Here is a 184,274-nt window from a genome sequence, read left to right as displayed (position 1 = left end):
TTCCTCACAACTGAAAGTACTTTACAACCCGAAGGCCTTCTTCATACACGCGGCATGGCTGCATCAGGGTTTCCCCCATTGTGCAATATTCCCCACTGCTGCCTCCCGTAGGAGTCTGGACCGTGTCTCAGTTCCAGTGTGGCTGATCATCCTCTCAGACCAGCTAGAGATCGTTGCCTTGGTGAGCTCTTACCTCACCAACAAGCTAATCTCACCTGGGCTAATCCTGACGCGAGAGGCCCGAAGGTCCCCCTCTTTGCTCCGAAGAGATTATGCGGTATTAGCCATCGTTTCCAATGGTTATCCCCCACATCAGGGCATATTCCCAGGCATTACTCACCCGTCCGCCGCTCGCCGCCCAACAAATCACCCGAAGGGTCAATGTTGTCGCTGCCGCTCGACTTGCATGTGTTAGGCCTGCCGCCAGCGTTCAATCTGAGCCATGATCAAACTCTTCAATTAAAGTTTTGGCTCAATGAAATACTGTTAAACCATTACCGAAGTAATGATTGAATTGACTGTGCCAAATAATAAGTAAACTTACTATTTGTATTGGTCACTCAGTTTCATTGATAATTCTTTTGTTGACTATCATTTCACGAGTGCCCACACAGATTGCATGGTCAAATTGTTAAAGAGCAATATTTGCCACAACAGCTCTAATTCAGTGCTTCGTCGTGACAACGGAGGCAAATTATAGGGAAGATAAAATCCTTGGCAAGCCTTTTCAGTAAGTTTTTTCATTAAAAAGACCCACCCGGACAAAATATAGGCAACAAGAGCATTATAACACCCAATTAAGAGCCTTTATTCTAAATACTATCTTTGAATCCCCTACCCAAAGGCCAACATACTCCTAGCCAAATTCACTAAACCTAGAAACCATTGTCTTAAGTTCTATTGCATGAAGCGTACCCCAGCGATCTGTCCAGTCGATCGTCACCTCGATAGTCTTTGCCGCTGCAGATGTCGTTCCTGGTATTACCATCGAATCAGAGATCACAACTTGACGGTTAAAGTTGTAATCCGAGCCAGAAACAGACAAACCACTGTCTGAGTAAGTTCCCGCAGCCATGGAAGTGCCATCAAACAAAATTGTGCCAATTGCACTAATGCTTGTTGAACGAGTACGATACAGATCCAATTGTGATTCAGCCAGAGCTACAGCTTCAAGAGAGTTAAGTGCATAGTCTGTTTTTCGTTCCAGATAACTCTGCATTCGAATTAGCCCGAGCACCCCCACCGACAGTACGGTCAAAGAGATCACCGCCTCCAGCAAACTAAAACCTTTTTGTCTAGAAGTCATGCCAGGAACCCTCGATCCAAACTGGTGGCAATACAATGGTAACATCATCAATATTATTCTTATTAAAAGCAAAGTTAAGAGACTGATCAAAGTAGGCATCATAACTTTCAGTATCAAGTATCTGTCCACCTGAAAACGCAAAAGAACCCCGTTGAAAATAAACGGTGTTACCTTTTGTCAAAGTCGGGAAATGTAAATAATTACCAAAATAGCTGCTGGCTTCAAACTCATCCCAAAGCGCTTCGACTGGCGTAAAGCCTGTTGTCAAGTGATACAGCATCCCCGGAAAACTCAATGAACCCTGAACTGAGAAGATGCCATCGTGAATCATTAGAAATGTGGATGGATTATTCATACTAGTGAAAGCTTCAGACAATTTCTCAACTCCCCCACCTGCACCAGAAGTTAGCTCACACGAACCTTCTACCCAGATGTGGGACACTCCGACTTCAACTTTACTCGCAATTTTCTCTCCGCAATTTTCAACTATTCCGTAATCTACCCCCGAAATCGGAACCGTTTTTGAAGCGTGAATCGTTGAAAACCCCCACTCCGTGTCTATTCTCACAGCATTCCATTCAGACTTGTCCCGCTTAAACATGTCAAAAAACGGGTCAAGGCCTGTTGTTTGTACGAAGTCCGCACGATAGCCAGAATCACTGGATACATTTGTCATATGGGTTGAAGCACAATCGAAACCCTGAGAATCAAAGCCTTGATAAGGTGCAGCACCATGGAGTATCCCTTGATTAGTGGCACCAGCTAATGATGTTAAGTTGCGCTGATAATTTATCGCTACACACTGCCACCCTGAGGGCCCAAGCACTGTAGGATCCGGAGTTGAAAATACAGACGAACCATAAATGTAAAGATCAGCTGTTGACTTAAGTGCACCGGGAGCACTGGCATCAAATGCCATTCTCTTCGCTAATTGCTTCTTTATACCCTGCGTGCTGTATTCAGAAATAACATCGTAATTCATTCCACTTAATTGGAACTTTAATATTGAGAGTCCTAGTGGTGTCTTGCATTCTGATGCAAGGTAACCGGGGTAAGTACTGTCATCAAGCATAGCCGGGTCTAAATCAACGGAAGCCTTAGTAAAAGCACACTCGAGCCCACCTTCTGCAGCCCAATAGGCCTTTCGTTCCGCCAGTTCATTATCGGCCCGCTTTATCTGATAAAACACTGTTCTTGATGCTCCCAAAGTCATCATAAGCGCCGCTACCAGCATAATGGCTGTAATGAGTAGGCTCATCATTCCATGCTGTTTACGTATCATTGCCAGTTCCTTATCAAAAAACTTGTTTGCTTCTCGTAAGATTGAATGCCATTGGTTACATTGAGCGTCAGGGTTATTTTGTAACTAGTCGCCGTTGCTGTAGAAGCAATATTACGGACAACATTGAAGCTATTCACTTCGAGTTGTTTATAGGGAAGTATTGCGGCGACCTCCGCCGATGAACATAGTTCAGCATAAGAAAAAGAGGGCGTTGATAAGGTTTCACGTCGTTGGCACATTTGAACGGTTTCAGTACCAGCCGGTGAGATCGTTTTATGGAACTTAATGCCTCGCCACTCAGCATCTTCATCTAAATAGACAAAACCGATTTCATCAGCTCCCCCCTCGATCATGTTGGTCGATCCTGACAGCATCGCGACACTCCCGGTATCACCACTGTGACCAGCCCTTACCAGTTCTTCTTTCATCAGCCTCATTGCGTCGTTAACATCCTGATGAAGAGACAGGTTCTTTGCCCTTTCTGATATAGCCTTAAACCCGGAAAGATACACCGCCCCAACACTAGTGATAACAATCATGCTAACGGCAGCGGCAACGACAAATTCCACCAGCGAAGCACCGTATTGCTTATTAACATATGGCATAACCATAGGATCCCGAGTCAGAACAAATGTAAATACGCCCCGTCATCCGGTTCATTTTTGCCTCGATACTTTTAGCCGGATCCGACGCGTAGATCTGGTAAGTAATATGAATATTAGAAGTTCCCCTAACAGGACTGAAAGTAACAATGGCCGAGGCACTGGCCTTAAGATTAACTTGCTTAAATCCATCCCCTTGAATAACAGAATAAGCATTATCAATACTGTCTGTTATCGATGTGCCGGAAATAGCCGCCGGCAACAGCGCCAATACCCATTCACCATCAGAATGATAATTAGTGACATCATTCCCATCATCCCGTACCAGTTCTAGATTCAACTCCTCACTTCTCATCACCGCCTCTGCTTTTGCCTGTATTAATAGCCCCTGCAATTCTTCAGCCAGGCGCACTACACGATTGCGTTCCAGCAAAGTCTGGAAAGAAGGTGCCGCCGCCGCAGCTAAGATAGCGAGCACTGCTATCGAGATCACCAGCTCCATTAAGGTAAAGCCTACGACAAAGTAGGAGCTTTGATTTTTTCGTTGCTTAGCTTGCGATACATCAATGTGAGTCATTTCCAAAAAACCTAATAAGACAATAATACCCCAAAGATCTACAACACATAGAAGGATACCATTGCATCTCTAGCTGGTTATTTTAAATAAATAATCGTTCGAGGCATTTCGAATAACAAAGTAACGGGAGGAAAAATTGAAGCAACGAGGCGTGACTCTGATCGAACTAATGATAGCGGTAGTTATTATTGGCACTCTAGCCGCAATTGCCTACCCGGCTTACACACATCATTTAGTGGAAAGCCATCGTGCACAGGCAAAAACTAACCTAGTGATGATGCAACTATGGGCCGAAGATCAAATGAGGACAGGAACCCTAACAGGTGGAGCTATCTCGGCAAGTGAGTGTCCGACATGTAGTTTTGACGCAACACGCTATACCTATAGCATTACAACAACTGTATTGCCGCCACATACCGCCTACGAGATCTTCAGCAACGTAGTAAACGGAGGACCACAGGATGGTGACAGCTGCGGTACTCTGTCCATAAAAGGAAATGGCGCAACCACTCCTAGTGACTGCTGGTAAAAAAAAGCCAGCTTTCGCTGGCTTTTTTATCAAAGACGAAACTAGCCTTAACCGGTCAAGTCATCGAAGAACTTCTTCACACCATTAAAGAAGCCTTCAGATTTAGGCTTGTGCTTACTTGCACTTTTCCCACCTAGGCTCTCTTCAAGTTCTTGAAGCAACTCTTTCTGGCGAGCACTTAGACTCACTGGCGTTTCAACCACAAGTTTACAAATAAGGTCGCCCACTGCGCCACCGCGTACAGACTTCACGCCCTTACCGCGCATGCGGAACATACGGCCAGTCTGGGTTTCAGATGGTACTTTCAGGTTCACACGGCCATCAAGGGTCGGGACTTCTACCTCACCGCCAATAGCAGCCATGGTAAAGCTTACCGGTACTTCGCAGTATAGGTTGTTGCCATCACGCTCGAAGATATTGTGCTGAGCAACATGCACCTGTACATACAAATCGCCAGCTGGCGCACCGAATTCCCCAGCTTCACCTTCGCCCGATAGACGAATACGATCGCCAGTATCGACACCAGCTGGAATTTTAACAGACAGGGTCTTGGTTTCTTCTTTACGGCCCTGACCATGACAAGTGCCACATGGATCTTTGATGATCTTACCGCGACCGTGACAGTGTGGACAGGTTTGCTGAACCGCGAAGAAGCCTTGACGCATCTGTACTTGGCCTTGGCCATGACAGGTACCACAAGTGGTTGCAGATGTACCTTTCTTAGCACCAGAACCGTCACAGGTATCACAGTGAACCAAGGTAGGAACACGGATCTCTTTGCCGCAACCGCGAACCGCTTCTTCCAGTGTCAGCTCCATGTTGTAGCGCAAATCGGCACCACGCTGAGCGCGCTGCTGACCACCACCACGACGGCCACCGCCACCGAAGATATCGCCAAACACATCACCAAAAATATCACCGAAGTCAGCACCGCCGCCAAAGCCGCCGCCACCGCCCATACCACCTTGTTCGAAGGCTGCATGACCGTACTGGTCATAGGCTGCCTTCTTCTGAGGATCCGTTAGGATTTCGTATGCAGTCTTAACTTCTTTGAATTTCTCAGCCGCTTGATCGTCACCCTGATTACGGTCAGGGTGGAATTTCATCGCAAGGCGCTTGTAGGCCTTTTTGATATCACGCTCTGACGCATCACGACTTACGCCCAGAACTTCGTAAAAATCTCGTTTTGACATACTGATCTGTTACCTGCCTTAATACAGCTACGGGCGCAAGAGTAACCTCCAACGCCCGCGCTCAAATAAGATTATGAATTAACTATCTTATTTTTTGTCGTCTTTAACTTCTTCGAACTCAGCGTCAACAACGTTATCGTCTTGCTTCTCTTGCTGTGGCTGTTCAGCACCACCTTCTTGAGCTTGCTGCGCTTGAGCTTGCTGTTGAGCGATTTCCATCAGCTTCTGAGAAGCTGCGATAAGCGCCTGAACTTTAGCATCGATAGCTTCTTTATCTTCGCCTTTACGTGCTTCTTCAAGCTCGTTTACAGCTGCTTCGATAGTCGCTTTGTCTTCTGCTGGAAGTGCATCGCCCGCTTCTTCGATTTGCTTACGCGTACCGTGAACTAGCTGGTCAGCTTGGTTACGTGCAGTTACCAACTCTTCGAACTTCTTGTCCGCTTCTTTGTTAGCTTCTGCTTCTTGTACCATTTTCTCGATATCGTCGTCGCTCAGGCCGCTAGATGCTTGGATAGTGATCTTCTGCTCTTTACCTGTGCTCTTATCTTTCGCAGATACGTGCAGGATACCGTCGGCATCAAGGTCGAAAGTTACTTCGATTTGAGGCATACCGCGTGGAGCTGCGTTGATACCTTCAAGGTTGAACTGACCAAGAGACTTGTTGTAGCCCGCTTGCTTACGCTCACCCTGTAGAACATGGATAGTTACCGCGTTCTGGTTGTCTTCAGCTGTCGAGAACACCTGGTTCGCCTTAGTAGGGATAGTGGTGTTTTTCTCGATTAGCTTAGTCATTACACCGCCCATGGTTTCGATACCAAGAGACAATGGAGTAACGTCTAGTAGAAGTACGTCTTTAACGTCACCAGCAAGTACACCACCCTGAACAGCAGCGCCGACAGCAACAGCTTCGTCTGGGTTCACGTCTTTACGTGGCTCTTTGCCGAAGAACTCAGTTACTTTCGCCTGAACCATAGGCATACGCGTCTGACCACCAACAAGGATAACGTCAGTGATGTCGCCTACAGATAGGTCTGCATCAGCAAGAGCAACTTTTAGTGGCTCAAGAGAGCGCTGAACTAGGTCTTCAACTAGAGATTCTAGTTTCGCACGCGTCACTTTGATGTTCATGTGCTTAGGACCAGTCGCATCAGCAGTAACGTAAGGTAGGTTCACGTCAGTTTGCTGCGCAGAAGACAGTTCGATCTTCGCTTTTTCAGCCGCTTCTTTTACGCGCTGCATTGCTAGCGGATCGTTCTTAAGGTTGATACCTTGCTCTTTGTTGAACTCTTCTACTAAGTAGTTGATCATGCGGTTATCGAAGTCTTCACCACCTAGGTGCGTGTCACCGTTGGTTGCTAGAACTTCAAATGTTTTCTCGCCTTCAACTTCATCGATTTCGATGATAGAGATATCGAATGTACCACCACCAAGGTCGTAAACAGCGATAGTGCGGTCACCGCCTTGCTTGTCTAGGCCGTAAGCCAGAGCAGCAGCCGTTGGTTCGTTGATGATACGCTTAACTTCTAGACCTGCGATACGGCCAGCATCTTTCGTTGCTTGACGCTGAGCATCGTTAAAGTAAGCAGGAACAGTAACAACTGCACCAGTTACTTCTTCGCCAAGGAAGTCTTCAGCTGTTTTCTTCATCTTCTTAAGAACTTCAGCAGATACCTGAGGAGCAGCCATTTTCTGGCCTTTCGCTTCTACCCATGCATCACCGTTGTCTGCCTTAACAATTTTGAAAGGCATGATTTCGATGTCGCGCTGAACTTCTTCGTCTTCAAAACGACGACCAATAAGACGCTTGATTGCGAATAGCGTGTTTTCAGGGTTTGTCACCGCCTGACGCTTAGCTGGTTGACCAACTAGAGTTTCACCATCTTGAGTGTATGCGATAACAGATGCTGTTGTGCGCTCACCTTCAGCATTTTCAATTACACGTGGCTTGTCACCATCAAGTACTGCTACACAAGAGTTAGTTGTACCCAAGTCAATACCAATGATCTTACCCATCAGGCTTTCTCCGAAATTCGTTTAGCTTATTTGCCAGCCCGTTATCTAAACGCCACTGACAATGCGGTATCACCCGCAGAAAATGATTTACGATGTCGTATGACTACTAAATAGGGGCAGCCAAATTGTTTTCAAGGGCGACATCGAAAAAAAATCAAAAAAAATTAAAAAGCCCGCCTTAGAGCGGGCCAGTTTAATCCTAGTCCCGCTTACGCCTGGGTATCGATGTTGCCAGATGCCGCTTTTGACACCATGACCATCGCAGGGCGAATCACACGACCGTTCAGCTCGTAACCTTTCTGCATCACTAGCATCACGGTATTTGGCGCGTGCTCGGCACTTTCCTGGATAGACATTGCTTGGTGGAATTCAGGGTTGAAGGCCTCACCCATTGGGTTTAGCTGCTTCAGACCGAACTTCTCAACCGTACCCATCATGGTCTGAAGGGTTAAGTCTACACCTTCAACCATTGGCTTGATTGCCTCGTCGTTTTTGTCTGCCATCTCGATAGCACGTTCCATGTTATCGATAACTGGTAGCAGTTCTTCAGCAAACTTGTTCAGGGCAAACTTACGTGCCTTGTCGATTTCCTGCTCGCTGCGGCGACGCATGTTTTCAACATCGGCACGGGCACGCAATACGCTATCTTGCTGCTCACGTACTTTTGCATCACTGGTTAGCAATGCAGCTTCAAGCTCAGCTATGCGGGCTGCCTGCTGCTCTTCAAGGGTCATCTCAACCACTTGTTCCTCAGCAGATTCAGTTTCAACTGCTTCAACATCTTGCTGTAGCTGTTCGTCCTGTACTTTTTTCTCTTCGTTGCTCATGCTTTTGCTCTCCGCCAAGATCATGGTTTTCAATCGGGGGATAGATTAATCAGCTCTATCCAAAAAACTCGCTTATGCGCATATTATGGGGATGAAGTTCAATGATTCAAGCCGATATCGATCACAATGCGCGACAACTGTCCAATCCTGAGGCTATACTGGCCTTCTCTTTATTTGTCGGATCATGGACATGACACGCGTTTTCCAAACTATCGCGATAATTGGCAAACCCCGTAACCCCGAAGCCCTACAGACCCATATGAGCCTCTACAAGTGGCTTGTTGAAAAAGGCTATGACGTACTTGTTGACCACCGATTAGCCAACGATTTGTCACTGCCAAAAGCGGTATTTTGTGACTTGCTAACCATTGGCGACAAAGCCAACTTAGCCGTCGTAGTCGGTGGTGATGGCAATATGCTGGGCGCAGCGCGGGTATTGTCCCGTTTCGATATCGCAGTGATTGGTGTTAACCGTGGCAGCCTGGGCTTTTTGACCGATCTTGATCCCGACAACTTCGAAGACGAACTCGATCAAGTGCTCAATGGCGAATATGTGGTCGAAAAACGCTTTTTGCTAGAAGCGGAAGTCCACCGCCATGGCTTAATTAAAAGTCGTAATGCCGCCCTCAACGAAGCCGTTTTGCACCCAGACAAAATCGCCCACATGATTGAGTTCGAAGTCTACATTGATGATACCTTCGCCTTTTCACAGCGATCCGACGGACTGATCATTTCGACGCCAACGGGCTCAACCGCTTATTCCCTGTCCGGTGGCGGTCCAATCTTGTCCTCCGAACTCAATGCGATTTCACTGGTCCCCATGTTCCCGCATACCCTGTCGTGCCGCCCACTGGTCGTCGATGGCAATAGCCGGATCAAATTAATGGTTTCACCAACCAACGGTAGTACCCTGGAAGTGAGCTGCGATGGTCAGGTTTCATTGCCTGTCAGCCCTGGCGATGAAATTCATATTTACCAGAGCCCTGAGACCCTCAAGCTGATCCACCCGAAGAACTACAGCTATTACGAAGTCCTAAGAGGCAAGCTAGGCTGGTCGAGCCGATTATTCTAAGCTAGAACCAGCATCAATAACCGCTCCTGAAGCCAACCTCTCGGTTGGCTTTTTTGTTTCTAACTATCATAGCGTTAACTCAGATCAAACTTTCCCGGCAATTTTTTACCGACAGTACTTTACTGTATGTAGATACAGTATATACTGTTTAAAAAAACAGGTGTTGATTTAAACAGGTGAACACATGCTGGCTCATATGACGATCTCTAACTTTGCTATTGTCAAAAACCTTGAATTTGAACTTAAACCGGGAATGACCACCATTACCGGTGAAACGGGTGCAGGTAAATCCATTGCCATCGATGCACTTGGCTTGTGTTTGGGTGATCGCGCCGAAGCCTGCATGGTTCGCCCAAATGAAGACAAAGCAGAAATTTCTGCCGCCTTTTCACTGCTGAATAACCAAGCGGCCCGCCGCTGGCTGGAAGATAACGAACTGATTGATGGTGACGAGTGCATCTTACGCCGTGTCATTACCAAAGAAGGCCGCTCGCGTGGCTTCATCAACGGCAGTCCGGTACCCGCCTCGCAGCAAAAAGCCCTTGGCCAATTGTTGATCAATATTCATGGCCAGCATGCCCACCAACAGCTGATGCGCCCGGATTACCAACAACAAATGCTGGATCAGTATGCCGGCCACCATCATCTGATGGAAAAAACCCGCAACCACTACCAGCGCTGGCGTCAGGCCAACAACGAATACAAGCGCTTGGTCCAAAACCGAGAAGAGAACGAAGCACAGAAGCAGTTGATCCAATACCAAGTCAAAGAGCTCAACGAACTGGCTCTGACTGAAGAAGAATTTGCCGAGATTGAGGAAGAGCATAAGCGCTTGTCCAATAGCGGTGAACTGGCTGTTTCCAGCCAAAATGCACTGTCCATGCTGTATGACAACGAAGATTGCAACGCGCTGAACATGCTACAAACAGCCTGCCAGGAAGTCGCCGGCTTGGGAGATATCGACAGCAACCTAAGTGCTATCCCTCAGATGCTCGAAGATGCCATTATCCAAGTGCAAGAGGCCAGCCAAGAGCTACGCAGCTACCTCGACAACATGGATATGGATCCACAACGCCTGATGTACCTTGAAGAGCGCTTGGCCAAGATCATGTCACTGGCTCGCAAACACTACGTGATGCCGGATGAGCTGTACACCAAGCACCAAGAACTGCTCAAAGAACTAGAGCAGCTTGATTGCAGTGACGAACGCTTGGAAGAAATCGCCGAAAATGTCGAGAGCTTGCGCCAGAAATTCCTGGCCAGCGCCGAGAAACTCAGCAAAAGCCGCCAGCGCTACGCCAAGGAGCTCGACAAGAAGATCTCTGACAGCATGCACCAACTCAGCATGGAAAACGGCGTGTTCAAGATTGATGTCCAGAGCGATACTGAAGGTATGCTCAGCCCACTAGGCTTCGATACTATCACTTTCTTGGTGTCTACTAACCCGGGACAGCCTCTGCAGCCCCTTGGCAAAGTCGCATCCGGTGGTGAGCTATCGCGGATCTCCCTGGCTATTCAGGTGATCACCGCCCAGAAAGTCGAAACCCCAAGTCTGATTTTCGATGAAGTCGATGTGGGGATCAGTGGACCGACAGCCGCTATTGTCGGCAAGATGCTGCGTACCTTGGGTGGATCAACCCAGGTAATGTGTGTCACCCACTTGCCGCAGGTCGCCGGCTGTGGCCACCAGCAGATGTTCGTGGCGAAAAAATCCAGCAAGGGACAAACCGAAACCAACATGTACCCACTGACCCAGGACGCCCGTGTTAATGAATTGGCACGCCTGCTGGGCGGCAGTGAAATTACCGAACGCACACTGGCCAATGCGAAAGAGCTGCTGATTGCGGCATAAATAGAATAAACTTAACAGGCAGTGCAACTAATTGGTTGTACTACAGTCTCAATTACAGTTTTTTTCTTTACTGCTTTTTTACTTCTGCTCGGGGGTTGTTTATCATCGCTGCAGAATAAAGCGAACATGCCGGGATGCTATGAGTTGGAAAAACCTTGCTGCCGTAACTTTAGCGGTCAGTTTATTGGGTGGCTGTTCAGTCGTTGATCGACTGGTTTATCGAATTGATATTAATCAGGGTAACTACCTGGAACAGAAAGATATCGACACCCTTCGATATGGAATGAACAAAGAGCAGGTACAGTTCGTGCTTGGCTCACCGATGCTGGTTGAACCCGAGTATCCAGATACGTGGTATTACGTTTACTACCACAAGCCTGGTCACGGAGAGCCACAACAGAAAAACCTGATCCTGAAGTTCAGTGCCCAGAATCAGCTGACTAGCCTTGAAGGGGACTACGAAAAAAGCCCTCAGTTCATGGAGCAGTTCAACTAAGGTTGTTGCTTAACCAAAAATATCTGGTTGCTAGAAACAAAAAAGCTCGCCATTGGCGAGCTTTTTATTTGTGTCTTTTACATCAGGTGGCCTGAGGTTAGGCTTTCTCGCCCTTGGCTGCCAGCGCTTCTTGTTTGGCTTGCTCCGCACGCTTACGTCGGATCTCTTTCGGATCGGCCAGTAACGGGCGGTAAATCTCGATGCGATCGCCATCATGCACTGTCGCATCCAGCTTCACATTACGGCTATAAATGCCAACCTTGTTCTTTTTAAGATCAATCTCAGGATACAGTGCCAGTACACCGGACTGTTCGATGATTTGCTGCACCTGCATGTCCGGCGTTACCGTCACTCGGATCACCTTCTGCACATCAGGCAGTGCATACACCACTTCTACATGGATCAACTTATCTTCAGAAGTCATAAATCTCTCGTGCACGCTGGGTAAAAGCTGACACCATGTTATTGGTCAAATCACGGAATACCTTACCAAACGCCGCTTCCACTAAACCATTGGTAAATTCAAAATCCAGCTTAAGCTCAACCTTGCATGCCTCGGCATCGAGTTCGGTGAAGTGCCAACCACCTACCAAGCGGCTGAAGGGACCATCGACCAACTGCATTGCGATCAAACTACTGTCTGTCAGATCATTACGGGTCACAAATGTCTTCTTGATCCCAGCCTTGGACACATCAACAGCGGCCATCATATGCAGCTCAGAGCTTTCCAAGATTTTGCTCCCTGAGCAACCCGGCAGGAATGCAGGATAGGATTCAACATCATTAACAAGTTCAAACATTTGTTTTGCACTAAATGGTACTAATGCAGAACGACTGATCTGAGGCATAGCTTCTCCTTACGGTTAAAACGTGCCACCTGTCACGTGAAAACCTATGACAAGGACAAACCCAATGATACCATTACTGGGCTAACAGCCAAAATAAGCGTGTTTATTGTCATCATCTCATTGATTTATAAATAAACACTTTTCGACCAGCCATTGCATTCAAGGCTGGGACAGCAACATTCAAGAGTATTTATGGCCAAGAAAAAACCAAAGCAAAGTAGCAATACGATTGCCAAGAACAAAAGCGCCCGCTTCGAGTTCGCGATTAGCGACGAATACGAAGCCGGAATATCACTGCAGGGTTGGGAAGTAAAAGCCATCCGTGATGGCAAAGTGAACATGACTGAAAGTTATGTGTTCCTGCGTAACGGTGAAGCCTTCATTTCAGGCATGACCATCACCCCGCTGAACGCCGCTTCTACCCATGTGGTAGCCGACCCAACACGTACCCGTAAACTGCTATTGAACCGTCGTGAAATCGATAAGTTGTCAGGCGCAGTAAACCGTGACGGTGAAACAATTGTCGCCCTTTCCATGTATTGGAAGGCATCCTTTGTTAAACTAAAGATAGGTACCGCGCGCGGTAAAAAACTTCATGACAAACGTGCAGACACCAAAGCCCGCGATTGGCAGCGTGACAAGGCCCGTATCATGAAAAGCAGCAACCGCTAATACTCTTTTCCTGTCAGTATGTTGGTGGATTTTCATCCATAAAAATCAGTCTGACAGGGAATTGTATTGACGCTAGGTGAAATTCTGTTACCATCGTCTTAACACTCTGGGGCTGATTTAGGATTCGACAGGATCACGAAGGCTTGTGGAGCATGCCGAGGTGCGGTTGGCCTCGTAAAAAAGCCGCAAAAAATAGTCGCAAACGACGAAAACTTCGCACTAGCAGCTTAATACCCTGCTGAGAGCGCTCCTGCCCTAGCTTTCGCTTGTAAGACGGGGACTAACAGGGGTTCAAACCCAAACAAGATAGCGAGGGAATCTTTGACTAGAGAGATGAACCGCGAAATAGAATTCTGGTATGTATTTGCATAGCGTGTCAGTTCGCAGTGTAGGTACGAGAATAAAGACTGACTAAGCATGTAGCGCCATCTGTTAGACTGATTTTGGACGCGGGTTCAACTCCCGCCAGCTCCACCAAACGTTTGGAAAGGGCGGTAATCGAAAGATTACCGCCCTTTTTGTATTTAGCCATTCAGGACTGCGACTTACACATCAGTCGAGGCGAAAAGAAATTGGTCTATCGATCTATCTTTGGAGAGTAAAGTGAATAAGCGGTGATCTGCCCTGCCACAATTGCTGAAAACATGAAGATGGCAGACAAACCGATATTGGGAATCGGCAAGATGGATTGCTCGAATACTGATTGGCTCGCGCTGATCAAAACTCGGCTACCGGGAACCAGAATGATGATTCCCTGCACAATATAAATAGAGCCCGTTAGATTAAGCAGCTTAGCTATTTTAGTACCATACAAGGTGATCAACACGGTTGTGACCCAAGTACCCACCACCCAGTCGCCACCAAAGCCCAAGTACATCGGTCCCCACATCCCCAATACTGCAACCGGTAGCCCAAGCAAAATATCTCGTGGGCGGGCATTGAAGATCACTCCGATCGACGTTGAAATCAACATTAAGCCAAATACATGCAGCCGTAGGGGAATTTCATTGGTATACGGGAGAGTATCCACGGGCCCCCACCAAGCTTCGCCGATGCTCAAACCAATCATCACTCCGATAAACAGCTTGAGTAGGGTTAACATACTTTGCCCTAGCAAAGCGGTCCCAGAGACCAAATCATTGAATGCCAAGCACTCCAATGAGTTAGCAATCGATAATCCGGGTACAAACAAGACTATCGAAGCAATACACAGCGCCCAAACAGGCACATTAGTACCAAGGCTAACGATAAAGGCAACAAACAAACCGGTTAATAATGCCGCTATAAACTCAGCGGCAATGGCACGGCGGCCATGGCAAACCAACTGTACTAACCAAACCATCAATCCAAGCAAGGTGGCATACCCTACCGCTTCCAGTGTACTACCAACCAGCATTAGGTAGGCAGGGGGAATCCCCATATTGGCCAATGCCACACCCCATTTAGGATAGTGAAAGTCTTGCGCAGGCTTTTCTTTACGAGGTTGATTAATGCGATCAATGGTATTAGCCAGCAAGGCAAGATCAATAGAGGCGGGTTTATGACGCTTTAGAACGACGGTATCTCTCTTACCAAGAAACTGATAGTTAATCGAGGTTGGCATGGCCTGCACCATGACTTCCGCATCATATTTTTTAGCATAGTGCTGAGTATACTTTTCCACCTTATAGGGTGGGCATCCACAGCGATGCAGTGTATCCCCAATTTCTACAACTTTATTGATTATGTATTGTGAAGCCATAGTCAGATCAGTGTGAGTCAAAAACGCCCGTAAGGTAACAAATAAGTGCCATAGACACGAGGAGCGTAGTCTCAGAAATAGCATTATGTCTATGCTATTTCACCTGCAATATATTTTAGCAAATTAATGCAATTAAACTGTTGAAATTAATATGCTAATTGCTTCTCAAAAATATTATAAGCTCTTTCTTTTACTCTCAATAAACACCGTTTAATAATCAAAAACTTAACGTAAACATCAGTTACCAATAAAACATTGATGGATTACCATTTTTCTTATTTCCTCGCCTATCTCACTGCTTCCTACCGGCGCTAAATGTACGGGCTCCAAATTTGTAATCATTCATGTCCGACTTTAAATCATTGAGCAATATCATAGTTATCGTATAACCACTCCCATACGCTTTATCTCAAATATCAATAAAGCCAACGGAACCGGTCTATGAACCTCCCTACAACAACGATGAAACCATTACTTTTTGCCGCAATAGCGGTGTTATCTAGCTCATGCTATATCCCCCAGCTTCACGCGCAAGATTTCGATGAGATCTTAGAACAGCACAACGTGCACGTAATGAAAGAGGTAGAAATCATTCAAGCACAGATGGATCTCCTTTATGACAAAGATGAGCTCAGCGAAGAAGAAACTGAGAAGCTTTTCCAACTCGAAAACCTAATGGATGAATTTTACGAGACATTGATGTAGCACCGTGCCGCTGAATCAGGGCTTCATACTAGCACCAACTTGAAGCCTCCCTCTTAACGACTCCCCCACACCCCGCCAACCCCACCCGCACAATTCCCCAACATCCCAGAACAATCCCCCTAACAATTGAAGTTTTATAGTGATTACCCCCACGATATTGGTGAGCAGATCAAGGTTAGTTCAGCCAGTTCACGTAATATGGCATTCATAACGGAGGTGCTTTAAATGGCAAATATCAATCAGGACCGTCTGGTCCAACACTTTATTGAACTGGTTAAAATCGACAGTGAGTCGCGCAACGAGAAAGCGATTGCCGAGACACTGGCCGAGCAGCTAGGTGAAATGGGCTTTGACGTACAGAAGCTTCCTGTTCCTGCTGAGATCTCCAACGGCTTCAACATCTACGCCAAACTTGAAGGTAAGCTGGAAGGTACTATCCTACTTAGCTGCCACATGGATACGGTTACCCCTGGTAACAACATCGAGCCAATCATCGAAGATGGTATCATCCGCTCGAAAGGCGACACGATTCTAGGCGGCGATGACAAATCAGGTATCGCAGCCATTATGGAAGCGGTTCGCTCTATCAAGGCTGACGGCGCAGAGCATCAGACAATTGAACTGGCGTTCACTGTGTACGAAGAAGGCGGCCTGCACGGTTCGCAGAACTTTGACATGAGCAAGGTTGAGTCGCTAACGGGTATCGTATTTGACTCTGGCGGCCCTATCGGCACCATCATCACAACGGCACCGGGCCAGCAGAACCTGAAGGTGAACATCACCGGTAAACCAGCCCATGCAGGTCTTGCTCCGGAAGAAGGGATCAATGCCCTGACCGTTGCAGCTGATGCAATCACCAACATGAAGCTTTCTCGCATCGACGAAGAAACCACTGCAAACATTGGTGTAGTGAAAGGTGGCCAGGCGACGAACATCGTTATGCCTGAGCTGTTTATCGAAGCAGAAGCACGCTCACTGGATGACAGCAAGCTACAAGCTCAAGTCGACCACATGATCAGCACATTCGAAGCAGCAGCGAAAAAACACGGCGCAGAAATCAATATTGCATCCAAGCGTGCTTACAACGCTTACCGCATTGCCGGCAATGACCCGCACGTTGAGCAGATCAAAGCAGCATTCGAAGCCAATGGCATCGAGCCGATGACCAAACCAACAGGCGGCGGTAGCGACGCAAACATCTTCAACAGCAAAGGCCTGAAAACTGTAAACTTGTCGACGGGTATGGCGAAAGTACACACAACAGAAGAGTTCATCAAGATTGATGACATGGTAGAGATCACCAAGTTCTTGTACACCTACCTAACTCGCTAATCCCCTTGAAAGAGGAAGGTTCACCTTCCTCTTTATCCCCCAAAAGCATACCTGTTTGACTCATCCCTCCCAGATCATATCGGTAATTTTTTGCTATTTGTCATGAAATACCAACCAATGTGAAAAAAACTCATAACCAAAGCCCATACAATAAGCCCATTTCATTCAGCATTGCTATCCGGCTGGTAAAAAATACAACAAAAGAAAACTCACACATAAAAATCAACAACTTAAGACTAAAGCTTTAAAATCACAAGTACCTTTATCTATGTTCGTCACACAACCACAAAGGCTACAAAAAGTGATCTTAATCCAACAAAATTGACACTAGGATCTTATTTCAATTTACGAAAATTGTTCCATTTTTTGCCCATCTTGAAAAAAACTGATATGCCCATAACGAAACCAATCGCATTTTTTATACCTACCAGATCCCGAAACGATTGTTATCAGTACAATCAATATGACATTTAAGAATGCGCTTTTGCATCAGACAATTTTCAGCAGGAAGCTAGTGAGTATGGAATATTTAGAACGAATTAAGCGATTAGCTAAAATCCAAGGGATCAGCCAAAAACACCTGGGCGAAGCCCTTGATCTTCAGCAAGGTACAATGAGCCGTAAGCTATCTGGTAAGTACGGTATTGAAGTTCGCGAGTTGGAGAAAATTGCCGAGGCACTGAGCACGTCAATCAGTTATTTGTTGACCGGCCAGGTTGATACTGGCACTCAAGCCACGACGACTATCAACAACAGCGTTGACCAAGGCACTACCAGTACCTACATCCCAATCATCCACCGTAAGGACTTCATGCCCTTTCGCAGCGGCGCTTCGGTAGATGTGATCAGCAAGCGTGCTATCCCGCAGCACCTGCTACGTGAAGATTGTCTAGGCCTGTTGGTGGATAACGAAAACATTTCTCAGTGTGCTCCGGTGGGTAGCTATGCCCTTGCCACCAAAACCGCAACATACCAACCTAAGCAACCGGTATTTGCGTCTGTTCGTGGCAGCGAACCAGATTTCTATCACATGACACAGCTTGCCGATGGTGTCGTATTCTCAACATCTCAGCCTGATTTCCCTAACTTGTTCGTCAACAACGGCGAGTTCCAGATCCACGGTTACATCATCCAGTCAGACTGGGCCTACAACCGTTAATCACAGGTAGAATAAGCCCTGTTGATTATGCCAATTTGGTGGCGTGACAACACGTCGCCAAGTCAAATACCAAACCTCTCTGATATGAAGACTATTATTCAGTTTGGTATTAATATAGTAAGCACTCAGATAATGGATGTTTGCTATGCCTAAGATTATTGTCGCCTCAACCAATCCAGCCAAGATTTCAGCCGTTGAAGATGCCTTCAACCACACCTTTCCCGACCATCAGTTTACGATTGAGGGGATCAGCGTGGACAGCGGGGTCCGCGACCAGCCAATGTGTGCAGACGAAACCTTGCTGGGTGCAAGAAACCGCGTGAGTAACGCCCGAAAAGCAACTCCGGAGGCAGACTATTACGTTGGGCTCGAAGCCGGTATCGATGGGCCTTTTACCTTTGCTTGGATGGTGATTGAAAGCGGCGAAACCCGTGGTGAAGCCCGCTCGGCATCATTGCCGCTTCCACCGCTGGCGCTGGACAAACTTCACCAGGGTCAAGAGTTGGGGGATGTCATGGACGAAATGTTTAACCAAACCAATATCAAACAAAAAGGCGGCGCGATTGCGATGCTGACCAACCACCTACTCAGCCGTAGCTCGGTCTACCAACAGGCATTGATATTGGCTCTTATCCCGTTTATTCACCCGGCATTATTTTCAAAGTAAATTGAGCGCTATATCGGTCAGCTGCTGGGAAAAAAAGAGCCTCCTGAACTCGCGTTCAGGAGGCTCTTTTTCAATTGTATGCTGATGAGCGATATATCAGTTGCTAGGGCTCTGCTCTTTAAGCAAAGCGGATAACCACACCTTTATATCATCATCATGGTGCTTGAGCTCATTGGAGCCCCGGGTAATGGTTGCCACACCAACACCCAACAGTTCACTGATCTTACGTTGGCTACGCTCGCCATTGAGCAGTTCATGTAGAATATTGACCCGGGAAAGTAACACCGACCGCTCATCGGGCGTGAGCAACAGCCTCAACAAAGTATCGTCTTTCTGCTCTGTTGTTGCCTGACGCAAAATATCAACCACTTGTTGCCACTCGGTAAATTCCGGGGTTTCTTGGCTATTCGACATGTCATCCTCATTTGATGTACTCGTTCTCGAGTACTGATTCTATCCCTTTAACCACCGACAACCTAGCCCTTGTATCAAAAAAGCTAATACTTGGTGTTGATCTCATTATCTGTCAGTAATGGGACCGGGCTTTGGATCAGGTCGCCGTAATAGATTTCAAACATGAGTATATTCTGGACATAGCCCCGAGTTTCATTGAACGGAATAGCCTCGATAAACGCATAAACATCCAACCGGCCGTCCGTACCTTTGCGCCAGCGCGTCACACGGCTCGGCCCTGCATTATAGGCGGCAAAGGCGAAAATACGGTTGTTATCATATTGCTCGAGCATCATTTTCAAATAACCGCTGCCAAGGCGAATATTGACGCCGGGATCAAACAGGCTGCTTTTCCCCTCGTAGTTACGCCCCAGCTTCTTGGCCGTTTCTTTGGCTGTAGCCGGCATCAGCTGCATAAGCCCACGCGCACCGACAGGTGAAATGGCCTCGATGTTGAGTGCACTCTCCTGTCGGGCTAGTGCCATCATAGTGGTGACCGGTAATTCACGCTTCTTGCTAAAGAAATCAAACCACCATTTATGGGCAACCGGGAAGCGTAGTTCGATGTAATCCCATAGCTGGCCGGAGATTGTCGCCTGTACCGCAAGGTGGTGCCATTTATTGGTCGCCGCATAGGCAGCCAATGCCACGATCTGGTCGTTGTCCACCCCCCTTAATAAATAATGCCACTCACGGTTGGCCGCCAGCAATTTATCCACGGCGATAAGCTCTTTAACCCGCGCAAGGGTCTGCGCATATTCCTTAATCTCAGCCTGAACATCATCCGCTGTTTTTACCGGGTAAGTGATAGGCTTGCCCAGTACCGTCGCCGCAGCAGCACTGTAGAAATCACGCTGGCCCAAGATCTGGGTGTACTTTTCCGTCGCGAGTTCTTTGTTGCCGTCACGCTCTGCCAAACGCGCCTGCCAGAAAGTCCAGCGTGTGCTCTGCTTGGCCTTATCAGGCAAGCGGTTCACCCACAGCTCGACCTCATTCCATTTGTCTTCCCGCATAGCCTGACGAATACGGCGCTCAAGCAAACTGACATTGCTGGTTTTTGCCAATACTTTATCCCGCCACTTCTGCAGCGGTTCATCATCGGTTGCCATCAGTCGGCTGGCGGTATAATCAGCCAGTGACTGGCGCTTGGCTTCTTCTAAATGCTGGCCCTGCACCGTTTTGTCATACTGCTTCACCGCTTCCTTTGTATCGCTGCGCACCAACTTTTTGTAGGCCAACACGGTCAAGTTCTGATTTAGCGGCGTCACTTTGCTGCGTTTAGAAAATGCAGCGACGCCCTGCGGTTTGTCGTAGAGATCAACCACCGATTTACCGGATTGCTTACTCTTGGCGCCTAGCTGTTTATTGAGATAATTGAGTCGAGCACGATTACCTTCGGTGTATACCAGCAACATGCGATCAAGAATAAGCGCATCGGTCCTTTTCCCCGCCTTTTGCCAGATATTGAGTAGGGGATCGCACTCATCATGAGTCGACTTTCCGGTCAGCCATAGGGCCTTCGCCCCTTGCCAAGCGACATCTTTGTTGCCAAGTTTGCTCTGGGCGTAATAGTAATGGCAGCGCAGCACCTGACTGCGCGGAGGCAATGGCTGCACATCGACAAAGTCCTGCCAGCGTTCAGTGGTTGCAAGGTGGGTCAGGTAGCGATCCTTGACCGTGGTGCTGAATGGCAAGGCGGCATATTGCTCGATGAATGCCTCCACCTCAGTAGGCGATTTAGCATACAAGGTCTGAATAAATTCACGATAATCAAGATAGGGTGTCAGCGGGTAGTCATCCAATTTACCACGCAACGTCTCGTACGCGGCCTCATCCTTTTCCTCAAGGGAAACCTGGGCCTGCTCATACCATTCACGCTGCTGTTCCAGCGTCGACGCTCGCATTAAAGGCGACAGCAACAAACCAACAAACAACACGAGACCTGAAAATACTTTAACGTTTTTATTGCTAGACACAGCACCCTTCCATTCGTTGCCCATATTGATTCAGGTCAAAAAACCTGTGTGTTTTATTGCATATTAATTCCATCTCTACAAGCCTCCGCACCAGCAAAAGCATTGCCATGATCAAAAGGCTGTCCACTATTGAGCGTAATACCAATTTGCACATTTTAATAATTGCAATATCCGCTCTTATCATCGAGAAGCAAACACACCCCATGGAATACAACAAAAAGTTAACATAACGATGTTGCAAAGATATAACGTAAGAAAATGCAAGGACAACACAAAGATGTGTGCTGAGTGCTACCTTAACGTTCACTTGGGGCACTAATTATGAACATTGCTGTTAAACTTATGTCCAGAACAGGTAAAATACCCCCTTTCATTTAGTTTAGAGATCGCAAACGGATATGGCTGAATACGTCTATACCATGTCGCGCGTGGGTAAAATCGTCCCACCAAAGCGTCAAATCCTAAAAGATATTTCATTGAGCTTCTTCCCTGGTGCCAAAATTGGTGTGTTGGGCCTGAACGGTTCGGGTAAATCAACCCTACTGCGCATCATGGCGGGTATCGATACCGATATCGAAGGTGAAGCTCGTCCACAAACAGGCTTGAAGGTAGGCTACCTACCTCAGGAGCCGGTACTGGACGAAGAGAAAACCGTACGTGAAATCGTTGAAGAGTCTGTGGCTGATGTTAAACATGCCCTTACTCGCCTAGACGCTGTCTACGCTGCTTACGCAGAACCTGATGCGGACTTCGATGTGCTAGCCAAAGAGCAAGGCGAACTTGAAGCGCTGATCGAAACCAAAGATGGCCACAACCTAGACATGCAGCTTGAGCGTGCGGCTGATGCCCTGCGCCTGCCTGAGTGGGATGCGAAAATCCAGAACCTATCAGGTGGTGAGCGCCGCCGTGTCGCTATCTGCCGATTACTTCTAGACAAGCCAGACATGCTGCTGCTAGATGAACCGACTAACCACCTTGACGCAGAATCTGTGGCTTGGCTTGAGCACTTCCTGGTTGATTACAGCGGTACTGTTGTGGCGATTACCCACGACCGTTATTTCCTAGATAACGCTGCAGGCTGGATCCTGGAACTTGACCGTGGTGAAGGTATTCCATGGGAAGGTAACTACACCTCTTGGCTAGAGCAGAAAGATGCTCGTCTGAAGCAAGAATCATCCCAAGAGCAAGCACGCCAGAAAACCATCGCCAAAGAGCTAGAGTGGGTTCGTCAGAACCCGAAAGGCCGTCAGGCGAAATCAAAAGCACGTATGGCGCGCTTTGAAGAGCTGAACACCAGCGATCACCAAAAGCGTAATGAAACCAACGAACTGTTCATCCCACCAGGTGAGCGTTTGGGTGACAAAGTCATTGATGTAACGAACCTAACCAAATCATATGGTGATCGTGTTCTTATTGATGACCTGTCATTCAGCATGCCTAAGGGTGCGATTGTTGGCATCATCGGTGCGAATGGTGCAGGTAAATCAACCCTATTCAAGATGTTGAGCGGTGCTGAGCAACCTGACTCTGGCACCATTGATATGGGTACCACCGTAAGCCTAGCCTCTGTTGATCAGTTCCGTGACAGCATGAACGACAACAACACCGTGTATCAGGAGATTTCTGAAGGCTCGGAAATTATCCGTATCAACAACTACGAAGTCCCTGCTCGTGCATACGTATCGCGCTTCAACTTCCGTGGTAGTGATCAGCAAAAACGCATTGGTGATTTGTCGGGCGGTGAGCGTAACCGTGTTCACTTGGCGAAGCTTCTGAAAGCGGGCGGTAACGTACTGCTACTCGATGAGCCAACCAATGACCTTGACGTCGAGACGCTTCGCGCACTAGAAGAAGCACTGCTTGAGTTCCCAGGCTGTGCCATGGTGATCTCGCACGACCGTTGGTTCCTTGACCGTATCGCTACCCACATTCTTGACTACCGTGACGAAGGTCAGGTTAACTTCTTCGAAGGTAACTACACCGAATACACGGATTGGCTGAAGAAAACACTGGGCGCACAAGCGGCTGAGCCACACCGTATCAAGTACAAGCGTATTGCTAAGTAACTCACTTACCGTCCGCTAGATACAAAAAGGGCTGCATGATGCAGCCCTTTCTTTTACCTATCGTTTAGTACCCTATCATTTAAGACCAATCTACAGTGCTACCCGCTCAAACGCCGTGAGAGCTTCCTGCAGATCTTCCACCGCGATAATTTCAATCCCCGGGATCTGACGGCTGGCATTGGCCTTGGGCACGATAGCTCGAGTAAAGCCCTGCTTGACCGCTTCGCGGATCCGCTCCACCCCGTTCGCCGCCGGTCGGATATCGGCATTCAGGCCAATCTCTCCGAACACCAACACATCCTGCGGAATAGGGGCGTTTTTGAAGCTGGAGAATATAGACAATAACACCGCCAAATCCGCCGAGGTCTCTTCGATCTTGATCCCCCCAACACAGTTGACGAAGATATCCATGTCAGACAGCATGACCCCACCATGGCGGGCAAGTACCGCGATCGACATTGCCAGACGGTTATTGTCGTAACCCACCGTCAGGCGACGGGGATTCTCGGTCACCGAGTTGTTGCACAACGCCTGTATTTCCACCAGCAACGGACGAGTCCCCTCCCACAGCGTGGTACAGGCTGATCCCGCATGGTTCTTGTCCGATCGGCTAAGGAAAATCGCCGACGGGTTCTTCACCTGCTTCATCCCGGTTTCGGTCATGGCAAAGAAGCATGATTCGGAATCGGCACCGAAACGGTTTTTGGACGTACGTAGTACCCGGAACTTTTCATCCGCCGTCGACGACAGGGCAAACAGACCATCAACAATGTGGATCAGCTGCATCGGACCCGCCACATTGGAGTCTTTATTGATGTGGCCAACGATCATGAAGGTCACACCTTCGGTCTTGGCAAACCGGGTCAGAGCCGCCGCGGATTCCTTTACCTGACTCGGACTACCGGCAGCCGAATCATTGTGGGCAACCGTCATGGTCTGGATTGAGTCAATAATCACAAACTCAGTTTTCTGCGCCCGAATATGTTCGATAATCGCTTCCACCGAGGTTTCGGCCACCACGTTAATATTATCGAGGTTCTGGGTCCCCAATCGCTTGGCCCGCTGGGAGATCTGGTGAATCGATTCTTCACCCGACACATACAGCGACGATTTCGAGGCCGCTACCGAACCGATGCTCTGGAGCAGCAAGGTTGATTTACCCGCCCCCGGATCACCACACAGTAGCAATACGGAGCCCGGTACTATCCCACCGCCAAACACCCGATCCAGTTCAGAAATACCGGAACTGTAGCGAGGCAAATCTTTGGTTTCGACCTCAGAAAGTTTTTGTATCTTGGTCGCCGCACCTGCATAGCTGCTCGTACCAACTGCCGAAGCCCCGCCCAAGGCGGATCGTGTTTTGGGAACTGTGAACTCGGTGATCGTATTCCATGCCGCACACGCGCTACACTGGCCCTGCCAGCGGGGAAAGTCTGCGCCACAATCACTACATACATAAGCCCGCTTGGTTTTTGCCATGACTCACCTTGATATATTTGGTTAAACACATCCACAAAAGGGATGTAGAATAGAACTTGCCTGTAGGTTGAAGAAAAGCTCAACTCTTAGGGCAATATGCCGATAATAAACGAAGAATGAGATAATCAAAAATAACTATGGTGCTTGACGATTACAAAGGACTGATTGAAAGACTCATCCCTGTCTACGATAGCGAGGATTTTGACGACGTCTTCCAGATGATGACCGAAGGCGAAGACGGCCCAACCCGGCTGCAGTTGAAAATGGAATTGAACCGCATCATGTCACCTTGCATGAAAGCCGTTGACCTGCGCGGTCGCGTTCAGGGTGAATGCCGCCCCTACCAACTCAACGGTCGCCAGCATTGGCTCGATGATGTGGCAATCAATACTTACCACAAGCGGATCAAAATCTTTGGTAACCAGTTCAGGGTCGGCCTATACGAAGCGCTGATGAACACCCGCAACAACTTTCGGGTAATGCACCAGCAAGGAAAGCTGCAACCCAAACCGATCGCCCAAGCAACTTCGCAACCTGACAACCCGCTGATAGCACCGCTGCTTCGTTTTGGCCACTACCTGACCCGTGACGAAAACCGCTGGCAAATTGCCACCCAAGTCGTGCTGGAACTCCCTTTGAGCCAGACGATCAATGGGATCAGCGCAGATCTATCTTATTCCGGCGCCAAATTCAAAGTCCCTGCCGCGTTCAATTACAAGCTAGGTATGAACATTGTGGTACGCTTTCCGACTCTGGCCGATAAATTGAATGACCCCCGCTTGATTGAGGGGATGAGCTACCGGATCCTCGGTATTGACGAAAACCCGGATAACGACAGCTATAAGTGGCTACGTCTGAAGCTGCTGAGTGACAATACATTAATTAAATCGGTGATTGATCAGGGCCTGAACCAATCCCAAAACCGAACCCGGCACAACTACGATGACAAAGTCATCCAAATCCGGACTCGTGGCTATGAGCATTGTTTTCTCAAGCACAGTACCAGCCTGCCGGTATTTCTCTCCGATACCCAGCTGACCTACTGTCTGCTGACCCAATACAATCGCCATATCTGGACCCACTGGCACGATGAAAGGAACCAACCGGTCCTCAACCACCTAATTTCTCAAGATCGTTTAGCTAGCTTAGGGAAAGCTGGCCTGAAACAGTCCAGCACACTGCTGTACAGTTTCAGCCATGAACATGATGGTAAAACCTTCTTCTATTCAGCAGCCCTGCCGGAGATGAATACCGAGCAGCGTCGCTTATTCTGGCATGTAGGAGCACAGCGTGACACCTGGCGGGTAATGCGTCTGAGCTTGCAGCCTATCGACCAAGAAGACATCGATAGCCTCAAGCAAATTGCGCCTGATATGGTCGACCAGCTAGGCACCCTGACCCATGTCGGGGTGCTGCAAGATCTCACTAACCGCAATGCCCAACAAGATTACCGATTGAGCGTCAAACCGCAACTGCCTAGTAAGACCCTGCAGGCATTCCGCCATCCTCGCAACCCGGTTTCGGCAGCCAAAGCGGTGTATTTTGATCCACGGCCACAGCGTAGCGAAGACCGATATCTGTTCGATACGCCTATCGCCCTATCCACTGCGGATAGCCAGACGGTCACTGGGCAAAGTATCGACTTTTCTACCCGTGGCCTAAATATCAAACTAACCAGCCCGGTCGCCCTACGCCGCGACGAACAGGTAGAGGTCTCGTTTCCCGGCCTGCAAAAAAGCAATAAAAATAGCCCATTGAGCCACGTCCCCTACCGTGTCGTCAGGGTCAGCTCTGACTACTGCAATATCCAGCTGACGACAGGTGCAGGGCAACAAGCGGCGCGAAGCGAGCACTTCCTGCGCAAGCTAATACTGCACAATGAAAATAAACTGGTGATGACCGAGGAGAAATTACCGCAGGGAGAGTTGTTGCTGGCCATGCACCAAATGCTGCTGACCAAACTGAAGACGATTCCGTACTTTGCCGAAAAAGTTGACCACAAGATAAAATTGAAGGCGGTTGGCTGTAACTTCCCACCTCCGCCGCCGATCAAACTGTTCAACCAACTGGCCGACGGAAAAGGTTGCTCGCTGGAACCACTGTTCCGCAACCGGGTAAAACAACTGCTAGCCGAAACCATGCGCCCGGTTGAGATCAACCAGCCCTACATCCATGAGATCTATCTGGCGGTTGAACAGCAACCGGGACAGCCCCTACGGGTCGATGCCAAGCTACTTGATGAATTCCGCACTATCGAAGAGCGGATCAACTATATCAAACACGCAAAAACGGCCGGCAACTTTATGGCGCTCAGACTCACCGCCGCCCCGGTACTCAGCCCGATGACCGCTTTGATAGGCAAAGAGCTGGGCGAACTTGCCCGCCTGGTATTGCACCGGGCAAGGGCACTGGAGCAAGAGCTCAATTCGGTCATCGGTGGCGGCGAGATCCTCGACATCACCGATGAAGTGCTGATCAGGCTAGAAATTCGATAACCCGCCCACTTATCTTTGGTGCCTACCAGCCCAGCTGCTGCGGCACCAAAGAGACCGACAGCAAACAAATCAAGCCACCGAGATCGGCAAAGCGGATTGCTACCGGGGCCTCATCTTCGACTTTCGGTTTGGCATGGTAGGCCACACCAAGCCCTGCAGCATTGATCATTACCAAATCATTGGCCCCATCACCAATAGCCACGGTATTGTGCGGTGGAATGTCATATTGCTCGGCCAAGTTACGCAATATTGTCGCTTTGGCCTGTGCGTCCACAACATCTCCCAGTACCTTGCCCGTGAGTTTACCATCAACAATTTCCAGCGTATTCGACTGGGCATGAGCCAAATCCAGCTCTTGTTCGAGGTGATCGGAAAAGTAAGTGAAGCCGCCTGATGCAATCGCGGCCTTCCAACCATAATGGTGCAGGGTGGCCACCAGCTCACGCAGCTCAGGCATAAACGGCAGCTGGCTTTTGACTTGATCGAGAATGGCCGCATCACTGCCCGCCAGTGCCGCGACCCGCTGGCGCAGGCTTTGTTCAAAATCCAGTTCACCTTGCATCGCCCGCTCGGTCACTTCAGCCACCTGCTCACCGACACCTGCCAATATGGCGATCTCGTCAATACACTCGATTTCGATCGCCGTTGAATCCATATCCATCACCACCAAGCCGGGCTCGCGTAGATCTGGAAACTGAGTAAGATCGGCAATATCAAGCTGCGCACTGGTCACGCATTGTTCCAACTGCAATGAATACGGGGTCGCCAACAACAAACAGTCGTATTGCCCTACTTTCCAAGCAGCCGTCAGCACCAGCGGTGCACCATACGCGGCTTCTATCGCGTGAACCGTAACCGCATCTATAGAACGGCCAAAAATCAAGGCTGTCGAGCGCTGTCGGTCAAGATTGCTGGCCGACACCACTTGCGGAAATCGCTGTAGTAAAGAGGTGTGTTTCCTTATTTTGAGCACTTGCAAACCATCCATGTTAAAGTAATCGCCTAAATATCCAAGTGACCTCAAGATGCAGGATTCCACACTGAACCGAGCATTTTGAAGTCGCTTGGTTAAACAACTTACCCTATTGCAAATTACCAGGGCAAGCCCAAAAATGAGATTGGTCTTGAATACAGCGCTGATATGATGAAGAAAAAACATACCCAATTCCAAAAAGCCTGGCGGCTGTTCATCCTTTTTGGCTGCCTGGCGGCGCTAATCACCATGGTTGAATATGGCTCTAGCCTGGCTAAGCAAAACTACCGTACTCTGAGCGATCAAACCCAGCAGCTATCACGCTTGGTTGTCCGACAGGCCGCCGATACCGCATCGACGGACGTGATTGAAAAAAACCAAGACCGACTGCAACTGCTTGTCGAACAACTGGCCAAGGAGCCCTTGCTGCTCGATGCCAGCATTTATGATCTGGAAGGCATTACCCTGGCCAAAAGCCAAGATGCCTTGCCGCTGCCGCAAGTGACAGGACTTTCGACCCCACTGGCCGTTGCCAGCTATGGCCGCCAGCAACTGATTGAGCCAATCATGAGCCAGCACCAAGTCGTAGGGTTTGTCCGTATCACGCTAGAGCATGACAAGCTTATCGCCGAAACGATGGCCGATATTGATGCTATCACCAACATTATCCGGGCCTTGATCGCCAGTGCGATGGTCATCGGTTTCCTACTGGCTATTACCTTCGGTAACCGACAAGAGAACTGGCATTTTCCTATCCTGCTCAGCGACAGTAAAAACGACTAGACATCCCAACAAGACAAACAGACAGCGATAAAAAAAGGGCTTGCCAATGGCAAGCCCTTTTTGTTGTTCTCGTACTGTTGCTTGCGCTTATTCCGCGTCGCCCAGTAGAACTGATTCTAGTGCGATTTCCATCATGTCATTGAAGGTCAATTGACGTTCTTCAGACGTCGTCGCTTCGCCGCGCAGGATGTGGTCAGAGACGGTACAGATTGTCAGTGCTTTTGCACCGAACTCAGCTGCCAAGCCGTAGATACCTGCCGCTTCCATTTCTACACCCACGATGCCGTATTTCTTCATCGTTTGGAAGAAATCGAAATCAGGGTTATAGAAAAGATCTGCAGAGAAGATGTTACCCACCTTCACATCAACGCCTTTTGCTTTTGCCGCGTCAACCGCGTTCTGTACCATACCGAAGTCAGCCAATGCCGCGAAGTCGTGGTCACCAAAACGGATACGGTTAACTTTAGAGTCCGTTGACGCACCCATGCCGATCACAACATCACGCAGGTTGACGTCATCACGTACAGCACCACAGCTACCCACACGGATAATTTTCTTCACGCCGTAGTCTTTGATCAGCTCTGTCGCGTAGATAGAACATGACGGGATACCCATACCGTGACCCATTACAGAGATCTTACGGCCTTTGTAAGTACCGGTGTAACCGAACATGTTACGTACGTTACACACTTCTTTTGCATCGTCTAGGAACGTTTCTGCAATGTACTTGGCACGTAGCGGATCGCCCGGCATCAGTACTACGTCTGCAAAGTCACCCATTTCAGCATTAATGTGAGGAGTAGCCATCGTTATTTCCTTTCTGTCATCTGTTGGTTTTTTTGCATAACCAACTCAATGTAATCTTGTCTTGCAAACACTGTTTCGATCTAGGACAAATATAGACCGAAACAGTAAAAAGAATCGTATTTTTGGGTAGGCTTTACCAGCCCTAGCTTGTTACAGGAATGACTTACCGTATTCCATATCAGACGTACCGAAGTACTCCGCCAAGCTCTGGCCGATATCGGCAAATGTCTCGCGGCGACCCAGTGAACCTGCAGCGATTTTAGGACCAGAAACCAATACAGGGATATGCTCGCGAGTATGGTCGGTGCCAGGCCAAGTTGGATCACAACCGTGATCAGCCGTCAGGATCAAAACGTCGTCTTCCTGCAGCAGTTCAATAATCTCTGGCAAGCGTTTATCAAAGTACTCCAGTGCTGCGGCATAACCCGCAACATCACGGCGGTGGCCGTAAGCAGAATCAAAATCAACAAAGTTGGTGAATACGATGGTGTTGTCACCCGCTTGTTTGATTTGCTCAAGTGTTGCTTCGAACAGCGCAGGGATACCTGTTGCTTTCACTTTTTGGGTGATGCCACAGCCAGCGTAGATATCAGAGATCTTACCGATAGAGATCACTTCACCGTTTTTCTCATCAACTAGCTTTTGCAGCACAGTTGCTGCAGGCGGTTCAACCGACAGATCACGGCGGTTACCGGTACGCTCAAACTGACCTTTACCAGGACCAATGAACGGACGGGCAATCACTCGGCCAATGTTGTAGTCTGCCAACTCTTCACGCGCTATTTGGCAAAGTTCTAGCAAACGATCTAGACCGTAGGTTTCTTCATGACAAGCGATTTGGAATACCGAGTCCGCAGAGGTATAGAAAATCGGCATACCGGTTTTCATGTGCTCTTCACCCAAGTCATCCAGTACCTGAGTGCCTGATGCATGGCAGTTACCCAAGTAGCCAGACAGACCAGCACGAGCAAGGATGCGATCGGTCAGCTCTTTCGGGAAGCTGTTTTCTTTGTCGGTAAAGTAGCCCCAGTCAAACAGGACAGGAACACCGGCAATTTCCCAGTGACCAGATGGAGTATCTTTGCCTGAAGACAGCTCGGCAGCGTGGGCATATGCGCCGGTGATTTCAGCGCCAGCATCCAGACCTTCAGGGAAGTAACCCGAAGACTCTTCACATGCCTTACCCAGGCCTAGCTTGTTAAGGTTTGGCAGATGAAGCTTACCGCTGCGCTGGCCGTTATCCGCTTCGCCGCGGGCACAGGCTTTGGCAATATGGCCCATAGTATTGGCGCCTACATCACCAAACTCCACGGCATCTTCAGTAGCACCAATCCCAAATGAATCTAGAACAAGAATAATAGAACGTTTCATGATAACTCCATTAAACATCTTCAGGGCGAACACGACGGTAAACTTCTGGTGTCGGCTCAGGTTTCTGATCAGAAATAGTAATTGCGGCACGTACCGCTTTGGCGGCTTCTTCCCACTGCGCTTCGTTGCGAGCGTGGATCACAGCCAGCGGCTTATCGATATTGGCTTCATCACCCAAACGGATCATGTCACTCAGGCCCACTGCATAGTCGATAGTATCAGCAGCTACGCGACGACCACCGCCCATACCCACTACCGCCATACCCAGTGCTCGGGTATCCATCGCAAAGGCATAACCTGTGGTTTCTGCGTACACCGGCTTGGTCAACTCGGCTTTTTCCAAGTAGTTGTCGTAGTTGGTCATGAAATCTTCAGGACCACCAAGACCGGCAACCATCTTACCAAAGCACTCAGCCGCTTTACCATTATCCAGAGCCGCCTGAAGCTTCTCGCGTGCCTGCTCGATATCTGTTGCTAAACCACTGTTTACCAACATTTCTGCACACAATGCCATGGTGACTTCAAATAAGCGAGGGTTACGGTATTCACCGGTCAGGAATTGCACGGCTTCACGGACTTCGAGTGCATTACCAGCAGTCGACGCCAGTACCTGGTTCATGTCGGTCAGCAGCGCTGTAGTCTTAGTACCAGCACCATTGGCAACCGCCACAATAGATTTAGCCAGTTCTTCAGACGCCTCGTAAGTTGGCATGAATGCGCCAGAACCAACTTTCACGTCCATCACAAGAGAGCCAAGACCAGCAGCCAGTTTCTTCGACAGGATCGAAGCGGTGATCAAAGAGATATTGTCGACGGTCGCGGTTACATCACGGGTCGCATAAACACGCTTGTCAGCTGGCGCTAGATCGCCCGTCTGGCCGATAATTGCCACACCCGCGTCTTTGGTCACCTGACCGAAAACGTCGTTGCTTGGCGTAATGTTGTAGCCAGGAATAGATTCCAGCTTGTCCAGCGTACCACCGGTGTGGCCCAGGCCACGACCAGAAATCATCGGTACATAACCACCGCATGCTGCCACCATAGGGCCAAGCATCAATGAGGTCACATCACCGACACCACCTGTCGAGTGCTTGTCGACAATCGGGCCATCGAAGTTCATGTGGCTCCAATCGATAACCATACCCGAGTCACGCATCGCACAAGTCAGAGCCACACGCTCGTCCATGGTCATATCGTTGAAATAGATCGCCATCGCGAATGCTGCGATCTGGCCTTCTGATACAGTATCTTTGGCAATGCCCTGAATGAAGAAATTAATTTCGTCAGCAGTTAATTCAATGTTGTCACGTTTTTTTCGGATGATTTCTTGTGGTAAATACATGGTATTCCCCAGTAAATTCTAGTGTAGGGTCATGACTGTTTACTTAGTATTAACGCCATCACGACTCGCGATGAATTAACACAAGATCTGATTCTCGGGTGCGGGGCAACCGCCCGTCAGGCTGCGTAATGCAGTTAGGCAAGAACCAAACAGTAAAGAGTCACAGGTAATTAAAAAATAAGGTGGCCTCAAGGCCACCTTATTGGAAAGAATTAGTAGCCGCCTTCAGCTGCTTTTTCGCCTTCGCCAAGCGTGTTCAGAAGGTTAGCCAGTAAGCTTGAAGCACCAAAACGGTAGTGCATGTTGTCAGCCCACTCAGCACCTAGGATGCGGTCAGCCATGGCTAGGTATTGCTGTGCGTCTTCTGCAGTACGAACACCACCAGCAGGCTTGAAGCCAACAGTTTTCGCTACGCCCATATCTTTGATCACGTTAAGCATGATTTCAGCGTATTCAGGGGTTGCGTTCACTGGCACTTTACCGGTAGACGTCTTGATGAAGTCAGCACCTGCTTTGATTGAAAGTTCAGACGCTTTCTTGATTAGCTCTTCTGTTTTCAGCTCACCGGTTTCGATGATCACTTTCAGCATGATGTCGCCACACGCGGCTTTACACTGCTTAACCAGCTCAAAGCCAACTTCTTCGTTGCCAGCCATTAGCGCGCGGTATGGGAATACTACGTCTACTTCGTCAGCACCGTAAGCCACTGCCGCTTTGGTTTCTGCAACTGCGATATCGATATCGTCGTTACCGTGCGGGAAGTTAGTGACTGTTGCAATACGTACTTCAGGTGTACCCTGCTCACGAAGCTGCTTCTTAGCAACTGGGATAAAACGTGGGTAAATACATACGGCCGCTGTGTTACCTACCGGGCTCTTTGCGTTCTTACACAACTCGATCACTTTTGCATCCGTGTCGTCGTCGTTCAGAGTGGTAAGGTCCATTAGTTTAAGTGCACGTAGTGCAGCCGCTTTCAATTCGCTCATGACTATCTCCAGTCCAATTAATTTCTACCAAGCTATTCAGTTTCCCGACAACCAGCCATCAGTCGACGGGGTTACGGACTTGACTCCTTGAAGACTCAGGTAAACAATGCACTCGCATTTCCCTGATTGATATCCTTTTCACCGCGTGGGAAGTGACAATAAACACTTCCCAGCAAATGCGCTACCCTGGCCTTGCCTAGCGATAGGTAACACCATGAAGGTATTGACCAGAATAGCGAAAAACAATTTGTGATGGTGCTGCCCTATAATACCAAGCAGACCTTGTTGCCACCACGAAATATGCGTTTCCCAGCGTGGACAATGTGTTTACCCAACGAACAGATTTCGTCAGGAAAAGAATCGTTCGACTATCCACTGGTAGGCAATCCCGCCCCCATAGACACCCACAATTCCCATTACCCCCGAGAGCACCGGCGGAGCCGGTATCGGCAGTTTAATCGCAGAAAACAATACGCCGACAATAAACCCGGCGGCCAGCGCTAGCAGTACTTCACTCATAATCATTTCTCTGTCTGTTACAGCACAAAGGAAAGTGTAGTCTGCCCCGCAATGAAAGTAATGGTAGCAAAGAGGTTTACCAGAAACCGGAGCGCAATCGATTTTATGGCATCAGATAGAAACGATGGAGGGTATGTTTACCATATGTGTTGAAAGGCGATGGGCGAATCAGAATTTTGTGAAGGCTAAACCCTGTCAAGCTATTGCTTCAGCTCTTTGCTATGCCTCTAGCCTCTAGCCTCTAGCCTCTAGCCTCTAGCCTCTAGCCAGAAAAACAAAAACGCCGCGGAAGACCGCGGCGTTTTATCTGATTATCAGCTGTCTGAAATTAAGACAGGGTGATAAATAGACCTGCAATTGTTGCTGACATTAGGTTAGAAAGCGTACCTGCAGCTACAGCTTTCATACCGAAGCGTGCGATGTCATGGCGACGGCTTGGAGCCAGACCACCTAGACCACCCAGTAGGATAGCTACTGAAGACAGGTTAGCGAAACCACATAGTGCGAACGAGATGATAGCTTTCGTCTTGTCAGAAAGAACAACCTCAGCACCTTCCGCTAGGTATGGGGCAAAGTTCAGGTAAGCAACGAATTCGTTAACTACCAGCTTCTGACCGATGAATGAACCTGCGATTGTTGCTTCTTCCCACGGCACACCGATTAGGAATGCAAGAGGAGAGAAAACATAACCAAGGATAAGCTCAAGTGTCAGCTCAGGCATACCGAACCAACCACCGATGCCACCTAGCATACCGTTGATCAGTGCAATCAGACCGATGAACGCAAGAAGCATTGCACCAACGTTCAGAGCAAGCTGCATACCAGAAGAAGCACCCGCTGCTGCTGCGTCGATAACGTTAGCTGGCTTGTCGTCAGCGTTATTCGCATCGCTTGCTAGCTGCTCAACAGCTTCTTCAGTTTCAGGCTTGATGATCTTAGCAAATAGAAGACCACCCGGAGCTGCCATGAATGACGCAGCGATTAGGTACTCTAGAGGTACACCCATAGAGGCATAACCAGCAAGTACACCACCAGCTACAGACGCCAGACCACCACACATTACCGCGAACAGCTCAGACTGAGTCATTTTTGGTACGAACGGACGGATCACCAAAGGTGCTTCCGTTTGACCAACGAAGATGTTAGCTGTTGCAGACATGGATTCGGCGCGAGATGTACCCAGTGCTTTCTGTAGACCACCACCTAGGATGTTGATCACTACCTGCATGATGCCCAGGTAGTAAAGTACGCTGATCAGTGCAGAGAAGAAAACGATTACTGGTAGTACGCGCAGGGCAAACACGAAGCCGCCACCGCCGAACACTTCAAACATTTTGTCTGAAGTCAGGCCACCGAATAGGAAGTTGATACCGTCATTACCATAAGCGATAACGTTGGCAACGGCTGTAGACATACCATACAGTACGTCACGACCAACAGGTACATAAAGAACAAATGCACCTAAACAAAATTGAATGGCAAATGCGCCACCCACTGTACGTAGATTAATAGCTTTACGGTTATCAGATAGAAGTACTGCAAGACCTAGCAGTACTGCCATCCCAACCAGGCTCATAAACATGCTCATAGTTTATGGCTTCCCTTTAGTTAAGTTTGGCGTCTCGACAATTCGGCTCATTAAGAGTCCGGCGCATTATACTCATGCAGCGACGGATAAAATAACGCCGACATCACAGTTTGCAAGGAAAGGGAGTGAAAGTTCAATTCCAAATGTGAACCCCGTCACGCTTTAACGCAAACGATTTACGCAAACGTTTAATTTGTGACAACGCTTCACACTGGAATACGAAAAAGTTCAGCAGTGGTTAAGCTAGTTGCCTGCTTAATATCCTGTTCGCTTTCCGTTCGGATTGCTGCCAGTTCACCCAGCACATTCACCAACCGATCAGGCCTGTTTGGCTCCCCCTGAAACCCAGCTACTGGCATATCGGGCGCATCTGTTTCCAGCACCAATGCACCCAGTGGCAGTGCAGCTATTGTATTGCGAGTTTTGTTGGCACGGCGATATGTAATCGTTCCACCTACCCCAATTTTGATACCTAGATCAATAATCTGCATCGCTTGTTGATAGCTACCACTAAATCCATGATACACCCCACCAACAATCGGCGTATTTTGCCTCAAAACCCGAAGTAACTCGGGAAATGCCTTGCGGCAATGGAGTATCACTGGCAATTCAAAGCGATTCGCCAACTGTAACTGGGCTGCCAATAACGAAATCTGTTGATCCCGGTCGGCATTCACAATGGCAAAGTCTAGTCCACATTCCCCGACAGCAACGCAGCGTGATTGTTTTTTTTCTCGTTTTCGTGCCTCTGTTGCAAGCTCAGATTCAAGTTGGATCAAGGCATTGGCGTCATGTTCGGCACTAAAAAAAGGATGCAACCCCAAGCCAAAATAGAGTTGGGGAAAACGGGCTGACAAGTCACAAACCGTCTGCCAGTTTCGCTGGCCAACCGCCGGAATAACGATTTTCCCAATTCCGGCCTGATGTGATAATGCCAGGTAGTGCTCGGGATCATCACAAAAGGGCGCAAAATCGAAGTGGCAGTGGCTATCAATCAGCATCCGGTTTGACCTGTGCTGTACTGTTATCCTGTTTGCCTTTATTCGTTGGATTGCGAGGATCATCACTGTCATAACGGACCGGGGCGCAACAACGGCGATTCTCAGGGACTAGCCCCATTTTTTCACACCAGCGGTCATAGGTCGCTACCCCTCGCTTAATCAACGACATCATGGCTATCTATCCTGTAATCCTATTTACCCGGTTATGTGGCTTTGGTGGCCTTGGCTACCATGACGATCATACTACGCCCAGTTGCCAAAATGGTATTCCGGGTATAGAGCGGTGCCTCATCAATGGAATAAATATCATGAGGAGACGGCTTGGCGGTATTGATCACCAAATGCCAATCACTGCAGTGGCGATCCGGCAGGGTAAACTCGAGAGGATCCCAAAAGGCATTGCACACCACATACAGCTCATCCTGGGTGATGGGATGGTAAACCGTCAGCGCAATAGAATGAGAGTTTTCCGACCAGTCCGGCTGCTCGGGTTGGATCCCGTGCCAGCGGATCCCGACATCCTCCAGCACAGAATTGAGCGACATATGCATATTCCAGTCTATGGTTGGTTCGGCGGTACGCAGTTGGCTGAGGTGGGTGACAAAGCGCAGCAAGTCACTGTGGGTATCCACCAGACTCCAGTCGAACCAACTGAGTTCATTGTCCTGGCAGTAGGCGTTGTTGTTACCCTGTTGGGTCCGGCGGACTTCATCGCCCATATTAAGCATCGGTGTACCAAGCGCCAAAAACAATGTGGCTAACATGTTCTTGCACTGCCTATGGCGCAGCAACTCGATTTCAGTAATATCGCTTGGTCCTTCGACTCCATAGTTACTCGACACATTATGATTGTCACCATCGCGGTTGCCCTCTCCGTTGGCTTCATTGTGTTTCTCGCTGTAGCTCACCAGATCATTGAGGGTAAAGCCATCATGAGCACAGATAAAGTTGACCGAGCGGTGCGGTGAATGGTGCTGGCTACAGTACATATCCGGCGAGCCAAGGATCCTTGAGGCAAAGCGGCTGACATAACCAGCATCACCACGCCAGAAAGCCCTGACATCATCACGGAACTTGCCGTTCCACTCGTTCCAGCGATCGCCGATAAACGAGCCCACCTGGTACAGCCCAGCCGCATCCCAAGCTTCTGCGATGATCTTAGTACTACAGAGGATAGGATCGGAGTCTATCGACCACAGCAGCGGCGGCTCTTTCATTGGGTGACCCTGGCTGTCGCGGGCCAGTACCGAGGCCAAGTCAAAACGGAATCCGTCAACGTGCATCTCGGTCACCCAGTAATGCAGTGCATCGATGATCATCCGGCGCAGGACGCTATGGTTGGCATTGCAGGTATTGCCACAACCGCTGTAGTTACCATAGTGGCCGGTTTCCTTGTCCAGCAGGTAATAAGCGCCATTTTGCAGCCCTTTGAAGCAGAATGTCGGTCCGTGCTCATCCCCTTCCGAGGTATGGTTGAACACCACATCGAGGATCACTTCAATATCGGCTTTGTGTAACTCGCGGACCAAAGTTTTGAATTCATCGATAGCACTCAAGGGAGCCTTCTCAATGCTGTAGTCAGCATGGACAGCAAAGAAGTTTATCGGGCTATAGCCCCAGTAGTTATCACGCCCTTCCGGTGCATCATCAACATCAAACTGCTGAACCGGCATCAATTCAACTGCCGTCACCCCAAGTGATTTCAAATACGGAATTTTCTCGATGATCCCCGAAAATGTCCCCTGCTTGGCCTGCACCACTCCAGAAGAAGGATGGCGGGTAAACCCAGCGACATGCATTTCATAGATGATGGTATCGGTTAGTGAATGACGTGGTGCAACATCACCTTGCCAATCGAAGTCACTGTGATCGACCACAATACTCTTCATGCAGGCATCCATGTTATCACCCGGATCGATAGCTCGCTGGCGGCTGTAATTGCGGCCAAAGCCTACCGCATGACTATAGGGGTCAATCAACACTTTCTCGCAGTCGAAACGCAACCCACGCTCAGGTAACCATGGACCATCAACCTGAAAGCCATAATATTGCCCATGACCGATATTCCCCACAAAGATAAACCAGTAATGGCCACGCTTGTGCAACGCTGGGCTCAGTTCAAAGGAACGAAAAGGCCCCGTCGCATCGGCACTAGCAAACAGGTGCAAGGTCACCCGGGTGGCATCTTTGGAGTAGATGCTGAAATTCACCCCATCCTCACGCACCGATGATCCGAGCGGAAAAGCCTCGCCGGGTAAGGTATAAATTTGGTTATCTGCCGCCAACGCGGTACTGAGCGAGGTTCCGAGCTCATCGACACTGTTCATGCCATCATCCTTTTGGTTATTGTGCTCCTGCGTGCATAACCAGAATAATAGACCCAATATCGGTAGGGAGAGGTAAGCTTCACAAAAAGTACAAAAAAAGCCGTCACAATGTGACGGCTTCGATGTTGAACATGATATCAGTGGCTTGCGGGCAATTAGTGCTCGCGGGTCGCACGGAAATCAATATCAGGGAAACGCTCTTTAGCCAAGTTCAGGTTAACCATAGTCGGCGCGATGTAAGACAGGTTATCACCGCCATCCAACGCCAAGTTAGACTGACTCTTACGCTTGAACTCTTCCAGCTTCTTAACGTCACCACATTCAACCCAGCGGGCCGTTGCCACGTTAACGCCTTCATAGATAGCTTCAACGTTGTACTCGGCTTTCAGACGTGCAACCACCACGTCAAACTGAAGCACACCGACTGCACCAACGATCAAGTCGTTGTTCTGCAGTGGACGGAAAACCTGTACCGCCCCTTCTTCTGACAGCTGTACCAAACCTTTTAGCAACTGTTTCTGCTTAAGTGGATCTTTCAGGCGGATACGACGGAACAATTCAGGCGCAAAGTTAGGAATACCAGCAAACTTCAGATTTTCACCTTGGGTAAAGGTATCACCAATCTGGATAGTACCGTGGTTGTGCAAGCCAATAATGTCACCTGCATATGCTTTTTCAGCACGAGCACGATCACCCGCCATGAAGGTAACAGCATCAGAAATACTCACATTTTTACCCGTACGGACATGGTTCATTTTCATGCCCTGATTGTAAGTACCCGATACGATTCGCATAAACGCAATACGGTCACGGTGCTTAGGATCCATGTTTGCTTGGATCTTGAATACGAAGCCAGAGAATTTCTCTTCCTGCGCTTCAACGTCACGCTCGTTGGCCTTACGTGTTTGTGGCGCTGGCGCCCACTTCGTTAGGCCATCAAGCATGTGGTCGACACCAAAGTTACCCAGTGCAGTACCGAAATAAACAGGCGTTAGCTCACCAGCAAGGAAAAGCTCATGATCAAACTCTGGGCACGCGCCAATCACTAGCTCAAGTTCGTCACGGACGCTGGCAGCAAGATCCTCACCCACAGCGGCATCCAACTCTGGGTTATCAAGACCTTTGATGATACGTACTTCTTGAATCTCATGGCCATGACCAGATTCATACAGGATCGTTTCATCACGGTGGATGTGGTAAACACCCTTAAATTCTTTACCGCAACCAATCGGCCATGAGATAGGCGAACAAGCCATGCCAAGTTCGCTTTCAACTTCATCAAGCACTTCCATTGGGTCACGAACATCACGGTCCAATTTGTTCATGAAAGTAACGATTGGCGTATCACGCAGACGGGTAACTTCCATCAATTTACGAGTACGATCCTCGACACCTTTCGCGGCATCGATCACCATCAAGCATGAATCAACAGCAGTAAGTGTACGGTAGGTATCTTCCGAGAAGTCTTCGTGTCCTGGGGTATCCAGCAGGTTAACCAAACAGTCATTGTATGGGAACTGCATCACCGACGTGGTCACCGAGATACCACGTTCTTTTTCCATCTCCATCCAGTCAGACTTTGCGTGCTGGTTTGAGCCACGACCTTTAACCGTACCAGCTTTCTGGATAGCGTTTCCGAATAACAGAACTTTTTCTGTAATGGTTGTTTTACCCGCATCCGGGTGAGAAATGATGGCAAACGTACGACGTTTGTTCACTTCAGATAGAAAAGACATAACGTTGATAATCCTGTGAGAGATTTCTCTGATTGAACCCGCGACGACCGCATGTAACATGCAGCGGCAGGTTCCAATGTATTTTTTAGGGTGCTGAACCCAAAGATGGCGGAATTATACGCAAACTCCAGCCAAAGAGACAGCGCTAACACGGTTGGTGACCTTGCAAGCTACACTTCGCCGCCTGCTACATCATCATGTAAGTCATGATTAATGCGTCTTCGCGACCATCCGGTGCAGGGTAATAACCTTCCCGGCGGTTTATTTCATTGAAGCCCAAGGATTCATATAACTGATAAGCACGCTGGTTGCTTGCCCTGACTTCTAGCCATACATCTTGCGCATTCAACTGTTCAAGCTGTGACAGGAAGCCTTCCAGTAATAATTTGCCGTATCCCTTCCCCTGAAAAGCGGGGTCGATAGCGATATTGAGCAAGGTGGCTTCACCGGCTACCAGTTGACCAAAACAGTATCCCGCTAACTGACCATCGATCTCCAGCGCATAATTGGCTGCGATCTTATTTGGCGCTTTGCGGATCATCGATTCCGCCCATGGGTACATGTGAGCAGCCTGCTCGATACGCCAGACATCATCCAGATGATGTGGCTCTAGTAAAACTATATTATGCGTCATAAGAACAAATCTGTTGCCACAGCGCTTTTTTCGCGCCGGGATTGGTATGCATCGATTTCAGAGAGGATGACGTCAGTAGCTGACAACCCGCAGGGTGAGCCGCTTCGCAACCGGCCACCCAACACCATTTAAGGTGGTGTTCACGCACTTGTTCAACAGCCGCGGCAGGGATACAAAGCGCTTGCTCCGGTGCTAGCTTCATACTGCCGAGGATCCGACCAAACAGCCAGCGGTCGTGCTCATCAAGCTCTTCGTCACAGACAAACAGCAACTGGCAAGTTTCCGGCAGATCAATCATCGGCTGCTCCTGCTCGGGAAAAAAGCCCGGTTTACGGATCTGCCAATAGGTTAGTCCGATCGCCTTCATCAGCTGTAAATCACGCTGTTTCATCCACTCACCTTGATGATGTTCACTTTGGCCGAGAATACTATCAGAATTTATACCAAACTGAGTAATATTCTGGCCTATCCGCGAGAATGAAAAGGGACAGATACAAGGCGCTCATACCTGCTCCAAATTACGTTGATGTAGAGCGGCTAACTAGTATAAAAAAATACCACCTCGCGGTGGTATTTTTATGAAACCAAAGCTCAATGACCACTTACAGAGCGTTGAACTCTTCGCTGTAACTAATCATGCCTGCCTTACCCTCCATGGCACCGGGTACAACCTCCAATACCATGAATACCTCTTCTGGCACTGGCCAAGGGCATTGGATACCCTGGGGAGCCGCAGGGGCAAAGCCCGCTTTCGGGTAGTAATCACTGTGCCCCAGTACCACAATCACCGGGTAACCCAACTCCGCTAGTGTCTGCTTAGCTTCTTCGATCATCGCCAAGCCAATCCCCTGACGCTGGTATTCAGGCTTGATTGCCATCGGGGCCAAGCCCTGCCAGTTGTGATCTTCACCGTCGAGCATCACTGGGCTGAAACACATATAGCCGACGTGCTCACCGTCATCATTGCACGCCACCAGCGATAAGGTTCGCTTGCCGTTTTCACGCAACCGCATCACCAACTCCGCTTCAGCCTCGGTCTCAAATACAGACTTAAGCAGGGAATCGATCGGCAAAATATCGGCCGGAGCCTCAGATCTAATGAGCATTCATGACCTCTTCTTGCCCAGCCGCCGATTGCATACCTTTATGGATAAAGTCAGCCGACTGGTGCAGTACAAATTTAGCCGGTGCCGGTAGCGAATCCAGATCGATGCTATCCATCAGGTTCTTCACTTCCAACCCCAGTTCGGTATCCCCTTCGATACGAAGGCGACGCTGGAAGAACAGTGTATCAGGATCTTCCTTGCGAGCAGCAATTAATACCAGATCATTACATTCGCCGCTGAAACTGACATCTTCCTGCTCGACATGTTCAGCTACCACCAATTGCTCATTCTGGTAACTGATGTACCAGCGTAGATCCAAATCACGTACTTCCACTTTTAGCCAGCGATCTTCAAGAAACTCAAAATCACCATCTTCCAGTGCTTCCTTGAATACCATGGCCAAACCATCCAGCATCACTTTTTTCTGAAGCGGAAAGGGAGCCAATTTAGCAGGGACACGCAATAGCGCTGGGCCATTTTGAACCAGCTGTTTTCTAAGTTGAGCAATCACTGAATAATTTTTCCTGTAGTCGGTCGCATATATGTAGTGATTGTATGGCAATACATGGCAGTGTTTTTATGCCTTGAGTCAAAAAATACAGCTTTGAGTAGGTAAAACTTGGTATTGTGACAATGACCTAGATATAGTGGTTGCAAACCCACCTGCCACCTCGCGCCAGTTGGCAGAAACTACGGAAGAATGTCCCAAGATCATGCTGACAGAGCAACTGAACCATTGGTTTCCCCTTCTCACTGATCACAGTCCATTCCTGTTTGCAGTACTGGATCATCAGCATAAATATTTAATGGTAAACAACCGATACTGCGAGCTGAGCGGCCTTAGCCGCGACGATCTTATCGGTCTCAGCGATACCGACATACTTGGCAAGACATTCTACCACTCAATGCGCCCTTTTTATGATCGGGCACTAAATGGCGAAACACTGGAGAGTGAAGTCATCCTCGATGACAACCACCACGACACCAGTATGCACTTCAGCCTGACCCCGCTACGGAGCGATGATGGCAAAGTAAGCTATATTGTGCTGCATTGCGTCGACACTTCTGAACGCCAAATCCTGATCAATGCTATCCAAGAACATGAAAAGCACCTGCAGAGCCTCAACCAGCTAATGAATGACGGTAGCTGCATCGTTGAAGGCGACACGGTGCTCTCAGCCAATAACAAAGCGGCCGAGCTCTTTGGTTTCGAACACCCAAATGATCTCAAGGGAAAGACTTTCAGCAAACTGGTAGTGGATAATCAGCAGCAGCCAGTTACCCGCACGCAACTGGCTTCACTCCAGCACGGAGAGGCCTGGCTTTGCCAGACCAGCCGCCACTGTCCGCAGCAGCAGACACTGCAGCTTTCCACATCAACCGTCGAGGTGTTGGGAGCGTCAGCACAGCTGGTGCTCCTGCAACCCTACAGCCCTGTGGGCGCCAAACAAGACAAGAGCAACCCTTCTATCCACACTGACCCGCTGACCGGGCTACTGAACCGTCATGGGTTCAGCCGTCAGCTAGAACAATTGATCCACCAGAAGACCCCATTGGTGATGTTGTACCTCGACGTCGATAACTTTAAAAGTATTAATGACTCACTTGGACACCATATTGGTGATCAGGTGCTGCAGGCAATATCGCAGCGACTCAAGCGGCTATTACCCGACGATGCAATTATCGGCCATCTCAGCGGGGATGAATTCACCATCTTGCTGCCAAACCCTGAACATGATCAACAAGGTAGCCTGATTGCTGATCAGGTCATCGCCCTGATCAACCAACCTTTCGACCTGCACCATTTCAGCAAGCACTTAGCCTGCTCTCTTGGCATGGTGCAATACCCTGGTGACGGTAATGATGCCCGTATCCTGCTGCAAAATGCTGATACGGCCATGTACGAGGCCAAGAACCGCGGCCGCAACCGGGCTGTTAAGTTCAGCGAGGAGATGAACAAAGAAGCCAGGATGCAACTCTGGCTGGAAATCGAACTGCAGAAAGCCTTGCAAAATAATGGCCTAGAAGTGTGGTACCAACCGAAAGTACACGCCCGTGACTTCTCGATTAACGGTGCCGAGGCACTAGTGCGCTGGAAACACCCGGTTGAAGGCTATATTAGCCCAGCGCAGTTTATCCCCGTAGCCGAGCGTTCGGGGCTAATTGAGCAACTGGGCCAAGTGGTCATGCGCGAAGTCTTTACCACTGTCCGCTACTGGAAAACCCAAGGTCTGCTACCCGGCAAGGTCGCCATTAACCTGTCACCGCAGCAGTTTGGCAACCCCAACCTGATCCAGTTTGTCGATAAGCTGCGGAAGGCAACCGGAGTCAATCCCAACGACATTACATTCGAACTCACCGAGAGTGCAGTAATGAGCGATGGCGAACACACAATCCAAATGCTTAATGCGATCAAAAAGTTGGGGTTCTCGCTCTCTATCGATGATTTCGGCACCGGTTACTCATCACTGTCCTACCTCGCCCGTTTCCCATTGGACGAGCTAAAAATAGACCGCGCCTTTATCAAAGACATCGAAGATGTACCCAAACAGCTGACATTGATCGAAAACATCATCAACCTCGGAAAATCCCTCAACATGAGTGTGGTGGCCGAGGGCGTCGAAACTCGCCAGCAGGCGACCCTGTTGTCCAACCTCGACTGCAACGCGATCCAGGGATTCCACTTCTACAAACCACTGCCGAAGAACGAGCTGGAAGCGACACTGCACAAGCACAATCACCATTAGGCTACCGCTACCAATAATGGTTCTTGAGCTATACAAAAGTGGAAAATAAGTTGTCCTAAATCAACAAAACCTGCCTGACATCAAAACACGGTCGCAGCCTGCCCCCTACTATTTGCTCTTATGACTTTCTTTTCCACACTGGTAGATAAAAAATAATATGGAGCTTCTCTGCCCCGCCGGTAACTTACCGGCGCTGAAAACTGCCATTGATAACGGCGCAGATGCGGTTTATATCGGCTTCAAAGACGATACCAATGCGCGTCACTTTGCAGGTTTAAACTTTACAGGACGTAAACTCGAAAAAGCCGTGCAGTACGTGCGTGATCACGACCGTAAATTGCATGTCGCCCTCAATACTTTCGCACATCCAGATGGCTTTTATCGCTGGCGCACCGCTGTAGACAACGCTGCCGCCATGGGGGTCGATGCGCTGATTGTCGCGGACATCGCAGTATTGGAGTATGCCGCTACCAAGTACCCTGATCTCGAGCTGCACTTATCAGTGCAGGCATCGGCAACCAATACCGCAGCGATTGACTTCTACCAGCAGAACTTCAATGTTAAACGGGTTGTTTTGCCTCGCGTACTGTCAATCCACCAGGTCAAGCAGCTAGCACGTAATACCAATGTCGAGTTGGAAGTGTTCGCCTTTGGTAGCTTGTGCATCATGTCTGAAGGCCGCTGCTACCTGTCTTCCTATATGACGGGGGAATCACCGAATACCGTCGGTGCCTGTTCACCGGCAAAATTCGTTCGCTGGCAAGAAACCCCAACCGGTCTGGAAACTCGCCTCAATGAAGTGCTGATCGACCGCTATTCCCATGGTGAGAACGCCGGTTACCCAACCCTGTGCAAGGGCCGCTTCGACGTCAACCTTGATGGAGAAAACCGTCGCTACCATGCACTGGAAGAGCCGACCAGCCTCAATACCCTAGAAATTCTACCCGAGCTTTTCAAGGCCAATATTTCCTCGGTGAAAATCGAAGGCCGCCAACGCAGCCCCGCCTACGTTGAGCAGGTCACCCGAACGTGGCGTGCCGCGATTGACCGCTATCTGGCCTCACCAGAAAACTACAGTGTTGAGCCTGCTTGGAATGCCTGTCTCGGCAATGTCTCGGAAGGTAAGCAAACTACCCTCGGTGCCTACCACCGCAAATGGCAATAAGGAGCCAACAATGAAATATTCTCTTGGCCCCCTACTTTATTTCTGGCCAAAAATGGACGTCGAGGCGTTCTACCAGCAGGCCGTCGAGGCTAACACCGATATCATCTACCTCGGTGAAACCGTCTGCTCCAAACGACGCGAGATGAAGCCGGCGCACTGGTTCGATATAGCCAAAGAGCTTTCTGCCAGCGGAAAACAGGTAGTACTGTCTACCATGGCCCTGCTCGAAGCGCCAAGTGAGGTCAATGTAATGAAAAAATACATTGATAACGGCGACTTCGCGATCGAGGCCAACGATGTTTCGGCAATCCAACTGGCGCATGAAAGCAAGGTCCCCTTCGTGGTTGGCCCTGCGGTGAACTGTTATAACGCCCAGACCCTCAACCTGTTCTTGAAAAAAGGCATGATCCGCTGGTGTATGCCAGTTGAGCTATCACGCAGTTGGCTTCAGAACGTCGCTGGCGAATGTGAGCAATTGGGGATCCGAGACAAATTCGAAACCGAGGTGTTCAGCTACGGCTACCTGCCACTCGCCTACTCGGCCCGCTGTTTCACAGCCCGTGCTGAAGACAAAGCCAAAGACGACTGCGAAACCTGCTGTATCAAATACCCTACGGGGATCACGGTCAATAGTCAGGAAGAGCAAAAAGTCTTCACCCTCAATGGCATCCAGACCCAATCCGGTTATTGCTACAACCTCATTAACGATCAACCAGGCATGGCGGGCTTGGTGGACGTCGTACGCCTCAGCCCGATGGGCATCGATACCCTGTCGCTGGTCGATAGTTTCCGTGCCAACCAGCATGGTGAGCAGCAGCAACCACTGGAAGGTGGCCATCACTGCAACGGCTACTGGCATAGCCTCGCTGGCCTTAACATCGAGTAAACCTGAGAGCATTTAGCGTGTTCAACAAAAAAGCCGCGGCAATTGAATTGCCGCGGCTTTTGTATAAATATTGTCTCGTCCTGAAATGACTAAATCACACTTCCTCTTGCGCTGGAGGCGCTGGCGGCTCGACCGGTTGGCTAAGACTGACTTCTGTCATCAGGCGGTTTAGCTCAAGCAAGGCAAAGCGGTGCTCGACAAACTCGTAGACATTCCCCGACAGGGTCAACTTGTACAGCATCAATGCTGACGAGAAATCTTTGTTAAAGTGGTAGCGCTTACCCAGATAGAAATAGGCTTCCGTCAGGCGCTCGGCCAAAATATCGTTATCTTCACTTTCTGTAGCGATCTGGCGCAGGAATTCGGACTCACTGATATCTTCGAGGTAAAGGCGAACGATTTGCCAGCCCCAGTCCTGATGATCGATGGCAGCGTCATAGCGGTTACGCAATTTCTCTGTTGCGGTTTCAGAGTCTTGTTCCAACTCAACGATATAGAGCCAAATCACCCGGTAAGGATCATTAATGTTGTGCTGGTAATGAGCATTGAGGTCGTCAAATGCCAATTCGTAGCGGCCACCATAGTACAAAGCAATACCACGGTTACGCTGGGCAAAAGGATGGCGGACATTGAGCTCTAAGGTTGAGTCAAAGGCTTCATATGCAGCATCGAAATGGGCACCTTGAGTAAAGTACACACCCAGGATATTGAAGACATCCGGCTGATCCGGTTTCAGGGAAAGCGACTGGTTAAAGTCCAGTCTTGCTAAATCACGCAACCCCAAGCTGTCGTGTAACAAGCCACGCTCATAATAGACCTGAGCCAAGGTTTGGTTATCCAAATCATCACGCTTTAACAGCTGGTCAATCCGGGCCAACTGAATCTGTTGTTGGATAGTCGGCTGGAACGGAACCGCCATCGGTGGCTGGGTCCATTGCGACTGGGATGATGAGCAGCCAGACAATATCAAGACCAGCGCAAGGCACGCGAGTTTTATCCTATTTACAGTCAATGCAGTTCTCCCTGAGTGAGACACGTCTATCTCTAGCATATACCATCGTAGCCCATAAGAGACGCAACCGCGTTCTCCTGACCGATTATTGCAAGGGATTTTCCGGTGAGGTCTCAATAAAATAAAAAAAGGGGCTGAATAGCCCCTTTATATCATGATTTTAGCAAAAAGCCTTATGCTTCTGGCTTCTCTTCACCTGCTGGTGCTGGGTTAAGATCAGCTTGTGCTTCTTTCATGCTTAGGCGGATACGGCCCTGGCGGTCGATTTCCAGTACCTTAACCTTAACTTCCTGACCCATCTCAAGATGATCAGCCACTTTCTCGATACGCTCTTGAGAGATTTGAGAAATGTGAACAAGACCTTCTTTAGCACCGATAACAGAAACGAACGCACCGAAGTCAACGATACGCATTACTTTACCTGTGTAGATACGGCCTACTTCAACGTCTGCAGTGATCTCTTCGATACGGCGAATTGCTTCTTTCGCAGCTGTACCTTCAGTCGCTGCGATTTTCACTGTACCGTCGTCTTCGATTTCAATCGTTGTGCCCGTCTCTTCAGTTAGAGCGCGGATAACTGCACCGCCCTTACCGATCACGTCTTTGATCTTCTCAGGGTTGATCTTCAACGTGTGGATACGCGGAGCGAACTCAGAGATATCTTCGCGAGGTGCGTTGATTGCCTGATCCATAACGTCAAGGATATGCGTACGCGCACCTTTTGCTTGGTTCAAAGCAATCTGCATGATTTCTTTGGTGATACCTTCGATTTTGATATCCATCTGCAGTGCAGTGATACCGTCTTCAGTACCCGCAACTTTGAAGTCCATGTCACCAAGGTGGTCTTCGTCACCCAGGATGTCAGAAAGAACAACAAAGTCATCGCCTTCTTTAACAAGACCCATTGCGATACCCGCAACAGATGCCTTGATTGGCACACCTGCGTCCATAAGCGCAAGAGATGTACCACATACAGAAGCCATTGACGATGAACCGTTAGATTCAGTGATTTCCGATACAACACGCACGGTGTATGGGAATTCGTCAACAGATGGCATTACAGCAGCAATACCACGCTTAGCCAGTTTACCGTGACCAATTTCACGACGCTTAGGCGAACCAACGAAACCTGTTTCACCTACACAGTATGGAGGGAAGTTGTAGTGTAGAAGGAAGTGATCTTTCTTCTCACCCATTAGGCTATCGATGATTTGAGCATCACGTTGGGTACCAAGCGTTGCAGTTACAAGCGCCTGAGTTTCACCACGTGTGAATAGTGAAGAACCGTGAGTACGTGGAAGTACACCAGTACGTACGTCTAGCGCACGAACCATGTCTTTTTCACGACCATCGATACGTGGGTTGCCCGCGATGATGCGGCTACGTACAACGTTCTTCTCTAGAGAACCAAGCATGTCGCGAATTTCGCGCTCATCTAGAGCTTCGTTTTCTGCAAGTAGTGACTCAACTACGTCAGACTTGATTGCGCCAACTTGTTCGTAACGCGCCATCTTTTCTGTGATTTGGTAAGCCGTCGATAGACGCTCTTCTGCTTTTTCAGCAACAAGCGCTTTAAGCTCAGTGTTTACAGCCGGTGCAGTCCAATCCCATGCAGGAGTCGCTACTTCAGCCGCGAAATCTTTGATCGCGTTGATAACAACTTGCTGCTGATCGTGACCGTAAACAACTGCTTGTAGCATTTGCTCTTCAGATAGACGGTCAGCTTCTGACTCAACCATCAATACTGCGCCTTCAGTACCCGCGACAACAAGGTCTAGCTTGCTCTCTTCAAGTTCAGTGTTGCTTGGGTTCAATACCAACTGATCGTTGATGAAACCAACACGTGCAGCACCGATAGGGCCGTTGAAAGGAATACCAGAGATCGCTAGTGCCGCAGAAGTACCGATCATTGTCACGATATCTGGGTTAACGTCTGGGTTGATAGAAACAACAGTAGCAATTACTTGTACTTCGTTTTTGAAATCATCTGGGAATAGCGGACGAATTGGACGGTCAATCAGGCGAGCAGTTAGCGTTTCGCCTTCTGATGGACGGCCTTCACGCTTGAAGAAACCACCAGGAATTTTACCTGCAGCGTAAGTACGCTCTTGGTAGTTAACAGTTAGAGGGAAGAAGTCTTGACCTTCAACCGCTGTTTTCTTACCAACAACAGAGACGAATACAGACGTATCATCCATGCTTACCATTACAGCAGCAGTAGCTTGACGTGCCATTACACCAGTTTCGATAGTAACCGTGTGGTTACCGTACTGGAAAGTCTTTACGATAGGATTCACGTGAATTTCCTTAATTTATTCCGCTTTCTATTTGCGCCGTTAAGTATATCTGACACAAGGAAAAGCGTCATGTGATGAAAAGCACTTTACGGTAATTTCACGTATCGCGACTAATGAAAATTCCCTCTCGGGAGGAAAACTGTCATTAGTCGCGACCTGAAGGTCGACGAAAACGACTCGTGTTATTACAGATGGAAGTGCATAGATAAAAAGAAAGGAGCCATTCGGCTCCTTTCAGAAAGCAATCTTAGCGACGTAGGCCTAGACGCTTGATTAGGTCTTGGTAACGATCTAGGTTCTTACCTTTAAGGTAGTCTAGAAGCTTACGACGACGAGAAACCATGCGAAGTAGACCGCGACGGCTGTGGTGGTCGTGCTTGTGGTTAGCAAAGTGACCTTGAAGGTGGTTGATCTGTGCTGTTAGCAAAGCAACCTGAACTTCAGGAGAACCAGTGTCGTTTTCGCACTGCGCGTAATCAGCAACGATTGCTGCTTTAGTTTCTGCATTCAGAGACATAACTCATTCCTAATACAAAGATGTTTCTAATTTGCGCCAGCCAATCTCTGATTCAGCCGACACCCGAGCCGCGGATTATACGTGGAGCGCAAAATAACTACAAGATAATTTATTGCTGTTTCGCTATGCCTGCGGGTTCGCCATAACACGCTTAGGTGCCAACTGCCCCTCAGGGTCAACCACGCCAATGCCGATGAACTCTTTCTGCTCGGCAACGGTGATACGCACTAGCGTCCCTTCTGCCGGCAAACGGCCCGCGCGAACCGGATTACCATTAAGGATATATACCGCCGATGCTGGAGGGATATTCACTTCAGGTAGATCTTGCACCGCAGTATCAGTAGGTAGCAACAGTGGATCCAGCAGCTCTGAAGGGGCAATATCTTGCTCCTTGGCCTGCTCAAGCAGGGCTTCAAGCTGCTCGATGGTCATCATCCGCTCCATTGGGTAGTTGGATACTCCCGTCCGGCGCAGGAAGGTGACGTGTGCACCACAACCAAGCATCTCACCAAGATCATCAACGATAGTACGGATGTAAGTGCCTTTCGACACATGCAGTTCCATTTCCACTTCGTTGTCGCTAAAGCGCAGAAGCTCCACCGAATAAACAGTAATTTTGCGAGATTCGCGTGGTACTTCAATTCCCTCGCGGGCATATTCGTAAAGCTTACGGCCTTGGTATTTCAATGCCGAGTACATCGACGGGATTTGATCGGTTGTACCACGGAACTTGGCAATGCAGCGTTCAAGTTGGCCACGGTCGACTTTCACTTCCCGGGTCTGCACCACTTCACCATCAGAGTCAGAGGTATCAGTGCGCTCACCCAGTTTGGCAATCACCCGGTAGCGTTTATCCGAGTCCAACAGGAACTGGGAAAACTTTGTCGCTTCACCGAAACAAATCGGCAGCATGCCCGTCGCTAAAGGATCTAACGCTCCTGTATGGCCAGCTTTTTGAGCAAAAAAGATACGCTTCACTTTCTGAAGTGTATCATTTGAACTAATGCCCGTTGGCTTATCCACCAGAATTACACCGTCTATCGGACGGCCCTTACGACGACGTGCCATGCTTTACTCCTCGCCTTCAGCTTCTGGTTCGTCACCGCGGCGATCTTCGTCATCACGCACAGCTTTTGAAACCAGGTTAGAAATACGCATACCTTCAGTCAAAGATTGATCAAAGATGAAGTTTAGCTCAGGCGTCACACGTAGACGGATTTCCTTACCTAGCAATGAACGGATGTATGGTGCAATTTCACGGAGTGCTTCTAAGCTACCTTCCGGTGTTTGCTCACCAATTGTAAGGAAAGTTACATACACTTTCGCGTAGTTCATATCACGTGATACATCAACACTTGAAATAGTTGTCATACCAATGCGTGGATCTTTCAACTCGCGTTGTAGGATCACTGCCAACTCTTTTTGCAGTTGCTGAGCAACACGCTGAGTACGGCTAAATTCTTTAGACATTCAATCCTCTCTTAGAGAAAACTCTCTTGAAAGAATGGGGAGCCGAAGCTCCCCATAAAATTATTTGTTATAAAACAGCTTTTTGGCTCTTGTTATTAGTCAAGAGTACGCTGAATTTCAACAATTTCGTAAACTTCGATCTGGTCGCCAACACGAACGTCGTTGTAGTTCTTAACGCCGATACCACACTCGTAGCCGTTCTTAACTTCCTGAACGTCGTCTTTGAAGCGACGTAGTGACTCAAGCTCACCTTCGTAGATAACAATGTTATCACGCAGTACGCGGATTGGGTTGTTACGCTTGATGGTACCTTCAGTAACCATACAACCGGCGATAGCACCAATCTTAGGCGACTTGAACACATCACGCACTTCAGCAAGACCGATGATTTCTTGTCTGAACTCAGGAGCAAGCATGCCACCCATTGCCGCTTTCACTTCGTCAATCAATTGGTAAATGATTGAGTAGTAACGCAGGTCTAGGTTCTCAGTTTCAATTGTACGACGCGCAGATGCATCAGCACGAACGTTGAAGCCAAGAAGAATAGCGTTAGATGCTGCAGCAAGCACGGCATCAGTCTCTGTCAGACCACCAACACCAGAACCAACAATGTTAACCTTAACTTCGTCAGTCGATAGCTTACGTAGTGAGTCAGCAATCGCTTCCACAGAACCCTGTACGTCAGCTTTCAGTACAACGTTAAGTTCTGCAACTTCACCTGCAGTCATGTTAGAGAACATGTTCTCAAGCTTAGCTTTCTGCTGGCGAGCCAGTTTAACATCACGGAATTTGCCCTGACGGTAAAGTGCAACTTCACGAGCTTTACGTTCATCACGTACAACAGTTGCTTCATCACCTGAAGAAGGCACACCAGAAAGACCTAGGATCTCAACTGGGATAGAAGGACCTGCAGACTCGATCTCTTGACCCAGTTCATCGCGCATTGCACGAACACGGCCGTGCTCAAGACCACAAAGAACGATGTCACCTTTACGCAGTGTACCAGCTTGTACAAGTACAGTTGCAACTGGACCGCGACCTTTATCTAGGCGTGATTCAACAACAACACCGCTCGCCATACCTTCTTCAACTGCAGTCAGTTCAAGAATTTCAGACTGAAGCAAGATAGCTTCTAGCAGGCCGTCAATGTTAGTACCTTGTTTCGCAGAGATGTGAACAAACATGTTCTCACCGCCCCACTCTTCAGGGATAACATCGTACTGAGCTAGCTCATTCTTAACATTGTCTGGGTTTGCGTCTTCTTTATCGATCTTGTTCACAGCAACAATCAGAGGAACACCTGCCGCTTTCGCGTGCTGGATTGCCTCAACAGTCTGTGGCATTACGCCATCATCTGCTGCAACAACAAGAACAACGATATCTGTCGCTTGAGCACCACGAGCACGCATTGCGGTAAACGCGGCGTGTCCAGGAGTATCAAGGAAAGTGATCATACCGTTGTCAGTTTCAACGTGGTATGCACCGATGTGCTGCGTAATACCGCCCGCTTCGCCAGAAGCAACGTGCGCTTTACGGATGTAATCCAGTGTTGATGTTTTACCGTGGTCAACGTGACCCATGATAGTAACAACAGGAGCACGAGGAACAACAGTTAGGTTTTCGTCACGGTCAGACAGTACCGCTTCTTCAAGTTCGTTCTCTTTACGTAGAACAACTTTGTGACCCATTTCTTCTGCAACTAGTGCTGCAGTTTCTTGGTCGATAACCTGGTTGATGGTTGCCATCGCACCCATCTTCATCATCACCTTGATAACTTCAACGCCCTTCACAGACATCTTGTTAGCAAGCTCAGAGACAACGATAGTCTCGCCGATAACGACATCTTGCTTAGCAACAGTCGCTGTCTTGTCAAAGCCATGCTGCATTGACGTCGGCTTGTTCATCTGAGGTTTACCACGGCCACGCTGGTTGCGGCCACCGCGGTTGTCTTGTTTAGGACCCGCTTTTTTCTTCTTGCGGCGACGGGTAGTACCACCACCCTCTTCCTTACGATCTTGCTCGTCTTCAGCTGCGCGTGCGTAGCTAGACGTTGTAGTATGGTAGTCTGCTTTATCCATATTACCTTTTTCCTGGTCAGGTTTTGACCAGTTCTTTTCATTAATTTCTGCCATTTTGCGTGCCTCTTCTAGCTGACGCTGACTGTCTTCTTCGGCTTTACGCTTGGCTTCCTCTTCCCGGCGACGTTGTAGCGACTCAGCTTCTTTTTTAGCCTGTTCATCAGCGGCGGCGCGTTTAGCTTTTTCTTCGGCCAAACGCTTATCTTCTGCGTCACGCTTCTGCTTGTCCTCAGCATTACGATCCGCATTCTGTTCTGCATTTTGTTTAGCTTTTTCTTCGGCTAAACGCGTTTCTTCAGCAGCACGCTTAGCAGCTTCTTCAGCTTCGCGTTTTGCCTGCTCTTCTGCTTCACGCTTGGCAGCTTCTTTGGCTGCTAGCTGAGCGGCTTCTTCCGCTTCGCGCTGGGCTGAGTCTTCAGCCTGGCGTGTTGCTTCTTCCGCGGCACGCTGTTCTTCTTCAAGCGCAGAACGCTTTACGTAGGTGCGCTTTTTGCGCACTTCTACCTGAACACTTTTATTTTTGCCACCTGAGCCCGAAACACTCAATGTGCTTCGGGTCTTACGTTGCAAAGTAAGGCGTGTAGGAGCCTCGCCAGCACTGCTATCGCCACCATGTTCTTTCTTCAGGTGGGCTAACAGCGTCTGTTTTTCCTGTTGGCTTACGCTTTCTTCAGCTTTCTTGCTGATACCAGCATCGGCAAACTGTTGAAGCACACGGTCAATCGGCGTACCAATTTCCTCGGCTAATGCTTTAACTGTAACCTCTGACATGCTGCTTCTCCCTTGCGTATGAAATTTTTATGCTTCGTCACTGAACCAGCAAATATTACGAGCAGCCATAATCAGCTCGCCCGCTCTTGCTTCATCGACACCTTCGATATCAGTAAGATCGTCAGTACCCTGATCAGCAAGATCTTCTAGCGTTGCAACGCCTTTCGCGGCCAGCTTAAACGCAAGCTCACGCTCCAAGCCTTCCAGACCCAGTAGATCTTCAGCAGGCTCAATACCTTCAAAAGTCTCTTCCTGAGCAAGGGCAAGCGTGGTTAGCGCTTCTTTCGCGCGGTTACGCAGTTCTTCAACTGTGTCTTCATCCAGGCCATCTACACCCATCAACTCGGCTACTGGTACATAGGCGATTTCTTCAAGCGTAGTGAAACCTTCTTCAACCAATACAGTGGCGAAGTCTGCGTCAATTTCAAGGTGCTTAGTGAACACTTCGATAGACTCTTGGGCTTCTTCTTGGTGTTTCTTCTGAAGATCTTCAACTGTCATTACATTGAGTTCCCAGCCAGTTAGCTGAGATGCCAAGCGAACGTTCTGACCACTACGACCGATTGCCTGAGCAAGGTTATCCTTCTCAACAGCAATATCCATAGTATGGTTGTCTTCATCAACGATGATAGAGCTTACTTCTGCTGGAGCCATCGCATTGATCACATACTGAGCGGCATTTTCATCCCACAGTACGATATCGATACGCTCGCCACCTAGCTCACCAGAGACAGCCTGTACACGTGCACCACGCATACCCACACATGCACCCACAGGGTCAATGCGCTTGTCGTTAGTCTTCACAGCGATCTTGGCACGAGAACCTGGATCACGAGCCGCACCCATCAGTTCAATCATCTCTTCACCGATTTCCGGCACTTCGATGCGGAATAGCTCTGATAGCATCTCAGGCTTAGAGCGAGTCATGAACAATTGGAAACCGCGTGCTTCAGGTCGTACTGCGTACAGAAGACCACGAACACGGTCACCTGGGCGGAAGTTTTCACGTGGCAACTGGTCGTCGCGCTGGATAACAGCTTCTGCATTATTACCAAGGTCAATGATAACAGCATCGCGGTTAACTTTCTTTACTACACCGGTGATTAGCTCACCTTCGTTGTCAATAAACTGTTCAACGATTTGTGCACGCTCAGCTTCACGTACCTTCTGTACGATAACCTGCTTCGCAGTCTGTGTGGTGATTCGGTCGAAAGTCACCGATTCGATTTCATCTTCAACGAAGCCGTCAAGCTCGATGGTTTCATCATCAAACTGGGCTGCTTCCAAAGTGATTTCCAGCGTAGGCTGAGTCACTTCTTCAACCGCTTTCCAGCGACGGAAGGTTTCGAATTCACCAGTCTTACGGTCGATAGCTACGCGAACATCGATTTCCGCTTCGTGTTTTTTCTTCGTTGCTGTTGCCAGTGCGATCTCTAGTGCTTCAAAGATACGCTCACGAGGTACAGCTTTTTCGTTGGATACCGCTTCAACGACAGCCAAGATTTCTTTGTTCATTTCTAATGCCCCAATTTAGCGGTTAGAATTTTGGAACCAGGTTGGCCTTGGAAATATTGCTCAGTGCAAATGTTTCTTCATTGCCATCAACATTTAATGTGACAAGCTCACCTTCAACGGCAACGATATCACCTTTCCACTTACGACGGTTGCCCATCGCCATTTTCAACACCAGGTTGACCTCGTGGCCAATAAACTGTTGGTAATGTGCGGCTTTAAAAAGCGGCCTTTCTAGACCAGGGGAAGAGACCTCCAGGTGATAGGCTACAGTGATTGGATCTTCAACATCCATCACCGCGCTTACCTGGCGGCTTACTTCGGCACAATCATCAACGTTAATACCGTTTTCATGATCGATGAATACTCGCAGTGTTGAGTGTTCACCTGCTCGGATAAATTCCAGACCGACAAGTTCATAGCCTGTCGCCGTTACCGGCGCATCAAGCAGTTCGGTCAATTGCATCTCTAAAGCTGTCAAGACAACCCCCCGGAAACAAAAAAAGGGCTATAAAGCCCAGTAGATACCTGAATGGTCATGTTTCAGATAATAAAAAACCCCGAATTACGGGGTTTTTTATCACTGGACCCTGATTACCACAGCGGGTCGCTGTGATAGAAAAAACAACCTTACTAATAATAGCTGTTTTTTCGGAAAGTGGTTGCGGGGGCCGGATTTGAACCGACGACCTTCGGGTTATGAGCCCGACGAGCTACCAAGCTGCTCCACCCCGCGTCCGTAATCTGATAGCGATTATATCGCTCAGACATCACTCTTTCAAGTGACTAATAATGGTGCCGAGAAGGGGACTTGAACCCCTACACCTTGCGGCACTAGCACCTCATGCTAGCGTGTCTACCAATTTCACCATCTCGGCTAAATTCTTTATTTACTCAGGAATGTCACTGTTAACGGGTGCATTCTGAGTTGGCTCAACAACTTGTTCAGTCGCCGGAGCGCTTAGGTCTTCCCAACCACTTGTTTCGTGTGCCTTTTTGGCGCTCATGTTACCAAGCACTAGGCTAATGACGAAAAAGATAGTCGCAAAAACAGCGGTCATTCGGGTCAAGAAATTTCCAGAGCCGCTCGCGCCAAACAGGGTTCCTGATGCGCCAGCCCCAAATGAAGCTCCCATATCTGCGCCTTTACCTTGCTGAACCAAAACTAGGCCAATAACACCAAGCGCAGCCAACAGATAAATCACAAGTAGAATTTCGTACATGGGTTCCACCTATGGTTAAATTGTTGTGCCGGCTTTGCTTCAGCAGTGCCAGCGCACCCCTTCCATTAGGAGCGGAATGAATACTAGCGAAAGCGCTCTTCACTGACAAGTAAAATCTCTACGAAAACTTAGTTTCTTGAATTACTTGTCGAAGATTTAGACAAAACCGACATCGATTAGTTGAATTTAGGGCTATATCAGCAGTTTTCCTTTACTGCGTCAGCGATCAGCAAGGCTGACTCTTTGACCAGCGCTGCGTCTTCCCCTTCCACCATTACGCGGATCAAAGGTTCGGTGCCTGATTTGCGTAACAATACGCGCCCCTTATCACCGAGTTTAGCTTCAACAGCTGCGGTTGCAGCAACAACTGCATCAGATTCCAACGGATTAGACTCTCCTTCAAAACGGACGTTCTCCAGTACCTGAGGGTACATGGTCATGCCATCCGCCAACTCTTTCAGAGTCATCTTGCTGCCGACAATCGACGCCATCACCTGCAGGCCAGCAACAATACCGTCTCCCGTTGTCACCTTATCCAATAGGATAACGTGACCTGAGTTTTCGGCACCGATCAACCAACCGTGGCTCTTCAGCTCTTCCATCACGTAGCGGTCACCCACCTTGGCACGGACAAACGGGATCCCCAGGTTCTTCAGGGCATTTTCCATACCAAGATTCGTCATCAGCGTACCGACCACACCGCCTTTGAGCTCGCCGCGGCGCAGAGCATCACGGGCAATGATGTAGGCGATCTGATCACCATCAATTTTGTTGCCTTCTTCATCGACCATGATCACACGATCGCCATCACCGTCCAAGGCAATACCAAAGTTTGCTTTCTCTTCCAACACTTTAGCCTGCAAGGCTGCAACGTCGGTGGCGCCAACTTTGTCATTGATATTGGTACCGTTCGGCTCGCAGCCAATGGTGATCACTTCAGCACCCAGCTCTTTGAATACACTCGGGGCAATATGATATGTCGCACCATGGGCGCAATCGACTACGATTTTATAGTTGGACAGATCGTACTTACTAGGGAAAGTACCTTTACAGAACTCGATATAACGGCCAGCAGCGTCGTTGATTCGGTATGCCTTACCCAGCATGGCAGACTCTACGCAAGTCAGGGGCTTATCCATTTCGGCTTCAATCGCCAATTCAACGTCGTCCGGTAGTTTTGTTCCTTCTGATGAGAAGAACTTAATGCCGTTGTCGTAATAAGGGTTGTGCGACGCCGAGATCACAATACCCGCTTCTGCACGAAACGTTCGCGTGAGGTAAGCAACAGCCGGGGTTGGCATTGGACCAGTGAAGGCTGCCTGCAAACCTGCAGCTGCCAAACCGGCTTCCAGTGCGGATTCCAGCATGTAGCCAGAGATACGGGTATCTTTACCGATAATAACTTTCTTGGTGCCCTGCTGGGATAACACACGCCCAGCCGCCCAACCTAGTTTCAATACAAAGTCCGGAGTAATCGGGGCCTTGCCCACCAAACCACGAATCCCGTCGGTACCAAAGTACTTACGCTCAGCCATTATCTGCTCCTAGCAATTAATCTATTTTTTTCCTGCAGCAGGCATTTACTCGCCCCGCAACTGGGACAGTGTCATCTCGCACACTTTGAGGACATCAACGGTCTCTTTCGCATCGTGAACTCTGATGATCTGTGCCCCTTTCATTGCGGCGATAGCAGCGCAGGCAAGGCTACCGGCCAAACAATCGGCCGGTTGTTTATTTAATAATTTGAACACCATCGATTTTCTCGACATCCCAACCAACAGCGGGAGGCCGAAGCGATGGAACTCATCAAGGTGAGCAAGTAACTGGTAATTATGCTCAAGGGTTTTGCCAAACCCATACCCGGGATCCAACAGCAATTGCTCGCGGGGGATCCCAACCAGCTCACAGGCATGAATACGTTCAGCCAAAAAATCACCGACATCGGCAATAACATCTTGGTATGTCGGCTGATGCTGCATTGTACGCGGTTGCCCCTGCATATGCATTACACAAATAGGTACACCGGCTTTAGCGGCAGCCTCAAGCGCATCAGGCTCTTGCAGGGCACGGACATCATTGATCAAATCAGCTCCTGCTGTTACCGCCTCGCTCATCACCTGCGCTTTGCTGGTATCAATCGAAATCCAGCAATCAAAGCGCTGGTGCAGGGCCTCAATCACTGGCACTACCCGCTCAAGCTCCTGATCTGTCCCAACGGCATTGGCCCCTGGCCGCGTTGACTCACCGCCGATATCCAGAATCGACGTCCCCGCCGCCAGCATCTCCTCGGCATGGCGCAAGGCCGCATCCATACGGTTAAAGCGTCCGCCATCTGAAAAAGAATCAGGGGTGACGTTCAAAATCCCCATGGTATGGGGACGGGAAAGATCTAACGTTTTGGTTTTGCTCTTGAGGATCACGTTTACCGCTCCTGGATATTCGGTGTTCTATATGCAAAAAACCCCGAACTAAGTCGGGGTTTTTGATTAGCTAGCAACGATTAGGCTTGTGGCTTGTCGTCTTCTTTGTTCTGTACTGATTGAGTATCAGGTGCTTGCTCAGGTTGCGTTTCGGCTTTTGGCTCAGCCGCCGCTTCCTCTTGCTCAGCAGGCTGCTCATCAGTAACAGCGTCAGCTTTCATGGTGTCGTCTTCGTTACCCCAGCCTTTTGGTGCTCGAATAACTGACTTACGCTCCATCAGGTCATCAATTTGACCAGCATCGATTGTTTCGTACTTCATTAACGCATCTTTCATTGCGTGCATGATATCCATGTTTTGCTCTAGGATTTCACGCGCTCGCTCGTAGTTGCGGTCAATAAGTGTACGAACTTCATTATCGATTAGCTTCGCCGTATCGTCTGACATGTGCTTGCTCTGCGTCACTGAACGGCCAAGGAAAACCTCACCTTCATCTTCAGCATAAAGCAATGGACCAAGCTTTTCAGAGAAGCCCCACTGCGTCACCATCTTACGGGCGATATCAGTCGCGCGCTCGATATCATTCGAGGCACCGGTAGATACTTTTTCAACACCGTAAATCAGTTCTTCAGCGAGTCGGCCACCGTAAAGGCTTGAAATCATTGATTCCAAAAACTCACGGGAGTGACTGACACGATCCTGCTCAGGCAGGTACATGGTTACACCCAGTGCGCGGCCACGAGGAATGATAGAGACCTTATAAACCGGATCGTGATCCGGTACCAAGCGACCGATAATTGCGTGGCCAGCCTCGTGATATGCAGTGGATTCTTTCTGATCGTCCGTCATTACCATAGACTTGCGCTCTGCGCCCATCATGATTTTGTCTTTCGCCAGTTCGAATTCCACCATTGATACAACACGCTTGTTACCACGGGCTGCAAACAATGCTGCTTCATTGACCAAGTTCGCCAAGTCAGCACCCGAGAAACCCGGTGTACCACGAGCGATAAGCTCAGGCTTCACATCACCGTCTAGCGGTACTTTGCGCATGTGAACTTTCAGGATTTGCTCTCGGCCACGTACATCTGGCAGGCCAACCACAACCTGGCGGTCGAAACGACCAGGACGCAATAGTGCAGGGTCCAGTACGTCAGGACGGTTAGTTGCGGCGATAACGATAATACCTTCGTTACCTTCGAAACCATCCATTTCAACCAGCATCTGGTTCAAGGTTTGCTCACGCTCATCGTGACCACCACCAACACCAGCGCCACGCTGACGGCCTACCGCATCAATTTCATCGATAAAGATGATACAAGGTGCAGCTTTTTTCGCTTGCTCGAACATATCGCGGACACGGGATGCACCCACACCAACAAACATTTCAACGAAGTCAGAACCTGAAATAGTAAAGAATGGAACTTTCGCTTCTCCGGCAATGGCTTTCGCCAACAGGGTTTTACCTGTACCAGGAGGACCGACCATCAGGACACCCGTTGGGATCTTACCGCCCAGCTTCTGGAAGCGGCTTGGATCGCGCAGGTAATCCACCAACTCTTTCACGTCTTCTTTGGCTTCATCACAACCCGCTACGTCAGCGAAGGTTGTTTTGATCTGGTCTTCACTCATCATGCGAGCCTTAGACTTACCGAACGACATGGCTCCTTTACCACCGCCGCCCTGCATTTGGCGCATGAAGAAGATCCAGACACCGATGAGCAAGAGCATCGGGAACCAGGATATAAAGATTGAGGCCAGTAGGCTTGGCTCCTCAGGCGGAGTACCCATGACCTTTACGTTAGCGTTAATAAGATCGTCTAACAGCTTTTGGTCGTTAACGACAGGTAGATAAGTGACGTATCGCGTGTTATCACGTTTGAATACGGTAATTTCACGATCATTGAATCGCACTTCCCTTATCTGATCCTGACCGATTTCACGGACAAAGGTTGTATAGTCGACTTGACGGCCAGCACTATCACCGGGACCGAAACTCTGAAAAACAGACATCAGAACCACAGCGATGACCAACCACAAAATCAAGTTTTTTGCCATGTCACTCAAGGTGTTAACCTCGCGATAACTAATAGATGAATTTAGGGTACTACAGTTTGTAACCTGTAGCTACAATATATACCTCACGAGAGCGATCTCGTGAAGAATCTGGCTTACGAATTTTGACTGCCTTGAACATACTACGCACTTCTGCCAGATATTGGTCAAAGCCTTCACCTTGGAAAACCTTCACCGCAAAACTGCCATCAGGCGCAAGTACTTGTCTACACATATCTAATGCTAGTTCAACAAGATACATAGCTCTAGGCTGATCTGAAGCCAAGTTGCCACTCATGTTCGGTGCCATGTCAGATAACACAACATCAACCATGTCCGGCTTGATACGCTCAAGCAGCGCATCCAAGACTGCCTCCTCTCGAAAATCCCCTTGCAGAAAACTCACACCAGGTAGCGAGTCCATTGACAAGATGTCACAGGCAATCACCTGTCCCTCATCACCAACAACCTCTGCTGCATACTGTGACCACCCACCAGGAGCCGCTCCCAAATCGACCACGGTCATGCCGGGCTTCAGTAGCTTATCTTTGTTTTGAATTTCTTCGATTTTAAAAATCGCGCGAGAGCGGTAGCCCTTTTTTTGAGCTTCTAGAACATATTTGTCATCAAAATGTTCCTTCAGCCATCGGCCAGAACTGCCCGAATGTTTTTTCTTACTCATGATTTACCTAATGAGTTTGGGTACTTATCAAGTATACTCAGCAACACCACAAATGGCGTATACTAAACAAATTAGTCATCTAGACTATATGGCGTTAGAATACGCGGTTTTCAACCCTAATTTAATAATAGAGCCGACATGAATCTAAGCACCAAGCAGAAGCAATACCTAAAAGGTCTTGCCCACAACCTAAAGCCTGTTGTCCTAATGGGCGCAAATGGCCTGACTGAAGCCGTGATTGCCGAGATTGAACTGGCACTTAACCACCACGAGCTTATCAAGGTTAAAGTGGCTGCTGAAGAGCGCGAGACCAAGGTTTTGATCGTTGACGCAATTGTTCGCGAAACCAAGGCAGAGAAAGTCCAAGTGATCGGTAAGACACTGGTACTTTACCGCCAGAGCGAAGAACGTAAGATCGAGCTTCCGCGCAAATAAAAAAGGCCGCCGCTGCGGCCTTTTTTATGCCTGTATCATGGCACGGAATGCCATGATCCATTCTTTACTGATACATTTAATAACACTTTAGTAATATTAAATGTAAGCAACTTCCGAAATTTCAAACTCACGCGCACCGCCCGGTGTAGTGATCGTCACTTCATCATCTTGCATTTTACCAATAAGACCTCGGGCAATCGGTGAGTTCACCGAAATACGACCGGCTTTGATATCCGCCTCATCATCACCCACAATCTGGTAAGTCACTTCTTCCTCAGTATCCACATCGATTAGGCTGACTGTCGTACCGAAGATCACTTTACCGGTGTTCTGTATCTTGGTGACATCAATCACCTGCGATACAGACAGCTTGTACTCGATATCACGGATCTGTGCTTCACAGATACCCTGCTCCTCGCGGGCAGCGTGGTATTCGGCATTCTCTTTCAGGTCACCCAACTCACGTGCTTCACCAATGGCCTGTGAAATGATCGGGCGACGCTTCATTAGTACTTCCAGCTCTTCGCGTAGCAGCTTCTCGCCGCGTACCGTCATTGGAATCTTATCCATAACTCTTATTACCTCAACGCCCGTATAGCCACTGCTATTAGGCAAAACAAAGCCAGTTCGACAGGTTAGTCGAACTAGGCGATTACTAATGGGAACACTTCATTCTAAACAAAGATGCCAAAGAGATCATCCTGTTCATTGCGCGGCATAGTTACATTACAGCCGTTACCCCACCTGCGGTAAATCATAAAAATTTCACAATTTATACGCCTAACGCATGCTGTTCAAAATTTATGCGCTGGAGATCACAAAAACACGCATTAAAACAATTCTTTCCAGCTAAAAACACAAGTAATAAAGCCTAAAAATAGCTAAAAACCGCCATTAACACCGAACTTTTTCAACCACAACTAACCACCTGATATAAATACAGTTACCGCACATCAAAGTCATTAAGACCATTAAAATAAAGTATTTTTCAGTTTTTTTTACTAACAGATCGGGCCAGAGACCAGTAAAAAGAACAGCATGCATTTAGCATTGATATGCATACAACAAAATAATTCCAAAAGGATTCGACAATGAACAAGAAACTGATTGCTCTAGCAGTAGCAGCAGCATCAATCTCTTCTGTAGCAACAGCTGCTGAAGTTTACTCTGACGAAACTTCAAGCCTAGCAGTAGGTGGTCGTCTTGAAGCACGTGCTCTTATGTCTGAAGACGCAGCTGGTGATAACCAGGTTTCAGACAAATCACGTGTTCGTATGAACATCGCTGGTAAAACTGACATCACTGATACTGTATACGGTATCGGTTTCTACGAAGGCGAATACACAAGCTCTGGCACTTCTTCAGACAGCGGCAACGTAAACAACCGTCACATCAACGCTGGTATCGGTGGTGATTTCGGTAAAGTTGTTTACGGTAAGACTGACGGCTCTCTAGGCATGATCACTGACTTCACTGATATCATGTCTTACCACGGTAACGAAGCTGGTGGCAAAATTGCTGCTGCTGACCGTACGTCTAACAACCTTGCATACGTTGGTTCTTTTGACATCATGGGTGACAACCTAACTGTTAAAGCTAACTACGCATTCGAAGGCGCTAAAGACACAAACTCTAACGACATTACTACTGCATACGGCGACGGTTACTCTGTTGGTGCAATGTACGTTATGGACATGGGTCTAGGTTTCGGTGCGGGTTACGGTGAGCAAGACGTAAACACAATCGGTGGCCAAAACATCGATGAAACTCAAAAGAACGCATTCGGTGCTATCTCGTACACGTACGGTGACTTCTACGTTTCAGGTCTATACCAAGACTCTCGTAAAACTGAAAACACTGATAAAGTACGCGGTTACGAATTCGCTGCAGCTTATACATACGGCAAAACTGTATTCGTAGCGACTTACAACTACCTTGAAGACAAGACTGACAGCGAAGACATCGCTGATTCATTCGCAGTTGACGCGACTCACTACTTCAACAAGAACTTCCGCACTTACGCATCTTACAAGTTCAACATGCTTGACTCTAAAGATGTTGGTAAAGCAGATGCATCTGACGAGTTCGTTCTAGGTGCACGTTACGACTTCTAATCCAATTTGGATATAGAGCGTTAACACAGCCTTTTCTAAGCACCGGCCTTCTGGCCGGTGTTTTTTTATCTCAAGTCCAGAAAATAAAACCTTTGCTCCCCCCCGCCCAAAACAAGCTTTCCTATCTCTGACTTTTTATCTGCCCCATATTGTTTATCATGGTCACTCTGATATTCAAACGTTCATATTCAAAATCTAATGTTCAATAACTTATTGTTCCAATACTAGGGCCGCACATGCATCTGCCATTTCGTCTTTTGCTTATTACCGTAAGCCTATCGCTGCTTCCTCACATCGCTGTTGCCAGTACAAACAATGCCGTGCCACCACCAACGGCACCTAAATCTTATCATCCAGATTTTCGCTCGCTGCCCAGCGGCCACGATACCTCCCTTTTAGTCGCGGATGCCAAAACAGGTAAGGTGCTCTACTCACAGCGGGAAAACCAATTCCAGCCACCGGCCAGTACCCAAAAAATGGTGACAGCACTGGCTGCCCAGCTATACCTCGGTAAAGATTTCCGCTTTACCACCCAGCTAGAGCGGCAAGGGGATGATATCGTCCTACGCTTCAGTGGTGATCCCTCTTTTTCACGAAAGCAGCTCACAGGGCTACTGGGTAAGCTCAAGGCACATTCCGGTAGCATCATTAAAGGGGATCTACTACTTAACGGCAGTCAGTTCAGTGGCTATGAGCAGGCACCCGGCTGGCCGTGGGATATTCTGGGGGTATGTTATAGCGCGCCGTCAAGCAGCCTGAGCCTTGAGCACAACTGCGTACAAGGAGCGTTATACAGCAATCGCCAAGTCGGTGAGAAGACTAGAGTTAATATTCCCAGCCACCAACCACTGACGGTCACCACCGATGCGCTGGTGACAACTAAAGATAGGCAGAAAGCCAGCCACTGTGATCTAGAGCTGATAGATAAAGGAAGTAACCACTATCACTTGAGCGGCTGCCTGGTTAAGCGCGACAAACCGCTACCGCTCAATTTTGCCGTACAAGACACCGAGGCCTATATCAGCCAAGTGATCACGGCTGAATTTAAACGCCTCGGTATAAAACTAGAAGGCCAAGTAAAGCGTGATGACAAGGCGACCGTCACAAAGGGCAAGGTCATTGCGACCCACCGGTCAGCACCGCTGAACGAATTGCTCGACCACATGGTCAAAAAATCCGATAACTTGTATGCCGACAATATCGCCAAGACATTAGGCGCTGAGTATTTCAACCAGCCGGGCAGTTTTTCAAATGGCAGCAAGGCTATAAAAGCGGTCCTCAAGCAGGAAGCCAATATCGATCTAGAGCGTACAGTGATGGTCGATGGTTCAGGCCTGTCGCGCAACAACCGAATGACAACAAGCCAAATGATGGAAGTGATCACTTACATTTACCAGCATAACGATGAGTTAGATCTACTGGCGACCATGCCCGTTAGTGGTCAGAGCGGTACCCTGCGCTACCGCCAGAGTCTTCGCCAACAACCACTGAAGGGAAAGATCCGCGCCAAGAGCGGCTCACTATACGGCACCTATAACCTTGCCGGAATGCTGACAACCCAATCAGGTAATACCCTGCTTTTTGTCCAGATGGTGAGTAACTACTTTCCGCCAGAGCGCGATGAAAGCCTACCGGCTATTGCGCCGCCGATCGAAACGTTCGAGCGTACGCTATACCAAAGCCTATACAAGCAGTATTGATGCTGACAGATGTTAACGACGAAATAACCTGAATAAAAAAGCGAGTGACTCATCGTCACTCGCTTTTTATGGTCTAAATATTGAGGCAGTTTGAACTAGGCCAGCGCTAGGAATGCATTGACCGTCTTGAAGTAGATGATCATACCGGTAATATCGACTACCGATGCCAATACCGGGCTCACCAGTACCGCAGGGTCAAGCTTGGCTGCACGGGCAATCATCGGCAGTACACCGCCTACCGTTGTCGACAGCACAACTTGCAAGGAAATTGCTACCCCGATGGCCATCGAGATATCCATCAGCTCCATACCGATAGGTAACGAAGAGCCATCGCTGAACATCATCACGCGCCCCATGATAACAGCCGCCAAGACGCCAGCGATCACCAACGCGACTCGGAATTCCTTCCACATGACCTTCACCCAATCCCGGCACCGTATCTCTTCCATTGCCAGAGCCCTCACAACCAGGGTCGCAGCCTGAGAGCCGGTGTTACCACCAGCTGCCGCAATCACTGGCATGTACACAGCCAATAACACCAGTTGGCTCAGGGTATCTTCGTAGTGAGAGATGATAAGGCCCGATACAATACCCAACAACGCCAGGCCAACTATCCAGCCAATACGCTCACGAACATGGCTGAATACACTGTTTTGCAGGTAGTGGCCCGCAGGCTCAGCTTCCGAGCAAATCAAGCCAAGGCCGTTAGCCAGGTGACGCATGCAGACTTCTTCATCCATATCATCAAGCAGATCCAACAAGATCTGTACATGGCGAAGAGGGATTTCATGCAAAATTGCAATCGCTTCTGAAATAGGCATCTTAACCAGCAATTTGGCCTGCTCTTCGATGTCATATTTCAAAAACGCGTTGCGTACGGCCAGAACATCGTTCTGAGCCAAGTTTTCATTTAACAGTGCAGCATCAGCTGCATAGTTCATTACCGCCATGGCGAATCTCCCGATTAGCTAACAGTAACGACCACCAGAACCCGCTATAACACGATGGGAATGTGCTAGTCCCTATCTGCAAAAGGCAATATCAAAGCCGATTTGAAGACAGCAAAAAGCCTGTCATTCACCACACATTGGCGAGATTCTATATTGAGTTAATGGCTGGGAAAACCGAGGAAAAGTTTGTTTGAAAAGGGTCATCAAAAGATGAGAAAGAACAGACTATTCCGAACCTGAGGGCAGTTCGGAATCATAGGAGACCGACACCGTTAACAGGTTTGATTTTCCACCTTCATACTCGGGGGATGGTCGGTATCGTTCATCTAAGTCTCCAAAAAATAAGTATCGCTTATGCGACGCGGCTAATTGTACGCGCTTCAGTTGAGTGTTGCAAAAGGATTTTCAATCACAAATGACACAAAGTATTAATGACATCACAGTTATACAACACCATGACAGTTAGGTGAATTCTGCTTCCTGATAGATAACAAAACGGCCTGCATTAGCAGGCCGTTTTGGCACTATTTCGCGCTAGCTAAAACAGTGATTACGCGTTTTTGATACGAGCATGTAGCTCTTGTACTGAGGTTACCTTATTACGGTCATCAGCACTCCAAGCCATACACGTTGCAAAGGCAGCGTTCAGTGTCGTGGTGTAGTTCACCTTCTCAGCCAAGGCACCGCGACGTAGGACTTTCGAGTCTTCAATCGCCTGACGGCCTTCCGCCGTGTTCACAATGTACGAGTACTCGTTGTTCTTGATACGGTCAAGAATATGAGGACGGCCTTCGTGTACTTTGTTCACCAAGCGAGGGTTGATACCGGCCTCACCAAGCACGACGGCAGTACCGTGCGTTGCGTCAAGCTCGTAGCCTTGCTTAACCAGCTTTGACGCTAGGTCAACCACACGTTGCTTGTCATTACCGCGAACAGACAATAGAGCACGTCCCTTCGCTTGTTTCTCTTTACCACAGCCAAGTTCAGCTTTGGCAAACGCTTCTGCAAACGTATCGCCAACACCCATAACCTCACCGGTAGAGCGCATTTCAGGGCCAAGCAGTGGGTCAACACCCGGGAACTTGTTGAACGGCAGTACCACTTCTTTTACAGAGTAGTATGGCGGGATGATCTCTTTGGTAAAGCCCTGCGACTCTAGAGACTGACCAGCCATTACACGTGCAGCGATTTTCGCCAGCGGTGCGCCAGTTGCCTTCGATACGAATGGTACCGTACGAGCAGCACGCGGGTTAACTTCAATCAGGTAGACTTCATTGTCTTTAACCGCGAACTGGGTGTTCATCAGACCACGTACGCCCAATTCGAACGCTAGCTTTTCAACTTGCTGGCGCATCACATCTTGGATTTCTTGGCTTAGCGTATACGCTGGTAGCGAACATGCTGAGTCACCTGAGTGAACACCTGCCTGCTCGATGTGCTCCATGATACCACCGATAACCACACGCTCACCGTCGCAGATAGCATCAACGTCAACTTCGATTGCATCATCAAGGAAACGGTCTAGTAGTACCGGTGATTCATTCGATACGCTGACCGCTTCGTTGAAGTAACGACGTAGGTCTTGCTCATCGTATACGATTTCCATCGCACGGCCACCTAGGACGTATGATGGGCGAACAACCAGAGGGAAACCAATTTCTTTTGATTTCTCAACAGCCTGCTCCATTGTCGTTACGGTCGCATTTTCTGGCTGTAGCAGGCCAAGGCGCTCAACAGCAGCCTGGAAACGCTCACGGTCTTCTGCACGGTCAATTGCATCAGGGCTGGTACCGATAATCGGTACACCTGCCGCTTCCAGTGCACGTGCCAGTTTCAGTGGTGTTTGACCACCGTATTGAACGATAACGCCTTTTGGCTTCTCGACACGTACGATAGCAAGTACATCTTCCAGTGTTACCGGTTCGAAGTACAGACGGTCAGATGTGTCATAGTCAGTCGAAACTGTCTCTGGGTTACAGTTAACCATGATGGTTTCATAACCGTCTTCACGCAGTGCTAGTGAAGCGTGAACACAGCAGTAATCGAACTCGATACCCTGACCGATACGGTTTGGACCACCGCCCAATACCATGATTTTGTCTTTGTCTGTCGGCTGTGATTCACACTCTTCATCGTAAGATGAGTACATGTACGCCGTGTCCGAAGAGAATTCAGCGGCACAGGTATCTACACGCTTGTAGACTGGGTGGATGTCAAACTGGTCACGCAGTTTGCGGATTTCAGATTCAGCAACGCCTAGCAATGCTGCAAGACGAGCATCAGCAAAGCCTTTACGCTTCAGCTTACGAAGTACGTCTGCATTCAAGCCAGCGAAACCACCGTCCTTAATTGCTTGTTCTTCTTTTACAATATCTTCGATTTGTACCAGGAACCAACGGTCAACATTGGTCAGGTTGAATACGCCATCCACTGACATACCAGCACGGAAAGCATCGGCGATGTACCAAATACGCTCACAACCTGCATCTTTTAGTTCATGACGAATGGTTGTTAGTGCATCTGGTGCGTCTAAATCAACCATTTCATCAAAGCCGTTTGCACCGACTTCTAGGCCGCGTAGGGCTTTTTGCATTGATTCTTGCTGGTTACGGCCAATCGCCATCACTTCACCAACTGACTTCATCTGCGTGGTCAGACGGTCGTTAGCACCGGCAAATTTCTCGAAGTTGAAACGAGGGATCTTAGTCACAACGTAGTCAATGGTTGGCTCGAACGAAGCGGGTGTTGCGCCACCAGTGATATCGTTCATCAGCTCGTCTAGAGTAAAGCCGATAGCCAGTTTCGCTGCCACTTTGGCAATCGGGAAACCTGTCGCCTTCGATGCCAGTGCAGAAGAGCGAGATACACGCGGGTTCATCTCGATGATAACCATACGGCCATCTTTCGGGTTGATACCAAACTGTACGTTCGAACCACCGGTCTCAACACCAATTTCGCGCAATACCGCTAGCGATGCATTACGCATCAGCTGATATTCTTTGTCTGTCAGTGTTTGTGCCGGAGCTACGGTGATGGAGTCACCAGTATGAATACCCATGGCATCGAAGTTTTCAATCGTACAAACAATGATACAGTTATCATTCTTGTCACGAACCACTTCTGTTTCGTACTCTTTCCAGCCGATCAATGATTCATCGATAAGCAGTTCGTTTGTCGGTGACAAATCCAAGCCACGGCGACAAATTTCTTCGAACTCTTCTTTGTTATAGGCGATACCACCACCGGTACCACCCATGGTGAACGATGGACGGATGATACAAGGGAAGCCAACCATATCGAGAACTTTGTAAGCTTCTTCCATCGTTTTCGCGGTATCAGCACGCGGACACTCAAGGCCAATAGACTTCATCGCTTTATCGAAGCGAGAACGGTCTTCGGCTTTATCAATCGCGTCAGCCGTGGCACCAATCATTTCCACGCCGAACTCTTCCAGTACGCCGTGCTTCTCAAGATCAAGCGCACAGTTCAGTGCAGTCTGGCCACCCATAGTAGGAAGGACGGCATCCGGACGCTCTTTTTCGATGATCTTGCGTACCACTTCCCAGTGGATTGGCTCGATGTAAGTAGCATCGGCCATTTCTGGATCAGTCATGATGGTTGCTGGGTTCGAGTTAACCAGGATAACTCGGTAGCCTTCTTCACGCAGGGCTTTACAAGCCTGAGCGCCTGAGTAGTCGAACTCACACGCCTGGCCGATAACGATCGGGCCAGCACCTAGGATTAGAACACTTTGAATATCTGTACGTTTTGGCATTGCTTACTACTCCGGCTTAGGCGCTGTGCTGCTTAATTAGGTCAATGAAGTGATCAAATAATGGCGCTGCATCGTGCGGGCCAGGGCTTGCTTCAGGGTGACCCTGGAAGCTAAATGCTGGTTTGTCAGTACGATGGATACCCTGTAGCGAGCCGTCGAACAGTGACTTGTGGGTCGCGCGCAGGTTTTCAGGCAGCGTTGCTTCATCAGCGGCAAAGCCGTGGTTCTGAGAGGTGATCATGACAACGTCGCGGTCAAGATCTTTAACCGGGTGGTTGGCACCGTGGTGACCAAATTTCATTTTCACCGTTTGAGCACCAGAAGCCAGAGCGAGGATCTGGTGGCCTAGACAGATACCGAAAACCGGTAGACCTTTTTCTAGGAACACTTTGGTAGCTTCAATCGCATAGGTACATGGTTCTGGGTCACCAGGGCCGTTTGATAGGAATACACCATCTGGGTTCAGGGCCAATACTTCTTCTGCAGAAGTTTGTGCAGGAACCACTGTCAAACGACAACCACGGTCAACCAGCATACGTAGGATATTACGCTTGGCACCGAAGTCATACGCCACAACGTGGTATGGCAGTTCGCTGTCATCTTTTGCTTCAGGCAGACCGCCTTCCAACGTCCAAGATCCCTGCTTCCACTGATATGCTTCAGAGGTTGTTACCTCTTTAGCCAAGTCCATGCCTTTCAGGCCAGGGAACTCTTTAGCTTTGGCCAATGCCAGCGCTTCGTCCAGGTTGTTACCCGCAACGATACAGCCGTTTTGTGCGCCTTTCTCGCGAAGTAGTCGAGTTAGCTTACGGGTATCGATATCGGCAATGCCAACAATATTCTGAGATTTCAGGTAATCAGAAAGGGACTGTTGATTACGGAAATTTGAAGCGATAAGAGGGAGGTCACGAATTACCAGGCCTTGGGCGTGGATTGAAGAGGATTCTTCATCTTCGGAATTGGTTCCGGTATTACCAATATGGGGATAAGTAAGAGTAACAATCTGCTGAGAATAAGAAGGGTCGGTGAGAATTTCCTGATACCCCGTCATCGAGGTGTTAAAAACAACTTCACCAACGGCGGAACCATCTGCCCCAATGGACACGCCGCGGAACACTGTCCCATCTTCTAGGACTAACAGCGCTGATTTGCTCAAGACAACCTCCAAAAATATAAAAATGCAGTTAAAACAGATAAAGTTGCAATTACCCATTCCATACAAAGTCAAAACTCGAGTCAAGCCGAATTTTGACAAATTGCGCGCATTCTAGTTACAGCAGGGAAATCTGTCAACAGATCACGAAAAATAAAATTATTTTTCAGCCCCCTCACCCTAAAAATGAACAAAGACGGGCAAAACAACAAGAAAACCCCGGCATTAATCAGTCTTTATTTCATCACCGATCCGGTTTATCGTTTGCCTAGATCGCACGAAAAACAAAAACAAAAAAGCAGCATCAAATCGCCACCAAAGCCACACTTTACAGTTGCTTTTAGACTCAACACCCACAAAACACAACAAACAGGCCAAAACACCAACCAAACCCCATGAAATATCGTCTATCTTCCAAACCCCATCTAAAACGGTAAACGAACGAAAAGAAAGTGGCTGAATATGCACTCACCAAGCATAACGGTGGTACCTAACAGCGGATTAATATCCCCCTAAGGAATGGTTGGCATCATCCATTTCCTTCCACTTTATCTTCAATTGACCATGCTATTGGATAAAAAAAACCGGCCAATGGCCGGTCTATTCAAGATTATTTACAGCTCATCGAGCCCTAGAACGTCATGCATGGTATAGAAACCTGGCGGTTTACTGTGGAGCCAGGCTGCAGCCCGGACGGCACCATTGGCAAATGTCATCCGATCGGTCGCCTTGTGGGTTATTTCAACCCGCTCACCAATATCAGCAAACATTGCAGTATGCTCGCCGACAATATCGCCGGCACGGATGGTGGCAAAGCCAATTTCATTACGGCTACGCTCACCGGTGATCCCCTCTCGGGCGTAGACCGCTACATCACTCAGCTTATTGCCCATGGCACCGGCGATCGCCTCGCCCATGCCGATTGCGGTTCCAGACGGTGCATCGACTTTGTGACGGTGGTGAGCTTCAATGACTTCGATATCGCAGTAATCTCCCATCACCTTGGCCGCTTTTTCCAACAGCTTAAACACCAGGTTGACACCAACACTGTAGTTTGGCGCCATCACCACCGGCACTGACTGGGCAACGAGATCAACCTGGGCACGCTCCTCATCACTGAAACCCGTGGTACCAATCACGATTTTCTTGCCGTGCTGCTGACAAAAAGCCAGGTTCGCCAATGTCGCGACAGGTGCGGTAAAGTCGATAAGTACATCAAAGTCGTCTGTGGCCTTCACCAGATCCTCGACGATAATAACCGACACCGCACCGATACCAGCCAATTCACCGGCATCGGCACCAATCAATGTTGACTCAGGCCGCTCGGTCGCTGCGCCCAATACCGCCTGCTCGGACATATGTGTCGCTTTCAGTAACTGACGGCCCATTCGTCCTGCCGCGCCAGCAATCGCAATTCTCACCATTGCGTTTCATCTCCCTGGTTCTGTTTGGTATAACTCTATGGTTCCCAATGTAGCCTGTTGAGAACGATAAAAAAAGCCCCAGCAATGGCTGGGGCTGATAAATCAAAAAAGCAAACCTTCGGCGGCTTGTGCTTAGACGTTCTTAACCTGCAATTCGCGCGGCACTTCGAAGAACATGTTTTCTTCGCGGCCAGACAATTCGTCTACGCTTGCATCTGTCAGTGACTGGATCCGGGCGATGATCTGGTTAACCAGTTCTTCCGGCGCCGATGCCCCGGCGGTAACCCCAATTTTCGCTTTTCCATCAAACCAAGCCTGATCGATATCTTCCGGACTGTCAGTCAGGAAGCCCGGTGTACCGAGTTTTTCGGCGAGCTCACGCAGGCGATTGGAGTTCGATGAGTTCTTCGAACCAACCACAATCATCACGTCGACATCAGTCGCCATTTCTCGTACCGCATCTTGTCGGTTTTGGGTCGCGTAACAGATATCATCTTTACGCGGCCCCTGGATCTCAGGAAACACTTCACGCAACTTGGTGATCACATCAGCCGTCTCATCCACCGACAAGGTCGTCTGGCTTACATAGTGCAGGTTGCTTGGATCTCTCACGCTCAGCGCTTCGACATCTTCCGGCTTCTCGACCAGATACATGCCACCAGTCTTACTGGCATACTGCCCCATCGTGCCTTCCACTTCTGGGTGGCCGGCATGGCCAATCAGTACCACTTCCATACTGCGACGGCTGGCTCTGGCGACTTCCATATGGACTTTGGTCACCAGTGGACAGGTTGCATCGAACACGGTCAACTGACGCGCTTTCGCTTCGTTACGCACAGCCTGCGATACGCCGTGGGCAGAGAAAATCACAATATTGTCGTCCGGTACTTCATGCAGCTCTTCGACAAAAATGGCACCGCGCTGCTTGAGTCCTTCAACCACAAAGCGGTTATGGACGACTTCATGGCGGACATAAATTGGCGGCTGGTACATATCCAGCGCACGCTCAACAATACTGATGGCTCGGTCAACACCGGCACAAAAACCCCGAGGGTTCGCGAGTAAGATTTTCATTGCTAACGACTCTTAGTTTTCAATGGCAACAACTTCCACTTCGAAAGTCACACGCTGCCCTGCTAGCGGGTGGTTGAAATCAACGGTCACAGAGTCACCGAGAACTTCCGTAATAATGCCCGGGATATCGCTACCGTCAGGTCCGGCAAAGGCGATAATGTTGCCGACTTCGGCTGGGGCATCAGTACCAAACTTGGTACGGTCAACATGGTGGATATTATCAGGATTGGGCAAGCCGAACGCATCTTCAGGCTCAAGAGCGAAACTGCTTTTCTGCCCGTTAGCCAATCCCAGCAGGCACTTCTCGAAATTATCGGTCAGGCTGCCATCCCCCATGGTGAATTTTGCCGGTTTGCCCATTGACTGGGTTGAGTCTGCCACTGAGCCATCTTCTAGCTTGATGGCAAAATGCATGAGAACTGCACTGCTTTCCGTAATAACCGACATGTAGGATCCCTTCTTGAATATTTTATCCGCCCATTTAACAACAAAGCGCCGCACGTATCAACGGGCGGCGCTTAGGGTTATAAGCTCAGGCAAGGTTAGTGCTTAACGGCTTGCTTCTTTTTGTCTTTGTCAGACAGAAAACCTTCGAGGATGATCAATCCAGCGCCAATACATATCCCCATATCGGCAATATTAAAGGCTGGCCAGTGGTAGGTACCCACATAGAAATCCAAAAAGTCGACCACAAAGCCATGGTACAGGCGATCAAACAGGTTACCCAACGCGCCGCCAATAATCAGGGCGTAGGACACATTCGCTAGTTTTTGGCTTGCCGGAAGCTTGCGCATCCAGAACACCAACATTGCACAGACCCCAAGGGCTATCGCCGCGAACAACCAACGCTGCCAACCACCAGCATCACTCAAAAAGCTAAATGCTGCACCTGTATTATGGACATACAGCAAGTTAAAGAATGGCAGCAGTTCAATACGGTTTGGCCAACCGTATTCCATTGTATTCATCACCAACAGTTTGCTGGCGATATCAATAACAAAGACCAGAGTCGCTAGCCATAGCCAACGAACCCCAGATTGTTTCAGCGATAGTCTGTTCTCAGACGATAACTTACTCATTAGGCAAACTTACGCTCTTCACCTTCACCTTCGACATTGCTGACACAACGACCACACACTTCTTCGTGGCCTTCGATAGTGCCAACATCGGCAACGTGGTGCCAACAACGGTCACACTTCGCCGCTTCAGATGCTGCAACAGTCACAAACAGACCTTCCACATCAGTTTCCTGGGCGCCTTCTGGCTTACTGTCAGCAACAACGACTTCTGCTTTTGATGTTAGCAGAACAAAACGCAGTTCATCTTCCAGCTTGTTCAGCTTGGCAGCCAATGCTTCCGACGCGTGCAGCGTGATTTCAGCCTGCAGTGCACCACCGATCACTTTGTCTTTACGTGCACCTTCAAGCAGCTTATTCACCGCACCACGAACGGTCTGGATTTCAGCCCAGAACTCATTGCTCAGCGCTTCACCTTCCGCTAGGCCGAATAAACCTTCGAACCACTCACCGGTAAACACGAACTTGTCGCGCTGGCCAGGCATCTCGTTCCAGATCTCATCAGCAGTGAACGACATGATAGGTGCCATCCAACGAACCAAGGCTTCTACGATGTAGTATAGTGCGGTCTGACAGCTACGCTGCGCATGGCCACCTTGTTTTGCTGTGTACTGGCGATCTTTAATCACATCGAGGTAGAAAGAACCCATCTCAACTGAGCAGAACTGCATCAGACGCTGGGTAACTGTGTGCAGGTTGTACTCATCGTATGCTTTGATGATTTCTTCCTGCGCAGCCATTGCACGCCCTACAGCCCAGCGGTCAAGAGCTACCATTTCTTCCGGTGCAACCAAATCAGTTTCTGGGTTGAAACCACTCAGGTTAGCCAAGAAGAAACGCGACGTGTTACGGATACGTCGGTAGGCATCGGCTGAACGCTTAAGGATTTCGTCAGATACTGCCACTTCACCGGTGTAGTCTGTTGAAGCAACCCACAGACGCAGGATATCGGCACCTAGCTTGTTGGTCACATCTTTCGGCGCAACAACGTTACCGATAGATTTAGACATCTTACGGCCCTGGCCATCCACCACGAAACCGTGAGTCAGTACTTGGTTGTACGGTGCTTTGTCTTTCATCGCTACCGACGAAATCAGAGACGATTGGAACCATCCACGGTGTTGGTCAGAACCTTCCAGATACAGGTCAGCACTGTTACCGTTGTATTCTTCGCGACTATCAACCACCGAGAAGTGAGTAACACCTGAGTCGAACCATACATCCAAAGTATCGAGTACTTTTTCGTACTTAGCGGCATCGTCTTCACCCATAACTTCAGCTGGGTCAAGATCCCACCAGGCCTGGATGCCTTTCTGCTCAACCAGTTTTGCCACTTTCTCGATCAACTCAGCACTATTCGGATGAAGATCTTGTGTTTCTTTGTGAACAAACAGGGCAATTGGCACACCCCAAGTACGCTGGCGAGAGATACACCATTCAGGACGGCCTTCAACCATGCCTTCGATACGGCTCTGGCCCCACTCAGGCATCCACTGTACGTTCTTGATTTCTTCAAGTGCCTTAGCACGAAGGCCAGCTTGATCCATCGAGATAAACCACTGCGGGGTCGCACGGAAGATAATTGGTGTCTTGTGACGCCAGCAATGCGGGTAGCTGTGCTCGTAAGCGTGGTGGTGCAATAGTGCACCGTGTTCTTTCAGGGTTTCAACAACCGCATTGTTAGCCTTGAATACGTGCTGGCCAGCAAACAGTTCGGTGTCAGGCAGGTAAACGCCGTTGCTACCAACAGGATTCGCCACTTCCAGACCGTATTTCTGACCTACCGCGAAGTCTTCCTGACCATGGCCAGGCGCTGTGTGTACACAACCCGTACCTGATTCAGTCGTTACGTGATCGCCTAAGATCACAGGTACATCGAAGCTATAGAACGGATGGTTGAACTGCATCAACTCCAGATCGGCACCTTTACAGAAACCAAGGTTGTGGAAGTGCTCGATACCGGCGCGATCTAGAACGTCTTTCGCTAGTTCAGCAGCCACGATCAAACGCTCTTTCTTCTCGCCTTCAACCTGAATAAGTACATATTCCAGATCGTCACGAACAGCCACAGCACGGTTAGCAGGTAGTGTCCAAGGTGTTGTCGTCCAGATCACGATAGAGATATCGCCTTCACCGGTATGGCCGTCAGCACACTGGAATTTCGCAACAGTTGCCGCTTCATCAGCCGCCTTGAAGCGGACATCGATAGAAGGCGAAACTTTATCTTTATACTCTACTTCAGCTTCTGCCAGTGCAGAGCCACAGTCGGTACACCAGTGAACAGGCTTGAAACCTTTAAGCAGGTGGCCCTTATCGGCAATTTTACCCAGTGAGCGGATGATGTTGGCTTCAGTGCCAAAGTCCATAGTACGGTATGGCTTGTCCCACTCACCCAGCACGCCTAGGCGCATGAAGCTTTCTTTCTGGCCTTCAACCTGACCGGCAGCGTAAGTACGGCACTTTTCGCGGAATTCCGCAGCCGTCACCTTCTGGCCCGGCTTGCCCACTTTCTTTTCTACCATCAACTCGATAGGAAGGCCGTGACAATCCCAACCAGGAATATATGGCGCATCAAAGCCTGACAGAGTCTTTGACTTAATAATAATGTCTTTAAGAATCTTGTTTAGCGCGTGACCAATGTGAATATCACCGTTGGCGTATGGAGGGCCATCGTGCAGTACGAAGGATTTCTTACCCTTCTTGGCTTTACGAATTTCACCGTAAAGATCTTCATCGTACCAACGCTTAAGCATTGCAGGCTCACGCTGAGCTAGGTTGCCTCGCATCGGAAACCCTGTTTCAGGCAGGTTCAGGGTATCTTTATAGTCGCTCATTGATTCTCGATTCCGTTACTTGGGCGAAGTTGGACATTATTACGCTCAGTCAGCCACACCCGTGCTGACTGCGCATCACGCTTGATTTGTGCTTTCAACGCATCAAATGATTCAAATTTTATCTCGTCGCGCAGCTTATGGCATAACACAACGTCAATCTGAGTCCCGTAGAGATCAGATTGGAAATCAAATAGGTGTACTTCCAGTTGGCGGCGCACACCATTTACCGTCGGTCGCCGACCGACATTGGCCACACCAGCAAGCGGTGTATCGGCCACGCCGTAGACTTCAACGGCATAAACGCCAGAAACCGGCGAAACCCGGCGTTTTAGAGGGACGTTGGCTGTCGGAAAACCGATAGTTCGTCCTAATTTTCGACCATGGGAGACACGTCCACCAATACTGAAAGGACGTCCTAGCATGGACTCTGCCAGCTTGAGCTGGTCGTCGGCCAGTGCCTGACGAATAGCGGTACTGCTGACACGCTGCTCGGAAACGCAAAAACTCTGGGTGCTCACAACGGTAAAGCCATATTCTTTACCGGCAGCTTCCAGCATAGCGAAATCTCCGCTACGGCCTTTGCCGAAGCGAAAATCATCGCCAACTACCAGAAACTTAACACCCAATTGCTCAACCAACAAGCGGCGAACAAAATCTTGTGCCGACAAACTAGCAAAGTGACGATTGAAGTTCACGCACAGAAAACGCGCCAAACCTTGCTCTTTCAAGCGTAAGTATTTGTCGCGAAAGCGAGTTAGCCGAGCTGGTGCGTTATCGCCAGCAAACAGCTCCTGAGGCTGGGGTTCAAAGCTCATGACTGTCGCCGGACAGCCCAGCTCCTTCGCCTTGGCCATGACATTGCGAAGCACTGCCTGGTGGCCTAGGTGAACACCATCAAAATTACCAATCGTCAGCACACAACCGCTGTGCCTAGACTGGATATTATGTATTCCTCGGATCAATTCCATGCGTCAAGTTCATTTTCGCAGAGTGAAAAACTGACGGATTATATACCCAAACCCCAACCTTATGCATCAACCAGCGAGATTTTATCGGCGATTTATCACCACTCGCTGAGCTATTGGGTCAATTTAACTCGCCGCGCGCAGGTGGCGAGGACGGATCCCCATCAACATGACAGCCACTAGGTAAACGCTAGCACCTGCGCCGATCAGCCCTGCCAACCAGGAGGCACGGTTCAAGAAGCTCCATTCCAGCCAAACCGTCATGTCAGGCAGCAACCACAGCAGCGCACCGGCCATCGCAGCACCGGCAATGGCAAGGCGCATAACAAACCACAGGGTCTCCGCGGTCACCTTATACACATTGGTCATGTGCAGACCACGGTACAGCAAAGCAGCGTTGACCAATGCCGACAATGCAGTAGCCATCGCCAGACCAACGTACCCATAGAAGTAGGCAAAGATGGCATTGAATACCATATTAGTGACCATGGCTATGATACCAAACTTCACCGGGGTCTTGGTGTCTTGCCTTGCGTAATAGCCCGGCGCCAGTACCTTAATCAACATAAAGTTAAGCAACCCGGACGCATAGGCCAACAAAGACATCGACGCCTGCTGGACATCGTTAGGGCTGAATTCACCGCGCATAAACAACACCATCAGCATCGGCTTGGCTAATACCATCAAACCAAGCATTGCCGGAAGTCCAAGCAACAGTACCATCCGTACCCCCCAGTCCATGGTGTGGGCAAATTGCTCCGGACTTTGATCAACATGCTTACGCGACAACGCAGGCAAGATCACCGTGGCAATGGCAATACCAAACAGGCCAAGCGGAAACTCCAACAGACGATCGGAGTAGTACAACCAACTGATCGAACCAGTCGCCAAAAAGCTGGCAATAAAGGTATCAAACAGCAGATTGATTTGGCTGACCGAGACACCGAACAACGCAGGGATCATCAAGGTGCGGATCTTCACCACTCCCGGATCATGCCATCCCCATTTTGGCTTCACCAGCATGCCTTCTTTATACAAAAACGGCAGCTGGAACAAAAACTGGATCAGACCACCAAGGAAGACCCCTAGCGCCAAGCCTATCTCCGGCTGGCTCAAGTTCGGTGATACAAACCAGGCACAACCAATGATCGCGACATTGAGAAAGACCGGAGTAAACGAGGAAACGGCAAATTTTCCCAGCGTGTTAAGGATAGCCCCGGATAAGGCAACAAAGGTAATAAACCACAAATAAGGAAAAGTGATTTTCAGCAACAGGCTGGCCAACTCGAATTTCGGAGCCGACGGCCCGTCATTAAGCCAGTCGAGAAACCAACCGGCACCGAACAAGGCTGTCACCACACCGGAGCCCAAAATGCCCAGCAGGGTCACGATAGAGACAATCACACCCAAGGTACCCGACGCCCTTGCTATCAATTGCCGGGTACGGTCTACCTCACCGGATGCATGGTATTCAGTCAAAACGGGGACAAACGCCTGCGAAAAGGCTCCCTCAGCAAATAGACGCCGCAGAAAATTAGGTATTTTATTGGCAAAGAAGAAAACATCGGCCGCAGCCCCGGCCCCCATTAGGTTGGCGACCACGACATCCCGCACCAAACCAAGCACTCGAGAGACCAATGTCATGGTGCTGACAATCAGTCCTGAGCGCAAAAGACGCTTGCTCACAAAAAAAACCTCATAAAGATGGCCCCAAAAGGTGACTTCCGTAGCCAAATGCTGGTAAAATCTGCCGCCATATTAACCGTGTTAATCCGCAAGTGCCAATTCAATTGGTTAGGCGGTTATTTGCACAAATCATTTGACAACTACGGGTAAAAGAGGCATAGTCCTCGGCCTTAAAATGTCACCGTACCAAGTTTTGGAGTTATACCCTTGGCTAACATCAAATCTGCTAAGAAACGTGCGATCACTTCAGAAAAACGTCGCCAGCATAACGCTAGCCGTCGTTCTATGATGCGTACTTTCTTCAAGAAAGTAATTGCTGCTATCGAAGCGGGCAACAAAGAAGCTGCTACTCAAGCTTTCAATGAAATGCAACCTGTTATGGATCGCATGGCTACTAAAGGCCTGATCCACAAAAACAAAGCTGCACGTCATAAAGCTCGTCTAGCTGCTAAAATCAAAGCTCTTTAATTTGAGTTTTTGATTTCGATAAAAAAACCGGCGTAAGCCGGTTTTTTTATATCTGCTTTTCAACAATCGCTGCGCTACTCGGCCCCGCAATACAGCTTGTGTAACAACTGTATCATCGCTTTGACCTCATCGCTCTTAAGCCGGTAATACACCGTCTGAGCAACCTTCCTTGTCTCTACCAGGCCATCGCGCCGCAACCAGGCCAAATGCTGTGATAAAGCCGACTGGCTAAGCCCCAGCCGCTCGCTCATCATACCGACCGACATTTCTTCTTCCAGCAAATAACACAGGATGAATAAACGACGCTCGTTGGCCATTGCTTTTAGCAGAGCTACGGCTTTCGGGGCATTTTGCTCCATTTGCTGTAGTTCCATACTGCTACCACCTGTCAATTAAGTTAACGCTAATGTACTTAATTTAAACATGGTTTTCTAGCACACTGTATGGATATTTGAATAAATCGAACAAAAAACCGCAACGTTATTTAAACAGTTTTCTAAAGTCCGCCTCACATATTCGCTTAACAGCCGGGTGCATGATCATCCGTTCGGCGAAAATAACGTAGTACTCCTCGCGAATTTCCTTCACCCGCTTCACCTCGCGGATATTGTGGCTGGTATCTTCCAGCTCCGCGGCATAAATCGACGGAGCAACGAACATCGATTGCTGATACAAGCCAAACGCTTTCATCAAGGCAGCATCATCAAATTCGCCAAGGATATTGGGAGTGATCCCCATCTGATCGAACCAATGGATCAGCTTACGCCCCATTGCCGTTCGCCGGCCCGGGATCAATAACTTGTAATCCTCAATGCAGGCAGGGAAGTTCAGCGGCTTATCCGGCTCGGTACAGAAGAAGCTCATCGTCGACTCACCCAGCTTCTTACTGTATAGGCCCGGGCTCTGTGTAGAGTCCACCGGACAGTCAGACAGAATCATATCCAGCTTGTGCTGCGATAGTTGCTCTAACAGCATTTCATGGGTTGATTCATAACAGCGTAGGTGAATACGCTCGTCTTCAGGCAAGCCTTCCATCAAGACCTTGCTGACAAGGCGTTTGGACAGCGCATCAGCGACACCCACCTCCAGCAGCAGATTCTCGCGCTGGGTGTAGTTGACGATATCCAGCATTTCATAGCTGAGATCGAACATCTTATCGGCGTACTTGAAAACCAGTTGGCCCAGTTCGGTCGGTTCGATATTACGGCCGACTCGCTTGGTCAATTTACCTTTGAGGCGCTCTTCCAGTGCCCTGATCTGCCCTGTGACTGTCTGCGGAGCCAAAAACAACGCATCAGCGGCCTTGGTGACCGAGCCCTGTTTGCAGACCATCCAAAAGTAATAAAGGTGGTTGTAGTTAAGGTGAGACATGTTTAGCAACCATTTTCCATAAGCAGTGCATTTCCAATCGGGACGGTCATGGAACAACGTAGAAGTTGAACAACCGGATACAAGGAGAGTTTACGGTAACGTCGTCAGGTTACCAAAATGCTGATTGGAAATTCGACTGCCTTAAAAATAAAAAACCCAGAAGTCAGCTTACGCTTAGCTTCTGGGCGCTTCAACCGTAATCAATCATTCACAAATGAAATATTACACTTATTCAGTTTTCATCTATCAAAAAAAATGTTTATCACTCGGTAGTTGAAGGATTTTTTTGCTCAATCGACGTCATTTTACGATAGCGTTCGCCAACCCGTTGCTCAAGCGCCCTGGAGCGAAATGAGCTGTCATTTTCAACCATAGCCGTGGTCTCAACTGCCGACTTCGCTTGGTTCAAACCCGCCAAGTAAGCCTGACAAATGTCAGAGCTACTGTCTTGGTTACAGCTTTGATAATCCGGCACTGCCATCACTGAAGCTGACATCATGATCCCAACAACAATCAATGCGCGTTTCATATTACACCTCCGTTTTCCTTGGCAACAGTTCTAGGCAACGACCGGCTCAGCATCATGTACCCCACTACAGCTGATATCGTCGACCCCAACAAAATCCCTAAACGAGAGTAGGTACTGAAATCCTCAGGTGCACCAACAAAGGCCAGCGACGAAATGAAGATGGACATGGTAAAACCGATACCACACAGTACTGATACCGCAAAAATCTGCCTAAATCCAATACCTTCCGGCATCGTCGCCATACCGGTTTTGATAGCCAGGTAACTCGCGGTAAAAATACCTAGCGGCTTGCCAATCATCAGGCCAAGGGCGATACCCAGCGGTAACATCGATGTCAGGCCAGACAAAGAGACCCCTTCTAGCGAGATCCCAGCATTGGCAAAAGCGAACAGCGGCAGGATCAGGAATGCGACATATGGATGCAGGGCATGCTCCATTCTCTTGAGCGGTGAATGCTCATCCGATAAGCCATTTTCGCCGGACAGCGGAATGGCAAAGCCCATCACTACACCAGCCAGCGTTGCATGGACGCCAGATTTAAGCACACTGACCCAAAGGATAAAGCCAACCACTACATACCAAGACACCTTGGTGACATTTTTTGCATTCATGACAAACAGAGCTGCTGTCGCCGCAAAAGCCACAGCCAATGCCAAGGTTGACAGGTCGCTGCTGTAAAACAGGGCAATGATCACGATAACGCCAAGGTCATCGATAATGGCCAGTGCCAACAAAAAGACCTTCAGAGTAACCGGTACACGGCTGCCAAGCAGAGCCATGATGCCCAAAGCGAAAGCAATATCTGTTGCAGCCGGAATGGCCCATCCTTGTACCGCTAGCGGATCGGAAAAGTTAAACAGCACATAAACCAATGCGGGTGCAACCATACCACCGACAGCTGCAATCGCTGGGAAAATCGCTTTCTCCTTGGTGTTTAGCGCCCCTTCAATCAGCTCACGCTTGACTTCCAAGCCAATGAGCAGGAAAAACACAGCCATCAGGCCGTCATTGATCCAATGGGAAATAGATAGGCCTGCAACATAAGTGTGCAGAGTACCGTTATATAAATCCTGCAACGGAGAGTTTGCAATCACCATGGCTACAGCTGCCGCGATGATCAGGATAATCCCACCAGCAGATTCTAGTTTTAAGAATTTACGAATCGCATCGGTCATGGACCGGAACTCCTTTGCATGAAACAAATGTCACAAGAAAAATGTAAATTTAGTTTAGTCGTCACAGCACTAAATTGTTAAATCGTTTGTTTGGAACATAAATATCGGAAAAACCGAGCAATATCACCATCAATGCAAGCAATAACCGTACTGTCTTATTTACACTGTCATACTTGTCATTTAACACAGCTCAAAAAGCCATCGAGAACTAATTAATTCTAAAAAAAGCACATTTACAAGAGAAAAAAATTTAACGACACCATAAAACAATCAACTTAAAAATAAACATACAAAGTCAGTGACTTACAATCAAAGTAAAATATTCATTACACCGAGGACAACGTCTCAACCTCGCAAAAAGAGCACAAACTTACTCTGTGACAGCAACTGTCATATTTCTGAAATAATCGATCTCTACCATCGCCCTCAGATTTCAAAAATATGAAACCAAAACGACATATTCCTGTCATGGAGAAATGATTATGACTACCCAAGCCACTACTGCTGAACAGCCATTGAGCAGCTCTATGCGTTGGGTCCGCTGGGCTAATCTAGCGTTCATGCTTTACGTTCTACTTGTTGCTGTCTCTGTTGTGAGCAGCGGCTTTAAACTATCTGTTGGTGAACAAGCTAAGACGCTCTTTGAGTTTGCCTCGCATCCGGTTGCTGGCCTGATGATCGGTCTGGTCGCGACGTCGCTTATCCAGTCATCCAGTACAGTAACATCTATCATCGTTGGTCTGGTTGCTGGAGGCCTGCCAGTTGAAACCGCCATCCCTATGGTGATGGGTGCTAACATGGGTACGACACTAACCAATACCTTAGTTAGTTTAGGTCATGCCCGTTGCAAAGAAGAGTTCCGCCGTGCATTTGCCAGTGCGACAGTCCATGATTTCTTCAACCTGCTAGCTGTAGCAATCTTCCTGCCGCTAGAAATGATGTTCGGTCTACTGGACAAGATTTCGACGTGGTTGGTATCGCCGATGATGGGCACAGCCAACATGGATATGGGTGGTCTTAACTTCATGAAGGCCGTAACAGGCCCAGGTGTTAACCTAATCAAAGGTCCACTGTCTAGTTTGGGTTCTATGGGCGGTCTGTTTATGATTGCCATTGGTATCGGTCTGATCTTTGTCTCGATTACAGCTATGGGCAAACTAATGCGCAGCCTGATGGTTGGCCGTGCCCGTGAAATTCTGAAAAGTGCCATTGGTCGCGGTCCGATGCACGGTATCGCTTCAGGTACAGTGGTAACGATTTTGGTTCAGTCGTCTTCTACGACAACCAGCCTGATGGTTCCGTTGGTAGGTACAGGCGTACTAAAAGTACGTGATATCTACCCGTTCACACTCGGTGCGAACATCGGTACATGTATTACCGCCCTGTTAGCAGCAACCGCTGTATCAGGTGAGTACGCAGTATTTGCTCTGCAGATTGCTCTGGTTCACTTAGCGTTTAACCTGCTGGCAACCCTGCTTATCTACGGTGTACCGTTCCTGCGTGAACTACCACTGAAAGGTGCGTTCTTCCTAGGTGATCTAGGTACCAAGAGTAAAGCAGCTGTTGCTGGTTATGTTGGCTTGGTGTTTATTGTTATCCCTGGTGCAATCCTAGCGATGACAGCGTAATAACGACACTCACCTTCTTTTAAAAAACCCCGCTCCGGCGGGGTTTTTATTACTTCTTTTTTACCCTCGCTCAGCTCCCTCCGCCCAACCCTTAGATTACTCTTTACTCCCCAACTACAACCAACATCGCCCCCCAAAAGGCCCTAAGCACTCGCTAACAGCACAACACTGTGTTTGGTGTGTATATTACTCGGTTCCGTCAATTTCCCTTTCTCAGCTCTATTGAGGCGCTTTTTAGCCTATCGGCTTTCGTTGTCTTACTCCGCTAGAAATAAACAACATCAGTTCCAATTACGAGCAAGCACAAAATCGCCACTGTTGAATTTTTTACCAAATCATAAGTATAAAAAAAGCCCCAAAAAGGGGCTTTTGAGGGGTAAAAGTTATTTCAGCGACAACACCTTGTTACCGTGAGAAATACTTTTATACAGAAAAAGGGTACTTGATTGGGTCGTGGTGCTGATATCCCACCACCTCAAAATCATCCATTGTGACCCAAGTCTCGAGATCTTCGAGCGATTTGATGTCTGGATTGATCTTCAGCTGCGGCGATGGAAACGGCTCACGCTTAAGCTGGACATCACGCATTAGCTCCAGCTGATCTTCATAAATATGAGCATTGACGATTTTATGGTAAGCCTGACCCGGCTTATGGCCAGTGATCTGGGCAACAATCGCCAACAGGGCGAAAACTTGGATTTGGTTGAAGTTCAACCCCAGTGGCACATCGCAAGAACGCTGGTAACTAGTGAGGTGCAGCGTATCACCCAGCAAAGAGAACGTGTGGGTATGCATGCACGGACGCAGGCAACCCATATCGAACTCGCCCGGGTTGTAGAAGGTCAGGATTTCACCACGATCGTCAATGCCCTTACTCAGGTTATCAATGATTTTGCGAAGCTGGTCGATAGTGCTACCGTCAGGCTTTTGCCAGCTACGGCCCTGTACGCCGTAGACGCGGCCCATATCATCTTCACCCTTGCGGTGAGGGTTCGCCTGCCACGCGGCATTGTCATTGGCATTCATGTCCCACGTTTTCGTACCCAGGGCGCGGAAGTCAGCAGCATTGTCATAGCCACGGATATAACCCAACATCTCGGCAATCGCGGCTTTCCAGAAGCTTTTGCGCGTAGTGATCAGCGGAAACTGGTTGTTGGCTACATCGTAATTCAAATCGGCATTGATCACCGTCAGGCAACGCTTACCTGTTCGCTCGTTCTCAACCCATACTCCTTCGTCCACAATGCGCTGGCAAAGCGCGAGATACTGTTTCATGGTTCCGCTGGCCCTAGTTCAACAAATAAAGTGCGGCCAATTCTACACGAATACGCGAATTATTCAGGGGATATTATATCCAGCGATAAAAAAGGGCAGCCCTAGGCTGCCCTGTTTTGATATACGTTTAGATTAAGCCGTCTTACCTTTTGGCTGATACTTGTAAGCCCACAGCATCATCAAGGCTCCACCAATCACCATCGGCAACGACAGAATCTGTCCCATACTGATCCAGCCACCAAACAAGCCCAGATGTGCATCCGGTTCGCGAAAGTACTCAACGATAAAGCGGAAGCTGCCGTAGCCGAATAAGAACAAGCCCGAGGCGGCCCCAGCTGGTCGCGGTTTGCGGATGAACACATTGAGGATGATCATCAGCACCAGACCTTCGAGGAAAAATTCATACAGCTGCGAGGGATGGCGAGGTAGCGGACCACCAGTAGGGAACACCATACCCAACGGCGAGTCAGTCACCCGGCCCCAGAGCTCACCATTAATGAAGTTACCCAAACGGCCGACACCCAACCCAAATGGCACCAGTGGGGCAATAAAGTCAGCAACGTTGAAGAAGGTCCGGTTGTTTCTGTAGGCATACCAGATCATAGCCGCAATCACACCAAGCAAACCACCGTGGAAGGACATCCCGCCGGTCCAGACCTTGAACAAGTAAAGCGGGTTATCGAGGAACAACGGGAAGTTGTAGAACAGTACATAACCGATACGGCCACCGAGTACCACCCCGAGGAAACCGGCAAACAATAAATCGCTGACCTGATCACGGGTCCAGCCACTGCCCGGCTTGTCAGCCCGGCGATTGGCCAACCACATGGCAAACACAAACCCCAACAAATACATCATGCCATACCAGCGGATGGCTAACGGTCCGATTTCAATCAACACCGGATCAATATTCGGAAACGTAAAAAAACCTTGGCTCATCTAAACAATCTCTATTCTTCACAGGCGATAGGCCTATGATGATTACCCCATAAACATTTTGATACTGATAAACAGTAAAAAAACCGCAAATATTTTCTTAAGTACCGGTGTCGGTAGGAAGCTTACCCAAGCCGCACCGAAACGTGTCGTCTGCATTGAGACCAATACGATACCCAACAAAGCCGGCAAGTACACATAGCCCAAACTCATCGCCGGCAGCGCCTGCTCACCCGCACCGGCCAACACAAACCCACTCATACCAGCAATCGCGATCAGAGCACCAGAAAAAGAGGCGCACCCGATGGCCCGGCGCATTTCTACCCCATGCCAGTTCAGATAAGGGACCGTCAACGAGCCACCACCAATACCAGCCAGGCTAGACACAACCCCTATCACTCCGCCAGAGCAGAATGTGCCCACTCCACTGGGCAAATCACGCTGGCCGCTAAAACGCAGTGACAACAGCATTTGGGTTGCCAGCAATAACACAATAATGGCAAAGATTTTCGGCAACATCGATGAAGGCACCAATTCAGCGACAAAACTGCCGCCCAGCCCTCCGAGAATAACCCCCGGTGCCAAGCTGCGAACGATGGCTAAATCCACGTTGCCGAGCTTGAAATGGTTACGCGCCGACGAGCCCGAAGTCAGTACAATGCTGGCTAGGGACGTTCCCAGAGCAATATGCATCACCATATCGGCACCAATATCCGCCTGAGGCAGCAGCCATACCAGCGCTGGTACCACCAGCAAACCACCACCAATCCCCAGCAAGCCAGCCAGGACCCCGACCACGCCCCCCAGAGCCAAGCACCAAGCAAACACCCATAGTTCGTTTGCATACAAAGATAAAATGTCGGCCATACTACTTATACCAACCAACTAAAACGGTTATACCAACCAACTAAAACAATGAATTTACTTACCAGCACGAATGAACCCACCCAAGCCATGGCCATCAACAAACTCAATGGTATTACGCCGGACCTCATCGGCATAGGTCGCCGACAGGGCGAAATCCGCCAATTGTTCCATGTCGCTGACCGACACGTGACGCAGCATGTATTTTATCTTTGCTACGTTACGGGTATTCATGCTGAGCGAGCGATAACCCATCCCCACCAGCAGCAAGGCACCAATAGGGTCACCGGCTAACTCACCACACACACTGACCGGCAGTTCAAGCTGCTGGCTGACATCGATAATATGCTTAAGCGCATGGATAACGGCTGGGTGCAGCGCATCATAGACACCCGCAACCCGTGAATTGTTCCGGTCAACCGCCAACAAATACTGAGTTAAGTCATTGCTACCAACCGAAATATAATCCACCCGCCCTTTCAACGCTGGTAGCTGGTATAGGATAGAGGGAACTTCAATCATGATCCCGATCCGAGGTCGGCGCAATACATATCCCTGCTCAGCCGCCGTTTTAGCCACCTCGGTATAGGCCCGCTCAATTAAGGCTAACGAATCGTCCAGCTCAGCAATACCGGAGATCATCGGCAACAGGATATCCATGTTGTCATGCCCGATACTGGCTTTCAGCATCGCCCGAACCTGAATCAAGAAAATCTCTGGATGGTCAAGGGTAAAACGGATCCCACGCCAACCCAAGAAGGGGTTATCCTCCTCAATGGCCAGGTAAGGTAGCGGTTTATCACCGCCGATATCCAGCGTACGCATGACCACGGGTTTGCCGCCATAGGTTTTGAGAATAGATTGGTACTGCTGAGTTTGTTCTTCTTCCGACGGAAAGCTGCGTTGCAGCAAAAAAGGAACCTCGGTACGGTATAAACCGACACCGTCAACTCCGCGGTTGACCGCTATACTGGTATCGGCACTCAGCCCTGCATTGAGGAAAATATTGATACGTTCATCGTCAAGCGTCGCCGCGGGCTTATCCAGCCCGGTTTCGACGACTTCGGCCAATTCCTGCTCTTCTTTCTGCAAGCGCAGGTATTCAGCCAGTACATGACGATTGGGATTGACCAGCAGATCACCACGGTAACCATCAACAATGACTTGGCTGTTATGAATTTTTTCCGGGACAAAATCGACCCCCATCACAGCAGGGATCCCCAGCGCCCGGGAAAGAATCGCTGCATGAGAGTTCGCGGCCCCTTCCTGGGAAACCACCGCCGCCAGCTTGTCGCGCGGGACGCTAGCCAGCATAGCCGCGGTCAATTCACGGGTCAGCAGGACTACTGGCTCATCCCAAGAGTGCTCAGTGGCTTTCTCGTTGGCCAAAAAGTACAACAACCGCTGGCCGAGCTCGCGGATATCGTGTGCTCGCTCTTTGAGGTAGGCATCTTCCATATTGGAGAAGCGGGCAGAGTAGGTTTCCACTACCTGGCGGATCGCCCACTCAGCCAAGTCTCCGCCAGCGATTTTACGGAACAGATCCTTACGCAACATAGGATCATTGAGCAAATGACTGAACAAGTCGAAAATCGCCAACGTTTCCTTGTGCAGTTCACTGTCGAAACGCTTGCGCAGGCGACGAAACTCCGCACTTGCCAGTTCAATAGCAATACTCAGGCGTTCTTGTTCAGCATCCCGATCCAAGCAAGAAGCCGGTGCCACCAACTCAAGCCGCGGCTGGTTATCATCCCACCAGGCACGGGCAACCGCGACCCCGGTTGACGCCGCCGACCCCACCAAGTGCAAACCGTTATGTTGATCCGGCCACATTCCCTGCGCCTTGGCATGGGCCAGCAATACGGCCAACTGCGCAGCCAGCGTGACCATGAAGGACTCTTCGCTTTCGTTGAACTCGCGCTGTTCACGCTGCTGGATCACCAATACCCCGAGCACTTGGCGCTGATGGATAATTGGCGTACCAAAAAACGAACTGAAAGATTCTTCCCCGATCCCGGGAAGATGTTTGAAATGAGGGTGGTGCCGGGCATCGGCAACATTTATTGGCTCAGCACGGTCGGCAACCAAACCAACCAACCCCTTACCAAAAGGCAAACCGACATGACGGTGGGGCTTTTTAAGCCCCTTGGTCGCCATCAAAGTAAAGCGCTGGCGTTGGTGATCGGCAATGTATACCGAGCAGCACTCGGTCTTCATCGCCTTACACGTACTGATCACTAGTTGTTCAAGGGCATCAAGCAGACTCGGGGCCGTCGCCACCTTTTCAACAATTTCTCTTAGTTGCGTCAGCATAATCCGCCCCGCTCCCTACCAATAACCCTAGCCGCGCTTGCCCCGGCGCTTTTTTCGTTCTTTACGCTCTTTAAAAGGCATGGCTATGGCCGCAAATTCTTTTAATGCTCTGCGATAAACATCTCGCTTGAAAGACACAACCTGACGCACCGGATACCAATAGCTGACCCAGCGCCAACCATCGAACTCTGGCGTAGTGCCACGTTGCATATTCACCTTTGACTCATCGCACTCTAGACTGAGCAGAAACCATTTCTGCTTTTGCCCGATACAAACCGGCTTGGAATCCCAGCGCACCAAGCGCTTGGGTAACTTGTAACGAAGCCAGTGGCGGCTTGACGCCACAATTCGTACATCCTTCTTGGTTAGCCCTACTTCCTCGTATAATTCCCGGAACATGGCTTGCTCAGGGGTTTCCCCTTCATCAATCCCACCTTGCGGAAACTGCCAAGAATGTTGTCCATATCGTCGAGCCCAGAATACTTGGCCATGGCTATTACAGATCACAATACCCACATTAGGGCGGTACCCATCGCCATCAATCACTGGACGACCTCAATTAAATCTCTATTAATAGTGATTTTTTCACAGACAACCCAACGGGTAAACAAACATTGTTATTTATCCGTCTATTTTCCTAGCCAAGCCTCATTATCTGGATAACTTTTAGTGTCCGGATACTTTATGAACACCCCAATGAGACATAGCCCACATTTATACACGTTTTCTGTGGATAGATTTGTGAAGAAACCGTCAGTCTAGAAGCTTACTCTCTACTTCATGGCTAATATTCAATAAAAACCACGACTAGACGTTAAAATAAAAACCTTAATAAACATAAAGTAAAAATCAAAAAGCCAACTCTTAACAGCTTTTATGGCTCGATCTTTTTTCCCTCCGGATTAGATCGGTCAAAGATCAACCAATCATCATTTTATCCACACCAAAAAACACCAATCACTCAAAAAAGCACCACCAAACTGATTAAATTACCAACCAACACCTGTATAAATGCACAGACAGGCAAGAAGAAACTTTTTCCCCCATTAACCCTGTGGATAACTGGGTAATAGGATCCTCCACGGCGGCTATGATAGGATCACCAGTCACAAAGAAGGTAAATATCATGCAACCCACCCCGAAGACTGAACAGGAACTTTTGATTCGTGCCAACGCTCTCGCCGGAATGACTCTCGGTGAACTAGCACAGATCGCCAATATTGCCGTCCCGCCGGATCTACGTCGTGACAAGGGCTGGGTGGGACAATTGCTGGAATGGCACCTCGGCGCCAGCGCCGGTAGCAAACCGGTACCTGATTTCACCGAACTGGGTATTGAGCTCAAGACCATTCCTGTGGGCTACCACGGCAAACCGCTGGAAACAACCTTCGTCTGTGTTGCCCCACTGATAGGGCTGCATGGCCTATGCTGGGAAAACAGCCATATCCGCCATAAGCTCGCACGGGTGCTTTGGGTCCCGGTAGAGGGAGAGCGAGACATTCCCCTTGCCGATCGCCATGTCGGCTCCCCGCTACTGTGGAGTCCTTCGCCAGAAGAGGAGCAGCAGCTCAGGCAGGACTGGGAGGAGCTGATGGATATGATCGTACTCGGCCAAGTTGAGCAGATCACCGCACGCCACGGTGAAGTACTTCAATTGCGCCCTAAAGCAGCCAACAGCAAAGCACAGACCGAAGCATACGGTGCAAATGGCCAGCCGATCAAAACCCTGCCAAGAGGGTTTTACCTCAAGACCCAGTTTACCGCCAGCCTGCTGGAAAAGTACTTTATCCTTTAGCCAGGGTTAAAGCGCAATCGTCATATCCTCACGGCAATTACTCAGCTGCCCGTCAGGCGAAAATTCATCATAGGGATCAATGACCCTCAACGTCACGCTGGTGATCCCCAGTGGCCGCAACAACTCCCTCACCTGTTCGATGGACTGGAACTTGACCATGTCCCCGCTCTCGGTCTTAAGCGGCTCCAAGTGATGCTTGTATTCCACTTCGATCAAGTAATCAGAACACCCTGCATAACTTGTCAAAATACAAGCAGGAATAGCTCCGCCTCCCGCTTTAGTCCAGTGTTTCAGTTGTGACAGCTTCATCGCACCTCCCCCAGCGTTACTCTGCATTACCAATTTCGACAATACCTAACTATTGGTCACAATCCCTAACCCAGCAAGGCCAAGGTAGAGACCAGCCGAGGTGTTGTGGGACTTCTCACACTATAAAACTCGCGCTATAGTCGAAGACAGAACATCTGCTCAGTCCAAGGAGGGCTAATGAAATACCACAAGATCCCCCACTCGAGCCTTGAGGTCAGCAAAATCTGCCTCGGCACTATGACCTTCGGAGAGCAAAACAGCGAACAAGAGGCACATAGCCAGCTTGATTTGGCCTTTGAACGCGGGATTAACTTCATTGATACCGCCGAGATGTACCCTGTTCCGCCCAACGCACAAAGCCAAGGACTCACCGAAACCTATATTGGTAGCTGGCTAAAAAAAACCGGCCAGCGTGACAAAGTGATCCTCGCGACCAAGGTGGCTGGGCCCCGAAATTTACCTTATGTCCGACCGGACATGACCCTCGACAGGCGAAATATCCATGACGCTGTTGAAGCCAGCCTCAATCGGTTGCAAACCGACTATATCGATCTGTACCAACTGCACTGGCCACAACGTGAGACTAACTGCTTCGGCCAGCTCAACTATCAATACCAAGAAGATCATTCCGGCGTTACTCTGACAGACTCGCTGGAAGCGTTGGCCGAACTGGTTAGGGCCGGAAAAATCCGCTATATCGGCCTATCCAATGAGACCCCCTGGGGCGTCATGTCATTTTTGCGTCTGGCCGAAAAGCATAACTTGCCACGGGTGGTCACCATCCAAAACCCCTACAACCTGCTCAACCGCAGCTTCGAAGTCGGTTTGTCCGAGATCAGCCACCATGAAGGGGTCGAGTTGCTGGCCTACTCACCACTTGCATTCGGAACCCTCAGTGGAAAATACCTCGATGGTGCCCGTCCGGAAGGAGCCCGCTGCAGCTTATTCGAGCGTTTTTCGCGTTACTTCAAGCCGCAAGGCATTGCTGCGACCGAAGCCTACATACATATTGCCCGCAAGCATGGTTTGAACCCAGCCCAGATGGCACTGGCTTTCGTCAACCAACGCCCCTTTGTCGCCAGCAATATCATCGGTGCCACCACGCTCGGACAACTTAACGAGAACATCGACAGCCTAGATGTCGAACTAAGTGAAGAGGTGCTGCAGGATCTGCAAGAAGTCGGCATTCAGTATTCCAACCCTTGTCCATAACTTGCCAATAACCCCACCAGCAAATCGCAGGCAAAAAAAAGCCCCCGTAATACGGGGGCCAAAAAACATTAGCTCAACCAACTTAGGTAGACACCTTTGTTGATGCCCGGCTACTTTACCTAAGCTTCCACCCTTGCTCTAGGGAGCATTCGTCGCAAAGCGTTGGTAAATGTTACAAGCCATGACGGTCTATACCTGTGGCTAACAGTTCGTCATATTTTCCTCCCTCCGCAAGCGTTTTACGGAGGGAGGCATTACGTCACGAGTCTAGATTTGTACTCCCGTCTCAAATGGCGAACCTTACGACTAGCAGAGGTGCTCAGTAGATGCGGGGCAATACGCCGCTCTTCATCGATGCCGATATCTTTCAGTAAATAAGCCGAAAGATGGTACGGCAGGTGGACCTGAACACGACGGTGTTCTCGCCGCCACTGGGCATCCTCGCGTTTTACATCGAGTTGGACAAGAAAGACTGCAAGGCGTAGATATACTGATTGGCGCATAATTGTACTCTCCAAATAATTACAGATAGTTGGAGGGACACAGATCCTGCCGTTCAGGCTGACAACATAAGTAAAAACTTAACTAGCCGCGACAGAAATCCGCGGCCCATTTACACAGCGGATTGCCGTTATTGATTAGGTTTGATGCAGGTATCACCGAATGAACAGGTGTACGACATCATGACAATAATTGGCATATCAGTTCCTCCGGTAATAAGTTATGAAGATGTGAAATATGGGGTTATTGTAACAACTCATGAATACAAAACAACCAGCTAACCCCAACCTCGACGATAAAAACAACAATACTCTGTGTTATTGCCTAGTCTGTGAGAATTTGGTGAATAATTCACCACCATCGCGCAGGGCACCAGGCAATGCAACCAATATCAACTTTGGCGGAAGTGCTTAGGCGGTGGCACCAGATCATGCTTGTTAAGTAATCGGTACATGGTGGCTCTCGACACCCCCAGCTCCCTAGCAGCAGCTGAAATCTGTCCTTTATTGTTTTCGAGTACCGTCAATATTGCCCCACGCTCCGATTCTGCCCGGATTTTCTTTAGGCTTTGCTTATCCACCACTCTTGGCAGATCAAGATGATCAGCTTGCAATACTTTATCGTCAGCCAACAAAATTGCTCGCTTAATATGGCCTATCAGTTCCCTAACATTTCCAGGCCAAGAATAACTCACCAGTAACTGGCCAGCTTCCGATGATAGATGCTTGACCGGGCTGTTATACTGGCGGGCAAATTTCAACATAAAAAACTCCGCCAACAGCACGATATCCTCTCCCCGCTCACGGAGTGCAGGTACCATCACACCCAACGCATTCAGCCGAAAATACAGCTCCTCACTGAGCAAGCCTGACTCCAAAAGCTCTTCTTGCGAATAGCGGGTTGAGACTATCACCCGAGTATCCGTCACCACTTTCCGGCCTGACTCAGTCGTAAAGGTTTCGTCTTGTAACAAGCGGACCAATTCCTGCTGGCGCGAAAGGTCAAGCTGGGTAATTTCATCAAGAAACAACACCCCGCTATCCGCAGCTTCCAAGCAGCACTGAGGAGGTTTACCGATCGCGAGCTCTGCCATCCAGCTCTCTGTTAGTGATTCACAATTCACACTTACAAACGCCCCCTTGCCACGGGTCGACGCTTGGTGGATGGCCTGGGCAACCAGTTCCTTGCCGGAACCTATTTCTCCCTGAACCAAAACGGGTACATCTGCCATCGCAATCCTTTTGACATGATGACGAAGCTTTTTCATCGCCGCCTGCTCTCCCTGCAAGCCTGACTGACCGAAAACCCCCAGTTGTGGCCACACCCGATGCTCCAGTTGGAGCATACCTAGCTGATGACCGATGGTACCGAGTAACTGGGATTCAGGCACCGGATCGGTGAAGTAATCGATACAGAAGTTAACGATGAACTGGCAAATAGAGTCATGCCCAAGTTGGCGCTCTTGAACCAGTGCCAGCCAGCGTACCTGCTTGTTGCGGTTAACCAGCCCTGCCACCCCTTGCAGACTAAAGTCGTCCCGGGTGAGATCGACCACGCCAATACAGGGGCCGATTTCCAACATCAGCGATTCGGCAGCACGGAGATCGTAGCAGCGATGGCAAGCCCAGCCCGCTTTCTCCAGTACCTTTATCCAGGTCGGAGTCCCCCCACCTAAAATCACCAATGTCCCCAAGACTGAACTGTTTCCCTTTGTTCTTTTCATCCGCGATACCTTCTCGGCCAGAGCATCCTTCATCGGCTGAGGTGCCATTTCAGACATAGTCTGTACCCAACCAGCTAATACAATTCAATTAATGCGCAATTAATTTAATATTAAAATTGTAGCTAAGTCTGGCGATTGAAAGAAATTTTAGACGCAAATAAAAAAAGCGCCCGAAGGCGCTTTCATATTTCATCCCATTAAGACCTAACGTTAACTCACCGTAACTCGCTCAGGCTGAGACTCTAAATCGGTTTCAACGGCGGTACCGATTTCATTTTCTGACTTAGCCACAATGGTATTGACTGCCGTGTCACCGACGACGTTCGAGCTGGTGCAGAACATATCATTGATACGGTCAACAGCTGCAATGATTGCCAAACCTTCTGGTGGCAAGCCCAGTTGGTGCAACAATACACCTACCATCACCACACCACCACCCGGTACACCACCGGCACCGATAGAGAGCAGCAGGATAGTCAGACCCAAGGTAAAGATATCTGCACTGTTGATTGGCTGGCCGAAAGCATTGGCCACGAACAGGGTTGCTAGGGCAATGTAGATAGATACACCAGACATATTCATGGTTGCCCCCAATGGAACACCAAAGCCAGCCACAGATTTAGACACACCAATTTTGTCAGTCAGGGTACGCATAGTCACAGGAATCGTTGCATTCGAGCTCGCAGTTGATAGCGAGAACAGGATCTGTTCGCGAGTATGGCGTAGAAACTCACTCGGCTTGATACCGGTTGCCAGGCCCACCATCATTGGGTAGAAGAAGAAAATCCAGAACACCAACATCGAGACAACCAAGGCCACATAACCGGCTACAGACATCAAGGTGTTGGCATCCAAAGTGGCACCCAGTTGGATCATCAGGGCAAACACACCGAATGGCGCCAAGCTCATCACCAGACCAACCAGCTTCATCATGATCTCATTGGCCATTTTGAAGGTCTTGATGGCAGGGCCACCTCGGGTATCCAACGCCTGAATCGCCAGGCCAGTCAGGATCGCCATGAAGATGATCTGCAGCATATCGCCATTGGCAAATGCCTGCACCGGGTTACTTGGTACGATGTTTACAATCAGCGAGAATATATCCGGGGTTTCTGTCGTCGTCAGTTCAACGGCTTCCGACACGGTACCGGCCAAATTGGCATCAGCGCCCGGTTGGAAAATCATCCCAACCGTTAAGGCTGCGGTGATGGCGATGATGGTATTGATAATGTAAAGGGCAAAGGTTTTACCACCAAGGCGACCAAACGCGGTAATGTCTTTCAGTTCAACGATGCCGCAAACAATCGAAACATACACCAAAGGAACAACCAATAGCTTGATCAACGAGACAAACATGCCGCCAGCACCTTCTGCCAAGCCGAGCACATAAGTATCCATCAAGGTCACGCCGTTAAACAGGTACTGTATTGCCGTACCGATGATCAGGCCGGCAAATAAGCCTGCAAATATCTTTCCTGATAGCGATTTCTTCATCGTCCATCTCCAGTCTGTTGTGCTTTAAAAACTATATTTAGTTCCCATTCCCGCTGTCCATCACGAGATTGGGCGTCATTTTACACAGCCAACACAAACTTAAAAGAACAATTTTTACAATTTATCTACAGTTGAAACATATTATTAATCACTAACATTAAGCTTTAAACGCAAAATAAAACACTAAAACCCATGCAGAACGGTAACTTATTCACACCATCAATAGCACAAAGTTTGGCGATATATGGGGTTACATACAAGATTGTCAATTACGGAAAATGCGTCCTTTATCACACTCACAATTCCATTATACGAATATTTTGTAACCAAATTCATTATTGGAAACTATTAAAAAGGCCTTTCTGATCCCAATCAGAAAGGCCCTTGGATTGCTTTTGATTAGCCAATAAAAAAGCCACCCTGAGGTGGCTTTCATCATTCACAATCAGCGTGGATTAGTCGTTGTTCTGTGGGCGCATTGCCGGGAACAGAAGGACGTCACGGATAGTGTGAGTGTTGGTGAACAGCATTGCCAGACGGTCGATACCGATGCCTTGGCCCGCTGTTGGTGGAAGGCCGTGCTCCAACGCTGTAATGTAGTCAGCATCGTAGAACATGGCTTCGTCATCACCGGCATCTTTCGCTTCAACCTGTGCCTTGAAACGTGCGTCTTGATCTTCAGCATCGTTAAGCTCAGAGAAACCATTAGCCACTTCACGGCCACCAATGAAAAACTCAAAGCGGTCAGTGAAGAACGGGTTATCATCGCTACGACGTGCCAATGGCGAGATATCTGCCGGGTAGCCCGTAATGAACGTTGGCTGGATCAGCTTCGGCTCAGCCGTTTCACCAAAGATCTCCTCTAGCAACTGACCACATGTCCAGAAATCTTCCACTTCAACGTGAACAGACTTGGCAATAGAAACCATTAGCTCGCGGTTCTGCAGATCTTCTTCTGTCAGCGCCTGGATTTGCTCATGGTTCGGGTTGTAGTGCTTGATCGCTTCAAACATGCTCATACGCGTGTAGGTACCGCCGAATTCAACCGTCTCGTCACCGTAAGGCATCGCCGTTGAACCCAGTACTTCCATCGCAACCGTACTTAGCATCTCTTCCGTCAGATCCATCAGATCTTTGTAGTCTGCGTAAGCCTGGTAGAATTCCATCATGGTGAATTCTGGGTTGTGACGCGGCGATAGACCTTCGTTACGGAAGTTACGGTTGATTTCGAATACACGATCAAAACCACCCACAACCAAACGTTTTAGGTACAGCTCAGGTGCCACGCGCAGGTACATGTCGATGTCCAACGCATTATGGCGGGTGATAAACGGACGTGCTGTCGCACCACCAGGGATCACATGCATCATTGGCGTTTCAACTTCAAGGTAGTCCTTAGACATCATGAAGTTACGGATAGCTGCTACCAACTTCGAGCGGATAATGAACGCATTACGCGAGTCGTCGTTGACGATAAGGTCAACGTAACGCTGGCGGTAGCGCATTTCCTGATCGGTCAGGCCATGGAATTTCTCCGGTAGAGGACGCAGTGCTTTAGTCAGCAGCTCGTACTCATCCATGTTAACGTAAAGGTCACCTTTGCCTGATTTATGCAGGGCGCCTTTAACACCGATGATGTCACCGATATCCAGACCTGAGTATTTTTCTTTCAGCTCTTTCTGAACGTTCTTGTCAGCGTAAGCCTGAACACGGCCAGAAACGTCTTGAATCGCAAGGAAAGGACCACGCTTAGCCATTACACGGCCAGCAATCGCCACTACGTTACCCGCTTCAGCAAGCTCTTCTTTAGTTAGTTCGCCGTATTTAGCCTGCAGATCTGCCGCTAGGCTATCGCGACGGAAATCATTTGGGTGGCCGTTTGCCTTGCAGTTTTCGCGGATCTTATCCAATTTCGCGCGACGTTCAGCAATCAGCTTATTCTCATCTTGTAATTGATCAGTCATGGGTTAACCCTTAAATGTTTTAACCGGAGTCGGTTACAGACCTGATTTCAGGCTGGCTTCAATAAAACGGTCTAAATCGCCGTCAAGTACGGCCTGGGTGTTACGATTTTCCACCCCGGTACGTAAATCTTTAATACGGGAGTCATCCAGCACATAAGAGCGGATCTGGCTACCCCAACCAATGTCAGACTTTGAGTCTTCATTGGCTTGCTTCTCAGCATTTTGTCTCTGCATCTCAAGCTCGAACAGTTTCGCTTTCAACTGCTTCATCGCCTGATCTTTGTTCTTGTGCTGAGAGCGGTCATTCTGACACTGCACCACGGTATTGGTCGGCACGTGAGTAATACGTACTGCCGACTCGGTGGTGTTTACGTGCTGACCACCTGCGCCCGAAGCTCGGTAAACATCGATACGTAGATCAGATGGGTTGATCTCAATATCAATATTGTCATCCACTTCCGGGTAAATAAATGCCGATGAGAAAGACGTATGACGGCGGCCGCCGGAGTCAAATGGTGACTTACGCACCAAGCGGTGAACACCGGTTTCAGTTCGTAGCCAGCCGTAAGCATACTCACCGCTAATACGGACAGTCGCCGATTTAAGGCCAGCCACATCGCCTTCAGATACTTCGATAACTTCTGTTTTGAAGCCCTTGGCATCTGCCCAGCGCAGGTACATACGCAGCATCATAGACGTCCAGTCCTGTGCCTCGGTACCACCGGAACCTGCCTGTAGATCGATATAGCAATCTGAGCCATCGTGATCGCCAGAGAACATGCGACGGAACTCAAGCTTGGCCAGTTTACTTTCTAGCTCAGCGAGTTCTGGTTCAATCTCGTCAAATGTCTCTTGGTCTTCTTCTTCAATCGCCAGCTCAAGCAAACCTTCGACGTCTTCCACGCCTTGGTCCAGCTGATCGATCGTATCAACAATCGCTTCTAATGATGAACGCTCTTTGCCCAGCGCCTGCGCGCGATCGGGTTCGTTCCATACATCAGGTTGCTCTAACTCTGCATTGACCTCTTCTAGATGCTCTTTCTTGGCATCATAGTCAAAGGTACCCCCTAAGGACATCAGTACGTGCTGATACATCCTCAAGTCGGTTTTTAATAGGATTAATCTCGAACATTGCCACTCTTCATAGCCGAAATGGACATAACCGGAGGATTCTATCGAATTGTAGATAGAATATACAGTGGAAAGGGAAGGGAATCGGCGAATTTATTTTTTTAACCCGATCACAAAAACACCGTCTGTCTCAGAGAGGCCACATTTCGCCTTGCCTCTCTGTAACCGAGATAACGACAGGTTATTTTTTGCCGGTTAGCGCAACCTAAAGCGCAGCGATATGCTCAACCAATAGCTGGGCGCTGCGGTTACCACGGAACTCGTTGACATCCAGTCGATATGCCAACGCTACCTGCTGAACCGAGGCATCCGGCCAGCGGCGAACATCAACATTGAAGGCGATAGCATCAATCACGCTGCCACCAGCCAATGGTTCGAGCATCATCTTGAGGTGCTTACTGCCCACCAGCTTTTGGTGCAGCAAGCGGAAGCGGCCATCAAACATTGGCTCGGGGAACTGCTGGCCCCACGGGCCGCCAGCCCGCAAGATTTCCGCCGTCTGCAAATTAAGCTCTTGCGGCATCAATTCACCATCGCTCAGCAATACGCCGCGCAATGCATCTTCGTCGAGCTCAGCACGTACCGCTTTGTCAAAAGCTTGGTTAAACGCATCCAATTGCGCCTCTGGAATGGTCAGTCCTGCCGCCATAGCATGGCCACCGAACTTGAGGATCATGCCTGGATTTTGGGTATCGATAAGATCCAACACATCGCGCATATGCAAACCAGGGACCGAACGGCACGACCCTTTGATTTCACCGTTGCCGGCGTCAGCAAAGGCAATCACTGGGCGGTGATACTGCTCCTTGATACGCGAGGCAAGGATCCCGATCACACCTTGGTGCCAGTCACGCTGGAACAATGACAAACCGTATGGCATATCCTGCTTATTAAACTTAAGGCGCTCGCAAATCGCCACCGCCTCTTCTTTCATTCCGTGCTCAATTTCTTTGCGGGTCTGATTCAATGCATCCAGCTCGGTGGCCATTCTGCGTGCTGCTTGAATATTGTCACACAGCAATAACTCCACCCCGAATGACATATCATCCAAGCGTCCCGCCGCATTGATCCTCGGGCCAAGGGCAAAGCCCAAGTCCGTAGCAACTAATCGGGCTGGATCGCGATTGGCGACTTCAATCAGAGCACGGATCCCCGGCCGACATTTACCAGCCCGAATACGTTGCAAGCCCTGATGGACCAAAATACGATTATTACCATCCAAGGCCACCACATCGGCCACGGTGCCCAGTGCCACCAAGTCCAGTAACTCGGCCAAATTAGGCTCAGGTAGCCCCTGCTCGGCAAACCAGTTTTCCTCACGCAGCGACGCACGCACGGCCAACATCAGGTAGAAGGCAACCCCTACCCCACATAATGCCTTGGACGGAAAATTACACTCATGCAGATTGGGGTTCACGATGGCATCCGCTTCCGGCAATACATCTCCGGGTAAGTGATGGTCGGTCACCAGCACTTGGATGCCCCGCTCTTTCGCCGCCGCGACACCCGATATCGAAGAGACGCCGTTATCGACCGTCATGATCATCTCGGCACCACGTGCGGCAGCCTGCTCAACCACTTCCGGGCTCAAACCGTAGCCATCGTCAAAGCGGTTGGGGACAAGGTAGTCGACATTACGGCTGCCTAACATCCGCAATGCCAGCACTGACAACGCCGAGCTTGTCGCACCATCAGCATCAAAATCACCGACCACGATGATCCGGCGCTGCTCGGCCAATGCCTGCTTGAGCAATGCCACTGCAGGGGCAATACCGTACAGCTGGTTATAACCCAGCAGCCCGCGTACCCCACGTTCCAAGTCGGCTTCGCTGGTAATACCTCGAGCAGCATAGATCCGCTGCAAGATAGGCGGAGTTGAGTCGGTAAACTGGCTGGTATCGGCTTCTGGACGGCGTTTAATTTCAATCATCGGGTCAGTCTATAGGCAGGAGATAAGTTAAGGTTACTTGGGCATATGCGCCTCAAGCCATTATAGGCGCAGAACAAGAGCGGGCAACAGAATTCGACGTGTAAAAAAGCCCCAGGCTTGGCCGGGGCTTTGTATCCAAGTCACTGGGTGTATGTCTTTTTAACCGCGGTTATCCAGCATCTGGCGTAACATCTGCGCGGGCTGGTAGCCCGGCAGCATAGTGCCATCTTCCAGGATCATCGCCGGTGTACCGGAAACGCCCATTGCAACACCAAGCTGGTAATGTTTATTGATCAAGTCGCCCTGAGGCTCAACACCGGCAGGGTTAAAGGTGCCGTCTTTGGCCTGATCCATCGCCTTGGCCGGATCTTTTGCTCCCCAGATAGCACTCATCTCACCGAAGTTACGCGAACGCTCACCACCACGAGGGAAGGCCAAATAGCGAATAGTGATACCCGCATCATTGTAGGCCTGCATTTCACTATGCAGCTTACGACAATAACCACAGCTGGTATCGGTAAAGACCGTCACCACGTATTTTTCATCTTTGGCCGGATAGACGATCATTTCGTCCTCCATCCCCTGTAGCTTGGCCTTGTTCAACTTGGCCATCTTCTGCTCAGTCAGGTTAATCGGCTCTGCATCGGTTGCCTGGTAGAGACTACCCAGAATAAAGTAACTGCCATCATCGGACACATAAAAAATGCCACGTTCAGTCACTACTTCATTAAGTCCAGGTAGCGGTGAAGCACTGATAGAAACCGGCGCCAGCCCCAGATTACTCAACTTGCTTGTAATTGCCGCCTCATCTGGCTTGGCAGATGCCGTAAAGGCAGTCATTGCCACTGCGGTTGCAAGTAACGTACGACCCAAAAAGTGCATGCGACTCTTTCCTTAAAAAAATAAATTCGTGCCGGGCTATAGCGCTCGCCGCCAGCCCCCATCACTACTGGATATATGACCCCGATAGTGCAAAATAATTTCACATTCCGCAAAAAATCTCACCTTTCTAGTATATACCTAAGTATCAACCAGATGCAGGTTAGCCTTTCGCGATTCAAGCTCGTGGGTGGTGTGCACCGTGTAACTGTTTGAGTCGTTCGGTCGCAACATGGGTATAAATCTGGGTGGTTGATAAATCGCTATGACCGAGCAGCATCTGCACCACTCGTAGATCTGCCCCGTAATTGAGCAAGTGGGTAGCAAACGCATGGCGCATCACATGGGGGGACAATGTCTCTGCATCAATGTCGGCCTTCACCGCATAGTGCTTGATCCGATGCCAGAATGTCTGGCGAGTCATCTGTTTGGCTCGCTTACTCGGGAATACCACATCCGAACTCTTCTCTCCCAGCAACTGAGGACGACCGCTTTGTAGGAACTGTTCAATCCAGTCAATCGCATCCTCGCCCATAGGCACAAGGCGCTCTTTATTACCTTTACCGATAACCCGCACTACCCCTTGGCGCAAACTGACATTTTCCATGGTCAGACTGACTAACTCTGTTACACGCAACCCGGTGGCATACAGCAACTCAAGCATCGCCTTGTCACGCAGTTCTATCGGATCGTTGGGATCGGGAGCTGACAGCAGGGCATCGACCTGCTCTTCTGTAATATCCTTGGGCAGGCGCTTAGGTAGCCTTGGGCTCACCAGCAGGGCGCTGGGATCATCATCGCGCATTTTTTCCCGATTCAAATACTGGAATAAACGGCGGATCGCCGACACCATGCGGGCCCGGGAAGTCTGTTTATAATCAGCATCGAACAACCACTGCTGATATCGCTGCAGATCATCGGTAGACACCCGCTCTAGCGTTAACCCTTGCTCGTCGAGCCAGCTCTCCATTTTTTTCAGATCATTGCGGTATGACATCAGGGTATTTTCAGACAAGCCCCGCTCCATCCACATCGCATCGAGAAACCGCTCGATGATCACTTCATCGTTTTCCACTACAACCTCGGTGTTCGCTTTGGGGGAATAGTTATTACCCGCCAAAACACATGGATAAATACACAGTATTCAATGGTAGACGATTTCCCAACAAATGTAACGGCCTGCAAGTATGTGGCTGGAATTTCTGGCTCAATCACTCAGAAATAGTCAAGACCGTCCAAGCTAGGTAGAATCCCCTATCATTAATTCGTTACACATTGGACAAGCAGCATGAAGATTGGCTTATTCTACGGCTCAACCACCTGCTATACCGAAATGGCATCGGAGAAGATCCGCGAATGCATCGGTGCTGAACTGGTTGATTTACATAATATCAAAGAAGCAGATATCAGCGAGATGAACCAGTACGATATGCTAATCCTTGGGATCTCTACGTGGGATTTCGGAGAGCTGCAAGAAGACTGGGAAGCCGTGTGGGAGCAACTTGACGGACTTAGCCTGAGTGGCAAAACCGTGGCCCTGTTCGGCCTTGGCGATCAGGAAGGCTATACCGAATGGTTCCTTGATGCGATGGGAATGCTGCACGAGAAACTGCTGCCGACTGGTGCCCAATTTGTCGGCTACTGGCCAAATGAAGGTTATGACTTCGAAGCCTCAAAAGCACTGACCGCCGACGGCACATTGTTTGTTGGCTTGGCTCTGGATGAAGATAGCCAGTATGAATTAAGCGATGAACGTATCACGACATGGTGTGAACAAATCCTGACTGAGTACAGCGAAACGCTATAACGCTTTTTCATCGCAGCCCCCCAAAGGGGAGCTTGAAATACGAAAAAGGGATGCCTCGGCATCCCTTTTTGTCAGCCGCCTTTTATTCAGTGCGACTCTATCTATATCACCTTAAGCGGTTTGGCTTTCCTGCTTGCCTTGCTTAACCGCCTTTTGGGCACCGACAAAGCAAGTCACAACCAGCGCCGCAAAAGTCGGCATCAACCACGCCATACCGTAATCAAACAACGGCAGAACACGGAATGCAGAGACATTAAAACCTGCCACCTTAGCAGCATCAATCATGCTGAACGACAACGCCACCAACATCACAACACGGTAAGATAGTGTTGGGTTTGGCAACCAACGGCGGATGAAGGTCAAAATAACCAACGCCATTGCAATTGGATACAGAGCAAATAGCGCCGGTAGTGACAGAACAATCAACTGGTTCAGGCCAACATTGGCCACCACACAGCAAGTCACAGACAACAACACAGCCCATTTTTCGTAAGACCAGCGAGTCAGCGAAGAGAAGTACTCAGAACACGCACTGATCAGGCCAACCACGGTGGTCAAACACGCCAACAACACAATCAACGACAGCATCATCTGACCAGCAGGTCCAAATAGCGCCGCAACGTAAATCGCCAGTATGTCACCACCATTCGACGCATTGGCCGCAATATTGACACTGGTAGCACCCAAGTAGAACAGCGAAACATACACAAACGCCAGACCGGCTGCGGCAATAAGGCCAGCCATGATCAAGTATTTACGGGTAGCCTTCTCATCACTCACACCTTTACTACGCACGGCATCGACAATCACCATACCGAACAGCAAGGCAGCAACCGCATCTAGGGTGTTATACCCTTCAACAAAACCTTTGAGGAACGGCATATCTACATAGTCCCCCTTGGCCGCTTCAATCGCATCCTGCGGATTGACGACAACGCTCACAGCCAATACCACCAAGGCCACAAACAAAATCGGTGTCAGGAACTTACCGACCAAATCAACCAAATTGCCACGAGAGCGCGACAGGAACATAGCTATGCCAAAAAAGACAATCGAGAAAAGAGTAAGGCTAAGCTGTCCTGCATCGGCAATAAACGGTTTCACGCCCATTTCATAGGCAACTAAACCGGCACGCGGAGCAGCAAATGCTGGGCCGATCACGATAAAGATTAGCACAGCCAGTAATGTGGCGACTTTAGACGGCAAGTCTTGGGTCATGCCTTTCCAACCACCGGCAACGGCAACGGCAATAATGGCAACAAGCGGCAAGGTAACACCGGTTGAAAGAAACCCGAACATCGCCGGTACGAGGTGATCACCAGCCTGCTGGCCAGCCTGTGGCGGGAATATGATATTGCCTGCGCCTAGGAAGAAAGCGAAGGTCATAAAACCCAACGCCATGATATCGGTAAAACTGAGTGACTTTTTCAAACTGCACCTTCCACTCTTGATGTTATGTCTGCTGTATTTGTAAATATTGTTATTTTTTTGGCCACAAAAAAGGATTACCTGAATGTGACTCTGCTCGCAGCATAATGACGAAAAAGCACTCAATAAGCAATAACACAGTTAAAAACACCATATTCTTTGGGTTGAACACCAAAAAACCAGTAGATACCACCAAAACAACAACCCAGTTCAAAACTAACAACCAACAAATTCCACTTATGAAAAACATAAAAAACAGAAGCAATAACTACGCAACAACTATTCAACAGAAGGTTATCATTCTAAAATTAATCCCGAGCAGGCTATAATGGCAGGGTCAAAAACATAACAAGGTCTAGCAACACCATGGCAAAAGGGTTCACCTTAAAACAATTCCACGTTAACGACCACGGCTGTGGTATGCCAGTCAGTACCGATGGGGTTCTGCTTGGCGCTTGGGCGGACCTGCCCCAATCGGGCCCTATTCTCGATATAGGTACAGGCAGCGGTTTGCTTGCGCTGATGGCGGCACAACGCACGGCAAAGCAAGGCAACCCCATCACCGCAATTGAAATTGACAACGGTGCGGCGGTAGCTGCGCAGCGTAACTTCATTGACTCCCCTTGGGCAGAACGCATTGAGGTAGCGCATCAAACCGTTCAGGTTTGGGCCAACCAGCAACCGTCCGGTTCCGTTGAAGCGATTGTCTGTAACCCTCCTTATTTTAATCACGGTGAGCAAGCTGATTGCCAAGCAAGAGCTGCGGCACGTCATACCGATACCTTACCGCATCACGAGTTGCTGGCAGCAATCCGCCACCTTCTGAGCCCTGCGGGAAGTGCCAGCCTCATTTTACCGGTTTATGAAGGCGAGCAATTGATCGAAGCGGCACGTTCCCATCAGCTCTATTGCCATCGGTTATGCAAAGTGAAAACCACCGAGCGCAAACCCCCGAGCCGACTGCTGATAGACTTGAGGAAAAGCCCGTTACCGTGCCAAACAGAACAGCTGTTGATCCACCAAGATGGCCAGTACAGCGAGGGCTTTATTGCCCTTACCAAGGCGTTTTACTTGAAAATGTAGTGTGAATACCGCATCCGGTTTGGCGAAATGCAGAAGTTTTTATACTTTTATCGGTGATCGTTGCGGCAATAATCTCTATAATGCCGCCCCTTATGTTTTTTGCACGTAACCGGCGATCTATAGGCTCCCCATATTAAAGAGGGGGGATTCCCTGAGTTCCCAAGGAGAAATGACTGGTGAGAGAGTTTTCCGAATTAGAATTAGATAGCGAGCTGCTGCAGGCCATTGCCGATCTCGGCTACGATCGCCCTACCGTGATCCAAGCTGAAGCGATCCCGCACGCACTGGATGGCCGAGATGTACTGGCGTCCGCTCCTACCGGTACCGGAAAAACCGCAGCCTTTCTTCTGCCGATGATCCAGCACCTGCAGGATTTCCCGCGTAAAAAGCCGGGGCCAGCACGCGTACTAGTACTAACACCAACCCGAGAGCTGGCTATTCAGGTCGCCGATCAAGCCCGCGCGCTTGCTAAGCACACCCAGCTGAAGGTTTTCACCATTACCGGTGGTATCTCCTACGATGAACATGCCGAGCTATTGGGCAAAACCCAAGATATCGTGGTGGCAACACCGGGCCGCCTGATGGAATACATCGAAAGCGAGCGCTTTGACTGCCGTGCAATTGAATGCCTGATCCTCGACGAAGCTGACCGCATGCTGGACATGGGCTTTGGTAAAATCGTCCAACGTCTTCACAACGAATGTCGCTGGCGCCGCCAGAGCTTGTTGTTCTCCGCAACCTTGGAAGGCAAAGGTGTCCGAGATTTCTCAAGCACCATCCTCAACGAGCCAGTTGAAGTCAATGCTGAACCGCCACGCCGTGAACGCAAGAAAATCCATCAGTACTACCACCGCTGCGACGACATGGCCCACAAGTTAGCGCTGCTGGAGACGATTCTCAAAAGTGAAGCCGAACGCACCATCATCTTCGTCAAAACCCGAGAGCGTCTTGCGACGTTGCGTGACCAGCTTGCTGCCATGCAGATCCCTTGCTGCTGGCTCCAAGGCGAAATGGCCCAGGCCTCACGTAACAATACTATCCGCCGCTTCCGTGATGGCGAAATAAATATCATGCTGGCAACCGACGTTGCCGCCCGTGGTATTGATCTGCCGGATATTAGCCATGTCATCAACTTTGACATGCCACGTACTGCCGATGTTTACCTGCACCGAATTGGCCGTACAGCCCGTGCCGGTAAGAAAGGAACTGCGGTATCCCTTATCGAAGCACATGATCAGGGTATGATCGATCGTGTTGGCCGCTACATGAACGAAGAGGTGGCTGAGCGTTTTGTCGAAGGCATGCGCCCGAAACACAAAAAAGCCCTGACAGTGAAAAAGAAGAAGAAAAAAGATCCGAAAAAGAAAGCGGCTGTGAAAAAGAAAAAAGCGAAAAAATAATACTTCTGCTTTTAGCGAAAACACAAACGGGCTGGTCTTCACCAGCCCGTTTTTTCTAATACCAAACCCAACAATATTGGTACCACGACTTTACACAATAATAATTATTGCTCTTCGCGCTTGAACACCAGTTCAGTCGCCGTCGATTCAGCTGGCACAAAGTAGTAGCCCGCCGTGTCGAACCGCTTCAGCTTTTCCACTGAATTCACTTGATTATCAATAATGTAACGCGCCATCATACCTCGCGCTTTCTTGGCGTAAAAGCTGATCACCTTGTAAGTGCCGTTCTTGCAGTCTTTGAACACAGGAGTAACTACCTTACCCGCCACTTGCTTGACCTTGACCGCCTTGAAGTATTCATTTGATGCTAGGTTGATCAGGGTATCGTCCCCTTGCTCAGCCAATGCCTGGTTGACCTTATCGGTAATGATGTTGCCCCAAAACTGGTACAAATTGGTGCCACGCGGGTTAGCCAGTTTAGTGCCCATTTCCAGGCGGTATGGCTGCATCAAGTCAAGCGGGCGCAACAGGCCGTAAAGGCCAGAGAGCATTCTCAGATGCTGCTGGGCATAAGCAAATTGGGCATCATCCATAGTCTCGGCAGCCAAGCCGGTATAAACATCGCCTTTGAAGGCCAAAATCGCCTGGCGGGCGTTATCAGTGGTAAATTCAGGCTGCCACTCAGCGAAACGGGCCGCATTTAAACCGGAGATTTTATCACTGACTTTCATCAGGCTAGCAATCTGGGCCGGGGTCAGCTCGCGACACACTTCAATCAGTTCAGCCGAATGATCGGTCAGCTCAGGCTGGGTGAACGTCTCAGTCGCCAACGGGGAGTCGTAATCGAGTGTTTTAGCAGGTGAAACCACAATTAACATGGGATGATCCTTTTAATCTTATATGGCTAAGATGTTAACAGCCTGACAAAAAAAAACCACGCGTTGTACGCGTGGTCTTTTCTATTGTTGTTATCGCCAAATTCGATGGCAACCGAAGATCAACCCTTCTTAGGCTGATCCCAGATCCCTTCTTCCAGCTGAGCATGTAGCTCCGGGTAATCCTTGCTATCAAATGTAGGGACCTTCCCTTGCTTGAGCTGCTGATTGTAATCCTTGGCCAGCTTCACTACCGTGCCGGATAGCAGCACGATAGCTACCAGGTTTATTATCGCCATCATTCCCATCGACACATCCGCCATAGCCCATACCGTCGGCAAATCAGCTACCGCACCAAACATCACCATACCCAGTACCACAAACCGGAACACGGTCAGACCCGCTTTATGGTTGTGCTCGAGAAAAATCAAATTCGTTTCGGCATAAGAGTAATTGGCCACCAAGGAGGTAAAGGCAAAGAAGAAAATCGCCACTGCAATGAAAATAGCTCCCCAACCGCCCACCTGAGAGCTCAAAGCACGCTGGGTCAGCTCGATACCTGTGATCTCGCTATGTGGGACATACTCTCCCGACATCAAGATAATCGCCACTGTTGCAGAACAAATCACGATGGTGTCCATGAATACGCCCAGCATCTGCACATAACCCTGAGAAGCAGGATGTGGTGGATATGGCGTAGCGGAAGCCGCAGCATTCGGTGCCGACCCCATACCGGCTTCGTTGGAGAACAAGCCGCGTTTGAGGCCATTGATCATGCCCTGAGCAATGGTATAGCCCAGAGCTCCCGATGCTGCTTCTTCGAGGCCGAATGCGCTGCGGAAAATCAACCCCAGTACTTCTGGTAACTTACCAAGATTGGTAAACATGATGAATAGGGCTAACAGCAGGTAACACAATGCCATTGCAGGCACCAGGATTTCTGCGGTACGGGCAATCGTACGCAGACCGCCAAAAATAATGACGCCAGCCATCACCACCAGTACAACGCCAACATAAGCCGGGTTCCAACCAAAGGCGACATTCATCGCGAGGGTGATCGAGTTAGCCTGAACCGAGTTGAAAACCAATCCAAACGCAATGATCAGGAAGATGGAGAACACCACCCCCATCCAGCGCATGCCCAACCCTTTTTCCATGTAATATGCCGGGCCACCACGGTAATTGCCTTCATCATCTCGAGTTTTGTAGAGTTGGGCCAGCGCGCTTTCGGCAAACGCCGTCGCCATACCCAACATGGCAATCAACCACATCCAGAAAATCGCACCAGGACCGCCAAGAGTCAGCGCTACCGCTACACCCGCCATATTACCAGTACCGACACGGGCTGCCAGGCTGGTACACAATGCCTGGAATGATGAAATACCGGACTTATCTGACTTACGGCTGTTTTTCATCACGCTGAACATATGGCCAAAATGACGGAATTGAATAAAGCCCAACCGATAGGTAAAGAACACGCCAACGCCAATCAGCAAATAAATGAGCACAGAGCCCCATAACAGATCGTTCAAAAAATTAATCTGACTTGACACGTCGAACCCTCTAAAAATCAATAATTAGCTGAAACCGGCCAATCAGGCCGCAAGCAAAATGTATCGGTTCAGCCCGTTAGCCAACCAGACAAGAGCCTGTCAGTTAGACAAAACAGTTACTACAACCTTAGTTTTATTATGTGGTAAAAGACAGCGGCATATGAGCCACGCCAGCAGGCGTGGGCAGCTATCCTGCGCAGCTACGATGTAAGTATGATGTTAACAAGAGGCATAAGAAGATAGCCACCTGCCAACTTGACCTAATACGGTATAACTGCAGATGGCAGATGATCATGCAAATATAACCAGCAAAAATCAACATCCCTCACATGAATATTGCTTATCTAACATGATACTGGCGAATTTAGTATCAACATTCTACTTTCACACCTCTAAGCTATCGCTAATCCGTTCTCTTTTCTGGTGTTTTTTTATACAACCAAACTCACATTGAGACCTGCCGCACATCAAATATTCATCATTAAGTAACATTTGCGAAACACATCAATTTTATTTTGGGTCTTGCTATGATATTTAAATAGAACCGATTGTAAGGAAGAGGTGCTCTATGGACAGCTATGCATTCGATGACATTCTTGCAACAGAAACGCCAAGACGTGGTGCTCGTAGCAAGCCGGTAAAACGCAAGTGGCGTGAAATTGAAGCGCTAAAAGATAGGGAAAGGCTACGCCGTGAATTGGCTGATATCGATATGTTCAAGGATTCATCAGACGAAGATCTTGATTTCTAGCCTTTAAAGACCAAAAGATCAACCAAAGAGCCGGCTCTGCGCCGGCTCTTTCATTTATATTGGCTACTCAGCCGATCATGCTTGTAACCGCTCAGCTAAATGACGATACCGTTCGGTCACCTGGCTACCAAATAGCGGGTCGCAATCGCACTTCTCATACTGTTGTGACACCGCCAGCCAATCCTCTTGGGTAAAGTGCTTACGGATCAAAGGAAGAATGTGTTTTTCCTCGAACTCCAAATGAGCAAACTGACTAACAACAAAAGCATTGAGTTTATCGGCAAATACGTCGAGTGGGATCACCGCATCCATCAGGATCATATCAACCGTATCGGCAAACTCTTGGGTTAATCTTGCCAGCTCTTCGTGTTCTTTTTCCAGACTTTTTACCTGACCAGCATTATCGGCATAGTGATCTTGATAATAATGGTAGAGCACATCCTCTTTAGGATGGTGGCAGCACTCGGCATGGTTCTGCAGGTAATCCACAATGTCTTTGATCAGGCCATAGTTAACCTCTTGCCCATTGCGTATCGCGACCAGCTTCTGTTGTAGGATCTTCAACAGTCGGCAAATATAACCATGTTCAGTGTGAATATCATCCAGCATCATTGCATAAACCTCCCAGTCAACTCCATTACTGAAAGTGTATGTAAGGATGAAAAAACGCACCTTGATCTTGGTTACTTAATGTGCGGATTATTCACACAATCGATACATTCTAGTAAATAAAGCTTAATCTTCTAGCAACCAGTCAATGGAAGGCTTATTCATCTGATTTAGTAGTTTATTTGTTTGCGAAAAATGCTTACAGCCAAAGAAGCCTCTATATGCCGACAATGGCGATGGATGGGCCGAACGCAATACATGATGGCGTTCAGTATTGATTTTCTTACCTTTCTTTTGTGCGTGCGCGCCCCACAGCAAGAAAATAACACCTTCGCAATGTTGGTCAATTACCTCGATCAAACGGTCGGTAAACACCTCCCAGCCTATCTTGGCATGTGAATGGGCATTGCCTTGTTCTACCGTCAGCACAGTATTGAGCAGCAATACACCTTGCTCGGCCCAACCCTGCAGGAAACCATGATTTGGCGGGGTAAATCCGTCGATATCCGTTATCAGCTCTTTGTACATGTTGGCCAAAGACGGCGGAACTTTCACACCAGGGCGAACCGAAAAGCTCAAGCCATGCGCTTGGCCCGGGCCGTGATAGGGATCTTGGCCCAAGATCACCACTTTTACCTCAGAAAGCGGTGTTGCCACCAGCGCATTGAATACATCTTCCTGGGGCGGATAGACTTCTTTTCCGGCTGCTCGCTCTGTAGCAACATATTGTTCCACCTTTTGGAAATATGGTTTCTCGCGCTCGGCTTCTATGACCTCTTGCCAGCTCAGTACAGCACTCATTTTCTGATCCTCTTATACCAAACTCTGTGGTATTACTTTTGCTGCCTATTGTATGGGTTTAGCTGATAAAACAAAGCCCCCCATCCACTCAACTAGATAGGAGGCTCATTAAAAGGAGAAGATGGGCGCAGTATTTAATCCACTTGATAGCGCGCTTTAGGGGTGACGGGCGTACGCCAATGTCCCCGCCCCTGAATATGGCGGTGAGCCTGTGGTAATCGTGAGACGCCATAATTCAAAATCATCATTTCACTATTCATAACCTTTCCCTCTCTTGTGCTTTATCACTAAGAGCAACTATGAAAAATTAGTGCCAAAAATGAGACCAATTAAAACAACCTTATAAATCAATAACTTCAAAAAAAACACCTTATAAAACAAGCCGACATTGCCCTATATTGGTGCTCGTTGATCCAATATTGCAAATATCATTCAGCCTCAGGAATAAACGATCTCAATGTGGCAATTTCCTGTTGCCAAATATCTGGATTGATGGTTTCCAGCACCAATGGAATATTATCAAATCGGCTATCTTGCATCAGGTAACGGAAACAGTCCCAGCCAATTTCCCCTTCACCTAAGCTATGGTGACGATCAAGATGACTGCCTAGTTCACCTTTAGAATCATTCAGGTGCATACCGCGTAAGTATTCCATCCCGACGATCTGGTCAAACTCAGAAAACGTCTTATCCGTGGCAGTTTCACTGCGCAAATCATAGCCGGCGGCAAACGCGTGACAGGTATCGATACAGATCCCAACCCGGGACTTATCCTCAACCTGATCGATTATGCTAGCCAGTTGTTCGAAGCGCCAGCCCAGGTTACTGCCCTGTCCAGCCGTATTCTCAATCACCGCGACTACGTTGGGTACTTCGGCGTGTGCGAGGTTGATAGACTCGGCAATCAAAGAAAGACAATCATTTTCAGGGATTTTCTTTAAGTGGCTACCCGGGTGGAAGTTCAGTAGGTGCAATCCTAGTTGTTCGCAGCGGGCCATTTCATCAATAAACGCGTTGCGCGACTTTTCCAGCTTCTCACTCTCTGGTGCCCCTAGGTTTATCAGATATGAATCATGCGGCAGGATTGCGTTAGGGGTAAAACCGTATTGCTGACAACGAGCCTTGAAGGCCGTTATCACATCTTGCTCCAGAGGCTTGGCAGCCCACTGGCGCTGATTCTTGGTAAACAAAGCAAATGCATTGGCACCGATGCTCTTGGCATTCTCTGGCGAGTTGTGCACACCGCCAGCAGCGGATACGTGCGCACCAATTAATTTCATGTTTTTCCTACTTTGAATTTTTGCATTTTAAGCACAGATTGTACGTTATTTATCAACGTTAATGCTTACAGGTTGATCGGGGCAAGCACAGACTTTTCGAGAGGTTAGTGGCACACCTCTTTTTGTTTTGATGTAATTTTACTACAAATGATCACTTCAAATATTTTTTAAATGATAAAATATTAGTTAAAGACCAATAAATATGCGGCTTAGTTGACCTAGCTCAATAAAATTGCCCTGCTTATTTTAAGGTTTTTTGTTGTAATTTGATCTAAATCAATACACAATTAGCACCTTCGAGATATATAATACGCAACTCAACAAGAAAATAGAAAAAACTAACGACATTCCTCTGCAAGCGGAGATTGCGAATTATAACTACTAAAAAATATGGCTTATGACGGTTGGATCCTTTGGCTCACAAGGCTTCTCTTTCTCATAAGAAACCGGCATCCGGTCGTATTTTTCACTAGTCATAACTTTGCAAAATCAGGCTTAAACCCCAGGGGTTAGGTCATATAAAATAAGTCTTATACGGAGAAGAAAGTCATGATCCAAGGTATTCAAATCACTAAATCAGCTAACGATGACCTACTAAACTCAATCTGGTTGCTTGATTCAGAAACTAACGAAGCACGCTGTGTAGCTGCATCTGCTGGTTTCGAAGCTGACCAAGTGATCCCAGCTGCAGACCTAGGTGAGTACGAGTCTCGTGAAGTTGCTATCGAAGCGCCAGCTAAAATCGAAGGCGGTCAGCACCTGAACGTTAACGTTCTTAAGCGTGAGACTCTAGAAGATGCTGCTAACCACCCAGAAAAATACCCACAGCTAACTATCCGTGTATCTGGCTACGCGGTACGCTTCAACTCTCTGACTACAGAGCAGCAGCGTGACGTTATCGCTCGTACTTTCACTAACAGCCTGTAATTACAGTTTCTGTTAGCAAAAACGGCACCTACGGGTGCCGTTTTTTTATGCCCCGTTTTTGTCCGTCTCAAATACCCCCACCGCATGCTGTCTATATGATCATCTAAAATGTGACAGTAACTTAGGTATTAATGTTAATAAACATGTACATTCATAGCGTTGCCTACCACCTAATGTCTGTAACCACGGGCAATGTCACAAACATGGAGCTTTATATATAACATTATTTTCGGAGCCAGTTCATGAAGTTAATCCTCAAGCTTATCGCGGGTATTTTGATCGGTATCCTCCTTGGTTTTTTCGCCCCTGACGCTATCATCCGCGTCCTGCTGACTATCAAACTCCTCGGTGGCCAGCTCATCGGTTTTACCATCCCACTAATTATCCTGTTCTATATCACCAGCGGCATTGCCAGCCTGCCAAAGAACTCCGGCTCGCTACTGGGTAAAACCGTTGCCCTGTCCTACGGGTCGACCATTATTGCCGGTAGCCTAGCATTCATCGTTGCCAGCACTGTAATTGGTAGCATGGCCGAACCCGTTACGGCCGCCGCAGGCAATGCAGCGAAGCTCACAAGTTTCATCACAATTGAAGTTCCTCCGCTATTTGGCGTCATGACAGCCCTCGCCACCGCCTTCCTATTTGGTTTGGGGATCAGCATCACAGATAGCAAGCCATTGAAAACCATTGCCGAAGACGGCCGCAGGATCATCGACCTCTTACTTTCCAACATCATTATCCCGCTGCTGCCGTTCTACATTGCTGGCGTTTTTGCCGAAATGGCCGCCGAAGGCACTGTCTTCTCGACACTGAAAACCTTTGGGCTGGTACTGGCACTGGCTATCTTCATGCATTGGGCGTGGATCACCATCCAGTACACCGTGACCGGACTGGCATTAGGGTATTCGCCGCTGAAACTGATCAAAAACATGATGCCGGCGTACTTTACCGCCGTAGGGACCATGTCATCAGCTGCCACCATTCCTGTCACTCTGCGCCAGACGAAGGCAAACGGTGTCGATGAGGCCATCGCCAACTTCACGATCCCACTTTGTGCCACAATCCACTTATCAGGCTCTACCATCACCCTAGTTACCTGCTCAACGGCAGTGATGGCACTGAGCCAGCACATTGCAATCCCGTCACTGCTTGAGATGCTGCCGTTTATTATGATGCTTGGTGTGACCATGATTGCCGCGCCAGGAGCACCTGGCGGGGCTGTAATGGCCGCGCTTGGCCTGATGGCATCGATGCTTGGTTTCGGAGAAGCTGAGCTGGCATTGATGATTGCCTTATATATGGCTCAAGACAGCTTTGGTACCGCCTGTAATATTACCGGCGACGGGGCTATCTCCCTGTGGGTCAACAAATTTGCCAAGCCGTCACCAGAAGCAAAAAATATTGAACAACCACAGAATTAATTAACAAAGCAGAAAATAAATCTACACTTCTGTCAATAGCAGGCTAATTGCCTGCTATTTTTTTGCTCGCTAGCACACAAAACCCACCAAATAGTACCAGCTGTTGTTCATCACCTTAACTTATGTCAAAGAATTAACCATTATGAAGGGAATACCTGCAAACACTTTTAATTTTGCTGCTAGTACGACATAAAAAGCCCGCTTTTTTGGCATCCCTAACCGGGAAGTGATACAACACCCTCCGCCAAATTAGAACGCATTAAACTCTTAATATTTTTCAAACTCCTCAATCGGAACTTTGACGATGAAACTTATTCTAAAACTTCTTGCAGGTATTGTGGCAGGTATTCTTGTCGGCCTGTTTGCTCCTGATTTACTAGTGCAAATTCTTATTACCATGAAAGCACTGATCAGCCAGCTGATTGGTTTCACTATTCCTTTATTGATTCTATTTTTTGTTACTAGCGGCATTGCCAACCTACCGAAAAACTCCGGCAAACTACTCGGTAAAACCGTCGGCCTGAGCTATCTATCGACCATGGGGGCTGGTGCAATGGCTTACTTGGTTGCCAGCCAGGTATTACCATCCGTTCTGCATAGCCCGGGCGAGGTTAGCGATGCTGCACGTACCTTATCGCCATTAATTGATCTAAAGATCCCTCCAATTATGGGGGTGATGACTGCCCTCGCCGTTGCCTTTATCTTTGGCTTAGGGATCACGGCGACCAATAGCGACAACATGCGAAAATTGAGCGACGAAGGCCGCAACATCATCGAGCTGTTCCTTTCAAAAGTCATGGTGCCATCACTGCCGTTCTACATCTCGGGTGTATTTGCCGATATGACAATACAGGGTACCGTGTTCTCAACCCTGAAAACCTTTACCTTCGTACTCGTACTCATCATTGCTCTACACTGGTTATGGCTAAGCCTGCAGTTCCTTACAACAGGAGCACTGCTGGGCCGTTCACCATTTAAGCTTTTAAAGAACATGCTGCCGGCTTATGTAACAGCGATTGGTACCATGTCTTCTGCGGCCAGCCTGCCGGTAACCTTGCGCCAAACTCAAGCAAACGGTGTAAAGAAGCCGATTGCCAACTTCGTGGTGCCTCTTTGTGCCAACATCCACATGTCAGGTTCAGCAATTAGCATCACGTCTGTCTGCGTTGCGGTTATCTTGGTAACAGGTAACGCCACCGTTCCGAGTTTCATTGAAGCTTTACCGTTTATCGGCATGCTGGGCATCACTATGGTCGCAGCTCCGGGTGCTCCGGGTGGTGCCGTCATGGCAGCTGTAGGCCTGCTGGGGTCCATGATGGGCTTTACCGAAGCCATGATTGGTCTGCAAATCGCCCTGCACCTGGCACAAGACGGGTTCGGTACCGCGTGTAACATCACCGGTGACGGTGCGCTAGCATTATGGGTCGATAAATTTGCTGACGAAGCAGTGTCTGGTGAAAGCAATCTAACTGGCGCTGAAGTCGATGCCACCAAGAGCGAGCAAATCGTCTAACCGGATGCGATAACATCAAGTACTAAAAAAGGGAGCCTAGGCTCCCTTTTTGTTTTGCGAGATAAGAATTCGCTTTACTGGACGCTACGCAGTACCGCCTTCAGTTGGTCAAAGTCGTTATCACGCTCTACCGACAACAACTCCATGGCATTGTGCTTAGCCAATGGAGCCGGCAGGTCGATATCCTTGCCCAGGATCTCATCAACCACTTCTTTGAACTTGGCAGGGTGAGCGGTACACAAAAATAAACCGGTTTCGCCTTCGGCCAACTGCTCGTTCAATACACGGTAGGCTATGGCACCGTGCGGCTCGCACAGGTAACCTTCCTGCTCCATCTGGCGTAAAGTCTCAGCAGTCTGCTCATCATCCACCGCGCCATAACCTAGCTCACCCAATCCCCAGCCTTTGAGGCGGCAAAGCTCCTCGATACGCGGCCAGTTGTTAGGCTGACTCACATCCATGGCATTGGAGATAGTCGGTACGGTTGGTGCCGGCGCCCACTCACCAGTCTGCAGGTAACGCGGAACGGTATCATTAACATTGGTGGCGGCAATGAAGCGTTTCACCGGCAGGCCGATGGCTTTAGCCAGCAGACCCGCGGTCAAGTTACCGAAATTGCCACTCGGTACCGCGATGACCAGCTCTTCTCGCTGCTCTTTAGGCAACTGAGCAACGGCTTCGAAGTAATAGCAAATCTGCGCCATTAAACGGCTAATGTTAATTGAGTTAGCTGAGTTCAGGCCAACTTCCTTACGCAACTCAGCATCATCAAACGCGTGTTTAACCAATGACTGACAGTCATCAAATGTGCCTTCGACAGCAACGGTAGAAATATTACCGCCTAGAGTACAGAACAATTTTTCTTGCAACGGGCTGATCTTACCCTTCGGATACAGGATCACCACCTTGATATTGTCCATACCGTAGAAAGCATGGGCTACAGCAGCACCGGTGTCCCCGGATGTCGCTGTCAGGATAGTGATTTTGCCATCGCTGTCAGAAACGGCTGCCAGTGACTGGGCCATAAATCGGCCACCGAAATCCTTGAAGGCCAGTGTTGGGCCATGGAACAACTCAAGGGCGTACACCCCTTCCTTGACCGACTTAACCGGTGCAGTGAACTGGAAAGCATTGCCGACCATCTGGGACACGGTCTCAACGGCCAGTTCCTCACCGATAAACGCCGACATAATTGCGGTACTACGGCTGACAAAATCTTGCTCCAGCAACGCATCGACATTGTCGAAAGACGGTAGTTCCGCCGGGAAAAACAAGCCTTGGTTACTTCCTAGGCCTTGGCGTACCGCTTGGCCGAAAGAAACCTGCTCTTGATGATCTTTTAGGTTATATAGCTTCATGGTTACAGCTCACTTCCTGTTACTTTTGAGCCCTGTCCGTCCAAACGACAGACATGGACAAATCCTTCTTCATTCTGAACATAATGATCTTGCAACCATCGTGCAATACGTTTTGCGACTTCGAGGTCATCACACACGGTAAACATGGTAGGCCCCGAGCCAGAGATCCCACTAGCCAAAGCGCCAGCTTCCAGCGCATACTGCCGCGCATTGGCAAAACCAGGAAGTAAACGTTCACGGTATGGCTCAGCTACCACATCTTTGATCATTTTTGCGGCCAACGCTGGCTGCTCTGAATGGCAAGCATGGATAAAGCCCCCCAGATAGCGACCATGAGCAATCACATCCTGACGACGGTACTGGGATGGCAAAATCGCTCGGGCTTCCGCGGTCGGCACCTTAATGCCGGGATAAGCCATCACCCAGTACCAGTCATCGAAACAAGGGACCGACTGGCTGATAATACCCAACTCCTCAACCATAAACTGCAAACCGCCCAAATAGCAGGGGGCTACATTGTCGTAATGCAAGCTGCCGGAGATCTCCGCTTCCATCTCGCCCATCAGAGCCAATAACTCAGTCTCATCAAGTGGCTGATCATGAAAGCGGTTAAGCGCATCAAGCGCAGCTACAATAGAGCAGGCGCTCGAGCCAAGGCCCGAGCCAATTGGCATGTTCTTTTCCAAAGTCAGGGCTACAGGCTTGAGTACAGCACCTTTCTTATCAAGCTCACGGGCAAACACCTGCCAACAACGGTAAACAATATTCTCTTCTACCTGTTTAGGCAGCTTATCGACAAATGCTCCGACGCATTTCAGCGAGAAAGACTGCTCACCCTCTGCGGCCAAAACTCGATCGCCCAGCAAGGTACCATCGATAGGGGACACCGCGGCCCCCAACACATCAAAACCGACACTGACATTACCAATCGATGCCGGTGCATAAACCACTACACTCATCTTAAACTCCTAGTTTCCAGCCCAGCGTACGCATCAAGTCTGCAAATACCCCTGCGGCCGTCACTTCAGTACCAGCACCGTAACCTCTCAACACCAACGGGATTGGCTGGTAGTAGCGGCTGTAGAAAGCCAACGCATTCTCACCATCCTTGATTTTAAACATCGGATCATCCGGATTGACAGCAGCCATCTTCACCGCACATTTACCATCAGTAATTTCACCGACATAGCGCAGGACCTTGCCTTCGCTCGCAGCTTCTTCTATCAGTTTGGCAAAGTAGGCATCGGCTTCAGGTAGTCGGGCCATGAAGTCATCAACCGAACCGTCGGCATCAAAACCCGGTGGCAGCGCCTGCTCGACAACCACATCTTCCAGTTCCAGAGCCATACCCGCTTCCCTTGCCAGGATAAGTAGCTTACGGGCCACATCCATCCCCGACAGATCGTCGCGCGGATCCGGCTCGGTAAAGCCATTGTTACGCGCTACTGTGGTTGCCTCACTGAAACTCATGCCTTCATCCAGCTTTCCGAAAATAAAGGACATTGAACCGGACAGAATACCCGAGAAGCGCTCAAGCTCATCACCGGCTGCCATCAGATTCTGGAGGTTTTCAATCACTGGTAGGCCTGCACCCACTGTGGTGTCGTACATGAACTTACGGCGCATTGAGCGTGCCGCTTGGCGGAGCTGCTGGTAGTAAGCCATGCTAGCGGTATTGGCTTTCTTGTTCGGAGTGATCACATGGAAACCTGCCGATAGGAAATCGACATACTGCTCGGCAATACCCTGATCGGAGGTACAATCAATCACAATCGGATTGATCACATGGTGTCGCCTTACCAATTGGATCATCCGAGCAAGGCTCAGCGGCTCTGTGACCTGCCCCAACGAGTCACGCCAGTTTTCCAGCGACAGGCCATTGTTGTCTAGCAACAGGCCCTTACTGTTGGCCAAGCCGCACACCCGGATCACAATACCGTTTTCGGCCAGTTTGGCCTGCTGGCGCTGGATCTGATCCACCAGTTCGCCACCAACACCACCAACACCAATCACGAATACATCGAGGAAATGCTGGCTGTTGAACAGGTTTTCATGACAAGCCTTCACCGACTCTGACACTTTGTTATCCGGGATCACCGCTGAGATCGCCCGCTCAGAAGAGCCCTGGGCAATGGCCACAATATTGACATCCACTTCCGACAACGAGGTGAAGAAACGCGACGCCACACCGCGGGAGGTACGCATACCGTCACCGACCAGTGTCACGATGGCCACGTTATCCATAAATTCTACCGGTTCAAGTAGGCCTTCTTTCAGCTCAAGTTCGAAATGTTCCCTGAGTGCACGTTGGGCCGACAGCTTGTCTTCACTCTCAATACAAAAGCTGATGCTGTACTCCGACGAAGACTGAGTAATAAGAACAATCGATACGCCAGCCGAAGACATCGCGCCAAACACACGGGCCGCCATACCGACCATACCCTTCATACCCGGACCGGACACATTGACCATGGTCAGATCTTTAAGAGTAGTGATCCCCTTGATATCCAGTTTATCTTCACCGGTATCAAGACCGATCAAGGTACCAGCACCTTGTGGGTTGAAACTGTTTTTGATCAGGCAGGGGATGTGGAACTGGGCAATCGGGGCAATGGTTTTCGGATGCAGAACTGACGCACCAAAGTAAGATAGCTCCATTGCTTCTTGGTAGCTCAATGATTTCAGTAGGCGGGCATCGGGTACCAAGCGGGGATCGCAGCTATAGACGCCATCGACATCGGTCCAGATTTCACAACTCTCTGCACGCAGGCAGGCAGCTAATACTGCCGCTGAATAATCTGAGCCATTCCGGCCAAGAGTGACCAATTCGCCTTTCTCGTTACCGGCCGTAAAGCCAGGCATGATATTGACATGATCCTTTGGCAATGGGTTTTGACGGAAGTTTTGGGTCGAGGCTTCAATATCAACGTGGGCTTCCAGATATTCACCGTGCGCCAGCAGGTATGCAACCGGGTCAATCAAGCTGGCCTGATGCCCCTTGGCCTGCAACAATGACTGCATAATAACAATCGAGAGCCTTTCCCCCTTGCTGATGATTTTGGCGTAAACATTATCAGGGCATAAACCCAGCAATTTAATACCGTGAACGTATTGCTGTAACTGGCCTAATGAACTTGCTAATTTGGTATCTAAAGCCGCTTTATCAAATTCTGGTTCAACCGCTTTAAGACCTGCAAGCAGTTCATTGAATACCGCTTCCAGATCGGCCATTTGTGCATCCGCCTCACCAAACTGGATGCTATTTTCAATTACCGATACCAACTTATTAGTGACCTTGCCCGGTGCCGACAGCACCACAGATACCGGCCCCTGCTGAGCATTATTGGCAATGATATCTGCTGCCCGAGAAAACCTGTCAGCATCGGCCAACGATGAACCACCAAACTTAAATACTCGCATTCCCTACTCCCACAACTTCCTAAAACGTGCCCCTGGGCGCTACTTTGCCACTCCAGGATGAAATATCAGGTCAAAAAAAAGCCCACATCGTTTTGGGATGTGGGCTCTTTTTTGCAATTCTTTTGCGCATCAGCCCACCCCAGCAACCATGGTGCCGGTAATAATAATGGTGGTTGTATTCATGCTGAATGCGTTAAACATAGCTGTCCTAAACAGATACTCGATAATATGTATGCATTTACGTTTACCGTAATCACCTACCGGAGTCAACTTTATTCTTATCGCCTTTTGTTGAAATAACTATCAAAATGCAGCTAATTAGCGCGTTATTGCCATGCTATAACAGCATAATTAACATCAAATTATTGCAGTTACCCTAAACTCCATGCATAGTAGAAACGGTGAATAATTAATCAAAATGGAATAGTTCGCCAATTGAAGGCGACACCGTGCCGGTACTTATAGGCTAACTTCAGTAGAATTAGGGAGCCCGGATGACAGCAGCAATGGAACAACTTGTCGCACATACGATACTGCAAGGTTTCGATGCCATGTATGGCCGATTTTTAGATGTCACCGCCGGTGCACAGGAGCGTTTCGAAAGCCAGAATTGGCCGGCGATTCAACAAGCGCTCAAAACCCGTATTAAGTTCTACGATCACCATGTTGGCCTTGTTACCAGCCAAATTACCATTATGCTGGGCAAACGCTATGCCAACCATGCCTTCCTGATGGCGGTGAAAAACGCCTACGAAGATCTTCTGCTCGATTATCCCCGCTACGATATTGCCGAGAGCTTTTTCAATTCTGTCTATTGCCGGATCTTCGAGCACCGTAATATCAAACGCGACAAGCTTTTCGTCCATAGCTCGCAAGAGGATCGGGTTCCGACCTACCCAACTAACCTCAGCCGCTTGTACAACACCGGCGCGAGTCTTGATACCTTGCTAGGGCGGATCCTTGACGATACGCCATTCAGTCTGGAATGGGAGGACAAACAACGTGATATCCAGCTGCTCGGCGAACGCATCAGCCAGCACCTGGCGACAGTGGGTAATCCCCCCCCAGTCATAGAGATGATTCGTGAGCCGTTTTTCCGTAACAAGGCGGCTTATCTGGTTGGCCGGATCCGCTTCGACGACCATCACCACCTGCCTATCGTGCTCCCTATTCTCACCACCGATGAAAACAAACTGGTTGTCGATGCCTGTCTGGTTGATGTCGATGCGGTCAGTATTCTGTTTGGTTTCGCCCGCTCCTATTTCATGGTTTACGCGCCCGCACCAGCCGCCTTGGTCCGCTTTCTCAGCGAACTGATGCCAAACAAAACCAAAGCCGAGCTCTATACCGCCATCGGCTGCCAAAAACACGGTAAAACTGAGCTATACCGCGAATTTCTTTACCATATCGAACACTCCGACGACCAGTTCGTTTTGGCACCGGGGATCAAAGGGATGGTCATGTCCGTGTTCACCCTGCCGTCCTACGGATTCGTGTTTAAGATTATTAAAGACAAATTTGCACCACAAAAAGAGATAAGCCATGCCGTGGTCAGGGAGAAATACCGGCTGGTAAAGGAGCATGACCGGGTTGGACGGATGGCCGACACCCAGGAATACCGTAACTTCAGCTTTGACCGCGACCGCTTTAGCGATGAGCTGCTGGAAGAGTTACTTGAAGTCGCCCCCTCGATCGTCAAGGTCACCGAGAAGCAGATCCTGATCAAGCACCTCTACATCGAGCGACGTATGATCCCGTTCAACCTCTATGTTGAACAGGCCAACGATGATGATCTGCGCCATGCTGTCGACGAATACGGCAAGGCTATCAAACAGCTGGCAGCCGCTAATATCTTCCCCGGCGATATGTTGTTCAAGAACTTCGGCGTGACCCGTCACAAGCGGGTGGTGTTCTATGACTACGATGAAATCAGCTACATGACGGAGATGAACTTCCGCCGCATCCCACCTCCCCGCTATCCGGAAGATGAGATGGCAGCTGAGCCTTGGTACAGTGTGGGGGTCAATGATGTTTTTCCCGAAGAGTTCAGAACCTTCCTGCTGATCAACCCGAAGGTAAGGCAACTGTTCGATGAACTACACAAGGATCTATTCGAGCCCCAATACTGGCAGCAGCTGCAACATAATATCAAAGAAGGGCAATTTGAAGATGTATTCCCATACAGCAGTCAACAGCGACTAACGGGCCAACACAGGCAACTAGAAAGCTGACAAAATGTCTCAGCAATGAAAAAGCTTTGTTTCAATTATGTACTACTTGGCCTAGTATTATTTTGATAAGGATAAACACAAAAAATCACAATAAAAAAACAGGGAAGGTGATGAATGCGCACATGGCTAATCACAATTGCCCTGCTGGTAGTGGCGTTACCAACAACAGCAGCAGAAAGCAGACTTTTAGATATATTGGACGATAACACGTCTTCTGGGTGGTTTATGTCATCCCAGTCCAAGGGGGCAGAGCAATTCGATCTCTGGCAAATCGACAGCGGCTATGCTTATTCTATTTCAGACAACACCGAGCTTTACCTCAGTACCCGATTAAAAAGCGGTAATGAAATCCAGTCCGCCAGCCGGGGCATGTTATCGGGGGTGAAATATAGCTTTACTCCTAAGCTGAGTTTACAAAGTGCCGTTACTTCCGAAACGCAGGACCAAGACACAGTGATGGGTGTTGAGGTCTCAAGTAATTATGAAGTCACGGAAAAGCTCAATTTACATGCCACCCTCGACTACGAAGGGCTAGAGCAAATATACCAGTTCGGCATTGGCTTTCACTTCTAGCGACTGACCAACAAAAAATAGACTTGAAAGCACAAACGCCTGGCTTTGCCAGGCGTTTCGATGTTTAAGCATATAAAGGACTAGGTATTAATCACAGAGAGATCCAGTGGCTGTTTGCTAAATACCACCCCATTGAGATCGGCGTACAGCATATCACCAGGATACACCAGGGTATGGGCAACAGTCAGGGTCACATTTTCCTCTCCGGTTTGTCGCTTGACCGTTTTGACCGGACAGGTCGCTAGCGCCTTGACACCGATATCCAGAGTAGCAATGATCCCGACATCCCGCGCCGCACCGTTAATAATAATGCCTTCCCAGCCATTTTTCTGGGCCAGCATCGCCAGTTGATCACCCAATAGAGCTTTACTGCAAGAAGCGTGGCCGTCAATAAACAATACTTTTCCTTTACCGTTACGGGCAAGGATATCACGCACCATGCTGTTATCTTCAAAGCAACGTAAGGTCACCACCTCGCCGTAGAATACGCTCCGCCCGCCATAGTTCTGTAAACTCAGCGGCAACCAACGTACATCCTGTTCAAAGTTATCGCACAAATCCGGGGTCAAATCTTTCATTCCAGGCTCCTTTATTCTCTTTGTGGTCTTCCCTATCTGGGCCGAGTAATCCCCCCACTCCCTAGGGCTAAGTTAAGTGTAGAGAAAGCTTGGCCAATCACCCAATCTTTGTGTCTGTACTCCGACAAGCAAAACTGGCACTAAAAACAGATCGTTACCTTCCACCCAGTAAATAGCATTCTGCTGCCAGCGGGCTGCTTCCCGGCATGCCGCCTCTTGGGGCATGGGAGCCGCAAAGCCCAATTCCTGCCATTGCCCATCCCGTGCGCAGCAACTTACGGGCAATATCTCACCGCATTGCATCCTAAGTGACATTTCCAGTTGGCGATGACGAACTAGGTTGCGTTTATTGCTAAGAACAATGCTTCTCGGATTAAATGCTGTTAGAATTGCAAAGCAAGGGTAAACAGGGTGTTGCTCAGCTTTAAAGATGATCGATTGATAGCTACACCACAACGAGATTTCTTTACACATAGAGAGCGACACCCAAGGGACGATGCATTTTTTTGTAGCGAATGTTAAGCAAAGTGAAGAGTCGTAATGCGCTTCACTCTGTTTGATGTAAATCAATAAAGTGTCCGAAAGCAGCCCGGAAACAAAGCGCTTATATTGTTAGCGAGCTGTTAAGTGAATACAATCGTCGCCATCCCACGGAAATTGTAGCCAATGCCCCTTAGTTTGGGCTTTTTCAGCGAAAATCATCATGGCTTGATGAGCTGGATAAATGGATGGCGTACCAACAGGTTTTGTGAGCAAATACAATAAAGCACGTATATCTCCCAAGTTTTTGCCTGTATGTGAATTTTTTATATAGAATTTTACTATTCTGTTTTTGACCAGATTCCGTTTTGAGAAATTAGGTACTGCCAATGCAAACCCCTCACATTCTAATTGTAGAAGACGAGCACGTAACACGTAACACCCTTAAAAGCATTTTTGAAGCAGAGGGTTACACTGTCTTCGAAGCCAATGATGGCGCTGAAATGCACCAGATGCTTTCTGAGCACCCAGTTCACTTGGTGATCATGGATATCAACCTTCCAGGTAAAAATGGCCTGCTTCTTGCGCGCGAGCTTCGCGAGCAGGGCGACATGGCGCTGATGTTCCTTACTGGCCGTGACAACGAAGTAGACAAGATCCTAGGTTTGGAGATCGGTGCCGATGACTACATCACCAAGCCGTTCAACCCTCGTGAACTGACTATCCGTGCTCGCAACCTGCTAACTCGTGCCATGAACCAAGGCTTGCCAACTGAAGACAAGCGCATGGTTGAGCGTTACGAGTTCAACGACTGGTCGCTAGAAATCAACAGTCGTTCTCTGGTTAGCCCAAGCGGCGATCAGTTCAAGCTGCCACGCTCAGAGTTCCGTGCCCTGCTTCACTTCTGTGAAAACCCAGGCAAGATCCAGACACGTGCCGAGCTACTGAAGAAAATGACCGGCCGTGAGCTTAAGCCACATGACCGTACCGTTGACGTAACGATCCGCCGTATCCGCAAACACTTCGAGTCAGTGGCAGATACCCCGGAAATCATTGCGACGATCCACGGTGAAGGTTACCGCTTCTGCGGCGATCTGGAAGAAGAATAATTCCAGCTCCGACGCATATAGAAACACATACTAAAAAGGCTCCTTCCGGAGCCTTTTTTGTTTTTATTGAAACGGATGATTTTGGCTACCAATAGCCAAATCAGAACACTTGACTGACCAAAACATCGCGCTGGATCAATACCTGTTCTTGGCCTTGATAGAGCACCGTTACCGCAATATCGGCCTTACTGCCCGGTAACCATTCAGGCCCCCCGCGCAAGCTCACTTCAAGGCTCATCTCGCCTTCCGAGCGGACATCGAGATTCTCTTGCCCCAACCATTGCTGATCTTCCTGTGCCACCATCACCTGCAATATTTCCACCCCTTGCGGCAATGGCTTCATGTCCCGCGTCAGCAAACGAATGGAAGCATGGAGCTTATTGGCAGGTTGACTACCGTCGTCACCAATCACCGGCATACTGTTGAGCCACAATTCACTGCCCAGATAAACAGTCGCATCTGACAATACCAACTCTTGCGGTGACTGCCAGATATCCACTTCTGCCGGAAGGGCAGCCGGGACATCTTCAACTTGAGATTCTACCTGCTCGGCTTGTTCCTCGGCAGCAGCTGGCTGCTGACCTTCCGCCTCTTTGTCTTTTGTCATGTCACCGCATCCAGCAACGAAAAGAATCCCCGCAGCTAACAGCAATGTTTTTGCATCAGTTCCCATCATGCTTACTCCTGCTGGGCTAGCCAGTCTTTGAGCACCTTAAGATCATTGTGGTAGCCATCTTTAATTTCATCGACCCAATCATTGATATTCTCCCACCAGGCTGGCAGTTCAGGGGACTGGGCCTTCTGGGCGACCTGCTGGATATGCTTGAGACCAATAGAGCCTGCCGCACCTTTTATCTTGTGTGCTTCGAACTTGATACCGTCCTGATCCTTGGCCGTCATGTTAGAATCGAGGATCGCAATGTATTCCGGCATTTTATCCTCAAACATCGCGATGCTGTCATACACCGGCTTAGTACCGACAATTTCCACATAGGACGTCAGCATTTCCAAATCCAACAAGGTGTTGACCATCTCATCGCTGACTACCTGCGAGTTTTTATTCTCTATCACCAGCTCTTCTCCTTCTTCCTCATCCAGTGGGCAAGTCAGTACCAAACGCTGGATCACTTCCGTAATAGCCTTGACGCTCAGCGGCTTGCTAAGTGCATCATCCATACCTTTGGCCAGATATTCACTCTTATCTTTAATCACATTAGCGGTCAGTGCCACCAATGCTGGTAGATAATCAAACCGCTCGCGCAGTTTGGCTGCTACATCAAAGCCTGTCATATCCGGCAGCTGAATATCAAGTAGCACCAAATCATAGGCTTCAGGATCAAACATCGATAGCGCCTCATCACCACGCATCGCTACCGTCACTTCATGACCCAAGCTTTCCAGCAACGCCTTGGCAACGGTAATGTTGAGCTCGATATCCTCAACCATAAAGATATTGAGGCTGATCTGCGGAGCGACAGGCAGGGCTTCCTCTTCAACCGCCTGCTCTACCAGTGGGACAGTAATCGTCACAGTAAACGTACTGCCCTCACCGACTTCAGAGTTGGCCGTAATATCTCCGCCCATCATCTGTACCAGTTGGCGCGAAACCGACAGACCAATTCCGGTACCGACTGCGTGCAGATTATCGTCTTCGTCTTTCACTTGATAGTACATGGCAAAAATCTTATCGAGCTCCGCCGCCGGGATCCCTATCCCGCTATCTTCCACCTCGAAGGTAATATGAGCTTGCTGATTATCGACTTCACTACTAACCGACATCACCACGCCGCCTTCCTTGGTGAACTTGGTCGCGTTGCTGATCAGATTCCACAGCACCTGACGCAAACGGGTACCGTCAACTTCGATACATTCCGGCAATTCTGACAGCCTTTCTAGATCAAAGCGCAAGCCTTTTTGGCTCGCCATCAAGGCCGAGATATGCTCCATCTCGGCGACAAAGTCATGGAAATCCAGCGGCTTGGGCATCAACTCAAGGCGACGGCGATCTGATTTATCCATATCAATGATATCGTTGAATATATTACCCAAGGTGATCGCGCTGACATGAATAGTGCGCATGTAGTCACTCTGCTCTTGGTCGAGCTTGGTCTCCAGCAACATCCGGCTCAGGCCAACAATGCCGTTAAGCGGCGTGCGTAATTCATGGCTGATGGTCGAAATAAATGCAGTCTTATCTCGACTCGCTTTTTCCTGAGCATCTTGGTATTGCTTACGCTCGGTAATATCACGGCCAAAGCCCATCAAGCCCAAGCGTCGTCCATCACGACTATAGAAAGGCACCTTGCGAAGTTCAAAGATTGCCTTGTGACCATCAGGGTACTCCAGCCACTGCTCATAGGTCAGTGAGACATTGTTCTGGAATACCTGCTGATCGGTCTCGGATATTTTGCTGGCGACCTCTTCGCTATAAACATCTCTAGGGGTAAGGCCAACCAGTTGCTTCTCGGTCCGGTTAGTCAGCTCTTCCATCGCCCGATTACAACCTGAGAACTGGCCCTTTTCATTGCGGTAATAAATTAGATCCGGCGAGGCATCGAGAAAAGATTTGAGCAAGGCGCTTTGTTCAGCCAGCTCTAGCTGAGCATTTTCGCGTTGGTAGACCTCATTTTCCAGATCCTGCATCGCTTCCTGCCGGGCCTCTTCGGCTTTTTCCCGATCTTCGATTTCTTGGTTCAGCTGGCTAATATTATCCTGCAGCTGCTTGTTGAGCTGCATATCTCGTGAGCGCATTTCTTCAAGCTTGGTGACCAACTTTGACAAACGCTGACGGGACTCTTCGAGCTGATCCACCACCACCGAGAGAAAATAGACTGCCCAAGGGGTGATCAGCAAGCCGAAGAAGACTGAGCGGACAATATCAATATCTAGCACTTCCCCCTGCAATACTAAGGTGACGCCTATCTGCACCACAACAGCAAGGGCGACGAGGGCCAATGCCAGTAACAAACTAAACCTTACCAGTCCGAGTTTGACTAGCAGATCGACGTAATATTGTGCCAGTACTTTGATTTGTTTCATTATTGCTTCCTAATCACTGCCGCTCTCCCATCATAAGGGCGAGCGACCGAGAACCCAAGCAGGCATTTCCCATTCGCCTGCCATTCTTCACACTTTGATTGCTCGGTGATACCAAGAGCCGCTATGGGCTAGCCAGCCTCTTTTTCAGACATCGTCATGGTACAGTTCCGCCCTGCGGCTTTGGCTTTATATAACGCCACATCAGCCAATTCCACCAGCTTCCCATAATCCTGACTGGGTTGAGGGGTCAGCGTCGCCACACCCAGGCTCACCGTCAGCGTAGTTGCAATATCAGAATAGCGGTGGGTCAGCCCCTTTTCGGCCAGCGCCTGATGAATTGCCGTCGCAACGACCTCTCCGCCATCCAAGCTGGTGTTGGGCAACAGAAACGCAAACTCCTCGCCACCGTAACGGGCGACCTCATCGGTCTCGCGTTTAACCACACTACGCAGCACCTTGGCCACCTCGCGAAGAGCAAAGTCCCCCTGCTGATGGCCGTAGTTATCGTTAAAGGCCTTAAAGTAATCAATGTCACACAAGATCAGTGTCAACGGATTCTTTTCGCGGATATGGCTATACCACATTTTACGCAGCTGCTCATCGAAACTACGGCGGTTGGCGACCTTGGTCAAGCTATCGACAAAACTGAGCTCCTGCAGTTCCATAATGGCATCAGCCAGTTGCTGCTCGGCCATTTTGCGCTCGGTCACGTCCCGCGCCATCATTAGCACACCGGTGGTACCATCGGTCGGATCCCGGTAGGGTGACTTGAGCACCTCGTACCAAATTGGCGTTCCATCCTCGAGAATAACGTAATCATCGGTTTTAACGCTGATCCCCTGCTGGACCACCTGCTGATCTGTCTGGCGGAACAGTTCCAGCTTATCAGCCTCCAATACATCAGCAGAAGATTTCCCCAGCAAGGATTGTTGGGTATAGCCAAGCGAACGGGCAAACGGTTCATTACAGCCGACATACACCCCGTGTTCATTATATAAGGCGATAGGATCCCGGCTGGCACTGAGGATGGTATCAAGCAACGTATTGCGCTGGGCCAACTCCTGCTCTGTCACTTCCCGTTTTTCAATCTCACTTTTCAGTACTTCCTGCATCTCATGCCAATCGGTCACATCGTGGCTAATACTGAGGGTACCAATGGCCTCCCCGCTATCACCTAGCAATAAATTGCAATTGGTCTCCAACAGTCGGCTCGACCCATCCGGCGCAGTAGTCCAGGTATGGGCAGCGCTGTTACCGAGCGAGCCGATCCCTAACTCTTCGGCAATCCCTTCATCTACACGTCCGCGCCAAAAACGGTCAAACGCCTTATTGGTGCCAATCAGTTCGCCTGATTTATCTTTGAAATACACCAGCTCAGACAGAGAGTTAAGTACCTGCTGGAAGATCCGTTGTTCGTTCTCCAGCTTTACTTGCTCGCCATGGCAAGTACGGGGCGAATCGATAAACAACAACCAACATGACTGCCATTGGCAGCGGATCGACAACCCCGAAATCAACAAAGGGATCCGCTTGCCATTGCTCTGTGGCAAGGCCTCATTCACGTCCTTGAAACTTTTTAGGCCGGCAAAGGGACGGAGGAAATCGCACAGTATCTGGCCATTGAGCCCATCAGGATAAAGGTAACGATCGTTGAGCTTACGGACCCCGAGTAACTGGCGGCAGGGCTTGTTGCCATAAACCAGATGGCCGTCTTTCTTGCGAACCACAGCGACGGCAATAGGCATGAAGGTCAACTGGCCATGCAGACGACGAAAAGAGCCAGCTTCAAGATGATGCAGCAGCAAAGCCAGCAAGCCGCCGCCGATAACCAGCACGAGAATCAATAATGAAAATAATAAGGCCGAGTTATCGGCCTGAAGCCAATGGGGAAAGGATGAAGCATAGGTGGCTGGCGCAATAACCGCCGAACCCAAGAGGGCCAGGCGGCCGATAACCCCCCGCAGCCGGCGTCCCCCGCAGCGGGTCAGTAGGATTAACAATGTAAGCGGCAAAGGACTAACAGAGCGTTCCTGACAGGAAGTATGCATTGATTTTCGTTATTAACGTCATTTTACTCGTAATCTAACACACTTACCGCTTCAATCGCTATGTCAGCCCAGTTGTCTAGCTCCAGGTTTTAGCTTGTTTGACGCACCGGCGGCGTATATTCAAATGGCTGACCCAACGCAGTGCCCTGGCCACCATGCAGATCCAAATTACGGCCGATCTCTGTCATCGCCAACCAACGGTTTTCACACCACTCGGGGGCAAGTAAAGTTGGCTTACGGGCACTGGCTGAGACTCGGTGATAAACCACCTCAGGCGGGGTCAGGCGGATCATTTCCGCCGAAATTTCGGTGTAATCCTCAAGGCTCAGTTCGGCCAGTCGACCGGCTTTCCACGACAGTCCCATGATGCTCCCCTCAACAATATGCAGTGGGTGCAGCTTAATACCATCAACGCCGGCACCAACCACCTTACGAACAGTATCGAGGTTATCCTCGCGGGTATCCCCCGGCAAACCAACAATCAAATGGGCACAGACTTTCAGCCCCAATGCCCGCGCCCGCTTGGTAATGGTCTCGTAGCACGCAAAGTCATGACCTCGGTTAATCCGCTTGAGAGTTTTGTCGTTGGCGGTCTGTAAACCCAACTCCAGCCAGATCTCGTACCCTTGTTCACGGTAACCCGCCAGTAACTCGAGCACTTCATCAGGCACACAGTCAGGTCGAGTACCGACACACAATCCAACTATGTCAGCTGCTTCCAAGGCTTCTTCATACATGGCTTTTAATGTCTGCACCTCTGCGTAGGTGCTGGTGTAAGCTTGGAAATAGGCAAGATAGCGCTTGGCACGATCGACTTCGCCTGCGCGCTGAGACAACTGCTCGCTGATCGGTTTGTGCTGCGCCTGCTCATCGGCAAAAGAGGCGACATTACAAAAAGTGCAACCGCCACGGCCAATAGTACCATCACGGTTCGGGCAGCTGAAGCCACCATGCAAGGTCAGTTTATGCACCTTTTCTCCGTAGCGACGCTGTAGGTCTTGGCCTAATGTGTTCACGAGCTCATGCAGCTGCATCTTGTCACCTAGTCATTCAAGGGGTCGAAAAAAGCGGCACAGGTTAGCACCATTGGTTTTGTCAAAAGTTGTGCGAGAACAATAAAGGCGTTTTTTTCACCACGTATGGGCTGAAAAAAAGAATGAAAATTAGCAACAACATCACTCTGTAATACTTTGGTCTAACGCTAGATCAAGTACCAATACAAAAAACAGGGATAAACAGTTTCACTATGCACATATGGCGCAGTTTTCGAATAGATACGCATCCAATTAAGCAATTAATTCATAGTGATGCTGATATGTTACTGACAATGGATAATTTTTGTTGGTAATTAATCAATCAAAATTGTAGGATAGTTACAGCTGTGTGCAATTTATGAACAATAAAAGTAACTAAACTCTGCAAATATTTAGTGGTTTATGTTGCTCCCCCTCAAAACTGCAGCGCTTTTGCATACCAGAGCATGAGTGCTACAGAATGAAGTTTGCTATTGATTGACTACATCATCCCACAGCAAACCCATCCTCAACGGCCGGACAGGAGTCCACATGAGCCAGAAGGATGTATAACCAAAATTAGGGATAACTCAGGTGCCTGGATTGGTGCCTGTTGAAACTGGAAGGAAGTATCTATGACAGATCAAGAGCTGAATGCTCAGGGACTTTATGTGCCTGAAATGGAGCACGATGCCTGTGGTATCGGCTTTGTGGCCCACCTAAAGAACCGTAAGTCCCACGAAATTGTCACCCAAGCCCTTGATATGCTAGCTCGGATGGAACACCGAGGCGGTCAAGGCTGTGACCCGAGCAGTGGTGACGGTGCCGGTATATTGCTGCAAAAACCCCATGAATTCCTGCTTGAAGAAACCGTCAAGCAAGGGATCCGTCTGCCATCATTCGAGCAGTATGGCGTGGGTGTGGTGCTGTTTCCCAAAGATGAGTACAAACGCCAGCAATGCCGTGACATCTTGGAGCGTAACGCCAAACGACTTGACCTAGAAGTGGTTGGTTATCGTGTGCTGCCCGTTGATAATTCAATGATTGGCGAGGATCCGCTAAGTACTGAACCCCAGTTTGAACATGTTTTTATTACCGGCGGTGCCAGCATGGAACCGGCAGTGCTCGAGCGCAAGCTTTACGTATTGCGTAACTACACAGTTCGCGTCTGCCTAGAGAGCATCTCCAACATCGGTGACGACTTCTACATCAACTCCCTGTCATACAAGACATTGGTGTATAAGGGTCAGCTTACGACCGAGCAGGTACCTCAGTACTTCCTTGATCTACAGAACCCGTCGATGGTCACCGCACTGGCACTGGTACACTCTCGCTTTTCGACCAATACCTTCCCAAGATGGCGTCTGGCCCAGCCTTTCCGTTACATCGCCCATAACGGTGAGATCAACACCGTGCGCGGTAACCTTAACTGGATGAAAGCCCGTGAAGCCATTTTGGAGTCAGAGCTATTCAGCCAGCAAGAAATCGACATGTTGCTGCCTATCTGTCAGGAAGGCAGCTCGGATTCATCCAACTTCGATATGGCGTTGGAACTGCTTGTGCTATCAGGCCGAAGCCTACCACACGCGCTGATGATGCTAATCCCGGAAGCGTGGCAAGAAAACAAGAATATGGATCCGAAGCGTCGCGCCTTCTACCAGTACCATGCCAATGTCATGGAACCTTGGGATGGCCCTGCGTCTGTTTGTTTCACCGATGGTGTTCAGGTTGGTGCAACCCTTGACCGTAATGGCCTACGTCCATCGCGCTATACCGTGACCAAAGATGACTTCCTGGTGATGGCATCAGAATCTGGCGTGGTTGAAATCGAGCCAGAAAACGTTCAGTTCCGTGGCCGCCTGCAGCCGGGCCGTATCTTCGTTGCCGACCTAGAACAAGGTCGCATTATCTCTGACGAAGAGGTCAAAGACACCATCGCTTCTGCCCAGCCTTATGAGCAATGGGTCAAAGACAACCTGCTGACACTGAAGAGCCTGCCAGAAGCTGACAACATGCACCACCAGCCAACGCCTGAACGCCTGCTGCACCACCAGCAAGCCTTCGGTATGAGCTCGGAGGAAGTCAACGAAATCATCGTGCCGCTGGCTAAAACTGGCTACGAGCCACTCAGCGCCATGGGTGCCGACTGGCCGCTGGCCGTGCTATCACACCAGTCACAGCACCTGTCGAACTACTTCAAGCAGTTATTTGCCCAGGTCACCAACCCGCCAATCGACCCGATCCGCGAGCGCATGGTGATGTCCCTCAACACCTATCTGGGTAAAGATCACAACCTGCTGACCGAAACCCCTGAGCACTGCCAGAAGGTTGAAATTGAATCGCCGGTACTGAGCAATGCCGAGCTTGAAAAGCTACGTGCTATCGATAACGAGTACCTGCAGGCCAAAACGCTGGATATCGTATTCCGAGCCAGCGGTGAGGAAGGCAAACTGGAACGCGCACTGAAACGTATCTGCCAGTATTCGGAAGACGCAGTGATTGACGGTTACTCGGTCATCATCCTGACCGACCGTGCCGTCAACTCAAACCACGCCGCTATCCCTGCCATGCTGGCTGTCGGCGCCGTTCACCACCACCTGATCCGCAAAGGCCTGCGTGCCAAGTGTGACATCGTGGTTGAAACCGGCGATGCCCGCGAAACCCACCACTTTGCCACACTGGTCGGCTATGGCGCCAACGCCGTGAACCCGTACCTGGTGACTGAAACCATTGTTGATCTGCAGCGTAAGCGTAAGCTGGATCCGGAAGTACCCACCGAAGAGTTGTTCAACAACTACCGCAAAGGGGTGAATGGTGGCCTGTTAAAGATCTTCTCCAAAATGGGGATCTCAACCCTGCAGTCCTACCATGGCGCGCAAATCTTCGAAGCGCTGGGGATCAGCAAATCTGTGGTAGACAAATACTTCACCGGCACGGTTTCCCGTATCCAGGGACTGACCATTGATGACATCGCCAAGGAAGTCTTAATTCGTCACCGTCTGGGCTACCCAACACGCGAAGTGCCAATCCAGATGCTGGATGTCGGTGGTGTCTACCAGTGGAAACAGCGTGGTGAAAAACACCTGTTCAACCCAGAAACCATTTCTTTGCTGCAGCAATCGACCCGCAACAAGGACTTTACCCAGTTCAAAGAGTACGCCAATGCCGTCGACGCCCAGGGCGACGATGCCGCTACGTTGCGTAGCCAACTTGAATTTATCAAAAATCCAGCCGGCTCCATTCCGCTGGAAGACGTAGAGCCAATCGAAAGCATCCTCAAGCGATTTGCAACCGGTGCCATGAGCTTTGGCTCAATATCTTACGAAGCGCACTCGACCCTTGCAGTGGCAATGAACCGTATCGGTGCCAAGTCGAACTCGGGCGAAGGCGGTGAAGATCCTGCTCGTTTCGAGAAGAAAGACAACGGTGACTGGGAGCGTTCGGCCATCAAACAGGTAGCGTCTGGCCGCTTCGGTGTGACCTCGTACTACCTGACCAACTCTGACGAAATTCAGATCAAGATGGCACAAGGTGCCAAGCCGGGTGAAGGCGGTCAGTTACCAGGTGACAAGGTGGATGACTGGATCGGGGCAACCCGTCACTCAACACCGGGCGTCGGTTTGATTTCACCTCCGCCACACCACGATATCTACTCTATCGAGGATTTGGCGCAGCTGATCTATGATCTGAAAAACGCCAACCGTGCCGGCCGAGTCAACGTCAAACTGGTATCGGAAGCCGGTGTCGGTACGATTGCCTCAGGTGTTGCCAAAGCGAAAGCAGATGTCGTGCTAATTGCTGGCTTCGATGGCGGTACCGGTGCATCACCGATGTCATCGATTCGCCATACCGGTCTACCATGGGAGCTTGGCTTGGCTGAAACCCACCAGACCCTACTGAAGAACGGCCTACGTAACCGTATCGTGGTCCAAACCGATGGCCAGATGAAGACACCGCGTGACCTTGCCGTCGCAACCCTGTTGGGGGCCGAGGAATGGGGTGTCGCAACCGCAGCCCTCGTGGTTGAAGGTTGTATCATGATGCGTAAGTGTCACAAGAACACCTGCCCAGTAGGTATCGCTACTCAGAACAAGACCTTGCGCGAGCGTTTCGATGGCCGTGTTGAAGATGTCGTCACCTTCTTCCAGTACATGGCACAAGGTCTGCGTGAAATCATGGCAGAGCTTGGCTTCCGGACTATCGAAGAGATGGTGGGCCAGTCAAACAAGCTGAAGATCCGTGAAAACATCGGCCACTGGAAGTACCAGAACCTGGACCTGAGTCCGGTACTGTTTGTCGAACCAGCCCGTAACGAAGACGGCGTATACAACCAGCGTGAGCAGAACCACAACCTGGAAGCGGTCCTCGATCGCAAGCTGATTGAAGCAGCAGCGCCTGCCTTGTATGAAGGCAAGCAAGTGGATGCCAAATTTGACATCATAAATACCGACCGCAGTGCCGGTACCATGCTGTCGAACGAAATCTCCAAGATTTACAAAGATAAAGGCCTACCGCAGCCGATGAACGTCAAGTTCAACGGTTCAGCTGGCCAGAGCTTCGGTGCCTTCTTGGCCAAAAACGTCAAGTTTGAGGTCGAAGGCGATGCCAACGACTACTGGGGCAAGGGCCTGTCGGGCGGTACGCTGGTACTTTACCCGGATGCCAACTCTGACATCATCCCGGAAGACAACATCGTGGTGGGTAACGTCTGTTTCTACGGCGCGACCTCGGGCGAGTCTTACATCCGCGGGATGGCTGGTGAGCGCTTCTGTGTACGTAACTCAGGTGCTCGAGTTGTAGTTGAGGGCGTGGGTGACCATGGTTGTGAATACATGACCGGTGGTGTTGCCGTTATCCTCGGCCAGACCGGACGTAACTTCGCTGCAGGTATGAGTGGTGGCGTGGCGTATGTCTGGGATCAATTCGAAGACTTCGACACCAAGCTCAACCCAGAGCTGGTTGATCTCGACCCGCTTGAGCAAGAAGACAAAGAGCTATTGTTCGACATGCTCACCAAGCACGCTGAACTAACCGGTAGTACTGTGGCAGAAACCTTCCTGTCTAACTTCGAGGCCAATCTCGAGAAGATGGTGAAAGTCATGCCGAGGGACTACAAGGCAGTGCTACAGAAGCGTAAGGAAGAAGCACTAAACAAGGAAGAGTTGGAGGCCATCAATGGGTAAGCCTACAGGATTTTTAGAGTTTGGCCGCGAGCTGCCAAAGAAGCTGGATCCGAGCGTCCGCATAGAGGACAACAAGGAGTTTGTTCTCAACGAGGAGTTCGGCGACAAGATCAATACGCAGGCTTCACGCTGTATGGATTGTGGCGTTCCGTTTTGCCACAACTCCTGCCCGATCGGTAACATCATTCCGGAGTTCAATGACGCGGTTTACCGTGACAGCTGGGAAGAAGCGTGGAATATCTTGAGTTCGACCAATAACTTCCCGGAATTTACGGGTCGTGTGTGCCCAGCCCCTTGTGAAAGTGGCTGTGTACTGGGTATCAACCAAGACCCAATCACAATTTGTAATATCGAGAAGACCATTGTCGAAACGGCGTACCGCGAAGGATACGCCAAACCCAAGACACCACGCTCCCGTACCGGCAAAACCGTTGCGATTATCGGCTCTGGCCCTGCCGGCCTTGCCGCGGCGGAGCAGCTTAACAGCGCCGGTCACTGCGTCACTGTGTTCGAACGCGATGAAAAAGTCGGGGGTCTGTTGCGCTTCGGGATCCCTGATTTCAAGCTGGGTATGGACATAATAGATCGCAAGATTGGCCTGATGGCCGATGCCGGGATCAAGTTTGAAGTCAACGCCCATATCGGTGTAGACATAAACGCCCAGCAACTACGTCAGGAGTTTGATGTCATACTGCTAACAGGTGGCTCAACCGTGCCGCGCAACCTGCCTATTCCAGGCCGTGAGCTCAAAGGCGTACACTTTGCAATGGAGTTTCTGGCCCAAAATAACCGCCGTGCCAACGACATGGATCTGAAAACGGAAGAAATCCATGCCAACAGCAAACATGTAGTCGTGATCGGTGGTGGTGATACTGGCTCTGACTGTGTCGGTACCTCTAACCGTCACGGGGCATCAAGCATTACCCAAGTCGAAATCATGCCGATCCCACCAGAGAAGCGACCGGCTAACCAGCCATGGCCTTCTTACCCGATGATCATGAAAACCTCTACCTCTCACGAGGAAGGGTGTGAGCGTCACTGGAATATCCTGACCAAGGAATTCATCGGCGATGATGCTGGCAACGTGAAAGCGTTGCGTATTGCCGATATCCAGTGGGAAGAAGCTAAACCGGGCGAGCGCCCGGGCTTTACTGAAGTTGCCGGCTCTGAGCGTATTATCCCTTGTGATCTGGCATTTTTGGCAATGGGCTTCCTGCATCCTGAGCCGAATGGTGTGCTGGCTCAACTGGATATCAAACTCGATAAGCGTGGTAATGTTGCAACACAAGGGTTTGCGACGAGCCAAAAAGGCATATTTGCTGCCGGAGATATGCGTACTGGCCAGTCACTGGTTGTTCGTTGTATCAACGAAGGCCGCGAGTCTGCCCGAGAGATTGATGCCTACCTAATGGGTAACAGTAACCTTGAAGCCAAGGCTGATTCCCTAATGCTGTCGGATGCCTCTTAGGACTAACGCGAGCTATTTTCAGAAAACGTAATCCAAACCGGCCCAAGTGGCCGGTTTTTTATTCCCTAGATAATCCCCCCACCATAATTATTCACTGTAACCAGCCCTAATTTCCCCGCAATATCGGTGCCCGCTCACAATGTTAACTTAATGTTTATAGTTTGACCTTTCTGTAAATAGTCGTTAACTTGAAAGGTCGCTGGAAGCAAAAGGTGCCTTTGCAGCCCCCCCGATAATCAAAAGAAACCACCAGTGGTGCGCGCAAAGGTTGTCATCGATGGTCAGGAAGACCGTCAAAAAATGCAGTATTTCTGCTTATTCAGGCAGATGCTAGGGAGAGTTGCAATGACACTGTATAACCCCATGCTGGATAAAGATAACTGTGGTTTTGGGTTAATTGCCCACATCGAAGGAGAAACCAGCCACAAGCTTGTCCGCACCGCTATTTCTGCTCTTGACCGTATGACCCACCGTGGTGGGATTGCCGCCGATGGCAAAACCGGTGATGGTTGTGGGCTGCTGATGAAAAAGCCCGAAAGCTTTTATCGTATTGTTGCCGAAGACCAGGGTTGGAAACTGTCGCGTGAATTTGCCATCGGCATGCTGTTTCTCAGTCAGGATCCGGTTCTTGCCGAACAGGCTCGAACCATTATCAGCGAAGAACTCGCCAAGGAAACCTTGTCACTGGTTGGCTGGCGACAAGTCCCCATCAACCCACAGGTGCTGGGCCCTATAGCAACTGAAACTCTCCCCAATATCGAGCAGGTGTTCATCAATGCCCCTGCAGGCTGGAAGCCACGCGATATCGACCGTCGGCTTTACATTGCCCGGCGCCGGATCGAAAAACGCATCACCGCCGACCCCGACTTTTATATCTGTAGTTTGTCGACTCAGGTAACTGTCTATAAAGGGCTTTGTATGCCTGCTGACCTACCCCGTTTCTACCAAGATCTCGGGGATATCAGGCTAGAATCATCAATCTGTTTATTCCACCAGCGTTTTTCTACCAATACCCAGCCGCGCTGGCCGTTGGCACAGCCGTTCCGCTATCTGGCCCATAACGGTGAAATCAATACCATTGCCGGTAACCGCCAATGGGCCCGGGCGCGCGCCTACAAATTCGCCTCCCCGTTATTGCCGGATCTGCAAAACGCAGCCCCCTTTGTCAATGAAACCGGATCGGACTCCTCGAGCCTTGATAACATGCTGGAGCTGTTCCTGTCCGGCGGCATGGATCTGTTCCGCGCGATGCGGATGCTAGTCCCGCCTGCTTGGCAGAACCACCCAGATATGGATCCCGAGTTGCGGGCTTTTTATGACTTTAACTCCATGCACATGGAGCCATGGGATGGTCCAGCCGGTATCGTGATGTCCGACGGTCGCTATGCGGCCTGTAATCTCGACCGTAATGGCCTGCGTCCGGCGAGGTACATCATCACCAAGGACAAGTTGATCACCCTCGCATCTGAGGTCGGGATCTGGGACTATGCCCCCGACGAAGTGGCCGAAAAGGGCCGAGTAGGCCCTGGTGAGTTACTGGTGATCGATACCAAGTTTGGCAAGATCTGGCATTCTGCCGACATTGATAACGACCTGATGGGGCGCCACCCTTACAAAGAGTGGATGGATAGCCATGTTAAACGCCTAATTCCTTTCGAAGAATTAGGCGACGAACAAGTCGGTAGCCGCTCGTTCGACGATACCGAACTCGGCACCAGCCAAAAGCAATTTGCCATGAACCGCGAGGAAATCGATCAGGTGTTGCGGGTGATCGGTGAAAACGGGCAGGAGGCCACCGGCTCAATGGGTGATGATGCACCGATGGCGGTGCTGTCATCGCGCGAACGGGCTGTTACCGATTACTTCCGCCAGATGTTTGCTCAGGTCACCAATCCACCGATTGACCCGTTGCGAGAAAAGCATGTGATGTCACTGGCAACCTGTATCGGCCGTGAAATTAATGTCTTCTGCGAAACCGATAGCCACGCCTACCGGGTCTCCTTTAGTTCGCCGGTACTGCTCTATTCCGACTTAGTGCAACTGCTGGAGCTCGACAACCAGCACTACCGCAACAGTATTATCGACATCAACTTCACCCCCGACGAGAAAGATCTCAAGCAGGCAATCATTGATATCTGCGATCAGGCTGAACGCTTGGTCCGCAGCGGTACGGTACTCATTGTCCTGTCAGACCGCGGCATCAATGCCGGCAAGCTCCCCATACCGGCTGCGATGGCGGTAGGTGCGGTCCAAAACCGGCTGGTCACCCAGCAGCTGCGCTGTGATGCCAACATTGTTGTCGAAACCGCCACTGCGCGCGATCCACACCAATTTGCTGTGTTACTTGGCTTCGGGGCCACCGCGGTGTACCCATACCTTGCCTATGAAACCCTTGGCCAATTGGTTGATAGTAATGCCATTACCAAGCCATATCGCGATGTTATGCTCAACTTCCGCAACGGCATCAACAAGGGCTTGTACAAAATCATGTCCAAGATGGGGATCTCGACGATTGCCTCCTACCGCTGCGCCATGCTGTTCGAGGCCGTTGGTCTTGATGATGACATTGTCGAACTCTGTTTCCGCGGTGTGTCAAGCCGGATCCAAGGCGCAGGGTTTGCCGACTTCCAGCAAGATTTGTTCAACCTTTCCCGCCGAGCTTGGCTCAAGCGCAAACCTATCGAGCATGGTGGTTTGCTGAAATACGTCCACGGTGGCGAATTCCATGCCTACAACCCCGATGTTATTGGTACCTTGCAACACGCCGTCAAATCCGGTGAGTATGCTGACTACCAAGCCTTTGCCAAGCAAGTAAATGAACGGCCCATAGCCGCTATCCGTGACTTGCTCAAGCTCAAATCTGGCCAAGTCCCTATCGCCATCGATAAAGTCGAACAAGCATCTGCGCTGTACCAGCGATTTGACTCTGCCGCCATGTCCATCGGCGCACTGAGTCCCGAGGCACACGAAGCGCTGGCCATTGCGATGAACCGCTTGGGGGGCAGCTCCAACTCAGGTGAAGGCGGTGAGGATCCGCGTCGTTTCAACAGCGAACGAAATTCCCGAATCAAACAGGTGGCGTCAGGTCGTTTTGGCGTTACCCCGCACTATCTGGTGAATGCTGATGTCATCCAGATCAAAGTGGCACAGGGGGCCAAGCCAGGTGAAGGGGGACAGCTTCCGGGCCACAAGGTCACCACGGAAATAGCTAAGCTCCGCTATGCGGTACCAGGCGTCACCCTGATCTCGCCACCGCCCCACCATGATATTTACTCAATTGAAGATCTGGCTCAGCTGATCTTCGATCTCAAGCAGGTCAACCCTACCGCCATGGTCTCGGTCAAGCTTGTCTCTGAGCCTGGTGTCGGCACCATTGCCACCGGGGTCGCCAAAGCCTACGCCGATCTTATTACCATTTCCGGTTACGATGGCGGTACCGGTGCCAGCCCACTGACCTCAGTCAAATATGCCGGTAGCCCGTGGGAGCTAGGATTGGCTGAAACCCAGCAGGCCTTGGTTGCCAATGGCCTACGCCACAAGATCCGCCTGCAGGTGGACGGCGGTTTAAAAACCGGATTAGATGTCGTCAAGGCCGCGATCCTCGGGGCTGAAAGCTTCGGCTTCGGTACCGCGCCCATGGTGGCGCTAGGGTGTAAATACCTGCGGATCTGCCACCTCAACAACTGTGCCACCGGCGTGGCGACACAGGATGAAACCCTGCGCCGTGATTTCTTCAAAGGACTTCCCGAGCAGGTGATGAATTACTTCATCGGCCTGGGTCAGGAAGTCCGAGAACTCCTTGCCGAACTGGGCGTCGAAAAGCTGACCGACCTGATTGGCCACACCGAGCTGCTCGAGGTCATCGGCGGCTATACCGCCAAGCAGAGCAAGTTGGATCTCGCCCCGGTATTGGCAACCTCAGAACCGCTGGCTGGCAAGACCCTGTACTGTAGCGAAAAAAACACCCCGTTCGACAATGCGCCGCTCAATATCACCCTAATCGAACAGGCACTACCGGCCATTGAAGCGCGCAGCGGTGCCAATATTTTTGAGGATATTCGCAACACCGATCGCTCAGTTGGAGCAAGACTGTCGGGGGAAATTGCCAAGCGCTGGGGTAATCAGGGCATGGCTTCAACACCAATCAACCTCCACCTGACCGGCACTGCCGGCCAGTCATTCGGCGTATGGAATGCTGGCGGGCTTAACCTGTTCCTCACTGGTGATGCCAACGACTATGTCGGTAAAGGGATGACCGGCGGGCAAATTGTGATTCGCCCGCCTATTGGCTCGGCATTCAAATCTAACCACGCAACCATCATCGGCAATACCTGCCTGTATGGCGCGACTGGCGGTAAGTTATTTGCCGCCGGCAAAGCCGGTGAGCGTTTTGCAGTCCGTAACTCAGGTACTATCGCGGTCATTGAGGGGGCGGGCGACAATGCCTGTGAATATATGACCGGAGGGATTGTGGCGATTCTCGGCAAGACCGGAGTCAACTTCGGGGCAGGGATGACCGGTGGCTTTGCCTACATCCTAGATGAAGATGGTGATTTCGCTGGGCGGGTCAACCCTGAACTCGTTGAGGCTTTGCCGCTGTCCAAGCTAAAGATCCATCAGGAGCACCTTCGCGGCCTGATTGACCAACACCTCGAATTAACCGGCTCAGATCGGGCACAGGAAATATTGGCCGAATTCGACCAATGGATCCCGCGCTTCTATCTGGCTAAACCAAAGGCTGCCGATGTCAACACCTTGCTCGGCCACCAAAGTCGCTCAGCCGCCGAGCTGCGCGTACAAGCACAATAGGGAGGGAGTCCGATGAGCCAGAACATATACCAATTTATCGATGTTGCGCGTATCGACCCACCCAAGAAGCCACTCAAAGTGCGCAAGATTGAGTTTGTCGAGATCTACGAACCATTCACCCACCAGCAGGCCAGCGCCCAAGCAGACCGCTGCCTCGATTGCGGTAACCCGTATTGCGAGTGGAAGTGCCCGGTCCACAATTACATTCCCCAATGGCTCAAGCTCGCCAATGAAGGCCGGATCATCGAAGCGGTTGAGCTAGCGCACCAGACCAACACCTTGCCCGAAGTCTGTGGCCGGGTCTGCCCACAGGACCGACTGTGTGAAGGGTCTTGCACCCTCAACGATGACTTCGGTGCCGTCACTATCGGTAATGTCGAAAAATACATCACCGACAAGGCATTCGAGATGGGCTGGAAGCCAGATATGTCCCATGTCGAGTGGACCGACAAGAAGGTCGCGATCATCGGGGCTGGCCCGGCAGGCCTGTCCTGTGCCGATATTTTGGTACGCAACGGGGTCAAACCCGTGGTATTCGACCGCTATCCGGAAATTGGCGGACTGCTGACCTTCGGCATCCCGTCGTTCAAGCTGGAAAAAGAGGTGATGATCAACCGCCGCAGGATCTTCTCCGACATGGGGGTCGAGTTCCGCCTCAATACCGACGTCGGTAAAGATATCGAGCTGGCCGATCTGATTGCTGAGTATGATGCCGTGTTCCTCGGTGTCGGGACCTATCAAAACATGCGGGCAGGCTTGGACAACGAAGAGGCACCAGGCGTCTTTGATGCACTGCCGTTTTTGGTGTCCAACACCTACCGGGTAATGGGACTCGAGGGCGAACAGCCGTTTATTGATATGGCAGGTAAAAACGTGGTAGTCCTCGGAGGGGGAGACACTGCTATGGACTGCGTCCGGACCTCGGTACGCCAGGGAGCCAACAAGGTTATTTGTGCTTACCGTCGCGATGAAGCCAATATGCCAGGCTCAAAACGTGAGGTGAAAAACGCCCGCGAGGAAGGCGTAAAATTCCAGTTCAACCTGCAACCGACCGGGTTGGAAATCGACAGCAATGGCCAAATCTGCGGCGTCAAGATGGTCAAGACGGCTCTCGGTGAGCCCGATGACGCTGGCCGCCGCCGTCCAGAGCCCGTGCCGGACAGTGAGCACACCCTATCTGCCGATGCGGTTATCATAGCCTTCGGCTTCCAGCCCCATGCTATGCCTTGGCTAACCGAATTTGGGGTCGACCTCGATCAATGGGGCCGGATCCAAGCACCTGAAAACGGGAGTTATGCCTTCCAAACCACCAACCCGAAGATTTTTGCCGGCGGTGATGCTGTTCGTGGCTCGGATTTGGTAGTCACCGCCATTGACGAAGGACGCCGCGCCGCAGATGGGATCCTCGACTACCTCAATGTGTAACTAACCGGTTGGCAGCTTGGCATTGTGGCTGTCCACCATGTTACAATTGAGTCACTCCCACGCCCCCTCAATGGGGGCTTGTTACCAAATAAGAGACTGTATTGATGAAAATCGGCATTATCGGCGCGATGGAGCAAGAAGTTGCCATCCTTAAAGATCAACTGGCTAACTGCGAAACTCACCACAAAGCAGGCTGTACTTTCTACACCGGTTCACTCAATGGACATGATGTGGTTCTGCTTCAATCTGGCATCGGTAAAGTAGCTGCCGCTGTGGGTAGCGCTGTACTGCTAGAGATCTTCCAGCCAGATGTCGTGCTGAACACAGGCTCTGCTGGTGGTTTCGACAGCAGCTTGAACGTCGGTGATGTAGTGATCTCGACAGAAGTACGCTACCACGATGCCGACGTCACGGCATTCGGTTACGAAATCGGTCAAATGGCACAGCAACCTGCTGCTTTCGTATCAGATACTAAGTTGATGGACGTTGCCGAGCAGGCACTGGCAACCATGGGCGAGACCCACGCAGTACGCGGCCTGATATGTACTGGCGACGCATTTGTTTGCACGGCTGAAAAACAAGCATTTATCCGTGACAACTTCCCAACCGTTATCGCGGTAGAAATGGAAGCAGCGGCTATAGCCCAGGCTTGTCACCAGTTCAACGTACCGTTCGTGGTTGTTCGTGCAATCTCTGATGTCGCAGACAAAGAATCGCCAATGAGCTTTGAAGAGTTCCTACCGCTTGCAGCCCAAAGCTCCTCGGTAATGGTTGCCAAGATGGTTGATCTACTGAACCAGTAAGATGACCGACGCCATTGCACTTATCGCCGGTAACAGCACCCTACTCGCCTTGTGGGGTGCACTGGCATTGCAATGGCTCTTGCCCATTCCCTCCCAGCTCCACCCATTAAAAATCTGGCGTCACCTCGCCTTATCTCTCGCTAGCAAAGTCAATAAGCCCAATGATGCTCCGCAACAAAAGCGCTTGTCTGGACTGCTCTCTTGGTCGCTGCTATGGCTGACCGTGTTGATTGTTCTTATTTGCCTTTACCAATTGGTCTGGATAGATGCAGCTTTCCACTTATTATTGCTGTGGTTCGCGCTGGACTGGCGCAACATGCACAAATTCAGTAAACAGTTTGTCCGTGCCTATAGCCGTGAAGACAAACTGCAATGCCGGGCGCTGCTTGGCACCAAGTTAAACCGCCATACCGATACTCTATCACTGCTCGGAATCGGTAAAGCGGGCGCCGAAACCCTGCTGGTCGGATATGGGCGCTTGGCCGCTGGTGTCTTATTCTGGTACGCCTTAGCTGGCGGAATAGGGGCTATCTTGTATCGCTTAGCCGTTGAGTTAAGTCGTTGCTGGTCCCCCAGTAGGCAACAGTTCCGCCATTTTGGCCAACCCGCTACCACAGCCCTTGCCATACTGGATATTGTTCCACTGCGCCTCTTTGCGCTGATACTGACAGTTGGCCACAACGGGAGAGTGGCATTACGGGGACTCCGGCAGCAGGGGGAAAACTGGCAACTCCCCGGCCCTGGCTGGCTGTTAACGGCTACCGGTCACAAACTGTCGCTGTCATTGGGCGGCCCGGTTATTTATGACCAGATAAAAATGGAGCGGCCCAAACTGGGAGGCAAAATAGCCCCAGCGCCATTGCACCTAAGCCAAATTGACCGCCTCGCCAACCAACGACTATGGATATGGGTTACCACCCAAAGCCTGCTATTGCTAATGCTACAAGGAGCTGTTTAAGTGCGTTTAGCTGTTTTCTGCCTACTGATGTTTCTGGCCTTCTTCACAGCGGCCCAACCCGTGAAAACCATCATCAGCCTGTCACCACACACTACCGAGATGGCCTATGCTGCAGGTCTTGGCGATAAGCTCATCGCAGCCAGCGACTACAGTGACTATCCGGAAGCCGCCAAGTCGCTCGAGCGAGTGGCCAACTACCGCGGTATAAAAATGGAGCGGATCGTCGCCCTACAGCCGGATCTGATCTTGGCCTGGAAAGGAGGAAACCCAACCCGTGAAATGACCAGGTTGGAGCAACTCGGCTTCAACGTATTCTATTCCAATCCCAAATCTCTGGAAGATATTGCCAATACCCTGGAGCAGTTGGGCCAATTTGCCGACTCCCCAGATCAAGCCCAGTTCAGTGCCAATGACTTCCGCCAGCGACTAGACACCCTACGTTTGACACACCAGAAAAAAAACACGGTCAGCTATTTCTACCAACTGAGCAACAGTCCGATGATCACCGTAGCCGGTGACAACTGGCCAAGCCAAGTATTTGCCGTCTGTGGCGGGTCAAACATCTTTGCCAACAGTGCCGCTGCCTATCCGCAAATATCAACCGAGCAGGTCATTGTCCGCCAGCCGGAGGTGATCTTCGGCACCTCGCATGCCGCAGCCGATCCTTCAGTATGGGACAATTGGCGACAACAGTTACCCGCCGTTGAGAAACAGCACATATTTACGGTTACATCAGACTGGCTGAACCGGCCGACTCCCCGAACAATTATGGCAGCCGAGGAGATCTGCCAGTATCTAGATCAGGTACGACAGAGCCGCTTGTAACACGCTATCAACAATCACTGTGAGTCACCTCACAAAGCGGTATCAGCGAGTTGTCAGCCAGTTTATTCGTCGTACAATCTGCGCGATCACCCTATATTCTCTGACTCAGCAGGTATCATGATGCTCATTTATCTTCTCGATATGTTCGGAACGGCCGTATTTGCCGCCTCGGGCGTATTACTGGCAGGCAGACTCCGGATGGACCCGTTCGGGGTCGTGGTGCTGGCCAGCGTCACCGCAATCGGCGGGGGGACCATCCGTGACATGGCTCTGGGGGCCACACCCGTTTTCTGGATCACCGATACCAACTACCTCTGGGTCATTTTCATTACCTGCTTGATCAGCATGCTGGCTATTCGCCGCCCACGACAGATGCCGTGGTGGATATTGCCTGTATCCGATGCCATTGGCCTAGCGGTTTTTGTGGCTATTGGTGTCGAGAAGGCGCTACGTTTCGGTGCCACACCAATGGTCGCCGTGATCATGGGTGTCATGACGGGCTGCGGCGGCGGGGTGATCCGTGATGTACTAGCCAGAGAGATCCCAATGGTACTGCGAACCGAGGTGTATGCCACTGCCTGTATCCTCGGCGGGATTATCCACACTGTGGCTCTGTCGGCAAATGTCGACAGTGCGGTTGCGACTCTAGCAGGCATTATCACCACGCTGACGATCCGACTGGCAGCGATTCGCTGGCACCTTTCGTTGCCAACCTTTGCCCTGAGACATTGATATACCTCCCAGCTTCAGCGCAACAACTCACGAGCTTTTACAAAAACCGCCACCCTGGCGGTTTTTTTCTACCTAATTTCAATTTACCAAACCACTTAGTAAGCAAATAACTTTACTTACACCAAGAGCGAGCTACATTTAAATAAATAAAACACTTTATTTAATTGATGAGGCGCCTATGACCCCCTATGTAGAACATGCCAACATTACCGTCTGCAATATCGACCTCACAGTCGAATTTATCCAAACTGCCTTACCTTCATTCGCCATCCGCCATTGCGGCCAAGGCGATCTCTACCGCTGGTGTCATATCGGTACCGAACTAAGCTACCTTGCCCTGCAGGAAGTTGTCGAACGAGAATCAGTCGATCGCACACCGTACCGAGACAGTGGCATTAACCATATCGGTTTGGTGACCGATGATATCGAAAGTGTCAAAGCACGCCTACTGGCCGCCGGGTATAAAGAAAATGAGATGGAGGCGTCGCACCCTTGGCGAAAGCGAATTTATTTCTGGGATCCCAATGGGATAGAGTGGGAGTTCATTGAATACCTGAGTCAGGATGACAGTCAGCGTAACGACTATAGCATATAGGCTATTGGCTATTGGCTATTGGCTATTGGCTATTGGCAGTTTGATCAAAAAAGGCGCCTGAGGCGCCTTTTTAATACGGGTTCGTGTAGACCTTGATTACTTCAGGGTTACACGGGCAAACTTACGCTTACCAACCTGGTAAACCGCAGTACCAGCCGCTGGAACCAGCTTGGTATCTTCAACCTTGTCGCCATCGATTTTCGCTGCGCCTTGACGGATCATACGCATCGCATCAGACGTGGAATTAACCAAACCTGCATCTTTCAACAGGTTACCGATTGCAATGCCAGCTTCAAATTCAAACTCTGGCATTTCTTCTGGCATCGCGCCCTTCTGGAAACGGTTGATGAACTCTTGCTCTGCAGCATCAGCTTCGGCTTCGCTATGGAAACGGGCAATGATTTCTTTCGCCAGCAAGATCTTCACATCACGTGGGTTCTTGCCTGCAGCGATATCAGCTTGGAACTGGTCGATTTCTTCCAGCGGTCGGAAAGACAGACACTCGAAGTAGTTCCACATTAGATCATCAGAGATCGACATGATTTTACCGAACATCTCGCTTGGTACATCCGTCACACCAATGTAGTTGTGTGCTGACTTGGACATCTTTTTAACGCCGTCCAGACCCACCAATAGTGGCATCGTCAGGACAACCTGTGGCTTCTGGCCATTGGCTTTTTGCAGCTCACGCCCCATCAGCAGGTTGAACTTCTGATCAGTACCACCCAACTCAACATCGGTCTCCATCGCAACTGAGTCATAACCCTGAAGTAGTGGGTACATGAACTCGTGAATCGCAATCGGACGGCCTTCGTTGTAGCGCTTTTTGAAATCATCACGCTCAAGCATACGGGCAACAGTTTGATTTGCAGCCAAACGGATCATACCTTCCGCGCCTAGCTCTGACAGCCAGCTCGAGTTGAATTCAATCTTGGTCTTGGCCGGATCCAAAATTTTGAATACCTGCTCTTTGTAAGTTTCAGCGTTACGCAGAACGTCTTCGCGAGTTAGCGGTGGACGAGTGGTATTTTTGCCTGTTGGATCACCCACCATCCCGGTGAAGTCACCGATCAGGAACGTGACGTCATGGCCTAGCTCCTGGAACGTACGCAGTTTATTCAGGATCACTGTGTGACCCAGATGAATATCCGGTGCAGTTGGATCAGCACCCAGTTTGATTCGTAGAGGACGGTTCTCTTTTAGCTTGGCAATCAGCTCCTCTTCCGGAATCAACTCATCCACACCACGCTTAATCTCAGCTAAAGCTTGTTCAATGCTAGCCATTCTTGTTCGCTCCCACAGAATTGGCAAAAAAGTAATAATCCTCAATCTTACTTGAATAGCGATGTTTTTTGAAACCAGTTAAACTAAGGGTTGTCTTATTTTTTATGAAATAGCAAAAAAACACCACATGCAAGTACCGATATTCCGCCGTTTGCCAAGGATGCACCAAACACTCATCACTATGATCAGCTCGCTGCTCGTAGTGTTACTATTATGGCCGAGTTCGGAAAACAACGGGCACCCCGAGCGTAAATTCGAAATTGGCAAATTCTACCCGCTCGAATTATCCCTCGATACAGACCAATTACGCCCAATGGCGGGTGACGAAAAACCAACTATCCCGCCGCTGAATTGGAAACAACACGAAGTGCAATCTGGCGAAAGCCTCGCGGTGGTATTTAATAAGGTTGGCCTATCTCCAGCGACACTCTACCACTTGGTCAATGCCGACGAGGGCACCAAGAGCTTAACGACCCTACGTCCGGGCGACAAGCTGCGCTTCGGTTTTGACGAAGACAACCAGCTCGTTCAGCTTATCCAACCGAAAAGTGCTACCGATAGCTTGGTGATCACTCGTACCGCAGACACCTTCTACTCGAATAAAGAAAGTAAGGACGTTGACCTACAACTCAATTTCGCTCAGGCCGTGATCACCTCCAGCTTCTGGAATGCCGCCGACAAAGCCGGGCTAACCGCCAACCAAATCATGGAAATTGCAGGGATCTTCGGCTGGGATATCGACTTTGCCTTGGACATACGCTCCGGTGATACTTTCTCGGTACTGTTTGAAGAACGCTTAGTTGAAGGTGAACCAATTGGCCGGGGCAACATTCTAGCGGCGACCTTCACCAACCTAGGTCAAACCTTCACAGCGATTCGCAGCGAAGATGGCAAATACTATGACGAGAAAGGACAAGCGATGCGCAAGGCTTTCCTGCGTTCGCCAATCAATTTCCGTTATGTCAGTTCGAACTTCAACCCTAATCGTCTCCATCCGGTAACCGGGCAAGTTCGCGCCCACCGCGGTACTGACTACGTCGCCCCGGTCGGCACTCCTATTTGGGCGGCTGGTGACGGTGTGGTAATGCAATCGAGCTACAACAAATTTAATGGTAACTATGTCTTCATCCGCCATAGCTCTACCTACATTACCAAGTATCTGCACCTGACTAAGCGTAAAGTCAAAACCGGCCAGCGTGTCAAACAAGGACAAACCATCGGTACCTTGGGCAGTACCGGTCGCGTGACTGGTGCCCACCTGCATTATGAGTTCTTGGTCAACGGCGTACACAAAAATCCGAGAACGGTAAAACTGCCTCAGGCCCGCTCGCTAAGCGGCAAGGAAAAGACTCAGTTCCAGCAATTTGCCAAAGAACGTATGGCGCAGCTGAACCACTTCAGCCAGTTTATTGCCGACAACAGCCCGCTGCTCGGCAACCGCACCTAACTGTAAATCACCACAACGTGACCCAATAAAAAAGCCGCTCCCATGGGGAGCGGCTTTTTATTCGCCATTTTTCAGCTATTGCTCGAACAACATTGCAATATCAGACTTAATTAGACGCTGAACGATGCACCGCAACCACAAGTGGTTGTCGCGTTCGGGTTATTCACGAAGAAACGGGAACCTTCCAGCCCTTCCGTGTAATCAACCGTGCCACCGATCAGGTACTGCAGGCTCATCGGGTCAACAACCAGTGTGACTCCGCTATTTTCAATCGTGGTATCGCCTTCATTGACTTTCTCGTCAAAGGTGAAGCCGTATTGGAAACCACTGCAACCACCGCCGGTGATGTAAACACGCAGCTTCAGCTCCGGGTTTTCTTCCTCGGCAATAAGCGCTTTCACTTTATTCGCTGCAACATCGGAAAAACTCAGCGGCAGATTAGCATCGCTCATTTAAAACCTCTCAATACTTTCGGTTATGCCTGCCATTATCTAATACCTGACTATCTCGTTCAAGTATTGACCACCGTAGACTGCTCTCGTTGAGCCTTTTTTTCCTTTTCTATGGTCCGATGCAGAAGCTGGGAGTAAATTGGCTGACCACCCAATACCTGTGCCAGCATCGTCGCCCCAAGGGTCGTAATGATTAATGGCAAGATCAAATCGTAGTTATTGGTCATTTCAATCACCAATAGAATCCCGGTGATCGGTGCCCGAACGGTGGCGGCAAACAACGCCCCCATGCCGGCAATCGCAAACATGCCTGGTTGCAAGCCTAGCTCGGGAAACAATTGCTGGGCCACAACGCCAAAGAAAGTACCAAACAGAGTACCCAAAGCCAGCATCGGGGCAAAGATCCCACCGGGTGCCCCAGATCCAAAACACAACAATGTGGTTGCTACACGGGCCAAAAACAGGATCAGCAGCACACTGATCCCATACTCTCCATTTGTCGCATTGGGGATCAAGCTGATCCCCCCACCGGTCAGTTCCGGAATATAAAGCAGTAGTAAACCGAACGTTCCGCCGAGCAACGTGCCGGTCAGTAAATAGCGGCGACGGTCATTACGGTGAATACGAGCAAACATATCTTGGCTCAGGGTGACCAGTTTGTTGAAAATCACCCCGAAAATGCCGAAGGCCATCCCGAGTAACAAAAACAACCACAGCGAGCGCAGCAACGGCGCCTCGTACTGCGGCATGGTGATCACGGCTTGCTGGCCAGAAATACTGCGGAATACAATATTGGCCACAATGGCCGATATCATCACACATTTAATCGAAATCAGGCTATAGCGAAACTGCGGCCGCATCTCCTCGACCACAAACATAATGGCAGCAAGCGGAGCATTGAACGCCGCGGCCAGACCACCAGCAGCGCCCGAGGCCAACAACGCATGGCGACCTTCTTTATCTTTAAGACGAAACAAGTCAGACACCATCCGACCGATATTCCCCCCCATCTGTACCGACGGCCCTTCCCGCCCCAGCACCATACCCGAACCCAGCGCGCCCAAACCACCAATAAACTTAACCGGCAATACCCGCCACCAGCGTACCGGTCGAATATCATCCATCGCCCCTTCGATTTCCGGGATCCCAGATCCGGCGGCCTCCGGCGCAAACCGGTGGACAAGGTAATACCCCACCAAGGCCAGCAAGGCACTGATCAGAAACGCAGATAACCAAAGCGGCAGCATACTGCTGATTTCATGCCGCAGCCATTCTGTGCGCTGCTCCGACACCCAGTGCACCGCAATTTCAAACAAGGTCGACAACAAGCCCGCCCCTAGCCCCACCAGCGCAGAGAGGAATAGGACGGAAACAGGGGTTTTGTCACGCGATAAAAAGCGCCGGACCAGCCCACTTGGCTGCAGTCTTTCAGGCGCAGGGGTGCCTTGGTTTTTCTCTGTCATCAAAAATGCCGTAATCGTGAAGTCATCCCGGAGCCGGGGAGTGATAGAAAGGGGCGCCCTAAAATATGGGGAAGGCACCTTGAACTAGCATAGCTGACTGATTGTTTTTTTTACATATTCAATGTTGGAAACTAGCTTTGCAGTGATGCACAGCATTTTTGTGCCCCGCCCAGCCTTGCGCCAGCTCAGAGTTCCTGAGCCACCAATTGAAAGCCCCACATAGCCTAGGTACAATGCCGACAGTTCAAATCGGACAATCTTCAATAACAGGACATCATAATGAGCAAGTCAGCTGATTTATTTGCCAAAGCACAACAGACCATCCCAGGTGGCGTTAACTCACCGGTTCGTGCCTTTGCAGGGGTAGGCGGCAGCCCGCTATTTATCGAGCGCGCAGATGGCGCCTATATCTTCGATGCCGATGGCAAAGCCTATATTGACTATGTTGGCTCATGGGGTCCGATGATTCTTGGCCATAACCATGTCGCAATCCGCGATGCAGTGATCAAGGCAGCACAGCAAGGCCTGAGCTTTGGTGCGCCGACCGAAATGGAAATCACCATGGCAGAGATGGTGTCCCAGCTTGTTCCATCAATGGAAATGGTCCGCATGGTGAGCTCGGGTACCGAAGCGACCATGAGTGCGATTCGCCTTGCCCGTGGCTTCACTAACCGCGATAAAATCATCAAGTTCGAAGGTTGCTACCACGGCCACGCAGACTGCCTATTGGTAAAAGCGGGATCAGGCGCTCTGACTCTGGGTCAACCAAGCTCTCCGGGTGTACCGGCTGATTTTGCCAAACACACCCTAACTTGTACCTTCAACAACCTAGACACAGTACGCGAAGCCTTTGTCGAAAACCCTGAGCAAATCGCTTGTATCATTGTCGAGCCAGTCGCTGGCAACATGAACTGTATCCCACCGGTTCCGGGCTTCCTTGAAGGTCTACGTGAGATCTGTGACGAGTTTGGCGCGCTATTGATCCTTGATGAAGTGATGACGGGTTTCCGTGTTTCACACGGCGGTGCCCAGGGTTACTACAACATCAAACCAGATTTAACCACGCTGGGTAAAGTGATCGGCGGCGGTATGCCAGTCGGTGCTTTCGGTGGACGTCGTGAAGTGATGCAATATATCGCCCCTACAGGACCGGTTTACCAAGCAGGTACACTGTCGGGTAACCCTGTAGCCATGGCAGCAGGCCACGCCTGCCTGAGCGTCCTGACCCAAGAAGGCCACGAACAACAGCTTGCTAGCACGACCCAACGTCTAGCAGAAGGCTTCCAGTTGTTGGCTGACAAATACGGTATCCCGCTGAACACCAATCAAGTGGGTGCGATGTTCGGTTTCTTCTTTACCGACCAGGACGCAGTGAACTGCTATGACGATGTGGCCAAATGTGATGTCGAGCGTTTCAAGCGTTTCTTTAACCTGATGTTGGAAAAAGGTGTTTACCTAGCCCCGTCAGCATTCGAAGCCTGCTTCACTTCCCTAGCCCACGGTGACAAGGAAATTGATGCTACGCTAGGTGCAGCTGAGTATGCCTTCAAGACCTTGGCAGAAGAAGCAGCAGCGTAATTTCCCCGCCAGCACGAAAACGACTGCTAATACAGACACAAGCCGCTCGATGAGCGGCTTATTGCTTTCTCGACCATGGCTACTGCCAAAAGAATAATGCTAGCAGTATCAGTGCCGCAAACACCCAAACAGCCAATGGAACCCGCCGTTTTTTCTTGGTCTCACCGCCACAATCACAACACCCCATAAACACGCTTCCCCGCTTGTAAAATCAGACAGATATTATCACCAATATGATTGCTATACAGGCAATGTGGTGCAATCATAATAACCAAATTGCAACAACAACAGCCCCAATAAAACAATCAAAAAGGGATACACAGTGCCCAAACCATTCAAAGTCGAATCGCGCCACTGGATGCTTGTCGCCGCGTTGGCTATGGCCGCCTACGCCAGTTATACATTGATAGAACCCTATATCGGCCCTATCGTGATGGCTTTTATTATTTCACTGCTTTATTACCCACTGCATGAAAAGCTGGACAGGGTGATGCCTCGTTCGCCCAACCTGTCATCGGTACTGTCTTGTACCCTGCTGACTTTTATCATCGTGATCCCAATGCTGGTGGTATTCAGCTCAATCATCCATCAGGGCACCACCTTTTCCAAGGAAAGCTATACGTGGCTGACCTCCGGTGGCGTTCAGGAAGTCTTGGCCCATCCCTACGTGGTCAAACTGCTTACCCTTGTTGAAAAATACTCACCGTTCGAGCCGGTCGATACCCAGGTGATGGTCCAGAAAATAGCGGCAGCCTCATCAAAGTTTGGCGCCCAATTGCTCAATGTCAGCGCCCGCTTACTAGGTGATGCCACCAATTTCCTGATCAACTTTATGCTGATGCTATTCGTCTTGTTCTTCCTGCTCCGCGACCATGACAAGATAGTCCAGACCATCCGCCATGTGCTGCCACTGTCACGCAGTCAAGAAGATGCAGTACTCAATGAAGTCGAAGAAGTGGCCAAATCTGCGGTATTAGGCTCTTTTCTTACCGCCCTTGCCCAAGGCTTTGCCGGTGGTTTCGCCATGTGGATGGCAGGCTTCCAGGGGTTATTCTGGGGCTCAATGATGGCTTTCGCCTCGTTGATCCCTGTGGTCGGCACCGCGCTGATCTGGCTACCGGCCAGTATTTACCTACTGCTAATAGGTAAGTGGGAGTGGGCTGTATTCCTGATTGGCTGGGGCGCAATTGTGGTTGGCTCAATCGACAACTTCCTGCGCCCGCTACTGATGCAGGGCAGTTCAGGCATGAGTACGCTGCTGATCTTTTTCTCTATCATTGGTGGTTTGCATGTGTTTGGCTTGATCGGTCTGATCTACGGTCCGATCATCTTTGCCGTCACCTTGGTACTGTTCAAGCTCTATGAGGCCGAATTCCAGGACTTCCTGCACAACCAAGACCAGCACTAACTCATTTGGCTGGGGCACTAGTCCCAGCCTGCTTTTCTTATGAGTGAATTTGTGGAACAATTCGCGCCCCAACACAGCTTTCATCCATTCTTGAGGTCGTTATGTCATACAGTGCTGCCAGTCAGGTTGCTGCCCGCCAATTGGAGTTTTTTGAAAACCGCAAGGTTTTGGTGGCCGGTGAGCTAGCCGACGCTTTTCCCGTCGAGCTATCGCAGACCGCCTCATCGGTTACGATCTTCACCACCAACTTCGGCTACGCCCGCCGCATGTCAGCGCATACGGCTATCCAAACGGTTTTCGGTGCAGAGTTCAGCGACGATGCCGACATCGATATGATCCTACTGTATTGGCCGAAAGCCAAGGCCGAAGCCGAATACCTACTGGCCATGTTGTTGGCGAAGTTTGGACCGGAAACTGAAATCTGTGTGGTCGGCGAAAATCGCAGTGGTGTTCGCAGCATCGAAAAAATGTTCGCTTCGTATGGCGCGGTAACCAAGTATGACTCAGCCCGCCGCTGCAGCTTTTACTGGGGCCGCTGTGAACAAGCGCCATCAGCTTTCGATATCAAGGATTGGTTCCGTAGCTACCCGCTGTCAATCGCCGGCACCGAATTGACCATCCGTTCACTACCGGGCGTATTCAGCCACGGTGAATTCGACCAGGGTTCAAAACTGTTACTGGAAACCCTGCCATCACTACGTGGTCGCGTACTGGACTTCGGCTGTGGTGCCGGGGTCATTGGTGCCGTGATGAAAACAAAGAACCCGTCTATCGAACTGGAACTGTGTGATATCAGCGCCCTGGCCATTGCGTCTGCCGAGGAAACCTTCCGGGTCAACCAGCTCGAAGCCACCTTTACTGCAACTGACGTTTTTGCGGCGCTGAAAGGTCCTTACGACTACTTGATCAGCAACCCGCCGTTCCATGCCGGACTGAAGACCTTCTATGCGGCCACCGAAGACTTTATCGCCAAGGCGCCACAATACCTTCGCCAAGATGGTCAATTGGTCATCGTTGCCAACAACTTCCTGCGTTACCCGCCGCTTATCGAAGAAAGTTTGGGTAGCTGCGAAACAACAGCTAAAAACAACAAGTTCAGCATTTACGCCGCAAAAAAATAACCGGCTAAGGCCGGGGGCTCCCCCGGCTATTGCCCACATTAACTTACACGCCTGTATATTCCGGACAATAACCACCCCATTTGTGACGTCATAAACGTCAAATCTGTGTGTCGGAACACGCTTCTACACCCACTTTCTTGCCTCTAAAAAAAAACACAGTATAACTGGCTGTTATGGTGTTTATTCCGCAGTAGCGCCCCGTTAATTTCATCAATTACCGATAAAACACCAGCACTTAGTTCAATATCTATCAATATCAAGGGTATACCTTTGATTACAGCTTTGTCTCACAGGTAATTTCAGGCACCGGAATGCAGCAGAGTACCCGTTTCAAGCGGCTCCAGCACACCTTGATGCTGGCCTTTTTAGTATTGAGTATTACCCCGTTAATACTGTCGGCCCTATTCTTCCTCAACTCACATACCAAAGATCTGGCCGAACAAAGTACCAATCACCTCGCCTCTCTTCTCGACAACAAAAAGAAACAGCTCAACAACTTCTTTGTTGCCCGGGAATCAGAGGTACAAAGCTTTGCCCGCTCAGAACTGGCCAATGCCAGTGGTGGTCGCTTTTATGGCCTCGTCGGCGCCTACCATCAGCTCGGGGATATCTCGGAAGTTCTAGACAATACAGGCAGAAGCCGATACTACACCGAGACCCTGGCCAACAAATCACTCGGCGAGCAAAGTACCGGCAACTATGTCGGTCACGAACGCTACCGGCTGATGTACAAGCGCTACAACTGGGCTTACGAAGAATACCTAAAACGCTCAAATTTCAGTGATATCCTACTGGTCGATATCAACGGCAACATTGTCTATGCAGCCAACAGCCCGGAGATCTTCGGTATAAATCTGCCTCAGGCTTCGCAAACCTATCCGGCGTTGAGTCAGACATTTTCAGAAATCCAGCAAATAACCGAACACGCCCAAGACATGGTCGACCAAGTACCGGTGGCCTTTACCGATTTCAGCCCAGCACAAGGTGACGATACTCTATCAGCCTGGTTCGCCGCTCCCATCATCCAGCAGGGCTATTTGCACAGCTACGTGTTATTCAAGTTAAGCAACCAGTCAATCCAGGATTTCCTCAGCGATACCGGCAATAATTCCTATTCGGTACAAACCCTACTGGTAGGCCAAGATCACCATTCACGGCTACCTACCTCCAATGATGACCCTGCGTCTTTCTCCAGTAACAGTATCAACAGGGCTCTCGAAGGAGACAGTGGGGTCGGTAGCTTTGCCAACTTCAATGGTGTGCCGGTCCTTAGTGCCTTTGCCCCGCTTACCATTTTGGATAGCCCATGGGCATTGGTGGTCGAACTGCCCGAGGAAGAAGCGTTTGCCCGAATTCGTCAGCTGGAGGTTATTTTCTTTGTCGCCATGCTAACGGCTATCGGGCTAGTGATCATCGCCTCGCATTGGCTGTCGAATTCCATCACCGCTCCCCTGCTCCGGTTAACCTGGGCGGCTGAACAAGTATCGGCCGGGGATATGGATCAAAAAATCGAAGGGACCGAGCGTTGTGATGAAATAGGTCGTCTGGCGGTAAGCTTCGCCAGGATGCAGTCATCCGTCAGGGAAAAGATGGGCCTGATCCGAGAGCAAAACAATGAGCTGGAGCAAAACCTCCAAATCATCCAGCAGAAAAATAAAGAGCTGCAAACCGCCGATAAGCTCAAAGATGAATTCCTTGCCACCACCTCCCACGAGCTGCGCACCCCGCTGCATGGCATGGTGGGTATCGCCGAATCGCTGCTGGCAGGAGCCAACGGCCCAGTCCAGCACTCACAACGCCGCCAGCTTGAAATTATGATCAACAGTGGCCAGCGGTTGACTAACTTGGTCGATGACCTGCTTGACTACCACAAGATGCGATACGGGGATCTTGATATCCAGAAGCAAGCGGTGGATGTCGCCTCTGCCGCTAGGCTGGTACTTGAACTATCGAGCCACCTCCTTGGCAGCAAACCCGTGCGGATCATCAATCAAATCCCTAATGATCTGCCGCTGGTACAAGGGGATGAGCAACGATTGGAGCAAGTCCTCTATAACTTGGTCGGTAATGCCATCAAATACACCTCAGAAGGAAAAATCATCCTGTCTGCTACCATACTGGAGTCCCAGATCCGGATTCAGGTCGTAGATACCGGCCAGGGGATCCCCGCCGAACAGCTAGAGCATATCTTCGAGCCGCTGATCCAGGCCAACACCCAATCGGCCAACTACCGCCAAGGCTCAGGCCTGGGCCTGTCGATCAGCCGTCAGCTTATTACACTAATGGGGGGACGGCTGTATGTCAGTAGCCAACCGATGATTGGTACCACATTCAGCTTCACCCTGAACCTGGCATCCGACAGCGATATTGCCAGCAGTGAAGTGTCCAGTCGCAGCAACCACTTCCAAATCCCATCACCGGAAGCATACGCCTGTGAACTGGAAGAAATAGAGGAGAGCCCTGATGGTGATCTACTCCTCATTGTCGACGATGAACCAGTGAACCTGCAGGTTCTCCATAACTTCCTCCGTCTGGAAGGATACCGGGTGATCACTGCAGAAAGTGGCCCGCAAGCCCTGAAGCTGGTTGAAAGCCACCAACCGGTATTGATGCTGCTGGATATCATGATGCCGGAAATGTCAGGCTACGAGGTCTGTGAGCAACTGCGGCAACGCTACAGTATGCTCGAGCTGCCGATCATTATGCTCTCGGCGCTCGGACAAGTGCAGGATAGGATCCGCGGATTTGAATCCGGGGCTAATGACTACCTGACCAAGCCCTTCAACAAAGAAGAGCTGACCGCCCGTATTGGTGCACACCTCAAGGCAGGGCAAACCGAGCGACAACAACAAGAGAACCAACGTCTAGCTGAAGAGATCGAGCGTAGGGAGCTAGTAGAAAATAGCTTACTGGAAACCCAGAACCGCTTGCTTGGCTTACTTGAGTCCTCCAATGAAGCCATTCTCTGCGTTCAAAGTGGGGGGCGTATTCGCTATGCTAACACCGCAGCTGGCAAGCTCTTCAACCGCTCTCCGGAGCAAGTGGAACGCCACCATATCGAGGATATTCTGGCCACCCACCTCCCCCAAGATATCAGCCGAAGCCACCACTTTCATGGCAGCTTGATGTTCAAGGTTGGCGACAGCCTCATATCACTAGATACCGATGTCATTAATCTACCAGAAGAGTCGGGGCTGCAGCGGATGTTTATCTTTGATAATCAAGGCCAAACCAGCAGCCACCGGATAGAAGTGCTCGAAAATGCCATTGATGTCCTTTCAGGCTTTGCTTTCAACCGCAATAAGGACAATTTACAAAAACTGCGCCACCTCGGTGACGAGTTCTGCTCACTGGCCGATAAGCTGGAAGGCAATAACAACGGCAAGAGCAAGAATGATGCCTTACGTGAATTGCTGGTCGAGATCATGAAGGTAACTCTGACACAGTGGGAAGAGTCAACCCAGAAAACCAAATTTGAGCTGGCTGAAGAAAGTGGCCTGTGGCGGGTATACCTCGACCGCAGCACTCTGCAAACCCGCACATTAGATAAATACCTGCACTTAGAAACACTGCCAAAAACGCCGCGCTGGCGAACCGTGCTCAGTACCATTGACTTTGTCCTGGAGCGCAGCCCTCGTAATACCCCGGCCTATAAAGAACTGCTGACAATGAAAGATCAACTGCAGCATATCATCAACCAGTAGCAATACCTGAACGTGTAAAGCCTGCCTCGTGCAGGCTTTTTTTTGCCTCAAATTATCCCTCTAAAAACGCAAAAAACAGCGATATTCAGCGGTGACACACTGGCCAAAAACTCCGCAAAAACCGCCTTTGGTCAGGCTAATACCCCCGGTTTTACCGAAAAGTTTCGGTTTATGAGAAGGTAATCACAACAAACTCAAGCCATAAATTTTCCGCAAGGAATTAAGGGTAACTTTTGACTTCGTTACATAACCCACCACAACAAACCAACATAAACAACTGATTTAAAACCAGTTAACGAGAGCGGATGAATTTATCAGTATGAAACGTCGAAATGTAAATTGAGATCTTAAGCACACGGAATATATAGGCGAGCGCTAGATCACAGTCCGTTATTAACGTTTTTTACGGAAGAATAAATGAATTTAACGTTTTTGACGGGCAGCCTGATTGACCGTTTTGCCAATCAGGAGTTTCCTTAAGGCACACAGAGCCTGCAAGGCCATTTGTTCAGGTGCGTTACTCAACTTGAACAAAGCGGGTTCTTCCTCCCCGTAGATACGGGGGTTTTTCCATAAGTGAAACTAAAAGCAAAGAGTAAGGAACAGCTATGCTTGCCAATATAAAGAAAACCCAGTTAGCGCTAGCCGTTGTAGCAGCCGCTTCAACAATGTTTATCGCCCCTGTGGCGTCAGCTGCAGATCGCGCTGAGCTAACCATGGTTCCTAAGTTCTATCCAACTTTTGTACGTAACTTTAACCCTTACCTACAGACTCAATTGGACACTACCTACGACTTCTTGTTCGAGCCATTGGTTGTGTTCAACGAGCTTAAGGGTAACGAGCCAGTCATGCGTTTGGCGAAAGACTACTATATGTCTGACGACCTAATGGAAGTCACATTCGAAATCCGTGATGGCGTAAAATGGTCTGACGGCAAAACATTCTCTGCCAACGATGTTGCATTCACCTTTGAATTGCTGAAAAAGCACCCTGAGCTTGACCGCTCAGGTATCAACGCCCGTTTGAAAGGCGTCAAAGCGAAAGGCGATAAAGTGACCTTCAGCCTAACTGAAGCGAACTCAAACGTTCCTTACTTGATTTCCAAGGTGGCGGTTGTTCCACAGCACATCTGGAGCAAGGTAAAAGATCCAACGCGTTTCACCAACGAAAACCCTGTGGGTACCGGTCCATTCACCGAAATCGAGACCTTTACACCTCAACTTTACACTCAGTGTCGTAACCCGAACTACTGGGATAACGCCAACCTAGACGTAGACTGTCTGCGACTTCCGCAAGTTGGTGGTAATGACCAGTTCCTAGGCCAGGTACTGAGCGGCCAGTTTGACTGGACTTACGCCTTCATTCCAGATGTCGACAGCACATACGCAGCAGCAAGCCCAGATAACAAATACTGGTATCCTGCCGGCGGTTCGCAAGCATTTGTAATGAACTACAACTCGCCAAAAGAAGGCAACCACGAAGCAATCAACAACATTGACTTCCGCCGTGCTTTCTCCATGGCTATCGACCGTGAAACAATCATCGATATCGCCTTCTACGGCGGCGGTGTTGTGAACGACTACGCGTCAGGTCTAGGTCAGGCATTTGCTTCATGGTCTGATAACGCTGTTTATGAAAAGTACAAGCCGTACATGACCTACAATGTTGCCAATGCTAAAGCACTACTGAAAAAAGCAGGCTTCAAAGATACCAATGGCGACGGCTTTGTTGAGTCACCTGAAGGTAATAGCATCGAGCTATCTATTCAGTCACCAAACGGCTGGACAGATTTCAACAATACGGTTCAGCTAAGTGTTGAAATGCTTCAAGAAGTGGGCATCAATGCCAAGGCTAGCACGCCTGACTTCTCGGTCTACAACCAAGCAATGCTAGATGCAACATATGATGTCGCATACACCAACTACTTCCACGGTGCGGATCCATACACATACTGGGATAGTGCATACCACTCTCGCTTCCAAGCAAACGAAGGCATGCCTCGCTTCGCACTGCACTACTGGAATAACGAGAAACTGGATAACCTACTAGCTGGATTCTACAAAACGGCTGACCGTGACGAACAGGTGAAGATGGCCCACGCTATCCAGCAGATCATTGCCGAGAACCAGGTAACGATCCCTGTAATGTCAGGAGCTTATACCTCTCAGTACAATACAGCGCGCTTTACCGGCTGGTGGAACGAGAGCAATCCGAAAGGACGTCCAATGCCAATCACCAACACTCAAGAGCGTCTACTTCAAGTGCTTGACCTAAAACCTAAATCGTAATTTTCGCAATTTGCGGTGCGCACCTTGCGCACCGCCCCTTCAACCTTCCCCTTAGAAAGAACTATGGCCAGAGGTCAGGGAAGAGTGTGTCTGAAATCTGGTTTCAGTAACTGGATATTTTAAGGTGTGAGTTATGGGATTTTTTGTACGCAGACTTAGCTTTTATTTTATTGCGCTCCTGTTCGCAATAACGATTAACTTTATCATTCCCCGGGCGATGCCCGGAGATCCGGTCACCATGATGTTTGCCAATGCGGCAGTGCAAGTGACTCCTGAACGTATTGCCGCCATGAAAGAACTATTGGGCTTTGTCGACGGCCCGATGTACCAGCAATACTTTATCTATGTCAAAGGTATCTTGTCGTGGGACCTAGGGATATCAATACAGACCTACCCACAAACCGTTAACGAAGTATTGGGCAATGCCGTTGGCTGGTCACTCTTCCTAGCAGGTACCGCTGTGATCTTGGCTTTCTGCATGGGCTCGACATTGGGGATTTTTGCAGCCTGGAAACGTGGCAGTAAATACGATGCCTTTATTTCACCGGGTATGTTGGTTGTACAGGCTGTGCCACCGGTGGTCGTTGCCATGTTGGTACTCTACACCTTTGCTATCGGGACCAAATGGTTCCCGTCGACTTACGCCTATACCCCAGGTACTACGCCTGACTGGACAAGCTTGGACTTCTATCTGGATGTGGGTTATCACGCCGTGCTGCCATTGTTCTGTGCCACTATCATCCAGATTGGCGGCTTCCTGATCAATATGCGTAACAACATGATCAATCTGCTAAATGAAGACTATATCACAATGGCAAAAGGCAAGGGCCTAAGTGAAAACCGCATAGTATTCAAGTACGCCGCTCGTAACGCCATGCTGCCAAGTGTTACCGCCCTGTCTATGGCTATCGGTATGGCCATTGGTGGCCAGCTGATCATCGAAATGATCTTCAACTACCCAGGCCTTGGTACCGTATTGCTCAACGCCATTAATCAACGTGACTATCAAGTACTACAAGGCCAACTGCTGATCATGACCATGTTCATGCTGTTCTTCAACTTCATGGCCGACATTCTTATTGTTGCTCTAGATCCGCGCCTGCGTAAGGGAGGCAAATAATCATGAAAGGACTTATCAAGCTACTTTCCAGCAATACCAAGGCCCTATTTGGTCTGATCGTTATCGCCACCTTCCTCTTGGGAGCGATATTTGCCCCAGTCATCACTAAGCATGCACCGGACAAGCGCATCGGAAATCCGCACGAATACCCTGCTTTCGTCGTAAAGGCAGCCCAAAATAACCCGGACGGCTGGGTCGCCACAAATCTGGCTGACAACAAACGTACTCTGCGTATGTCAAAGGATGCGGACCATATCCTCGGAACAACCCGTTTGGGCCGTGATGTTTGGTCACAGGTGGTTTACGGCGCCCGTATCTCACTCGCCGTTGGTTTCGGTGCCGGTATTATGGTGTGCTTTTTGGCAACGGTCATTGGGGTATCAGCCGGTTACTTCGGCGGCCGGGTCGATGACATCCTGTCGGCAGCCATGAACATCATGTTGGTGATACCCCAGCTACCATTGCTGTTCGTGATTGCCGCCTTTATTGGCCAAGCCGGTCCTCTGACTATCGCCATAGTGATCGGGATGACCTCATGGGCATGGGGTGCCCGTGTAGTCAGGGCGCAGACGCTCTCCTTGCGTGAAAAAGAATTCGTCAAAGCCGCAGAAGTGCTGGGTGAATCTTCAGCCCGTATCATCTTTGTAGAAATTCTTCCGAACCTAATTTCCATTGTCGGTGCAAGTTTTATCGGCTCGGTAATGCTCGCCATTATGATGGAAGCCACATTGTCCTTCCTTGGCTTGGGTAACCCTAACTCCATTAGCTGGGGCACCATGCTCTACAACGTACAAGCTTCGTCATCCATGCTAGTCGGCGCTTGGTGGGAGCTATTGGCTCCGTGTATCGCCCTGACATTCATTGCTATCGGTCTGTCGATGCTGAACTTCGCCGTTGATGAGATCGCCAACCCGCAGCTGCGTTCTCACAAAGGCATGCGCCGTTGGAAAAATATGGCAAAAGAAAACCAGAAAGCTGAAGCAACTATCGCGACTCAGCCAGCCCTTGAAGGGGGAGAGAAATAATGAGCAATCCACAAATTTCTATCCGCAACCTGTGTGTTGACTACATTACAGACGCCGGTGATGTACGTGCGGTAAACGACGTCAGCTTTGATATTGGTAAAGGCGAAATATTTGGCCTGGCAGGCGAATCTGGCTGTGGAAAATCCACCGTCGCCTTCTCCTTGATGCGCCTGCACAAGCCACCAGCTTTCATTACCGGCGGTGAGGTTATCTTCGATGGCCATGGTGACATCTTGAAATTCAACGAAGCACAGATGTCCGCATTCCGCTGGAGTGAGATCTCGATGGTGTTCCAGAGTGCGATGAACGCCCTGAACCCGGTTCTGACACTGGAAGAGCAATTCTGCGATGTGATCATGCGTCATACCGCTATGACCCGTCAGCAGGCAGTTCGCCGAGCAGAGGGTCTATTGGAAATAGTCGACATCCACCCAAGTCGACTGCGTGATTTCCCGCACCAGTTCTCCGGTGGTATGCGCCAACGCCTGGTCATCGCCATCGCGCTGGCCCTGAACCCGAAGATGATCATCATGGATGAGCCGACCACGGCCCTCGATGTGGTGGTACAGCGTGAGATCCTGCAGAAGATCTACGCCCTGAAGGAAGAGTTCGGCTTTTCCATTCTGTTCATTACCCATGATCTATCACTGATGGTCGAGTTCTCCGATCGTATCGGCATCATGTATTCCGGTGAGTTAGTCGAGGTCGCGCCATCTAAGCAGATCCTCGAAGACCCTTTCCATCCCTATACCGAAGGACTGGGGAGCTCTTTCCCCCCACTAACCGGACCCAAGCCCCGCCTGAAGGGGATCCCAGGCAACCCGCTCAACTTATTGGAAGTTCCGACTGGGTGTCGCTTTCAGGCCCGCTGTAACAAGGCCCATGATGCCTGTTTCAGTCAACCGACTCAGCTCCGCCAACTGGAACCCAGCCGTTTTAGTAACTGCCACCTATTTAACAAAAGCAGTTAGAGATTAAGGAATAGGAAGCATTATGAGCAAGCCAATCGGACAACCAATTATTGAAGGGAAGAACCTGATCAAGGACTTCTCGGTTAACAGCAACTCACTGAAAAAATCCATGATGCGTGCCATCAACGACGTGTCATTCAAAATGTACAAAAGCCGTGGTCTGGCCGTCGTCGGAGAATCCGGCTCGGGCAAGTCGACCACGGCCAAGATGATAGCCAAGATGTACCCCCCGACAGGCGGTAAAATCGAGTACTACGGACGCGATATTGCCACCATCGAGAAAAAAGCCGATCTCATGCAGTACCGCCAAGGGATCCAGATGGTATGGCAGGACCCGTTCGGCTCGTTGAACCCTACACATACTATTTTCCATCATGTTGCCCGTCCTCTTCTGATCCATAACAAGGTCAGTAAAGGTAACAAGAAGGAGCTGGAAGAAAGGGTCTACGATCTGCTCGAACAGGTCGGTCTGATCCCACCAAAGGAGACGGCGGCGAAGTACCCACACCAGCTTTCCGGAGGTCAACGCCAGCGCGTTAACCTAGCAAGGAATATTGCCGTCGGCGCCGAAGTTGTACTGGCTGACGAGCCGACATCCATGCTGGATGTCTCTATCCGCGCCGGTGTCCTCAACCTGATGGAAGAAATGAAATTCGAACGTGAGATGGCACTGCTGTATATCACCCACGATATCGCTACAGCCCGCTATATCGCTGAAGATCTTGCCGTCATGTATGTCGGTCATATGGTCGAGTGGGGAGACACAGAAGAAATCATCCACGACCCGCAGCACCCCTATACCCAACTGTTGGTATCCGCTGTACCGGATCCGAAGAAATCGATCCACGAAAAGCTTAAAGGCAACAAAGGGGAAATTCCTCTATGGACACCAGAGAGTCTTGGCTGCCCATTTGCTGGCCGCTGCACACATGCAACAGACAAGTGCCGCGAACAGCTACCAGGGATCACCCAACTCTCCGACAACCACTTCGTACGTTGTTACCTGTACGAGAATTGATGGAGGAAACATGCAGCTGTTAATTAATCATTTAGGCTACGAGCAATATGGCCACAAGCAGGCGGTTATCCAATCGGCATCAGAGGTTGATGTCTTGCATGCCGAGCTGTTATGTCGTCGCAACCATCAGCCTATTATGCAGCTGCCTCTTGAGGCCTGTGGTCCGGCCGATCAATGGCATACAGGGCTCACCTACACAATCGATTTTTCCGCACTCACCGAGTGCGGGGAATACCAACTGCGTGTCGGTGAAACCTTGTCAGAACCATTTGCTATCGCCGAGGGGCTATTGATGACTCGCACCTTCAGCGATGTCCTGCACTATTTTAAATCCCAACGCTGTGGCGGTAAGTTTGACCTTGCTGACCAAGCGATTCCGGTACTGGGCACCGACACCCGGGTCGATGTCCGTGGTGGCTGGTATGATGCTTCAGGCGATGTTAGCAAGTACCTCAGCCACCTATCTTTCAGCAACTATTTTAACCCCCAGCAAATCCCTATGGTGGTCTGGAATATGCTGACCGCCTTCGACACCTTGTCCGAGGAACCAGCATTTGCCGCTTTCAGCCGCGTTCGTCTACTTGAAGAAGCCCTACATGGCGCCGATTTCCTGTTAAATATGCAGTCTGAGCGAGGCTTCTTCTATACCACGGTATTCGATAAATGGAGCAAGCAAACCGACCAACGTGAGATTTGCAGCTATGCCCACCAAAGCGGTGACAAAACGGATGACTACCAAGCAGGCTTCCGCCAAGGAGCAGGCATAGCCATAGCCGCTCTAGCCGCTGCTAGCCGGATCCTACGAGGCCCTGCCGCATCACAAATTGAGTATCCTGCGGTTAACAGCGCCCGTTACCTCGCGGCAGCCGAACAAGGCTATTGGCACCTAATCGAATGCAACCAGCAATACCTCGATGACGGCTGTGAAAATATCATCGATGAGTATTGTGCTCTGCTGGCAGCAGTAGAGTTATTCCGTGCCACCGACAATGGCGACTTCCTCGAGCAAGCTCGCCTATGGGCCGGCAAGCTGGCCCAACGTCAACACAGCGATTCGCAGCAGAATCATTATTGGTCCGCCAACAGTGATGGCTCTCGTCCCTACTTTCACGCAGCTGAAGCCGGGTTGCCGGTCATCAGCCTGCTCCACTACTTAGCGGTTGAACCGGAAGCAGAACGCCAACAAGCATTGAGCAATGTCGTCGCAAATGCCGTCGCCTTCGAGCTAAATATTACCCATGAAGTCGCCAATCCCTTCGGCTATCCGCGACAGTACACCAAACCTCTGGATGGCAAGAAAGCGTCGGCATTTTTCATCCCTCACCACAACGAGACAGGCTATTGGTGGCAAGGTGAAAATGCTCGCTTGGCTTCCCTTGCCTGCATGGCATTCCTCGCTTCGGGCAACTCCGCATGCCAGCCACTGCGGCCACAATTAAAAGCCTATGGTCAGCAACTGCTGGATTGGCTGCTGGGCTTAAATCCTTTTGATATCTCGATGCTTGATGGTCATGGCCGCAACAACCCGGACTATCTGCCGGAGCTGGGCTTCTTCAATGCCCGTGGTGGGGTTTGCAACGGTATCACTTCGGGATTCGACAACGAACATGACATCGCCTTTAACCCGGCCGCTCAACATCAGGACATCTTGCAAAACTGGCGCTGGGGAGAGCAATGGATCCCCCATGCAGCTTGGTATTTGTTGGCCGTAACGCTGCAATATAAGGAGCGACACAATGACTGATCCAATTCGCTATTTTGTCGGGGTCGACGGTGGGGGTACCTCTTGCCGTGCTCGGATCACAGACAGCGACGGCCATGTATTGGGCGAGGCCAAAACGGGCAGCGCCAATATCATGCTTGGTGCCAAACTCGCCATGGCCTCTATCGTCGATGCCATTGCCACTGCCGCAGCTACGGCCGGGCTGAACACAGACAGTTACTCATCAATGTCTGTTGGCCTAGCACTTGCCGGTGCCGAACAGCAGTCGGCTTGGTATGAGTTCATGTCCCAACCGCATCCGTTTGCGACAGTTACCCTCAATACCGATGCCTACGGGGCCTGCCTTGGTGCTTGGGGGGGAAAAGACGGTGCCATTCTCATCGCCGGTACGGGTTCATGCGGGATCCTGCTTAAAAACAATGAGCAACATGTGGTCGGCGGCCGCGAGTTTCCCATTTCAGATCAAGGTGGGGGTGCCGTGATGGGGCTTCGCCTTATCCAGAAGGCTCTACTGGCACATGATGGGATCTGTCCAATGACTCCGCTGGCTGAACATGTCATTGACCATTTCGATCAAGATATCGATGCAATCGTCAGCTGGTCAAAAACGGCACGCCCTTGCGATTACGGACAATTTTCACCCGCGATTTTCTCCCACGCCTACCAGGGGGATGCACTCGGTATAGAACTTCTCAATCAAACGGCAGCCGACATTGAAATGTGGATGATGGCCCTCGTCAACCGTGGGGCCGAACAAATCTGCCTGATGGGCAGCATTGCCGAGCGGATCAAGCCTTGGTTGATTCCACCTTTGCAGCAGCGCATCACCGCCCCTCAAGGTGATGCTATGGATGGTGCGCTGGCAATGGCCCGCGCTAACCACAACCTTTACCCTTTGTGAGGTTGCTATGAGTTTTCGTCTAGATTTTGTCGTCATAGAACAGCAGCAAGATCAGTCCCGCTTGGCCCTGACGTTGCACAACTTATCGGATAAACCGCTGGCTCAGTGGTCACTGCATTTTACGTTTGGCCGCTGGATTGACTCATCCAGCTTGACTCATGGCGAGCTGGAACAAACTGGAAGCTACAATATTTTAACTTCCGGCCGCAAAGAAGCACTAAAACCAAATGGTCACTTCTATACCGAGTTTACCGTTGGTACCAAACCTTTCAGTCTATTGGACGACGGGATCATAGATGCCTTTATCAGCAGCGGCAAACCGACGTCGTTGATTAATCCGCTGCCCGTCGAGATCACCGCTTTTGGCTTGCAACATCCTCAACTCAAGCGTCATACCACAGCGCTTGAGACCGCAGCGGAAATCAATATTATTCCAGCCCCACAGCACCTCAAACCACTGGGGAGCTACTTTACCCTCTCTCAGCACACCGCGATTGAGGTTGACACACCTCTTGCAGAGGGGAGCAGCCGTTGGATAAGCACAGAGCTTGAAAACCTGCTTAATGAAAAGATGGCAGTTCACGCCGCAGGTTGCATCCATTACCAATACCGCGAACACCTCGCGAACAGCGCCTATCAACTATTGGTTGAGCAAGACGATATTTGGCTCATGGCCAGTACCGAAAGCGGCTTTAGCCATGCCACCGCTTCCTTGTTGCAATTGCTGCCTTCATCCCCTTGCCACCAGGCAGACACTGCCTATCGTATCCCCATGGTAGAGATCTGTGACGCTCCGTATTTTGCCCACCGTGGCATGATGCTTGATTGCGCTCGTCACTTTCATCCCGTCGAGCGGATCAAGTTTTTACTCGATCAGCTAGCGCGTTTCAAATTCAACGTCTTCCATTGGCACCTTACGGATGATGAGGGCTGGCGGATTGAGATAGATGCCTACCCGGAATTAACTCAAACGGGCGCCTGGCGGGGGCCCAATGAGCCGATCCAACCGCAATTTACCACCATTGGTCAACGCTATGGCGGCTACTACAGCAAACAAGATGCTCGCGAGATCATCCGTTATGCTGCCGACCGCGGCATCATGGTGGTCCCTGAAATAGATATACCGGGGCATAGCCGAGCGGCCATCAAGTCGTTACCGGCCCTACTGACCGATCCCGATGACAAATCGGTTTACCGCAGTATCCAAGGCTACAACGACAATATCCTGTCGCCAGCCCTGGAAGGCACCTATACCTTTATCACCAATGTCCTGGATGAAATCAGTGATCTTTTCCCTGCCCCATACCTCCATATCGGTGCCGATGAAGTACCTTCGGGCGTATGGGCCGATAGCCCCGCTTGCCATGCTCTAATGGAAAAGCATGGTTATGAGGATCCCAAGGAACTTCAGGGCCATTTATTACGTTTTGTCGAAAAGCACCTTAGCAACAAAGGCAAACGGATGATGGGCTGGGAAGAAGCAACCGAGGGTGACAAAGTCAGCAAGGACACCATCATTTTCTCCTGGCAGAGCGAAGACGCTGGACTGAAATGTGCTCAAGCTGGCTATGACGTCATTATGCAACCCGCTCAGGCAACCTATCTCGACTTAGCACAAGGTGAATCTGCCGATGAAGCAGGTGTCGATTGGGCGGGTAAGCTTCCTTTGGAGCAAGTCTACCAGTACCACCCCTTGGCCGAACTACCGGCCGACGATCCTGCCCACCACCACGTCAGGGGGATCCAGTGCGCCCTGTGGTGTGAGTTAGTCAATAGCCAGAGCCGACTCGAATACATGCTCTACCCACGCTTGCTCGCCATTGCAGAGGTCGCTTGGACAGCCCCTGAAAATCGCAGCTGGACCGATTTTACGGCCCGCCTCACTGGCCAGTTCGCTTATTTGGACAAAGTAGGCATCAATTACCGTCGCTGCGAGTAAGGCGCAGGACAACGATTACAATAAAAGGATTAAACCACCATGAAATACGGCTTTTTTGATAACGACAATAGAGAGTATGTGATCACTCGCCCCGATGTGCCCGCACCTTGGACCAACTACTTGGGAACCGAAAAGTTCTGTACCGTTATCTCACATAACGCAGGCGGCTACTCTTTCTATAACTCGCCAGAGCACAACCGGGTGACCAAGTTCCGCCCGAATGCCACCTTCGACCGCCCGGGCCACTACGTCTACTTGCGTGATGATGAAACCGGGGACTATTGGTCTATCTCCTGGCAACCAGTGGCTAAAAGCCTAGATGAAGCCAACTACGAAGTTCGCCATGGTCTGTCTTACTCTAAATTTAAGTGTGACTACAACGGCATCGAAGCAACAAAAACTCTGTTTGTACCCAAAGGTGAAGATGCAGAAGTTTGGGATGTCGTGATCAAGAACACGTCAGATAAGCCACGTACTATAAGTGCTTTCTCTTTTGTTGAGTTCTCATTCAGCCACATTCAATCTGACAACCAAAACCACCAGATGTCTTTGTACTCTGCGGGGACATCTTACAAAGATGGCGTGATCGAATACGATCTTTACTACAACACCAATGATTTCGAAGGTTTCTACTACCTAGCTTCTACGTTTAATCCAGACTCATACGACGGTCAACGTGATAGCTTCCTTGGTGCCTACCGTGATGAAGCAAACCCACTTGCCGTTGAGCAAGGTAAGTGTTTCAACACCGCGCAAACGTGTTACAACCACTGTGGCTCTTTGCATAAGCAATTCACCATTCAACCAGGTGAAGAAGTACGCTTTGCTTACATCCTAGGGATCGGCAAAGGTAACGGAGAGCGCCTAAGAGAAAAATATCAAAACCTTGAAGAAGTCGATGCCGCTTTCGCGGGGATCAAAGCCCATTGGGATGAACGCTGCGCCAAGTTCCAGGTTAAGTCGCCGAATGAAGGCCTAGACACCATGATCAACGCTTGGACTCTATACCAAGCAGAAACCTGTGTAGTCTGGTCACGCTTTGCCTCGTTCATTGAAGTCGGTGGCCGTACCGGTTTGGGATACCGCGACACCGCACAGGACGCCATTTCGGTTCCACATTCTAACGCGGCTATGACCCGCAAGCGCCTCGTTGACCTGCTACGCGGCCAAGTAAAAGCCGGTTATGGCTTACATCTATTTGATCCAGACTGGTTCGATCCAGAAAAAGCCGACGTCGAACCATCCAAGTCCCCAACAGTCGTCCCAACACCGAGTGACGAAGACAAGATCCATGGTATCGAAGATACCTGTTCTGACGATCACCTATGGCTGATCCCAACCATTTGTAAATACGTGATGGAGACCGGTGAAGAAAGCTTCTTTGATGAGGTGATCCCCTATGCCGATGGTGGTGATGCAACTGTTTATGAACATTTAAAAGCGGCCCTCAACTTCTCAGCAGAATACGTTGGTCAAACTGGCATCTGTAAAGGTCTACGAGCTGACTGGAATGACTGTTTAAACCTTGGCGGCGGCGAGTCAGCAATGGTCTCCTTCCTTCACTTCTGGGCACTCGAAGAGTTCATCGAGTTGGCAAAATATCTTGGCAAAAGCAAAGATGTTGAGACATATACCGAAATGGCAGCCAATGTCCGAGAAGCGTGTGAACAGCACCTTTGGGATGACGAAGGTGGCTGGTACATCCGTGGCCTGACCAAAAATGGCGAAAAGATAGGCACTGCCCAGCAAACCGAAGGACGTATCCACCTTGAGTCCAATACCCTCGCGGTATTGTCTGGTTTGGCATCCCAAGAGCGCGGTGAACAAGCGATGGATGCTGTGGACGAGAACTTATTCTCTGAATACGGCCTTCACCTGAATGCACCTTCTTTTGCAACCCCGAATGATGATATTGGCTTTGTAACCCGTGTTTATCAGGGCGTAAAAGAAAACGGGGCTATTTTCTCTCACCCTAATCCTTGGGCTTGGGTCGCGGAAGCCAAGCTAGGCCGCGGTGATCAGGCTATGAAATTCTACGATGCCCTTAATCCATACAACCAAAATGACATTATCGAAAAACGCATTGCCGAACCCTACTCCTACGTGCAGTTCATCATGGGACGTGATCACCAAGATCATGGTCGTGCCAATCACCCATGGCTGACAGGAACATCCGGCTGGGCTTACTTTGCAGTGACCAACTTCATTCTAGGCGTACAAGCAGGCTTTGCTGGATTGACGGTAAACCCTTGTATCCCAACTAACTGGCCTGGTTTTGAAGTCACGCGAGAATGGCGAGGAGCAACGTACCAGATCAACGTCGAAAACCCGAACGGCGTAAGCAAAGGCGTTCAGTCAATTAGCCTCAACGGCGAAACCATTGAAGGGACAATCCCTGTTCAACCTGCAGGCAGCATTAACACTGTGACTGTGGTTATGGGCTAATGAGTTTGGGGCGCAGTTTGTGCCCCGTCTATCTACGAGATAATAGGAGTTCCATTATGATCCAGTTTGGAACCGGTGGCTGGCGCGCCCTGATAGGGGAAGAGTTCACCAAAGATAACGTCCGCTTGGCCGCCCAAGGGCTAGCCAATATCATGATATCCGAGCAAGTCACTGAAAACGGCTTTGTTATTGGTTATGACCGCCGCTTTCTATCAGATAAAGCGGCCGCTTGGTTTGCCGAGGTACTCGCAGCTAACGGCATCAAGGTCAGCTTTATCAACAAGTTCGTTCCGACCCCGATCGTCATGTTCCAAGCAATGAAAACCGGGGCGACATATTCCGCCTGTATTACCGCCTCACATAACCCGGCTGACTACAACGGTATCAAGGTATTTATCGAAGGGGGGCGTGATGCCGATGAGGTCATCACCGCCAAAATTGAACAGCAGGTGGCCAAGCTGACGGCAGCCGATGTCCGTGCGGTTGACTTCGAGCAAGCACTTGACGACCAACTGATCACCTTGATCAATCCGATGAACGACTTTGTCGACTCCATCATCGATTTCATTGATATTGACGCGATCAAAAAAGCCAACCTGCGCGTTCTGATCGACCCGATGTTTGGTGTGGCGAAGAACGCCCTGCAAACCGTCTTAATTACCGGGCGCTGCGATGTCGACGTGATCAATGACGGCCAAAATCCAGCGTTTGGCGGTTTGATGCCATCCCCCAATGCGGCCACCCTGTACCGCTTAAAGCACCTTGTTGCCCATGAGGGTTACGACATTGGTATCGGTACCGACGGCGATGCCGACCGACTAGGGATCATCGACGAAAAAGGCAACTTCATCCACCCTAACGAAGTCCTATTGCTGCTCTATTATTACCTGCTTGAATACAAGGGGTGGACAGGCTCCGTGGTACGCAATATTGCCACCACCCACCTACTCGACAAAGTCGCTGCAGATCATGGAGAGAAAAGCTTTGAAGTCCCGGTCGGTTTCAAGCATATCAGCTCGCAGATGGAAGCCGATGACTCATTGATCGGTGGGGAAAGCTCGGGCGGCCTGACGATACGCGGTCATATCAAAGGCAAGGATGGGGTTTTTGCGTCCAGCTTGCTGGTAGAAATGATCAGCGTTACGGGCAAAAAATTGTCAGAAATGCTCGATGAGATCTATGGCAAATACGGTTATGCGTATACCGCGGAAGGTGACTGTACTTTCCGCCCTGCTGACCGTCAGCGCCTTTACGATAGGATATACATCAACAAAGAGCTGCCTGATTTTGAATGGGATATTGAACGTGTCAGCTATGCTGACGGTGCCAAGGTATACTTCAAAAATGGCGGCTGGGCATTAGCCCGCTTCTCGGGCACAGAGCCTCTGTTGCGACTATTTGCTGAAATGGAGAATCGCGAACAGGCGGAGAAAGTAGTCCGACAGTTGAAATCATTCTTGAACTTGTAAGTTTCCCTCTTTCTCAGCGCTAGCCATACCACTGCCTTGGCTAGCACTGAGGATACACGTTGAGTCCTAAAGTAACACGCGCATAGCTGTTACATTTCGCAGGCTTATAGCCTTCGCGGCAAGGGTAGCTTCGCTACCCTTTTTCTTTACCTACTGCCTACCGAGGCTACAAGATCTGCTCCCAACTCAATAGAGTCAGCGCTTTGGCCTGCTCACATTGGTGCTTCTGGTAGATATAATGGCAGTTTTCCTTTGAAGACTGCCGGCAAGCACTCGCATATTTTTCATGGGGCAAATGTAAGGCATCATAATCCCGGTATAGGGCAAAACTTGCGTTGCTTTTAAACAGCCGCAATGCCAGCTCGGCATCCTCGCCTCCCCACGAAGTGAATGCTTCGTCAAAACCACCGACTTCACGCAACGATTCCGTTTTCACCAAAGCATGGCAAGTCCAAAATATCACCCAAGGATTGGTCGTTTTGCCAAGGTCGAACTCATACTGAGCCAATAATGACTCGCGACAATCCTTGAGCTCCGGCTGGGCTTTCAGGCTCTCAAAGAGCGGCTCGATCTCCTCGCCACTTAGAGGCTGTTTCACTATATCATGCTCCAGAGACTCGAACTCATCGAACCCATATGACAACCCAACCAGCACATCACTCGGTTGCTCGTCCTGCTGGGCTAAATGCTTTTCCAGCAGCAAGCTGGAGGCCAGCATTCCCGAGTCGAAAAACAGCACATGATCAAAATCAGCATGCAGAATCCCTATGTTGCGGGCTTTAGCCACCCGGAATCCGAGGTCTTCTTGGTAAAAGTACTTCACCGTCATCTCTGCAGTGTATTTTTCAACAATCGACTGGGTCCCATCCTGAGAGCCATCATCAACAATAATAACTTCAAATCGCTCTCGTTCCAGCGACTGCTGGCTCAACGAACTGAGCGTCATATCAAGCAACTGCTCACGATTATAAGTAGGAACAACTACGGATATTCCATTCTTCATCTTTTATCACCATAAGAAGCCATAGCAGGCTATGGCCCAATCTCGAATACTCAATACTAACGGCCTATCCATGGCCGCTACGACAGTACTACTCACAGCCTACAATATATTCAGCCAGTGCCGACAGCCTACGTGTATATGCAGAGAGAAACGGCTCAACTTGCTGCACCTTATGTATATTGGTATTAATCTGGAACCGACCAACAATACACTGCTCTTCATTGACTGTTGCCTCGGCGTAGATCAGCACATTCCGATCTAAGTCAGGATGTTCATACATCTTCGAGGTTGCGCTTCCCCCCGTGGCCGGCGATAGGTCTTCCCGGCTATTTACAAGCTGTTGTGCCACAGGCAATAGGGGCTGTGGCGACAAATCACTTCCTCTTTGCAACGACACCTGATAATTAAACAAGAACTCCGGGTGGGGAAGCCGAGACATGGCCTGACGCAACTGTAAGTCTTCATGCATATAACGCAGTGCTCCATAAGCCATCCCGCCATACGGCGCTGCACAGATCTGCTGATGGATCTGTTCTATCGCTTGCCAGTTATCTTCCGGTAGAGACGCAAGATCAATCACTATATAGCTAGGGTCCAGCAACCAACCCACAGTTCTCGATAAATCCAGATCAATATATGGCAAGGAGCGAGCCGACATCGCGTTCTCAGTGACAAATACATCATGTCCGCTCCAGTCTCGGTAAGCCAATGCGATACAAGCAATATGGATATGATTTTCCGGAATCGCGCTAAACGTCTTAAGCCGAGTTAACAACACTTGACTCAATTCCACACTTATCACCTGCTCCAACATCAGGGTATGAGCAATGTCGTTGGCCCCAGCCGCGTAATGCCTCGGCATCGGCTTATAGTTCTGCCACGGAAGCGTAAGCCAATACTCACGTTCATGACCTGACAACTGGTTGGCAAAAACTGTCAATGCTTCAGCCCACTCTTTCACCGAACCGGTTTTGTACGGATAGCGCATCGGCTCGCCATTAAGGCGTTGTTGCAAGAAATCCATGAAATCCTGCTGTAGCAAATACCGCGAATAACCGTCAAAGATAATATGGTGGAGTAGATAGAAAATCCGCGCTTCATTCCCCGGCAAACGGAGGTAATAAATTTTAATTGGTGCCTGTGCCAAATCGATAGTCGCAAGTTTCTCGCGCAAAATCCCAACAAGATCCATGTCAGTCACACTTTCACCTAAATCCATAACAACCACAGGGTTGTCGTGCAAAAAGGTTTCTGGATCAACGATGGTCTGACGGTAGTGTTCACCATCAAGGAATAATCGCTGGCGTAAAATATCATGCTGCAGAGTCAAGGCAGCATAGGCCGCGGCAACATCCTCCGCGCTAATTTTCTCACTGTCTACGGTCCATAGTTCGTAAACATTCCAGTGGGTAATTTCCTCACCACGCCGAAGCAACCAATGAATGATTGGTGTTAGCGGCACATCACCAGTGACCGGCTCAGATTGACTCAGCGTATATCTCTTCCTCATCGCTGAACGCTTATTCTCGACAGACGCTAGACGCAGCGACTCGACAAGCAACTCAACCGTCGGATAACGCTGTATATCTTGGGGGGAGACCGAAAAACCGGACTGCTTCATCTTAAACAGTAAGGCAAGGCTGATGATCGAATCCCCCCCAATAGTAAAGAAATTATCTTCGATGCCGACCCGCTCCAACCCAAGCACGTCTTGCCACAGGGTACACAGCTGCTGCTCCTGCGCATTGCGCGGGGCGACATACTGCGCCGCATTGACCCATTCCGGCT

At 49.8% G+C, this 184,274-nt stretch carries 147 protein-coding genes, 2 tRNA genes, 1 rRNA gene, 1 other RNA gene and 1 other annotated feature; of the genes, 57 read left to right on the top strand and 94 right to left on the bottom strand.

All coding sequences use genetic code 11. The annotated features are described in order from the left end of the window. The 5 genes from ACVA58_RS15170 to ACVA58_RS15150 all read right to left on the bottom strand — a co-directional run. Positions 1-462, bottom strand: a 16S ribosomal RNA gene (locus tag ACVA58_RS15170); the annotation flags it as partial. 394 nt (positions 463-856) lie between these two features. Beyond that, positions 857-1,306 carry a type IV pilus modification PilV family protein gene (locus ACVA58_RS15165; protein WP_446511259.1) on the bottom strand — a complete coding sequence of 150 codons (450 nt, stop codon included), beginning with the start codon at positions 1,304-1,306 and terminating at the stop codon, positions 857-859. After that, positions 1,296-2,588, bottom strand: coding sequence for a hypothetical protein (locus ACVA58_RS15160; RefSeq protein ID WP_446511258.1), 1,293 nt, complete (start codon positions 2,586-2,588; stop codon positions 1,296-1,298). Before ACVA58_RS15160 ends, ACVA58_RS15165 begins: the two co-directional genes overlap by 11 nt. Next, positions 2,585-3,193, bottom strand: a complete 609-nt coding sequence (locus ACVA58_RS15155; protein WP_446511257.1) for a PilW family protein — start codon at positions 3,191-3,193, stop codon at positions 2,585-2,587. The genes ACVA58_RS15160 and ACVA58_RS15155 overlap by 4 nt, the downstream gene beginning before the upstream one ends. Next, positions 3,180-3,767, bottom strand: a complete 588-nt coding sequence (locus tag ACVA58_RS15150; RefSeq protein WP_446511256.1) for a pilus assembly FimT family protein — start codon at positions 3,765-3,767, stop codon at positions 3,180-3,182. Before ACVA58_RS15150 ends, ACVA58_RS15155 begins: the two co-directional genes overlap by 14 nt. Positions 3,768-3,903: 136 nt before the next feature. Between ACVA58_RS15150 and ACVA58_RS15145 the strand changes: the two genes are divergently transcribed. Continuing rightward, the gene (locus ACVA58_RS15145; RefSeq protein ID WP_446511255.1) at positions 3,904-4,296 is read left to right on the top strand and encodes a type IV pilin protein; all 393 of its coding nucleotides are present in this window, start codon (positions 3,904-3,906) and stop codon (positions 4,294-4,296) included. A 47-nt stretch (positions 4,297-4,343) separates the two neighbouring features. Here ACVA58_RS15145 and dnaJ read toward each other — a convergent pair whose 3' ends face one another. The 3 genes from dnaJ to grpE all read right to left on the bottom strand — a co-directional run bounded on the left by dnaJ (position 4,344) and on the right by grpE (position 8,329). Then, positions 4,344-5,489 (bottom strand): molecular chaperone DnaJ, encoded by a 1,146-nt coding sequence (gene dnaJ / locus ACVA58_RS15140; RefSeq protein ID WP_446511254.1) that lies wholly within the window; start codon positions 5,487-5,489, stop codon positions 4,344-4,346. Positions 5,490-5,576: 87 nt separating this feature from the next. Then, positions 5,577-7,502, bottom strand: coding sequence for a molecular chaperone DnaK (dnaK, locus tag ACVA58_RS15135; RefSeq protein WP_446511253.1), 1,926 nt, complete (start codon positions 7,500-7,502; stop codon positions 5,577-5,579). Positions 7,503-7,711: 209 nt separating this feature from the next. Continuing rightward, positions 7,712-8,329 carry a nucleotide exchange factor GrpE gene (grpE, locus tag ACVA58_RS15130; protein WP_446511252.1) on the bottom strand — a complete coding sequence of 206 codons (618 nt, stop codon included), beginning with the start codon at positions 8,327-8,329 and terminating at the stop codon, positions 7,712-7,714. A gap of 181 nt (positions 8,330-8,510) precedes the next feature. On the opposite strand from grpE, the gene nadK reads away from it, so the two are divergent. The 3 genes from nadK (at position 8,511) to bamE (ending at position 11,749) form a co-directional block, all read left to right on the top strand. Continuing rightward, on the top strand, positions 8,511-9,401 hold the full coding sequence (gene nadK, locus ACVA58_RS15125; protein WP_446511266.1) for an NAD(+) kinase: 891 nt from the start codon (positions 8,511-8,513) through the stop codon (positions 9,399-9,401). 184 nt (positions 9,402-9,585) lie between these two features. Further along, positions 9,586-11,253 carry a DNA repair protein RecN gene (gene recN / locus ACVA58_RS15120; protein WP_446511251.1) on the top strand — a complete coding sequence of 556 codons (1,668 nt, stop codon included), beginning with the start codon at positions 9,586-9,588 and terminating at the stop codon, positions 11,251-11,253. Between the two features lie 139 nt (positions 11,254-11,392). Beyond that, positions 11,393-11,749 carry an outer membrane protein assembly factor BamE gene (gene bamE / locus ACVA58_RS15115; RefSeq protein ID WP_446511250.1) on the top strand — a complete coding sequence of 119 codons (357 nt, stop codon included), beginning with the start codon at positions 11,393-11,395 and terminating at the stop codon, positions 11,747-11,749. Positions 11,750-11,846: 97 nt separating this feature from the next. Here the strand turns inward: bamE and ACVA58_RS15110 are convergent, their stop codons facing one another. Then, positions 11,847-12,173: an RnfH family protein gene (locus tag ACVA58_RS15110; protein WP_446511249.1), complete on the bottom strand. Its 327-nt coding sequence runs from the start codon at positions 12,171-12,173 to the stop codon at positions 11,847-11,849. Beyond that, the gene (locus ACVA58_RS15105) at positions 12,163-12,597 is read right to left on the bottom strand and encodes an SRPBCC family protein (RefSeq protein ID WP_446511248.1); all 435 of its coding nucleotides are present in this window, start codon (positions 12,595-12,597) and stop codon (positions 12,163-12,165) included. The genes ACVA58_RS15110 and ACVA58_RS15105 overlap by 11 nt, the downstream gene beginning before the upstream one ends. Before the next feature lie 192 nt (positions 12,598-12,789). On the opposite strand from ACVA58_RS15105, the gene smpB reads away from it, so the two are divergent. Further along, positions 12,790-13,269 carry an SsrA-binding protein SmpB gene (gene smpB, locus ACVA58_RS15100; protein WP_107351827.1) on the top strand — a complete coding sequence of 160 codons (480 nt, stop codon included), beginning with the start codon at positions 12,790-12,792 and terminating at the stop codon, positions 13,267-13,269. A 108-nt stretch (positions 13,270-13,377) separates the two neighbouring features. After that, positions 13,378-13,746, top strand: a transfer-messenger RNA (tmRNA) gene (gene ssrA, locus ACVA58_RS15095). Between the two features lie 100 nt (positions 13,747-13,846). Here the strand turns inward: ssrA and ACVA58_RS15090 are convergent. Further along, the gene (locus ACVA58_RS15090) at positions 13,847-15,010 is read right to left on the bottom strand and encodes a threonine/serine ThrE exporter family protein (RefSeq protein WP_446511247.1); all 1,164 of its coding nucleotides are present in this window, start codon (positions 15,008-15,010) and stop codon (positions 13,847-13,849) included. A gap of 441 nt (positions 15,011-15,451) precedes the next feature. Here ACVA58_RS15090 and ACVA58_RS15085 point away from each other — a divergent pair, with 441 nt between their 5' ends. The 4 genes from ACVA58_RS15085 to yjjX all read left to right on the top strand — a co-directional run bounded on the left by ACVA58_RS15085 (position 15,452) and on the right by yjjX (position 18,873). Then, positions 15,452-15,715, top strand: coding sequence for a hypothetical protein (locus ACVA58_RS15085; RefSeq protein WP_446511246.1), 264 nt, complete (start codon positions 15,452-15,454; stop codon positions 15,713-15,715). A gap of 225 nt (positions 15,716-15,940) precedes the next feature. Continuing rightward, entirely contained in the window at positions 15,941-17,047 is a 1,107-nt protein-coding gene (locus ACVA58_RS15080; protein ID WP_446511245.1) for a M20/M25/M40 family metallo-hydrolase, read from the top strand. A gap of 520 nt (positions 17,048-17,567) precedes the next feature. Continuing rightward, entirely contained in the window at positions 17,568-18,206 is a 639-nt protein-coding gene (locus ACVA58_RS15075; protein WP_446511244.1) for a helix-turn-helix domain-containing protein, read from the top strand. A 145-nt stretch (positions 18,207-18,351) separates the two neighbouring features. Continuing rightward, a complete protein-coding gene (gene yjjX / locus ACVA58_RS15070; RefSeq protein ID WP_446511243.1) occupies positions 18,352-18,873 on the top strand; it encodes an inosine/xanthosine triphosphatase in 522 nt (173 codons plus the stop codon). A gap of 96 nt (positions 18,874-18,969) precedes the next feature. Here yjjX and trpR read toward each other — a convergent pair whose 3' ends face one another. After that, positions 18,970-19,287, bottom strand: coding sequence for a trp operon repressor (trpR, locus tag ACVA58_RS15065; protein ID WP_446511242.1), 318 nt, complete (start codon positions 19,285-19,287; stop codon positions 18,970-18,972). 83 nt (positions 19,288-19,370) lie between these two features. Then, positions 19,371-21,302: a murein transglycosylase gene (gene sltY / locus ACVA58_RS15060; RefSeq protein WP_446511241.1), complete on the bottom strand. Its 1,932-nt coding sequence runs from the start codon at positions 21,300-21,302 to the stop codon at positions 19,371-19,373. A 398-nt stretch (positions 21,303-21,700) separates the two neighbouring features. Between sltY and ettA the strand changes: the two genes are divergently transcribed. Beyond that, on the top strand, positions 21,701-23,368 hold the full coding sequence (ettA, locus tag ACVA58_RS15055) for an energy-dependent translational throttle protein EttA (protein WP_446511240.1): 1,668 nt from the start codon (positions 21,701-21,703) through the stop codon (positions 23,366-23,368). Between the two features lie 90 nt (positions 23,369-23,458). Here the strand turns inward: ettA and radA are convergent, their stop codons facing one another. Further along, complete coding sequence (gene radA / locus ACVA58_RS15050) at positions 23,459-24,847, bottom strand: DNA repair protein RadA (protein ID WP_446511239.1); 1,389 nt, start codon at positions 24,845-24,847, stop codon at positions 23,459-23,461. Positions 24,848-24,984: 137 nt separating this feature from the next. On the opposite strand from radA, the gene ACVA58_RS15045 reads away from it, so the two are divergent. Further along, positions 24,985-27,342 carry a PilZ domain-containing protein gene (locus tag ACVA58_RS15045; RefSeq protein ID WP_446511238.1) on the top strand — a complete coding sequence of 786 codons (2,358 nt, stop codon included), beginning with the start codon at positions 24,985-24,987 and terminating at the stop codon, positions 27,340-27,342. Between the two features lie 22 nt (positions 27,343-27,364). Here the strand turns inward: ACVA58_RS15045 and serB are convergent, their stop codons facing one another. After that, positions 27,365-28,330, bottom strand: a complete 966-nt coding sequence (serB, locus tag ACVA58_RS15040) for a phosphoserine phosphatase (RefSeq protein WP_446511237.1) — start codon at positions 28,328-28,330, stop codon at positions 27,365-27,367. Between the two features lie 153 nt (positions 28,331-28,483). Between serB and ACVA58_RS15035 the strand changes: the two genes are divergently transcribed. Beyond that, positions 28,484-29,098, top strand: a complete 615-nt coding sequence (locus ACVA58_RS15035) for a YtjB family periplasmic protein (protein ID WP_446511236.1) — start codon at positions 28,484-28,486, stop codon at positions 29,096-29,098. Between the two features lie 87 nt (positions 29,099-29,185). Here ACVA58_RS15035 and deoD read toward each other — a convergent pair whose 3' ends face one another. From deoD to ubiT, 14 genes are all read right to left on the bottom strand, one after another. Then, positions 29,186-29,905, bottom strand: a complete 720-nt coding sequence (gene deoD, locus ACVA58_RS15030; protein WP_107350666.1) for a purine-nucleoside phosphorylase — start codon at positions 29,903-29,905, stop codon at positions 29,186-29,188. A gap of 150 nt (positions 29,906-30,055) precedes the next feature. Further along, positions 30,056-31,276: a phosphopentomutase gene (locus ACVA58_RS15025; RefSeq protein WP_446511235.1), complete on the bottom strand. Its 1,221-nt coding sequence runs from the start codon at positions 31,274-31,276 to the stop codon at positions 30,056-30,058. 10 nt (positions 31,277-31,286) lie between these two features. Beyond that, complete coding sequence (gene deoA / locus ACVA58_RS15020; RefSeq protein WP_446511234.1) at positions 31,287-32,618, bottom strand: thymidine phosphorylase; 1,332 nt, start codon at positions 32,616-32,618, stop codon at positions 31,287-31,289. 212 nt (positions 32,619-32,830) lie between these two features. Next, a complete protein-coding gene (gene deoC, locus ACVA58_RS15015; RefSeq protein WP_107350669.1) occupies positions 32,831-33,604 on the bottom strand; it encodes a deoxyribose-phosphate aldolase in 774 nt (257 codons plus the stop codon). Between the two features lie 348 nt (positions 33,605-33,952). Continuing rightward, on the bottom strand, positions 33,953-34,123 hold the full coding sequence (locus ACVA58_RS15010; protein ID WP_446511265.1) for a XapX domain-containing protein: 171 nt from the start codon (positions 34,121-34,123) through the stop codon (positions 33,953-33,955). Positions 34,124-34,451: 328 nt separating this feature from the next. Then, complete coding sequence (locus tag ACVA58_RS15005; RefSeq protein ID WP_446511233.1) at positions 34,452-35,711, bottom strand: NupC/NupG family nucleoside CNT transporter; 1,260 nt, start codon at positions 35,709-35,711, stop codon at positions 34,452-34,454. Positions 35,712-35,917: 206 nt separating this feature from the next. After that, a complete protein-coding gene (locus tag ACVA58_RS15000; RefSeq protein ID WP_446511232.1) occupies positions 35,918-36,712 on the bottom strand; it encodes a TatD family hydrolase in 795 nt (264 codons plus the stop codon). Continuing rightward, positions 36,702-36,884: a DUF5363 family protein gene (locus ACVA58_RS14995; protein ID WP_446511231.1), complete on the bottom strand. Its 183-nt coding sequence runs from the start codon at positions 36,882-36,884 to the stop codon at positions 36,702-36,704. Before ACVA58_RS14995 ends, ACVA58_RS15000 begins: the two co-directional genes overlap by 11 nt. Before the next feature lie 31 nt (positions 36,885-36,915). Further along, the gene (gene glgX / locus ACVA58_RS14990) at positions 36,916-39,039 is read right to left on the bottom strand and encodes a glycogen debranching protein GlgX (RefSeq protein WP_446511230.1); all 2,124 of its coding nucleotides are present in this window, start codon (positions 39,037-39,039) and stop codon (positions 36,916-36,918) included. Between the two features lie 155 nt (positions 39,040-39,194). Continuing rightward, entirely contained in the window at positions 39,195-40,775 is a 1,581-nt protein-coding gene (gene prfC / locus ACVA58_RS14985) for a peptide chain release factor 3 (protein ID WP_446511229.1), read from the bottom strand. Positions 40,776-40,962: 187 nt separating this feature from the next. Continuing rightward, a complete protein-coding gene (rimI, locus tag ACVA58_RS14980) occupies positions 40,963-41,409 on the bottom strand; it encodes a ribosomal protein S18-alanine N-acetyltransferase (RefSeq protein WP_446511228.1) in 447 nt (148 codons plus the stop codon). Next, positions 41,399-41,800 carry a DNA polymerase III subunit psi gene (locus ACVA58_RS14975; protein WP_446511227.1) on the bottom strand — a complete coding sequence of 134 codons (402 nt, stop codon included), beginning with the start codon at positions 41,798-41,800 and terminating at the stop codon, positions 41,399-41,401. The genes rimI and ACVA58_RS14975 overlap by 11 nt, the downstream gene beginning before the upstream one ends. A 211-nt stretch (positions 41,801-42,011) precedes the next feature. Further along, entirely contained in the window at positions 42,012-42,515 is a 504-nt protein-coding gene (locus tag ACVA58_RS14970) for a GNAT family N-acetyltransferase (protein ID WP_446511226.1), read from the bottom strand. Continuing rightward, positions 42,505-43,026: a ubiquinone anaerobic biosynthesis accessory factor UbiT gene (gene ubiT / locus ACVA58_RS14965; RefSeq protein ID WP_107350676.1), complete on the bottom strand. Its 522-nt coding sequence runs from the start codon at positions 43,024-43,026 to the stop codon at positions 42,505-42,507. The genes ACVA58_RS14970 and ubiT overlap by 11 nt, the downstream gene beginning before the upstream one ends. 202 nt (positions 43,027-43,228) lie before the next feature. Between ubiT and ACVA58_RS14960 the strand changes: the two genes are divergently transcribed. The 3 genes from ACVA58_RS14960 to ACVA58_RS14950 all read left to right on the top strand — a co-directional run bounded on the left by ACVA58_RS14960 (position 43,229) and on the right by ACVA58_RS14950 (position 47,313). Beyond that, entirely contained in the window at positions 43,229-45,262 is a 2,034-nt protein-coding gene (locus ACVA58_RS14960) for a sensor domain-containing protein (protein ID WP_446511264.1), read from the top strand. Between the two features lie 157 nt (positions 45,263-45,419). Continuing rightward, entirely contained in the window at positions 45,420-46,427 is a 1,008-nt protein-coding gene (gene ubiU, locus ACVA58_RS14955) for a ubiquinone anaerobic biosynthesis protein UbiU (RefSeq protein WP_446511225.1), read from the top strand. Between the two features lie 10 nt (positions 46,428-46,437). Continuing rightward, entirely contained in the window at positions 46,438-47,313 is an 876-nt protein-coding gene (locus tag ACVA58_RS14950) for a U32 family peptidase (RefSeq protein ID WP_446511224.1), read from the top strand. A gap of 94 nt (positions 47,314-47,407) precedes the next feature. Here the strand turns inward: ACVA58_RS14950 and nlpI are convergent, their stop codons facing one another. From nlpI to rlmE, 15 genes are all read right to left on the bottom strand, one after another. Next, the gene (nlpI, locus tag ACVA58_RS14945; RefSeq protein ID WP_446511223.1) at positions 47,408-48,325 is read right to left on the bottom strand and encodes a lipoprotein NlpI; all 918 of its coding nucleotides are present in this window, start codon (positions 48,323-48,325) and stop codon (positions 47,408-47,410) included. A 173-nt stretch (positions 48,326-48,498) separates the two neighbouring features. Next, positions 48,499-50,622 carry a polyribonucleotide nucleotidyltransferase gene (pnp, locus tag ACVA58_RS14940; protein WP_446511222.1) on the bottom strand — a complete coding sequence of 708 codons (2,124 nt, stop codon included), beginning with the start codon at positions 50,620-50,622 and terminating at the stop codon, positions 48,499-48,501. 247 nt (positions 50,623-50,869) lie between these two features. Next, on the bottom strand, positions 50,870-51,139 hold the full coding sequence (gene rpsO, locus ACVA58_RS14935) for a 30S ribosomal protein S15 (RefSeq protein ID WP_006646210.1): 270 nt from the start codon (positions 51,137-51,139) through the stop codon (positions 50,870-50,872). A 123-nt stretch (positions 51,140-51,262) separates the two neighbouring features. Continuing rightward, entirely contained in the window at positions 51,263-52,207 is a 945-nt protein-coding gene (truB, locus tag ACVA58_RS14930) for a tRNA pseudouridine(55) synthase TruB (RefSeq protein WP_255041956.1), read from the bottom strand. Positions 52,208-52,210: 3 nt separating this feature from the next. Continuing rightward, positions 52,211-52,609 (bottom strand): 30S ribosome-binding factor RbfA, encoded by a 399-nt coding sequence (rbfA, locus tag ACVA58_RS14925; RefSeq protein ID WP_107350682.1) that lies wholly within the window; start codon positions 52,607-52,609, stop codon positions 52,211-52,213. Positions 52,610-52,704: 95 nt separating this feature from the next. Further along, complete coding sequence (gene infB / locus ACVA58_RS14920; protein WP_446511221.1) at positions 52,705-55,458, bottom strand: translation initiation factor IF-2; 2,754 nt, start codon at positions 55,456-55,458, stop codon at positions 52,705-52,707. Between the two features lie 27 nt (positions 55,459-55,485). Continuing rightward, a complete protein-coding gene (nusA, locus tag ACVA58_RS14915; RefSeq protein WP_446511220.1) occupies positions 55,486-56,973 on the bottom strand; it encodes a transcription termination factor NusA in 1,488 nt (495 codons plus the stop codon). 22 nt (positions 56,974-56,995) lie between these two features. Then, positions 56,996-57,451 carry a ribosome maturation factor RimP gene (gene rimP, locus ACVA58_RS14910; RefSeq protein ID WP_255041950.1) on the bottom strand — a complete coding sequence of 152 codons (456 nt, stop codon included), beginning with the start codon at positions 57,449-57,451 and terminating at the stop codon, positions 56,996-56,998. A gap of 178 nt (positions 57,452-57,629) precedes the next feature. Beyond that, positions 57,630-57,706, bottom strand: a tRNA-Met gene (locus ACVA58_RS14905). 57 nt (positions 57,707-57,763) lie between these two features. Then, positions 57,764-57,848 (bottom strand) — tRNA-Leu (locus ACVA58_RS14900). Between the two features lie 12 nt (positions 57,849-57,860). After that, positions 57,861-58,193 carry a preprotein translocase subunit SecG gene (gene secG, locus ACVA58_RS14895; protein WP_446511219.1) on the bottom strand — a complete coding sequence of 111 codons (333 nt, stop codon included), beginning with the start codon at positions 58,191-58,193 and terminating at the stop codon, positions 57,861-57,863. Positions 58,194-58,390: 197 nt separating this feature from the next. Beyond that, positions 58,391-59,728: a phosphoglucosamine mutase gene (gene glmM / locus ACVA58_RS14890; RefSeq protein WP_446511218.1), complete on the bottom strand. Its 1,338-nt coding sequence runs from the start codon at positions 59,726-59,728 to the stop codon at positions 58,391-58,393. A 45-nt stretch (positions 59,729-59,773) separates the two neighbouring features. Then, entirely contained in the window at positions 59,774-60,613 is an 840-nt protein-coding gene (gene folP, locus ACVA58_RS14885; protein WP_446511217.1) for a dihydropteroate synthase, read from the bottom strand. 80 nt (positions 60,614-60,693) lie between these two features. Then, on the bottom strand, positions 60,694-62,670 hold the full coding sequence (gene ftsH, locus ACVA58_RS14880; protein ID WP_446511263.1) for an ATP-dependent zinc metalloprotease FtsH: 1,977 nt from the start codon (positions 62,668-62,670) through the stop codon (positions 60,694-60,696). Positions 62,671-62,719: 49 nt separating this feature from the next. After that, positions 62,720-63,349, bottom strand: a complete 630-nt coding sequence (rlmE, locus tag ACVA58_RS14875) for a 23S rRNA (uridine(2552)-2'-O)-methyltransferase RlmE (protein ID WP_255041945.1) — start codon at positions 63,347-63,349, stop codon at positions 62,720-62,722. 138 nt (positions 63,350-63,487) lie between these two features. Between rlmE and yhbY the strand changes: the two genes are divergently transcribed. Beyond that, positions 63,488-63,784 (top strand): ribosome assembly RNA-binding protein YhbY, encoded by a 297-nt coding sequence (yhbY, locus tag ACVA58_RS14870; RefSeq protein ID WP_107300350.1) that lies wholly within the window; start codon positions 63,488-63,490, stop codon positions 63,782-63,784. Positions 63,785-63,880: 96 nt separating this feature from the next. Here the strand turns inward: yhbY and greA are convergent, their stop codons facing one another. Next, entirely contained in the window at positions 63,881-64,354 is a 474-nt protein-coding gene (gene greA / locus ACVA58_RS14865) for a transcription elongation factor GreA (protein ID WP_255041943.1), read from the bottom strand. 521 nt (positions 64,355-64,875) lie between these two features. On the opposite strand from greA, the gene ACVA58_RS14860 reads away from it, so the two are divergent. Both ACVA58_RS14860 and dacB read left to right on the top strand, forming a co-directional pair. Continuing rightward, positions 64,876-65,898, top strand: a complete 1,023-nt coding sequence (locus ACVA58_RS14860; protein WP_446511216.1) for a porin — start codon at positions 64,876-64,878, stop codon at positions 65,896-65,898. A 236-nt stretch (positions 65,899-66,134) separates the two neighbouring features. After that, positions 66,135-67,598, top strand: a complete 1,464-nt coding sequence (gene dacB / locus ACVA58_RS14855; RefSeq protein WP_446511215.1) for a serine-type D-Ala-D-Ala carboxypeptidase — start codon at positions 66,135-66,137, stop codon at positions 67,596-67,598. A 95-nt stretch (positions 67,599-67,693) separates the two neighbouring features. On the opposite strand, the gene ACVA58_RS14850 is transcribed toward dacB, so the two are convergent. From ACVA58_RS14850 to murJ, 10 genes are all read right to left on the bottom strand, one after another. Beyond that, positions 67,694-68,548: a magnesium transporter gene (locus ACVA58_RS14850; protein ID WP_446511214.1), complete on the bottom strand. Its 855-nt coding sequence runs from the start codon at positions 68,546-68,548 to the stop codon at positions 67,694-67,696. Positions 68,549-69,098: 550 nt separating this feature from the next. Next, entirely contained in the window at positions 69,099-72,323 is a 3,225-nt protein-coding gene (carB, locus tag ACVA58_RS14845; RefSeq protein WP_446511213.1) for a carbamoyl-phosphate synthase large subunit, read from the bottom strand. Positions 72,324-72,339: 16 nt separating this feature from the next. Beyond that, positions 72,340-73,479, bottom strand: a complete 1,140-nt coding sequence (gene carA / locus ACVA58_RS14840; RefSeq protein ID WP_428654660.1) for a glutamine-hydrolyzing carbamoyl-phosphate synthase small subunit — start codon at positions 73,477-73,479, stop codon at positions 72,340-72,342. 611 nt (positions 73,480-74,090) lie between these two features. Continuing rightward, complete coding sequence (dapB, locus tag ACVA58_RS14835) at positions 74,091-74,900, bottom strand: 4-hydroxy-tetrahydrodipicolinate reductase (RefSeq protein WP_446511212.1); 810 nt, start codon at positions 74,898-74,900, stop codon at positions 74,091-74,093. Positions 74,901-75,032: 132 nt separating this feature from the next. Further along, a complete protein-coding gene (gene ispH, locus ACVA58_RS14830) occupies positions 75,033-75,974 on the bottom strand; it encodes a 4-hydroxy-3-methylbut-2-enyl diphosphate reductase (protein ID WP_446511211.1) in 942 nt (313 codons plus the stop codon). Between the two features lie 12 nt (positions 75,975-75,986). Next, entirely contained in the window at positions 75,987-76,421 is a 435-nt protein-coding gene (fkpB, locus tag ACVA58_RS14825; RefSeq protein ID WP_446511210.1) for an FKBP-type peptidyl-prolyl cis-trans isomerase, read from the bottom strand. Positions 76,422-76,516: 95 nt separating this feature from the next. Then, on the bottom strand, positions 76,517-77,053 hold the full coding sequence (lspA, locus tag ACVA58_RS14820) for a signal peptidase II (RefSeq protein WP_428654670.1): 537 nt from the start codon (positions 77,051-77,053) through the stop codon (positions 76,517-76,519). Beyond that, a complete protein-coding gene (ileS, locus tag ACVA58_RS14815) occupies positions 77,053-79,884 on the bottom strand; it encodes an isoleucine--tRNA ligase (RefSeq protein WP_446511209.1) in 2,832 nt (943 codons plus the stop codon). The genes lspA and ileS overlap by 1 nt, the downstream gene beginning before the upstream one ends. Next, entirely contained in the window at positions 79,881-80,852 is a 972-nt protein-coding gene (gene ribF / locus ACVA58_RS14810) for a bifunctional riboflavin kinase/FAD synthetase (RefSeq protein ID WP_446511208.1), read from the bottom strand. Before ribF ends, ileS begins: the two co-directional genes overlap by 4 nt. A 123-nt stretch (positions 80,853-80,975) precedes the next feature. After that, a complete protein-coding gene (gene murJ, locus ACVA58_RS14805) occupies positions 80,976-82,535 on the bottom strand; it encodes a murein biosynthesis integral membrane protein MurJ (protein ID WP_446511207.1) in 1,560 nt (519 codons plus the stop codon). Positions 82,536-82,742: 207 nt separating this feature from the next. Here murJ and rpsT point away from each other — a divergent pair, with 207 nt between their 5' ends. Next, complete coding sequence (gene rpsT, locus ACVA58_RS14800) at positions 82,743-83,003, top strand: 30S ribosomal protein S20 (protein WP_255041925.1); 261 nt, start codon at positions 82,743-82,745, stop codon at positions 83,001-83,003. A gap of 74 nt (positions 83,004-83,077) precedes the next feature. On the opposite strand, the gene ACVA58_RS14795 is transcribed toward rpsT, so the two are convergent. The 4 genes from ACVA58_RS14795 to nhaA all read right to left on the bottom strand — a co-directional run bounded on the left by ACVA58_RS14795 (position 83,078) and on the right by nhaA (position 86,078). Continuing rightward, positions 83,078-83,377, bottom strand: coding sequence for an ArsR/SmtB family transcription factor (locus tag ACVA58_RS14795; RefSeq protein WP_446511206.1), 300 nt, complete (start codon positions 83,375-83,377; stop codon positions 83,078-83,080). A 106-nt stretch (positions 83,378-83,483) separates the two neighbouring features. Further along, positions 83,484-84,374 carry a transcriptional activator NhaR gene (gene nhaR, locus ACVA58_RS14790; RefSeq protein ID WP_107350706.1) on the bottom strand — a complete coding sequence of 297 codons (891 nt, stop codon included), beginning with the start codon at positions 84,372-84,374 and terminating at the stop codon, positions 83,484-83,486. 262 nt (positions 84,375-84,636) lie between these two features. Beyond that, complete coding sequence (locus ACVA58_RS14785; protein WP_446511205.1) at positions 84,637-84,903, bottom strand: hypothetical protein; 267 nt, start codon at positions 84,901-84,903, stop codon at positions 84,637-84,639. Further along, positions 84,900-86,078, bottom strand: a complete 1,179-nt coding sequence (gene nhaA, locus ACVA58_RS14780; RefSeq protein ID WP_446511204.1) for a Na+/H+ antiporter NhaA — start codon at positions 86,076-86,078, stop codon at positions 84,900-84,902. The genes ACVA58_RS14785 and nhaA overlap by 4 nt, the downstream gene beginning before the upstream one ends. Before the next feature lie 482 nt (positions 86,079-86,560). On the opposite strand from nhaA, the gene ACVA58_RS14775 reads away from it, so the two are divergent. After that, positions 86,561-87,706, top strand: coding sequence for a Na/Pi symporter (locus tag ACVA58_RS14775; RefSeq protein ID WP_446511203.1), 1,146 nt, complete (start codon positions 86,561-86,563; stop codon positions 87,704-87,706). 423 nt (positions 87,707-88,129) lie between these two features. On the opposite strand, the gene ACVA58_RS14770 is transcribed toward ACVA58_RS14775, so the two are convergent. From ACVA58_RS14770 to rppH, 5 genes are all read right to left on the bottom strand, one after another. After that, the gene (locus ACVA58_RS14770) at positions 88,130-88,981 is read right to left on the bottom strand and encodes a thymidylate synthase (RefSeq protein ID WP_107350710.1); all 852 of its coding nucleotides are present in this window, start codon (positions 88,979-88,981) and stop codon (positions 88,130-88,132) included. A 132-nt stretch (positions 88,982-89,113) separates the two neighbouring features. Continuing rightward, positions 89,114-89,920, bottom strand: a complete 807-nt coding sequence (gene lgt / locus ACVA58_RS14765) for a prolipoprotein diacylglyceryl transferase (RefSeq protein WP_446511202.1) — start codon at positions 89,918-89,920, stop codon at positions 89,114-89,116. A 42-nt stretch (positions 89,921-89,962) separates the two neighbouring features. Beyond that, positions 89,963-90,784: a sulfite exporter TauE/SafE family protein gene (locus ACVA58_RS14760; protein ID WP_446511201.1), complete on the bottom strand. Its 822-nt coding sequence runs from the start codon at positions 90,782-90,784 to the stop codon at positions 89,963-89,965. Positions 90,785-90,838: 54 nt separating this feature from the next. After that, entirely contained in the window at positions 90,839-93,094 is a 2,256-nt protein-coding gene (gene ptsP / locus ACVA58_RS14755; protein ID WP_446511200.1) for a phosphoenolpyruvate--protein phosphotransferase, read from the bottom strand. 27 nt (positions 93,095-93,121) lie between these two features. Next, positions 93,122-93,640, bottom strand: a complete 519-nt coding sequence (gene rppH, locus ACVA58_RS14750; RefSeq protein WP_446511199.1) for an RNA pyrophosphohydrolase — start codon at positions 93,638-93,640, stop codon at positions 93,122-93,124. A gap of 580 nt (positions 93,641-94,220) precedes the next feature. Here rppH and mutH point away from each other — a divergent pair. Continuing rightward, the gene (mutH, locus tag ACVA58_RS14745) at positions 94,221-94,889 is read left to right on the top strand and encodes a DNA mismatch repair endonuclease MutH (RefSeq protein WP_446511198.1); all 669 of its coding nucleotides are present in this window, start codon (positions 94,221-94,223) and stop codon (positions 94,887-94,889) included. Positions 94,890-94,895: 6 nt separating this feature from the next. Here mutH and ACVA58_RS14740 read toward each other — a convergent pair whose 3' ends face one another. Beyond that, complete coding sequence (locus tag ACVA58_RS14740; RefSeq protein ID WP_446511197.1) at positions 94,896-95,198, bottom strand: DUF6482 family protein; 303 nt, start codon at positions 95,196-95,198, stop codon at positions 94,896-94,898. A gap of 177 nt (positions 95,199-95,375) precedes the next feature. On the opposite strand from ACVA58_RS14740, the gene ACVA58_RS14735 reads away from it, so the two are divergent. Beyond that, positions 95,376-96,410: an NADP(H)-dependent aldo-keto reductase gene (locus tag ACVA58_RS14735; protein WP_446511196.1), complete on the top strand. Its 1,035-nt coding sequence runs from the start codon at positions 95,376-95,378 to the stop codon at positions 96,408-96,410. A 254-nt stretch (positions 96,411-96,664) separates the two neighbouring features. Here ACVA58_RS14735 and ACVA58_RS14730 read toward each other — a convergent pair whose 3' ends face one another. From ACVA58_RS14730 to xerD, 8 genes are all read right to left on the bottom strand, one after another. Further along, complete coding sequence (locus ACVA58_RS14730) at positions 96,665-96,913, bottom strand: hypothetical protein (protein WP_446511195.1); 249 nt, start codon at positions 96,911-96,913, stop codon at positions 96,665-96,667. A gap of 389 nt (positions 96,914-97,302) precedes the next feature. Then, on the bottom strand, positions 97,303-98,634 hold the full coding sequence (locus ACVA58_RS14725) for a sigma-54-dependent transcriptional regulator (protein WP_446511262.1): 1,332 nt from the start codon (positions 98,632-98,634) through the stop codon (positions 97,303-97,305). A gap of 210 nt (positions 98,635-98,844) precedes the next feature. Continuing rightward, on the bottom strand, positions 98,845-100,128 hold the full coding sequence (locus ACVA58_RS14720; RefSeq protein ID WP_446511194.1) for a dicarboxylate/amino acid:cation symporter: 1,284 nt from the start codon (positions 100,126-100,128) through the stop codon (positions 98,845-98,847). Between the two features lie 455 nt (positions 100,129-100,583). Beyond that, positions 100,584-102,092: a lysine--tRNA ligase gene (lysS, locus tag ACVA58_RS14715; protein ID WP_446504762.1), complete on the bottom strand. Its 1,509-nt coding sequence runs from the start codon at positions 102,090-102,092 to the stop codon at positions 100,584-100,586. Between the two features lie 33 nt (positions 102,093-102,125). Beyond that, a protein-coding gene (gene prfB / locus ACVA58_RS14710) for a peptide chain release factor 2 (protein ID WP_446511193.1) occupies positions 102,126-103,224 on the bottom strand; the annotation gives its coding sequence in 2 pieces (ribosomal slippage) (positions 102,126-103,148 and positions 103,150-103,224; 1,098 coding nt in all). 204 nt (positions 103,225-103,428) lie between these two features. Continuing rightward, complete coding sequence (recJ, locus tag ACVA58_RS14705; protein ID WP_446511192.1) at positions 103,429-105,153, bottom strand: single-stranded-DNA-specific exonuclease RecJ; 1,725 nt, start codon at positions 105,151-105,153, stop codon at positions 103,429-103,431. A 159-nt stretch (positions 105,154-105,312) separates the two neighbouring features. Then, positions 105,313-106,035, bottom strand: a complete 723-nt coding sequence (gene dsbC, locus ACVA58_RS14700; RefSeq protein ID WP_446511191.1) for a bifunctional protein-disulfide isomerase/oxidoreductase DsbC — start codon at positions 106,033-106,035, stop codon at positions 105,313-105,315. Positions 106,036-106,210: 175 nt separating this feature from the next. Continuing rightward, entirely contained in the window at positions 106,211-107,107 is an 897-nt protein-coding gene (gene xerD, locus ACVA58_RS14695; protein ID WP_446511190.1) for a site-specific tyrosine recombinase XerD, read from the bottom strand. A 213-nt stretch (positions 107,108-107,320) separates the two neighbouring features. Here xerD and fldB point away from each other — a divergent pair, with 213 nt between their 5' ends. Beyond that, complete coding sequence (fldB, locus tag ACVA58_RS14690; RefSeq protein WP_446511189.1) at positions 107,321-107,839, top strand: flavodoxin FldB; 519 nt, start codon at positions 107,321-107,323, stop codon at positions 107,837-107,839. Positions 107,840-107,950: 111 nt separating this feature from the next. Here the strand turns inward: fldB and brnQ are convergent, their stop codons facing one another. Beyond that, complete coding sequence (gene brnQ, locus ACVA58_RS14685) at positions 107,951-109,270, bottom strand: branched-chain amino acid transport system II carrier protein (protein WP_446511188.1); 1,320 nt, start codon at positions 109,268-109,270, stop codon at positions 107,951-107,953. A 363-nt stretch (positions 109,271-109,633) separates the two neighbouring features. Between brnQ and ACVA58_RS14680 the strand changes: the two genes are divergently transcribed. Together ACVA58_RS14680 and srmB are read left to right on the top strand one after the other, a co-directional pair. Beyond that, positions 109,634-110,350: a tRNA1(Val) (adenine(37)-N6)-methyltransferase gene (locus tag ACVA58_RS14680; protein ID WP_446511187.1), complete on the top strand. Its 717-nt coding sequence runs from the start codon at positions 109,634-109,636 to the stop codon at positions 110,348-110,350. 176 nt (positions 110,351-110,526) lie between these two features. Continuing rightward, on the top strand, positions 110,527-111,750 hold the full coding sequence (gene srmB, locus ACVA58_RS14675) for an ATP-dependent RNA helicase SrmB (RefSeq protein WP_446511186.1): 1,224 nt from the start codon (positions 110,527-110,529) through the stop codon (positions 111,748-111,750). 104 nt (positions 111,751-111,854) lie between these two features. Here the strand turns inward: srmB and yaaA are convergent, their stop codons facing one another. Both yaaA and ACVA58_RS14665 read right to left on the bottom strand, forming a co-directional pair. Further along, on the bottom strand, positions 111,855-112,628 hold the full coding sequence (yaaA, locus tag ACVA58_RS14670; protein WP_446511185.1) for a peroxide stress protein YaaA: 774 nt from the start codon (positions 112,626-112,628) through the stop codon (positions 111,855-111,857). A 119-nt stretch (positions 112,629-112,747) separates the two neighbouring features. Beyond that, entirely contained in the window at positions 112,748-114,178 is a 1,431-nt protein-coding gene (locus tag ACVA58_RS14665) for an alanine/glycine:cation symporter family protein (protein WP_446511184.1), read from the bottom strand. Between the two features lie 568 nt (positions 114,179-114,746). Between ACVA58_RS14665 and ACVA58_RS14660 the strand changes: the two genes are divergently transcribed. Further along, the gene (locus ACVA58_RS14660; RefSeq protein WP_107350731.1) at positions 114,747-114,929 is read left to right on the top strand and encodes a DUF3545 family protein; all 183 of its coding nucleotides are present in this window, start codon (positions 114,747-114,749) and stop codon (positions 114,927-114,929) included. Positions 114,930-115,004: 75 nt separating this feature from the next. Here ACVA58_RS14660 and ACVA58_RS14655 read toward each other — a convergent pair whose 3' ends face one another. The 3 genes from ACVA58_RS14655 to nfo form a co-directional block, all read right to left on the bottom strand. Then, complete coding sequence (locus tag ACVA58_RS14655; RefSeq protein WP_446511183.1) at positions 115,005-115,541, bottom strand: hemerythrin domain-containing protein; 537 nt, start codon at positions 115,539-115,541, stop codon at positions 115,005-115,007. A 123-nt stretch (positions 115,542-115,664) separates the two neighbouring features. Continuing rightward, positions 115,665-116,339 carry a uracil-DNA glycosylase gene (gene ung, locus ACVA58_RS14650; RefSeq protein WP_446511182.1) on the bottom strand — a complete coding sequence of 225 codons (675 nt, stop codon included), beginning with the start codon at positions 116,337-116,339 and terminating at the stop codon, positions 115,665-115,667. 428 nt (positions 116,340-116,767) lie between these two features. Next, positions 116,768-117,619, bottom strand: coding sequence for a deoxyribonuclease IV (gene nfo, locus ACVA58_RS14645; RefSeq protein WP_446511181.1), 852 nt, complete (start codon positions 117,617-117,619; stop codon positions 116,768-116,770). A gap of 549 nt (positions 117,620-118,168) precedes the next feature. On the opposite strand from nfo, the gene grcA reads away from it, so the two are divergent. From grcA to ACVA58_RS14630, 3 genes are all read left to right on the top strand, one after another. Then, a complete protein-coding gene (gene grcA, locus ACVA58_RS14640; protein WP_446511180.1) occupies positions 118,169-118,546 on the top strand; it encodes an autonomous glycyl radical cofactor GrcA in 378 nt (125 codons plus the stop codon). A gap of 242 nt (positions 118,547-118,788) precedes the next feature. Next, positions 118,789-119,967 carry a dicarboxylate/amino acid:cation symporter gene (locus ACVA58_RS14635; protein ID WP_446511179.1) on the top strand — a complete coding sequence of 393 codons (1,179 nt, stop codon included), beginning with the start codon at positions 118,789-118,791 and terminating at the stop codon, positions 119,965-119,967. A gap of 304 nt (positions 119,968-120,271) precedes the next feature. After that, a complete protein-coding gene (locus tag ACVA58_RS14630) occupies positions 120,272-121,480 on the top strand; it encodes a dicarboxylate/amino acid:cation symporter (protein WP_446511178.1) in 1,209 nt (402 codons plus the stop codon). Positions 121,481-121,554: 74 nt separating this feature from the next. Here the strand turns inward: ACVA58_RS14630 and thrC are convergent, their stop codons facing one another. From thrC to thrA, 3 genes are read right to left on the bottom strand one after another with little or no spacing between them, the layout of a single operon-like run. Beyond that, positions 121,555-122,838 (bottom strand): threonine synthase, encoded by a 1,284-nt coding sequence (thrC, locus tag ACVA58_RS14625; RefSeq protein WP_446511177.1) that lies wholly within the window; start codon positions 122,836-122,838, stop codon positions 121,555-121,557. A gap of 2 nt (positions 122,839-122,840) precedes the next feature. Further along, positions 122,841-123,797, bottom strand: coding sequence for a homoserine kinase (gene thrB / locus ACVA58_RS14620; protein ID WP_446511176.1), 957 nt, complete (start codon positions 123,795-123,797; stop codon positions 122,841-122,843). 1 nt (position 123,798) lies between these two features. Beyond that, positions 123,799-126,258 (bottom strand): bifunctional aspartate kinase/homoserine dehydrogenase I, encoded by a 2,460-nt coding sequence (thrA, locus tag ACVA58_RS14615; protein WP_446511175.1) that lies wholly within the window; start codon positions 126,256-126,258, stop codon positions 123,799-123,801. Between the two features lie 71 nt (positions 126,259-126,329). After that, positions 126,330-126,449: a sequence feature (Thr leader region), on the bottom strand. 303 nt (positions 126,450-126,752) lie between these two features. On the opposite strand from thrA, the gene aceK reads away from it, so the two are divergent. Together aceK and ACVA58_RS14605 are read left to right on the top strand one after the other, a co-directional pair. Further along, positions 126,753-128,489: a bifunctional isocitrate dehydrogenase kinase/phosphatase gene (gene aceK / locus ACVA58_RS14610; RefSeq protein ID WP_446511174.1), complete on the top strand. Its 1,737-nt coding sequence runs from the start codon at positions 126,753-126,755 to the stop codon at positions 128,487-128,489. 114 nt (positions 128,490-128,603) lie between these two features. Beyond that, positions 128,604-129,062 (top strand): hypothetical protein, encoded by a 459-nt coding sequence (locus ACVA58_RS14605; RefSeq protein WP_446511173.1) that lies wholly within the window; start codon positions 128,604-128,606, stop codon positions 129,060-129,062. An 80-nt stretch (positions 129,063-129,142) separates the two neighbouring features. On the opposite strand, the gene ACVA58_RS14600 is transcribed toward ACVA58_RS14605, so the two are convergent. The 3 genes from ACVA58_RS14600 to ACVA58_RS14590 all read right to left on the bottom strand — a co-directional run bounded on the left by ACVA58_RS14600 (position 129,143) and on the right by ACVA58_RS14590 (position 130,510). Next, the gene (locus ACVA58_RS14600) at positions 129,143-129,640 is read right to left on the bottom strand and encodes a putative 4-hydroxy-4-methyl-2-oxoglutarate aldolase (RefSeq protein WP_446511172.1); all 498 of its coding nucleotides are present in this window, start codon (positions 129,638-129,640) and stop codon (positions 129,143-129,145) included. Positions 129,641-129,712: 72 nt separating this feature from the next. Next, complete coding sequence (locus ACVA58_RS14595; protein WP_446511171.1) at positions 129,713-130,114, bottom strand: DUF3293 domain-containing protein; 402 nt, start codon at positions 130,112-130,114, stop codon at positions 129,713-129,715. A gap of 138 nt (positions 130,115-130,252) precedes the next feature. Further along, positions 130,253-130,510 carry a hypothetical protein gene (locus ACVA58_RS14590; protein ID WP_446511170.1) on the bottom strand — a complete coding sequence of 86 codons (258 nt, stop codon included), beginning with the start codon at positions 130,508-130,510 and terminating at the stop codon, positions 130,253-130,255. Here ACVA58_RS14590 and arcA point away from each other — a divergent pair. Beyond that, positions 130,510-131,229: a two-component system response regulator ArcA gene (gene arcA, locus ACVA58_RS14585; protein ID WP_446511169.1), complete on the top strand. Its 720-nt coding sequence runs from the start codon at positions 130,510-130,512 to the stop codon at positions 131,227-131,229. The two genes, ACVA58_RS14590 and arcA, sit on opposite strands and share 1 nt — an antisense overlap. A gap of 100 nt (positions 131,230-131,329) precedes the next feature. On the opposite strand, the gene ACVA58_RS14580 is transcribed toward arcA, so the two are convergent. The 4 genes from ACVA58_RS14580 to ACVA58_RS14565 all read right to left on the bottom strand — a co-directional run bounded on the left by ACVA58_RS14580 (position 131,330) and on the right by ACVA58_RS14565 (position 137,350). Further along, positions 131,330-131,905 carry a hypothetical protein gene (locus ACVA58_RS14580; protein WP_446511168.1) on the bottom strand — a complete coding sequence of 192 codons (576 nt, stop codon included), beginning with the start codon at positions 131,903-131,905 and terminating at the stop codon, positions 131,330-131,332. A 2-nt stretch (positions 131,906-131,907) separates the two neighbouring features. Further along, complete coding sequence (arcB, locus tag ACVA58_RS14575; RefSeq protein WP_446511167.1) at positions 131,908-134,268, bottom strand: aerobic respiration two-component sensor histidine kinase ArcB; 2,361 nt, start codon at positions 134,266-134,268, stop codon at positions 131,908-131,910. A gap of 128 nt (positions 134,269-134,396) precedes the next feature. Continuing rightward, complete coding sequence (locus tag ACVA58_RS14570; protein WP_446511166.1) at positions 134,397-136,316, bottom strand: diguanylate cyclase domain-containing protein; 1,920 nt, start codon at positions 136,314-136,316, stop codon at positions 134,397-134,399. 89 nt (positions 136,317-136,405) lie between these two features. Continuing rightward, positions 136,406-137,350 (bottom strand): TIGR01212 family radical SAM protein, encoded by a 945-nt coding sequence (locus tag ACVA58_RS14565; RefSeq protein ID WP_446511165.1) that lies wholly within the window; start codon positions 137,348-137,350, stop codon positions 136,406-136,408. A gap of 614 nt (positions 137,351-137,964) precedes the next feature. Here ACVA58_RS14565 and gltB (ACVA58_RS14560) point away from each other — a divergent pair. From gltB (ACVA58_RS14560) to ACVA58_RS14520, 9 genes are all read left to right on the top strand, one after another. Then, positions 137,965-142,512: a glutamate synthase large subunit gene (gene gltB, locus ACVA58_RS14560; RefSeq protein WP_446511164.1), complete on the top strand. Its 4,548-nt coding sequence runs from the start codon at positions 137,965-137,967 to the stop codon at positions 142,510-142,512. Next, entirely contained in the window at positions 142,505-143,980 is a 1,476-nt protein-coding gene (locus ACVA58_RS14555; protein ID WP_446511163.1) for a glutamate synthase subunit beta, read from the top strand. Before gltB (ACVA58_RS14560) ends, ACVA58_RS14555 begins: the two co-directional genes overlap by 8 nt. 345 nt (positions 143,981-144,325) lie before the next feature. Then, the gene (gene gltB, locus ACVA58_RS14550; protein WP_446511162.1) at positions 144,326-148,789 is read left to right on the top strand and encodes a glutamate synthase large subunit; all 4,464 of its coding nucleotides are present in this window, start codon (positions 144,326-144,328) and stop codon (positions 148,787-148,789) included. A gap of 12 nt (positions 148,790-148,801) precedes the next feature. Continuing rightward, positions 148,802-150,214 carry an FAD-dependent oxidoreductase gene (locus ACVA58_RS14545; RefSeq protein ID WP_446511161.1) on the top strand — a complete coding sequence of 471 codons (1,413 nt, stop codon included), beginning with the start codon at positions 148,802-148,804 and terminating at the stop codon, positions 150,212-150,214. A gap of 104 nt (positions 150,215-150,318) precedes the next feature. Beyond that, positions 150,319-151,017, top strand: a complete 699-nt coding sequence (gene mtnN, locus ACVA58_RS14540; RefSeq protein WP_446511160.1) for a 5'-methylthioadenosine/S-adenosylhomocysteine nucleosidase — start codon at positions 150,319-150,321, stop codon at positions 151,015-151,017. A 1-nt stretch (position 151,018) separates the two neighbouring features. Then, a complete protein-coding gene (locus ACVA58_RS14535) occupies positions 151,019-151,975 on the top strand; it encodes a cobalamin biosynthesis family protein (protein ID WP_446511159.1) in 957 nt (318 codons plus the stop codon). Continuing rightward, a complete protein-coding gene (gene btuF, locus ACVA58_RS14530; protein WP_446511158.1) occupies positions 151,976-152,800 on the top strand; it encodes a vitamin B12 ABC transporter substrate-binding protein BtuF in 825 nt (274 codons plus the stop codon). Positions 152,801-152,920: 120 nt separating this feature from the next. After that, a complete protein-coding gene (locus ACVA58_RS14525; RefSeq protein ID WP_446511261.1) occupies positions 152,921-153,532 on the top strand; it encodes a TRIC cation channel family protein in 612 nt (203 codons plus the stop codon). A gap of 178 nt (positions 153,533-153,710) precedes the next feature. Beyond that, positions 153,711-154,127: a VOC family protein gene (locus ACVA58_RS14520; protein WP_446511157.1), complete on the top strand. Its 417-nt coding sequence runs from the start codon at positions 153,711-153,713 to the stop codon at positions 154,125-154,127. A 96-nt stretch (positions 154,128-154,223) separates the two neighbouring features. Here the strand turns inward: ACVA58_RS14520 and tyrS are convergent, their stop codons facing one another. Next, positions 154,224-155,411 carry a tyrosine--tRNA ligase gene (gene tyrS / locus ACVA58_RS14515; RefSeq protein ID WP_446511156.1) on the bottom strand — a complete coding sequence of 396 codons (1,188 nt, stop codon included), beginning with the start codon at positions 155,409-155,411 and terminating at the stop codon, positions 154,224-154,226. Between the two features lie 127 nt (positions 155,412-155,538). Between tyrS and ACVA58_RS14510 the strand changes: the two genes are divergently transcribed. Then, the gene (locus ACVA58_RS14510) at positions 155,539-156,858 is read left to right on the top strand and encodes a peptidoglycan DD-metalloendopeptidase family protein (RefSeq protein WP_446511155.1); all 1,320 of its coding nucleotides are present in this window, start codon (positions 155,539-155,541) and stop codon (positions 156,856-156,858) included. Between the two features lie 110 nt (positions 156,859-156,968). Here ACVA58_RS14510 and erpA read toward each other — a convergent pair whose 3' ends face one another. After that, the gene (gene erpA, locus ACVA58_RS14505; RefSeq protein ID WP_107350759.1) at positions 156,969-157,310 is read right to left on the bottom strand and encodes an iron-sulfur cluster insertion protein ErpA; all 342 of its coding nucleotides are present in this window, start codon (positions 157,308-157,310) and stop codon (positions 156,969-156,971) included. A gap of 59 nt (positions 157,311-157,369) precedes the next feature. Beyond that, complete coding sequence (clcA, locus tag ACVA58_RS14500) at positions 157,370-158,773, bottom strand: H(+)/Cl(-) exchange transporter ClcA (RefSeq protein ID WP_446511154.1); 1,404 nt, start codon at positions 158,771-158,773, stop codon at positions 157,370-157,372. Between the two features lie 279 nt (positions 158,774-159,052). Between clcA and hemL the strand changes: the two genes are divergently transcribed. From hemL to ACVA58_RS14430, 14 genes are all read left to right on the top strand, one after another. Next, entirely contained in the window at positions 159,053-160,351 is a 1,299-nt protein-coding gene (gene hemL / locus ACVA58_RS14495; RefSeq protein WP_446511153.1) for a glutamate-1-semialdehyde 2,1-aminomutase, read from the top strand. Positions 160,352-160,673: 322 nt separating this feature from the next. Continuing rightward, the gene (locus ACVA58_RS14490; protein WP_446511152.1) at positions 160,674-161,759 is read left to right on the top strand and encodes an AI-2E family transporter; all 1,086 of its coding nucleotides are present in this window, start codon (positions 160,674-160,676) and stop codon (positions 161,757-161,759) included. A gap of 101 nt (positions 161,760-161,860) precedes the next feature. Further along, positions 161,861-162,880, top strand: a complete 1,020-nt coding sequence (rsmC, locus tag ACVA58_RS14485; RefSeq protein ID WP_446511151.1) for a 16S rRNA (guanine(1207)-N(2))-methyltransferase RsmC — start codon at positions 161,861-161,863, stop codon at positions 162,878-162,880. A 311-nt stretch (positions 162,881-163,191) separates the two neighbouring features. Further along, positions 163,192-166,584, top strand: a complete 3,393-nt coding sequence (locus tag ACVA58_RS14480) for a response regulator (protein WP_446511150.1) — start codon at positions 163,192-163,194, stop codon at positions 166,582-166,584. 608 nt (positions 166,585-167,192) lie between these two features. Next, the gene (locus ACVA58_RS14475; protein WP_446511149.1) at positions 167,193-168,872 is read left to right on the top strand and encodes an ABC transporter substrate-binding protein; all 1,680 of its coding nucleotides are present in this window, start codon (positions 167,193-167,195) and stop codon (positions 168,870-168,872) included. 133 nt (positions 168,873-169,005) lie between these two features. Next, positions 169,006-169,992: an ABC transporter permease gene (locus ACVA58_RS14470; protein WP_446511148.1), complete on the top strand. Its 987-nt coding sequence runs from the start codon at positions 169,006-169,008 to the stop codon at positions 169,990-169,992. 2 nt (positions 169,993-169,994) lie between these two features. Beyond that, complete coding sequence (locus ACVA58_RS14465) at positions 169,995-171,017, top strand: ABC transporter permease (RefSeq protein WP_446511147.1); 1,023 nt, start codon at positions 169,995-169,997, stop codon at positions 171,015-171,017. Beyond that, the gene (locus ACVA58_RS14460; protein WP_446511146.1) at positions 171,017-171,988 is read left to right on the top strand and encodes an ABC transporter ATP-binding protein; all 972 of its coding nucleotides are present in this window, start codon (positions 171,017-171,019) and stop codon (positions 171,986-171,988) included. Before ACVA58_RS14465 ends, ACVA58_RS14460 begins: the two co-directional genes overlap by 1 nt. A 22-nt stretch (positions 171,989-172,010) precedes the next feature. After that, entirely contained in the window at positions 172,011-173,006 is a 996-nt protein-coding gene (locus ACVA58_RS14455; protein WP_446511145.1) for an ABC transporter ATP-binding protein, read from the top strand. 10 nt (positions 173,007-173,016) lie between these two features. Then, positions 173,017-174,750: a glycoside hydrolase family 9 protein gene (locus ACVA58_RS14450; RefSeq protein ID WP_446511144.1), complete on the top strand. Its 1,734-nt coding sequence runs from the start codon at positions 173,017-173,019 to the stop codon at positions 174,748-174,750. A gap of 4 nt (positions 174,751-174,754) precedes the next feature. Beyond that, entirely contained in the window at positions 174,755-175,630 is an 876-nt protein-coding gene (locus ACVA58_RS14445) for a BadF/BadG/BcrA/BcrD ATPase family protein (RefSeq protein ID WP_446511260.1), read from the top strand. 7 nt (positions 175,631-175,637) lie between these two features. Then, positions 175,638-177,569: a beta-N-acetylhexosaminidase gene (locus ACVA58_RS14440; protein ID WP_446511143.1), complete on the top strand. Its 1,932-nt coding sequence runs from the start codon at positions 175,638-175,640 to the stop codon at positions 177,567-177,569. Positions 177,570-177,608: 39 nt separating this feature from the next. Continuing rightward, entirely contained in the window at positions 177,609-180,014 is a 2,406-nt protein-coding gene (locus ACVA58_RS14435) for a GH36-type glycosyl hydrolase domain-containing protein (protein ID WP_446511142.1), read from the top strand. Positions 180,015-180,070: 56 nt separating this feature from the next. Next, on the top strand, positions 180,071-181,483 hold the full coding sequence (locus ACVA58_RS14430) for a phosphoglucomutase/phosphomannomutase family protein (protein WP_446511141.1): 1,413 nt from the start codon (positions 180,071-180,073) through the stop codon (positions 181,481-181,483). 166 nt (positions 181,484-181,649) lie between these two features. On the opposite strand, the gene ACVA58_RS14425 is transcribed toward ACVA58_RS14430, so the two are convergent. Both ACVA58_RS14425 and ACVA58_RS14420 read right to left on the bottom strand, forming a co-directional pair. Beyond that, positions 181,650-182,486, bottom strand: coding sequence for a glycosyltransferase (locus tag ACVA58_RS14425; RefSeq protein WP_446511140.1), 837 nt, complete (start codon positions 182,484-182,486; stop codon positions 181,650-181,652). Positions 182,487-182,574: 88 nt separating this feature from the next. Next, positions 182,575-184,274: condensation domain-containing protein (locus ACVA58_RS14420; protein ID WP_446511139.1), on the bottom strand; the 1,700-nt coding region annotated here is incomplete at its 5' end.

The organism is Photobacterium sp. DNB22_13_2 (genome assembly GCF_052873915.1).
The sequence above is the reverse complement of the archived record's forward strand: the minus strand, read 5'-3'. Positions and strand labels throughout refer to the sequence as shown.

Bases quoted from the DNA above. Each gene is read 5' to 3' on its own strand.
- truB (WP_255041956.1), bottom strand. From the start codon at position 52,207: ATGGCACGTCGTCGTAAGGGCCGTCCGATAGACGGTGTAATTCTGGTG.
- ispH (WP_446511211.1), bottom strand. From the start codon at position 75,974: ATGAAAATCTTACTCGCGAACCCTCGGGGTTTTTGTGCCGGTGTTGAC.
- ACVA58_RS15150 (WP_446511256.1), bottom strand. From the start codon at position 3,767: ATGACTCACATTGATGTATCGCAAGCTAAGCAACGAAAAAATCAAAGC.
- ACVA58_RS14975 (WP_446511227.1), bottom strand. From the start codon at position 41,800: ATGAAACAGCGTGATTTACAGCTGATGAAGGCGATCGGACTAACCTAT.
- ACVA58_RS14565 (WP_446511165.1), bottom strand. From the start codon at position 137,350: ATGCAGCTGCATGAGCTCGTGAACACATTAGGCCAAGACCTACAGCGT.
- ACVA58_RS15165 (WP_446511259.1), bottom strand. From the start codon at position 1,306: ATGACTTCTAGACAAAAAGGTTTTAGTTTGCTGGAGGCGGTGATCTCT.
- ACVA58_RS14470 (WP_446511148.1), top strand. From the start codon at position 169,006: ATGGGATTTTTTGTACGCAGACTTAGCTTTTATTTTATTGCGCTCCTG.
- ACVA58_RS14770 (WP_107350710.1), bottom strand. From the start codon at position 88,981: ATGAAACAGTATCTCGCGCTTTGCCAGCGCATTGTGGACGAAGGAGTA.
- dapB (WP_446511212.1), bottom strand. From the start codon at position 74,900: ATGGTGAGAATTGCGATTGCTGGCGCGGCAGGACGAATGGGCCGTCAG.
- ACVA58_RS14735 (WP_446511196.1), top strand. From the start codon at position 95,376: ATGAAATACCACAAGATCCCCCACTCGAGCCTTGAGGTCAGCAAAATC.
- arcA (WP_446511169.1), top strand. From the start codon at position 130,510: ATGCAAACCCCTCACATTCTAATTGTAGAAGACGAGCACGTAACACGT.
- ettA (WP_446511240.1), top strand. From the start codon at position 21,701: ATGGCTGAATACGTCTATACCATGTCGCGCGTGGGTAAAATCGTCCCA.
- dnaJ (WP_446511254.1), bottom strand. From the start codon at position 5,489: ATGTCAAAACGAGATTTTTACGAAGTTCTGGGCGTAAGTCGTGATGCG.
- nfo (WP_446511181.1), bottom strand. From the start codon at position 117,619: ATGAAATTAATTGGTGCGCACGTATCCGCTGCTGGCGGTGTGCACAAC.
- ACVA58_RS15080 (WP_446511245.1), top strand. From the start codon at position 15,941: ATGGCAAATATCAATCAGGACCGTCTGGTCCAACACTTTATTGAACTG.
- ACVA58_RS14580 (WP_446511168.1), bottom strand. From the start codon at position 131,905: ATGATGGGAACTGATGCAAAAACATTGCTGTTAGCTGCGGGGATTCTT.
- ACVA58_RS14740 (WP_446511197.1), bottom strand. From the start codon at position 95,198: ATGAAGCTGTCACAACTGAAACACTGGACTAAAGCGGGAGGCGGAGCT.
- ACVA58_RS14455 (WP_446511145.1), top strand. From the start codon at position 172,011: ATGAGCAAGCCAATCGGACAACCAATTATTGAAGGGAAGAACCTGATC.
- dsbC (WP_446511191.1), bottom strand. From the start codon at position 106,035: ATGCACTTTTTGGGTCGTACGTTACTTGCAACCGCAGTGGCAATGACT.
- prfC (WP_446511229.1), bottom strand. From the start codon at position 40,775: ATGTCTTTTCTATCTGAAGTGAACAAACGTCGTACGTTTGCCATCATT.
- smpB (WP_107351827.1), top strand. From the start codon at position 12,790: ATGGCCAAGAAAAAACCAAAGCAAAGTAGCAATACGATTGCCAAGAAC.
- rbfA (WP_107350682.1), bottom strand. From the start codon at position 52,609: ATGTCTAAAGAATTTAGCCGTACTCAGCGTGTTGCTCAGCAACTGCAA.
- ACVA58_RS14535 (WP_446511159.1), top strand. From the start codon at position 151,019: ATGACCGACGCCATTGCACTTATCGCCGGTAACAGCACCCTACTCGCC.
- ACVA58_RS14860 (WP_446511216.1), top strand. From the start codon at position 64,876: ATGAACAAGAAACTGATTGCTCTAGCAGTAGCAGCAGCATCAATCTCT.
- serB (WP_446511237.1), bottom strand. From the start codon at position 28,330: ATGGATGGTTTGCAAGTGCTCAAAATAAGGAAACACACCTCTTTACTA.
- ACVA58_RS14730 (WP_446511195.1), bottom strand. From the start codon at position 96,913: ATGCGCCAATCAGTATATCTACGCCTTGCAGTCTTTCTTGTCCAACTC.
- ptsP (WP_446511200.1), bottom strand. From the start codon at position 93,094: ATGCTGACGCAACTAAGAGAAATTGTTGAAAAGGTGGCGACGGCCCCG.
- ACVA58_RS14450 (WP_446511144.1), top strand. From the start codon at position 173,017: ATGCAGCTGTTAATTAATCATTTAGGCTACGAGCAATATGGCCACAAG.
- ACVA58_RS15025 (WP_446511235.1), bottom strand. From the start codon at position 31,276: ATGAAACGTTCTATTATTCTTGTTCTAGATTCATTTGGGATTGGTGCT.
- yaaA (WP_446511185.1), bottom strand. From the start codon at position 112,628: ATGTTAATTGTGGTTTCACCTGCTAAAACACTCGATTACGACTCCCCG.
- rimI (WP_446511228.1), bottom strand. From the start codon at position 41,409: ATGACGCATAATATAGTTTTACTAGAGCCACATCATCTGGATGATGTC.
- ACVA58_RS14460 (WP_446511146.1), top strand. From the start codon at position 171,017: ATGAGCAATCCACAAATTTCTATCCGCAACCTGTGTGTTGACTACATT.
- ACVA58_RS14720 (WP_446511194.1), bottom strand. From the start codon at position 100,128: ATGAAGAAATCGCTATCAGGAAAGATATTTGCAGGCTTATTTGCCGGC.
- ACVA58_RS15075 (WP_446511244.1), top strand. From the start codon at position 17,568: ATGGAATATTTAGAACGAATTAAGCGATTAGCTAAAATCCAAGGGATC.
- grpE (WP_446511252.1), bottom strand. From the start codon at position 8,329: ATGAGCAACGAAGAGAAAAAAGTACAGGACGAACAGCTACAGCAAGAT.
- ACVA58_RS14475 (WP_446511149.1), top strand. From the start codon at position 167,193: ATGCTTGCCAATATAAAGAAAACCCAGTTAGCGCTAGCCGTTGTAGCA.
- ACVA58_RS14520 (WP_446511157.1), top strand. From the start codon at position 153,711: ATGACCCCCTATGTAGAACATGCCAACATTACCGTCTGCAATATCGAC.
- erpA (WP_107350759.1), bottom strand. From the start codon at position 157,310: ATGAGCGATGCTAATCTGCCGCTGAGTTTTTCCGATGTTGCAGCGAAT.
- ribF (WP_446511208.1), bottom strand. From the start codon at position 80,852: ATGGAATTGATCCGAGGAATACATAATATCCAGTCTAGGCACAGCGGT.
- yjjX (WP_446511243.1), top strand. From the start codon at position 18,352: ATGCCTAAGATTATTGTCGCCTCAACCAATCCAGCCAAGATTTCAGCC.
- hemL (WP_446511153.1), top strand. From the start codon at position 159,053: ATGAGCAAGTCAGCTGATTTATTTGCCAAAGCACAACAGACCATCCCA.
- rlmE (WP_255041945.1), bottom strand. From the start codon at position 63,349: ATGAGTAAGAAAAAACATTCGGGCAGTTCTGGCCGATGGCTGAAGGAA.
- trpR (WP_446511242.1), bottom strand. From the start codon at position 19,287: ATGTCGAATAGCCAAGAAACCCCGGAATTTACCGAGTGGCAACAAGTG.
- ACVA58_RS14850 (WP_446511214.1), bottom strand. From the start codon at position 68,548: ATGGCGGTAATGAACTATGCAGCTGATGCTGCACTGTTAAATGAAAAC.
- ACVA58_RS14605 (WP_446511173.1), top strand. From the start codon at position 128,604: ATGCGCACATGGCTAATCACAATTGCCCTGCTGGTAGTGGCGTTACCA.
- recJ (WP_446511192.1), bottom strand. From the start codon at position 105,153: ATGATTGAAATTAAACGCCGTCCAGAAGCCGATACCAGCCAGTTTACC.
- grcA (WP_446511180.1), top strand. From the start codon at position 118,169: ATGATCCAAGGTATTCAAATCACTAAATCAGCTAACGATGACCTACTA.
- greA (WP_255041943.1), bottom strand. From the start codon at position 64,354: ATGGATAAGATTCCAATGACGGTACGCGGCGAGAAGCTGCTACGCGAA.
- ACVA58_RS14435 (WP_446511142.1), top strand. From the start codon at position 177,609: ATGAAATACGGCTTTTTTGATAACGACAATAGAGAGTATGTGATCACT.
- mutH (WP_446511198.1), top strand. From the start codon at position 94,221: ATGCAACCCACCCCGAAGACTGAACAGGAACTTTTGATTCGTGCCAAC.
- carB (WP_446511213.1), bottom strand. From the start codon at position 72,323: ATGCCAAAACGTACAGATATTCAAAGTGTTCTAATCCTAGGTGCTGGC.
- gltB (WP_446511162.1), top strand. From the start codon at position 144,326: ATGACACTGTATAACCCCATGCTGGATAAAGATAACTGTGGTTTTGGG.
- radA (WP_446511239.1), bottom strand. From the start codon at position 24,847: ATGGCAAAAACCAAGCGGGCTTATGTATGTAGTGATTGTGGCGCAGAC.
- ACVA58_RS14480 (WP_446511150.1), top strand. From the start codon at position 163,192: ATGCAGCAGAGTACCCGTTTCAAGCGGCTCCAGCACACCTTGATGCTG.
- lgt (WP_446511202.1), bottom strand. From the start codon at position 89,920: ATGAGCCAAGGTTTTTTTACGTTTCCGAATATTGATCCGGTGTTGATT.
- ACVA58_RS14545 (WP_446511161.1), top strand. From the start codon at position 148,802: ATGAGCCAGAACATATACCAATTTATCGATGTTGCGCGTATCGACCCA.
- dnaK (WP_446511253.1), bottom strand. From the start codon at position 7,502: ATGGGTAAGATCATTGGTATTGACTTGGGTACAACTAACTCTTGTGTA.
- ACVA58_RS15000 (WP_446511232.1), bottom strand. From the start codon at position 36,712: ATGCTGATTGATAGCCACTGCCACTTCGATTTTGCGCCCTTTTGTGAT.
- clcA (WP_446511154.1), bottom strand. From the start codon at position 158,773: ATGACAGAGAAAAACCAAGGCACCCCTGCGCCTGAAAGACTGCAGCCA.
- ACVA58_RS14655 (WP_446511183.1), bottom strand. From the start codon at position 115,541: ATGATGCTGGATGATATTCACACTGAACATGGTTATATTTGCCGACTG.
- ACVA58_RS14430 (WP_446511141.1), top strand. From the start codon at position 180,071: ATGATCCAGTTTGGAACCGGTGGCTGGCGCGCCCTGATAGGGGAAGAG.
- ACVA58_RS14795 (WP_446511206.1), bottom strand. From the start codon at position 83,377: ATGGAACTACAGCAAATGGAGCAAAATGCCCCGAAAGCCGTAGCTCTG.
- ACVA58_RS14950 (WP_446511224.1), top strand. From the start codon at position 46,438: ATGAAATATTCTCTTGGCCCCCTACTTTATTTCTGGCCAAAAATGGAC.
- ftsH (WP_446511263.1), bottom strand. From the start codon at position 62,670: ATGGCAAAAAACTTGATTTTGTGGTTGGTCATCGCTGTGGTTCTGATG.
- ACVA58_RS14595 (WP_446511171.1), bottom strand. From the start codon at position 130,114: ATGTGTAAAGAAATCTCGTTGTGGTGTAGCTATCAATCGATCATCTTT.
- ACVA58_RS15155 (WP_446511257.1), bottom strand. From the start codon at position 3,193: ATGCCATATGTTAATAAGCAATACGGTGCTTCGCTGGTGGAATTTGTC.
- deoA (WP_446511234.1), bottom strand. From the start codon at position 32,618: ATGTATTTACCACAAGAAATCATCCGAAAAAAACGTGACAACATTGAA.
- ung (WP_446511182.1), bottom strand. From the start codon at position 116,339: ATGAGTGCTGTACTGAGCTGGCAAGAGGTCATAGAAGCCGAGCGCGAG.
- ACVA58_RS15090 (WP_446511247.1), bottom strand. From the start codon at position 15,010: ATGGCTTCACAATACATAATCAATAAAGTTGTAGAAATTGGGGATACA.
- ACVA58_RS14555 (WP_446511163.1), top strand. From the start codon at position 142,505: ATGGGTAAGCCTACAGGATTTTTAGAGTTTGGCCGCGAGCTGCCAAAG.
- ACVA58_RS15160 (WP_446511258.1), bottom strand. From the start codon at position 2,588: ATGATACGTAAACAGCATGGAATGATGAGCCTACTCATTACAGCCATT.
- ACVA58_RS14680 (WP_446511187.1), top strand. From the start codon at position 109,634: ATGGCAAAAGGGTTCACCTTAAAACAATTCCACGTTAACGACCACGGC.
- ACVA58_RS15105 (WP_446511248.1), bottom strand. From the start codon at position 12,597: ATGCCTCAGATCAGTCGTTCTGCATTAGTACCATTTAGTGCAAAACAA.
- ACVA58_RS14425 (WP_446511140.1), bottom strand. From the start codon at position 182,486: ATGAAGAATGGAATATCCGTAGTTGTTCCTACTTATAATCGTGAGCAG.
- ACVA58_RS14960 (WP_446511264.1), top strand. From the start codon at position 43,229: ATGCTGACAGAGCAACTGAACCATTGGTTTCCCCTTCTCACTGATCAC.
- thrB (WP_446511176.1), bottom strand. From the start codon at position 123,797: ATGAGTGTAGTGGTTTATGCACCGGCATCGATTGGTAATGTCAGTGTC.
- ACVA58_RS14465 (WP_446511147.1), top strand. From the start codon at position 169,995: ATGAAAGGACTTATCAAGCTACTTTCCAGCAATACCAAGGCCCTATTT.
- infB (WP_446511221.1), bottom strand. From the start codon at position 55,458: ATGTCAGAGGTTACAGTTAAAGCATTAGCCGAGGAAATTGGTACGCCG.
- ACVA58_RS14630 (WP_446511178.1), top strand. From the start codon at position 120,272: ATGAAACTTATTCTAAAACTTCTTGCAGGTATTGTGGCAGGTATTCTT.
- gltB (WP_446511164.1), top strand. From the start codon at position 137,965: ATGACAGATCAAGAGCTGAATGCTCAGGGACTTTATGTGCCTGAAATG.
- yhbY (WP_107300350.1), top strand. From the start codon at position 63,488: ATGAATCTAAGCACCAAGCAGAAGCAATACCTAAAAGGTCTTGCCCAC.
- ubiU (WP_446511225.1), top strand. From the start codon at position 45,420: ATGGAGCTTCTCTGCCCCGCCGGTAACTTACCGGCGCTGAAAACTGCC.
- ileS (WP_446511209.1), bottom strand. From the start codon at position 79,884: ATGAGCGACTATAAAGATACCCTGAACCTGCCTGAAACAGGGTTTCCG.
- nhaA (WP_446511204.1), bottom strand. From the start codon at position 86,078: ATGACCGATGCGATTCGTAAATTCTTAAAACTAGAATCTGCTGGTGGG.
- ACVA58_RS15110 (WP_446511249.1), bottom strand. From the start codon at position 12,173: ATGACTTCTGAAGATAAGTTGATCCATGTAGAAGTGGTGTATGCACTG.
- secG (WP_446511219.1), bottom strand. From the start codon at position 58,193: ATGTACGAAATTCTACTTGTGATTTATCTGTTGGCTGCGCTTGGTGTT.
- nhaR (WP_107350706.1), bottom strand. From the start codon at position 84,374: ATGTCTCACCTTAACTACAACCACCTTTATTACTTTTGGATGGTCTGC.
- ACVA58_RS15045 (WP_446511238.1), top strand. From the start codon at position 24,985: ATGGTGCTTGACGATTACAAAGGACTGATTGAAAGACTCATCCCTGTC.
- fldB (WP_446511189.1), top strand. From the start codon at position 107,321: ATGAAGATTGGCTTATTCTACGGCTCAACCACCTGCTATACCGAAATG.
- ACVA58_RS14775 (WP_446511203.1), top strand. From the start codon at position 86,561: ATGACTACCCAAGCCACTACTGCTGAACAGCCATTGAGCAGCTCTATG.
- ACVA58_RS14440 (WP_446511143.1), top strand. From the start codon at position 175,638: ATGAGTTTTCGTCTAGATTTTGTCGTCATAGAACAGCAGCAAGATCAG.
- deoC (WP_107350669.1), bottom strand. From the start codon at position 33,604: ATGAGCGAATTGAAAGCGGCTGCACTACGTGCACTTAAACTAATGGAC.
- thrA (WP_446511175.1), bottom strand. From the start codon at position 126,258: ATGCGAGTATTTAAGTTTGGTGGTTCATCGTTGGCCGATGCTGACAGG.
- aceK (WP_446511174.1), top strand. From the start codon at position 126,753: ATGACAGCAGCAATGGAACAACTTGTCGCACATACGATACTGCAAGGT.
- ACVA58_RS15010 (WP_446511265.1), bottom strand. From the start codon at position 34,123: ATGAGTGAAGTACTGCTAGCGCTGGCCGCCGGGTTTATTGTCGGCGTA.
- bamE (WP_446511250.1), top strand. From the start codon at position 11,393: ATGAGTTGGAAAAACCTTGCTGCCGTAACTTTAGCGGTCAGTTTATTG.
- arcB (WP_446511167.1), bottom strand. From the start codon at position 134,268: ATGAAACAAATCAAAGTACTGGCACAATATTACGTCGATCTGCTAGTC.
- ACVA58_RS14660 (WP_107350731.1), top strand. From the start codon at position 114,747: ATGGACAGCTATGCATTCGATGACATTCTTGCAACAGAAACGCCAAGA.
- ACVA58_RS14970 (WP_446511226.1), bottom strand. From the start codon at position 42,515: ATGCTCATTAGATCTGAGGCTCCGGCCGATATTTTGCCGATCGATTCC.
- ACVA58_RS14525 (WP_446511261.1), top strand. From the start codon at position 152,921: ATGCTCATTTATCTTCTCGATATGTTCGGAACGGCCGTATTTGCCGCC.
- ACVA58_RS14785 (WP_446511205.1), bottom strand. From the start codon at position 84,903: ATGAAACGCGCATTGATTGTTGTTGGGATCATGATGTCAGCTTCAGTG.
- ACVA58_RS14635 (WP_446511179.1), top strand. From the start codon at position 118,789: ATGAAGTTAATCCTCAAGCTTATCGCGGGTATTTTGATCGGTATCCTC.
- ACVA58_RS15085 (WP_446511246.1), top strand. From the start codon at position 15,452: ATGAACCTCCCTACAACAACGATGAAACCATTACTTTTTGCCGCAATA.
- ACVA58_RS14510 (WP_446511155.1), top strand. From the start codon at position 155,539: ATGCAAGTACCGATATTCCGCCGTTTGCCAAGGATGCACCAAACACTC.
- mtnN (WP_446511160.1), top strand. From the start codon at position 150,319: ATGAAAATCGGCATTATCGGCGCGATGGAGCAAGAAGTTGCCATCCTT.
- rsmC (WP_446511151.1), top strand. From the start codon at position 161,861: ATGTCATACAGTGCTGCCAGTCAGGTTGCTGCCCGCCAATTGGAGTTT.
- fkpB (WP_446511210.1), bottom strand. From the start codon at position 76,421: ATGTCGGTTATTACGGAAAGCAGTGCAGTTCTCATGCATTTTGCCATC.
- ACVA58_RS15005 (WP_446511233.1), bottom strand. From the start codon at position 35,711: ATGAGCATGTTTATGAGCCTGGTTGGGATGGCAGTACTGCTAGGTCTT.
- deoD (WP_107350666.1), bottom strand. From the start codon at position 29,905: ATGGCTACTCCTCACATTAATGCTGAAATGGGTGACTTTGCAGACGTA.
- ACVA58_RS14725 (WP_446511262.1), bottom strand. From the start codon at position 98,634: ATGAAAAGAACAAAGGGAAACAGTTCAGTCTTGGGGACATTGGTGATT.
- ACVA58_RS14760 (WP_446511201.1), bottom strand. From the start codon at position 90,784: ATGGCCGACATTTTATCTTTGTATGCAAACGAACTATGGGTGTTTGCT.
- ACVA58_RS15035 (WP_446511236.1), top strand. From the start codon at position 28,484: ATGATGAAGAAAAAACATACCCAATTCCAAAAAGCCTGGCGGCTGTTC.
- ACVA58_RS14570 (WP_446511166.1), bottom strand. From the start codon at position 136,316: ATGCATACTTCCTGTCAGGAACGCTCTGTTAGTCCTTTGCCGCTTACA.
- glmM (WP_446511218.1), bottom strand. From the start codon at position 59,728: ATGGCTGAGCGTAAGTACTTTGGTACCGACGGGATTCGTGGTTTGGTG.
- lysS (WP_446504762.1), bottom strand. From the start codon at position 102,092: ATGACTGATCAATTACAAGATGAGAATAAGCTGATTGCTGAACGTCGC.
- tyrS (WP_446511156.1), bottom strand. From the start codon at position 155,411: ATGGCTAGCATTGAACAAGCTTTAGCTGAGATTAAGCGTGGTGTGGAT.
- dacB (WP_446511215.1), top strand. From the start codon at position 66,135: ATGCATCTGCCATTTCGTCTTTTGCTTATTACCGTAAGCCTATCGCTG.
- nusA (WP_446511220.1), bottom strand. From the start codon at position 56,973: ATGAACAAAGAAATCTTGGCTGTCGTTGAAGCGGTATCCAACGAAAAA.
- recN (WP_446511251.1), top strand. From the start codon at position 9,586: ATGCTGGCTCATATGACGATCTCTAACTTTGCTATTGTCAAAAACCTT.
- ACVA58_RS14995 (WP_446511231.1), bottom strand. From the start codon at position 36,884: ATGATGTCGTTGATTAAGCGAGGGGTAGCGACCTATGACCGCTGGTGT.
- rpsO (WP_006646210.1), bottom strand. From the start codon at position 51,139: ATGTCTCTGAATGCAGAAACTAAAGCAGCAATCGTTGCTGATTACGCG.
- ACVA58_RS14600 (WP_446511172.1), bottom strand. From the start codon at position 129,640: ATGAAAGATTTGACCCCGGATTTGTGCGATAACTTTGAACAGGATGTA.
- thrC (WP_446511177.1), bottom strand. From the start codon at position 122,838: ATGAAGCTATATAACCTAAAAGATCATCAAGAGCAGGTTTCTTTCGGC.
- lspA (WP_428654670.1), bottom strand. From the start codon at position 77,053: ATGAGTAAGTTATCGTCTGAGAACAGACTATCGCTGAAACAATCTGGG.
- glgX (WP_446511230.1), bottom strand. From the start codon at position 39,039: ATGAACAGTGTCGATGAGCTCGGAACCTCGCTCAGTACCGCGTTGGCG.